Source organism: Taklimakanibacter deserti, from assembly GCA_003574785.1.
Map to the genome: position 1 here is coordinate 57,672 of QORU01000001.1, position 228,203 is coordinate 285,874.

General features: G+C 62.8%; 205 protein-coding genes, 1 tRNA gene, 1 other RNA gene and 1 pseudogene (2 of these 208 cut by a window edge). 103 read left to right on the top strand and 105 right to left on the bottom strand.

The annotated features are described in order from the left end of the window. The 3 genes from DS839_RS00230 to DS839_RS36190 all read left to right on the top strand — a co-directional run. Positions 1-258: the 3' portion of a VOC family protein gene (locus DS839_RS00230; RefSeq protein ID WP_119268277.1), read on the top strand. Its footprint begins 213 nt before the window's first position; the window shows 258 of its 471 coding nt (coding positions 214-471); its start codon lies off the left edge, out of view; the stop codon is at positions 256-258. Between the two features lie 63 nt (positions 259-321). Next, the gene (locus DS839_RS00235) at positions 322-771 is read left to right on the top strand and encodes a hypothetical protein (protein WP_162918188.1); all 450 of its coding nucleotides are present in this window, start codon (positions 322-324) and stop codon (positions 769-771) included. Then, entirely contained in the window at positions 731-907 is a 177-nt protein-coding gene (locus DS839_RS36190) for a hypothetical protein (protein WP_162918189.1), read from the top strand. Before DS839_RS00235 ends, DS839_RS36190 begins: the two co-directional genes overlap by 41 nt. Here the strand turns inward: DS839_RS36190 and DS839_RS00240 are convergent. Then, positions 894-2,714, bottom strand: coding sequence for an aminopeptidase P family protein (locus DS839_RS00240; protein ID WP_119268817.1), 1,821 nt, complete (start codon positions 2,712-2,714; stop codon positions 894-896). The genes DS839_RS36190 and DS839_RS00240 overlap by 14 nt on opposite strands. A 144-nt stretch (positions 2,715-2,858) precedes the next feature. On the opposite strand from DS839_RS00240, the gene DS839_RS00245 reads away from it, so the two are divergent. After that, the gene (locus DS839_RS00245; protein ID WP_119268279.1) at positions 2,859-4,532 is read left to right on the top strand and encodes an adenylate/guanylate cyclase domain-containing protein; all 1,674 of its coding nucleotides are present in this window, start codon (positions 2,859-2,861) and stop codon (positions 4,530-4,532) included. A gap of 257 nt (positions 4,533-4,789) precedes the next feature. Here DS839_RS00245 and DS839_RS00250 read toward each other — a convergent pair whose 3' ends face one another. Together DS839_RS00250 and DS839_RS00255 are read right to left on the bottom strand one after the other, a co-directional pair. Beyond that, positions 4,790-5,812 carry a GNAT family N-acetyltransferase gene (locus DS839_RS00250; RefSeq protein WP_119268280.1) on the bottom strand — a complete coding sequence of 341 codons (1,023 nt, stop codon included), beginning with the start codon at positions 5,810-5,812 and terminating at the stop codon, positions 4,790-4,792. A 7-nt stretch (positions 5,813-5,819) separates the two neighbouring features. Beyond that, a complete protein-coding gene (locus DS839_RS00255; RefSeq protein ID WP_119268281.1) occupies positions 5,820-7,319 on the bottom strand; it encodes a bifunctional metallophosphatase/5'-nucleotidase in 1,500 nt (499 codons plus the stop codon). A 533-nt stretch (positions 7,320-7,852) separates the two neighbouring features. Between DS839_RS00255 and DS839_RS00260 the strand changes: the two genes are divergently transcribed. Further along, on the top strand, positions 7,853-7,993 hold the full coding sequence (locus DS839_RS00260) for a YjiS-like domain-containing protein (RefSeq protein ID WP_368911097.1): 141 nt from the start codon (positions 7,853-7,855) through the stop codon (positions 7,991-7,993). Here the strand turns inward: DS839_RS00260 and DS839_RS00265 are convergent. The 3 genes from DS839_RS00265 to DS839_RS36195 form a co-directional block, all read right to left on the bottom strand. Next, positions 7,990-8,934 carry a 50S ribosomal protein L11 methyltransferase gene (locus tag DS839_RS00265; protein WP_119268282.1) on the bottom strand — a complete coding sequence of 315 codons (945 nt, stop codon included), beginning with the start codon at positions 8,932-8,934 and terminating at the stop codon, positions 7,990-7,992. The genes DS839_RS00260 and DS839_RS00265 overlap by 4 nt on opposite strands. 3 nt (positions 8,935-8,937) lie before the next feature. Next, positions 8,938-10,800, bottom strand: a complete 1,863-nt coding sequence (locus tag DS839_RS00270) for an ABC transporter ATP-binding protein (RefSeq protein ID WP_368910964.1) — start codon at positions 10,798-10,800, stop codon at positions 8,938-8,940. A gap of 397 nt (positions 10,801-11,197) precedes the next feature. After that, positions 11,198-11,575, bottom strand: a complete 378-nt coding sequence (locus tag DS839_RS36195; RefSeq protein WP_162918190.1) for a hypothetical protein — start codon at positions 11,573-11,575, stop codon at positions 11,198-11,200. A gap of 197 nt (positions 11,576-11,772) precedes the next feature. On the opposite strand from DS839_RS36195, the gene DS839_RS00275 reads away from it, so the two are divergent. Then, complete coding sequence (locus DS839_RS00275) at positions 11,773-13,182, top strand: DHA2 family efflux MFS transporter permease subunit (RefSeq protein WP_119268283.1); 1,410 nt, start codon at positions 11,773-11,775, stop codon at positions 13,180-13,182. 266 nt (positions 13,183-13,448) lie between these two features. On the opposite strand, the gene DS839_RS00280 is transcribed toward DS839_RS00275, so the two are convergent. The 4 genes from DS839_RS00280 to DS839_RS00295 form a co-directional block, all read right to left on the bottom strand. Continuing rightward, positions 13,449-15,794 (bottom strand): ATP-dependent helicase, encoded by a 2,346-nt coding sequence (locus tag DS839_RS00280; RefSeq protein ID WP_119268284.1) that lies wholly within the window; start codon positions 15,792-15,794, stop codon positions 13,449-13,451. A 107-nt stretch (positions 15,795-15,901) separates the two neighbouring features. Continuing rightward, positions 15,902-16,084 carry a hypothetical protein gene (locus DS839_RS00285; protein ID WP_119268285.1) on the bottom strand — a complete coding sequence of 61 codons (183 nt, stop codon included), beginning with the start codon at positions 16,082-16,084 and terminating at the stop codon, positions 15,902-15,904. A 270-nt stretch (positions 16,085-16,354) separates the two neighbouring features. Then, complete coding sequence (locus DS839_RS00290; RefSeq protein WP_368910967.1) at positions 16,355-16,540, bottom strand: hypothetical protein; 186 nt, start codon at positions 16,538-16,540, stop codon at positions 16,355-16,357. Between the two features lie 76 nt (positions 16,541-16,616). Continuing rightward, positions 16,617-17,099 carry a thioesterase family protein gene (locus DS839_RS00295; protein ID WP_119268286.1) on the bottom strand — a complete coding sequence of 161 codons (483 nt, stop codon included), beginning with the start codon at positions 17,097-17,099 and terminating at the stop codon, positions 16,617-16,619. Positions 17,100-17,172: 73 nt separating this feature from the next. Between DS839_RS00295 and DS839_RS00300 the strand changes: the two genes are divergently transcribed. Both DS839_RS00300 and DS839_RS00305 read left to right on the top strand, forming a co-directional pair. Beyond that, a complete protein-coding gene (locus DS839_RS00300; protein WP_119268287.1) occupies positions 17,173-18,564 on the top strand; it encodes an FAD-binding oxidoreductase in 1,392 nt (463 codons plus the stop codon). Between the two features lie 45 nt (positions 18,565-18,609). Continuing rightward, a complete protein-coding gene (locus DS839_RS00305) occupies positions 18,610-23,760 on the top strand; it encodes an AsmA family protein (RefSeq protein WP_119268288.1) in 5,151 nt (1,716 codons plus the stop codon). On the opposite strand, the gene DS839_RS00310 is transcribed toward DS839_RS00305, so the two are convergent. Genes DS839_RS00310 through fumC form a run of 3 tightly spaced genes read right to left on the bottom strand, consistent with a single transcriptional unit; the run spans position 23,757 to position 25,533 of the window. Further along, positions 23,757-23,969: a ribbon-helix-helix domain-containing protein gene (locus DS839_RS00310; RefSeq protein ID WP_119268289.1), complete on the bottom strand. Its 213-nt coding sequence runs from the start codon at positions 23,967-23,969 to the stop codon at positions 23,757-23,759. The genes DS839_RS00305 and DS839_RS00310 overlap by 4 nt on opposite strands. After that, positions 23,969-24,145 (bottom strand): DUF4169 family protein, encoded by a 177-nt coding sequence (locus tag DS839_RS00315; RefSeq protein WP_119268290.1) that lies wholly within the window; start codon positions 24,143-24,145, stop codon positions 23,969-23,971. Before DS839_RS00315 ends, DS839_RS00310 begins: the two co-directional genes overlap by 1 nt. Then, positions 24,142-25,533: a class II fumarate hydratase gene (gene fumC / locus DS839_RS00320; RefSeq protein WP_119268291.1), complete on the bottom strand. Its 1,392-nt coding sequence runs from the start codon at positions 25,531-25,533 to the stop codon at positions 24,142-24,144. Before fumC ends, DS839_RS00315 begins: the two co-directional genes overlap by 4 nt. 112 nt (positions 25,534-25,645) lie before the next feature. On the opposite strand from fumC, the gene DS839_RS00325 reads away from it, so the two are divergent. Beyond that, complete coding sequence (locus tag DS839_RS00325) at positions 25,646-25,909, top strand: TfoX/Sxy family protein (RefSeq protein ID WP_119268292.1); 264 nt, start codon at positions 25,646-25,648, stop codon at positions 25,907-25,909. Positions 25,910-25,952: 43 nt separating this feature from the next. On the opposite strand, the gene DS839_RS00330 is transcribed toward DS839_RS00325, so the two are convergent. From DS839_RS00330 to DS839_RS00340, 3 genes are all read right to left on the bottom strand, one after another. Next, entirely contained in the window at positions 25,953-27,110 is a 1,158-nt protein-coding gene (locus tag DS839_RS00330; RefSeq protein ID WP_119268293.1) for a glycerophosphodiester phosphodiesterase, read from the bottom strand. Positions 27,111-27,228: 118 nt separating this feature from the next. Then, positions 27,229-28,425 (bottom strand): MFS transporter, encoded by a 1,197-nt coding sequence (locus tag DS839_RS00335; RefSeq protein ID WP_119268294.1) that lies wholly within the window; start codon positions 28,423-28,425, stop codon positions 27,229-27,231. Between the two features lie 67 nt (positions 28,426-28,492). Further along, complete coding sequence (locus DS839_RS00340; protein ID WP_119268295.1) at positions 28,493-29,422, bottom strand: CehA/McbA family metallohydrolase; 930 nt, start codon at positions 29,420-29,422, stop codon at positions 28,493-28,495. Positions 29,423-29,517: 95 nt separating this feature from the next. On the opposite strand from DS839_RS00340, the gene DS839_RS00345 reads away from it, so the two are divergent. Next, the gene (locus DS839_RS00345) at positions 29,518-30,780 is read left to right on the top strand and encodes a M48 family metalloprotease (RefSeq protein ID WP_162918191.1); all 1,263 of its coding nucleotides are present in this window, start codon (positions 29,518-29,520) and stop codon (positions 30,778-30,780) included. Here DS839_RS00345 and DS839_RS00350 read toward each other — a convergent pair. The 4 genes from DS839_RS00350 to ssrA form a co-directional block, all read right to left on the bottom strand. Beyond that, complete coding sequence (locus DS839_RS00350; RefSeq protein ID WP_119268297.1) at positions 30,777-32,681, bottom strand: potassium transporter Kup; 1,905 nt, start codon at positions 32,679-32,681, stop codon at positions 30,777-30,779. The two genes, DS839_RS00345 and DS839_RS00350, sit on opposite strands and share 4 nt — an antisense overlap. Before the next feature lie 30 nt (positions 32,682-32,711). Beyond that, the gene (mepA, locus tag DS839_RS00355; protein ID WP_119268298.1) at positions 32,712-33,647 is read right to left on the bottom strand and encodes a penicillin-insensitive murein endopeptidase; all 936 of its coding nucleotides are present in this window, start codon (positions 33,645-33,647) and stop codon (positions 32,712-32,714) included. 4 nt (positions 33,648-33,651) lie between these two features. Then, positions 33,652-34,146, bottom strand: coding sequence for an SspB family protein (locus DS839_RS00360; RefSeq protein WP_119268299.1), 495 nt, complete (start codon positions 34,144-34,146; stop codon positions 33,652-33,654). Positions 34,147-34,224: 78 nt separating this feature from the next. Further along, positions 34,225-34,589: a transfer-messenger RNA gene (gene ssrA / locus DS839_RS00365) on the bottom strand. A 112-nt stretch (positions 34,590-34,701) separates the two neighbouring features. Here ssrA and DS839_RS00370 point away from each other — a divergent pair. The 10 genes from DS839_RS00370 (at position 34,702) to DS839_RS00415 (ending at position 42,777) form a co-directional block, all read left to right on the top strand. After that, positions 34,702-35,016, top strand: a complete 315-nt coding sequence (locus DS839_RS00370; RefSeq protein ID WP_119268300.1) for a DUF2853 family protein — start codon at positions 34,702-34,704, stop codon at positions 35,014-35,016. Between the two features lie 78 nt (positions 35,017-35,094). Then, the gene (locus DS839_RS00375; RefSeq protein WP_119268301.1) at positions 35,095-35,889 is read left to right on the top strand and encodes a thymidylate synthase; all 795 of its coding nucleotides are present in this window, start codon (positions 35,095-35,097) and stop codon (positions 35,887-35,889) included. Positions 35,890-35,894: 5 nt separating this feature from the next. Continuing rightward, on the top strand, positions 35,895-36,668 hold the full coding sequence (locus tag DS839_RS00380) for a CPBP family intramembrane glutamic endopeptidase (protein WP_119268302.1): 774 nt from the start codon (positions 35,895-35,897) through the stop codon (positions 36,666-36,668). Next, positions 36,665-37,147, top strand: coding sequence for a GNAT family N-acetyltransferase (locus DS839_RS00385; protein ID WP_162918192.1), 483 nt, complete (start codon positions 36,665-36,667; stop codon positions 37,145-37,147). The genes DS839_RS00380 and DS839_RS00385 overlap by 4 nt, the downstream gene beginning before the upstream one ends. Then, positions 37,144-37,665 carry a dihydrofolate reductase gene (locus DS839_RS00390; protein WP_119268304.1) on the top strand — a complete coding sequence of 174 codons (522 nt, stop codon included), beginning with the start codon at positions 37,144-37,146 and terminating at the stop codon, positions 37,663-37,665. Before DS839_RS00385 ends, DS839_RS00390 begins: the two co-directional genes overlap by 4 nt. Further along, on the top strand, positions 37,666-38,955 hold the full coding sequence (locus tag DS839_RS00395; RefSeq protein WP_119268305.1) for a flavin monoamine oxidase family protein: 1,290 nt from the start codon (positions 37,666-37,668) through the stop codon (positions 38,953-38,955). Between the two features lie 71 nt (positions 38,956-39,026). Beyond that, on the top strand, positions 39,027-40,121 hold the full coding sequence (gene hflK, locus DS839_RS00400) for an FtsH protease activity modulator HflK (protein WP_119268306.1): 1,095 nt from the start codon (positions 39,027-39,029) through the stop codon (positions 40,119-40,121). Next, a complete protein-coding gene (hflC, locus tag DS839_RS00405; RefSeq protein WP_119268307.1) occupies positions 40,118-41,002 on the top strand; it encodes a protease modulator HflC in 885 nt (294 codons plus the stop codon). The genes hflK and hflC overlap by 4 nt, the downstream gene beginning before the upstream one ends. Continuing rightward, positions 40,999-41,199 (top strand): DUF2065 domain-containing protein, encoded by a 201-nt coding sequence (locus DS839_RS00410; RefSeq protein WP_119268308.1) that lies wholly within the window; start codon positions 40,999-41,001, stop codon positions 41,197-41,199. Before hflC ends, DS839_RS00410 begins: the two co-directional genes overlap by 4 nt. A gap of 90 nt (positions 41,200-41,289) precedes the next feature. Next, positions 41,290-42,777 (top strand): DegQ family serine endoprotease, encoded by a 1,488-nt coding sequence (locus DS839_RS00415; RefSeq protein ID WP_368910973.1) that lies wholly within the window; start codon positions 41,290-41,292, stop codon positions 42,775-42,777. A 47-nt stretch (positions 42,778-42,824) separates the two neighbouring features. Here DS839_RS00415 and serB read toward each other — a convergent pair whose 3' ends face one another. After that, positions 42,825-43,700 (bottom strand): phosphoserine phosphatase SerB, encoded by an 876-nt coding sequence (gene serB, locus DS839_RS00420; RefSeq protein ID WP_119268310.1) that lies wholly within the window; start codon positions 43,698-43,700, stop codon positions 42,825-42,827. Positions 43,701-43,727: 27 nt separating this feature from the next. Between serB and miaA the strand changes: the two genes are divergently transcribed. The 11 genes from miaA to DS839_RS00475 all read left to right on the top strand — a co-directional run bounded on the left by miaA (position 43,728) and on the right by DS839_RS00475 (position 55,314). Then, positions 43,728-44,576 (top strand): tRNA (adenosine(37)-N6)-dimethylallyltransferase MiaA, encoded by an 849-nt coding sequence (miaA, locus tag DS839_RS00425; RefSeq protein ID WP_368910975.1) that lies wholly within the window; start codon positions 43,728-43,730, stop codon positions 44,574-44,576. Between the two features lie 189 nt (positions 44,577-44,765). After that, entirely contained in the window at positions 44,766-46,544 is a 1,779-nt protein-coding gene (locus DS839_RS00430) for an acetolactate synthase 3 large subunit (protein ID WP_119268312.1), read from the top strand. Between the two features lie 12 nt (positions 46,545-46,556). Beyond that, positions 46,557-47,114, top strand: coding sequence for an acetolactate synthase small subunit (ilvN, locus tag DS839_RS00435; protein ID WP_119268313.1), 558 nt, complete (start codon positions 46,557-46,559; stop codon positions 47,112-47,114). Positions 47,115-47,179: 65 nt separating this feature from the next. Next, positions 47,180-48,256: a D-alanine--D-alanine ligase family protein gene (locus DS839_RS00440; protein ID WP_119268314.1), complete on the top strand. Its 1,077-nt coding sequence runs from the start codon at positions 47,180-47,182 to the stop codon at positions 48,254-48,256. Between the two features lie 127 nt (positions 48,257-48,383). After that, positions 48,384-49,139, top strand: coding sequence for a pyridoxine 5'-phosphate synthase (locus DS839_RS00445; protein ID WP_119268315.1), 756 nt, complete (start codon positions 48,384-48,386; stop codon positions 49,137-49,139). Positions 49,140-49,165: 26 nt separating this feature from the next. Beyond that, positions 49,166-49,798 carry a LysE family transporter gene (locus DS839_RS00450; protein WP_119268316.1) on the top strand — a complete coding sequence of 211 codons (633 nt, stop codon included), beginning with the start codon at positions 49,166-49,168 and terminating at the stop codon, positions 49,796-49,798. A 114-nt stretch (positions 49,799-49,912) separates the two neighbouring features. Then, entirely contained in the window at positions 49,913-50,104 is a 192-nt protein-coding gene (locus DS839_RS00455; RefSeq protein ID WP_119268317.1) for a DUF1127 domain-containing protein, read from the top strand. Between the two features lie 123 nt (positions 50,105-50,227). Beyond that, complete coding sequence (locus DS839_RS00460) at positions 50,228-51,427, top strand: FAD-dependent oxidoreductase (protein WP_119268821.1); 1,200 nt, start codon at positions 50,228-50,230, stop codon at positions 51,425-51,427. A 167-nt stretch (positions 51,428-51,594) separates the two neighbouring features. Continuing rightward, a complete protein-coding gene (ilvC, locus tag DS839_RS00465) occupies positions 51,595-52,614 on the top strand; it encodes a ketol-acid reductoisomerase (protein ID WP_119268318.1) in 1,020 nt (339 codons plus the stop codon). Between the two features lie 6 nt (positions 52,615-52,620). Further along, positions 52,621-53,088, top strand: coding sequence for a GNAT family N-acetyltransferase (locus DS839_RS00470; protein ID WP_119268319.1), 468 nt, complete (start codon positions 52,621-52,623; stop codon positions 53,086-53,088). Positions 53,089-53,142: 54 nt separating this feature from the next. Then, complete coding sequence (locus DS839_RS00475) at positions 53,143-55,314, top strand: mechanosensitive ion channel family protein (RefSeq protein WP_368910978.1); 2,172 nt, start codon at positions 53,143-53,145, stop codon at positions 55,312-55,314. Positions 55,315-55,327: 13 nt separating this feature from the next. On the opposite strand, the gene DS839_RS00480 is transcribed toward DS839_RS00475, so the two are convergent. After that, positions 55,328-56,182: an NAD(P)H-binding protein gene (locus tag DS839_RS00480; protein ID WP_119268321.1), complete on the bottom strand. Its 855-nt coding sequence runs from the start codon at positions 56,180-56,182 to the stop codon at positions 55,328-55,330. Between the two features lie 129 nt (positions 56,183-56,311). Here DS839_RS00480 and DS839_RS00485 point away from each other — a divergent pair, with 129 nt between their 5' ends. Both DS839_RS00485 and DS839_RS00490 read left to right on the top strand, forming a co-directional pair. Next, on the top strand, positions 56,312-56,740 hold the full coding sequence (locus DS839_RS00485; protein ID WP_119268322.1) for a winged helix-turn-helix transcriptional regulator: 429 nt from the start codon (positions 56,312-56,314) through the stop codon (positions 56,738-56,740). After that, positions 56,727-57,224: a heme-degrading domain-containing protein gene (locus DS839_RS00490; RefSeq protein WP_119268323.1), complete on the top strand. Its 498-nt coding sequence runs from the start codon at positions 56,727-56,729 to the stop codon at positions 57,222-57,224. The genes DS839_RS00485 and DS839_RS00490 overlap by 14 nt, the downstream gene beginning before the upstream one ends. Here DS839_RS00490 and DS839_RS00495 read toward each other — a convergent pair. Together DS839_RS00495 and DS839_RS00500 are read right to left on the bottom strand one after the other, a co-directional pair. Further along, positions 57,188-58,297, bottom strand: coding sequence for an FUSC family protein (locus DS839_RS00495; protein ID WP_162918193.1), 1,110 nt, complete (start codon positions 58,295-58,297; stop codon positions 57,188-57,190). The two genes, DS839_RS00490 and DS839_RS00495, sit on opposite strands and share 37 nt — an antisense overlap. Continuing rightward, positions 58,294-58,884: a DUF4893 domain-containing protein gene (locus tag DS839_RS00500; protein ID WP_119268325.1), complete on the bottom strand. Its 591-nt coding sequence runs from the start codon at positions 58,882-58,884 to the stop codon at positions 58,294-58,296. The genes DS839_RS00495 and DS839_RS00500 overlap by 4 nt, the downstream gene beginning before the upstream one ends. Before the next feature lie 210 nt (positions 58,885-59,094). Between DS839_RS00500 and DS839_RS00505 the strand changes: the two genes are divergently transcribed. Beyond that, positions 59,095-61,098, top strand: coding sequence for a hypothetical protein (locus tag DS839_RS00505; protein WP_162918194.1), 2,004 nt, complete (start codon positions 59,095-59,097; stop codon positions 61,096-61,098). Here the strand turns inward: DS839_RS00505 and DS839_RS00510 are convergent. Continuing rightward, positions 61,095-62,357, bottom strand: a complete 1,263-nt coding sequence (locus tag DS839_RS00510) for a L,D-transpeptidase family protein (protein ID WP_119268327.1) — start codon at positions 62,355-62,357, stop codon at positions 61,095-61,097. The two genes, DS839_RS00505 and DS839_RS00510, sit on opposite strands and share 4 nt — an antisense overlap. 60 nt (positions 62,358-62,417) lie before the next feature. Further along, entirely contained in the window at positions 62,418-64,472 is a 2,055-nt protein-coding gene (locus DS839_RS00515) for an oxidoreductase (RefSeq protein ID WP_119268328.1), read from the bottom strand. A 120-nt stretch (positions 64,473-64,592) separates the two neighbouring features. Between DS839_RS00515 and DS839_RS00520 the strand changes: the two genes are divergently transcribed. Then, positions 64,593-65,306: an NUDIX hydrolase gene (locus DS839_RS00520; RefSeq protein ID WP_119268329.1), complete on the top strand. Its 714-nt coding sequence runs from the start codon at positions 64,593-64,595 to the stop codon at positions 65,304-65,306. Between the two features lie 85 nt (positions 65,307-65,391). Here the strand turns inward: DS839_RS00520 and DS839_RS00525 are convergent, their stop codons facing one another. Continuing rightward, positions 65,392-66,666 (bottom strand): MFS family transporter, encoded by a 1,275-nt coding sequence (locus DS839_RS00525; RefSeq protein ID WP_119268330.1) that lies wholly within the window; start codon positions 66,664-66,666, stop codon positions 65,392-65,394. A 443-nt stretch (positions 66,667-67,109) separates the two neighbouring features. Between DS839_RS00525 and DS839_RS00530 the strand changes: the two genes are divergently transcribed. From DS839_RS00530 to DS839_RS00550, 5 genes are all read left to right on the top strand, one after another. Then, positions 67,110-69,041 carry a sensor histidine kinase gene (locus DS839_RS00530; RefSeq protein ID WP_368910981.1) on the top strand — a complete coding sequence of 644 codons (1,932 nt, stop codon included), beginning with the start codon at positions 67,110-67,112 and terminating at the stop codon, positions 69,039-69,041. After that, the gene (locus DS839_RS00535; protein WP_119268331.1) at positions 69,041-70,417 is read left to right on the top strand and encodes a sigma-54-dependent transcriptional regulator; all 1,377 of its coding nucleotides are present in this window, start codon (positions 69,041-69,043) and stop codon (positions 70,415-70,417) included. The genes DS839_RS00530 and DS839_RS00535 overlap by 1 nt, the downstream gene beginning before the upstream one ends. A 92-nt stretch (positions 70,418-70,509) precedes the next feature. Next, complete coding sequence (locus DS839_RS00540; protein ID WP_119268332.1) at positions 70,510-71,493, top strand: TAXI family TRAP transporter solute-binding subunit; 984 nt, start codon at positions 70,510-70,512, stop codon at positions 71,491-71,493. A 10-nt stretch (positions 71,494-71,503) separates the two neighbouring features. After that, positions 71,504-73,615, top strand: a complete 2,112-nt coding sequence (locus DS839_RS00545; RefSeq protein ID WP_119268333.1) for a TRAP transporter permease — start codon at positions 71,504-71,506, stop codon at positions 73,613-73,615. A gap of 79 nt (positions 73,616-73,694) precedes the next feature. After that, complete coding sequence (locus tag DS839_RS00550; RefSeq protein WP_119268334.1) at positions 73,695-74,615, top strand: PhzF family phenazine biosynthesis protein; 921 nt, start codon at positions 73,695-73,697, stop codon at positions 74,613-74,615. Here DS839_RS00550 and DS839_RS00555 read toward each other — a convergent pair. From DS839_RS00555 to fmdA, 4 genes are all read right to left on the bottom strand, one after another. Next, a complete protein-coding gene (locus tag DS839_RS00555; RefSeq protein WP_119268335.1) occupies positions 74,612-74,854 on the bottom strand; it encodes a hypothetical protein in 243 nt (80 codons plus the stop codon). The genes DS839_RS00550 and DS839_RS00555 overlap by 4 nt on opposite strands. A 156-nt stretch (positions 74,855-75,010) precedes the next feature. Beyond that, the gene (locus DS839_RS00560; RefSeq protein WP_119268336.1) at positions 75,011-75,304 is read right to left on the bottom strand and encodes an FmdB family zinc ribbon protein; all 294 of its coding nucleotides are present in this window, start codon (positions 75,302-75,304) and stop codon (positions 75,011-75,013) included. A gap of 13 nt (positions 75,305-75,317) precedes the next feature. Further along, positions 75,318-75,830 carry an AmiS/UreI family transporter gene (locus tag DS839_RS00565; RefSeq protein ID WP_119268337.1) on the bottom strand — a complete coding sequence of 171 codons (513 nt, stop codon included), beginning with the start codon at positions 75,828-75,830 and terminating at the stop codon, positions 75,318-75,320. Between the two features lie 85 nt (positions 75,831-75,915). Further along, positions 75,916-77,142: a formamidase gene (fmdA, locus tag DS839_RS00570; protein ID WP_119268338.1), complete on the bottom strand. Its 1,227-nt coding sequence runs from the start codon at positions 77,140-77,142 to the stop codon at positions 75,916-75,918. Between the two features lie 162 nt (positions 77,143-77,304). Here fmdA and DS839_RS00575 point away from each other — a divergent pair, with 162 nt between their 5' ends. Beyond that, the gene (locus DS839_RS00575; RefSeq protein ID WP_119268339.1) at positions 77,305-78,072 is read left to right on the top strand and encodes a winged helix-turn-helix domain-containing protein; all 768 of its coding nucleotides are present in this window, start codon (positions 77,305-77,307) and stop codon (positions 78,070-78,072) included. Here DS839_RS00575 and DS839_RS00580 read toward each other — a convergent pair. The 3 genes from DS839_RS00580 to DS839_RS00590 form a co-directional block, all read right to left on the bottom strand. Next, positions 78,006-79,229, bottom strand: coding sequence for a response regulator (locus tag DS839_RS00580; protein ID WP_119268340.1), 1,224 nt, complete (start codon positions 79,227-79,229; stop codon positions 78,006-78,008). The two genes, DS839_RS00575 and DS839_RS00580, sit on opposite strands and share 67 nt — an antisense overlap. 3 nt (positions 79,230-79,232) lie before the next feature. Then, a complete protein-coding gene (locus tag DS839_RS00585) occupies positions 79,233-81,860 on the bottom strand; it encodes an ATP-binding protein (RefSeq protein ID WP_119268341.1) in 2,628 nt (875 codons plus the stop codon). Positions 81,861-82,003: 143 nt separating this feature from the next. Beyond that, positions 82,004-82,240 (bottom strand): PA2433 domain-containing protein, encoded by a 237-nt coding sequence (locus DS839_RS00590; protein WP_119268342.1) that lies wholly within the window; start codon positions 82,238-82,240, stop codon positions 82,004-82,006. A 323-nt stretch (positions 82,241-82,563) separates the two neighbouring features. On the opposite strand from DS839_RS00590, the gene DS839_RS00595 reads away from it, so the two are divergent. Beyond that, a complete protein-coding gene (locus DS839_RS00595) occupies positions 82,564-84,150 on the top strand; it encodes a 2-isopropylmalate synthase (RefSeq protein ID WP_119268343.1) in 1,587 nt (528 codons plus the stop codon). 165 nt (positions 84,151-84,315) lie between these two features. Here DS839_RS00595 and DS839_RS00600 read toward each other — a convergent pair whose 3' ends face one another. From DS839_RS00600 to DS839_RS36835, 3 genes and pseudogenes are all read right to left on the bottom strand, one after another. Then, entirely contained in the window at positions 84,316-86,529 is a 2,214-nt protein-coding gene (locus DS839_RS00600; RefSeq protein ID WP_119268823.1) for an esterase-like activity of phytase family protein, read from the bottom strand. 399 nt (positions 86,530-86,928) lie between these two features. After that, on the bottom strand, positions 86,929-87,249 hold the full coding sequence (locus tag DS839_RS00605; RefSeq protein ID WP_119268344.1) for a DUF1236 domain-containing protein: 321 nt from the start codon (positions 87,247-87,249) through the stop codon (positions 86,929-86,931). A 192-nt stretch (positions 87,250-87,441) separates the two neighbouring features. Further along, positions 87,442-87,555 (bottom strand): annotated as a pseudogene (locus tag DS839_RS36835) (ferritin-like domain-containing protein); the annotation flags it as partial. Positions 87,556-87,645: 90 nt separating this feature from the next. On the opposite strand from DS839_RS36835, the gene DS839_RS00615 reads away from it, so the two are divergent. Continuing rightward, complete coding sequence (locus tag DS839_RS00615) at positions 87,646-88,242, top strand: hypothetical protein (protein ID WP_162918195.1); 597 nt, start codon at positions 87,646-87,648, stop codon at positions 88,240-88,242. Positions 88,243-89,009: 767 nt separating this feature from the next. Here the strand turns inward: DS839_RS00615 and DS839_RS00630 are convergent. Further along, positions 89,010-89,438 carry an NUDIX hydrolase gene (locus DS839_RS00630; RefSeq protein ID WP_162918196.1) on the bottom strand — a complete coding sequence of 143 codons (429 nt, stop codon included), beginning with the start codon at positions 89,436-89,438 and terminating at the stop codon, positions 89,010-89,012. Between the two features lie 353 nt (positions 89,439-89,791). Between DS839_RS00630 and DS839_RS36200 the strand changes: the two genes are divergently transcribed. Both DS839_RS36200 and DS839_RS36205 read left to right on the top strand, forming a co-directional pair. Then, on the top strand, positions 89,792-90,031 hold the full coding sequence (locus DS839_RS36200) for a hypothetical protein (protein ID WP_162918197.1): 240 nt from the start codon (positions 89,792-89,794) through the stop codon (positions 90,029-90,031). A gap of 23 nt (positions 90,032-90,054) precedes the next feature. Beyond that, the gene (locus tag DS839_RS36205; protein ID WP_162918198.1) at positions 90,055-90,273 is read left to right on the top strand and encodes a hypothetical protein; all 219 of its coding nucleotides are present in this window, start codon (positions 90,055-90,057) and stop codon (positions 90,271-90,273) included. Positions 90,274-90,294: 21 nt separating this feature from the next. Here DS839_RS36205 and DS839_RS00635 read toward each other — a convergent pair whose 3' ends face one another. Further along, positions 90,295-90,747, bottom strand: a complete 453-nt coding sequence (locus DS839_RS00635) for an NAD(P)/FAD-dependent oxidoreductase (RefSeq protein WP_119268348.1) — start codon at positions 90,745-90,747, stop codon at positions 90,295-90,297. 350 nt (positions 90,748-91,097) lie between these two features. Between DS839_RS00635 and DS839_RS00640 the strand changes: the two genes are divergently transcribed. The 3 genes from DS839_RS00640 to DS839_RS00650 all read left to right on the top strand — a co-directional run bounded on the left by DS839_RS00640 (position 91,098) and on the right by DS839_RS00650 (position 93,177). Further along, a complete protein-coding gene (locus tag DS839_RS00640; RefSeq protein ID WP_162918199.1) occupies positions 91,098-92,003 on the top strand; it encodes a hypothetical protein in 906 nt (301 codons plus the stop codon). A gap of 111 nt (positions 92,004-92,114) precedes the next feature. Beyond that, complete coding sequence (locus tag DS839_RS00645) at positions 92,115-92,693, top strand: hypothetical protein (RefSeq protein ID WP_119268350.1); 579 nt, start codon at positions 92,115-92,117, stop codon at positions 92,691-92,693. A 253-nt stretch (positions 92,694-92,946) separates the two neighbouring features. Next, positions 92,947-93,177 (top strand): hypothetical protein, encoded by a 231-nt coding sequence (locus DS839_RS00650; protein ID WP_162918200.1) that lies wholly within the window; start codon positions 92,947-92,949, stop codon positions 93,175-93,177. A 314-nt stretch (positions 93,178-93,491) separates the two neighbouring features. Here the strand turns inward: DS839_RS00650 and DS839_RS00660 are convergent, their stop codons facing one another. From DS839_RS00660 to DS839_RS00670, 3 genes are all read right to left on the bottom strand, one after another. Then, positions 93,492-94,829 carry an FAD-binding oxidoreductase gene (locus DS839_RS00660; protein ID WP_119268353.1) on the bottom strand — a complete coding sequence of 446 codons (1,338 nt, stop codon included), beginning with the start codon at positions 94,827-94,829 and terminating at the stop codon, positions 93,492-93,494. 112 nt (positions 94,830-94,941) lie between these two features. Further along, complete coding sequence (locus tag DS839_RS00665; RefSeq protein WP_119268354.1) at positions 94,942-95,133, bottom strand: hypothetical protein; 192 nt, start codon at positions 95,131-95,133, stop codon at positions 94,942-94,944. 174 nt (positions 95,134-95,307) lie between these two features. Next, positions 95,308-95,877 carry a hypothetical protein gene (locus DS839_RS00670; RefSeq protein ID WP_119268355.1) on the bottom strand — a complete coding sequence of 190 codons (570 nt, stop codon included), beginning with the start codon at positions 95,875-95,877 and terminating at the stop codon, positions 95,308-95,310. Between the two features lie 214 nt (positions 95,878-96,091). Between DS839_RS00670 and DS839_RS00675 the strand changes: the two genes are divergently transcribed. Both DS839_RS00675 and DS839_RS00680 read left to right on the top strand, forming a co-directional pair. Further along, entirely contained in the window at positions 96,092-104,032 is a 7,941-nt protein-coding gene (locus tag DS839_RS00675; RefSeq protein WP_119268356.1) for an autotransporter outer membrane beta-barrel domain-containing protein, read from the top strand. A gap of 349 nt (positions 104,033-104,381) precedes the next feature. Beyond that, positions 104,382-106,088, top strand: coding sequence for a uracil-xanthine permease family protein (locus tag DS839_RS00680; protein ID WP_119268357.1), 1,707 nt, complete (start codon positions 104,382-104,384; stop codon positions 106,086-106,088). Positions 106,089-106,119: 31 nt separating this feature from the next. Here DS839_RS00680 and DS839_RS00685 read toward each other — a convergent pair whose 3' ends face one another. After that, on the bottom strand, positions 106,120-106,875 hold the full coding sequence (locus DS839_RS00685) for a class I SAM-dependent methyltransferase (protein ID WP_119268358.1): 756 nt from the start codon (positions 106,873-106,875) through the stop codon (positions 106,120-106,122). 107 nt (positions 106,876-106,982) lie between these two features. Between DS839_RS00685 and DS839_RS00690 the strand changes: the two genes are divergently transcribed. After that, a complete protein-coding gene (locus tag DS839_RS00690; protein WP_119268359.1) occupies positions 106,983-108,155 on the top strand; it encodes a class I SAM-dependent methyltransferase in 1,173 nt (390 codons plus the stop codon). A 231-nt stretch (positions 108,156-108,386) separates the two neighbouring features. Here the strand turns inward: DS839_RS00690 and DS839_RS00695 are convergent, their stop codons facing one another. From DS839_RS00695 to DS839_RS00710, 4 genes are all read right to left on the bottom strand, one after another. After that, a complete protein-coding gene (locus DS839_RS00695; protein WP_162918201.1) occupies positions 108,387-109,244 on the bottom strand; it encodes a hypothetical protein in 858 nt (285 codons plus the stop codon). 63 nt (positions 109,245-109,307) lie between these two features. Then, positions 109,308-110,678: an HNH endonuclease gene (locus DS839_RS00700; RefSeq protein WP_162918202.1), complete on the bottom strand. Its 1,371-nt coding sequence runs from the start codon at positions 110,676-110,678 to the stop codon at positions 109,308-109,310. A 230-nt stretch (positions 110,679-110,908) separates the two neighbouring features. Then, complete coding sequence (locus DS839_RS00705; RefSeq protein WP_119268362.1) at positions 110,909-111,100, bottom strand: hypothetical protein; 192 nt, start codon at positions 111,098-111,100, stop codon at positions 110,909-110,911. Between the two features lie 314 nt (positions 111,101-111,414). Then, positions 111,415-112,062 carry a hypothetical protein gene (locus tag DS839_RS00710; RefSeq protein ID WP_119268363.1) on the bottom strand — a complete coding sequence of 216 codons (648 nt, stop codon included), beginning with the start codon at positions 112,060-112,062 and terminating at the stop codon, positions 111,415-111,417. A gap of 591 nt (positions 112,063-112,653) precedes the next feature. On the opposite strand from DS839_RS00710, the gene DS839_RS00715 reads away from it, so the two are divergent. The 14 genes from DS839_RS00715 (at position 112,654) to DS839_RS00775 (ending at position 123,792) form a co-directional block, all read left to right on the top strand. Continuing rightward, positions 112,654-114,054 (top strand): tyrosine-type recombinase/integrase, encoded by a 1,401-nt coding sequence (locus tag DS839_RS00715; RefSeq protein ID WP_119268364.1) that lies wholly within the window; start codon positions 112,654-112,656, stop codon positions 114,052-114,054. A 224-nt stretch (positions 114,055-114,278) separates the two neighbouring features. Further along, positions 114,279-114,608 carry a helix-turn-helix transcriptional regulator gene (locus tag DS839_RS36210; RefSeq protein WP_162918203.1) on the top strand — a complete coding sequence of 110 codons (330 nt, stop codon included), beginning with the start codon at positions 114,279-114,281 and terminating at the stop codon, positions 114,606-114,608. A 246-nt stretch (positions 114,609-114,854) separates the two neighbouring features. Further along, positions 114,855-115,052 (top strand): hypothetical protein, encoded by a 198-nt coding sequence (locus DS839_RS00720; protein ID WP_119268365.1) that lies wholly within the window; start codon positions 114,855-114,857, stop codon positions 115,050-115,052. Beyond that, a complete protein-coding gene (locus DS839_RS00725; RefSeq protein WP_119268366.1) occupies positions 115,049-116,554 on the top strand; it encodes a DEAD/DEAH box helicase in 1,506 nt (501 codons plus the stop codon). The genes DS839_RS00720 and DS839_RS00725 overlap by 4 nt, the downstream gene beginning before the upstream one ends. Beyond that, complete coding sequence (locus DS839_RS00730) at positions 116,497-117,135, top strand: hypothetical protein (protein ID WP_162918204.1); 639 nt, start codon at positions 116,497-116,499, stop codon at positions 117,133-117,135. The genes DS839_RS00725 and DS839_RS00730 overlap by 58 nt, the downstream gene beginning before the upstream one ends. Before the next feature lie 988 nt (positions 117,136-118,123). After that, positions 118,124-118,633: a hypothetical protein gene (locus DS839_RS00735; RefSeq protein WP_119268368.1), complete on the top strand. Its 510-nt coding sequence runs from the start codon at positions 118,124-118,126 to the stop codon at positions 118,631-118,633. Continuing rightward, on the top strand, positions 118,630-118,842 hold the full coding sequence (locus DS839_RS00740; RefSeq protein WP_119268369.1) for a hypothetical protein: 213 nt from the start codon (positions 118,630-118,632) through the stop codon (positions 118,840-118,842). Before DS839_RS00735 ends, DS839_RS00740 begins: the two co-directional genes overlap by 4 nt. Then, entirely contained in the window at positions 118,839-119,573 is a 735-nt protein-coding gene (locus DS839_RS00745; RefSeq protein ID WP_119268370.1) for a hypothetical protein, read from the top strand. Before DS839_RS00740 ends, DS839_RS00745 begins: the two co-directional genes overlap by 4 nt. 6 nt (positions 119,574-119,579) lie before the next feature. Further along, positions 119,580-119,789: a hypothetical protein gene (locus DS839_RS00750; RefSeq protein WP_119268371.1), complete on the top strand. Its 210-nt coding sequence runs from the start codon at positions 119,580-119,582 to the stop codon at positions 119,787-119,789. 1 nt (position 119,790) lies between these two features. Continuing rightward, a complete protein-coding gene (locus DS839_RS00755) occupies positions 119,791-120,030 on the top strand; it encodes a hypothetical protein (protein ID WP_162918205.1) in 240 nt (79 codons plus the stop codon). A gap of 4 nt (positions 120,031-120,034) precedes the next feature. Continuing rightward, a complete protein-coding gene (locus tag DS839_RS00760) occupies positions 120,035-120,328 on the top strand; it encodes a hypothetical protein (RefSeq protein ID WP_119268373.1) in 294 nt (97 codons plus the stop codon). Positions 120,329-120,348: 20 nt separating this feature from the next. Next, entirely contained in the window at positions 120,349-120,789 is a 441-nt protein-coding gene (locus tag DS839_RS00765) for a hypothetical protein (protein WP_119268374.1), read from the top strand. A gap of 10 nt (positions 120,790-120,799) precedes the next feature. Further along, the gene (locus DS839_RS00770) at positions 120,800-121,318 is read left to right on the top strand and encodes a DUF2059 domain-containing protein (protein ID WP_119268375.1); all 519 of its coding nucleotides are present in this window, start codon (positions 120,800-120,802) and stop codon (positions 121,316-121,318) included. A 26-nt stretch (positions 121,319-121,344) separates the two neighbouring features. Continuing rightward, complete coding sequence (locus DS839_RS00775) at positions 121,345-123,792, top strand: hypothetical protein (protein ID WP_119268376.1); 2,448 nt, start codon at positions 121,345-121,347, stop codon at positions 123,790-123,792. 36 nt (positions 123,793-123,828) lie between these two features. Here the strand turns inward: DS839_RS00775 and DS839_RS00780 are convergent, their stop codons facing one another. Next, entirely contained in the window at positions 123,829-124,110 is a 282-nt protein-coding gene (locus DS839_RS00780) for a hypothetical protein (RefSeq protein WP_119268377.1), read from the bottom strand. A gap of 9 nt (positions 124,111-124,119) precedes the next feature. After that, positions 124,120-124,749 carry a hypothetical protein gene (locus DS839_RS00785; protein ID WP_162918206.1) on the bottom strand — a complete coding sequence of 210 codons (630 nt, stop codon included), beginning with the start codon at positions 124,747-124,749 and terminating at the stop codon, positions 124,120-124,122. A 272-nt stretch (positions 124,750-125,021) separates the two neighbouring features. On the opposite strand from DS839_RS00785, the gene DS839_RS00790 reads away from it, so the two are divergent. Then, positions 125,022-126,167, top strand: a complete 1,146-nt coding sequence (locus tag DS839_RS00790; RefSeq protein ID WP_119268379.1) for a hypothetical protein — start codon at positions 125,022-125,024, stop codon at positions 126,165-126,167. A 19-nt stretch (positions 126,168-126,186) separates the two neighbouring features. Here DS839_RS00790 and DS839_RS00795 read toward each other — a convergent pair whose 3' ends face one another. Next, positions 126,187-126,660 (bottom strand): hypothetical protein, encoded by a 474-nt coding sequence (locus tag DS839_RS00795; RefSeq protein WP_119268380.1) that lies wholly within the window; start codon positions 126,658-126,660, stop codon positions 126,187-126,189. A gap of 276 nt (positions 126,661-126,936) precedes the next feature. Here DS839_RS00795 and DS839_RS00805 point away from each other — a divergent pair, with 276 nt between their 5' ends. Beyond that, positions 126,937-127,146 carry a hypothetical protein gene (locus DS839_RS00805; protein WP_162918207.1) on the top strand — a complete coding sequence of 70 codons (210 nt, stop codon included), beginning with the start codon at positions 126,937-126,939 and terminating at the stop codon, positions 127,144-127,146. Positions 127,147-127,506: 360 nt separating this feature from the next. Here DS839_RS00805 and DS839_RS00815 read toward each other — a convergent pair whose 3' ends face one another. The 5 genes from DS839_RS00815 to DS839_RS00835 all read right to left on the bottom strand — a co-directional run bounded on the left by DS839_RS00815 (position 127,507) and on the right by DS839_RS00835 (position 130,156). Next, on the bottom strand, positions 127,507-127,683 hold the full coding sequence (locus DS839_RS00815) for a hypothetical protein (RefSeq protein ID WP_162918208.1): 177 nt from the start codon (positions 127,681-127,683) through the stop codon (positions 127,507-127,509). Positions 127,684-127,885: 202 nt separating this feature from the next. Further along, positions 127,886-127,961: transfer RNA gene (locus DS839_RS00820), tRNA-Lys, on the bottom strand. A gap of 199 nt (positions 127,962-128,160) precedes the next feature. Then, positions 128,161-128,532 (bottom strand): VOC family protein, encoded by a 372-nt coding sequence (locus tag DS839_RS00825; protein ID WP_119268825.1) that lies wholly within the window; start codon positions 128,530-128,532, stop codon positions 128,161-128,163. Positions 128,533-128,823: 291 nt separating this feature from the next. After that, positions 128,824-129,609 (bottom strand): anti-sigma factor family protein, encoded by a 786-nt coding sequence (locus DS839_RS00830; protein ID WP_119268384.1) that lies wholly within the window; start codon positions 129,607-129,609, stop codon positions 128,824-128,826. Further along, positions 129,599-130,156: a sigma-70 family RNA polymerase sigma factor gene (locus DS839_RS00835; protein ID WP_119268385.1), complete on the bottom strand. Its 558-nt coding sequence runs from the start codon at positions 130,154-130,156 to the stop codon at positions 129,599-129,601. The genes DS839_RS00830 and DS839_RS00835 overlap by 11 nt, the downstream gene beginning before the upstream one ends. A 141-nt stretch (positions 130,157-130,297) precedes the next feature. Between DS839_RS00835 and DS839_RS00840 the strand changes: the two genes are divergently transcribed. The 5 genes from DS839_RS00840 (at position 130,298) to DS839_RS00860 (ending at position 133,415) form a co-directional block, all read left to right on the top strand. Then, positions 130,298-131,266: an MBL fold metallo-hydrolase gene (locus DS839_RS00840; RefSeq protein WP_119268386.1), complete on the top strand. Its 969-nt coding sequence runs from the start codon at positions 130,298-130,300 to the stop codon at positions 131,264-131,266. Positions 131,267-131,350: 84 nt separating this feature from the next. Continuing rightward, a complete protein-coding gene (locus DS839_RS00845; RefSeq protein WP_119268387.1) occupies positions 131,351-131,803 on the top strand; it encodes a tetratricopeptide repeat protein in 453 nt (150 codons plus the stop codon). A 1-nt stretch (position 131,804) separates the two neighbouring features. Continuing rightward, positions 131,805-132,353, top strand: a complete 549-nt coding sequence (locus DS839_RS00850; RefSeq protein WP_368910989.1) for a DoxX family protein — start codon at positions 131,805-131,807, stop codon at positions 132,351-132,353. Positions 132,354-132,392: 39 nt separating this feature from the next. Continuing rightward, on the top strand, positions 132,393-132,878 hold the full coding sequence (locus tag DS839_RS00855) for a murein hydrolase activator EnvC family protein (RefSeq protein WP_119268388.1): 486 nt from the start codon (positions 132,393-132,395) through the stop codon (positions 132,876-132,878). A 24-nt stretch (positions 132,879-132,902) separates the two neighbouring features. Beyond that, on the top strand, positions 132,903-133,415 hold the full coding sequence (locus DS839_RS00860; protein WP_368910991.1) for a cupin domain-containing protein: 513 nt from the start codon (positions 132,903-132,905) through the stop codon (positions 133,413-133,415). Between the two features lie 460 nt (positions 133,416-133,875). Here the strand turns inward: DS839_RS00860 and DS839_RS00865 are convergent, their stop codons facing one another. Next, a complete protein-coding gene (locus tag DS839_RS00865) occupies positions 133,876-134,115 on the bottom strand; it encodes a DUF1127 domain-containing protein (RefSeq protein ID WP_119268390.1) in 240 nt (79 codons plus the stop codon). A 106-nt stretch (positions 134,116-134,221) separates the two neighbouring features. On the opposite strand from DS839_RS00865, the gene gcvA reads away from it, so the two are divergent. Then, on the top strand, positions 134,222-135,160 hold the full coding sequence (gene gcvA, locus DS839_RS00870; protein ID WP_368910993.1) for a transcriptional regulator GcvA: 939 nt from the start codon (positions 134,222-134,224) through the stop codon (positions 135,158-135,160). Here the strand turns inward: gcvA and DS839_RS00875 are convergent. After that, complete coding sequence (locus tag DS839_RS00875; protein WP_368910995.1) at positions 135,111-135,374, bottom strand: DUF1194 domain-containing protein; 264 nt, start codon at positions 135,372-135,374, stop codon at positions 135,111-135,113. The two genes, gcvA and DS839_RS00875, sit on opposite strands and share 50 nt — an antisense overlap. 71 nt (positions 135,375-135,445) lie before the next feature. On the opposite strand from DS839_RS00875, the gene DS839_RS00880 reads away from it, so the two are divergent. After that, entirely contained in the window at positions 135,446-136,387 is a 942-nt protein-coding gene (locus DS839_RS00880) for an ATP-grasp domain-containing protein (protein WP_119268391.1), read from the top strand. A 35-nt stretch (positions 136,388-136,422) separates the two neighbouring features. On the opposite strand, the gene DS839_RS00885 is transcribed toward DS839_RS00880, so the two are convergent. Together DS839_RS00885 and DS839_RS00890 are read right to left on the bottom strand one after the other, a co-directional pair. Then, entirely contained in the window at positions 136,423-137,199 is a 777-nt protein-coding gene (locus tag DS839_RS00885; protein ID WP_119268392.1) for an SDR family oxidoreductase, read from the bottom strand. Positions 137,200-137,316: 117 nt separating this feature from the next. Further along, positions 137,317-137,679, bottom strand: coding sequence for a DUF2852 domain-containing protein (locus DS839_RS00890; RefSeq protein WP_119268393.1), 363 nt, complete (start codon positions 137,677-137,679; stop codon positions 137,317-137,319). 109 nt (positions 137,680-137,788) lie between these two features. Between DS839_RS00890 and DS839_RS00895 the strand changes: the two genes are divergently transcribed. Beyond that, a complete protein-coding gene (locus DS839_RS00895; protein WP_119268394.1) occupies positions 137,789-138,769 on the top strand; it encodes a threonine ammonia-lyase in 981 nt (326 codons plus the stop codon). Here the strand turns inward: DS839_RS00895 and DS839_RS00900 are convergent. After that, a complete protein-coding gene (locus DS839_RS00900) occupies positions 138,756-139,730 on the bottom strand; it encodes a squalene cyclase (RefSeq protein WP_119268395.1) in 975 nt (324 codons plus the stop codon). The genes DS839_RS00895 and DS839_RS00900 overlap by 14 nt on opposite strands. A 114-nt stretch (positions 139,731-139,844) precedes the next feature. Next, positions 139,845-140,609, bottom strand: coding sequence for a hypothetical protein (locus DS839_RS00905; RefSeq protein ID WP_119268396.1), 765 nt, complete (start codon positions 140,607-140,609; stop codon positions 139,845-139,847). Between the two features lie 169 nt (positions 140,610-140,778). On the opposite strand from DS839_RS00905, the gene DS839_RS00910 reads away from it, so the two are divergent. Beyond that, entirely contained in the window at positions 140,779-141,978 is a 1,200-nt protein-coding gene (locus DS839_RS00910) for an MFS transporter (protein ID WP_119268397.1), read from the top strand. Here DS839_RS00910 and dgcA read toward each other — a convergent pair. From dgcA to DS839_RS00930, 4 genes are all read right to left on the bottom strand, one after another. Further along, positions 141,926-142,912 (bottom strand): N-acetyl-D-Glu racemase DgcA, encoded by a 987-nt coding sequence (gene dgcA / locus DS839_RS00915; RefSeq protein WP_119268398.1) that lies wholly within the window; start codon positions 142,910-142,912, stop codon positions 141,926-141,928. The genes DS839_RS00910 and dgcA overlap by 53 nt on opposite strands. Next, the gene (dgcN, locus tag DS839_RS00920; protein ID WP_119268399.1) at positions 142,909-143,919 is read right to left on the bottom strand and encodes an N-acetyltransferase DgcN; all 1,011 of its coding nucleotides are present in this window, start codon (positions 143,917-143,919) and stop codon (positions 142,909-142,911) included. Before dgcN ends, dgcA begins: the two co-directional genes overlap by 4 nt. Positions 143,920-143,932: 13 nt before the next feature. After that, positions 143,933-144,514 (bottom strand): hypothetical protein, encoded by a 582-nt coding sequence (locus DS839_RS00925; protein ID WP_162918209.1) that lies wholly within the window; start codon positions 144,512-144,514, stop codon positions 143,933-143,935. A gap of 116 nt (positions 144,515-144,630) precedes the next feature. After that, positions 144,631-151,149, bottom strand: a complete 6,519-nt coding sequence (locus tag DS839_RS00930; RefSeq protein ID WP_119268401.1) for an apolipoprotein A-IV repeat region-like domain-containing protein — start codon at positions 151,147-151,149, stop codon at positions 144,631-144,633. Positions 151,150-151,487: 338 nt separating this feature from the next. Between DS839_RS00930 and DS839_RS00935 the strand changes: the two genes are divergently transcribed. The 3 genes from DS839_RS00935 to DS839_RS00945 all read left to right on the top strand — a co-directional run bounded on the left by DS839_RS00935 (position 151,488) and on the right by DS839_RS00945 (position 153,508). Further along, positions 151,488-151,874 carry an Hpt domain-containing protein gene (locus DS839_RS00935; protein WP_119268402.1) on the top strand — a complete coding sequence of 129 codons (387 nt, stop codon included), beginning with the start codon at positions 151,488-151,490 and terminating at the stop codon, positions 151,872-151,874. Between the two features lie 266 nt (positions 151,875-152,140). Next, entirely contained in the window at positions 152,141-152,461 is a 321-nt protein-coding gene (locus DS839_RS00940; RefSeq protein WP_119268403.1) for a 2Fe-2S iron-sulfur cluster-binding protein, read from the top strand. A gap of 18 nt (positions 152,462-152,479) precedes the next feature. Then, the gene (locus DS839_RS00945) at positions 152,480-153,508 is read left to right on the top strand and encodes an NAD(P)/FAD-dependent oxidoreductase (RefSeq protein ID WP_119268404.1); all 1,029 of its coding nucleotides are present in this window, start codon (positions 152,480-152,482) and stop codon (positions 153,506-153,508) included. A 2-nt stretch (positions 153,509-153,510) separates the two neighbouring features. Here the strand turns inward: DS839_RS00945 and DS839_RS00950 are convergent, their stop codons facing one another. Further along, a complete protein-coding gene (locus DS839_RS00950; protein WP_119268405.1) occupies positions 153,511-155,310 on the bottom strand; it encodes a cation:proton antiporter domain-containing protein in 1,800 nt (599 codons plus the stop codon). Between the two features lie 74 nt (positions 155,311-155,384). Here DS839_RS00950 and DS839_RS00955 point away from each other — a divergent pair, with 74 nt between their 5' ends. Continuing rightward, a complete protein-coding gene (locus tag DS839_RS00955; protein WP_119268406.1) occupies positions 155,385-156,494 on the top strand; it encodes a DmpA family aminopeptidase in 1,110 nt (369 codons plus the stop codon). A 33-nt stretch (positions 156,495-156,527) separates the two neighbouring features. On the opposite strand, the gene gnd is transcribed toward DS839_RS00955, so the two are convergent. The 17 genes from gnd to DS839_RS01040 form a co-directional block, all read right to left on the bottom strand. Further along, a complete protein-coding gene (gene gnd, locus DS839_RS00960) occupies positions 156,528-157,505 on the bottom strand; it encodes a phosphogluconate dehydrogenase (NAD(+)-dependent, decarboxylating) (RefSeq protein WP_119268407.1) in 978 nt (325 codons plus the stop codon). A 26-nt stretch (positions 157,506-157,531) separates the two neighbouring features. Continuing rightward, a complete protein-coding gene (locus DS839_RS00965; RefSeq protein ID WP_119268408.1) occupies positions 157,532-158,206 on the bottom strand; it encodes an alpha/beta hydrolase in 675 nt (224 codons plus the stop codon). Then, positions 158,203-159,156 carry a ring-cleaving dioxygenase gene (locus DS839_RS00970; protein ID WP_119268409.1) on the bottom strand — a complete coding sequence of 318 codons (954 nt, stop codon included), beginning with the start codon at positions 159,154-159,156 and terminating at the stop codon, positions 158,203-158,205. Before DS839_RS00970 ends, DS839_RS00965 begins: the two co-directional genes overlap by 4 nt. A 25-nt stretch (positions 159,157-159,181) precedes the next feature. Further along, complete coding sequence (locus DS839_RS00975) at positions 159,182-160,051, bottom strand: MBL fold metallo-hydrolase (protein ID WP_119268410.1); 870 nt, start codon at positions 160,049-160,051, stop codon at positions 159,182-159,184. 212 nt (positions 160,052-160,263) lie between these two features. Further along, positions 160,264-161,175 carry a DMT family transporter gene (locus tag DS839_RS00980; protein ID WP_368911002.1) on the bottom strand — a complete coding sequence of 304 codons (912 nt, stop codon included), beginning with the start codon at positions 161,173-161,175 and terminating at the stop codon, positions 160,264-160,266. Between the two features lie 164 nt (positions 161,176-161,339). Continuing rightward, complete coding sequence (locus DS839_RS00985) at positions 161,340-162,683, bottom strand: vWA domain-containing protein (protein ID WP_119268411.1); 1,344 nt, start codon at positions 162,681-162,683, stop codon at positions 161,340-161,342. A gap of 17 nt (positions 162,684-162,700) precedes the next feature. Continuing rightward, positions 162,701-163,030: a hypothetical protein gene (locus tag DS839_RS00990; RefSeq protein WP_119268412.1), complete on the bottom strand. Its 330-nt coding sequence runs from the start codon at positions 163,028-163,030 to the stop codon at positions 162,701-162,703. 179 nt (positions 163,031-163,209) lie between these two features. Further along, positions 163,210-165,270, bottom strand: coding sequence for an oxidoreductase (locus DS839_RS00995; RefSeq protein ID WP_438816477.1), 2,061 nt, complete (start codon positions 165,268-165,270; stop codon positions 163,210-163,212). A 101-nt stretch (positions 165,271-165,371) separates the two neighbouring features. After that, a complete protein-coding gene (locus DS839_RS01000) occupies positions 165,372-166,547 on the bottom strand; it encodes a GNAT family N-acetyltransferase (protein WP_162918210.1) in 1,176 nt (391 codons plus the stop codon). Between the two features lie 212 nt (positions 166,548-166,759). Then, a complete protein-coding gene (locus DS839_RS01005) occupies positions 166,760-167,275 on the bottom strand; it encodes an EF-hand domain-containing protein (protein WP_119268414.1) in 516 nt (171 codons plus the stop codon). Positions 167,276-167,349: 74 nt separating this feature from the next. Next, complete coding sequence (locus DS839_RS01010) at positions 167,350-168,525, bottom strand: vWA domain-containing protein (RefSeq protein WP_119268415.1); 1,176 nt, start codon at positions 168,523-168,525, stop codon at positions 167,350-167,352. Positions 168,526-168,607: 82 nt separating this feature from the next. Then, positions 168,608-169,570: a zinc metalloprotease HtpX gene (locus DS839_RS01015; RefSeq protein ID WP_119268416.1), complete on the bottom strand. Its 963-nt coding sequence runs from the start codon at positions 169,568-169,570 to the stop codon at positions 168,608-168,610. Next, positions 169,551-170,591 (bottom strand): YcjF family protein, encoded by a 1,041-nt coding sequence (locus tag DS839_RS01020; RefSeq protein WP_119268417.1) that lies wholly within the window; start codon positions 170,589-170,591, stop codon positions 169,551-169,553. Before DS839_RS01020 ends, DS839_RS01015 begins: the two co-directional genes overlap by 20 nt. Next, entirely contained in the window at positions 170,588-172,021 is a 1,434-nt protein-coding gene (locus DS839_RS01025; protein ID WP_119268418.1) for a YcjX family GTP-binding protein, read from the bottom strand. The genes DS839_RS01020 and DS839_RS01025 overlap by 4 nt, the downstream gene beginning before the upstream one ends. Positions 172,022-172,086: 65 nt before the next feature. Continuing rightward, positions 172,087-172,632 carry a SixA phosphatase family protein gene (locus DS839_RS01030; protein ID WP_119268419.1) on the bottom strand — a complete coding sequence of 182 codons (546 nt, stop codon included), beginning with the start codon at positions 172,630-172,632 and terminating at the stop codon, positions 172,087-172,089. 54 nt (positions 172,633-172,686) lie between these two features. Next, positions 172,687-173,604 carry a homoserine O-acetyltransferase MetA gene (gene metA, locus DS839_RS01035; protein ID WP_119268420.1) on the bottom strand — a complete coding sequence of 306 codons (918 nt, stop codon included), beginning with the start codon at positions 173,602-173,604 and terminating at the stop codon, positions 172,687-172,689. 6 nt (positions 173,605-173,610) lie between these two features. Further along, the gene (locus tag DS839_RS01040) at positions 173,611-174,468 is read right to left on the bottom strand and encodes a DEAD/DEAH box helicase family protein (RefSeq protein WP_119268421.1); all 858 of its coding nucleotides are present in this window, start codon (positions 174,466-174,468) and stop codon (positions 173,611-173,613) included. Between the two features lie 138 nt (positions 174,469-174,606). On the opposite strand from DS839_RS01040, the gene DS839_RS01045 reads away from it, so the two are divergent. From DS839_RS01045 to DS839_RS01055, 3 genes are all read left to right on the top strand, one after another. Beyond that, on the top strand, positions 174,607-175,920 hold the full coding sequence (locus DS839_RS01045) for an NAD(P)/FAD-dependent oxidoreductase (protein WP_162918211.1): 1,314 nt from the start codon (positions 174,607-174,609) through the stop codon (positions 175,918-175,920). Between the two features lie 2 nt (positions 175,921-175,922). Continuing rightward, a complete protein-coding gene (locus DS839_RS01050) occupies positions 175,923-177,008 on the top strand; it encodes a Rieske 2Fe-2S domain-containing protein (RefSeq protein WP_119268423.1) in 1,086 nt (361 codons plus the stop codon). Positions 177,009-177,081: 73 nt separating this feature from the next. Then, the gene (locus DS839_RS01055) at positions 177,082-177,825 is read left to right on the top strand and encodes a ZIP family metal transporter (protein WP_119268424.1); all 744 of its coding nucleotides are present in this window, start codon (positions 177,082-177,084) and stop codon (positions 177,823-177,825) included. 43 nt (positions 177,826-177,868) lie between these two features. Here DS839_RS01055 and sugE read toward each other — a convergent pair whose 3' ends face one another. Together sugE and DS839_RS01065 are read right to left on the bottom strand one after the other, a co-directional pair. Further along, a complete protein-coding gene (gene sugE / locus DS839_RS01060; protein WP_119268425.1) occupies positions 177,869-178,183 on the bottom strand; it encodes a quaternary ammonium compound efflux SMR transporter SugE in 315 nt (104 codons plus the stop codon). A 98-nt stretch (positions 178,184-178,281) separates the two neighbouring features. Continuing rightward, the gene (locus tag DS839_RS01065) at positions 178,282-178,434 is read right to left on the bottom strand and encodes a DUF1127 domain-containing protein (protein ID WP_119268426.1); all 153 of its coding nucleotides are present in this window, start codon (positions 178,432-178,434) and stop codon (positions 178,282-178,284) included. Between the two features lie 111 nt (positions 178,435-178,545). Between DS839_RS01065 and DS839_RS01070 the strand changes: the two genes are divergently transcribed. After that, on the top strand, positions 178,546-179,427 hold the full coding sequence (locus DS839_RS01070) for a LysR substrate-binding domain-containing protein (RefSeq protein WP_119268427.1): 882 nt from the start codon (positions 178,546-178,548) through the stop codon (positions 179,425-179,427). On the opposite strand, the gene DS839_RS01075 is transcribed toward DS839_RS01070, so the two are convergent. From DS839_RS01075 to DS839_RS01080, 3 genes are read right to left on the bottom strand one after another with little or no spacing between them, the layout of a single operon-like run. Further along, positions 179,424-180,083 carry an ankyrin repeat domain-containing protein gene (locus DS839_RS01075; RefSeq protein ID WP_119268428.1) on the bottom strand — a complete coding sequence of 220 codons (660 nt, stop codon included), beginning with the start codon at positions 180,081-180,083 and terminating at the stop codon, positions 179,424-179,426. The genes DS839_RS01070 and DS839_RS01075 overlap by 4 nt on opposite strands. Beyond that, a complete protein-coding gene (locus DS839_RS36215) occupies positions 180,084-180,338 on the bottom strand; it encodes a hypothetical protein (protein ID WP_162918212.1) in 255 nt (84 codons plus the stop codon). A 3-nt stretch (positions 180,339-180,341) separates the two neighbouring features. Beyond that, a complete protein-coding gene (locus DS839_RS01080) occupies positions 180,342-181,187 on the bottom strand; it encodes an AAA family ATPase (protein ID WP_119268429.1) in 846 nt (281 codons plus the stop codon). 255 nt (positions 181,188-181,442) lie between these two features. Here DS839_RS01080 and dksA point away from each other — a divergent pair, with 255 nt between their 5' ends. The 3 genes from dksA (at position 181,443) to DS839_RS01095 (ending at position 183,130) form a co-directional block, all read left to right on the top strand. Further along, positions 181,443-181,862 carry an RNA polymerase-binding protein DksA gene (dksA, locus tag DS839_RS01085; protein WP_119268430.1) on the top strand — a complete coding sequence of 140 codons (420 nt, stop codon included), beginning with the start codon at positions 181,443-181,445 and terminating at the stop codon, positions 181,860-181,862. 31 nt (positions 181,863-181,893) lie between these two features. Then, positions 181,894-182,529: a TetR/AcrR family transcriptional regulator gene (locus DS839_RS01090; protein WP_119268431.1), complete on the top strand. Its 636-nt coding sequence runs from the start codon at positions 181,894-181,896 to the stop codon at positions 182,527-182,529. A 121-nt stretch (positions 182,530-182,650) separates the two neighbouring features. Continuing rightward, complete coding sequence (locus DS839_RS01095; RefSeq protein ID WP_119268432.1) at positions 182,651-183,130, top strand: DUF2852 domain-containing protein; 480 nt, start codon at positions 182,651-182,653, stop codon at positions 183,128-183,130. Between the two features lie 346 nt (positions 183,131-183,476). Here DS839_RS01095 and DS839_RS01100 read toward each other — a convergent pair whose 3' ends face one another. Continuing rightward, positions 183,477-183,962, bottom strand: coding sequence for a hypothetical protein (locus DS839_RS01100; RefSeq protein WP_119268433.1), 486 nt, complete (start codon positions 183,960-183,962; stop codon positions 183,477-183,479). A 257-nt stretch (positions 183,963-184,219) separates the two neighbouring features. On the opposite strand from DS839_RS01100, the gene DS839_RS01105 reads away from it, so the two are divergent. Both DS839_RS01105 and DS839_RS01110 read left to right on the top strand, forming a co-directional pair. Next, positions 184,220-186,736: a response regulator gene (locus DS839_RS01105; protein ID WP_368911010.1), complete on the top strand. Its 2,517-nt coding sequence runs from the start codon at positions 184,220-184,222 to the stop codon at positions 186,734-186,736. Then, a complete protein-coding gene (locus tag DS839_RS01110) occupies positions 186,736-188,085 on the top strand; it encodes an amidase (protein WP_119268435.1) in 1,350 nt (449 codons plus the stop codon). Before DS839_RS01105 ends, DS839_RS01110 begins: the two co-directional genes overlap by 1 nt. 126 nt (positions 188,086-188,211) lie before the next feature. On the opposite strand, the gene DS839_RS01115 is transcribed toward DS839_RS01110, so the two are convergent. Further along, entirely contained in the window at positions 188,212-189,735 is a 1,524-nt protein-coding gene (locus DS839_RS01115) for an ATP-binding protein (RefSeq protein ID WP_119268436.1), read from the bottom strand. Beyond that, the gene (locus tag DS839_RS01120; RefSeq protein WP_119268437.1) at positions 189,732-190,475 is read right to left on the bottom strand and encodes a response regulator; all 744 of its coding nucleotides are present in this window, start codon (positions 190,473-190,475) and stop codon (positions 189,732-189,734) included. Before DS839_RS01120 ends, DS839_RS01115 begins: the two co-directional genes overlap by 4 nt. Positions 190,476-190,702: 227 nt before the next feature. Here DS839_RS01120 and DS839_RS01125 point away from each other — a divergent pair, with 227 nt between their 5' ends. Then, entirely contained in the window at positions 190,703-191,482 is a 780-nt protein-coding gene (locus DS839_RS01125; RefSeq protein ID WP_162918213.1) for a MipA/OmpV family protein, read from the top strand. Between the two features lie 76 nt (positions 191,483-191,558). Here the strand turns inward: DS839_RS01125 and DS839_RS01130 are convergent, their stop codons facing one another. Both DS839_RS01130 and DS839_RS01135 read right to left on the bottom strand, forming a co-directional pair. Continuing rightward, the gene (locus DS839_RS01130; protein ID WP_119268439.1) at positions 191,559-191,843 is read right to left on the bottom strand and encodes a hypothetical protein; all 285 of its coding nucleotides are present in this window, start codon (positions 191,841-191,843) and stop codon (positions 191,559-191,561) included. Positions 191,844-192,037: 194 nt separating this feature from the next. After that, positions 192,038-193,588 (bottom strand): ABC transporter substrate-binding protein, encoded by a 1,551-nt coding sequence (locus DS839_RS01135; protein ID WP_119268440.1) that lies wholly within the window; start codon positions 193,586-193,588, stop codon positions 192,038-192,040. A gap of 132 nt (positions 193,589-193,720) precedes the next feature. Here DS839_RS01135 and DS839_RS01140 point away from each other — a divergent pair, with 132 nt between their 5' ends. From DS839_RS01140 to DS839_RS01150, 3 genes are all read left to right on the top strand, one after another. Further along, positions 193,721-194,539, top strand: a complete 819-nt coding sequence (locus DS839_RS01140) for a helix-turn-helix domain-containing protein (RefSeq protein ID WP_119268441.1) — start codon at positions 193,721-193,723, stop codon at positions 194,537-194,539. 134 nt (positions 194,540-194,673) lie between these two features. Beyond that, complete coding sequence (locus tag DS839_RS01145; protein WP_119268442.1) at positions 194,674-196,224, top strand: trimethylamine methyltransferase family protein; 1,551 nt, start codon at positions 194,674-194,676, stop codon at positions 196,222-196,224. Between the two features lie 20 nt (positions 196,225-196,244). After that, positions 196,245-197,660, top strand: coding sequence for an amidase (locus DS839_RS01150; protein ID WP_162918214.1), 1,416 nt, complete (start codon positions 196,245-196,247; stop codon positions 197,658-197,660). A 153-nt stretch (positions 197,661-197,813) separates the two neighbouring features. On the opposite strand, the gene DS839_RS01155 is transcribed toward DS839_RS01150, so the two are convergent. The 4 genes from DS839_RS01155 to DS839_RS01170 form a co-directional block, all read right to left on the bottom strand. After that, a complete protein-coding gene (locus DS839_RS01155) occupies positions 197,814-199,466 on the bottom strand; it encodes an FAD-dependent oxidoreductase (protein WP_119268444.1) in 1,653 nt (550 codons plus the stop codon). Positions 199,467-199,551: 85 nt separating this feature from the next. Beyond that, the gene (locus tag DS839_RS01160; protein WP_119268445.1) at positions 199,552-200,781 is read right to left on the bottom strand and encodes an MFS transporter; all 1,230 of its coding nucleotides are present in this window, start codon (positions 200,779-200,781) and stop codon (positions 199,552-199,554) included. Between the two features lie 44 nt (positions 200,782-200,825). Next, a complete protein-coding gene (locus tag DS839_RS01165; RefSeq protein ID WP_438816478.1) occupies positions 200,826-201,251 on the bottom strand; it encodes a putative quinol monooxygenase in 426 nt (141 codons plus the stop codon). A gap of 69 nt (positions 201,252-201,320) precedes the next feature. Continuing rightward, the gene (locus tag DS839_RS01170; protein WP_119268447.1) at positions 201,321-202,187 is read right to left on the bottom strand and encodes a VOC family protein; all 867 of its coding nucleotides are present in this window, start codon (positions 202,185-202,187) and stop codon (positions 201,321-201,323) included. A 446-nt stretch (positions 202,188-202,633) separates the two neighbouring features. On the opposite strand from DS839_RS01170, the gene DS839_RS01175 reads away from it, so the two are divergent. Then, positions 202,634-205,531 (top strand): ATP-binding protein, encoded by a 2,898-nt coding sequence (locus DS839_RS01175; protein WP_119268830.1) that lies wholly within the window; start codon positions 202,634-202,636, stop codon positions 205,529-205,531. Here DS839_RS01175 and DS839_RS01180 read toward each other — a convergent pair. Further along, on the bottom strand, positions 205,500-206,372 hold the full coding sequence (locus DS839_RS01180) for an alpha/beta fold hydrolase (protein WP_119268448.1): 873 nt from the start codon (positions 206,370-206,372) through the stop codon (positions 205,500-205,502). The genes DS839_RS01175 and DS839_RS01180 overlap by 32 nt on opposite strands. Positions 206,373-206,668: 296 nt before the next feature. Then, entirely contained in the window at positions 206,669-207,631 is a 963-nt protein-coding gene (locus tag DS839_RS01185; protein WP_119268449.1) for an alpha/beta fold hydrolase, read from the bottom strand. 418 nt (positions 207,632-208,049) lie between these two features. Between DS839_RS01185 and DS839_RS01190 the strand changes: the two genes are divergently transcribed. The 4 genes from DS839_RS01190 to DS839_RS01205 all read left to right on the top strand — a co-directional run bounded on the left by DS839_RS01190 (position 208,050) and on the right by DS839_RS01205 (position 211,779). Continuing rightward, entirely contained in the window at positions 208,050-208,529 is a 480-nt protein-coding gene (locus DS839_RS01190) for a (2Fe-2S)-binding protein (protein ID WP_119268831.1), read from the top strand. Then, positions 208,530-210,686, top strand: coding sequence for a xanthine dehydrogenase family protein molybdopterin-binding subunit (locus tag DS839_RS01195; protein WP_119268450.1), 2,157 nt, complete (start codon positions 208,530-208,532; stop codon positions 210,684-210,686). It abuts the gene before it with no gap. A gap of 29 nt (positions 210,687-210,715) precedes the next feature. Then, on the top strand, positions 210,716-211,342 hold the full coding sequence (locus DS839_RS01200; RefSeq protein ID WP_368911016.1) for an Isoquinoline 1-oxidoreductase subunit: 627 nt from the start codon (positions 210,716-210,718) through the stop codon (positions 211,340-211,342). A 173-nt stretch (positions 211,343-211,515) separates the two neighbouring features. Beyond that, positions 211,516-211,779, top strand: a complete 264-nt coding sequence (locus tag DS839_RS01205) for a hypothetical protein (protein WP_162918215.1) — start codon at positions 211,516-211,518, stop codon at positions 211,777-211,779. Positions 211,780-212,029: 250 nt separating this feature from the next. On the opposite strand, the gene DS839_RS01210 is transcribed toward DS839_RS01205, so the two are convergent. After that, on the bottom strand, positions 212,030-213,700 hold the full coding sequence (locus DS839_RS01210) for a thiamine pyrophosphate-binding protein (protein WP_119268453.1): 1,671 nt from the start codon (positions 213,698-213,700) through the stop codon (positions 212,030-212,032). Between the two features lie 119 nt (positions 213,701-213,819). After that, positions 213,820-215,349, bottom strand: coding sequence for an L-piperidine-6-carboxylate dehydrogenase (amaB, locus tag DS839_RS01215; RefSeq protein ID WP_119268454.1), 1,530 nt, complete (start codon positions 215,347-215,349; stop codon positions 213,820-213,822). A 700-nt stretch (positions 215,350-216,049) separates the two neighbouring features. Here amaB and recA point away from each other — a divergent pair. The 3 genes from recA (at position 216,050) to DS839_RS01230 (ending at position 221,260) form a co-directional block, all read left to right on the top strand. Continuing rightward, the gene (gene recA, locus DS839_RS01220; protein ID WP_119268455.1) at positions 216,050-217,120 is read left to right on the top strand and encodes a recombinase RecA; all 1,071 of its coding nucleotides are present in this window, start codon (positions 216,050-216,052) and stop codon (positions 217,118-217,120) included. A gap of 253 nt (positions 217,121-217,373) precedes the next feature. Then, positions 217,374-220,034 (top strand): alanine--tRNA ligase, encoded by a 2,661-nt coding sequence (alaS, locus tag DS839_RS01225; RefSeq protein WP_119268456.1) that lies wholly within the window; start codon positions 217,374-217,376, stop codon positions 220,032-220,034. A gap of 62 nt (positions 220,035-220,096) precedes the next feature. Next, positions 220,097-221,260, top strand: a complete 1,164-nt coding sequence (locus DS839_RS01230; protein ID WP_162918216.1) for a cyclic nucleotide-gated ion channel — start codon at positions 220,097-220,099, stop codon at positions 221,258-221,260. Here DS839_RS01230 and DS839_RS01235 read toward each other — a convergent pair. Further along, positions 221,239-221,712: an Lrp/AsnC family transcriptional regulator gene (locus DS839_RS01235; RefSeq protein ID WP_119268832.1), complete on the bottom strand. Its 474-nt coding sequence runs from the start codon at positions 221,710-221,712 to the stop codon at positions 221,239-221,241. The genes DS839_RS01230 and DS839_RS01235 overlap by 22 nt on opposite strands. Before the next feature lie 106 nt (positions 221,713-221,818). Between DS839_RS01235 and DS839_RS01240 the strand changes: the two genes are divergently transcribed. Continuing rightward, complete coding sequence (locus DS839_RS01240) at positions 221,819-222,100, top strand: DUF6356 family protein (RefSeq protein ID WP_438816480.1); 282 nt, start codon at positions 221,819-221,821, stop codon at positions 222,098-222,100. Here DS839_RS01240 and DS839_RS01245 read toward each other — a convergent pair. The 3 genes from DS839_RS01245 to DS839_RS01255 form a co-directional block, all read right to left on the bottom strand. After that, positions 222,045-222,524: a GFA family protein gene (locus DS839_RS01245; protein WP_119268458.1), complete on the bottom strand. Its 480-nt coding sequence runs from the start codon at positions 222,522-222,524 to the stop codon at positions 222,045-222,047. The two genes, DS839_RS01240 and DS839_RS01245, sit on opposite strands and share 56 nt — an antisense overlap. Before the next feature lie 154 nt (positions 222,525-222,678). After that, complete coding sequence (locus DS839_RS01250) at positions 222,679-223,890, bottom strand: NADP-dependent isocitrate dehydrogenase (RefSeq protein WP_119268459.1); 1,212 nt, start codon at positions 223,888-223,890, stop codon at positions 222,679-222,681. 269 nt (positions 223,891-224,159) lie between these two features. Next, the gene (locus tag DS839_RS01255; protein ID WP_119268460.1) at positions 224,160-227,210 is read right to left on the bottom strand and encodes a CHAT domain-containing protein; all 3,051 of its coding nucleotides are present in this window, start codon (positions 227,208-227,210) and stop codon (positions 224,160-224,162) included. 116 nt (positions 227,211-227,326) lie between these two features. Here DS839_RS01255 and DS839_RS01260 point away from each other — a divergent pair, with 116 nt between their 5' ends. After that, a protein-coding gene (locus DS839_RS01260) for an MFS transporter (protein ID WP_119268461.1) crosses the window boundary here: on the top strand, positions 227,327-228,203 show its 5' portion. It continues 371 nt past the right edge of the window; only the first 877 of its 1,248 coding nucleotides appear in the window; it begins with the start codon at positions 227,327-227,329; the stop codon falls past the right edge of the window.

The following is a 228,203-nucleotide window of genomic DNA, read 5'->3' on the forward strand; positions in this document are numbered from 1 at the left end:
GAGGCGATCTCACTGGTCGTCGATTGCAAGTCGCAGGCCGAGGTCGACGAGCTGTGGGACAAGCTCTCGGCCGGCGGGTCCACCTCGCAATGCGGCTGGCTCAAGGACAGATTCGGGCTCTCCTGGCAGATCACGCCCACCGTGCTGATCGAGCTCCTGAACCATCCCGATCCCAAGACGTCGAAGCGGGTGATGGAAGCGATGCTGCAGATGACCAAGATCGACATCGCCAAGCTCAAGGAGGCGGCTGCCGGATAGGGGCTTGACGGGCGCCGGGTGCCCGGCGTCCAATTGGTTCGCGAAAGCAACCAGGGGCCTGCCATGCGTGCGACAATCCTGAGCGGCATGTTCGCCGTGCTGTTGGGCGGAAACGTCGCACTGGCGGCAGGCTGTCCCGATGCCGAGACCGCGAAAGACGGTTTCCGCCTCGTGAGCAGCGGCGCCGTCAGCGAGGTCCGCCGGCAGTCCGATCTGATCGTGCAAGTATCGAGCTACTTCAACGACGGCGAGGCGCAGACAGCACAGTTCTTCCGCGGCTTGATCGAGATCACCCGGGTGAGCAAGAAGAAGCAATCCTTCATGCTGACGCTATCGGACCTGCGCACCCTGTTTCCCTTGAAGAAGGGCCAGCGCAAGAAATTCGTGTCCATCTGGCTCGATTCCCGCGGCGCGCCCTCGCCGCCGGAGACGACCGAGCTCCTGGTCGCCGGCCAGGAGGCTCTCAAGATCGGTGCCTGCGAATACAAGGTCTTCGCGCCTTCTCGCCGCTGACGGCAGCAAGACGCTTCTCGAATCGGTCCTCTATTCACCCGATCTCGCGGTCATCCTGGCCAAGCGATATGATGACGGCACTGCCCAAGAATCGACGGTCGGCTATGAGGAGATCAAGCCGCTCAAGTCGCAATAGGCGCGCAGGCCTGTTTCAGCCAGTCGAGCTCACGACCTTCGAGAAACGCGCCGACCTCGCGCAGGACGCGCGCGTGATAGGCGTTGAGCCAAGCCAGCTCCTCGGGGTCGAGGAGGCGCGGCTCGATCAGCCGGCGGTCGATCGGACAAAGCGTCAGGGTCTCGAAGGACATCATCGGCCGCTCGCCGCCTTGAATGGCCTCGGGCTCGCGCACCAGGATGAGATTCTCGATGCGGATGCCATATTGCCCTTCCTTGTAGTAGCCGGGCTCGTTGGACAGGATCATGCCGGGCTCGAGCGGCGTCCGGTCCGACTTGTTGATGCGGGCCGGGCCTTCATGCACCGAGAGATAGCTGCCGACACCATGGCCGGTGCCGTGATCGAAATCGAGGCCCGCGATCCATTGCGGCTGGCGCGCCAGCACGTCGAGCTGGCTGCCGCAGGTGCCCTTGGGAAAGCGGATGCGCGACAGAGCGATCATGCCCTTGAGCACGCGGGTGAAGCGATCCTTCATCTCACGTGTGGGCTCGCCCAGGATGACGGTGCGGGTGATGTCGGTGGTGCCGTCCTGATATTGAGCGCCCGAATCGATGAGATAGATCTCATTCTTCTTCATCGGCAAAGCCGAGGCCTTCGACACGCGATAATGGGGAATGGCGGCATTGGGGCCGACACCCGAGATCGAATCGAACGACAGGTCTTTCAGCATGCCGCCCGCATTGCGGAACTCGGCGAGCTTCTGGGCCACGGTGACCTCATCCTGGTCGCCCGCGAGCGCCGCCTGGTCGAGCCAGCACAGGAAGCGCGCCATGGCGACGCCGTCGCGCTTCTGCGCGGCGCGCGCCCCTTCCTGCTCGACCGGGTTCTTGCGCGCCTTGGGCAGGCGGGTGGGATCGGGGCCCGGGACGATAGTGGCGCCCGAGGCGGTGAGGATGGCGCGAATCCGCTCCGGCGCCCAGTCGGGATCGATGAGGACGCGCGCCTTGCTGCTGCCGAGGTTGGCGAGCGAGGCTTCGATGTCCTGAGGCGTGCGCAGGCGGACGATACCCTTGAGATGGGCGGCCACGTCCTCCGGCAGCTTGGCCCCATCGACGAAGAGCTCCGCCTCGCCCTTGCGGTGGAGGATGGCATAGCTCAGCACGACGGGCGTGTAGGCGACATCGGCGCCGCGGATATTGAAGGCCCAGGCGACCGAATCGGGCTGGGTCAGCACCACGGCATCGGCGCCCGACTTTTCCAGGCTCGCGGAAACGTCGGCGAGCTTGTCCTTGGCACTCTTGCCGGCGAACTGGGTCGGCTGGACCGCGACCGGCTTCGCCGGCCGGGCCGGCTGGTCGGTCCACACCGCATCGATGGGGTTGCTGTCGACGGGGGTGAGCTGGGCCCCGGCCTTGGCCGCAGCCTTCTCGAACCGGGCGACCTGATCGGCCGTCATCAGCCAGGGGTCGTAGCCCACAACCTCGCCGGGCTTGAGCTCCTTCTCCAGCCATTCCGCCGGCGGCTCCTCGACCAGGTGGCGGGGCGTGAAGATGGATGTGTCGACCTGTTTGCGGACCTGGATCGTATAGCGCCCGTCGACGAAGATGGCACCCCGGTCGCGCATCAGGATGGCGAGGCCCCAGGAACCGGCAAAGCCGGTGAGCCAGCGCAGCCTTTCGGCGTAGGGCGCCACATATTCCCCCTGGAACTCGTCCTGGCGGGGGATGATGAAGCCGTCCAGATTGCGGCGCTTGAGCTCGTCGCGCAAACGCATCACGCGCTCGGGCGAGAGATGACCTTCCGAAGTGTCGTCGAATGACTGAAACATCGCCTGCATCTAACGGAAAGGTTCCCGATCTGTCAAAGCGCCGGCTTCTCACGAGAACTTGTCGTTTCACCCGTTTCCTTAGCGGCACCAATGAGCTAGAGCGAGAGAGAGCAAGGGCGATTCTTTCATCAAGTGGCGGCAGCCATGAAGTCACGACCGCCTGTCGACCAGGACCTCCTGGCCGTCATCGGGCCAGAAGCGATCATCGAGGCCAACCGGCGGTTGGCGATGCTCGATGCGGTCGCCTATGCGGCGACGCGCATGGTCGCGAGCGACTGGCGCAACCACGTCAAGGATTTCCTCAAGCGCCTCGGCCGGGCCACGGAAGTGAGCCGGGTGACGCTGTTCGAGGTGCACGAAGCGGTCAACGGCGAACGCGTGCAATCCTGCCGCTACGACTGGGCCGACGACGGCCTCACTCCGATCAGCGAAGATCCGCGCTATCACAATATGCCGATCAGGGATGAGGGCGACAACGGCGACGACTGGGCGATCCGGCGTGGGCGCGGCGAGATCGTCAAGGCCAAGCTCAGCGAGACGACCGGCTATACGCGCCAGGTCTTCCTCGAGCACGGCACGCTCTCCTTCATCTCGGTGCCCATCATGGTGGGGCGGAAATGGTGGGGCTTCCTCGGCTTCGACGACTGCAAGGAAGAGCGCAACTGGAGCTCGGAAGAGATCCATGTGCTGAAGACCGCCGCGGCGCTCATCGCCGGCGCGGTCGAGAGCGAAGAAGCGCATGAGCGCGTCAGGCTGTCGGAGGAGCGCTATGCGCTGGCGGCGCGCGGCGCCAATGACGGGCTGTTCGATTGGGATGTCGCGAGCGGCAAAACCTTCTTCTCGCCGCGCCTGCATGAGGTCATGGGACGCAAGCCCGAAAGTCTCGGGGCTACGATCGACGGTCTGATCGACCTCTTCGTCAAGACCGACGGTGATTTCCTGCGCGCCACCTTGCGGCACAAATTCGCGCGCCGCGAAGAGACCTTCGACATCGAATGCCGACACGAGCCCCAGCCCGGCCAGACGCAATGGGTCGTGATGCGCGGCCTCATCGTCTATGACGAGGAAGAACCGCGGCGCGTCGTCGGCGGCTTGCGCGACATCACGCGGCAAATGGACGTGCAGAAGCGCTTGAGCGATGCGGAGCGCAAGCGCGCCAATCTGGCGCGCTACTTCTCGCCCAACATGGTGGACGGGCTTATGCAGTCGGGCGGGCGGCTGGACGAGGCGCGCACCCAGCGCGTGACGGTGCTGTTCGCCGATATCTGGGGCTATACGACGATCAGCTCGGGCATGCCGCCGATGCAATTGATGACGCTCCTGCGCGAGCTGCTGCGGATGTTCGAGAAAGCCATCTTCGCCAATGGCGGCACGCTCGACAAATTCTTAGGGGACGGCCTCATGGCGACCTTCGGCACGCCGAAAGCGGGACCGCGCGATGCCGCCAATGCGCTCGCCTGCGCCTGCGCCATGGCGGATGCGATCGCGCGCTGGAACCGCAAGCGGCGCGAGAACGGACTGAAGCCGATGTATCTCGGCATCGGGTTGCATCATGGCGATGTGGTGCTGGGCGACATCGGCAGCGAAAGGCGTATGGAATTCGCGGTCATCGGCGACACCGTCAATGTGGCGAGCCGCATCCAGGAAATGACACGCGCGCTCAATATCGCGGTGCTGGCGAGCGACGGCGTCATGGAGGCGGCGCGCGCCGAGGTTGGCGAGGACGCGGTCAAGGAGTTCACCGACACGGGCGAGCACGAATTGCGCGGCCGCGCCGGCAAGATCCGGCTGTGGAGCCGGGCGGCGGAGAAGGACTGAAGCATTAGCCGGTGGCCCAATATCAGGGATTATCAGGGATTTTTCGCAAAAAATATCCCACCCTAACGATATCAAAGACTTGGAAAACCGAGCAGGGAATTTGCGACAGCCGAGCAGGGATTTAGGAGGTAGCCGGGCATTCAGCCAAGGGGTTATCCTGTCTCATCCGCATTCCAGGCTGACGCATCTTCCCACCTTGATATTTTCCAAGTCCCATGGCTTGGCCCGCGATTGCAAGAGTTAAATTTCCGGCCGGCTCAGAAGCTGCCGAGTTCCAGCCAAGTTGGCCGGAAGCCACGGTGTTCATAGAATCGAATGGCCTGGTGATTGGGTGCGATTGCGCCGGCAAACTGGTCATGCACGCGACGGCTTGCCAAGAGGCGATCGACTTCGTCCATGATCGCCGTGCCGATGCCCTTGCCGCGGGCTTGTTCAGCAATCACCAGAAACTTGATCTCGGCGACCTGGCGATCCGTGACCAAAGTGTCCGCCCAGGATGGATGTTCGTCCATGTCGTGGATCTCGACACCGGCCAGCCCCAAGGGCGCTGCCTCATTGCTGGTTTTGTCCTTTGCCACGAACAGAAGGCCTTCTCGCGCGCTCCTCATGAGGTGCTGCTGACCGATTTGCCAGGATCTCTCATCGTCGACCCAAGGGCCGAGACCTGGTGAGACTGCCTGGTTATGACGATGGAGTGAAAGCCACAAGGCCTTGAGTGAAGCGACGTCACTCTCAGAGACAGCTTCAATCGCAGCCGATGTGTTCGATAGCGCTCGGGCAGATGGTCGCCGCTGATACCGCGTCAGCGTCACCCATGTGGGAATGAACCCAAGCGAACCATAGAGGCTCACCGCCTTCACATTGTCGGGGATGACGCCGATCAATCTAGCTCTGGCGTCCGACGCCGCCACCCGTTCTTTCCAGGCATCGAGCATCACCATGCCTGTACCATTGCCGCGCCAGGCCGGCAGAAGGACGATTGTCACCAACTCCCAAAGGTCGGCTGGACTATCGAATGTCGCCGTCCAGTCGATGGGTCGCTTGATCGAAAGCATGTACCCGATGTCATTCCCGCCCATGGAAGCCACAAGACCAAAGTACTCGCCTGCAAAGATCTTCTGATATTGGCGCTTTCGGTTCGCCCACGACTCGTCATCGGAAACAAACGGGCCGAGGTGAGGCGCCACTGTCCGATGATGGCGGTGAAGCTCCAGCCACATCGGTCCGAGACGATCGATGTCGGCCGGTATCAAGACTGCAAGTTTCGCATCGCTGAGCAAGCGGGTCCTACTTCCTCACGATCCTTCCTTCGACCTCAGGTGAGATCGTCTTGTGCTCCCTCACATAGGCCATCACGTCATTGGCCATCAGCTTGGCGTCGCGCACCGTGAGGAGGGGCCGCGCCTCCCGGAACATGACATAGCCGTCGCCGCCATTGGCCATGAAATCATTGGTGGCGATCGTGTATTTGGCGTTCGTGTCGAGCGGCTGGCCATTGGCCTCGACCGAGACGACGCGCGCGCCCTTGGGCTTCTTAGGGTCGTACTCGACTTTGAGGCCTGAGACCTGTGGAAAGCGGCCGCCGCCATCCTCGATCTCACTGAAGCCGTTCTCGAGCGCCGAAAGGATGGTGGCGCCCGTCACCTGCAGCTTCATCGTGCGGTTGCCGAAAGGCAACTCCGTCAGCACGTCCTTGCGGGTGATGGCATGGCCGGCGGGGTATTCCTTGTTACCGCGCAAGCCGCCGCCATTGGTGATGGCGATATCGGCCTCGACCGCCTCCTTCAGCGCATCGGCGACCAGATTGCCCATGGCCGCCTCGCCGGTGCGCACCGTGGCGCGGCGGCTGTCGAGCGCCGTCGTCGTGGTGCCGATCGCCACGTCGAGCTCCTGGGCCAGCATTTGGGCGAGCTCATCGGTCTTGGCCTTGGTCTCGGGATCGGGCGTCACGTCCTTGGTATCGATGATGCGGAAGCTCGGATGCCATTTGACCACCCGCTTGCCGTCCTTCTCGGAGATGTCGAAGGCGATATCGGCAATGGTGACGAAATCCGCCTGCTCATAGGATTCCATCATGGCGGTGCGCCCGTCATAGTTGATGAGCAGATCCTGGTCATGGCCGGTCATGATCAGGTCGAAGAGGCGGCTGTCATACATCGCGCGATCTTGCGCATGGCCGGAATGGGTGAGGGCGACGACGAAATCGGCGCCGGCCGCGCGCAATTCCTTGGCCTTGGCGAGACCCGCTTCGAGCGCATCGGTGATCTTGAGATTGCCGGGGCTCGAAGCGTGATAGCTCTCATCCGAGGTCAGGCCGACAATGCCGATCTTGATCGGCCCACGCTCGATCATCAGCGTGTCGGCGAAGCCGGCGATGGGCTTGCCGTCGGCCCCGCGCAGATTGGCCGCAATGAGGGGGAACTTCGCTTCCGCCATTCGCTTCAGGAACACTTCGGGGCCAAAATCATATTCGTGGTTGCCCGGGGTGAAGGCATCGGGCGGCACCAGATTGGTCAGCATGATCGTGTGCTCGCCCTTGTCGAGGCCGGAGAGCAACGAGGGCGAGATCATGTCGCCGGCATGGCCATAGACGACATGGCCACCCTTGGCGCGCTCGGCGCGGACCACGGCATTGAGGCGGGCGAAGCCGCCACGCTCGCCCGATCCTTCGAATTTGTCGATGTCATTGGTCTGGATGAAGGTGACGGTGAGCTGTTCGGCCAGGGCGGCCGTCGAAAGGAAACAGATCAGGACGGCAGTGAAAGCGAGCTTGGGGAAGGACGGCATGGCGACTCCGAAGGGCTATTCCAGGCATTGGACTGCATCACCCGGGTTCAGGCAATGGAGCGGATTTTTCTGCCGCAAGGGTAATTGTGCACTGCAAAAGGTCAAGTCGGATGACTTTATGCGCTTCGGGCATGACGAATCCTTCCCAACGCTTTGATTTTCGCTTCACCCGAGTCCATATCGGGCTTAGCACTCGGTTTTCCTTTGTGTTCGGACTGTGGCTGAATTGCGGTAAATATAGTATTTTCAATGATATAGACTTGCCGTGGGTGCCGCGCGAAGCGGATTAACAGAGTATGAATGGTGTTATGAGTTTTACGCATGCCGGTATGACACGGATGCCTCTGGTGTGGAACTGGGAACCTCTCATATAAGGCCCGTGCTTGTGCGGTGCACAAGATCAGTTAACACCTCACCGGGTGCGATTGCCGAGGGGCCGTTGGTCCGGTGTGACGAACAAGGAGCAGACCATGACCACGACCACTCTCAACCGCGAGACCAGCCGCACCGGCGCTCGCTATGTCCCCGACTTCCTGACCCGCGTTTCGAGCCGCGTCGTCAACTACGTGTCGCGCAGCCGCGCCGAGCGTCAGCTGCAGGCCCTCGACGACCGCCTACTGGCCGATATCGGCATGCGCCGGTCGGAAATCCAGCGGATGGTTTGGGGCAACTAAGCAGCCTCCCGACCGCCTCCAGCGGTTATTCCTGAAAAACGCCCGCGCCGGAAAGGCCGCGGGCGTTTTGCTTTGTTGATCTTGAAGAATACCAGTGTCGACCAGTTGCCGATTCTGAGAGGGCTTGCGGGCAGAAGGCCGCGATTGCGATAGGCGGCGCGCACCCCCTGTTCCTGATCGCGCGTCAGGCCGGACAGAATCAGCGTCCCGCCAGGCGCCAGGCTCAAGGCCAGGTCGCCGGCAAGCGCGATGAGCGGCCGGGCCAGGATATTGGCGAAGATCAGATCATAAGGGGCCCGATCGGCGATCCGCCGGTGCTTGAGGCCGGGCGCCAGGACCGCGCCGACAAAGGCCGATGCGCCATTGTTGCGAGCATTGTCGCGCGTGACCGTGACGGCAATGGGGTCGATGTCGCTCGCCAGCACGGGGCGGCACAGAGCCTTGGCGGCGGCCAGTGCCAGGACGCCAGTGCCGCAGCCCAGATCGAGGACCCGCCTGGGCGCTGTGCGCTTCAATAGGGAATCGAAGGCCAGAAGACAGCCCGAGGTCGTGGCGTGATGGCCGGTGCCGAAAGCGGTCCCGGCATCGATCTCGAGCGAGATGCCGCCCGACCGGCGGCGGGCGCGGTCATGCGAGCCATAGAGATAGAAGCGCCCGGCGGCGACCGGGCCTAAGCCTTCGAGCGAGCGCCGCACCCAATCGACATCGGGCAACGCGGTGACCGCAAAGGCCTGCGGGCCGAGCAGGGGCCGCAACTGCTCGCCCGCCCCGCGGGCTTCGGCTTCGCCCGCGAAATAGGCCACGAGATTCCAGATCCGCCCCGACTCGTCGGTCTCGTTGATCGTGACGGCGAGCGGCGGCTCGGGCTGATTCTCGACGAGAAGGGCGAGCTCGTTGGCGCGCGCTTCCGTCAGGCCCTCAACCGTGAGGGTGCATTGCATTGCCTACTCCGCCGCCTCGCGGGCGAGGAAGCCGCCGGACTGGCGGCGCCAGAGATCGGCATAGAGGCCGCCCTTGCGCAGCAGCGCGTCATGCGAGCCTTCCTCGACGATGCGGCCCTTGTCCATGACGACCAGCCGATCCATGGCGGCAATGGTCGACAGACGATGCGCCACGGCGATGACCGTCTTGCCCGCCATCAGATTGTAGAGGCTCTCCTGGATCGCCGCCTCGATCTCGGAATCGAGCGCGCTCGTCGCCTCATCGAGAATGAGGATGGGCGCGTCCTTGAGCAGCACGCGGGCAATGGCGATGCGCTGGCGCTGGCCGCCGGAAAGCTTGACGCCGCGCTCGCCGACATGGGCGTCATAAGCCCGCCGTCCCTTGAGGTCGACGAGATGCGGGATGAACTCATGGGCATGAGCGCGCTCGGCCGCCTTGACGATTTCATCCATCGTCGCGTCGGGCTTGCCATAGGCGATGTTGTCCTTGATCGAACGGTGCAGGAGCGATGTGTCCTGGGTGACCATGCCGATGTCTTCGCGCAGGCTCTCCTGCGTGACCTTGGCGATGTCCTGGCCGTCGATGAGGATGCGGCCCTTTTGCAGATCGTAGAAGCGCAACAGCAGGTTGACGAGCGTCGACTTGCCGGCGCCGGAGCGGCCGACGAGGCCGACCTTCTCGCCAGGCGCGATGGTCAGATTGAGATCGTCGACGACGATACGATCCTTCTCGGCCGTCTTGCCGTAGTTGAAGATGATGTGTTCGAAGCGGATCTCGCCCTTGCCGACGACGAGGGGCTTGGCGTCCGGCGCATCGATGAGGTTGCGGTCGCGCGCAATGGTCTCGATGCCGTCCTGGACGGTGCCGATATCCTCGAAGAGGCCGGCGACCTCCCACAGGATCCAATGCGCCATGCCCTGCATGCGCAGGATCAGGCTGACCGTGAAAGCGAGCACACCCGTGGTCACCGCATCAAGCGTCCACAGCCAGATGGTGAGCGTGCCGGTCGAGAACAGCAGGAGCGCGTTCAGGACGTTGAGCGCCACGGTCATGCGCGTCGTGGTGCGCAGCGAATTGTAGACGGTGTCCAGCATGTGGCGAAAGCCGTCACGGGCATAGAGATCCTCGCGGTCGGCATGGGCGAAGAGCTTGACGGTCTGGATATTCGTATAGCTGTCGACGATGCGGCCGGTGACCATGGAGCGGGCATCGGCCTGCGCCTTCGACATCTCGCCGAGCTTCGGCACGAAATGGCGCATGACCAGCAGATAGCCAAGGAACCATATGACCAGCGGAATGGCGAGCCGCCAGTCGCTGAGCGCGAAGGCGACGACCGCGCCGGTGAAATAGACACCGACATAGACCAGCACTTCGGTGATCTTCATCACCGTGTCGCGCGTGCCCATCGCCGCCTGCATGACCTTGGTCGCGATGCGGCCGGCGAAATCGTTCTGGAAGAAATCGACGCTCTGGCGCAGCACATAGCGATGCGCCAGCCAGCGGATGCGCATGGCGAAATTGCCGATGAGGCCCTGATGGACGACGGCCTCGTACCAGAATTTGAGGACCGGGAGGATGAAGAGCACCAGCACCGCCATGGTGATGAGCCTGGTCTTGTGGTCTTCCCAGAAGGTCCGGCGATCGGCGGTGCCGAGCCAGTCGACAAGGTTGCCGAGGAAAGAGAACAAGGACACTTCAATCAGCGCCACGGCCGAAGCGAGCGCCGAGCAGACCAGGATCATCGGCCAGAACGGTTTCGTGTAATGCCAGACGAAGCCCCACAGCGTGCTGCCGGGCTTTGTCGGTTTCACAGGCGGAAACGTATCGGTCCGGCTTTCCAGCCAGCTGAATACACGCTCGAACACGGTTTGCTCCAAAAAACAACGCTTCGCCTTTAGGGCTCCAGAAGCGTCGAGGCCGGCCCTGCTTCGCACCTTCGGCGCTTCGCAGGGTTAGATTGCAGGATGCCCTCCGAAGCTTTAGCGAAGGAGGGAAAGCTGTCACTCTCCGGAAATCGTGGCGGTCTTATAGCCGAGCGGAATTAAAGAGGGAAGCGGCCCTGCTTCGCGCCTTCCCGCTCCGCGCCTTCCGGCGCTTCGCAGGATTGGCAAGGGGGCCCTCTGCAGCTTTAGCGAAGGAGGGTCGGCTCTTCGCAGGGCTGGGATGCAGGAAACAGGAACCCTCCGAAGCTTTAGCGAAGGAGGGGCAAATAAAAACTCCGCCGCGGGGGCGGCGGAGTTCCTTGAAGTAATAGCCTTTCAGCTAGGGGTTCGTCGTGCCCTGGCCGGTCGTGCCGCCTTGTGGCGCCGGTTGTTCCGGTGCCGGTGCGGGCGTCGCCGGCTGCTCACTCGAGCCTTGCGGCTGGGTGGGCGTCGGTGTCGCGGGCTGCTCTGTGCTGCCCTGCGGCTGGGTTGGAGTCGGTGTCGGGGTAGCCGGCTGTTCCGTCGTGGTGCCGGTTGTCGGTGCCGGCGGTGTTCCGTTCCCGCCCCACATGAAGAAGGCCGCAATCAACGCCAGAACAATAAGACCACCAATGATCCATCCGGTGCTGCTCGAACCGGAGCGGATTCCCGTATTGTACGTGACATCCGGATCGACCTTGGGATCGGTCTTCGGGCGATATTGAGGATTGGTATCCATTCTCGTCTCCCATCAGATGGACGATACATACCAACGTCAGCCCCAAGGCAAAGTTCCCCGACCTCGAAAAGAAAAAATGTCATTTATCTCAATAGTTTAACGTGAAAATTACCGGATGGCGGCAACCGGCCGGGAAGGCATGGCCGGGTTCCGATAAAAGCGTGCCTGGCTTTCGGCCTGCATGGTAGGAGCGGCCCATGGCCTCCTTTCCGCGTGTGATTCCGCTGGTCGTCGCCTCTGCGCTGTTCATGGAGAACACCGATGGAACGGTGATCGCGACGTCGCTGCCGGCCATCGCCGCCGATCTCGGCGAAGACCCCGTCATCCTGAAGCTCGCCTTCACAACCTATCTCCTGGCGCTCACGGTCTTCATCCCGATCAGCGGCTGGTGCGCCGACCGGTTTGGCGCCCGCAACGTGTTCCGGGCCGCCATCGCCGTCTTCACGCTGGGCTCGATCGCCTGCGGCCTGTCGACCTCGCTCGAGGGCCTGATTGCCGCCCGCGCTCTGCAGGGCATGGGCGGCGCCATGATGGTGCCGGTCGGCCGCCTCATCATCCTGAGGACGGTGTCGAAGAGCGAGATGGTCAGCGCGCTCGCCACGCTCACCATCCCGGCGCTGATGGGGCCATTGCTCGGGCCGCCGCTCGGCGGTTTCATCACCACCTATTTCGATTGGCGCTGGATCTTCTGGATCAATGTGCCGGTCGGCCTCCTCGGCCTGGTGCTGGCGACGATCTATATGCCCGATATCCGCGAGGAGGGCGTGCCGCGGCTCGACGTGCCGGGCTTCTTCCTCTCGGCGATCGGGCTTTCGGCGCTGGTCTTCGGCGCGACCGTCTTCGGGCGCGACGACGTGCTGCCGGCCTATGGCGCGCCGACGCTCATCGCCATTGGCATCGTGCTGACGACGCTCTATGTCTGGCACGCGCGCCGGGTATCCAAGCCGATCCTCGACCTCAAGCTTCTGGACATCGACACCTTCCGGTCAGGGACCGTCGGCGGAAGCCTGTTTCGCATCGGCGTCGGCGCCGTGCCCTTCCTGCTGCCCCTGATGCTGCAACTCGGCTTCAAGCTGACGCCGTTCCAGTCGGGGACCCTCACCTGCGCCGCCGCACTCGGCGCGCTGACGATGAAGTTCACCGCGGCCCGGATATTGAAACGCTTCGGTTTCCGCACCGTGCTCATCGTCAACGGGATCGTAAGCGCCGCGACGCTCGCGGTACAAGGGCTGTTCACGCCGGAGACGCCGCACCTCGTCATCCTCGCCATCCTGCTCGCCGGCGGTTTCTTCCGTTCGCTGCAGTTCACATCGCTCAATGCGCTGTCCTATTCGGACGTGCCGCAGCGCGAGATGGGACCGGCGACAAGCCTCTACAGCGTGGCGCAGCAACTGTCGCTCGCGGCCGGCATCGTCTGTGCCGCCTCGGTGCTCGAACTGGCGCAATATCTGCGCGGCGACCTCATGTTGACCGTGAGCGACTTCGCCTATGCGTTCTTCGCGGTCGGACTCATCAGTGCGCTGTCCGTTGTTTTGCATATGAAACTGACGCCGGACGCGGGCGCGGAGGTGTCGGGCCGCGTCGTCGAGGCCAGCAGGAGCCCGTAGCCCGGCGCCGAGGGTGGTGACGGGCTTACCCTCGCCCCGCAAGCAAAGCGCAGCGGGGAGAGGGAAGGGGCCCGCCGCGAAAGCGGCGGGAAGGGTGAGGGGCTTCAGTCAGCGAAGGCTAACCTGATCCCGCGTTTCAGGTTCCTTTGTTTCAACAAATCCGGCTTATTGAATTCAAGCACAATCACGCAGTTGGCCCCTCACCCTCCCAATGCTTCGCATTGGGCCCCTCCCTCTCCCCGCTAAAGCGGGGCGAGGGCAAAGGGCTACGCCAGCTCGACAAAGCTGTCGAGCACGCGCTTCTCGCCGGCTTTGTCGAAGTCGATGGTGAGCTTGTTGCCGTCGACATGGGTGACCCGGCCATAGCCGAATTTCTGGTGGAAGACGCGGGTGCCGCGCTCGATGTTCTTGCCTTCCGTCTCGCGCGCTACGAGCTGGCCTTCGATGATGTGAGGGGCCGAGCGCATCGCCTCGCCTCTGGCATAGGCCCGCTGTGCCCGCTGCCAGCCCGGCGTGTCGTAGGTGTTGGAGAAGGGCGTGGTGCGTTCGGCGAAGCGGCTCTCGCCGTAGGAGCCGATGCCATAGCCGCCATAGGAGTTCGCCATCGGCGCCACCTCGACATGGGCTTCCGGCAATTCGTCGATGAAGCGCGAGGGCAGGCTCGACTGCCACAGATTATGGACGCGGCGGTTCTGCGCGAAGGAGATGAAGGCGCGGCGCTTGGCGCGGGTGATGCCGACATAAGCGAGGCGGCGCTCTTCCTCGAGGCCGGGGGTGCCCTTCTCTTCGAGCGAGCGTTGACTCGGAAACAGGCCTTCCTCCCAGCCGGGGAGGAAGACGGTGCCGAATTCGAGGCCCTTGGCGGAATGCATGGTCATGATGTTGACCTTGTCGTCGGCCGTGCCCGCATCGGTGTCCATGACGAGGGCGATATGCTCGAGGAAACCCGCCATGGTCTCGAACTCGCCCATCGAGCGCACGAGCTCTTTCAGGTTCTCGAGCCGGCCTTGCGCCTCGGGACTCTTGTCGTTCTGCCACATGGTGGTGTAGCCCGACTCATCGAGGATGATCTCCGCGAGATCGACATGCGGCAGACCAGTCAGGGACTGGCGCCAGCGCCCGAAAGATGCGAGCAGGTCACGCAGCGCGCCGCGCGTCTTGGCCGGCAAATCGTCCGTCTGGCTCATGGTCTCGGCGGCGCGGTAGAGCGATACACCGTCCTTGCGGGCGACCTCGTGCAGGCGCTTGACCGAGGTGTCGCCGATGCCGCGCTTCGGCACGTTGATGATGCGCTCGAAAGCGAGATCGTTGTCGGGGGACGCGGTGACCTTGAAATAGGCGAGCGCGTCGCGCACTTCCTGGCGTTCATAGAAGCGCGGGCCGCCGATGACCCGATAGGGGACTCCCAAAGTGATGAAGCGGTCTTCGAAGGCGCGCATCTGGAAGGAGGCGCGCACCAGGATCGCCATGTCGTTGAGCTTCTCGCCCTTGCGCTGCAGGTTCTCGATGTCATCGCCAATGGCGCGCGCTTCCTCATCGCCGTCCCAGTGCGAGCGCAAGGTCAATTGCTCGCCATCTTCGCGCTCGGTCCGGAGCGTCTTGCCGAGGCGGCTTTCGTTCTTGGCGATGAGGCCGGAAGCGGCGCCTAAAATCTGCGGCGTCGAGCGGTAGTTGCGCTCGAGCCGGATGACCTTGGCGCCGGGAAAATCCTTCTCGAAACGCAGGATGTTGTCGACTTCGGCACCGCGCCAGCCATAGATCGACTGGTCGTCGTCGCCGACACAACAGATGTTCTTGTGGCCCTGGGCGAGCAGCCTCAGCCACAGATATTGCGCGACATTGGTGTCCTGATATTCGTCGACCAGCATGTATTTGAAGCGGCGCTGATACTCCTTCAGCACATCGGGATGGTCCTGGAAGATATGCAGGACCTCGAGCAGGAGGTCACCGAAGTCGACTGCGTTCACGACCCTGAGCCGCGCCTGGTATTCGGCATAGAGCTCGGCGCCGCGGCCATTGGCGAAGGAATGGGCTTCGCCGGCGGGCACGCGGGAGGGCAAGTGGCCGCGATTCTTCCAGTTGTCGATCAGCCCTGCGAGCTGGCGCGCCGGCCAGCGCTTCTCGTCGATATCGGAGGCCTCGAGGATCTGCTTGAGGAGGCGGATCTGGTCGTCGGTGTCGAGGATGGAGAAGCCGGATTTGAGGCCGGCGAGCTCGGCATGCCGGCGCAGGATCTTGACCCCGATGGAATGAAAAGTGCCGAGCCAGGTCATACCCTCGACCACGCCACCGATCAGATGGCCGATGCGCTCCTTCATCTCGCGCGCCGCCTTGTTGGTGAAGGTGACGCAGAGGATCTGGCCGGGCCAGGCGCGGCCCGTCGCCAGTATATGGGCGAGCCGCGTGGTCAGAACCCTAGTCTTGCCGGTACCGGCGCCTGCAAGCACCAGAAGGGGGCCGTCGGTCGTCTCGACGGCGGCGCGCTGCTCGGGGTTGAGGCCCTTGAGATAAGGGGCCTCGGCCCCGGCAAGGGCGCGCGCTGCCAGGCCTCCAGGCTTCTGGGGCGCGGGAGCCTCGTCGAAATCGCCGATATCTATGGGACGCGAAGACATAATAAAGGGCACGAATCCTGTTGGTTTCGTACCCTTATATAGCAACTCCCGAGGGATTCACGAGCGCATCGGCTTGTCCGAAAAGTCCGCAACTTTTCGGGCCGATGCTAATGGAGGCAATTGCCTTTCATGTCCTCGAGTGCGGTCTGGACGCTCCGCCAGGTCTCGGCGGTGCGCTCGGCGCCATATTTCGTGCAAATGCGCTCATGCACGGCGGCCTCTTCCGAGGCCTTCGCGCCATGGACCACGACGAGCTGGCGCGCGAATTCGATGATGGTTGCGTTCTGCATGCCGGCCTCCCTGGCTTCTCGGTTGATGATGAGACTATGCCCGGCGAATGAGTCGATAATATTGCAGTCGGAAGGCGAGACGATTTTTTATGTGACGATTTTTAGTGAAATGCAGCGCAGCACTAACATGCTTGTCGTGTCGTATCGCGAGAGGCGAAATAATTTCAGGACATGAAAAAAGCCGCTGTTGCAGCGGCTCACTTCTCCCGGCCCTCCCCGAAAGAGGGGAGGGACTCATTGTGCGGAAAGGCGCCTATGAGCGCCTCTCAATCAGCTGACACTCGGCGACTGTATCGTGGTCAGCGCAGACTGGATGCGGCGCCAATTCGCGGCGGCTTCGCGATCGCCCTTGGCCTCGCAAGCCGTCGCCCGCTGAGCGGCTTCCAACACGGCCCGCTCGCCGCGCACTTCATGAAGTTGTCGCGCATAGTCCAGGATTTCGAGAGCTTGCATCATGGCATCTCCATAAATGGGGCCGTCCCTGGAAGGTCAGACCATCAAGGGGAAATGCGCGCACAATATGGCGAAGAGGCTATTTTCTCGGAATGCCGATCTTGTGACCGACCTGCGGAGGCAACGGCAATGCCGCATGTGCTTCGCGCATCGCGGTGATGTTGGCGAGCACGTCAGGTGGAAAGGGCGTCGACTTGCGGATATTCATGTCGACATGAATGATGATGACTTCGCTGGTGGCGGCGATCCAGTCATCCCTGGCATGGCGCATCTCGACAAAATAGTGGATGCGTTTCTTGTCGTAATCGAGAAACTGCGTCGCGACCTTGACGGAATCGCCGGCATGCAGCTCGCGCAAATAGGTCACATGCGTTTCGAGGGTGAAGAATGAGCAATTGGTCTTTTTCACATAGCTCGCGCCAAGGCCAAGGGCATCGAAGACCTCATCGCCCGCCCGATCGAAGAGCACATTGTAGTAAGCCATGTTGAAATGGCCGTTATAGTCGATCCATTGGTCCTCAATGACATGGGCGGAGCTTACGAAAGGGGCAGGATAAGCCATCGTCAGGATGCGAATTTTGTGGTTTGACCGGGTTGGTTTAGAAGAAATAGCAAATACTTACGACGGATGACAAATGCGAGCTCTCAAGAAGAACAGCGTGACCCAGGTCATAGGAGACATCAAGGCGATCCTCGGCGATCGGCTGTCGACGGCGCCCGCGGTGCGCGAACAGCATGGCAAGGACCAGACCTGGGCGCCGGGCGCCCCGCCCGATGCCGTGGCCTTCGTCAAATCGACCGAGGAGGTGCAGCGCATCGTCGCCCTCTGCGCCCATTATGAAACACCCGTGATCGCCTACGGCACCGGCACCTCGCTCGAGGGCCATTTCACCGCTCCCTATGGCGGCATCTCGGTCGATCTCTCGGGAATGAACCAAGTGCTGGAAGTCAATGCCGAGGATCTTGACGCTAGGGTGGAGGCCGGCGTGACCCGCAAGGCGCTCAACACGCATTTGCGCGACAAGGGCCTGTTCTTCCCGATCGACCCCGGCGCCGATGCGAGCCTCGGCGGCATGGCGGCGACGCGGGCATCCGGCACCAACGCGGTGCGCTACGGCACCATGCGGGAGAACGTCCTCAATCTGACGGCGGTGCTGGCCAATGGCGAAGTGGTCAAGACCGCCAAGCGGGCCAAGAAATCATCGGCCGGCTATGACCTCACCCGCCTCCTGGTCGGCTCGGAAGGGACGCTCGCCATCATCACCGAGGTCGGCTTGCGGCTCTATGGCATCCCCGAATCGATCGCCGCCGGCGTCTGCCCGTTCCCCTCGGTCGATGCCGCCTGCCAGGCGGTGATCCAGACGATCCAGCTCGGCATCCCGGTGGCCCGAATCGAGCTCGTCGATGAGGAGCATGTGAAGGCCTTCAACGCCTATTCCAAGATCGACCTGAAGGTGGCCCCGACCTTGTTCGTCGAATTCCACGGCACCGAGGCCGGCACCGCCGAGCAGACCGGGCTTTTCGGCGCGATCGCCGAGGAACTGGGCGGCGGGCCCTTCAGCTGGGCGACCAAGGAAGAGGACCGGCAGCGCCTCTGGCAGGCTCGCCATGACGCCTTCTGGGCGACGAAATCGCTCATGCCCGGCAAGGAAGCCTTCGCCACCGATGTCTGCGTGCCCATTTCACGCCTCGCCGAATGCGTGAAGGAGACGCAGGCCGATCTCGCGGCCAACAACCTCTACGGGCCGATCGTCGGCCATGTCGGCGACGGCAATTTCCATGTCGTGCTCTATTGCGACCGCGCCGATGCGGAAGAGCTCAAGCGGGTCAAAGGCTTCTATGACCGGCTCATCCGGCGGGCCATCGCCATGGAAGGCACCTCGACCGGCGAGCATGGCATCGGCTCCGGCAAGATGGGGTTTCTCGAAGTGGAACACGGGCCTGAGGGGGTGGCCATGATGCGACAGATCAAACAGGCCCTGGACCCCAAGAATATCCTTAACCCGGGCAAGATAGTCGCCTTATGATCGCCGTGACTGTCTGGCAAGGGTAGCCTGAGCGACAGGTATCGTATGAAGCTTTGGAAATCGCCCGTACTCTATTTCGGGATCGCCCTCGTCTTGGCGGTCGTGGCGGCTTTCATTGCGCCCTATGTCATCGACTGGGGCAGCTACCGCATGGCGATCGAGAGCTATGGCAGCAAGATGACGGGCCGCCAGGTGACGGTCGCCGGCGAGATTTCCGGCCGGTTCTTTCCCTGGCCGAAGCTGTCGATCCGCGACGTGAAAGTGGCCAATCCGCCGGGCTCCTCCGTGCCGGATTTCATCACCGCCGAGGAAGTGGACGTGCGCCTGACGCTCGCCGGCCTTCTCGGCGGCGAGATCCGGGTCGAATCCATCGGCATCGTCCGCCCGGTGGTCGCCTTCGAGCGGCTCGATACCGGGCAGGGCAGCTGGCACCTCAAATCCGCTGCCGGCGCGGACGACATGCGGATCCTCGACCGCGTCAGGCTCGATCAAATCACTGTGAGCGACGGCGTGGTGCATCTGATCGACAACCGCCGCGCCGGACGCGCCACCCTCACCAACGTCAATGCGAACCTCTCGGCGCAGAACATCGCCGGGCCCTGGCGGATGCGCGGCAGCGCCGCCTATCGCGACCGGCCGGTCGAGATCGCGGTCAATACCGGCGGCTGGTCGCCCGAAGCGCCGTTCAAATTCGGCTTCCATATCGGCTCGGGCGACGGCTCCGGCCTCGTCTATCAGTTCGACGGCGCCAATGACGGCAATCACGTGACCGGCACTCTCAGGATCCAGCCGGCCGCGAGTTCCGATGGCCGAAGCGATGCCGAAGGCCAGCTCCGGCCCTTGGTCATGACGGCGCAAGTGACGTCGGATTTCGACACGGTGGCGCTCGACAAGATCGAGATCGCGCCGCGCGACGGCACCGGCGAAGGCGCCAATCTCCTGACCGGCAATGCCGAGGTGAAGCTCGGCGCCAGCGTCGCGCTCAAGGCCGATCTCAAGGCGACCCGCTTCGATCTCGACGCGGTTGCCGGCGCCAAGGCCAAGAGCCTCATCCGCGAAGGCGGCGGACTGGCCTTGCTCGAGAATGTGGTCGAGATCATGCCGGACGATGTCGATATCAACGCCTCGCTCGGCGTCACATCGCTCATCGTCGGCGGCGAGGCGCTCGACAATGCCAAGCTCGCGGTCGAAATGAACGGTGAGGCGATCCGGATCAAGGAGCTTTCCGCCGGCATGCCGGGCCAGGCGCGGGGGCTCTTCACCGGCGTCTTCCTGGTGACCGATTCCGGGCCGCAGCTCGCGGGCGATCTCGCCGGAGAGGCTGGAAGCTTGCGCGATTTCGTGTCCTGGGCGTGGCCCGAGGGCCGCGAGGACATCGCGCGCGTCTGGACCGGGAGCCGCGGCCGCTTCAAGCTGCAGACCCGCTTCGATGCGACGAACGATCAGCTCCGCCTGCAGGAGGCGAACTACCAGATCGATGAATCGCTGGGCAGCGGCGGGCTCACCATCGGCTTCGGCGAAAGACCGTCACTCGATATGAGGCTCGACGCCTCGGCTCTCGATGTCGATCGCTTCATGCCCAATGGCATGGGCGGCGGCGGCTGGCTCGGCACGGCGGAGCTCTTCGCGCAATGGGCGAAGAACAACGACCTGCGCGTCACGCTGCAGTCGGGCAAGACGCTCCTCAACGGCGTCGATGCCCGCGACGTCGTCATTGATATCGCGGCCTTGAGCGGCAGCATCGACCTCAAGACGATCGAGATCGGCAATGTCGGGAACGCCCGGCTCGAGATCTCAGGCCTTCTGTCGCCGACCGAGACCGGAAGCCGGGGCACCGTCTCGACCAGCGTCACGGCGGATGATCCGCGCAGCCTGCTGCAGCTTCTCGGCCTCTATGCCAAAGACAGCGACCCGGTCTGGTCGCAGGCCCTGGGCAAGACCAATCTCACCATCACCGCCGACCTCAAACCCGACGCGGGGGGGCAGGCCGCCAATTTCCGGTTGCTGGGCAAGACGGGCGATCTCGATCTCGAGGCCAACCTGGCTTCGGCTGGACAGAGCGATCTGCTGACGAGCGAGATCAGCGGCGCGCTCACTTTGCGCAGCGCCACGGGTGCGGGTCTTCTCAAGCTCATCGGCATGCGCCCGGCGACGGATGGGGGCGGAGCGGCCAGGCTTGCTTTGACGCTCACCGGATCGCTCGCCAATGGGCTGGTCGCCGACCTACAGACCGACGTGTTCGGCGCCAAGGGACAGTTCCAGGGCAAGTTCCTGCGCGATGATGGCGTCCTCACCGGCACCGGCCGGGCCGGGATCTTCACCGAACGGCCGGCCGATTTGTTCCTCGCGGCGGGCATCGCCGACTATGCCAGGGGCGCTCTGTCGGTCGAATCGGATGTCGAGATCGCCGGGCCCAAGGTCGAGTTTCCCGACGTGCAGGGTTTTGCCGCGGGCGCGCCGCTCAAAGGCACGCTTTCCTTCGAGGGCGGCAACCGGATGAAGGGCGAGTTCTCGACCGGGCCCGTTTCCTTCCAGCGCCTGTTCGGTCTCGCCTTCATGCCCTGGGACGGCCGGCCGGTCGATCTCGAGCTGCCTTTCGCCGCAACATCGCCGCGCGGCCTCACCGGCGAATTGTGGATCAAGCCGGAATATCTGGAGGTCTTCGACGGCCTCAGAGTGAAGGAGACGCAAATCGGCATCAGCGCCAGCGCTGAAGAGATACGTCTTGCCGCTTTCGGCAAGAGCGATTCGGGCAGCGACGTCGCCATCGAGATCGGCGCCAAGCCGCAAGGCGGCGGCAAATCCGTGGACGGCCGTCTCGTCCTGCCGATCGATCTCGAGCACAGCCTCAAGGATGTGAGTGGCGGCACGGTCGCATCGGGCATTGTCAAGCTCTCGGTCAAGGCCTCGGGGAGCGGGCGCACGCCGGGAGCGGTCCTCGCCAGCCTCAAGGGTTCCGGCAGCTATGATGTCTCTGGCCTTTCGCTGAAGCAGATCAATCCCGAGCGCTTCGTCGAGTTGGTCAGGGCCGCGACGACCGGAGAGCAGCTGAAGACCGCCTTCGCGGCGCTCGGCGCCGATGGCTCGATCGGGCTCGGTGCAGCGACCGGCATCCTCAAGATCGAGGACGGGACGGTCACCATGCCGCCTTTCGCGCAAGCATCGCCCGTGGCCGAGAACAGTCTGGCACCCCGGATCGATCTCGCCGATGGCAGGCTCGATGCCGCCTTGCAGGTCAAGCTCAAGACGCTCGACGATCAACCGCAGTTCGGCGTCACCTATAGTGGCCGTCCCAACGCGCTCACGCGGTTCGTCGATATTGCGGCGCTTGAATCGAAGCTTGGTTTCGGCGTGGTCGAACGCACGTTGAAGGAGCTCGAGAAGCTGCAGTCGGAACAGCAGAAGCTGCTCGATGAAGAGGAGAATCAGCGGCGCGCGGATCAAACTCGGCTCGAGGACTATAATGAGCAGCGCCGCGAATTGCTGCTCCGCCAGAGGGAAGTCGATGCGCATCGGCGGGTGCGTGAGGCGGAAGCCGAGGCCGCCGAGGCCGAGCTCGATCAGGCGATAGCGGAAGGACGCGGCCTCAGCCGCCAGGAGATGCAGCGCCGATACAAGGAACGGCAGGTCCATCGCGCCATCAGACGCCAGGAAGAGCGGGCGCGTCTGGTCCGGGAAGAGGCCGAGCGCAAGGCGCAGGCGGAAGCGGCCCGGCAGGCGCAAGAGGAAGCCGAGCGCAAAGCCAAGGAAGAGGCTGAACGCCAGGCTCAGGAAGAAGCGGCGCGGAAAGCGCAAGCAGAGGCCGAGCGCAAGGCGCAGGAAGAAGCCGCGCGGCAGGCGCAAGAGGAAGCCGAGCGCAAAGCCAAGGACGAGGCTGAACGCCAGGCGCGCGAAGAAGCGGCGCGCCAGGCGCAGGCGGAAGCCGAGCGCAAAGCGCAGGAAGAGGCCGAGCGCAAAGCCAAGGAAGAGGCTGAACGCCAGGCACAAGAGGAAGCCCAGCGCAAAGCGCAGGAAGAGGCCGAGCGCCAGGCGCGGGAAGAGGCCGCGCGACTGGCGCAGGAAGAGGCCGAGCGCAAGGCGCAAGAGGAGGCGGCGCGCCAGGCCCAGGAAGAGGCCGACCGCAAGGCGCGGGAAGAGGCCACCCGGCAGGCGCAGGAAGAGGCCGAGCGCTTGGCCAAGGAAGAGGCCGAACGTCTGGCGCAGGAAGAAGCGGCGCGCCAGGCCCAGGAAGAGGCTGACCGCAGGGCGCGGGAAGAAGCGACCCGGCAGGCGCAGGAAGAGGCCGAGCGCAAGGCGAAGGAAGACGCCGAGCGTTGGGCGCAAGAGGAAGCAGCACGCCGGGCCCAGGAAGAGGCGGACCGCAAGGCGCGGGAAGAAGCGACCCGGCAGGCGCAAGAAGAAGCCGAGCGCCTGGCCCAGGAAGAAGCCGAGCGCCTGGCCAAGGAAGAAGCCGAGCGCCTGGCCCAGGAAGAAGCCGAGCGCCTGGCCCAGGAAGAAGCCGAGCGCCTGGCCCAGGAAGAAGCCGAGCGCCTGGCCCAGGAAGAAGCTGAGCGCCTGGCCAAGGAAGAAGCTGAGCGTCTGGCCAAGGAAGAAGCCGAGCGCAAGGCACAGGAAGAGGCAGCTCGCCAAGCGCAGGAAGAGGCGGAGCGCAAGGCCCGCGAAGAAGCAGCCCGCCAGGCACAGGAAGAGGCGGAACGCAAGGCACAGGAAGAGGCGGAACGCAAGGCGCGTGAAGAAGCCGCCGCCCGTCAGGCACAGGAAGAGCTGGATCGCAAGGCGCTGGAAGAGATGGTGCGCAAGGCGCAGGAAGATGCGCAGGCCACCGTCACCAAGCCCGCGGAAAGGCCGTCCGAAAACGCCTTTGCGCCTTTATCGCCGCCAAGGCAGCCGGACGCTGAGATCTTCGGTCCGCCGGCGCCGAGCAAGTCCAAGGACGTCGCGCCGCGACCCGCTGTCGAGCAGACGGGAGCGCTGGAGCCGCCGGCATCGGCGCCGTCAGAGGCGCAGGTCAGCAAGCCGCCGGCACCGGCGCCAAAGCCCAAGCCGAAGCGCCAGCGCGCCAAAGCGCAAGCGAAAGCGGATCCGGGCGCGCCGCTCGTCCTGGTGCCGCCGCAGAAGGTCGCCAAGCCGCCCAAAAAGCGTGAGCCCGATTTCCTCGAGCGCCTGTTCGGCAAGATCAAGTCGCAGATCGATTAGGTCCGCATCAGGCGATTCAATACCCAGACCCTGAGCGCGCTCGACAGATTGCGCTCGCCGCGACCGCGGTCGATCTCGGCGACGAGGGCGGCAAGCGACTTGCGCTCCTCTTGCGCCGCGGTCTTGAGGACGGCCCAGAATTCAGGCTCGAGCGAGAGCGAGGTGCGATGCCCCGAAATCGTCAGCGACCGCTTGAACGCCTTGGGCATCAATTGTCGCGCTTGTGCCCGTCGAGACGGCGAAGCTCGCGCTGCTTTTCCGCCTCGGCCTTTTCACGCTCCGACCTCGTGCGGCCGAAACGCTCGCGGTTCTCCTGCGCCTGCACTTCCTTTTCTTCGCGCGCGCGGCGCTTGCGGTGACGCTTGAGATTTACGATCTCGCTCATTTGGGACCGATCATGTCCTCCGGCCGCACGATCCGATCGAATTCCTCGGCCGTCACATATTTGAGGCGCAGCGCCTCCTCGCGCAAGGTGGTGCCACGCTTATGCGCGGTCTTGGCGATCTCGGCCGCCTTGTCATAGCCGATCTTGGGCGCCAGCGCCGTGACCAGCATCAGCGAGCGCTCGAGGGCGGCCTTGATATTGTCTTCGCGCGCGATGATGCCGGTGACGCAATGATCGGTGAAGCTTATCGCCGCATCGGCGAGAAGCCTTACCGATTGCAGGAAATTATAAGCCATCACCGGATTGAAGACATTGAGCTCGAAATGGCCCTGGCTGCCGGCGAAGGAGATGGTCGATTGATTGCCGAAGACCTGGGTGCACACCATGGTCAAGGCTTCGCATTGGGTCGGGTTGACCTTGCCCGGCATGATCGAGGAGCCGGGCTCGTTCTCGGGCAAGGAGAGCTCGCCGAGCCCCGAGCGCGGACCCGAACCCAGAAGGCGGATGTCGTTGGCGATCTTGAACAGCGAAACGGCCACCGTGTTGATGGCGCCATGGCTCATCACCATCGCATCATGGGCGGCGAGCGCCTCGAACTTGTTGGGTGCCGAGGTGAAGGGCAGGCCGGTGATGGCGGCAATGCGCGCCGCCACTTTCCGGTCAAAGCCCTTGGGCGCGTTGAGGCCGGTGCCGACGGCGGTGCCGCCCTGGGCCAGCTCCATGAGTGAGGGCAGCGTGCTTTCGACGCGCGCGATGCCGTTCTTGACCTGCTGAGCGTAGCCCGAGAATTCCTGGCCGAGGGTGAGGGGTGTGGCGTCCTGCGTATGGGTGCGGCCGATCTTGATGATCTTGGCCCAGAGCTTGGCCTTCTTGGCGAGCGCCTTGTGCAGATGACGCAGCGCGGGCAGGAGATCGTGATGGATCTGCTCGGCGCAGGCGATGTGCATGGCGGTCGGGTAGGTGTCGTTGGACGACTGGCTCATATTGACGTGATCGTTGGGATGGACCGGCGATTTGGAGCCGAGCTTGCCGCCCAGCATCTCGATGGCGCGGTTGGAGATCACCTCATTGGCATTCATGTTGGACTGGGTGCCGGAGCCCGTCTGCCAGACGGTGAGCGGAAAATGCTCGTCGAGCTTGCCCTCCATCACTTCACGCGCCGCGGCGACGATGGCCTTGCCGATCTTGCGGTCGAGCTTGCCCAGCGACATGTTCACTTCCGCCGCGGCGAGCTTGACGACGCCGAGCGCCCGCACGATCGGCTTCGGCTGCTTCTCCCAGCCGATCTTGAAATTGCCCAAGGACCGCTCCGCCTGCGCCCCCCAATAGCGGTCGGCTCTGACCTCAATGGGGCCAAAAGTGTCGGTTTCGGTGCGGGTCTTGGTCATCGGTTCCTGCCTTGAGAATTGCGAGCGCGGTCTAGCATGGCTCACGGCAGGCTGCCAGATGCATCGGGCAGGGCGGCTGGGATGAAGCTCGAGGGTGTGCTACAGTCCAGCCATGCGCGACAGGACGCCACTCAAGGGGTTGAAGAATCTCGGGCCCACCATCATCCAACGGCTGAACGAGATCGGTGTCTATACCAAAGGCGATCTCAAGCGCATCGGCGCCGTCGCCGGCCATCAACGCATCCGCCAGCGCTATCCCGAGAAGACCATTCCCGTCTGCTACTATCTCTATTCGCTCGAAGGCGCGATCCGCGGCGTGCACTGGAACGACCTGCCGAGATCGGTCAAGGAGGACCTGTTGAGCCAAGTCAGATAGGCGCGCGATTTTGGACCGCGCGCCGACTGTTCATCGCAACAGCTCAATAGGACGCCGAGCGCGCTTTCACCGCAGCGTCGGGGAAATCGCTGAACAGGCCGTCGATGCCGAGATCGTAGAAGACCTTGTATTCGGCGGAGGGATCGTTCTTGTAGTCTGACGCAAGGCGATAGGACTCGCTGCGGAAGGTCCAGCTGTGGACGAAGAGACCCGCTTCATGGGCATCCTTCACCACCGCGGTCGGCTCGATCAGCACGCGGTCGCGCTCATCCATCTTGCCGTCGCCATTGAGGTCGTCGGGCTTGCCGTCATTGTTCGCGTCGACCTGCTTCGAGGGCTGGATATAGGGCTTCCAGGGCGCGACGCCGTCGGCATAGGTCTTGATCTCGGCAAGGCCGGCCTTGGTCACGAGGTCCTTGTAGGTGCGCTTGTCGCCGGCGACGACGAAATCATAAGGCTGGGCCGAGGGCACGGCGAGGGTGATGTTGCCGTCCTGGTCGAGGCCGTCGGCATCGACGAGCTGCACCAGGCGCACATTGGTCTTGCCATGCAGATATTTGAGATTGCCGACCTCAAAACTCTGGATGATCACCGGCGAGGTCTTCTCCGTCCAGCCTGCCGCCTTGAGCGCGTCGAGCAGCTTGTCCTCGAGCGGCATGCCGAGCTGTGCGTGATAGGTGGGATGCTTGGTCTCGGGATAGATGCCGATGACGCGTCCGCGCGCCGCCGATTCGGCCTTGGCGAGATCGATCACTTCCTGAAGCGTCGGGATCGCATATTTGCCGTTATGCGACTGGTCGCGATCGGCCATGGCCTGCTTCGCCTTGAGAGTCTTGATCTCGGCCAAGGTGAAATCGCCGGCGAACCAGTCCTCGACCTCGACGCCGTCGAGAGTGCGCTTCACCTTGCGGTCGGCGAATTCCGGATGGTCGGCGACATCGGTGGTGCCGCCGAGCAACGGCTCGTGGCGGACGATCAGGACACCGTCCTTGGTGATCACGAGATCGGGCTCGATGAAATCGACTCCCGCCTCGATCGCCAGTCTGTAGCCCTCGAGCGTGTGCTCGGGGAGATAGCCCGGGGCGCCGCGATGGCCGGTGACCAGAGGCGGCTTGCCGTCCAGGGTCTTCTCGAGAGCCATCGCCGGATCTGAAATGAGCGCGACCGCTGCCGCGCAAACCATGAGAATTGTCCGCGTCATGTTTGGTTTTCCCTGTGAAGAGCGGCAAGCGACTCAACGAGCCGCAGGTCCGCTGTGGGGAAACGATGGTGATGCCGTGTGACGCGAAGATAACGGTGCGGTGAACAGAGGCGCTCAATCAACGCGGATATTTGCGCGCCAGCCAGACCATCGCGGCGAAGGAGGCGAGGGCGAAGAAGATGGCGATGGTGAGGCCGTTGCCAGGGCCGACCTGATCGAGAACGATGGCAAAGAGTGTCGGCGCGACAGCGTTGAGGATCAGTTGCGGCGTGGTGAGGGTGCCGATCACCAGGCCATAGCCCTGACGCCCGAAGAGGCTCAAGGGGACGATGCCCTTGATGATCGATATGAGGCCGTTGGACATGCCGTAGAGCAAAGCGAAGACCAGCGCCGCCCATAGAGCGAAGTGGCCGCCGGCGAAAATAACGAGCGCCAGAGGCAGCAGTCCGACGGCGATGAGCCCCAGGGTCATCGTCTTCACCCAGTGGCCGGCGAGGATGTCGCCGATGCGGCTTGCGACCTGGGACGGGCCGATGAGGGCGGCGAGCGTCACGGAAGCGGCCGCGGTGAAGCCCAGGCCTTCGAAGAGCGGCACCACATGGGCGGAGATCGAGGAAAAGACGATGCCGTTCAAGGCGAGGACGGCGGCAAAGGCGATCATGGCGCGGTTGCGGTCCGCACCCGTGAGGACCGGGGTCGTCACCGGTGGCGGCGCCTCCTGATCGGAGGGGACCTGCCGCTCTTCGCCCTGGCCGAGGACCAGAAGATGCAGCGGCAGGCACAAGAGGAGGTGGAGCAAGGCATAGACCAGGAAGGCGTTGCGCCAGCCGATCTCCTGCGAGAGGAGATGCGAGACCGGCCAGAAGACGGTCGAGGCGAGGCCGCCGAACAAAGTGAGGTAGGAAATCGCGCGGCGCGACTTCTCGCGCGCCACCTCGGCGAGGGCCGGAAAGGCCGCGTCATAAAGGATGAGGCGCATCGCGGGGCCGAGCGCCAGCCAGCCCAGGACATAGATCCAGGGCTCGGTCGCGAGTGACAGGATCAGGCAGCCGAGTGCCGCAAGGCCTGAACCCATCGCCATCATGCGCCGGCCGCCATAGGTGTCGATGGCCCGGCCGGCGGCGCGCGAGATGAAGCCGCTGATCAGCAAGGCGGCCGAGAAGGCGCCGAAGATGAGGAACTTCGACCAGTGGCGGTCGGCGGCGATATCCATGGAAAGGGCGCCCAAGGCGTAATAGGTCGTGCCCCAGCCGATGATCTGGGTGATGCCGAGAGCCGTTATGACGCGCCAGAGAGGCAATATTCTTCTTCGCATCGGCTTATCCGAAAACCGGGATGGCCGGATTTAACCCGGCCACGAGCTTTTCGGGCCGATGCTCTTCCTAAAGTTCGTCTTTCCAGATCGGATTGGTCCAGGCGCGCTTGCCGGCCTGATCGATGACGACCACGCGGAACCACGGGCTCTGCCGGTTAAGGAGCCAGCCTTTCTCCAGCTTGCGCAGATCGAGCGTGGCGGAGGTGATGGACTTGCCGATGCGCATGACGGTGCGAGAATGGCCGCAGACCACGACGATGGTGTTGACGGGCGAGGAGGCGACAGTGAGCTCGGGGCCGTGGATCGACACTTCGTGAATGAGCGGGCCTTGGCTCGAATAATAATGGCCGTTCTTCAAGGCATCGAGCAGCGCATCGGGGTCGTTCGCCTCGGCCTTCACATGCACCCAGCCGCCGAAATGATCATCGTGATGGAAATGCGCATCGTCGGTGGCGAAAGCGGAGAGCCGCTTGCCTTCGTTCAGCAGCTGGTCGAGCAGATAAAAGCCTTCGCCGCGATCGCATTCGACGGCGCAGCCGTGATTGTAGATCTCGACCGCATGGGCGACATCGATGGCGCGCCCGTCCTCGATGGTGAGCTGCGACCAGGCAGGATGCGCGATGCCGATGAAGGCGCCGGCCGCGGCGGCGCGGCGCGCGACCTGCACTCCGCTCTCTTCCGGCGCGCAAGGCTCGAAATCGAGCGGCAGTCCCGCCGCCACGATATGCCAGAGCTCGCCGGCCGAGGTTTCGGGCGCATGCAATTCGGAGCCGATGATGGTGGTGAAGCTGTTGGAGCGAAAATTGCGGGTGTCGGCGACCGGCCAGTCGTAATGGCCGATGAAATGATCCGACAGCATCATGAAGTCGTAGCCCGCATCCTTATAGGCCTCGACGACCTTGCCGGGCGCGAGCGCGCCGTCGGACAAAGTGGAGTGGGTGTGGAGATTGCCGCGCCAGAACCGGCCCGGAAGCGAGAAAGGCGATAAATCGGCCATGGAACCCTCAAATTAAGGGTTTCTCGCTATCTTATTCGCAATTCCCGCTCAATATGCATAATATGATTATAACCATACGTAATTTGCACGGATGCATGAACGGTACTACCGAGGAATGGCGCGATTGCGAGACTTGCGGCAGCAAAATGCCGGTCCATGACCTGGTGCGCACCTGGTGTGATGGTTGTGGGTGGAATCTCAGCGACGCACGATCCTACCGTGACGTCATCGATGAGAAAATCGATGCCTTGGGCAAGGTTCATGGCGCGTGGCTCCTGGACCAGGTCATAACAGCCTCTGAGCGCGACCTCAGGCCTCGCTTGACCGTGCCCAGATTGGCGGCTCTCGTCATTTCGGTCCTGATCCTCATCGCCAACATCATTGTCGGCCTGGCGGGCCTAGCCCTGATCGTGTGGGGATGGCCGCATGTCATGTTCATCATCGGCGGCCTGGTGCTTCTCGCCGTCGCTTGGTTCCTGCGGCCGCAATTCGGCGCGGTGCCCGACGACTGCCTGGAGCGAAGTGAGTTTCCCAATCTTTTCAGCATGGTCGATGGTATTGCCGGACAATTGTCGATGACCCCCATCGAGCATATCAGGGTCGATCACAATTTTAACGCATCGATGGCCGAGGTCGGCCTCGCCAGGACACCCGTACTGACCATCGGATTGCCTTTGTGGGCAATCCTCAACGGTCAGGAGAGAATTGCCTTGATGGCGCACGAGTTGGCGCATCGCGCCAATCGCGACCCCGCCCGCAGCACAGTGATCGGCTGGGGACTGTCGGCGCTCGACCGCTGGCTCTATCTCATGGACCCGATGGATCAGCGGGTGCGAAACCTGGCGGATGTCATGATGCATCTACTGCTGCGCCTCATCGGCGGAGCGATTGCCGGGTTGCGCAAGCTGCTCGCCAGTCTTCTCTTTCTCGACAGCCAGCGCGCCGAATATCTGGCCGATCATCTGGCGGCAAGGATCGCCGGCCCTGTGGCGAAGGTGAAACTTTTGGGAAAGCTTGGTCTCGACCACAACCTGAAAGCCGTCGCCGAGCGGGCCTATTATGCCGGCGATACCGACGGCCGGTCGGTCATCGACGCGTTCCGGGCTTTTGTGGAGACGGTGCCGGAACGCGAGATGGAGCGTGTCCGGCGGGCCGACGAACAGGAGAGTTCGCGGATCGATTCAGCCCATCCGCCGACCGCATCGCGCATCAGGTTCATCAAGAGCCGGCACTATGAATTGCCGCTCGCCATTCTGAGCGACTCGCTGTCGCGTGCGATCGATGAAGAATTGCAGCCGTTCCATGAGCGCCTGTCGATGAGGCTGATGGACGATGTCGTCGAAAGGCCTGATGGCTAGACCGACATCTGCATGCCGAGCTCGACGACGCGTTCCGGCGGGATGCGGAAGAATTCGATGGCGCGCGCCGACTGGTTGGCCAGCAGGATGAACAGCCGCTGCTGCCAGAACGGCATGCGCGCCTTGGGCGATGTGCGGATGGCGCGACGGCCCATGAAATATGAGGCTTGGCGCGGATCGATCGACAGTCCGTAAGGCTCGCACATGCGCAACGCCGCCGGCACGTCGGGCTGCTCCATGTAGCCGAAGCTGGCCTCGACCAGGAAAGCGCCAAGCGGCAGCTTCTTCACCTCCACCCGCTCGTCGCGCGGCACACGCGGCACTTCCGCCGTCTTGACCGAAATGAACACCAGTATGTCGTGCAGCACGCGATTATGCTTGAGGTTGTGCATGAGCGCGCTCGGCGCATAGATGGGATCGGTCTGCAGGAAGACGGCCGCCCCCGCGACCCGGGTGGGCGGGCGGCGCTCGAGCGTCGCGAGCAGGCCTTCAAGCTCGACACTGTCGCGGCGCAGCTTCTCGGCCAGCAGGGAACGGCCGCGCAGCCAGGTGAGCATGGTCACGATGATGACGAAGCCGATCAGCACCGGGACATAGCCGCCGGCGATGAGCTTGGTGCTGTTGGCGGCGAAGAAGGTGAGCTCGACCAGGAGAATGACGAAGAGGACGGGCAGCACGATGGCCGGCGGGAAGTGCCTCGCATGCCAGAACACGATGAGCGCCAAGGCCGTGTCGATGATCATCGAGATGTTGACGGCGATGCCGTAGGCGGAAGCGAGATCGGCGGAAGAGCCGAACAGGAGGACGAGCAGGATGACGCCGGCGAAGACGAGCCAGTTGATCTGGCCGATATAGATCTGGCCCTGCTCGGTGTCGCTGGTATGGGTGATGTTCATGCGCGGCAGGAGGCCCAGCGAGATGGCCTGCTGGGCGATCGAGAAGGCGCCGGTGATCACCGCCTGGCTGGCGATCACCGTCACCAGGGTGGCGAGCACGACCAGCGGGATCAGCCCCCAGGACGGCGCCATCAGGAAGAATGGATTGGTGACCGCCTGCGGATTGGCATGCACGAAGGCGCCCTGGCCCAGATAGTTCAGGATCAGCGCCGGCAGCACGATGAATACCCAGGCCATGCGGATGGGGGTACGGCCGAAATGGCCGAGATCGGCATAGAGCGCCTCGCCGCCCGTCACCGCGAGGAAGACGCCGGCGAAGATGATGAGGCCCATGCCCGGATTGAAAATGACGAATTTCGCGGCATAGATCGGGTTGAGCGCCAGGAAGATGCTGGGATCATCACCGATGTGCAGGAGGCCGAGCACGGCAATGGTGATGAACCAGAGGATCGTGATCGGCGCGAAGAGCGACGCCACGTTGCCCGTGCCGCGGTACTGGAAGGCAAACAAGGTGGCGAGGATCAGGAGGGTGATAGGCACGACGTAGGGATCAAATCCGGGATTGATGACGGTCAGGCCTTCGACCGCGGACAAGACCGAGATGGCGGGCGTGATCATCGCATCGCCGAAGAAGAAGGCGGCGCCGACCACGCCGAGGATGAGAACGAAGCTGCGCTTGCCTCTGAGCGCCTGCTCGGCCAACACCACGAGGGTCAGGATGCCGCCTTCCCCCTTGTTGTCGGCCCGCATCAGGATCAGCACATATTTGACGGTGACGATGAGGATGAGAGCCCAGATCAGCAAGGATACGATGGCGATCACATCCTCATGCACGCTGCCGCCGGCGCCGGCCACATGGGCGAGGGATTCGCGCATCGCATAAAGAGGCGACGTGCCGATATCGCCGAAGACCACGCCGATGCTGGCAAAAGCGAGCTTCAGCTTGCGACGAAAGTCCGCGCGCGACGCCTCAGTGGCGGCAGGCTTGGATGGGTTATCACTCATGCTTCGGCCAAGGCTGGTTTCACCGCCCGGCTACTCCACCGTTACGACGGAGCGGCATTCAGCAGGAAGACCTGTAATGGTCAAGGGCTTGGGTGGCTTGGGCGGCTTGGCATTGGGATCGCGCTTGGGCGGCCGCCAGGGCGCATCGCTATACCAATAGGCGAGCTCTTCGCCGCAGCCCGTTCCATCCTTGGGATTGGGCGCCCACTGATCCTTGCAGCCGCCATTCTGGCATTTGATGCGGATGTGGAAGTGATAATTGTGCCCGTAATAGGGGCGCACCTTGGCGAGCCATGAACGGTCGCCGGTCGCCCAGCGGCACAGCTCCTTCTTGATCGGCGGATGAACGAAGATGCGGGCGACGTCGGAGTAGGATGCAGCGCGCTTGATGAGACGCGCATGCGCCTCGGTCCACACGCTGTAGTCCATCGTCTTGCGGTCCTTGACCACCAGCCTGGCGCTGATGTTCTCGCGCTCGGCGCGCGTCAGCGTGCGGTTGGGCATCGGAGTCAGCCAGACATCCGCGTCGAGGCCGATCTGATGGCTGGCATGGCCGGTCAGCATGGGTCCGCCGCGCGGCTGCGATATGTCCCCGACCAGCAAGCCGTTCCAGCCGTCCTTCTCGCGCGCATCCTCGGCCAGGTCCTCGAGCAGGGCGATGAGTTTGGGATGGCCCCAATTGCGGTTGCGCGACAGGCGCATCACTTGCCAGGCCGGCCCGTTGATCGGCAGCGCCTTGGCGCCGGCAAGGCAGCCTCTGGAATAGGAGCCAAAGGAGCGCGCCGCCATGCTGGCCGGCGTCTTCTGGGCGCCGAACAGCTTCTTGGCGGGGATGTCGTTGATCGCCTGATTGGCGATCGCCGCGAGCGTCGATGAATCGGCGGCCGGGATCGGGTCCGTGTCTTGCGCTAAGGCAGACGGAGGCGAGAGGAGCAGGACCAGGAGAATTGCAGCTAACCTGTGCACAGCTTCACTTCTTTCTGAATGAATCGAGAGAGACGACACGGCCGGTGTCCGCTTCGGCGGCGGCAGGATCAGCGGCGGTTACGGCAGGCTCAAGCACGGCGGGTTTCGCCAAGGCTTCGGGCTCCTTGGCCGGGGCTTCCACTTTCACAGTCTCGAACTGCAGGCCGAACTGGACATGAGGATCGAGGAAGCCCTTGATGGCGTTGAACGGGACGACAAGCTTTTCCGGGATGTTGTCGAAAGAAAGCTCGACCTCGAATTCGTCCTCGCGCACCTGCAGGTTCCAATATTGATGCTGCAGCACGATGGTCATCTCGCGCGGATATTTCTTGTCGAGGCGCTCGGAGAGCCTGACGCCCGGATAGCGGGTGTCGAAGGCGATATAGAAATGATGGTCGCCGGGGAGGCCGGTCTTGACGATCTTGCGCAGCGACGCGCGCACAACACCTCTGAGCGCTTCCTGCGCGAGGAGATCGTAGCGCATCAAATCTTCAGCCATGTCCAGTCCCCGAAGCCAACGATTCACTCGCTATAATACTAGAGCGCCAAGGGTAGAAGTCATTAAAATGAGGGAGGAAGTGCAGGCTTCTGTTGCCAGGTGCCTGCGAACCCCGCCTTAGCCGGCAAAGGCCAAGGACTTTGATTTCGGCTTATCGCGCTGCATTAAGCAGCGAGAGCGGCCGGAGCATAGTTGTCATTGGCAACTATTGAATGGCCCGTTACGTCGGTACCATCTCGGGCAAAAGCTCACCCTTTACGCCCTCGTCGATCCTATTTCGCCCCCAGCACAGGCCGCGGGCCATGACTCCGCAGTCTATGGTGGAGGCGCCGGGTACCGCCCCCGGGTCCGATGGGTTTATTACGATGGCCATTTATCGCCATAGCCGCCCCTTGCGGGGAGGCGACCCCAATATAGGCGGGTGGATGGCGGAAGAAAAGGGCACCCTTTACGCAATGTAATGGCGGCTTTATCCGCAAAATAGCCATGAATCGGAACCCAACTGGCAAAAGTGCCGCATGGGTGCGGTACCGAACCAAGTCACGGGGACATAAAATGAGCACCGATTATGCTGCCGACATCCGCAAATATACCGCCAATGTCGACGACAAGGCAGTCGCATCGATCGTGAAATTCTGCGGCATCGCGCTGCGCGGCGCCGATTCCCAATGGGTATCGGTAACCGACCCCGCCGAGGTCAAGCGGGTCGTCGACGGCTTCTGCGCCAAGAAGCTCGGCCTCGACGCCAAGGCGGCGGAGTCCGCCGTGAAGGCGGTCGGCGAGAAGATGAAGGCCGACAAGACCAAGCACCGGGTCACGGTCTACTACCTGGTGGCCGAGCATACCGGAACCCTGGGCAAGCTCGCCTGATCCAAGTTGTTGACGGCAGTGCTTTCGGCTCTGCCGTCTCCATTGAGGCCGGGGGGCGGAATCGGCTAGATTCGCGCCATGCAGCAATATCTCGACCTCATGCGCCATGTGCGCGACCACGGCGCCCGCAAGGACGACCGCACCGGAACCGGCACGCTCTCGGTTTTCGGCCATCAGATGCGCTTCGACCTGGCGCGCGGCTTCCCGGTCCTCACCACCAAGAAGCTGCACCTGCGCTCGATCATCCATGAGCTCCTGTGGTTCCTGAAGGGTGACACCAATGTCAAATATCTGCGCGACCATGGCGTCACCATCTGGGACGAATGGGCCGACAAGGACGGCAGTCTCGGTCCCGTCTATGGCGCGCAGTGGCGCTCGTGGCCCACGCGCGACGGCAAGACCATCGACCAGATCGCCGATGTCATTGCCCGCATCCGCAAGAACCCGGATTCGCGCCGCCTCATCGTGACGGCATGGAATCCGGCCGATGTCGACAAGATGGCGCTGCCGCCCTGCCACTGCCTGTTCCAATTCTATGTCGCCAACGGCAGATTGTCGTGCCAGCTCTATCAGCGCTCCGCCGACATCTTCATCGGCGTGCCGTTCAACATCGCCTCCTATGCGCTCCTGACCCACATGGTAGCGCATGTCACCGGCCTCAAGGCCGGCGAATTCGTGCATACGCTCGGCGATGCGCATCTCTATCTCAACCATCTCGATCAGGCGAATGAACAGTTGAGCCGGATGCCGCTGCCCTTGCCGCGCCTCATCATCAAGCGCGACGTCAAGGAGATCGACGCCTTCCGCTATGAGGATTTCGAGATCGCGGGCTATCAGTCGCATCCCCATATCGCAGCACCGGTCGCGGTGTAGCGGGCATGGAATTCATCGGGCCGGATTTCCGCGCAGGCCTGCGCGAGACGCTCTACCGGCCGTTCAATCCGGCCGGCCTCGCCGAGGCGATCTGCATATTTCTCGCGCTTTTCATCCTCAATCAGCTGATTCTGCAGCCGGCTTTCGCCGTCGGGATAGCTGCGGCCGAATCAGGCCTGGCCAATCTCAATACTGAATTTCTGCGCGGCGCCATGTTCTCGATCCTACCGGCGGGACTGATCACGGCCTATCTCGCCTGGCTGTTGGCCCGCCGCCACGGCGCGGACCCCAGAGAGGTTCTGGCTCTACGCTTTCCAGCCTTGGGTGCTGCGGGATGGGTGGTGATTCTGGGCGGATTCATCGCGTCTCTCCTTGGCGTCTTTGCCATCATTGCCTGGCTCTTTGATTTCGATCTCACATCATCGGGCGAGGTCGAGAAGGCAGTCATGCGCTTGAGCGGCGATCCGCTCTTCTATCTGATTGCCGCCGGGCTGGTGATCGGCGGACCCCTTGCGGAGGAGATGACATTCCGCGGCCAGATCTTTGCCGCCCTGACGCAAAGCCGACTCGGCGTCACCGGTGCCTCGCTCGTCACTTCCGGCCTATGGGCGGGCGTCCATATCACCGAGCCCTTCCATGTCGTTGCCTTGTTGTTCCTCATGGGCCTCGTCCTCTCCTGGCTCCTTGTGCGTTTCGGCAGCCTGTGGGTGCCGATCGCGTGCCATGCGGCATGGAACGGCTTGCAGGCGGTGGCGCTCTCCGGGATGACCCAGCAATGATCGAGGTCCGTCCGATCAGGCCGGGGGAAGGGGCCGCACTCCTGACGATGGTGCGTGCCTTGGCCGAATCGCACGGCTTTCTCGACAAGCAGACGGCGACGGCGGAGGATCTCGAGCGGGCGCTGTTTGCCGAGCATCCCATCGTCGGCTGCCTTCTCGCCTTCGTCGACGGCAAGCCCGCAGGCTGCGCCTTCTGGCACAGGAGCTTCACCACGGCCCGCGGTCGCGAGGTGATCTATCTGGAAGATCTGTCGGTGCTGCCGGAATTCCGCCGCAAGGGTGTCGCGCGCGCTTTGCTCAAAGATCTGGCGGGCGAAGCCAAGCGGCGCGGCTATCCGAGCATCTATTGGCTCATGAAATCCTGGAATGAAGGTGCGAGAGCCCTTTATGCGGAGACGGGGGCGGAGATCGAGGAGGGCCTTGTGTTCTGCCGGCTCGCCGACGAGGCCTTGACTCTGTGGGCGGAGAAGGCACCGTGAAAAATCCGCGCATCGCTTTCGTGGTCGCGGTCGCGCGCAATGGCGTCATCGGGCGCCACGGCGTGCTGCCCTGGCGCATTTCGTCCGACCTCAAGCGTTTCAAGGCGATCACCATGGGAAAGCCGGTGATCATGGGCCGCAAGACCTGGGAAAGCCTGCCCAGGCGCCCCTTGCCAGGCCGGCTCAATATCGTGGTCACGCGCGACCGCCATTATCGGGCGGAGGGGGCGGTGGTGACGGCGAGCGTTGCCGAGGCCCTGGCGCAAGCACGGCAGACGGACAGCGATGAGATCTGCGTCATCGGCGGTGCCGAGATCTTCCGCCAGATGCTGCCCATGACCGACCGGCTCTATCTGACCGAAGTCGACCTCACACCCGAAGGCGACGTCGTCTTTCCGCCGCTCGATGAGAATGCGTGGCGTGAGACATCGCGCGAAGCCCATGCGCGCGCCCAAGGCGATGATGCGGGCTTTGTTTTGCGCGTGCTTGACCGGGTGGCTTCCGCCCCGCAGAATTGAATGATGGTTCAAAATCTTAGCGATCCCGACGTCCTCATCATCGGTGCGGGGGCGGCCGGCATTGGTGCGGGCCGGGCCCTGGCCAAGGCCAAGATCCCGTTCCTGATCATCGAAGCGAAGGACCGGATCGGTGGGCGCGCCTATACTGACACCACAAGCCTCGGTCATTTATGGGACCAGGGCTGTCATTGGTTTCATTCGGCCGACCAGAACGTCTTGCGCAAGCTCGCCGAGGAGATCGGGCACAAATTTCTGAAGCGGCAGCGCTCAGCGATCATGAAGACCTTCATGAACGGCGCCTGGCAGGCCGACCGGCTCAGGGAAGATTTCGTGTGGGGCATATTGGGCAAAGTGGCTCAGGCCGGCAGAGAGGGCAGGGATGTCGCGGCGGCGACGCTGCTCGAGCGCGATCACCCCTGGTATCCGATGGCGCGCCACTGGCTCAGTCTCATGTTTTCGGCCGAGCCCGAAGACATCTCCACCCGCGATGCCGGCAATTACAATGACACCGGCATCAATCTCGCGGTCGAAGACGGTTATGGCGCGCTCGTCGCCAGACTGGCGGCAGGCCTGCCGATCAGGACGGAGGTCGCGGCGCGCAAGGTTACCGGCCGCGCGGGGGACGTCGTGGTCGAGACGGATCAGGGCACCATCACCGCGAAAGCGGCCATCGTCGCGACGCCGGCGCGGATGCTGGAATTGGGCAGGATAGAGATCGCGGGCCTCCCGCCTGAGATCGTGGACGCCTTCGCCCAAGTGCCGATGGGCTATTACGAGAAGATCGCCATCGCTTTTGACGCAAATGTGTTCGACGGTTTCGAGATGCCCTATGCCGACATTTTCGATCCGGTGGCGCCGACGACGCGTCCGCTCGGTTTCGAGCTGCATCCCTTCGGTCGGCCGCTCGCCATCACCCACATAGCGGGGCATTTCGCCCGCGACATGGAACGCGAGGGCGAGGCCGGCATGATCGATTTCGCGCTCTCGGCCCTCGTCAGGGCCTTCGGTTCCGACTTGAGAAAAAGAGTCAAGAAAGCGGTCACAACCCATTGGTCTTCCGATATTTTCATCAACGGGGCCTATTCCTGCGCCAAGCCCGGCCATGGCGATGCCCGCAAGGCTTTTGCGGTGCCCATCAGGGAGCGGATCTTCCTTGCCGGCGAGCACGCGCATCCCTCCTTCCAGGCGACCGCGCATGGCGCCTTCGAGACGGGCGAGAGGGCCGCGGCGAAGGCGCTCGCCTTGCTGGGCAGCAGGGTCGAAGATGGGAGAGCGGCCGCCTCGGCCTAATCTGCGGATTGGACTTCGGTGCTCCAAATTCCTATATGGACGCCACCAACAATAAATTGAGGTGAGACTCGATGCCATGGAATAAGGATGGGGGCGGCGGCGGCAAGGGCCCGTGGGGACAAGGCCCATGGGGCCAAGGACCCGGAGGCCCATCCGGCGGCAATCGCGGGCCCACGCCCCCCGATCTCGACGAGCTGATCCGCAAAGGCCAGGACAGCCTCAAGAACATCCTTCCCGGCGGCGCCGGCGGGCGCAGCACCTGGGTGATCTTCATCCTCGCGATCCTCGCCCTCATCGCCTTCAACAGCGTCTATCAGGTGCAAGCGGACGAGCGCGGCGTGGTGCTGAGATTGGGCAGCTATGCCCGCACCGTGGCGCCCGGCCTCCATTTCGCGATCTGGCCGGTCGAGACGCTCGAGACGGTCAGGGTCGAAGCGGAAAACCAGACGGCGATCGGCGCCACCGCCAATGAAGGGCTGATGCTGGCGGGCGACCAGAACCTGGTCGACATCCGCTTCACCGTCCTGTGGAAGATCAAGAACCCGGAAGAATATCTGTTCAATGTGAGCGACCAGGAGAAACTGGTCAAAGTCGTCGCCGAAAGCGCCATGCGCGAGATCGTCGGCCGGACGCCCGCCGAGGAAGTCCGCACCACCGGCCGTCTCGCCGCACAGGACCAGGTGATGGGCATCACCCAGACGACGCTCGACAGCTATTCGGCGGGCATACTCATCACCGGCCTCAAGCTCGAAAAGGCCGACCCGCCGGCTGAAGTTCTCGATGCCTTCGAAGAAGTGCAGCGCGCCGAGCAGGACCAGGCCCGCCTCATCAACGAGGCCGATCAATATGCCAATCAGCGCCGCCGCCTGGTGGAAGGCGAAGCGGCAAAGGTCATCGAGGATGCCAAGGGCTACAAGGCCCGCGTCACGCTCGAGGCCCAGGGCGAGGCGCAGCGTTTCCTCAGTGTCTACGAGCAATACAAGAATGCCAAGGACGTGACGCGCCAGCGCATCTTCCTCGAGACCCTCGAAGATATCCTCGAGAAGTCGAACAAGGTCATCATCGAGGGCGGCCAGGGCCAGGGTGTGGTTCCCTATCTGCCGTTGCCCGAGATCGAGAAGCGCCAGACTACGACGACGCCGCCGGCGCAGGGAGCAAATCAATGAACTTCTTCAAATCTTCCGGCGTCATCATCATCGCCATCCTGGCGCTCATCGTCTGGTCGTCGACATTCATCGTCGATGAACGCAAGAAGGCGCTGGTCCTGCGCTTCGGCGAGATCAACCGCATCGTCGAGAAGCCGGGCCTCTATTTCAAGATCCCGATCGCCGACGATGTGGTGCCGATCGAGGACCGCATGATCCTGTGGACCAGCGACAATATGAGCGTCCAGGTGGTCGACGGGCGGCGCTATCTCGTCGATGCCGTCACCATGGCGCGCATCGTCAATGCCCAGCGCTTCCGCGAGACCGTGTCGGCCGATATCTCGCGCGCCTGGGACCGCATCAAGACGCGCCTCGATGCCGCTTTGCGCCAGACCTATGGCAAGCGCACCTTCGAGGCGGCGCTCTCCAAGGATCGCGCCGTGATGATGCGCGAGATCCGCGACAGCGTGCGCGCCGAAGCGCTCAACAACGGCATCGAGATCGTCGATGTGCGCATCGTGCGCACCGACCTCATGGATGAAGTTCTGAAGAATACCTATGAGCGGATGAGCTCGGAGCGCATCGCCGAGGCCAAGGACCTCAGAGGCCGCGGCGAAGCGCGCAAGATCGAGATCATGGCGCAGGCCGACCGCGCCTATACCGAAAAACTTGCCGATGCACGCCGCCAGTCGGAGGTCATCCGCGGCGAGGGCGAAGGCGAGCGCAACAAGACCTTCGCCGATGCGTTCCAGAAGGATCCGGAATTCTTCGCCTTCTACCGGTCGATGCAGGCCTATGCGAAGAGCCTGTCGAGCTCGGGCACGACGCTGGTGCTGAAGCCCGATTCGGACTTCTTCAAATATCTGGGCATGGACAAGGCGCAGCCAGCGCCCCAGCAATGAGCGATTTTGTGACGGCCCTCGGTCTCGTCTTCGTGATCGAGGGCCTTCTTTATGCCTTTGTTCCGGGCCATCTGAAGGCGGTGATGGCGCTGATGCAGACCACCCCGGAAGACAGCCTGCGCATGGGCGGGCTCATCGCGACGGCGGTCGGCGTCGCCTTGGTGTGGCTCGCCCGGGCGGTCCTCGGAGGATCATGAAATCGTGATATTGAACGGGTTGCGGGGGATGGGCGTTAGACCCTACTGGTCTGGTGTCCGGTCGGACATATGATGACGGAGAAGCGGATTATGAATGGAACGGTGAAACGGGTTCTGGCCGCGGCGATCGCAGCCCCGCTGGCCTTCATGGCCTATGACGGCCTTGCCCCAGCCATCCCGGCGCAAGCCCAGCAACTTCAACAGCTTCCGACCGTCGCCGACCTTGCCGAAAAGCTGTCGCCGGCGGTCGTCTCGATCGCCACGACGCAGAAGGTTGCAGGCGGCGTGCAATTGCAGATTCCGGATCTGCCGCCCGACGTGCCGTTCCGTGACATGTTCGAGGATTTCTTCAAGCGCCAGCGCCCGGGCGGCAGGCCCGAGCCCCGCACCGTCAACTCGCAAGGTTCCGGCTTCGTCATCGATGCCTCGGGGATCATCGTCACCAATAACCACGTGATCGAGCAGTCGGAAGACATCACCGTCGTCTTCACCGACGGCACCAGCCTCAAGGCGGAACTCGTCGGGCGCGATCCGAAGACCGATATCGCGGTGCTCCGGGTGAAGCCCGACAAGCCGCTCACCGCCGTCAGTTTCGGCGACAGCGACAAGCTCAGGGTCGGCGACTGGGTGCTCGCCATCGGCAATCCCTTCGGCCTCGGCGGCTCGGTGTCGCTCGGCATCGTCTCGGCGCGCAACCGCGACATCAATGCCGGCCCCTATGACGACTTCATCCAGACCGATGCGGCCATCAACAAGGGCAATTCCGGCGGGCCGCTGTTCAATCTCGCGGGCGAGGTGGTGGGCATCAACACCGCCATCTATTCGCCTTCGGGCGGCTCTGTCGGCATCGGTTTCTCGGTTCCGGCGGCCACCGTCAGGGGCGTTGTCGACCAGCTCGTCAAATATGGCGAGACACGGCGCGGCTGGCTCGGCGTGCGCATCCAGTCGCTGACCGATGATCTGGCCGAAGGCCTCGATCTCGGCGCCAAGGCGCAAGGGGCGCTGGTCGCCGAGGTGACGCCGACCGGACCCGCCGACAAGGCCGGGCTCAAGCCGCGCGATGTCATCGTCGAGTTCGACGGCAAGCCCATTCGCGACATGAAGGATCTGCCGCGCGTCGTCGCCGATACGCCGATCGGCAAGAAAGTGACCGTCAAGGTCATGCGCGAAGGCAAGCCGGTCGAGATCCAGGCCGAGGTCGGCCGCCTCGAGGACGGCGAGAAGCTCGTCGCCGCCACCAGTCCGGAGGCCGGGCCCTCGGCCGACACGGCCGATACGCTCGGCATGAAACTCTCGATCATCACCGATGTCGAGCGCCAGCGCTTCAAGATCGATGAGGGCCTCGAGGGCGCCATCGTCACCGAGGTCGATCCCAATGGGCCGGCGGCCGAGAAGCGCATCGAGCCCGGCGATGTCATCACCGAGGCCGGCCAGAAGACGGTCAAGAATCCGGGCGATGTGACGGCGCGCGTCAAGGACGCGGAAGTGGCGCAGAAGAAGACCGTGCTGCTGTTCGTCGCCAAAGGCGGCAAGCAGAGCGAGATGCGCTTCATCGCGGTGAAGATCAAGAAGGAGTAGTTGTCGGCAAGCTTGCCGACCTCTCCCTTACCAAGGGAGCGCTCTAGCTAACGAAACTCCTCGCGCCGGTAGCCTTGCAGATAGAGGAGGGCGGTGAGATCGCCATGGTTGATGGCGACGGAAACCGCTTCCTGGACCTTCGGCTTGGCGTGGAGCGCGACACCTAGACCCGCATCCTTCAGCATCGGGATGTCATTGGCGCCGTCGCCGACGGCGAGGGTGTCGGCGAGATCGATGCCCAGCTTTCTTGCAAGCTCATGCAGTGCGGAAACCTTGGCGTCCTTGCCGAGGATCGGCTCGCGGACCGTTCCCATGAGCTTGCCTTGATTGATGACGAGCTCATTCGCCCGGTGCTCGTCGAAGCTCAGATGCCTGGCGACATGGCCGGTGAACTGGACGAAGCCGCCGGAGACGAGGGCGGCATAGGCGCCATGGGCCTTCATTGTGGCGATCAGGGTCTTGCCGCCCGATGTGAAAGTGATCCGTTCGCTGAGGACCGTGGCGATGGCCGTTTCCGGCAAGCCCTTCATCAGAGCGAGACGCGCCTTCAGCGCGCCTTCGAAATCGAGCTCGCCCCGCATGGCGCTGGCAGTGATCTCCTTGATGCGCTCGCCGACACCGGCAAGGGCCCCCAGTTCGTCGATGCATTCCTGCCCGATCATGGTCGAGTCCATGTCGGCGATGAGAAGCCGCTTGCGGCGGTTCTCGGCGGGAAGGTGAGCGACATCGATCGGCTGATCCTTGACGAGCCGGCCGATCTCGGCGCGCTCGGCGGGAGAAAGCGAACGCACGGTAAATTGCAGCGCCTCACGCTCATGCAGCCATTGCGGCTTCGCCGCCGCGAGGTCGCCGACCGACCTCGAGATCGCCGGACTGATTGCGCGCGAGCCCGGGGCTGCTATGAGAATGACAACGGAGTCCATCCACCCATGCCTTTGGAAAAGCGAGCGGTGCTTATCGCAGGACCGACCGCCAGCGGCAAGTCGGCGCTGGCCATCGCGCTGGCGCATGAGCGGGGCGGGGTCGTCGTCAATGCCGATGCAATGCAGGTCTATCGCGAGCTCCGGATCCTGACGGCTCGGCCCAGCGAAGAAGACGAGGCCCAGGTGCCGCACCGGCTCTATGGCCATGTCTCGGGCTCGAGCACCTATTCGGTGGCCCGCTGGCTCGCCGATGCGACGACCGAGATCGAGGCGGTGTGGCGCTCGGGCCGGGTGCCGATCATCACCGGCGGAACCGGGCTCTATTTCAAGGCGCTGGAGCAGGGGCTTGCCGACATCCCGCTGATCCCGCCCGACATCACCGAGAAATGGCGGGCCGCCAAGGGCGACCTCCATGCCGAGCTCGCCAAGCGCGACGAAGGAGCGGCGGCCCGGCTCAACCCCAATGACCGGCAGCGCATCATCAGGGCGCTCGAGGTCTTCGAAGGCACCGGCCGGCCCCTCGATTACTGGCAGCGGGCGGCACAGAGCCAGGCCGCGCTGGCCGACACCGAGGTCGAGCGGATATTCCTCAATCCGGACCGCAAGGTCCTCTATAAGAGGGCGGATGAGCGTTTCGCCCGCATGGTCAAGGAGGGCGGGGTCGAGGAGGTCAAGGCGCTGCTGGCGCTGGGGCTCGATACCGGCAAGCCCCTGATGAAGGCCATCGGGGTCCGGGAAATCGCGGCTTTCCTCTCGGGCTGGCGGGGGCTCGATGACGCCATCGAGGCCGGCCAGACGGCGACCCGGCAGTATATCAAGCGGCAGCTGACCTGGTGGCGGAACCAGATGCAGGGCTGGGACGAGAGACGCGCTTGACCTTTTCCCCGTGCCCCACTACAAGGCTCGCCATGAACCAATCTCTCGTTCTTATCGTAGGAATGCGCGTCGCCGGGGCAGCCTAAGCTGCCGCGATACTGGCTGACGCGCAAAGGGCTCCCTCGGGGGCCTTTTTTATTGCCCGCGATGGAACGATGGCTCGAGACGGAAAGAGGAAGGACGAAGACGATGGCTGGCCGAAGCGACGAGCAAATGACGGGCGCCGAGATCATATTGAAGGCACTGGCGGACCAGGGGGTCGAACATATTTTCGGCTATCCCGGCGGCGCCGTGCTCCCGATCTATGACGAGATCTTCCAGCAGGACAAGGTCAAGCACATATTGGTGCGCCATGAGCAGGGCGCCACCCATGCGGCGGAAGGCTATGCCCGCTCGACCGGCAAGCCCGGCGTCGTCCTCGTCACCTCCGGCCCCGGCGCCACCAATGCCGTCACCGGCCTCACCGACGCGCTCATGGATTCGATCCCGCTGGTTTGCATCACCGGCCAGGTGCCGACCCATCTCATCGGCAATGACGCCTTCCAGGAATGCGACACGGTCGGCATCACCCGGCCCTGCACCAAGCACAATTACCTCGTGAAGAACGTGAACGACCTCGCGCGCATCGTGCATGAGGCCTTCTATGTCGCGACCAGCGGCCGTCCGGGCCCGGTCGTCGTCGACGTGCCCAAGGATATCCAATTCGCCAAGGGCACCTATGTCGGCCCGAGCAACATCCAGCACAAGAGCTATCGCCCGCGCGTGAAGCCCGACCAGAACGCGGTGCGTGCCGCGATCGATTTGATCGCCAGCGCAAAGAAGCCGATCTTCTATACCGGCGGCGGCGTCATCAATTCGGGGCCGGCGGCCTCGAAGCTCCTGCGCGAATTCGTCAAGATGACCGGTTTTCCGGTGACCTCGACGCTGATGGGGCTCGGCGCGTTTCCGGCTTCCGACAAGCACTGGATCGGCATGCTCGGCATGCACGGCACCTACGAAGCCAACATGGCGATGCATGATTGCGACGTGATGATCAATATCGGCGCCCGCTTCGACGACCGCATCACCGGCAGGGTCGATGCCTTCTCGCCCAAGTCGCGCAAGATCCATGTCGATATCGATCCGTCCTCGGTCAACAAGAATATCCGCGTCGATCTCCCCGTGATCGGCGACTGCGCCCATGTGCTGGAAGACTTCATCCGGGTGTGGAAGGCGCGGCAGAACCAGATCGACAAGCCGGCGCTGGCGCAGTGGTGGAAGCAGATCGACCAATGGCGCGCCCGCGACAGCCTCAAATACAAGCCGCGCAAGGAAGTCATCATGCCGCAATATGCGATCGAGCGGCTCTATGCCCTCACGCGCGGCAGGGACGTCTATATCACCACCGAGGTCGGCCAGCATCAGATGTGGGCCGCACAGTTCTTCAAGTTCGAGGAGCCGAACCGGTGGATGACCTCGGGCGGCCTCGGCACCATGGGCTATGGCCTCCCCGCCACGATCGGCGTGCAGATGGCGCATCCCAAGAGCCTCGTCATCGACATCGCGGGCGACGCCTCGGTGCTGATGACGATGCAGGAGATCTCGACCGCCGTGCAATACCGGCTGCCGGTCAAGATCTTCATCCTTAACAACCAGTATATGGGCATGGTGCGGCAGTGGCAGCAGCTCCTCCACGGCAACCGCCTGTCGGAGAGCTATTCGGAGGCGCTGCCCGATTTCGTCAAGCTGGCGGAAGCCTATGGCGCGGTCGGCATGCGGGCCGAGAAGCCCAACGAGCTCGACGATGCGATCAAGGCCATGATCGAGGTCAACCGGCCGGTGATCTTCGATTGCCGGGTCGCTAGCCTCGCCAATTGCTTCCCGATGATCCCCTCCGGCAAGGCGCATAATGAGATGCTGCTCGGCGAAGACGTGCCGGATGACGAGATCGAGAAAGCGATCGGCGCCGAAGGCAAGGTCCTGGTGTAAGGAAGAACGACAATGAACATGCAATCGCAACCGGCTTCCGCCTATTTCCTCGACGACCGCAAGCAGGCGATCGAGACGCACACGCTATGCGTCGTGGTCGACAACGAGCCGGGCGTACTCGCCCGTGTCATCGGCCTGTTCTCGGGGCGCGGCTACAATATCGATTCTCTCACGGTCTCCGAGACCGAGCATGAGGCGCATGTGTCGCGCATTACCATCGTGACCTCGGGCACGCGCAACGTGATCGAGCAGATCAGAGCGCAACTCGACCGCATGGTGCCAGTCCATTCGGTGGCCGACCTCACGGTCCAGGGCAATGCCATCGAACGCGAATTGGCGCTCATCAAGGTGGCGGGGAAGGGCGAGAAGCGCATGGAAGCGCTCCGCCTCGCCGATGCCTTCCGCGCCCGCGTCATCGATGCGACGACCGAGAGCTTCGTCTTCGAGCTGACCGGCAAGACCAGCAAGGTCGACCAGTTCATCTCGCTGATGCAGCCATTGGGCCTTGTCGAGGTCTCGCGCACGGGCATCGCCGCCATTTCGCGCGGGCCCGAGGGCATGAAGATCTGAAGCCATTATTTGAGCATGATCTTTTCGGAAATCGTTGGCCGGGAAAAGTAAGCTGGGGGCTTTTCATGGCCATTTCTCCGAACAGATTGCGCATTGCCGTGCTTTTCGGCGGACGCTCCGCCGAGCATGATGTTTCGGTGCTTTCGGCAACCAATGTCATGCATGCGCTGGACCCGGCGAAATACGACGCCGTTCCCGTCTTCATCACCCGCCAAGGACAATGGCTGTTGAGCAGCTTTCAGGATGGCGCGCTGGCGAAACCCTCGAGCGGTACAGAAGTCTGCCTCGTGCCAGGCGGACAAGGACGAATGACGGCGATCCCACTCAATGGCGCGCCCTGCGAGTTGCCGAAGATCGGAATCCTCTTCCCGGTGTTGCATGGCCTCCATGGCGAGGACGGCTCGATACAAGGGCTCGCAGAGGTGGCGTGCGTGCCGCTCGTCGGCTGCGGTATCCTCGGCTCCGCGGTCGCACTCGACAAGGACATTGCCAAACGCCTGCTGAACGAGGCGGGCCTGCCGGCCGCGCGATCCGTCACGATCCACCCCGGCGCCACACCGGCCTTCGGGGAACTGCAGAACGTGCTCGGGCTTCCGCTTTTCATCAAACCGGCCCGACAGGGCTCGTCCGTCGGTGTGAGCAAAGTCTCGACCGAAGGAGAGTATGTGGCGGCACTTGCCGAAGGCTTCAGGCACGACCGCAAGCTGCTGGCGGAAGAATTCATTCGCGGCCGCGAGGTCGAGTGCAGCGTGCTGGAGGATACGGAAGGCGGCCTCTTGGTTTCCCGTCCCGGCGAGATCGTGACGGCGGAGAGCCATGGCTTCTACAGTTACGACGCCAAATATATCGACAAGAATGGAGCGATCCTGAAAGTGCCGGCAGAGCTGTCGGAGGAGATCGAAGACAGCCTCCGTGTGATGGCGGCAAAGGCCTTCCGGGCGCTCGGCTGCGATGGCATGGCGCGCGTTGATTTCTTCCTGACGCCGGACATGCGCTTGCTCATCAACGAACTCAACACCATTCCCGGTTTCACCGATATCAGCATGTATTCCAAGGCGATGGCGGCAAGCGGCGTCAGCTATTCCGAAATTATCGATCGGCTGGTGGCGCACGGGCTGGCACGCGCCGGCCGACCGGCGTAACGTGAAGGCTGGATGGCCGGGTCAAGCCCGGCCATGAAGTGGTCTGCCAAAATTGGCCAAAAGCGGATATTTTTGACTGACCACTCGATGGATAGTCTCGGCGCGTCTCTGAAGCTCGAGGTGTGCCTTGTCTGCCAAATTGTCCGTCAATGTGAATGCCGTCGCCTTCCTGCGCAACCGGCGCGATTTGCCCTGGCCTAGCGTCGAGGGGCTGGGGCGCATCGCGCTGCAGGCCGGCGCCTATGGACTCACCGTCCATCCCAGGCCCGATGAGCGGCATATCCGCAAGAGCGATGTCGGTATCTTGCGCGACATGATCCGCAAGGACTTCCCGGGCCGAGAATACAATATCGAAGGCAATCCCGATGCCCAGTTCGTGAAGCTGGTGCATGAGGCGAAGCCCGACCAGGTGACGCTGGTGCCGGACGACATCAGGCAGGCGACCTCCGATCACGGCTGGGACATCGCCGCGCATAAGAGCTTCCTCATCGACGTCATCGGGCTTTTGCGGTCGAACGGGATGCGTGTGTCGCTCTTCATCGATGCGGAGCCCGATCTGCCCTATCTCGCCAAGGAGGTAGGCGCCGACCGGGTCGAGATCTATACCGGTCCCTATGGCGGGGCCTTCGAGAAACAAGCAATGGAACGCGAGTTCCGCAAAGTGGTCGAGACCGGCAAGGCGGCAGAGAAGGCGGGCGTCGGTCTCAATGCCGGCCATGATCTCACACGCGAAAACCTGCCGCGCCTGGTTGCGGCTTTGCCCAATTTGCGCGAAGTTTCCATCGGCCATGCGATCACGGCGGATGCGCTCGTCTTCGGCATGGCGGAAACGGTGCGGCTGTTTCGCAAGGCCTGTGGCGATTTGCGGAGCGAAGCCGCCTGACAACTTGTCGGTATCGGGGGATATCCATGACAGCAGGCCTCATCACGCTCGTGACGATCGGTTTCGTGCAACTCCTCGCGGTCATCAGCCCGGGGCCGAGCTTCCTCATCACGGCGCAGACGGCGGTGGCGCGATCGCGCCTCGACGGCATCAAGATCGCCTTCGGCCTCGGCGCCGGCACACTCGTATGGTCGAGCGCCGCGCTGCTCGGCCTCAATGCGCTGTTCCGGCTGCATCACTGGCTCTTCGTCGGCATGAAGATCGCCGGCGCCCTGTTCCTGTTGTGGATCGCCATCCAGATCTTCCGGCACGCCAAGGCGCCGGTCGAGATGAGCGAGGGCAATGGCGAAGCGGCGAAGCGCAATCCGTTCCTGCGCGGCTTCCTCACCCAGATCTCCAATCCCAAGGTCGCGGTGTTCTTCGGCTCGATCTTCGTCGCCATGCTGCCGCAGGACGTGCCAGGCTGGATGGTCATAGCGCTCGTCGCCATCGTCACCACCAATGAGGTCCTCTGGTATTCGCTGGTGGCGCTGTGCTTCGGCTCAGGCCCGGTGCGGCGCTTCTATCTCGGCGCCAAGGCCTGGATCGACCGGGTCACCGGCCTGTTCCTCGGCGCCTTGAGCCTGAGAATCCTTTTGCGCGCCGGCGACACCGCCTGATCCTCTGGATTCATAAATAATATCAATTATTTATGAGCGTACCCGCGGCCGGAATGGAGCGGCCGGCGGCGCGTATATGAGAGGCGCGAGGGGCTTCCCCAAAAAGGAAGCACCATGCACAGGGCAAAGACATTCGACAGCATGACGGCCGGTGTCGTTTTCCGGCTGACCAGGCGGGTTCGAACGCATATGGCGCAGGCCAAAGCAGGTCATCATCTCGATGTCCTCAACGATCACCTTTTGCGTGACCTCGGGCTGACGCGGTCCGAGATCGACTACGTCATCAAGGGCAGCCGACGGCCATGACCAAGCCGGCATTGCCCGACCTGCGCGGAATTTATATGGGCTATGGAATAGCAGCGGATGCGCTTCTCCCCGGCATGACGGAAATGGCGCGGTTCTTCTGCCTGGTCCATGGAGAGGCGCGCGGTGAAGCCGCTCGACATAGCGATAGCGGGATTGGGGCCGGCGGGACTAGCGGCGGCGCTGGCGCTCGCGCGAAGCGGCCATAGAGTCCGCCTCTTCGATCAGTTCGATGAACCGCGGCCCGTGGGCTCGGGCCTGATGATGCAGCCCGCCGGCCTTGCCGTGCTGGATTGGCTCGGCCTCGGCGAGGCCTTGCGGCGCCTCGGCGCTCCCATCGATCGATTGTTCGGCCGCGAAGCCCATTCCGGACGCATCGTCCTCGATGTGCGCTATGAGACATTGGGCAATGGCAGATGCGGCCTCGCGGTGCATCGCGCGGCGCTCTTCAATGTGCTCTTCGACAAAGTGAAGGCGTCGGGTGCCGCGGTCGAAACCAAGGTCAAGATCGCAGCGATCGATCGGATGTCCGGGCGGCGACCGGTGCTGGTCGCCGGCGGCGGACGGCGCTTCGGCCCTTTCGATCTCGTCATCGACGCGCTCGGCAGCCGTTCGCCCTTGATGGATGAGGCGGCGGCGCCGGCGGCGCGCCGAAGCCTCGCTTATGGCGCATTATGGACGACGCTGCCGTGGATCGCCGGCGCATTCGACGCGCGTGTGCTCGAGCAGCGCTACGAAAGAGCCTCCGTCATGATCGGCGTGCTGCCGGTCGGCAGGCGTTTCAGCGGCGACAGCGCGCAAACGACATTCTTCTGGAGCCTGAAAGCTGAGAACCACGCGCGCTGGAAAGCGCAAGGCCTCGGTCCCTGGCGCGACCAGGTCACGCGACTGTGGCCCGAGACGGAAACGCTCATCGCGCAGATCGACGATCCCGATCAGATGGTGCTCGCCGCCTACGGCCACCACACGTTGCCTTTGCCTTTCGGCGATCGCGTCGCCTTCATCGGCGACAGCGCCCATTCGACCAGCCCGCAATTGGGGCAAGGGGCCAATATGGCGCTTCTCGATGTCAGGGCGCTTTGCGGGGCACTCGACCAGGCAAGCGATCTCGACCAGGCGCTCGCTTTCTATGCCCGCCAAAGGCGGTTCCACATCCGGCTCTATCAGCTCATGAGCTCAATGTTCACGCCCTTCTACCAATCGGACAGCCATGTCCTGCCGCTGTTCAGGGACTGGCTGGTGGCGCCGGCGAGCCGGGTGCCTTTGGTCGCTCGTGCCCTGGCCCGCATCGTCTCCGGCGATATCGGCCTGGGCCGGGATGTCTGAGTCATTTGAATCGCTTGGCCGGGTCGGCTAAGGGCCTTTCTGAGGGGACCTTGGCGGGATTGACCTATGCGCCGAAGGCGCTTGCCTTTGGGGTGCCGATGTCTATTGTGCGCGCCGGTTTTGCGGGTTTGCCCGTGTTCTCAATTTGTCAGCGAGAGGGATATCTCATGCGCGTTTACTATGACCGGGATGCCGATGTTAATCTGATCAAAGGCAAAAAGGTCGTTATTGTCGGCTATGGCAGCCAGGGCCGGGCGCATGCCCTCAATCTCAAGGATTCGGGCGCCAAGAACCTCGCCGTGGCGCTGCGCCCCGGCTCCGCCACCGCCAAGAAGGCCGAGGCCGACGGCCTCAAGGTGATGACCGTCGCCGAAGCCGCCAAATGGGCGGATCTCATGATGATGGCGACCCCCGACGAGCTCCAGGCCGATATCTGGAAGGACGAGATCGCCCCCAATATCCGCGACGGTGCGGCGATCGCCTTCGCCCATGGCCTCAATGTCCATTTCAACCTGATCGAGCCCAAGAAGACGATCGACGTCCTGATGATCGCGCCGAAGGGCCCCGGTCACACGGTGCGCGGCGAATATCAGAAGGGCGGCGGCGTGCCCTGCCTCATCGCCATCCATCAGGACGCCTCGGGCAATGCCCATGACCTGGCGCTCTCCTATGCCTCGGCCATCGGCGGCGGCCGCTCCGGCGTCATCGAGACGACCTTCAAGGAAGAATGCGAGACCGATCTCTTCGGCGAGCAGGTGGTGCTGTGCGGCGGCCTGGTCGAGCTGATCCGCGGCGGCTTCGAGACGCTGGTCGAGGCGGGCTACGCGCCGGAAATGGCCTATTTCGAATGCCTGCATGAAGTGAAGCTGATCGTCGATCTCATCTATGAGGGCGGCATCGCCAACATGAACTACTCGATCTCCAACACGGCGGAGTTCGGCGAATACCAGACGGGCCCGCGCATCATCACCGACGAGACGAAGCAGGAGATGCGCCGCGTGCTGAAGGACATCCAGACCGGCAAGTTCACCTCCGAATGGATCCGCGAATGCAAGGCCGGCCAGCCGAGCTTCAAGGCCATTCGCCGCGTCAACGATGCTCATCCGATCGAGGAGGTCGGTGAAAAGCTCCGCGCGATGATGCCGTGGATCGCCAAGAACAAGCTCGTCGACAAGGCCCGGAACTGACTGGACATGAGTGCGCCGCTCGTCATCAGGCCGGCGGCGCGCTCCGATGTCGAATTCCTGAGCGAACTCGCCATGCGCTCGAAGGCCTCGCATGGCTATGACGCGGCCTTCATGGCGCAATGCCGCGAAGAGCTCGCCATCCGTCCGCACACCCTGAGCGAGCGGGATGTCTGGCTTGCCGAGGACAATGGCGCGATCGTCGGATTCTTCGCCCTGGAGCCGCCGGCAAAGGGTGTCTGCGAGGTCAATCCGATCTTCGTCGAGCCTCACCTCCAACAGGGCGGTGTGGGCAGCGTACTGTGGCGGAAGCTCGAGGAACGTGCCCGCTTCGTCGGGGCCTCGGCGATCGGCCTCGATTCCGATCCCCATGCGGTCGGTTTCTACGAGAAAATGGGGTGCCAGATGACCGGCTGGTCGCCCTCAGGCTCCGTTCCCGGCCGCATGCTGCCGCGGATGCAGAAGCCGCTCGATTGACCCATTGATTGCAAAAGAACGGTATTGCGGTAGCCTCGATAACCGGGTTGAATCATGCACATGCCCCTTCGCCGCATCGGGTTCATCCTATTTCTAGGCGCCCTTGTCGCCTTCGCCCTGCCGTCATGGGCGCAGACACAGCAGGCTCCACCGCCTGAAAAGGTCGATCAGCTGATCAAGCTGCTGGCCGATCCCACGGTCAAGGACTGGCTTTCCCGGCAGGTGCAGGCCACGACTCCGCCGGCCGTCGTCGCTCCCGCCGATGCCGGAACTCAGGCCAATGCCCAGGGCACGGAACGGTCGATGGTTTCGACGACACTCGAGCGCATCAAGCAGCATCTCGGGCGCCTGGCAATGGCATGGCCCGGACTACCGGCGAAATATCAGCGCGCCAAAGACATATTGATGGTCGAATTCGCCGAGCGCGGTGTCGCCGGCATCGCTCTCCTGATCGTCTTCTTCATCGCCGTCGGTGTCGGTCTTGCCTATCTGGCTCTGCGGCTGACGCGGCCATTGCGGCTGTGGATCATCGCCTTGCCGCGCGACACGCCGCAGGGCCGGCTGAAGAAGGTCGGCGGCCGGTTCCTCCTGGTGCTCATCCTGGTGGGCGCCTTCATGCTCGGCAGCGCCGGCACATTCCTGATGTTCGAGTGGCCGCCTTTGTTGCGCGAAATCGTGCTGGCCTATCTGACCGCCGCCATCGTGGTATGGGCGGTGCGCGGCTTCGCGCGTTTCGTCCTGCTGCCATCCAATCTGCAGGTCGAGCATGCCCGCGAGGTGCGGATCCTGAATGTCGACGATGAGCGCGCCGACCATTGGTACCGCTGGATCGTCATCCTGGTGACGGTATTCACCGTCGTCGCCGCGACATTCAGCCTCCTGCCGACATTTGGCTTCACTGCGGATGACCTGCTGGCGCTGGCGGTTCCCGCGGAGGTCCTGCTGCTGGCGCTCGGACTTGCCGCCGTGTGGCTGAGACCGCCGCCGATGCCGGACGATCATCACGGCCGCATCAGCCATATGGCCGTGTCATGGCTGCTGACCGCTTATTTCATCCTTCTGCTGCTGGTCCGCACCAGCGGCGCCTTTATCCTGTTCTGGTTTGTCGTTGCAGCGGTAGCGCTGCCGGCGGCCATCGTCATGGCGCATCGGGCCGTCCACTATGTCTTGCGGGCACCGGCAGCCGAGAGCGAAGCCAGGCCGGTGCCCGCCGTGACCTTGGCGGTCATCGACCGCGGTATCCGCATGGCCTTGATCGGGCTGGCCGCCATCCTTCTTGCGCGTGCCTGGGGCCTCGACATGCACTCGATGCAAAACAGCGATCCGGCCGTCACGTCGCTTCTGCGGGGGATTCTCAAAGCGATCGTCATCGTCCTGGCCGCGGATTTCGGCTGGAGCATCATCAAGGCGCTGATCGAGCGCAAATTTGGCGTTGGCCAGGCGCCGGCAGGCGAACACATGCTTGATCCGCAGCAGGCGCGGCTCAGGACGCTTCTGCCCATCATCCAGAATATCATGTTCGCCGTCATCCTCATCATGGCGCTTCTCATGATCTTGTCTTCTGTCGGCATCCAGATCGGACCGCTGATCGCCGGCGCCGGCGTCATCGGCGTGGCCGTCGGCTTCGGGGCGCAGACCATCGTCAAGGATGTCATCTCCGGCGTCTTCTACCTGCTCGACGACGCTTTCCGGGTGGGCGAGTACATCACCAGCGGAAAGTACATGGGCACGGTCGAAAGCTTCAGCTTGCGGTCGATCAAATTGCGCCACCATCGCGGTTCGTTGTTCACGGTCCCCTTCGGCGAGCTCGGTGCGGTGCAGAATCAAAGTCGCGACTGGGTATTGGACAAGTTCAATATCACCGTCGGCTACAACACGGATATCGACAAGGCGCGCAAGCTGATCAAGAAGATCGGACTGGAGCTCGCTGCCGATCCCGAATTTGCGCCCTGGGTGATAGAGCCGATCAAAATGCAGGGCGTGCAGGAATTCGGCGATTACGGCATCGTCCTGCGCATGAAAGTCATGACCAAGCCGGGCGGCGCCTTTGCGATGAAGCGCAAGTTTTATCTCCAGGTCAACAAGGCGTTCAAGGAGAACGGCATCGAACTGCCGGTTCCGACCGTGCAAGTGCAGCAGGGAGGAGACGCGGCGGCGGCCATTGCCCAGACCCACCTGGCGGCAAAGAAGAAGGCCGCCGAGGCGGGGGAAGAAGCTGCCTCCTGATTGAGGAACGATCTCAGGCCGTGCGGTCGAGGAAGCTTTCGAGGCTTTCCGGCTCTCGGCCGGTGAGCTTCCTGAAATCGCCGCTCACTGCCGCCATTTCACCGGCGGCATTCGCTTCATGCAGGCCGACCAAAGCCTCGACGAAGAAGCCCGGCAGTTTCGCAGTCTCGAGGATCGAAATCAGGGCCTCGCGCGGCAGCTCGGCCGCGGTGACGGGCTTTGCCCATTTGCGGCTCAGGGTCCGGGCAATGTCGGCCGCGTCATAGGCCTTGGGGCCGGTGATCTCGTACACGGCGTGGCCGGCCGGAGACTTTAGCAATGCGGTGGCGGCGGCGAAGGCGACATCGGCGCGCGGCAGATAAGCGACCTTGCCCTTGCTGCCATAGACGGCATAGGCGCCCGTCTGCTTCGCATGCGCGATCGCATTGGCGATGTTCTCGGCATACTGGTTGTTGCGCAGGAAGGCGTAGTCGAGTCCCGATGCCTTGATATAGGCCTCGGTCTCGGCATGCGCCTTGGCAAAGGTGAACCTGCTTGCCGCACTGGCATTGGTGAAGCTGGTATAGGCGATGGAGCGGGCGCCCGAAGCCTTGGCGGCATCGACCGCCGCCTTGTGCTGAGAGATGCGCTTCTCATTCGGCGTGTCGCCCGAAATGAGAAGCATGTGCCGGTGACCCTTGAGCGCGTCGCGCATGGATTGCGGGTCGTCGAAGTCGAAGACGGCGGTCTTGAAACCTTGACCTTTGAAGCCGGATAGCTTGCCCACATCGCGCGAGCCGAGCGTCGTCTCGCGCTCAGCGCCCTGTTTCACCACTTCGCCCGCCACAAGCTGGCCGAGCCTTCCGGAAGCGCCGGTCACGAAATACATGGAAATCTCCACTTTCTTTCTTTATCTAGGTTGCCAGTCTCTTTTTGAGACCAGGTTCAGATAGGGCGTTCTGGGAGCGAGCAAAAGACGGCACTTTCGGCGCGCCTGGTTATGTGGAGGTAACCACCCATGAGATCGCTCGAAGGGGCGCCCGTGCGCTTTCCGCCTATGCCGCCCGGTGCCGAGGCCGCCGTGCTGGCGAAATGTCCGGTGCGCGACGTGCTCGACCGCATCGGCGACAAATGGAGCGTGCTGATCCTCAAGAACCTGGAGGAGGGGCCGCGCCGCTTCGGGGCGCTCAAGCGCATGATCGGCGACATATCGCAGCGCATGCTGACCCAGACCTTGCGCGACCTGCAACGCGACGGGCTCATCCAGCGCACCGTCTATCCGACCGTGCCGCCATCCGTCGATTATAGGCTGACCAGGCTCGGCCAATCGCTCATGGATCCGCTCGAGCATCTGGTGCAATGGTCGGACCGCAATCATGCGAAGGTGCGCAAGGCGCGCGTGGCCTTCGACCGCAGCACGCCCGGGGGTGCCAATGGCCATCAGTGACGATCTTGACCGATTGGTGCGGCAGGAGCAGCGCCTGCGCTTTGCCATATTCAACGAAGTGACGGCCTGGGAAATCGGCGCGGGGCTTCACGTGCTCGGCGAGGCCCGCAAGCTGCCGATCGTCATCGACATCCGCCTCGCCAACCGGCAGCTCTTTTATGCGGCACTCCCAGGCAGCACGCCCGACAATCCCGAATGGGTCAGGCGCAAGAGCAATGTGGTGTTGCGGTTTCACAAGAGCTCCTACCGGGTCGGGCGCGAGCTTGCCGCCAAGACCGACACGCTCGGAGAGCATCGCGGCGTCTCGCCCATGGACTATGCGCCACATGGCGGCAGCTTTCCCATCCATGTCGAGGGGACAGGCATCATCGGTGCCATTACGGTCTCCGGCCTGCCGCAGCGCGAGGACCACAATCTGGTGGTGGAAGCGCTGGCGGTGTTCCTCGATCAGCCGCTCGACGGGCTGGCGCTCGCAGCTGAGTGAGCTTTTGCCAATTCGCTCGTGCGCGAGGAGAGGTCGCGCATGTCCTCGCCGAGCTGGTCCAGAGCGAAGCGCAGCGTGAAGAGCCGGGCCACTTCCTCGTGTGGCACGCGTTTGCGGTCTTCGGCCATGCCGTCGATCGCCTGCGACAAGGCCTTGGTGCCTGCCTGATAGTTGTCGAGGGCGGGTGCTGGCATGCGCGCCAGGAGGCTAGCGGAAATGCCGCGCAGCACCGCGACCGCATCCTGGCGCAGAATCGCGAGCAGCGGCCCCAGATCGGTGACGAGGGCCTCCGGCAGAGGCTTTGCCGCCGCGCGACTCACCATCACCAGATCGTGGCGCACGCGATAGAGCGTCCTGACCACGGGCTCGGGATCGCGATCGTCGCTGACCTTCATCTTGCGCTCGCGGGCAGCTTCGTCGGCCGCGGTCTCGGCCTGCTTGAGCGCGGCACGGATCTTGGCATGGAGCGGAGGCACGCCCTGGCGGCCGAGATCATTGGTGAGACCGTCCATCAGCCGATCCATCAGGTCGGCATTGAGGCTCGCCACCTTGGCGGCGGCCTCGCGCAACTGGCTGTGGGCGCGGGTGGGCAGGATCACGAAGGTCACGGCCAGCGCCACGATGTTGCCGATGACGATCTCGATGACGCGGTCGGCGGCCGAGATCAGCGGATTGCCGCCAGGGCCATAGATGGGCAGCATGACGATGAGGGCGGTGACCGGCGCCACCCGGAACATCGGATTGATCGCCGCGAGATAGGCGAGCGGCAGGATCGCCGCGGCAATGGCAATGCCCAGGCCCAGATCGGTGACATGCGGGATGGCGACGGCGACGGCAGCACCACAGAGTGCGCCGGCGATCGTTCCCAAGAGCCGATCGAGCGCCGCCTTGAGCGAGCCGCCGACGCTCGTCTGGACGACGAGGACGGCGGTGATCACCGCCCACCAGCCTTGCGGCATCCCCAGCAGCCTCACCACCACGAAGGCCGCGATGACGGCGGTCACCACGCGCAGGGCATGGCGCAACTCAGCGATGTGCTGACGAAAGAAAGTGAGGGGGGTCTGGATCGTCACCTTCTGAGCTCGAGAATATCGAGCTTTGATTCATATTTGGGCGAGGGGAATTCGAGTCGCACGCTGTCCTCGTCTTGACGCACCACATAGGCGACCTGGTCGCGATCCGGATCGCTGCCATATTTCTTTGGCTTCTCATCGCCGTAGTAAAGTACGCCGAGATAGGTCAGCCGCGTGTCGCTGTCGGTATAGAAGGCTCCTGCGGTGCGCTGCGACCCGGTCAGCTTGTCGAGCTTCCAGCCCGAGCCATCGTCGCTGATGCGGCATTTGAACCAACCATAGACGGTGAGCGGCAGGTTGCCGCCGAGCTTCACGGTGCGGCACTGCCAGTCGCCGGTGAAGTCGAAGCCTTCCGAGAAAGCGAGGGTCTTGCCGGCGAGGATGGCGTCGAGAGTTGCAACGTCTTCCTTGCTGCCGCCCTTCTGCGCTTCGGCGATCGCTTCGGCGCGGACCTGGTCGAAGGAAGCCAAGCGAGCCTTGTCCGCCGCGGTCATGATCTTGTCGATCTCGCCATCGGCGGCGGCCGTGGCAGCCCAGCCGATCACGGCCAGGATCAAGCATCCGCTGCGTATAAAGTCCTTCAGCATCACGGGATTCTCCAAAATGGTCCGGGAGATGATGGTAGAGACAGAGAGTTCCAGCAGCAAGCCCACGGCCCAAGTGAGCATTGGAGCGATTCCATTGTCGCGCCCGGTGCTCTATAGTGACGACACGGGATTACGTCACATGGCTTGGTGGAGACGAAAGCGGTTGGCAGAAGACAGGTATCCGCTTTTGAGCGAAGGAAGTCATGTTCCATGACTTCCCGAGTGTCGCTCGTCTGGCTCGCCTTTCTCGCGATACTCCTGTCCGGGTGTGATTCTGCCGAGGATCTGGTGAACCGGAGATTGCCTCCCGTCCCGGTCGAGCAACACCGTGCAACCGCCATTCAAACCGCACAGGCGGCTATTGCCGGCGTCGGCGACGCCAATGCCGGTTTCAACATCCGTATTGAAGATATCGCGGCCGCCGTGAATGCGAGCGGCTTCGCCGAAAGGCTTGGCGTCGGGCGGTTGACGATGCGGGGAGATCGCCAGCTCATTCTCGCGGAAACGGAAGTGGCGAGGAAGTTTTCCAAGGATGATTTTCCCGAGTTCGACGAAAACACGAAGAACCAGATCGACGCCCTGAAGCCCGAAATAAGGGGAAGAATTACCCTGGGGCTGGGTGTGGCCAGCGCACACTCTGATTCGAAAGATGGACGGCTCACGATCGGGCTTCGTTTGCTTCCGCTCTTCCGAAACATGGAAGTGGAGCACGTGGTTCTGGCCGGGGAGCTTGATGTCGATATCCTGGTGATGCTCATGAATCGCCTTGCCGACAAAGTTTCGGGCGAGTTGAGCCGCGTGGAATTTGCGAAAGTGTCCTTTCCGACAATTCCCTTCAAAGGGGCCGATCTTTCGCGCTCGATCGCATTCGGGAATGCCGATGGCGCTGGCGAAAGGATCATCTCGGCAAGGCCGCTCTCGTCGCCGATCCATTTGAGGTCGTTGGCCTGGCTCATCGATGGCTACAATGTCACAACCATTGCCGAACTTGCACCCCTCGGCACGTCGCCCGCCGCCGGCTCCACCGCTTCCGGCAAGGAGGACTACAGTCGCCTGCAAACCGCGTTCGCCGGCAAGTTGGTGGAGGGCCTGGGCGTTGCAGGTCCAGCGTCAGGTACTTGGCTCGCGGTCAGCAAGCGGCTGGTCGCCGAACTCGTCAATGCCGCATTCGAGCAGGGGCAGCCTTGCTTTGGGGCGAAGGGTTTCTTGGCGGAGCGACCTTTCAGCAGCAAGATAGAGGTTCCCGCCGACACGGAAATGGACTGCACGCCGAAAATCGACTGCACGCCGATCAGAAATTGCGGCGCCGCAACCGTTTGCGAGCAAGCCGACGATTGCAAATCGACGCGCGATTGCCAGGTGTGCGCGCTTGGTGCCTGTTTCAACGATCCGGCCTGCGAACGCATCAAGGCCACCACGAAATACAATTGCGAGGTCAGGAAAGCCGGGCGCAAGATCGAATGCGAACGCCTTGGGGCTCCGGCGAAGGCCGCATGTGAGACGGAGAGGGCAGCGGAGATGGCATCGTGCGAGGCACGAAAGTCCGCAAGAAGGCTCACTTGCGAGGCGGGAAAGCAAGGCCTCGAGAGGCTGGCGGGAACCGGAAATGTTGCCGATCTTGCCGGGAGGATTGGCGGGTCGGCGGATATGTCCGTCTGCTTGAAGGAATTTTCGGTGGCGCCTTCGCTGGAGAGATTGGCGGCCTCGGCAATCGTGAGCGGGAAAGGAGCCGTCGATCTCGGGATCAAATACGTTCCTCGGGAGATCGCCCGATATTTCACCTGCCAGTTTGCGTGGACCGAAGACAAGCACCTCAAGGTCGCCATCCCCGAGCAGCCTGCCAAGCTCGATGCAAGCCTGGCGCTTGACGCGTCGACATCAAACGCAACGCTGAACGCCAAGATCGAGACCTCGGCACTCATCGCCCATATGCGCCCCGGTCCCCGTGAACTGCTCCTCGGAAGCTACGACATGCGCGCCGCCTGTGCACCGGTCGATGCGATGATCCATGAGATGACATTGGACGTCACGAAGTCAGTCCCCGAGATCGGCGGAGATTTCAGGCTGCCGGGAGAGAGCCGTATGCTTGCCCTGACATTGGAGCCGGCGACATTTCATATTTCCGGCACGAATGTGGTTGCCAAAGCAGCCTATGCTTCGAACGCGAAGGCTCTCATTCTCACCGCTGACCAGACGAGTGTCCCTGCCAACTAATACTCGCTGCGCGGCTGCGGCTGGCCGGTGACGAAGCCGGTGTCGTCGAGATGATAGATGTCGGGGCGGAAATGGATGCGACCGTCCTCGGTGGCCCAGGCGGTGAGATACATGATCCGCAGATCGGGCCCGTTCCTGACCGGCTTGTCGAGGCGCCGGCCGCTCGTGGCGATGTTCTCGATCATATCGGCATTGAAGCCGTCCTGGCCGGACAGGATCCAATCGACCAGCACATCGACGCGGTCGACCCGGATGCAGCCCGAGCTCAGATAGCGGGCATTCTGGCCGAACAATTCGCGCGTCGGCGTGTCATGCAGATAGACCGAATATTTGTTGGGGAAGTTGATCTTGACGGTCGCCATGGCGTTCTGGTCGCCAGGATCCTGGCGGAACAGGAAGAGGTTGCTCGGCGTCGATGCCCAATCGACATAGCGGGGATCGACCTCGCGGCCCGTCGCCTTCTCGATGACGCGGACGCGCATCTTGCTCAAGGCGTCCGGATCCTTGGCGAGCTTGGGCAGGAGGTCGCGCCTGACGATGGAGTCGGGCGCGGTCCAGTAAGGGTTGAAGTTGATGTCGCTGATCCGGCTCATCAGCACGGGCGAGGGGCGGTCGATCTTGCCGGCGACGATATTGTGCCTTGAGTAGACGGCGCCGAAATTCACCGCCTCGAGCTGGGCCGAGGGGATGTTCACCAGGATGTAGCGGGGACCGAGCTTCGCGGCATAGGTCGCGACGCGCGGGCGGTTGATGTGCAATTGCCGCAAGCGCGCGCCGGCCGGGACATTGAGCTCGGCCAGCGTGCGGTCGTCGAGCTTGCCGGTGGTGGCGAGGCCGTGATTGGACTGGAAGGCCCTGACCGCATTGCGGACCTCGAGCGAGAACTTTTCCGGCACGTCGACATCGAGGCTCTCGGGCGGCAGATAGCCTTCCGCCACCAGCCGCTGGCGCAGGAAGACGACCTGCCGGCTGACATCGCCTTTCTCCAGGCCGTGTTCGCTGACCGTCGGCCAGCCGCCGATGCGGGTGATGTGCTCATACATGGCGACCGCGGCATCCATGGCCTGAGGCGATGCCGGGGTCAGAAGCGCTGCCTGGCTGTCGCTGCCTAAGATCTCGGTCTGGGTGGCGAGCTTGCCATCGGGCGCCTTGCGCGTGAGCGAGCTGATGGAGCCCGTATATTCAGGCGATTGGGCCCAGGCGGAGGTGCCAAAGCCCATGCAGAGCAGGAAAGCGAGAGCGGAAAGCGGCCGTGTCATGATCGAAGATGTCCCTGGATCCCCCTAGAGACTCTGCGATCTTGGTAAACCGATGCTTAATTAACCGTTCGCCAGCGCAATCATTTCTCTGCGGAAGGGTACTTCCAGGACATCACGGGGCTTTGCGTCGAATTCCTCGGCGAAACGTCGCCCGGCATAGACGGCATGGGCAATGGCCGCCGGCGCCCAGGCATCGCCAATGGCCGTCACCGGGGCGCCCTTCTGCTTGAGGTCGAGATAAAGCGCGTCGTCGGCTTTGCGCGAGGTGACGAGGACGACATTCGCCGTTTCATGCCGGCGTTCCTTGCCCGAATAGACGCAGGCGGTGACGAGGCCTTGCGCGTCGACCCTCGAGAGGGCTTCGCTCGTATGGATCGCCACGCCGAGCTCGATGAGGCGCGCCTGGATGAATTTCTGCTCCATGGTGTTGGCGGTATAGGCGGCGGCGACCGAGGCCGGCGTGACATAGATGACCTTCGTCCCCGATTTCACCAGCAATTCGGCGAGGACGCTCGCCATATAATAATGGTCGTCGTCGAAAATGACGGCCTCGGCGCCCTTGGGCTTCGTGCCTGCCATGAGATCGTCGGGGGTCAGCACATTCGCTGCGGCATCGACCGCGACCGGCCCATATTGATGATGGCCGGCGCCGTCGCGGCGCCATTTGGCGCCGGTGGCGCAGACGATGTGATCGGCGCCGAATTCGAGCGCCGTATCGGCAGTGAGGTCGCTTTCGAGATAGAGATCGACATTGGGCATCTTGCCGATCTGCAGCAGGCGCCAGTCGCGTACCCGGCCCCAGGCGGAAAGGCCGGGGAGGCGGCATTCGCGCGCGACGCGGCCGCCGGCCTCGCGCGCCTTATCCGCTATGGTCACCCGGTAGCCGCGCTGGCCCAGCGCCCGGCCGGCCTCGAGCCCCGCGGGGCCTGAGCCGATGATCAGGATCTGGGCATCCCGCTCTTTCTTGCGGATGCGCTCGGGATGCCAGCCCTTGCGCCATTCCTCGCCCATCGACGGATTCTGGGTGCAGCGTATGGGGGTTTTCGTCCAATCGCCGGTCACGCAGATATTGCAGCCGATGCATTCGCGGATGTCGTCGAGGCGGCCTTCCTCGATCTTCTTCGGCAGGTAAGGGTCGGCGATCGAGGGCCTGGCCGCGCCGATCATGTCCATGATGCCCTGGCGGATGACGCGCACCATCGTATCGGGCGAGGTGTAGCGCCCGACGCCGACCACCGGCTTCGTGGTGAGCTTCTTGACGCCCTTGATATAGGGCTCCTGGAAGCCTTCCTCGGCGAAGCGCGAGGTCTGCGAATCTTTGGGCCAGGCCGCGAGCGACAGGTCCCAGAGATCGGGCAGCTCAGCCATCATGGCGATGGCGTCCTCGACCTCCTTGGGCTCGAGCCCCGCCTCACCCATGAATTCGCTCATCGCGATGCGCACCGGCACGCCGCAGGTGTCGCCGACCGCGTCCTTCGTGTCCTCGATGACCTCGCGCAAGAGGCGGGCGCGGTTGGCGAGCGTACCGCCATATTCATCGCTGCGGTCATTGGTGGCGCGCGACAGGAACTGCTGGAAGATGCCAAGCCCGTGGCCGGCATAGACATAGATGAGGTCATAGCCCGCCTCTTTGCCGCGCAAGGCCGCGGCGCGGTGGATCTTGCGCAGGTTCCTGATGTCGTCCTTGTCCATGGCGCGGGCATGGACGGGATCGAAATGATAGGAGGAGGCGGTCATCGCCATGGGCGCCATCGGCGCCTCACGCGAATAGAGGTTCACCGCGGTGAAGCCCGAATGGCAGAGCTCCAGCCCGGCCAGCGATCCATGCTCGTGGATCTTGTCGGCGATGCGGGCGAGGGTCGGGATGTCGCGATCGTCCCAGTTGCGCAATTCGACATAGGGCGCCACGTCGCTACCATGATGGATCTCCACCATCTCGGTGCAGACGACGCCCCAGCCGCCTTCCGCCTTCATGCCGCGCATAGCGGCGAGGGAAGAAACATCGCGATAGCCCATGCCATTGCAATGCGGGACCTGATAGAAGCGGTTGCGGGCGGTAACGGGGCCGATGCGAATGGGCTCGAAGAGAATGTCGTAACGGGAGTCGCGGGTCATGAAAGGTCCTGCCAAAAGGGGACCATTCTGTACCAATGACGAACCAATTCCGCCAGCCCGGCGGAAATCTCGAACACTTTTGGCTACATAACCCTTATCAAACGATTAGACCTTCCCCTCATGAACGACCAACGCCCTGCCGCGCTGACGCCTTACCCGATCTCTTTTCTCGATCTTCACTTGCGGTCGGGCTTGTGGGCCTTTGCCCAAGCCGAAAAGCCGCGGATCGGGGACCATTGGCGCAAGCTCGCCGACCAAAACCCCAAAATCTGGAACGGCGATGTCTTGATCTGCACGAGCGTCGTGCTGAAAGACGGCGGGCTCAAAGGCGATTTCATCAAGACCGATTATGCGAGTTTCGTCGCGTGGCGCGATTGGGGCTGGCCCGATCGGACCGTCTGCAACGTCTTCGGCTCGGCCGCCGTCCTCAGCGCCGACAAGGCCGTGCTCTATGGGCGCATGGCGGGCCACACGCTCAATGCCGGCAAGGTCTATCCGCCCGGCGGATCGCTCGAGATGAAGGACGTCACGTCGGATGGCCGCGTCGATGTGATGGGCTCGATCACCCGCGAGCTCGAGGAGGAGACCGGCCTCAAGGCGGCCGACGCCGCAAGAGGTGAGCTGCTCGCGATCTTCGATGAACACCGCGTGTCGGTCGCCCAGGTGTTCCACTTCGCCGAGCCCGCCGAAGCGCTGGCGGCCAGGGTCAGGCACTATCTGCATTCCGCCCATGAGGACGAATTGAGCGACATCGAGATCATCACTCAGGCCTCGCGCTTCGATTCGACCATGCCCTATGCGATTGCGCTGGCACGATACTTGACCGGGACTTGAATTGCGAAACCCTGCTTTCGGGGGCCAGCCGCATCTCTGGCCCCCGTCCCCGGTCGCGATCCATTGCAAAGTTCGTTGCCCGCGTTCAAACTTTGCCGTCACCCTCGAGATAGCCGTGCTTGCGGGTGTCGGGCATCCACAGGGCGGCAAGCAGGGCGATGCCGACAATCGCGGCGACATACCATGGGAACATATTTCCTATTCCAGCGGATTTGGTCCACAAGGCAACATACTCGGCAGTGCCGCCGAAGAGCGCATTGGCAATCGCGTAGGGCAAACCGACCCCAAGGGCGCGAACCTCAGGCGGAAACAGCTCAGCCTTCACCACACCGCTGATCGATGTGTAGAAAGCCCCGATCACCAGCGCGATCAGCACCAGCGCAAAAGCGGCCAACGAGGTCGTCACCGTGCCCAGCGTGTACAGCAACGGTACCGCTGCGACCACGCCAAGGCCCCCGAAAAACACCAGGTTTTGCCGGCGGCCGATGCGGTCGGACAGCATTCCGAAAACCGGCTGCAGCAGCATGAATATGACCAATGCGCCGGTCATGATCGTGCTGACGATGCTCGGATCCATCTTGGCCGTATTGACGAGATATTTCTGCATGTAGGTCGTGAAGGTATAGAAATAGAGCGAACCGCCCATGGTGAGGCCGATGGTGATCAGCAGGGCCTTCTTGTGGGGCAGCAATCCGCGCAGGGACCCGGCTTCCTTGTGGCGCAGCGCGTTCTTATCGGCGGTCTCCTCGAGGGAGCGGCGCAAATACATTGCGACCACCGCCAGAACCGCGCCGAGGACGAACGGAATGCGCCAGCCCCAGGACTTCAGGGCTTCTTCATCCAGCGTCTGTTGAAGTCCCATCAGCACGAGAAGCGCCGTGAGTTGCCCGCCGATCAGCGTCACGTACTGGAATGAGGAGTAGAAGCCACGCTGCCCTTTGCCGGCAACCTCGCTCATATAGGTTGCCGCGGTTCCATATTCGCCACCCACCGACAGGCCCTGCGCCAGGCGCGCCACAAGCAGGAGAAGCGGAGCTGCGGCGCCGATCGCATCGAAGGTCGGAAGCAGGGCGATCATCAGCGAGCCCGTGCACATCAGGAGCACCGAAGCCACCATCGACACCTTGCGGCCACGGGCATCCGCCAGCCAGCCGAACAGCCAGCCGCCGAGAGGCCGCATGAAGAAGCCTACCGCAAAGATGCCGGCCGTCGCCAGAAGCTGGCTGGTCTGGTCGCCCTTTGGAAAGAAGGCTTGCGCAAAATATATGGAAGTGAAGGCATAGGCATAGAAGTCATACCATTCCACCAGATTGCCCGACGATGCTCCGATGATGGCCTTGATCCGGCGAGCTTTGCTCATCCCGGAATCCGGCGTTCTGTCCAAAACGCCTGCTTCAGCGTGCTCGATTACGCTCATGAGGTTCCTCCCTGATTCGCCGTCGCAATGACGGCGGCGACCAGGAACGCAATTCCCATGCCAGACGAGTCGGATCGGAATTCGCTACGAATCCGTTTGGTTCATGAGTAACACAAGCCGGGCTGGCAGAATTCAGCCCACGAAGTTGGCAAAAAATTGCCGAGGATCAACCGCCCCAGCACATCCCTGATGGCATTGGCACCGTTTTCCTTCCTTTCGGCCATGGCATGAAAGTTGCTATATATCCCTAGGAGGATACGTCTATCGGTAACGGTAGATGGATTTGCCGCAAGAAAGATGCTTGGATTGCCTGCGCCTCATAACGAGCAGATGAGCTGTTCGATCTCAAGATAGAGCCGGCGCGGAATGATGGGAGGAAACGTGGCTTGCTCAACAAAGCATTGGGTTTGCCGGATGAGCTGCGACCAGCTCACGCGGAAAGATCAAGCGAAGCTTCGCTTCGTCATGCGGCCCAAAGTGGCTATTCCAATCTTTTCGGCTGGAAGGCCTTTGCGAATCTGATCATCGCGCTGGCTTTATCGGCCGGCGCAGGCTTGGCGGTGCGCTCATATGCCGAGGAAATCGGCACTCAATCTTTGGCGAGACAGGCGGACGAAAGGCTGAACCTGCTCGCAGCCACCTTTGTCACCCGCCTGGAGCGGTTTCGTTACCTTCCCAATGTCATTGCTCGATCCCGAGAGATCGAAAACCTTCTTGCGGACCAGGCGAATACTGAAAGCGTCAAAACCGGCAACCGTCTGCTGAAATCACTGGGCGATGGTGCGGGCGCGCTGGCCCTCTATGTCATCAATGCAGATGGTCTGACACTCGCGGCCAGCAACCACGATCAGCCGGGCAGTTTTGTCGGGCAGAACTACCGCTTCCGGCCATATTTCCAGGATGCCATCACAATAGGCGAGGGGCGCTACTATGGCGTCGGGGTCACGACAGGCGAGCCCGGATACTTTCTTTCCACCGGCGTTCGCAGCGGGAATGACATGTCAGGCGTAGCGGTCGTCAAGATCGACCTCCTTCCCCTGGAAACACAATGGCGCGAGGCTGGCGAATTGGTGAGTGTCGTCGATTCGACCGGCGTCATCTTTCTGTCGTCCGAGCCGGCCTGGCGCTATCAGGCAACGCGCCCAATCTCGACTGCCGACCGGGATTTGATCCAACACGAAAAAAGATATGGCAACGCTTCCCTGGTTGCGGTTCCCTGGCGTCCCCTGGACGAGAATTCGGCGAGCGGGCGTGGCGTTCATCTTATTGCGATCAACGATAATCGGCGGTCTGAAGCACGGGTGGTGAGGACGATGCCGCTGGGCGAAATCGGCTGGAGTTTGGTCTATCTCGCCAACCCCGCGCCCGCCAGGCTTCAAGCCAATATCGCCGGCCTGGCGGCATTCCTTGCCGCACTTCTCGCATGCGCGGCCCTGCTGATCCTCGCGCAGCGGCGACAAGTCAGAAAGGTCGAGCGCCAGGCGCTTAAGCAATTGGAAGCGCGTGTCGTCGAACGAACGGCAGCCCTTGTCGAGACGAATCGGCAGCTATCGGCGGAAATCGCAGAAAGGAAAACCGCACAAAGGGAGCTCGGAACGACCCGAAGCAGCTTGGACCAGGCAGCGAAGCTCGCGACCATCGGTCAGGCATTCGCCGGTTTTACGCATGAAATCAACCAGCCCTTGGCGGCGTTCCGGACCTACATTTCCTCGACGCGGCTGTTGCTCGACCAGAACAGGACGAGCGAGATTCGCGGGAATATCGATGTCATGGACGGCGTGGTGGAGAGGATATTGAGCCTGACCAACCAGCTGAAAGGGCTTGCCCGACGGGACGCCGACGATTTCGAGGAAATCAACATCTCTCTGCTCGTTGGCCGCATTGCCGATCTTCTCAGATTTCGTTTCGAGCAGTTCAACATAGTGTTCACAAGCGACCTCGCATCCTCCGGCCCGGTGACGGGAAGCAGGTCGCGTCTTGAACAGATGATGCTTAATCTGCTGACCAATGCCATCGACGCTGTCGAGAACGTCCAGTATCCCAGGGTCGAGATCTCTTCGCGCGACTCGCGGGAGGGGTGCGTGATCGCGGTCCACGACAATGGACCCGGGATCGACGACGCTGTTGCAGACGAGCTGTTCAAGCCGTTCTTCACGACCAAGGCTCCGGGGAAGGGGTTGGGGCTGGGATTGTCGATCGTCCATCGCATCGTGACCGACCATCAAGGAACGATCAGTTGCGGACGGTCGCACCTCGGCGGTGCCGTCTTCACGGTGTGGCTGCCGTGCCGCCCGCGCATAGGCGGAGGTTCGGACTAATGTCCACCGAGACACGCATACTGGTTGTCGAGGACGATGCCGTGCTGCGTTCCTCATTGGCGCAGTGGCTGGGATTGAACCATTTCGTGGTGGCACTTGCCGAAGATGCGGAAACGGCCGTCAAGCTCAGTGCCTCCGGCAACCCGGATGTCGTTCTCAGTGACGTTCGGATGCCTGGCAAAAGCGGCATCGAGCTGTTGCGCTCGCTGCGGCAGGATCGGCCGGAGCTTCCCGTCGTCATGTTGAGTGGGCACGCCGATGTGCCGATGGCCGTCGAAGCGATGCGGTACGGCGCCTTCGACTTCCTGACGAAGCCCTATGTCCCGGAACAGCTGGTGAGCGTGCTGAGGAACGCCGCCGAACATGCGCGCATGCGAAGACGCCTCCAGGCGTTTGAGGATGAGGCTAAAGTGTCCGCATCGCTCGAAGGCCGCATTCTCGGCCAGTCTCCCGCCGTTCAGAAGCTGCGTGTGGAGCTGAGCCAGCTTGTCGATCTTCCGATCAACGTGCTTTTGCATGGTGAAACCGGTTCAGGCAAAGAAGTGGCGGCGCGCGCGCTTCATGATTTGAGCAGTCGGTGCAAGGGGCCTCTGGTGGCCATCAACTGTGCGGCTATCCCCGCCGACTTGATAGAGAGTGAGCTGTTCGGTCACGAGGCCGGCGCGTTTACCGGCGCCAGAGCCGTTCGAGTCGGCAAGTTTGAGTGCGCCAACAAGGGCACTTTATTTCTCGACGAAGTCGACAGCATGCCGCTTGCCGTGCAGGCCAAATTGCTGCGCGTCCTGCAGGAGGGGCGTGTGGTTCGTCTTGGCTCCAACAAGGAGCTGGCAATCGACGTTCACGTCGTCTCGGCCACAAAAGTGGATTTGCGGGAGCTGATCGAGGAAGGAACGTTTCGCGAGGACCTCTATTTCAGGCTCATCGGAGCAGAGGTCGTCATCCCACCTTTGCGGGAGCGCGACGACGACAAGCTTCTACTGTTCCGATACTTTGCAAAAGCTATGGCGGGCCGGACGAAACGCGCCATCGCGGAATTGTCACCGAGTGAACTGCTCTTCATCAACTCATACCATTGGCCGGGAAACATCCGCGAAGTGAAGCTGCTGGCGGAGAGATTTGCACTCGAGCTCCCTTGGGTGCAGACGATGGAAAAGAAGGCCGTTGCCAGTCGACCTTCAACCGACTCCGATATGCGATCCCTGGTGGAGCAAACAGCCGGTTTTGAAAAACAGGCGATCGAGGAAGCGCTCGCGCGCGCCGGCGGTTCGGTGACCGAGGCTGCTTTGCTTCTGCAAATACCACGCCGCACGCTGAACGAAAAACTGTTGCGGCTCAAGATCGACCGGACTTCGTACAAACCCAAGGATCGGCCTTGAAGCACTCTTACGCGCCAATCGAAAGTAGGATTGTCCTTGACCGCCGGGGCTTGCGAGAACAGTCTGCAAACACAACAGTGGGAGAAACGCCAATGACACGATTTTCACGCCGTGACCTGCTTGCCGTGATGGGCGGCGCCGCTTTGGTGCCCATGCTCGGCATTCCGCAAGGTCATGCGGCGACGCGCTATATCGTCATCGGCACGGGCGGTACGGGTGGTGTCTTCTATCCCTATGGCGGCGGCCTGGCCCAGCTTCTTTCCAAGAAACTTCCCGACACGCAAGCGACGGCGGAAGTGACGGGGGGCTCCGTCGACAATGTGAAGCTCCTCGCCACCGGTGATGCCGAGATCGGCTTCTCGACCGTCGACTCCGCTTATGACGGCTTCAAGGGCGAAGAGGTCTACAAGGATGCCGGCCCGCAGAAGATCGCGACGCTCGCGGTCCTTTATCCGAGCGTCCTCCATGTGGTCGCGTCGAAAGCGAGCGGCATCAAGACGGTCGCCGATATCAAGGGCAAGCGTGCCTCGGTCGGATCGGCCGGCTCGTCGACGGAATCGATCGCCGACCGTGTGCTGGCCGCTGGCGGGCTCGATCCGATGAAGGACGTCACCCGCGACAATCTGGGTGTCGCCGAATCGGTCGGCGCGCTCAAGGACGGCAAGGTCGATGTGTTCTTCTGGATCGGCGGCGTGCCGACGGCGGCGGTCAAGGATCTCGTCTCGACCAACGCGAACGACGTGACTTTCATCAATACCGGCGATCTCGCCGGCGCCCTGGCCGCGAAATATCCGGGCGTCTACCGGCCGTCGACCCTGAAGAAGGGCGCCTATGACGGCCTCGAGGCGGACCTGCCGGTGCTCGGCGTCGACAATGTCTTGCTCGTTCCCGAAGCCATGGACGGCGGGCTGGTGAAGGAAATACTGGCGGCCATGTTCGACAATCTCGCCGAGGTCGCCCAGATCCATCCCGTCGCCAAGCAATTGAAGCTCGAGACGGCGGCGGCGAAGAGCGCGGTTCCGCATCATCCGGCGGCGGTCGAATTCTACAAGAGCCGCGGCGTGACGGCGGGCTGAGGCCACCGCGGTGACGACGGCGACGCCGCAAAGCGCTGACCTCGATCAGGACAAGCTCGATCAGCTCGCGATCGACAGCGAATCCGGGCGCACGCGCCGCTTGAGCGGCTGGCAAGCCTGGCTCGCCGCCGCCCTCTGCGCCGCGCTGTCGCTCTATGCGCTCTATTGGACGCAGTTCGCGATCAACACCTCGATCTACCGTGCGAGCTTCCTCGGCCTGGTACTAGTCGCGGCTTTCCTCATCTTCCCGTTGTTTCCGAAAGGCGAGGGCAAGCACGTCCGCATCATCGACTGGCTGCTGATCGCGCTCGCCTTCGCGTCGGTCTATTATTTCTGCACCCATCTCGAAGCGACCAAGATGCGCGCCACGGCGCCGCTCACGATCGAGATCTGGTTGGGCGGTGCCCTGATCCTCCTGGTGCTCGAGGCGACGCGGCGCGCCACCGGCTGGGCGCTGCCCGCCATCGCCATCCTCTTTCTCATTTATGGCTATTTCGGGCGCTATATGCCCGAGCCCTTCAACCACCGCGGCTTCTCGATCCCGCGCATCGTCGGACAGAACTACCTGACGCTCGAAGGCCTGTTCTCGACGCCCATGGACGTGGCGGCGACCTTCATCATCGTCTTCTCGCTCTATGGCGCGGTGCTCGATCGCGGCGGTGCCGGCAAGTTCTATATCGACTGGGCCTTCGCGCTGTTCGGCAAGAGACCGGCGCCGGCGGCGCCCGGGCGCGCGGTGGTCGCTTCCGGCTTCCTCCTCGGCACCGTCTCAGGCTCGGGAGTCGCCACGACCGTCACCTTGGCCTCGCTCGCCTGGCCGATGCTCAAGCGCTCGGGCTATAATGCGGCAACGGCGGGCGGGCTCACCGCTGCCGCCGGCATCGGCGCCACGCTGTCGCCGCCGACACTCGGGGCGGCTGCCTTCATCATCGCCGAATATCTCGAGATCAGCTATCTCGATGTCCTGGTCATGGCGACCATCCCGACGGTGCTCTACTATCTGTGCTGCTGGCTGATGGTGGAAGCCGATGCGCGCCGTCTCCATGTCAAGCCGGTCAAGACCAGCGACCAGCCGCTGTGGCGGCTCACCGTCGCGCAAGGCTATCATTTCCTGTCGCTGGCGGCGATCGCGGTGCTCCTCATCTATGGCATGAGCGCCTTTCTCGCCGTCTTCTGGTCGATCGTCATCGCCGTCATCCTCAGCATGATCAGGCCGGAGCAGCGGCTCCTCACGCTGCCCGGGGCCGCCTTGGGAGCCGCGGTCACACTCGCGGCCTTCCTCATCGGTTACCGCTTCTCTGTCGTGGCCTTCTTCGGCCTCATCGCCGGCGGTCTTCTGAGCATCGCCCTCTATTATTGGGAGAAGCGCCAGGGACGGGCGCCCGATGAAGCGACCGAGCGGATGATCGCGGCCCTTGTCGAGGGCGGCAAAGGATGCGTCGGCATCGCCGCCACCTGCGCCACCGCCGGCATCATCGTCTCGATCATCAATCTTTCAGGCCTCGGGCTCAAGCTCTCAGGGCTGATCGTCGATCTGGGCGGCGGCAGCCTGCCCGTCACCATCCTGCTGGCCGCATTCTCCATGTGGATATTGGGCACCGCGATCCCGGTCACCGCCTCCTATATCATCGCCGCGGTGATCCTGGTGCCCGCACTCGTCTCGCTCGGCGTGCCGCAGCCGGCAGCGCACATGTTCATGTTCTATTACGCCGTGCTGGCCGACGTCTCGCCGCCGACGGCGCTGGCACCCTTCGCCGCTTCCGCCATTTGCGGCGGCTCGCCGTTCCGCACCATGATGCAGGCGTGGAAATACACGCTGCCCGCCTTCGTGGTGCCGGTGATGTTCTGCCTGTCGCCCGACGGCATGGGGCTTCTGTTGTCGGGCAGCATCGAGCAGATTGTCCTCATCACGCTGACATCGTCCGCCGCTTTGGCCGGCTTCTGCATCGGCGCCGCCGGCTGGATCGCGGGGCCGGCGAATGCGGTCGAGCGCCTCGTCGCGGTCGCGGGCGGCATTGCGCTGATGGTGCCCGACTATCGCTGGCAGACCGCCGGCGTCCTCTTGATCGCGAGCGTCGTGATCATCCATGTCTGGCGGTTCAGGCGGCTCGAAGCCGCCTGACGGCATTGCATCGATACATTTCGTCAGGGTGCAATACTTCTCTTGCCGAAGCCGCAATCCCCGCCTACCAATCGCCGCCATGGAACTCAAATTCAACACCCTCGATGTCTTCACCAACCGGCGCTTCGGCGGCAATCCGGTCGCCATCGTCCATGATGCCGATGCTCTGACCACGGAGCAAATGCAGACGATCACCCGCGAGTTCAATCTCTCGGAGACTGTCTTCGTGATGAAGCCCAAGGATCCCGGCAACACCGCCCGGGTGCGGATCTTCTTTCCCGGCGGCGAGATGCCTTTCGCCGGCCATCCGACGCTCGGCTGCGCCGTGCTCCTTGCCGAGATGAAGCACAAGCCCGGCTGCTCCTTCGAGACCGAGATCAGGCTCGAGGAAGTCGCTGGCCTCGTGCCGGTCAAGGTCTCGCGCATCGGCGATGCGCCGCATGGCCTGTTCAAGGCGCCGGTCGTGCCGCAGAAGATCGCCGATGGTCCGGCTAAGGCCGATATCGCGGCGGCGCTGGGCATCTCGGCCGACGAGATCGGCTTCGATGCGCATAGGCCGATGCTGATCGAGGGCGGGCCTGCCTTTTTCTTCGTGCCCGTGCCGTCGCGCGCCATCCTCGAAAGGGTGCGACCCTGCGAGCCCGCCTGGAGCGCCTTGATGGCCGCTCTCGGCGAGCATGAGGCCTATATCGATGCGGCTTACGTCTATACGCGGGGCGGCGACGGCAAGGATGTGTCGTTCCGCTCGCGCATGTTCGCGCCGGGCGGCGGCATACCCGAGGACCCGGCCACGGGTTCTGCCACGGCGCTTCTTGCGCGCCAGCTCCTGATCGCCGACAGGCTCAAGGACGGCAAGCATCGCTTCATCCTGGAGCAGGGCTATGAGATGAAGCGCCCGAGCGATCTCGTTCTCGAAGCGGACGTCGCGCAGGGCGACCTGGTTCAGGTCCGGGTCGGCGGTCAGGCCGTGCGCGTCTCGACAGGTACGATTACGGTCTAATCAATATCAAGCATCGCCTTGGCTTCAGCGGAGACGTCGAGGCTTTCCTGGGTGTTGCCGGCGGCGCAGAGCTGGGCCGCCTGCTTCTTCATGTCTTCGAGCTGAGCGCGCTCTTCACTCGAGAGCTCCTGGGAAGCGAGCGCCGCCTCGATCTTCTTGACGTCGTCCTCGCATTGGTTGGCGAAGGCCGGAACAACCGTGGCCGCAAGCAAAGCGATGACAAGGAGGGCAAGCCTCATGGTGAACGATCCCCTAACCGTTGGATGCCTGAGAGTGGCAGAAAAACATGTCGGAACTGTGCATCGCCATAGCCCAAGCAAAAGGCCCGGGCAATAAGCCCGGGCCAGTGAGCAGCGCCGACTGAGGCAGGGGATGAGGGGGAGGAGGTCCTGCCGTCAGTGGCCGATCATCCAGCGCCGCATGGGGGATTTCTTGCCGCCGCCGCAAAGCTTGCAGCCGCAATTGGCGAGATGGGCGCGCTTGACGCGCTTGGGCTCGCTGGTGCTGCGCTGAGACCGGTCAAGCGCCTTGCGCAACGTGCCGTTGATCAGGCTGAGATGCGGCGAAGCCACATCGCGTTGGCTTGGGTTCGCGCAGCTGGGGCACGCGCAGGGCAAATCAGCGTCCGCCATGGGCGACCAGGCATCGAAGGGGCCGCAAGTCGCGCATGAATAATTATAGAGGGGCATGACATTCTCCTGATCACAAACGGCCATCGAAGATCAGCACGGACGGCAGCCAGCCGGTGAGCAGGCCCGCGGCCAGCGTCGCCGCGCCCGTGAGCTTGAGGATCGGCTTCTTCAAGGTCAGCAGCAGGAAATAGAGGAACCACACGATCGCCCAGCCGACCCAGTTCCAGCCCATCCACAGGTCGATGCCGGTCGTGGCCGTGGCAAAACTGTTGATCGCCACCGGAATGACGGTGATGACGACGAACAGGCTGAACCAGCCGAGGCCGCGGCCATCGACAGTCGCCAAGCGGTTATGAGCGACCCAGAAATAGGTCACGGTGAAGAGAAGCGTCAGACCCGCGGCACGGATGGAACCCGGACCGGCGCCCGGGCCGAAGGCCAGATAGAGCGAGACGCAGAAGGTGACGATGCCCGAGGCGACATTGACGACGACGATCTCGCGATCGCCGATATGGCCGAGGAGCCAGAGACCGTTGAGCGTCAGAACGGCCCCGACATAGAGCAAGGACAGGCCGAGCAGCATGGCTTAATCTCCCGAAAGACGTTGACTTGGTGGAAGGCCCGGGGGCGACATGCGCCGCCCGGCCCTTTGCTCTCGCGAGTGACGATCAGCTTGCCTTGGCCACGCTCACAGCCGAGACCTCGCGCTTCGGTCCCGACGCGTTCGGATTGATGTCGAAATCGAAGATCGCCGTCGGGATGGCGAGGGTGGCGCAGACATTGGGGATGTCGACGATGCCGCTGATGCGGCCTTCGACGGGCGCGGTGCCCAGGATCATATAGGCCTGCTCGCCGGAATAGCCGAACTTCTTCAGATACTCGATGGCGTTGAGGCAGGCGCGCCGATAAGCGACATGGGCATCGAGATAATATTGCTCACCCGTATGCTCATCGACCGAGATGCCTTCGAAGATGAGATAATCGTCGAAATGCGGATCGACCGGGCTCGGCTTGAAGATCGGGTTGATGACACCGTATTTCGCCATGCCGCCCTTGATGAGGCCGACACCGATATCGATCCAGCCCGCCATCTCGATGGCTCCGCAGAAGGTGATCTCGCCGTCGCCTTGCGACCAGTGGATGTCGCCCATCGAGAGGCCGCCGCCTTTCACATAGACGGGGAAATAGACGCGCGAGCCGCGCGACAGGTTCTTGATGTCGCAATTGCCGCCATGCTCGCGCGGCGGCACGGTGCGCCAGGCTTCCTTGGCGGCGGCTTGTGCTGCGGAACCCTTCATCTGCCCCATGAGCGCGGTGTCGGCAAAGGGTGGAGCCGCAAGCGGCGGCACCCGGTTCGGATCGGTCGCGATCAGAGCCAGTTCGCGCTTGTTGGCCTCGGCCAGCAATTTGTGATCGGGCAGGCAGCCGATGAGGCCCGGATGAACGAGCCCCGGATAACGCACGCCCGGCACATGGCGCGAGGTCGTGTAGATGCCGTGGAAATCCCAGCAGGATTTACGCGCCTCGGGGAAATGCTCGGTGAGGAAGCCGCCGCCATTCTCCTTGGCGAAGATGCCGTTGAAGCCCCATTCGGAGCCGGGCAGGGCGCCGATGTCGAGGATGTCGACGACCATCAGGTCGCCGGGCTCGGCGCCTTCGACGCCGAAGGGGCCGCTCAGATAATGCACCTTGGTGAGATTGACGTCGCGGACGTCATTGGCGCTGTTGTTGTTGCCGATCTGGCCGCCGGTCCAGTCATAGCATTCGACCCGGAACGTATCGCCCGGCTTGAAGGTCTCGACCATCGGAATGTCGGGATGCCAGCGGTTGTGAGTCTTGATCGCCTGGTCTTCCGGCGCCTTGTTGAGATCGATCTTGAATACGGTCTTCGGCATGGGCTCCTCCTTTTGTGCAATCAGGGTGCATTCTCGTGGTTGGGAGCGGACCCTAGGTCGCGGGCGTAACCGGTTTGAATCCGAAACGGCCGGGTTATGTAATTTTTTGTAACCGGCGGCGGATGCTCGACCGCATGCCCGATTTGCGTCTATGCTTCGCCCATGCAGCCAGGCGCCCTCAAATCCCGCATCCTGGTGGTCGACGATGATCGCAGGGTCTGCGGCTTTCTCGGCAAATTCCTCGGCAGCGAGGGCTATGCCGTCACCGCCGTCCATGATGGGCGCGCCATGCGCCGGGCGTTGGCGAACGAGGCCGTCGATCTCGTCATTCTCGACCTGAGCTTTCCGAGCGGCGAGGACGGCGTCACTTTGGCGCGCGGCTTTCGCAATCAGCACGACCTGCCGCTCATCGTGCTCTCGGGCAAGTCCTCGACCATCGACAAGGTCGTGTGCCTGGAGCTCGGCGCCGACGACTATGTGACGAAGCCCTTCGAGCCGCGCGAATTGCTGGCGCGCATCCGCACCGTGCTGCGCCGGTTCAGCCGCGGCTTCGACGCCGAGACGCAAGGTGGCGGCGATGCGGTGATCCGCTTCGCCGGCTGGCTGTTCGATGCGGCGCGCTACAAGCTGTCGGCGCCCGACGGGCGAGACGTGCGCCTGACCAGCCAGGAATTCCATATCCTCGAGGCGCTGGTGCGCCGGCGCGGGCGCGTCCTGTCGCGCGAGCAGATCCTGGATATCGTCGCCAATCGCGACTGGACGCCCTATGACCGCAGCATCGACGTGCTGGTCGGCAAGATCCGCCGCAAGCTCGACGACAATGCGCGCTCGACCCAGCTCATCAAGACGGTGCGGGGCCTCGGCTACATGTTTGCACCACCTTCCGATGAGGAGGGCGCCGGCCGTCTCGCGGTAAGAGCGGGGAAATAGAGATTGACCCTGGTGCCTTCGCCGGCTGCGCTGGTGAGGCCGAGCCGTCCGCCTGCCTGGCGCACGAAGCCATCGACCATGGTGAGGCCAAGGCCGCTGCCATAGCCCGGCGGCTTGGTAGTAAAGAACGGCTCGAGTGCGCGCCGCTGGATGGCCGCGGGCATCCCCAGGCCTGAATCGATCACCGACAGGAGCACGTAAGGACCGGGCCGCAAGCCCGAAGCGACACGCGAATCCTCCGGCCCGATCACCAGATTTGCGGCCTCGAAGCGCAATCCGCCACCCTCCGGCATGGCGTCGCGCGCATTGAGAGCGAGATTGAGCAGGCTGCTTTCGAGCTGGCTGCGGTCGATCTCGATCGGATCGGTGCCCGGCGCCACCTCGAGATCGATGGTTACCGCATCTCCCAGGGTGCGGCCGAGGACCCGGGCGAAGGCCGGCAGCGCTTCGCCAAGATCGGTTGGCTTCGTCTCGCTGGTGGATTGCCGGCCGAAAGCAAGGAGCCTCTCGGTCATCTCGGAGCCGGCGCGCGCCGCATCGAGGGCGTCATCGACCATTTCGTGCAAGGCCGGCTCATCGCCGAGGCGCTCGCGCATCCAATGCAGATTACCGACGAGGACGGAAAGCACATTGTTGAAATCATGGGCGAGCCCGCTGGTGAGTTGGCCGATGGCCTCCATGCGCTGCAATTGCCGCAAGCGGTCCTCGGCGCGCCGCCTTTCCTCGACGAGGCGGATGCGCTCGAAGCAGCGGTCGAGGGTGGCGAGCAGGTCCTCGGTATAGAACGGCTTTGAGAGATAGTCATAAGCGCCGGCCTTCATGGCCTCGATCGCCGTCTCGATCGAGGCATAGGCGGTGATCATGACGGTAACGAGGTCGGGCGCCGACTGATGCAGGCTGCGAATGAGGTCGACGCCGCTGCCGAGATCGAGCCTCAGATCGATGAGGGCAACGGCGATGCGGCGCTCGCGCAGCACTGCCTCGGCTGCTTCCGCATTGCGGGCTAGCGAGGCCTCATAGCCTTCCATCTGCAACAGGCCGACGAGGCTTTCGGCAAAATCCGCGTCATCATCGACCACCAGGACGCTGCGGCGCAGGACGGCGCCGGTTCCGGGCGCCTTGTCGTCGAGGATGAAGTCGGTCGGTATGTCGCTCATGGCTCACGCGCTCAGCGGCAAATGCAAAGTGACGCGCGTGCCCTGGCCCGGCGCGGTGTCGACCGTCACCTTGCCGCGATGCTCCTCCAGGATGCGCTTTACCAGCGGCATGCCGAGCCCGACGCCAAAGGCCTTGGTGCTGTAGAGCGGCTCGAAAATCTGGGCGGCAACATCGGGTGTCATGCCCGGACCATTGTCGGCGACGGTGATGGCCACATGGTCGGGATTCTGGGCGGTCGACACGACGATACGCCGATCGCTGCGCGCCGCCTCGCCGTCATAGGCCTGAATGGCATTCTGCAGGACATTGTCGAAGGCTTGGCGCAAGCGGGCGCCGTCGGCCGGCACGACGGCCGCCGCCGCGAGCCTCAGCTCGACGTCGATGCCTGCGGGCTTCGGCTGATCGGCGATCTGCTGCTCGAGCCAGCGATCGATCATCACCGGCGCCAGGACCGGCTTCTTGCGGCGCGAGAATTCGAGCAGGTCCTCGATGATATGCACGCAGCGCCAGACATTGCGTCTGATGCGCTGCATCTCGTCCTTGACCGCACCCCCTTGCGCCGGCAGCGCGCGATTGAGGATATCGATCGAGGTGACGAGCGTGCCGAGCGGATTGCGCAATTCATGGCTGACGGTCGCGGTGATCTGGCCGATCACGGCCAGGCGCTCATTGCGGGCGAGCTCCTGCTGGGTCTCGCGCAGGCGCTCGAGCGAGGCGACGAGATCGCGTTCGGCAAGCTCGCGGCTCTCATTCGACAGCACGATCCACCAGGCGCCGATACCGAGCAGGGGTAGGAGCGCCAGGAAGATGCGCAAGAGCAGCGTGTCGTTGTCGAGCGCGGGTAGATCGGCGCCGGGATCGATCAGGCGATAGGTGACGAGGAGGACCGCGCCGGTGACGACGGCGAGCGCCAGGAGCACGCCGCCTACCTTCAGGAGGCGGTGGCCCATATGCGGTGCGATCTTGGCGGTGAAGGAGCGGCCGAGATAGCGCGAGCGCTGGGTCGCGAGCTCGCTCACCGAGAATTTGCAGGCATCGTGGCAGTGAGCATCGAGGCTGCAGCAGAGCGAGCAGATCGGCCGCTCGTAGAAGGCGCAATAGGCCATGTCCGGCCGCTCGTAATCATGGTCGCATATCTCGCAGCGGATGAGCGTGCCGGAGGCGGCGGAGGGGGCTACCGGCTCGCGCGCCAGGTAATAGCGGCCCTTGGTGGCGATGCCGATGGCGACGGCGGCGGCGACCGACAGGACGAAGGAGAGGGGTGCGGCATAGGCCTGCGCCAGCTGCCCGAGTGCGCCGGTGAAGCAGATGATGGCGACGATCGAGGCGAAAGCCATGGCGCCGCAACCGACCGGATTGAAATCATGCAGATGCGCGCGCTTGAACTCGACGAAGGGCGGGCTGATGCGCAAGGGTTTCAGGATCACCAGGTCGGCGAAGATGGCGCCGATCCAGGCGGTGGCGATGATCGAATAGACGGCAAGCACGAGGCCCAGCGTGTCGAAGATGCCGAGCAGCATCAAGAGAAGCGAGATCAGGATGTTGAAGACAAGCCAGACGACGCGGCCCGGATGATAGTGAGTGACGCGGGCGAAGAAGTTCGACCAGGCGAGCGAGCCCGCATAGGCATTGGTCACGTTGATCTTGATCTGCGAGACGACGACGAAGAGGGCGGCCGCGGCGAGCACCAGGCGCGGATCATCGATCATATAGCCATAGGCTTTGATATACATATGGACGGGCTCGAGCGCCGTCGTGTGCGAGAGGCCGGAGGAGACGGCGAGCACCGCGAGCAGGCTGCCGCACAGAATCTTGAAGCCGCCGATGAGGATCCACCCTGGTCCCGCGGCGATGACCGCACTCCACCAGGCGAGGCGGCTGACCTTGTCGCGATCGGGCAGGAAGCGGAGATAGTCGACCTGCTCGCCGATCTGGATGGTGAGCGAGCAAAGCACGCCGATGGCAAGGCCGAAGGAGATGACGTCGAAGCCGCCGGCACCAGCCCCCGTGCCGCTGTAGGACATCCATTGCTGCAGGACCTGCGGCTGGTCGAAGGCGATCCACAGGAAAGGCGCCAGCATCATGATGATCCACAGCGGCTGGGTGATCATCTGCAGGCGGCTGATCATGGTGATGCCCATGAAGGTGATGGGGATGATGACGAGCGACGAGATGACATAGCCGACGACCAGCGGGATATCGGCATAGAGCTTCAGCGCCTGGGCCATGATGACCCCTTCGAGGGCGAAGAAGATGAAGGTGAAGGTGGCGTAGATGAGCGACGTGATGGTCGAGCCGATATAGCCGAAGCCGGCGCCCCGGGTCAGCAGGTCCATGTCGATGTTGTAGCGGCTCGAATAATAGGCGACCGGCAGGTTGGTCAGGAAGACGAAAAGACAGACGACGAGGATCGCCGGGAAGGCGTTGGCGAAGCCGTAAGCGAGGGTGATCGTGCCGCCGATGGCCTCGAGCGCCAGGAAGGAAATGCCGCCGATCGCGGTATTGGCGATGACGAAGGGCGTCCAGCGGCGGAAGGAGCGGGCGGCGTAACGCAGCGAATAGTCTTCGAGCGTCTCATTGGCGATCCAGGACTGATAGGAGCGCAGTGCCGGAAGTTGCGGCGTATCCATGTTTCTCCCCGGACGCTCCGGCCTCTCACGGGCGGTGCGGCAGGGGATGTTAGTGCATTGCGGGAGGAGGGGCCAGAAGGCCCTCGCCAAAGGAAAAGCGCCGGCAGGTGTTCTGCCGGCGCTCTCCGGAAGGGGGGAATCGGTTACTGGCCGATGAGCTTCAGAGCCGCATTCAGGTCGGCTACCGAGGCCGCATGATCGCCTGAATCATGCTCGGCCTTACCCTTGTTGTAGAGTTCCATGGCCTGCGCCTTGGTGGCGTCATCGGCCTTCGTCGTCTTCATGGCCTCGTCGAACTGGTTCATGAGGGTCGGGCACTGATTGGCAAAAGCCGGCGTCGCCAGCGCCAGGAACGAAGCGATAATCAGGGCTTTCTTCATGGGGTCCTCCTTTTCCCGGTCCATCCGGGACTGTACTCCCATTATGGCTACGTCGCCCGACCTGCCTTTATTCCTTTGAAAGGACCGTTGCACCTGGCCCGGGCTTGCGCTATCACCGCTTCCGACATGGCTTATGCATCCGCCCAGACCCTTATTCCGACCGGCCGCCTCGGCGCCGGCCTGGCTGGTCTCGGCCTCCTTCTTAGATGCCCCTGAAAACCGGCAGCCCTCCAGGGGGCGGGTCTTCAGGGGATGCCAGTTTTTCAAACCAGATCTTAAGATAGCAGGCCGGATAATTCCGGCGCCATGACAGGACAAGACCCATGAGTTCCGACCACGTCGTCATCTTCGACACCACCTTGCGCGACGGCGAGCAATCGCCCGGCGCCACCATGACCCATGACGAGAAGCTGGAAGTGGCCGAGCTCCTCGACGAGATGGGGGTCGACATCATCGAAGCCGGCTTCCCGATCGCGTCCGACGGCGATTTCGAGGCGGTGTCGGCCATCGCCAAGCGCACCAAGAAGGCGGTGGTCGCCGGCCTCGCGCGCGCCATCAACAAGGATATCGACCGCTGCGGCGAGGCGGTGAAGCATGCCGAGCGGCCGCGCATCCATACCTTCGTCTCGACGTCTCCCATCCATCTCGCGCATCAGATGAAGAAGAGCCAGGAAGAGGTGCTCGACATCATCTCGGCCACCGTCTCCAGGGCACGCAACCTCGTCGACAATGTCGAATGGTCGGCCATGGATGCGACGCGCACGCCGCTCGACTATCTCTGCCGCTGCGTCGAGGCCGCGATCAAGGCCGGCGCCACGACGGTCAACCTGCCGGATACGGTCGGCTATGCGACGCCGGACGAATATCAGAAGATGTTCGAGGACATCCGCGCCCGCGTGCCCAATGCAAGCAAGGCGGTGTTCTCGGTCCATTGCCACAATGACCTGGGCCTCGCGGTCGCCAATTCGCTGGCCGGTCTCCATGGCGGCGCGCGGCAGATCGAATGCACCATCAACGGCATCGGCGAGCGCGCCGGCAATGCCGCGCTCGAAGAAGTGGTGATGGCGATCAGGACCAGGGGCGATGTGCTGCCCTACCGAACCCAGATCGAGAGCACGATGCTCAACCGGGTGTCGAGGATCGTCGCCGCGGTCACCTCCTTCCCGGTGCAGTACAACAAGGCGATCGTCGGGCGGAATGCCTTCGCGCATGAATCGGGCATCCACCAGGACGGCATGCTCAAGAACCAGCAGACCTACGAGATCATGACCCCGGCCTCGGTCGGCGTCACCAAGACCTCGCTCGTCATGGGCAAGCATTCCGGCCGCCACGCTTTCAAGGAGAAGCTCAAGGAATTGGGCTACGAGCTGGGCGAGAACCAGCTCGAGGACGCCTTCGCGCGCTTCAAGGCGCTCGCCGACCGCAAGAAGCACGTCTATGACGAGGACATCGAAGCCTTGGTCGATGACGAGATCGCCCAGCAGCATGAGCGCATCAAGGTGCTGTCGCTGACGGTGATCGCCGGCACCATGGGCCCGCAGACCGCGACGCTGACGCTCGATATCGATGGCCACCATGTGACCAAGCAGGCGACCGGCAACGGTCCCGTCGATGCGATCTTCAACGCCATCAAGGCGCTGGTGCCGCATGAGGTGAAGCTGGCACTCTACCAGGTGCACGCGGTGACCGAGGGCACCGATGCGCAGGCCGAGGTCTCGGTCAGGCTCGAGGACGAGGCGCAAGGCAAGGCGGTGACCGCCAAGGGCTCCGATCCCGATACGCTGGTCGCCTCGGCCAAGGCCTATGTGTCGGCCCTCAACAAGCTCAAGATCAAGCAGGCCAAAGGTCCAGGCGTCAGGGATCAGGTGTCCGGCGTCGATCTCCAGCGCGATGCGAGGCGGGGGCCTTGAGCTTCAACGGGGACCTTCATCTACCCTCGCCCTGAGGTGCCCGACGAAGCCGGGCCTCGAAGGGCATGTTGCCAGTGGCGTGCCCAATCCTAAGGGACGCTTCGAGGCTCGCTTCGCTCGCACCTCAGCGTGAGGATGTTGAGCGAAGCGAGTAGCGTTGCTGCATCACATCGGCAAATTCAGCTTGCCCAACTCTAAGAACTGCGTCTCGCCGGAATGGTCGTCGACGCCGTCATTGTCGGTGATGACATAGGCATCGCCCGCCGCGTCGAGAGCGAAGCTTTCGACCTTGTCGAGAACGAAGCCTTTGGGGGCGGTGAGATCGGGCAGGAGGTCGCGCAATTCCTTCTTCGCCACGACCGGCAGCGGACCGTCGAGCGGGGCAGGGGTGATGCCCTCAAGCGGCACGAAGACGAGCTTCTTGATCTTGGCGTCGCGGCCGACCTGGTTGTCGCGCTCGATCACGACGAGACCGCCCGGTGCCGCAGTGATCTCGGAGAGACCGACCCAGCCTTTCTCCGTCTTGTCGAGCGGATAATGGACCGCGGCCCAGCTCTTCGTCGCCGGCTTGTAGGCAAGGAGCTTGGTCATACCCTTCGGATCGTCCTTCCATTCGCGCTGGACGGCGAGCCAGATGGTCTCATCGGCGCCCGAGCCTGTGACCGCGACGCCTTCGAAGCCGAAGCGCGTCGCCTGCTCAGCGAGCTTCTCCGGAAGGGCGATCTCCTCGGTGACGACGCCCTTGGCGTCGGTCTTGACCAGCGTGGACTGCGTCTTGTCCTTCTCACGCTCGGGATTGCCTTCGGAGGCGAGCCAGAAGCCCCCATCGGATGCCAGAGCGATGCCTTCGAGATCGAGGAGCTTCGCCGGCTCGCCGCCCTTGGTGACGGTGAGAGCAGAAGTGATCGCGGCAGGCTTCTTCGTCGCATCGATGGTGAGGATGCGCCCTTGCTTGAAGGCGCTGTCGGTCACCGCATAGAGCTTGCCCGCGTCTTTCGCATCGGCGACGGTGCCCGAGAGCGCCGCCCAGGGCAGCGGCAGGCCGTTGGCTTCGTCGGCCGAGACGATGGTCGGATAGTTGAGGTCGCCCTCGCCCCTTTCATAGATCGTGACGACCGAACCGATCAGGTCCTTCTCACGCAGGTCGGTCTCGGAAGCGGTGATGAAGAGCTTACGTGGGGGAATAGCGAGCAGGCCTTCGGGGCCGATGCCGCCGGGAAGCGCCTGCAGGAAGGTCGGCGCCTTGCCGGCACCTTCGTCCTTGTAGATGCCGACGAGGGAAGCGCGTTCCGAGCCGACGAAGATCAGCTTGTCGGCGCCGAACGTCCCGACCTCGGCACCTTCGACCTCGATGCCCTTCTTGTTGCGCTTCTCAGGGTAATGGCCGAGGCGCACGGCCTCATATTCAAAGGACGTGCCGCTGTCATAGTCGACATTGCCGTCCTTCCTGAAGATGGTGAAGCCGCGGCTGCCGCCGTCGAGATCGCCCTCATTGGCAGTGACGAAGCGCTCATCGTCGATCCAGCCGACAGCATCGGGCTCGCGCTTGACGCTGTCCATCTTTCCGGTGAGCGAGATCACGCCGTCCTTCTCGGTGTCGATGTTCTTGAGATCGACGGTGCCGGCGGTGAAATTGTTCGTGACCTTGGCCGTAGCCAGATCGGCGATGACGATGTGGTTGTTCTCCTGCAGGCTCAGCACCACCTCGTTCTTGCCGTTGATTTTGACGAATTCGGGCTCGGGATCCTCGGGCGCGATCGCTGCGAGGCCGGTCACGTCGATCACCTTCTTCGTGGCGCAATCGACCGAACCGTCGGCATTGACCGCGAAGGTCGTGAGCGTGCCGCCGGGGGCTTGAGGAATCTTGCCGTCATTCACTTCCTCGTCGCGCTCGTTCTCGATGGCGATGGCGAGAAACTTGCCGTCGCCGCTCTTGGCGAGCGAATCGGGCTGACCGCCGAGATCGCATTTGGCCGTGACCTTCCTGGTGCCTAGATCGACAATCGCCAGGTGGCCCGAGGGCTCGGCCTTTGATTTCGACGTGACGACGCCGACCAGCGCATGGTTGCCGAGCACGACCGTCGATGTCGGCTCGCCTTCGAGCGCCACTGTGCCCGCGGGCTTCGGCGCCCTGGCATCGGCGATGTCGATGATGCCGATGCGCTCGCCGGGGCTATCCGTATAGATGAGGCGGTTGCCGTCGGGTGTCGCGGTGATGATCTCGGCGACGGTCGATGTCTTCGGGTCGGCCCCTTCCGGCAGGTTGTCGACGACATGGAACGTCGCGATGCGGTTGAAGACTTCCGTCGCATTGGCAGCGAACGCCGTTCCCGCCAGCACGGCGGCGGCGAGTACTGTCCGGAAGATCGGTCTTAGCATGAGGGTCCCCATTGGATAGGCCGTTGAATCGATGGCGAACTAGAGGCGGCCTGGATGACGATCAGATGACAATGGAAGCCGCCGCTCGGACATGGCTCTTCCGATCGGAGCTGGGAACAGGAAAGAACAGGGAATTGCAGGGAAGATCAGGATTGCCTGGGGCGCGGCTCTGGCGATTCTGCTATTTCCCAACTCCCACGCTTCGGCCCACGATGTCAAGAGAGGTCCCGGCATCTCGGTTGTAGGAAGGATCGCCGTTCAAAATCTTCGGACAGACGGGTCAGGCCTGAGCGCCTACGAAGAGGCGCCTTAGCCTATATGAATCCTACGCCCTGAATTTTGCCTCATGAGGCCCCGGAGCTGAATGGCTCCGGAGCCCGTTATGGATGCCGTGAGTCTCTAATCGACGACAGCCACGATCTTGCGGCTGCTGGGCTCGACCACATAAACATGCTCATTGAGATAAACGTATTTGTGCCCCTTCAAGCCGGGCGTAGCGACCACCACGTCGGCGGGAACATCATAGTATTCGACATCCGCCGGAACGACGACGCCGACCTTGAGGTCGCCGTCATGCTTGTACGTCTTGATCTTTTTCGTCTTCACATCCGAATGGAATTGCACGCCGACTTCGGGCGAGATGACGATATCGTCCGCCATGGCGATGGGTACGCTGATGGCAAGGGCGCCTGCCAAAAGGGCTGCTGCTAGGGTCTTCATGCTGGTCTTCCTTTAAAGCCTCCATCATGTCCACGATTGGGTGGGCTGCCCTGCTGGAGGTGTGCGGGCCGTCCTCCCCAACGTAAGAAAAATGGGAGAGGTTCCTATCTGAATGCGAGAACCAGGGGCTTGGAATAGAGCTCCCTGAGTGCACTCGGAATCGCAACGCTCGCCGAGCAGCTGGTCGGCCGATCAGGTGGTTTTTGTCTTCCCATTCGTTCCTTTTGGATAGAATCCGCCGACGTCGGCGCCGCTCTTACCCGTCAGATAGACGATGCGCAGGACCTCCTGCGGCGTGCGGGTAAACAAGGCTGGGAATGGGGGCCGTGAGCGAACACTGCCAATTTGGAACTACGCTGCCGTCAGGTGGGTTTCTCGCCGAACAGGAGAAACTCCATGTCGAGCATTCTCACTACCGCACTCCTGGGCTCGGCCGTAGTCGTCGGATCGGTATTAGGGATCGCCCTTGCCCAGGACTCGACGCCCACAGTGAAGCCTTGCATTGGCGAATTGTGCCCCCCGAAGTCCCCAACGCAAGATCTGCCGGATCAGGGCGCGGACCAAGATAAGATGAAGGGTAGCAATCAAGGGCAGATGCAAGGCCAAGAGCAGTCTTCCGGTCAAGAGATTCCGCGCAAGAAGAAGCGGATCGTCAAGCAGCAGACCGATGGCGATGTCAAAGCCCGCGTCCGGGTCGGCGAAACCAAATGGCGCTTCGATGCCAGCCGGCATCAACGCCGACGCAGCAAGAGCGCTGCCTTCCGCTTCTATTTTGATGGCTACTGGTATCCGCAACCTTATTGGCAGATCTACGCCGCCAGGCCGTATCGCATCAGCTGCGGGGAAGGTCGCGCTATTGTTGCGCGGCGCTTCAACCGCGTGCGGGTGATCGAATGCAGAGGCCGGACCTATACCTATAGTGGCCGCCGCAATGGGGAGACATTCCGGGTCCTGCTCAATTCACGCAGTGGTCGGATTGTGGGTCGCATCTGACTACAGCAAGCGCCGTGGAAGCGCGTTATGGCGACGCTTACTGGATCGGGACAATCTTGCGGCGATTGCGGCAATTTTCGGCGACTTCGGCGCCGGGCAAATTGCCGCCCCAGATGTTCATCTGCTTATCGAAAGCCGGTCGAGCGCGTCGAGCAATCTCTCCATTTCAACGATATGCCTGTCACATTCAAGCTCTCGGTCGTTCAAAGCGGCCTCAAGTCGCTCCGTACTTTCTCCTGATAAACGCGAGGCTCTGATCGCCAGAATTTCGGCTGCCCTCAGACGCTCACATTCATCCGCGGCTCTTCGCGCGCGAGCGACCAGTTCGATGATCTGTTCTCTGTCGATGAGCTGCTCTCTGTCCATGACAGGAAAACGCACCAGTCAATGCGCGAGTTCTAGGTCATTTCGAGGCGATATCGCGGCAAACTGCGGTGTAAATCCATAGCGCGGTCAGCTTTGGAAAAGCGCTGTGGCGACAGGCGTCGAACGTCATTTCAAGTCCGATCCGAAGATTGGCCCAGCCGGCTGAGCCTCTCGATATTGCGGCTGCCGACGTACTTCGCGGGCGGTCTCGTCCGCTCTGCCCTTGACGACTACCGCCGTGTTGGCCATGCCCACCTCTTCGACCAATGCAAACAGGATCGCGGCATTTTCCGGGTCGAGACGCACGCAGCCATGGGAGGCGCGGTAACGCACGCCATTTAGTTGGCTTGGTCCAACTGCTCCGGGTCAGAGTCGTTCCTATTCTATATGTGAGGTTCTCCCTATGCCCGAGGAAGTTGTGCCCCGATAAGCCGCCGAAGGCCTGAGTTTGCGATTAATTTTAGCGCGGACCTGACCGATACCCAGCGCCGTTGGCGCTGTTTCTTCTCGGGCCATTCGGCAAGCTCTGTCCGAACATGCATCTTGAAAACCCGTACCCGAAAAACATCGCCGGTGGATTTATGGTGAATATAGGAACCGATCGGAACAGATGACATGCGGCCACGGACGCCGGCCTCTTCAAAGGCTTCCCTCCTGGCTGATTCCAAAGGCCCCAAGGAGCGGTCGATGTTTCCCTTGGCCAGGGCCCAGCTCTTCGAGTGCCGCGATGTTACGAGGAGCATCTTACCGGGCTTCTTTGTCGAAATGACAAGAACCCCAACCCCGGTCTTCGTTCTGGGCTTTGGCTTTTTTCTCTTTGGCCTTGGCAATTGACACCCCAGGGATGAGCAGGCCCTAGATAAGGGCGATGGTGAATTAAAGTTTCCTCTGATCGATCGACGGACCTTAAAATCCGCGATCGCGCTTTGCCCTGATGCAATCGCGAAGGCAAGGCGACCGCGAAAAGACCCCGCTTCCGGAAGTGAGGACTGCTCACCGGCAAGTAAGAGGAAGCTGCACCGCGCCCGCGCCTACCACATGGAACGGAGAAGCCCCGGCGGTTGAATTCCGGGGCTTTCCGGAGATGAGCACACACCGGGGGTGTTGGAGTCTGCTCGCCCCTGGGGACAGCTGTGCACTGCAAGGCGCTTCCTCTGTCCTTGAGCTATTGTTAAGTGAACTGATGAGAGTCGGCCATCCTGAAGCAGGTTCAGGTTTGACTGAACAAGCATTCAAGCGTGCCGACACTGGTGGAACATTGGGCTCGATGGGCGGTTCCTTTGTCATGCAGGAGCGCCCGATCCAGAAGTCCCCCGCCCAAGCACGACAGGCCGTCAAGATTGGCGCCATGCGGTATGTTCTCGGCTTCGGCGTCGCCGGCGCGGCGATCGGGCTGTTGTCAGCTTGGCTTCTTCTCAGTTAGCCGCCATCTCAATGAAGGCTCACATGAGCGGATCATTCGATTCCAATGAATTGGCAGTGCTTCAGCGGATTGTCGATCTCGCGGCCGCTGACCTGGGCGTCAATGATGAGAAGGCGAAATATCTGATCGCCGCGCGAGTTCTCGCTGTCGCCCAATTTGGCAACTGGGATTTCGAGCTATTCATGGCGCATGCGAAGGGGACATTTCGCGCATCGCGTGGTGGAGGTGCGTCCGGTTTATGAGCGGACGATTGGCTCTCTCGCTCAATCGCGATCGACGCTGAAGCACTCGAGAAGCGGATTCTTGCAGTCTGAAATGGCCTCGGCGATCAGGCGCGCAGCCATCGCGCTGAAGGTAATGCCGTTGCCGCCATAGCCGAAGGCGGCGAACACATGGGGATGGCCCGGCAATGCGCCGATGAGCGGCAGCCCGTCATCGGCCACGCCGAAAAAGCCGGACCAGGCGAATTCCGCTTCGGCATCGAAGCCCGGATAAGGCCGGGCGAATTTACGCATGATGGTTTGAGCCTTCGCGCCGATCTTCCGATCGCGTGTGTTGCGGACCGCCTCCGCGCGCGCATGATAGATTTGAATGGATTTTTCCGGACCGAGCTTGGTCGCGAGATCGCGCAAGGGAGTATCGAGCTCCCATTGCAGCAGAGACGTGCTGGCGGTTTGCGGCTGGTGACGGTCGATCACCACGATGTCCGACGTCATCCGCGACAGGCGCTCCGCCAGGAATGATCCGGCGATGTCGCCGAATCCGTGTACGGATGTTCTCGCTCAATCTGTTGGGTGTCCCGTCACGCCCGTTCCACGCATCCCACGCTGAACGGCCGCCCCTGAGATCGAGTCCGTATCCTGTTTCCATGCTTGCCTCGAAACAGCCGAACGAAGAACGCGTCGGGTTGGTTCCGCCGGCCGCTTTAGGAACTTTTGGTCAGCCGTGGTCGTTGCCGCACAGTGTCAATGAGGCTTGTCATGAACCAGATCATTTATCTCGTCGGGTTGGTTGTGGTCGTTTTGGCCGTCCTGTCCCTGCTTGGCTTGCGTTAACGGAGGTCAAGATGGCTGCTGTAGAGAAGGGGCCTGAGGTGGCCGTCGTTTCCACCACCATCAACAACGACGCGGCCGCCTATGTCGATTGGCCGGCCGTCGTCGCGGGCGCGGTGATCGCCGCAGCGATTTCCTTCATGCTGTTCACTTTCGGCACGGCCGTCGGCCTGTCGGTCACCTCGCCCTATCCTGCGCAAAGCGTCTCGGGACCGACTTTCGCCATTCTCGCGGCCGTATGGATCCTGTGGGTCACGGTGTCCAGCTTTTTGATCGGCGGCTATTTCACCGGCCTTCTGATGCGCCGGCGCGTTCTTGCCGAGCATGAGCGCGAGATGCGCGACGGCATGCACGGCGCCTTGGCTTGGGCGCTGGGCGTGCTGCTTGGCGCGCTGATTGCCGGCTGGACGGTCGGCGGAGCGGCCAGGACAGGCGTCGAAACCGCTGCCCAGGCCGTTGCAGCCTCGGCGGACAAGGCACCATCCGCCTATTTCGCCGATGTGATGTTGCGCTCCGACAATCCCTCCGCCGTGGCTCCCGCCGAAACCGAACAACGCCGCGCCGAAGTGAATCGCATCTTCCTGCGCAATCCCTCGGGCGATATCCCGGCTGCGGACCGCGCTTATCTCGGCCAGCTTGTGATGCGTCAGACCGGCCTGCCGGAAGCGGAAGCTTCAGCCAGGGCCGAGAAGGTCGTGACCGAATATCGCGACGCCGTGGCCTCGGCACAGCAGGCCGCCGAGAAGGCGCGCAAATTTGCGCTGCTTCTAGCCTTCGCCGTGGCGGCGACGCTGGTCATAAGCGCTGCCGCGGCCTGGTGGGCCGCCGTCCAGGGTGGCGAGCATCGCGACCAGTCCTTCGATTTCAGGCCCCACATCGGCTGGAGCCGCGGGCGTTTTCGCGACCGTCCGTCGAGCTGACACCGCTATCTCGCGCCCTGTGCCGGAAGCAGCCGGAACTCCAGTCGAGGAGCGGGGTTGATCCCTGGATCGCAAGGCCGAGACGTGCTCGGCCTCTATGGAGATATTCTCATGGCTGCCAAACCCAAACAAAGACCTGAAGCTCTCGCCCGGTTCGCTGAAACGGCGCGAGCTGATCGGCGCACCGACAAGCCGGGGCTCGTCGCCGATCAGGCGACGTCACCGATCCCCACAAGCTCAGAAGCCAAGGACGAGGCCGCCACCAAGGTCTTGCAGGAAGGCGCCACGGGCGCGGATCATGATGCGGAAGCTGCCGTCGACAAACTGCCCGATCGTATTCTCGAAAGCCGGCAGTCCGCTCCGCCTCAGGAAGAGAATGAGGAATCCGACTATTCCATGAGCGAGGACGCTGCCTATGATGCGACGAGCGATCCGCGAACCGGCCGGCCGCCTTCGCTGATCGAGGCGGAGGCGCTGAACAAGGAGCGGGAGTTGCGGCAGTTGCGCAATGCCCAGCTCACCGAGGGCGAAGACGATATGGAGTCGGATGAGATCGATATCGACGTCACGCTCGAGGAGGATGGTGAGATGGCCGATAGCGGCGTGATCAATGCGCAAGATCCGGGTCGGATGAGGTCTCCCGACGGTGATGACGCCGGCAGCGTAGAAGACGATTCCGACAAGGCTTGAAAGCACTCATATGGAAGAGCCCCGGATCCGCGAAGATCCGAGGCCTCCGGGATGAGGACACTCAGGGGGCAATTTAGAGTTCGCCCGTCCCTGGGGACAGCCTTTAAGGCCTGTCCTTGGACAATTGCATAAGTGAGCGAATGAGTCCTGTCATCCTGAAGCAGGTTCAGGTTTGGTTCGGCCGTCGATGCTCATAGGTTAATGTCCGGCCGACGCGGTTCTGCTAACCGACCGACTCATGGAGCGGGCCCGATTGCTTGAGCATCTTGCGGCGGCCAGACGGCATGCGGACGAAGGCCAGATCCGTATCCTCAAACAGAAGCAGCTCATAGCTACGCTTGGCGCTTCGGGCGAAGACACGGCCGCCGCCGAGGCGGGATTGCACATCCTCGAGGAAACCCAGCATAACCATTTGGACCTTATCGAGCGGTTGCAGGACGCGCTGGATAAAATACCGGTGACCCAGGGCGACGCCCAGTCCTGAGTGACGGAACACTGATCCCGGCCAAGCGTTTCTTGTAATGACCCGTAGAAATCGTGCCCATGCCGTCGAAAGGACAGCGCGCCACATTCGCTCTGCCCAAGAGCTGGTCGATCGCCAAAAGAATCTGATCGCCAAGTTCGAAAGAGAAGGGCTGGACGTCACGTCCGAAAGATACTTGCTGGATAGTCTTCAGAACGTGCTGACGCGAGACGAGGCGCGTATGGGACGATTAGTTTACGAGGACGGCCTCGAGCGCCATGACAAGAGGAAACGTTCTCGTCAATGAGGAGTCGAAGGGGCCGTGCGTCGGCATGTCATTCCTGCGGCGCGATATTCTGATTGAGCCGAAAGAGATTCGTGGGGTCGAAGCGAGTTTTGAGCTTCACCAGCCGCCGGTACTTCTCTGCCCCATAAGCCTGTTGGGCGATACCCGGGTCCGCCTGCTCGTTGACATAGTTTCGGCTGGATGAGCTTTCCGCCAGGCGCCGGGCGGTGGCCCGTCCCCATGCCAGGCACCTTGCATCATCGACCGGATCATCCCACACGGGCATGGCAATCCAGTAAAATGCAGCCGAACGACCCGAATAGGCGGTGTCATCCTCGCCGATGTCGCAAGCCGCGCCACCCAATTGCAGGACGTAGATTTCGGAGTCGGCTGTCGGCGCCTCGGCGCCCCCCGAGCACATGCTGCCAATCGCCGGCTCCGTGAGAACCTCGAGGAAGCCACCCTTTGCATAGTAGCGGCGGCCCCACGCGACGAGCTCGTCATTGCGCGATTGCAGTTGCAGGAAGGTCGTTCCTCCTATCGTGCCACAAGCGCCCGGAGCGAGCCTGCCGAAGGCGGCAATGGCAGCTTCGGCGCCAGCGAGATCGCCGGACCAGAATGCCGTGACCGTCAGCTTGTTGCGGGTGGCTGCAAAGCTGGAGGTCAAATGACGGGGCGCCGCACCGGCAAGGGCGCCATAGGCGTCAAGCGCTGCGCGCATATGCTGCATGGGATATTCCCAGCGGCCGACCAGGACATTCCCAAGGGCATGCATACGGAAAAAGAATTTTGTGACCACACCGAAATTTCCCCCGCCGCCGCGCAATCCCCAAAACAGGTCCGGCTCGTTTTCAGGACTCGCGGTCAGCATCGTGCCGTCGGCCAAGCAGATTTCGGCGGCAATCAAGCTGTCGATGGTGAGGCCAAAACGGCGGCTGAGCCAACCCATGCCACCGCCCAGTGTCAGTCCGGCGATTCCCGTATGGGACACGACGCCTGCCGGCGTGACAAGCCCATAGGGACTCGCTGCCTTGTCGAGGTCACCGAGCAGGGCGCCGCCGCCCACCTCCGCGGTTCTGTCAATCGGATTAATCCTGATATGATTCATCAGGGAGAGGTCGAGCACCATGCCTTCGTCGCAGGTCGAGAAGCCGGGAAGACTATGGCCGCCGCAGCGCACGGCGAGGGCCAGCCCCCGGTCCGCCGCCAAGCGAATGCATGCGCGCACGTCGTCACTGCTGCGGGCGCGCAGGATCAGAGCAGGCCTTCGGTCAAATAATCCATTCCAGACCTTTCGATACTGGTCATAGTCTTTGTCGCCGGGCCGGATCAGATGACCATCGAAGAAAGGCGCGTCCAGGAAATGCGCTGATTGTTGCGTCGACACGGCTCAGCCTCCACATCAGGCAATTGTCGCGCCCCCTGCATCCCGCACCAAGGATGGCTCAGTCCAATCTCCTGACCAAACGACGGAAAGTCAAGCTTGTCCATAAGCCCCGTCAGCTCGATGCGGCGAGGTCCTGTCCGATGGCGATCGTTCCCAGCACCCGTTCCGCCTGCTTGCGCGCGGCCTCGAGGTCGCCGCCGAGAAGGGGACCGAAGCTCAGCACCGTCAACGCGGCAATCAACATTTCCGCAAGCTTTTCGCGCGCGGCTGCATCCGTGATCGGCGAGGCGGCAAGGTTCGGCAAGGCGCATGAGCTCTGTCGCTTCCACGCCACCGGTGCCAGGCACGATCAAGGTCTTGAGCCGCTCCAACGCGGCTTTCGCTTCTTCCGGAACGCTTGCCATCTTGTCACCCCCGCCGCCAGATCCGAGCCGAGCAATTGCTACTTTAACACGGCACGCAAAGCGGCCTACCCACCTCAGGGCCGCACATAGAGCTCGGCTTCGACGCCGATGCGCAGGATAAGAAACTGCTCGCCGTGTTTCGAAACCCCCTTGAAGCAGGTCACATCCTGGAAGCACACATCGTCATCGACCTTGAGCGGCGTTACGCCGTAACGCGCAAACAAGGCTTCAGCGAAGCGGCGCACGAAAATAGTCTCATCGCAGAAATACTTCTCCTTGAGCGCCAGCCGCAACATTCGCCCCTGACGATCGAAATCGGCACGGCCGATGAACCGGCAATCCTTGTAGAGGCTGATGGCGGCGACGGCATCGTCGCCGACAAACAGCGACCGGTCCACTTCATAGCCGAGAGATTGCCCGATCCGCTGGACGTCTTCCGGCCGGCTCGCGAGGCCGATGCCGCGGAAGGTGCTGTATCCGCGCGACGGCGCCGATTGATCCGGTCGATCGTCATCAAAGGAACAGTGAGGCCCACCGGATGACTTTTCCGGCCGGGTCTCGTCCGAGGCACAGCGGGATCCACCGAATGCGTCACCGCATAAGGACGCCCAAAAGATCAAGACGGCAGAGACGACCACGCGCATCGGCGGCCACCATCGCGCCCCGCGGAGTCAGGCTACGCCGTTATGCTGCTGTCGGCAAATGAGCACCAAGTCGAACACGTTGTCGTTCAATCGGCGAGTTTTATTCACCTTGCGTAAGCGCTTGTTTCTCTGTCAATATTGTTCGGGGGACGGGGGAATGCGTGCCAAGAGCTTATATGTAGGTTCACTCAGCGCCCTTTTGGGCTCTACCGCCTTGGCTCTCCCGAGCTGGGCCGATTGCAGCAGCCAGGACGGCATCACCGTCACATGCACTGACGAAACAGGACCGCAAACCTTTCAGACCATCTACCAGAACATGGTGGTCACCGATCCGCCCTCCGAAACCAATGGTCCATTCTCGCTGCAATGGTTTGGAGCAAATGCGACCGGAAACGGACAGCCCGGCGACGATACGCCGGATCTCTCCATGTCGTACGACGGCAGCGGTTCCACGATGGACGAGATCGACGACCCGCTGAATACCGGCGTTCTTGTCGGCATCGAGGTCATCTCACAGGCCGGAGCCGGGTCCAACGGGGACCATGACACCAAGAGCTCAGGCGACGCTCAGTCCGATGATGGCGGCCTGGGCGGATCAGCCGGCGGGGCCAGCCTTATCTATTCGGGCGGAACGGTCGACGTTTTCGTCGACCAACCTCAGGATTCAGTCACTCTGCTCAGCGCGGCCTCCGTGGCCGGCAATGCGGGCCAAAGCAATGAAGCCCATTCCGAAACAGGAGGCACGGCGAGAGGTGGACTCGGCGGCGGGGGCGGGGCTGCCAATGCCGCCAGCATCGTGATCTCGTCAGGCTCTCTCACCCTGGAGTCGTTTGTGAGTGGTCCGCAGTATTTCATTGCAACGGCGACTTCCGCGGGTGGCAATGGTGGTAATGGCGGACAAGCGGTCGCTGGTTTCGGCGATTCGCATGGCGGCGACGCCGACATAGGCGGCGTCGGAGGGGACGCCAGTATCACTCTTGGAACAGCGACACTGGCGCTCACCGGAGCCGTTGGAGCCGCGGTCGTTGCGACCTCGACGGGCGGTGCCGGTGGTAACGGCGGCGATGCCCATAGCGAGGACGCCGGGGCTGCCTTCGGCGGCAATGGCGGCAACGGCGCAGTCTCGGGTAACGCTTCAGCTGCACTCGGATCGAGCACCATCACGGCAAATTTCGGCGTGTCGGCCGTCACCGTGCTCAGCCAGGGCGGGCAGGGCGGCGAAGGCGGTGAGGGACACGCGGACGCCGGCGACAGCGAAGGTGGCGATGGTGGCGACGGCGGCGCGGCCGGCGGCGCATCGGTGGTCCATGGGACAGCCGACATCACGGTGGATGTGGGCATGCACGGGATCCTCGTGCAGAGCCTCGGCGGGAATGGCGGCACGGGCGGTCTCGGCGAGATCGACGTTGCCGGCAAGACAGCGACCGGCGGCGATGGCGGAACGGGCGGCAATGGCGGCAATATCTCGGTCACGACGGGCAGCGGCGTGGCCACCATCTCCATGCAGTCGTCAACGAGCACCCAGCACGCCATACGGCTCGAGAGCATCGCCGGCACGGGCGGCGACGGCGGCAATGCGACTTCCCACCTGATCGGGAGCTCTGAGGGCGGCAATGGCGGCCAGGGGGGCACGGGGGGCGAGATCAATGCCGACATCGCCGCCCATATCTCGACCGCGGGTCCCACCAGCCAGGGCATCATCGCGCGCAGCTATGGTGGCGCCGGCGGCGATGGCGGCTCGGCGGATTCGCTGGCGGGTCACGGGAGCGGCGGGGCGGGCGCAGGCTCAGGGCCCGGTGGCGACGTCACCGTAAGTTTCGCGGGCGACATCACCACCGCTGGCAGCGAATCGAACGGCATCCTCGCCCAGAGCGTCGGCGGCTTCGCCGGCGACGGCGGCGGGGCCGCCGGTTTTACGGCATATGGCGCCGGCAGTGAGAGTGCGGGTGATGCGGGTCAGGTTAGCGTGTCTCTGGGCGCGGGCACGCAGATCACCACCTCGGGCGATTTTGCCTATGCGCTGCAGGCGCATTCGGTCGGCGGCGGCGGCGGGCGCGGCGGTAGCGGCGACGGCATTGTCGGTCTGGGCGGCAGCGGCTCGGCCGGCGGTTCAGGGGAGGCGGTGGGCGTCACGGTCGCGAGCGGCTCGCTCCTCCAGACTGCCGGCAACAATGCGGTCGGCGTCCATGCGGCGAGCATCGGTGGCGGCGGCGGCGATGGCGGCGCTGCGGGCGGGGTCGTCGCTCTGGGCGGCAGTTCCGGAACCGGTGGTGATGGCGGCGATGTCACGGTCACCCACAACGGGACGACCGGCACGCAAGGCGACGGAGCGCATGGCATCGTCGCGATGTCGGTCGGCGGCGGCGGCGGGTCCGCCCATTCGACGGTGGGATTGGCTTCCATCGGCGGTTCCGGAGGTGATGGCGGCGAGGGCGGGATGGTCGCAGTCAACAATGCGGGGATCGTGACCACCAAAGGGGACGACGCCGACGCTGTCTTCGCGCAGTCCGTCGGCGGTGGCGGCGGCAAGGGGTCGAGCGCCTACGCCTTTTCCGAAGGTCTTTCGTTCACCATCGGGGGCGGCGGCGGAACCGGCAATGATGCCGGCGACGTCACCTATACCGATACGGGTCAAATAGGCCGGACGATATCGACGGAAGGGGACCGTTCCCGCGGTGTCTTCCTGCAGAGCGTCGGCGGTGGCGGCGGCGATGGCGGCAACGCGATCTCGGTCAACGGCGTGGATCCAGCCACCATAGGCTTTTCGCTTGGCGGCGACGGCGGGTCGGCGGGCGATGGTGGTGTGGTGAAGTATCTGCAAGGTGTGGCCGCAATCAGCACCCAAGGCGATCATGCCTCAGCGATCCAGGCGCAATCGATCGGCGGCGGCGGCGGCAATGGCGGCAACGCGATCACGGCCGGCGCCGCAGCGGCGATCTCGTTCGGCGTCTCGATCGGCGGCGATGGGCAGAGTGGCGGCAAGGGCGGCGCCGTGACCGTCTCCGGCACCGGCGCGCTCAAGACGGCAGGGGTGGGCTCGGCGGGCATCCATGCGCAGTCGATCGGCGGCGGCGGCGGCAATGGCGGGACGTCCGTGTCCGGCAACGGTTTCGCCTTCGCGTCGATCGATCTGGCACTTGGCGGCGCGGGTGGCGATGGCGGCGCCGCGGACAAGGTCACCGTGGTATGGTCCGACACCATCGGGACGGGAGGCGACAATTCGGCCGGCATACTCGCGCAGTCGATCGGCGGTGGCGGCGGCTCGGCGGGAACCACCATCGCCGCGGCGGTGCAGTCGCAAGCCTCGGTCCAGGTCTCGGTCGGCGGCAGCGGCGGGTCCGGCGGCACGTCCGACGCCGTGAGCGTGACGCAGACCGGCGCCGTGACCACAGAGGGCGACATATCGGCCGGCGTTCTCGCGCAGTCGATCGGCGGCGGCGGCGGGCACTCCGGCACCACGCTGGCCGGCACCTGGTCTTCCTGGGCCAATCTTTCGACATCGGTGGGCGGCAGCGGTGGCAGTGGCGGGAATGCCGGCACGGCCACGGCCAATGTCGGGAGCATCACCACGAAGGGGGATTCATCGTCCGCCGTCTCGGCCATGAGCATCGGCGGCGGCGGCGGATCGGCGCATGTCACCGGCGCCTTCGATGGAACCTCCAATGCATCGATGAACGTCGCCGTGGGCGGAAGCGGCGGCGCCGGAGGTAACGGCAGCGGTGTCACGGTATCGCTTGACGGTGCGCTGAACACGACCGGCCACAATGCGGCGGCCATCAAGGCGATGAGCGTAGGCGGTGGCGGCGGCGACAGCGGCATGACGGTGACCGGCTCGCTCTCCGGTAGTATTCCGGTCGGCGTCAGCGTCGGCGGTGACGGCGGCAGCAGCGGCTCGGGCGGCGACGTATCCGTGTCCACCACCGCCGGCAGCACCATCCGCACCATGGGCGACCTGTCGGAAGGGCTCATTGCCGCCAGCATCGCGCGCTCGGGCGGCAGCGCCGGCCATGTCGTTTCGGCGGATGGCTTCTCGGGTGGTGACGCCAATGTCGATGTCGGCGGCCATGGCGGCGGGGGCGGTGACGCAGGAACGGTGAAGGTCGACAACCTCGCCTCGATCATCACGGAAGGTGACTTCTCAAGCGCGATCGAGGCCCGATCCATGGGTGGCGGCGGCGGCAGCGCCAAGAGCTCGATCAACGCCTCGGCATTGTCGATGGGCAATGCCGCTGTGACCGTCGGCGGCAAGGGCGGCGCCGGCGGAAATGGCGGCGACGTCACCGTCGGCAGCAGCGCGATACTGGGCACCGGCGGCGTCTTCGCTTACGGCATCCTCGCCCAATCCGCCGGTGGCGCCGGCGGCAATGGCGGCTTCGCGGTCGAGGCGAGCGCAACCGGTGGAGAGATATCCGGGCAACTGGGCGTCTCGGTCGGCGGATCGGGCGGCGACGGCGGCACGGCCGGCACGGTCGGCGTGACGGCTGCGGGATCGATCTCGACCGGCGACTATGGCGCCATCGGCATCCTCGCGCAGTCGATCGGCGGCGCCGGTGGCGCCGGCGGCAGTGTCTATTCCGGCAACCTGTCGGCCTCTTCGGAAGGCTCGGCCACGATAGACTTCAACATCGGGGGTGAGGGCGGCGGCGGCGCCCGCGGCGGAACGACCGACGTCACCAATGCCGCAAGCATAGCGACCGACGGCTTTTATGCCGATGGCATCCTCGCCCAGTCGATCGGCGGCAATGGCGGCAAGGGCGGGTCGGTCTATTCCATATTGACGACCTATCAGCCGGGCGGCGCTCTCAACTTCAACATGGATATCGGCGGCAGCGGCGGCACCGGCGCCCATGCCGACATCGTCAATGTCATCAATTCCGGATCCATCACCACGGCCAAGGGCGGATCCGACGGCATCGCGGCGATGAGCGTCGGCGGCGGCGGCGGCAAGGGAGGTGCCGCGGCCAACATCAATGCGAGCCCGATCCCGGGCGGCACCGGCGGCGAGTTCACCGGAAATGTCAATATCGGCATCGGCGGATCGGGCGGCGCCGGCGGCGATGGCGCCGCAGTCACGGTGAAGAACACCGGCAATATCCTCAGCATGGACGATCACTCGCGCGGCATCTATGCCGTCAGTGTGGGCGGTGGCGGCGGCGACGGCGGTGCTGCGTCGTCGGCTTCATACAGCTTCAACGGTGTCTGCTCGGCGCTGACGGGGGGTGCCGGCTATGGCTGCAAGCCCTCGCAGGATGCGCCGGAGGAAGAGACGACCACGGTCCAGCTGTCCTTGACGGTCGAGATCGGCGGAACTGGCGCGGCCGGCGGCGACGGCGCCGCCGTGAGCGTCACCAACGATGCCGCGATTGCGACGGCCGGACATCTCAGCCACGGGATCGTGGCCCACTCCATCGGCGGCGGTGGCGGCGACGGCGGCTATGGCGGGCTCGGGATCAAGGCGTGGACGGACAATGCGACGGCCGACTGGGCCGCGAAGCTGCCCGGCACATTCACCTTCATCCCGAATTTCACCAATATCAGCGCGGGCGTGGGCGGCAGCGGCGGCTCCGCCGGCAATGGCGGCGATGTCAGCGTCGATGGAAGTGGCAGTATTGCCACGCAAGGCGCCCATGCGTTTGGCGTGCACGCCCAATCGATCGGCGGCGGTGGCGGCAATGGCGGCGCCGGCTCCACCGGCCTGTGGTCGGAGGTGACCGTCGGTGGACGCGGGAGCGGCGGCGGCGCCGGCGGCAAGGTGACGGTCGATCTCACCGGCGGCATCGCAACCTCGGGCAAAGGCGGCGTCGGAATCTTCGCGCAATCCGTCGGCGGCGGTGGCGGCACAGCAGGCGATGTCGAGCTGGGCTGGACCGCAAAATGGGCCGATCTCAATATCGGCGCCGGGGTCGGCGTGCAGCAAAATCCCGGCGGCGGCGGCAATGGCGGCGACGTCACGGTCACTTCCGGAGCGATCACCACCACGGGCGAGCATGCGCATGGCATCATCGCCCAGTCGGTCGGCGGATCGGGCGGCATCGCCAGCATCTCAGGCGACCTCGCGGTTGCGGGTCTCGGAATGTATGCCGGCGGCAATGGCGATGCCGGAAACGGCGGCAACATCATCGTCACCAACAAGGGCGCGATCTCGGTCTTGGGCGCAGGCGCTCATGGCATCATCGCGCAAAGCACGGTGGGGCGTACCGGACAAGGCGACCTCGCCGGAGACGTCACGATCAATGTCGATGCCAATGTCAGGGCGTCCGGCGCCGGGGGGCGCGGAATCCTGGCGCAGAGCCAGGGCGACCCGAATGGCGCGATCACCATCAACGTGGCGGCCGGCACGACGGTCTCCACCGCCGACGACAGCGCCGAGACGATTGGCCTCTTCGACGGCACGGGCAACAGCATCGTCAATTTCGGCACGATCCGTCACGAGGGAAGCGAGGCGACGGACTACGTCATCCGCACCAACGGCTCAGGCCTCGCCGTCACCAATAATGGCGTGATCGAAGGCTCGGTGCTGACCGAGTTCCGCAATGGCGACACGGGCAATGCGATCGCCTTCACCAATGCGAGCGGCGCCACTTTCGGCATGGGCGCATCGGTGGATTTGGGGCTCCTGGGATTTCTCAGCAATACCGGAACGATGTCGGCGGGGACGGTCGGCACGATTGGCCAGACGATCTTCAATGGCACTCTGTCCCAGACCGCCGACGGCACTTTCGCCGTCGATTTCGTCTTCGGCGCCGCCCATGACCTGGTCACGGTCGCGAGCGGATCGCCATTGCCGAGCCTCGCCGGAAGCGTGCTGCCCAAGTCGCAAGGCATAGTACCTGCCGGCGGAACGAGCGGACGTTTCACGTTCTTCCAGTCGGATGTGGGCATTTCGTCAAACACGCTGACGGTGGCCAGCACGGCAACGGTGGATTACGGCCTTGTGCAACACAATCCTGCAACCGGCGGGCAGGCGATCGATCTCACCTATTCGATCGATTACACACCGTGGAGCGGGAATTCCTCGGGCAAGGTGCCGCCGTCCCTGATGAACCAGATCACCCAGAACCACACGAGGTTCGGTGAGCATATCGACGAGCTGGTCGCCTTCCGGCAGTCGGCGCCCGGCGACGGCAATGCATTCATCGACGATCTGGTGCACAGCATCCTCGGCATCGAGGCCGTCGAAGACCTGCTCGACGTCTATTCGAGCTTTGCGCCGCCGGAGCTTTTCGCCGCCGGCGAGACCACGCTTTATTCCGCGCTGCGCTTTGCCGACAGCCTGATGAGCTGCCCGGAGAACGGGGCAGGCGGCATGGTCTTCACGCGCGAGGGCTCATGTTCCTGGCTCCAGGCCATCGGCGCCAGCAACGATCGCGATGCCGACGGCTATACGCTGGGCTATGACGCGGATGTGGCCGGCGTCTATGGCGGGGCCCAGGCGCAGATCGGCGAGGGCTGGTTCGCCGGATTTGCGCTGGGCAGCGAGTGGACCGATCTCGAGGCGCATCGGCTCTCCGGCACCGGCGCAAGCTTCCACGCCGGCGTCTCGCTGAAATACGAATATGAGGCCACCACGCTGGCGGGCGCGCTGTCGGGCGGGTTCGGCAGCTTCGACATGCAGCGCGACATCCTGGCGCCGGAGGGCGTCATCCATGCCGAGGGTGATCCCGACATCACCTGGCTCTCCGCCCATGCCCGCATCGCGCATGTCTTCGCGGTGACGGACGACATTTATATCAAGCCCTGGTTCGATGCCGGCATCATCCATCTGAGGCAGGACGCCTATACCGAAAGCGATGCCGGTCCATACGGGCTCCATGTCGGCAAGATGGACAATACGTTCTATACGCTCAATCCGGCCGCCGATTTCGGAACCAAATTCGACATCGGGGGCATGTCGGCCGAGGTCTCGCTCACCGCCGGCATGCTCACCATACTGGGTGACACGGACTGGTCGGCCAGCCTGCAACTCAGCGGTGTGGATTCGGGTGGTCCGTCTTACAAGGTCGTCGATGACGGCGGCGGCAATTTCGCGCAACTCGGAGCGACGATAAAGATGCAGCTCAGCGAGGGCACATTGCTCGAGGCGGGCGGCGGCGCGCTCTTCAACAGCGACCAGCAGCAGTATACAGGAACGGCCAAGCTGATGATCAGCTTTTAGGGCATGATGGAGTTTGCGAGGCGCTTGGAAGCGGGATCCTCTCCATCATTCCCCTTCTCCCGCTTGCGGGAGAAGGTGCCCGATAGGGCGGATGAGGGTGTTGGTTAAGCTTGCTACAGCTTCCCAGGAATGAGCCAGGAACAAGGGTCATTGCACTTATTGGGCCCCACGAAGGACGCCGGATATGCGGAAAGAACACCCTCATCCGGCCTTCGGCCACCTTCTCCCGCAAGCGGGAGAAGGTGAACGATGGTGAGGCCTTACGAGGGTTTTGAGCGGGACGGTCCTTTACGATTGTCTCTAAAATCATCATGCTTGAGCATTACGGAAATTTGGGTTGAGGGGACAAATGCCAAAACCGCCGGCTAACATCACGATCGGCGTCGATGACGTTCCGCCGCCGATCCAGCTTGTGCTGCTGGCTCTGCAATATGCCTTCCTGCTGTGCGTCTATCTCGTCCTGGTCGTGATTGTCGTACGGGCGGCGGGGGTGGACCCGGAGACCGCGCGCAGCGTCGTCAGCATGGCGATGATCGCTTCCGCCATCGGTACGGCGCTGCAGGCGCTCCATCGCGGACCGATAGGTTCGGGCTATCTGGCGCCGCCGGTCTTTTCGGCGATCTATCTCGGGCCCTCGATCCTCGCGGCGAAAGCCGGAGGCCTGCCGGCGGTCGCCTGCATGACCGTTTGCGCCGGCCTTTTCGAGATCGTCATCGGGCTCTTCCTGCACAGGCTGCGGATCATCATGCAGCCGACGATCAGCGGCCTTACGATCTGCATCATCGCGCTGGAGCTCGGCATCGTCGGGCTGCAGCAGGCGCTCGACGTCAAGGGCCAGGGCAGCGCGCTCTTTCCGATGCATGTGGTCGTCTCTTCATTGACGCTCGCCATCTGTATCGGTTTCGCGGTCTGGGGCAGGGGCGTATGGCGCCTGATCTGCTCCCTCCTCGGTTTGATCGTCGGCGTGACGGCGGCTTTCGCGCTCGGCCTGTTCGACGCGACCGCTCTTCAGCGCATTGCCGACGCCCCGTGGGTCGCGCTTCCCAACCCCTCCTACATGTCCATCCGCTGGGATCTCAGCCTGATGCCGGCCTTCCTGGCCGCCGGCCTCGCCGCAGCGATAAGAACGGTCGGTGTTGTGACCACGTGCCAGCGCGCCAATGACGCGTCTTGGACGCATCCCAATTTCGGCAATATCCGAAAAGGAGTCTATGCAGACGGGATCGGCTGCGCGCTCGGCGGACTTGTCGGCGCGCCCGGCATGAACATAGGGCCGAGCCTCGTCGGCGTATCGATCGCGACGGGCGTCACGTCGCGCATGATCGCCTATGCCAGTGCCGTGGCTCTCGTGATCCTGGCCTTCATGCCCAAGGTGGCGGACGTCTTTCTGCAGCTGCCGCTGTCCGTCGCGGGCGCGCTGCTCATCTTCACCGCCTCGATCATGCTGGTGAGCGGCCTCGGGCTCATGATGTCGCGGGCTCTCGACATGCGGCTCACCTTCGTCGTCGGGCTCGGCATTCTCTTCCCGCTGGTCCAGATGGTGTCGACGAGCTATTTCAATGCCCTGCCGGGATGGCTCGGATTCATCACCAATAGCGGCCTGGCGCTGGGGCTGACCGCGGCGATCGGCTTGCTCCTCATCTTCCGCATCGCTTCCGGCCGGCAGCAGACGATCTTCTGGAAGCAGTCCGAGGACACGCTCAACGAGCTGGCATCGGTGCTCGAAAAGAACGCCAAGACCTGGGGGCTGTCGAAAGACGTGACCGCGCGGGCGCTCGCCAACACCCGCCAGGCCATACAGGTGCTGAAGGAAGGTCAGCTGATGCGGGAGCCGGTGGCGATCAAGGTGGCCGAACGCGACGAGTCGCTGGTCATCGAGCTGAGCTACAAGGGATTGCCCCTGTTCGTGCCGGATATTGCCGCGAAGCCCGAAGTCAACGAGGAAAGCGCCATGTCGGCCGGACTACAGGGCATTGCGATCGGTGTCTTTCCGGACCGGTCTTCGATTTCGGTCAGAGGTGCCGAGACGACGATCCGGCTGAGCTTCGATATGTAGCGGGGTTTGACCAAGAGTCTGGATGGCCGCCTCAAGGGCGGCCATGGACTTCGTAGCGAAACATCCGATAGAGGCCTGAAGGATCTTCGAAGATCTGCGTCGCGGTCGAAAAACCGGCTTCTCTGCCGAGGCTCAGCCAGGTGTCCGCGGTCTCGGGCCGGTCGCACGACTTGATGTGCTGCCAGATCTGGTCGAGCTCGGCCGGCGACAGGCTGGTCCACCAGACCGAAATGGCGCGCCAGGTGCGATCGAGAAACTGGTCGTGGTCCTCACCGTCCTCCAGAAACGGCTCGTAGATGAGGAAGACGCCGCGGCCGCCGGCGGCGTCGCGGATGCCGCGGAACATGCGAAGCTTGTCGTCCGTCGCCAGATGGTGCAGGGACAGCCCGCACCAGACCGCATCGGCATGCTCGCTTCTCCCGGCGATGGCCGCAACGAAGTCGCGGTGGTCCAGATCGACGTCATAAGGCTGATCGGCCAGATTGCGCGCGGCAAGCTCGAGGGCGGGCTTGGCCAGATCGATACCCTGATAGTGACGCACCCGGGTGCCGGCGAGCGCCGTCTTGGCCAGGCTGGCGTCGCCACAGGCGATATCCAGGAAAGCGAAGGGCTCCGCGAAGTGCTCGGCGAGCACGCTCTTCAGGATCCGGCCGACCGCGCGATGGCTCAGGTGATCGTTGTCGACAAGCTTCTGATAGATCGTCCATTGCGCCTGGAAGACGCGGATGGCCTCGGCATCGACGACAGCGTTCTGGGCGCCGAATTGATGAATGTGGACATTGACCATGTCTGGGGGCTCACCGATTGTGGGTCATGCTTATTAGCCGTCTTTCTTGCCTCTCGCCATCGGGCTGAGGTAAAGCGGGGACGGGGGCTTCGACAGGGGGAGGTGGCATGGGCACCGGCTTCAGTGGGGCGCCCGCTCCTATGGAGGGCGAGGGCGCCTATAATCGCAATTCCCGCGTTCAGCAGGCCGGCGCCTCTCCGGCCATCCCGCTGTGGGAGAAGACTGCCGCGCAAGTGGTTCTGCCGCCCGAGCCCGAAGCGATCGTCATCGCCGATTATGGTTCCTCCGAGGGGCACAGCTCGTTTGGACCGATGCGCGCGGCGATCAGCGCGATCAGGGAGCGCATCGGGCCTCACCGGCCGATCTCGGTCGTGCACAACGATCTTCCCGGCAGCGATTTCGCCGCTCTGTTCGAGGCGCTCGCCGGGGATGCCGACAGCTATCTCAGGCAGGACAAGGCGGTGTTCGCGTCGGCGGTCGGCCGCAGTTTCTACGATCAGGTCTTGCCGCCGTCGAGCGTCACGCTGGGCTGGTCGACCTGGGCGGTGCAGTGGCTCAGCCATGCGCCGGCCCCCATTCCCGACCAGGTCATGGTCGCCTTCAGCGAAGATCGCGCGGTGCGCAAGCTCTATCACCAGCAATCGGCCGAGGACTGGCGGACATTCCTGACCCATCGCGCGAAGGAGCTGCGTCCCGGCGGCCGGCTGGTCGTGCTGATGCCGGCGGTCGCCCCGGATGGCGATAACGGCTACCGCCCGATCCTCGTCACGATGTATGCAGCACTTCAGCAGCTCCAGCGCCAAGGCTTCATCAGCGACGCCGAGCTGCACGCCATGGCCATCCCCATCGTCGGGCGCAGCCTGGCGGAGCTCGAGCAACCGTTCAGCGGCGGCCGCTTTGCCGGCCTGTCGCTCGATCATGTCGGGGTGTTCTCAGGTCCCGACCCGATCTGGGACGATTTCGAACGCGACCGCGATGCCAAGGCCTACGGCGCCCGTTGGGCGGCATTCGCCCGCGCATCGGTCCTGCCGACGCTCGCCGGTGCGCTCGAGGGGGTAGCCGCCCGAAAGACCGAGTTCATCACGCGCGTCGAAAACGACATGGTGGCGAGGCTCGCCGCGGCCCCGGAGAAGTTTCCGATCCCCTTGGGGCTGGTGGCCATGAGCAAGGATGTTAGACCGAATAAGGATAAACAAGCGGGGCCTTCCCTCTCAGGGTGCTTTGCCTACTTGGGCTCCGGCAATGTGGACTCCGCTTATGCGCTTTCTTGGCTTGGCTAGAAGATAGAGATCAACTTGTCCGCGCTCGCACAGTGCGCGTACATGTTGCGGCTTAGCCGCGCATGAATGTTGAGCCCAAAAGTATAGGGAGCGCCGCGTTCGGTGATGTCTTTGTTCTTGTAGTCGAGTATCTCCTCGACACACCTCCCTGAGTGCGGCCCCATGGAGTATGGAAAAGCGCGTTTCTGAGTTTTTGAGCAGAGAGTCGTTCATTGGTAGCCTAAGAGATTCTCAGCAAATTCCAAACCTTTTCAGTATTGCCTTGCCGCCGGGGGTTTTAGGCCCGAGGCTTGCTCCTCTCGCTTGTCCTCGGTTGTAAGCAATTATCTTTGTACCTGAAGCCAATCCCCAGGCGCGGACGGCTCTGGTGGCGACTACGGTCTTTGAACCGTTTGCAGCGGCGGCCTCGAGATTGTTCTTCACGAACTCTCTCGCCATGTTAGCTGAAGGCAATTTTGCAACAAGGTTTCGCGCGTTAAAGTCTTGCGAATGATAGGGCAAAAGCTCAACATGAGCCAACCGGCGGGATAGGCTGCGTAAAGCATCGAGGTAAGAGATGCCTTTCCTTTGTGCGATCACTTGCAAGACGCCCCTAAGTTTCTTCTCCCAGTACTGGTAGCCGCTGTGCCAACAAATTGAAGGATCTAGCCACATGAAAGGAAAATCGCCCCCCTCCAAGGTCTGATGCAGGTTTGCTACAAGCCGCTCGCGAAACTCTGGCACGACCGTTTCGCCGTAATAGTCCGTCAAATTAAAACCGGGGTTAAGTGTCAGCAGGACAATGTCGGCTGTAGCTAGCCTTCCACTATAGGGTATGGGGTAGAGCCCTAGATGCAGCCTATTGTCTTTAAAATTACCAAACCGCGAACTCGCGACGAAACCCGCAAGATCTCTGGTTTGGTCATCAACATAGACCCCCCCTTTGCCATAGAGCATGGCCGCATCGTCTGGGTGCAAATGGGGGAAAGACTGCAATTCGCAGCGTTTCCAATAGTCGATCAACGTACCCGGCATTTCTAAGTCAAGCGGCATGAATGACGCAAAATCAATACCTGCGGTTCTCTTGAAATATGCGAACCCGCAGCCCATGAAACAGCGGAGGAATCCCTTCCCCATTCCGTTGCGGTGGACGGGGCCTTGCTCATTAAAAGGCTATGCTTGCCAGATCTGAAATTTGTCATCGTTAGACGTTCGCCGTAACACAACAATCTCATAATTCCGAAATGTTCCTGTCCTTGGGCCGCCGCCACAATCAATTATCAGGTCTTCGATGCCGTCTCCATCGGCGTCAACTCTCATGATCTCCGCGATATAAATAAACAGGTCCTGTTGCTCTAACTCGATCGTAATCGAGTTGGAACTTGATCTAATCACTTTGGCTCCATGTTGTTCGATAAGATCCTGCACACTCTTGTCTCCATAGATTGCCGCAACATCCTCTTCTTCAGGAGGCGTTAGGTCGCCAATCAGGAAAAGTTCAGCGGGGATGAGGTGCAGGTCATTCACGCCGACTCTAGGTGTTCTTATGAAACTCTTCTCCGGGACCTTAGAAGTTGATACAATTTTCAGGACTTCTAAAGGACGCTCGAAGAGCCACATGGCATTTTTCATGTCCGCATTTGAGTATGCATAATAGCCTGCTTCCGTTGCGTCCAAATATTGGCACAGAGTACAGACGTCGCGAGTCTCGTCATTGTCATTGGTGAGACGAAGTGGCGTTTGTTCGTCATCAATGTAAATTCTGCGGTCAAGATATTCTTCGTAATGTTCGTGCGATACCTCGCCTATCGGATCGTCGCCTAGAAGTTGAATGAAACCAACGAGTGGAAAGGTCTTTTTGTTCGCCTCGACAAACTCAATAAGCTCTTGATCCGTCATTTCACCCGTGTCAATCGCGCCCACAATTGCAAGCTTTAGCTTTCCGACTTTGTTGTCGCGTTTGAATTTCTCGACTAGGTCTTTAACTTTAGCTGCCTTATCTTTTGCTACGGTCAGGACCAAGTGCGCTCTGATTATAGTCAACGCACGTTTATCACCATTGCATCGTGCACAAGCAGGAACTAGATTCTCGTAGCTCGTTAGATCGAAATTTTGATCGAGCCCATGTTCATTTAGCGATTTCAGTTTCAATTCGTTGTCGTTCAGCAGCGACTCCGCTAAGATGTGGTCAATTTCGATGCCATCATAGGGGAGCGGAGTGCTGCAATATGCGCAACATTGATTGTGAGCTTCCCAGAATGCTCGACGCTCAAACCCATTAAACTTTTGCTTTGCCATCGCCGTCGTTGATATTCGTCCCTGCGCTGCCACATTAACTGACAGATGCCCGGAAAAGGCCAGCACCAAGTCTCGGAAATACACCATTATCTGCCGGTCTTTTACACCAAACGCTGGGCAGGGGTCGATGGCCGTCTTTGCACATTCGCCAAACCGTACAAGGATATCGTCAAGGCCCGGAGGCTGCATCCTTCCGCAACTGGCTTCGCGCGCGGCCTTTACAGGTTTGCTTTTGGGATTGGTCACCGGGTTCTCACCTTTCAAAAAACATCGGAGACAACCCAAGAGGGTTATAGGGGCCTTTTGCCGGACTTGTCTATTGCTGTTCGATGAGCCTGATCAACAGGGCGACTTGGCGCCACAGATTGGAAAGAACGGAAAAGACGGCTCAGCACCGTTCCGCACCGTTTCGCGACCCGTGGCGACGGATAACAACCGATTGTGGGGTAGTGCTCTCTCACCGAAAAGTGAACGCGCTATCGACCAAACGCCCTTACTCTCACCGTCACGCCGTTGACCGTGATCGTCTTGTTCACCGACCGCCAGGCCTTCTCGGCTAGCTCCTGCACGTTCAGGACGTTCTGGCCTTCTGGATAGATAACGGTGACTTCGACCGCGCGGTCATGGGGCCGGTCCTTGATCATGATGGTGCCTTTGAAGGTGGGCATGAATGCCGCTCAACCAAGCGCCGAGCGCGGCCCCTGCCACCAGGAGCGATGATCGTGCCAAACTGTTGCAAAATAACTTTCCAGCGCCATTAAATCGGAAAGTTGGAAGGACGAAATTTGGTCTAAGTGCTTGATTTCCTTGGTGGGCGCAGTAGGACTCGAACCTACGACCCGCTGATTAAGAGTTCCTCTAATTCCCTTAAAAATCAATAGCTTAGACTAGGGCCAAGGTGGCGCTGACCGCCACCTGCTGCCTATGTCCGCCAGCGTCCGCCAGTGTCCAGCAGCGTCGCCACCTATTCTGGGGGAGTTGATCATGGTGTTGGTGAAATGGCGAAATCGCGATCTTGCTTTCTTATCTTGCAATCAACCGGTTGGTTTGGAACCATCGGTACCTCGCACACTCTCTGCATGATGAGATAGCGTGTCATTCCTTCGTTTTCAAAGCCATACCGAAATGCAAAATATAGAAATACGGTCAGGGGCGACTTGTTGGCATATGGTGAAAGATCGACCGCGGACGGCGGCGAGATTGTGAAGGTTTGTCTGGCAAGGAGCGTCGTGGGTTTGGAATCTGAAACAGATTTTTTAATCTGATCTTCAATAGCGTATGTAAATTCCTCAACCTCATAGATCAGATTTCGGTCGGTTTGATTTTGAATATCGATACCGGGGTCTTGGACAAAGAAGGGTGAAGATACCTTCGCGACTATTGCTCCCCTCGCGGAGCTCGGAGCCTGGGCAATTTCGCTCATGGCATAGTACGTGATCGCCATTCCGATCAACAGACCAGATGCGCCTGCCGTCAGATGCCGAAGAGCATTCCCATTTTCACCAAACTTAGCCGCTTGATCCCATAGAACGAGGGCGATGCCTCCCAAGGCAGAGGCACCAAGAAAATACCCGCCCGGAATGTTGTCCGCCATCTTCGACAACCCAAACAGGGCGCCGTTCCAGATCATCCAAATGATGGCCTCTCGTCCGTGTCGGCGCAGCAACAATTGGACTGCGCTTGGCGGCTTTGAATTTAATGCGGGTTTTCTATCCCTCGGGCGGCTCATCCGGCTACGGCGACCCTCTGATAAGTGATCGGATGCTGGTGGTTATACTAATGGGAAGGAACGCGACACAATGCGATCAGCAGAAAGCCCAAACACAACATGTTGGGGCGTGTAGGTGGCGACTGGGTGGCAACTAGGTGGCGATTTTCACGCTCTGTTCAAGGTTACCTAAGTCATTGATTTGAGCCTATGTCCTTGATGTGACGACCAAAATCACTAGGAATTTTGGTGGGCGCAGTAGGACTCGAACCTACGACCCGCTGATTAAGAGTAACAGGACGGCGCCTTTAATTTCCTACCGCTACCAACTGAATTTCATTGAAGAGAGCAATAAAGGACCATGTTTTAGGCGTTTCTCGAATATCAACACCTTCCGTTGCATAACGGTGCAAAACAGCGTAAATAGTCCCCCAGATGCGTCCCCCAAAAAAATGACCCAGAGCATCTGACATTTGGAAAGAGGGCCTGGGGGACGGAGGAGAGCTCAAGGCCATGAAAATGAAGCTGACCGATGCCGGGCTCAAAAACTACAAGCCCAGGACCGAGCGCGACGAGATATTCGACACCGAGAAGGGCGGCTTCGGCGTCAGGGTGACACCGACCTCCAAGGCTTTTTTCTTCATCCGCCGTGTTCGGGGGCAGAAGGTCCGTTTCGATCTTGGGCGTTTCCTCCCAAAGGAGGAGCTTGCCAGGGCACGCAAGAATCCCGGCACCGACGCCAGCCGGTATGTTTCTCTCGCCGAGGCCCGGAAGAAGGCGCAAGAAATCCAGATCAAGATCGATAACGGTGTCGATCCGCGAGACGAGATCCATGCCCATAAGCAGGCGACAGCGGAGGCGGCGGAAAACACGTTCGCGGCGGTCGCCAAGCTGTTTCTCGAACAATACCCGAAGGCAAAAGAGAGCCCCCTGAGCGAGGCAACCATCCGGGGCTATCGCTGGGCCTTGAATGTCCGGGCACCCGAGCCGATGACGCAAAAGTCGAACGGGTCAGCGCCGAAAAAGTCGAGATCGAAAAAGCTCGGTGAATCGCCAACCGCGAAATGGGCCGCGCGGCCGGTGAGGGAGATCACCCCGCAGGATGCCGGCAAAATCCTCGACAAGTTCGAGGCCAATGGCCATTTGGCCTCGGCGCGACTTTTCAAGGCTTACGTCGGTAAATTCTTCGGATGGTGCGCGGACCCGCGTCGGAAGCTTGTCCCCATGAACCCGGTCGCCGGCATCGTACTCGATGCCAAGCCTCGCAAGCGTGATCGCGTCTTACCCATCGCGGAGATCAAGGCGATTCTCAAGGCGGCAGACGGCCTCGTGAAGGTGACGGAGACGAAGAACGGCAAGAAGATCACCGGCGAGGCGCAGCGGGCGCTCATCTGGACCTTGGCCCTTCTGGGCCAAAGGCGTGAGGAAACGTCCCTGATGAAGTGGACCGATCTCATGCTGGAAGGCGACAAGCCGCTTTGGAAAATCCCGGCAGCGAACACGAAGAACGGCCGGCCGCATGAGGTCGAGCTGTCGCCTGAGGCCAAAGAGATCATCTTAAAACTGCCGCGACTCGGCGATTTCGTGTTCACGACCGACGGCGAGACGGCGATCTCGGGCTTCTCCAAGATCAAGACCGCGCTCGATAAAGGTCTATCCGATCCCGGCGTCACGCTGGAGCCGTGGCGTTTGCATGATTTCAGGCGCTCCTTCTCGACCGGTTGCGGCGAGCTGGGCTTTGCGCCGCATGTCGTCGAAGCCGCACTGAACCACATCTCCGGTTCGAAGGCCGGTGTCGCCGGCGTCTACAATCACAGCAAATATGCCGATGATTGCCGGCGGATGTTCGCGGCCTGGGCGAAAGCGGTCACGGTGACCGAGGCGGGAAGCAACGTTGTGCCTCTTCGAGCTTAGACTGCCCCCTTCCGCGAGGCACGCTCGCCAAAAAAACCAATAAAAACACGGCACTGCACTGATTCGAGTGGCGGGCTTTTCGCGCCGACGCTGAACGATCGCTAAAAGCCAATAGAACCGACATCTTTTTATTCCGTAACCGGACTAATTACCTTTCGACCTGTGCATTGTGGGACGGTGACGAGCCGCGCAATCGTGAGTGACAAACTCTCACGAGGGCAGTCATGACGGAACGTTGCATTCCCGCGTCGGACGCGTCTATCCCCGATTTAATCCAGGCCGGCCAGCTCCGCGCCATTTTTGGCGATGTATCGGACATGTGGCTTTGGCGCCGTCTCAAAGACGGGACCTTGCCGCCGCCCATCGTCATCAGCGGTCGGCGCTTTTGGCGCAGGGATGAAATCAAAAATCTCATTGATCGCCGGTTCGCACAACTACCGACTGTTTCTGCTCAGCGTCCGTGCCCCGCTGAAAAAATCCAACGACTGAGCGAGGAGGGGCACGGACTTGCTTCCGAAAGCACAACCGGCCGCGACAAGGGCGCGACCGGCTGAGGCATATCATCGTTTCGGGCGAAACGTTCCTCGGCATTTACCCACCCTCCAACATTTTTGCAAGAGCCCGGCCACCGCGCCGAAGCGGGCGCGCCTGCCGATGGCGCTGCGTTGCGGCGCAGCTCGCCACTTCGAGGTGCGGCCGTGAACGCGCCTATCCGCCTTCCCGGCCAGCAGTGTAGGACGTTGACGCGCAGGTTTCCGTGTTCCGTCTGCCCGCTGAATGACGGCTTTATCAAGCGCTGCATGGCTGGCCCGACCAGGAAGCCTTTCCCCGAGCGGCGGATATATCGCACGCCGAAAGCGACCGTCGATGCCTTCTGGTACGTGGTGCGCACCTACAACGATGAATACGTCAACCGATGGCTTGATGAGCATCCGAGCGACAAGGCTTTTTTGCTCGATCTCTATCGGCAGCGCCAGAAGCAGAGGCGCGCGCCATGACGATCGCCCTTCGCGATTATCAGGCCGACGCCATCGCCCGAATCGAGCGCGATCCAAACCGCCGTGTGCTGCTCGTTTGCCCGACCGGCGGCGGCAAGACGGTGATCGCCACGGCTATCATGAAGGAATTCTCGGATCAGTGGAAAAAGGCGCTTTTCGTGGTCCATCGGCGAGAGATCGTTCAGCAGACAAGCCGCAAGCTCCAGGATCTGCGGATATCGCATGGCATCATCATGGCCGGCGTCAGAGATCGCCCGCTCGACAGGGTGCAGGTTGCCGCGATTCAGACCTTGCACGCCAGGGCGATCCGTTCCGATCGAATGGCGCTGCCGGAAGCCGACCTGGTCATTATCGATGAAGCTCACCACGCCAGCGCCGCGACCTATAAGGCGGTGATCGAGGCATACCCAAATGCGCGCATCGTCGGCCTTACGGCAACGCCTTGTCGCGGCGACGGGCGAGGTCTCGGCGGCATCTTCGAATCCATGCTCGAGGTCGAACAGGTGCAGGGCCTCATCGACAAAGGGCACCTGGTAAGAACGAAAGTCTTCGCCCCAAAGGCGCCGCCCGACCTCAAGGGCGTCAAGGTGCGCATGGGCGACTACGTTGAAGGCCAGCTCGCCGAGCGCATGAACACCGACAAGCTTGTCGGCGACATCGTAACCCACTGGCATCGTCATGGAGAGAAGCGAAAGACAGTCGTCTTCGCCGTCAATGTCGCCCACAGCATTCATATCAGAAACGAGTTCATCAAGTCGGGTGTCCGGTGCGGGCACATCGACGGCTCAACGCCCAAGCCCGAGCGTGATCAGACCCTGGAACGGCTTCGCCGCGGCGACATCGACGTGGTGACGAACTGCGCGGTGCTCACGGAAGGCTGGGACATGCCAGATGTCGGATGCTGCGTTCTCGCCAGGCCAACACGGCAGATGGGCCTCTATCGCCAGATGATCGGCCGCGCCCTCAGGAGCGCACCCGGCAAGACCGATGCGATCGTGCTCGACCACGCTGGCGCCACGCATCGGCTGGGCTTCGCGGAGGATCCGGTAGAATGGACGCTCGACCGCGGCAAGGGCGCGCGAAACACAGCACAGGAGAGGCGCGAAGCCAACCTGGGGCCGCGCGCCGTCATGGAGTGCGCCCAATGCGGCGTCATGCGTGAGGGCGGCAAGGCGTGCTGGAACTGCGGCTTCCTGCCACAGAGAAAGCCCGCCGATTACAGAGTCGCCGACGGCGATCTCGGCCTCATCGACAGGCAGCGCCGGGTCCAGCCGATTGTATTGCAGCAGGCTGCAAAGGATCAGTTCCTGGGCGAGCTGCTATGGTATGCGACGGAGCGCGGCTACAAACGCGGCTGGGCCGCCCACAAGTTCAAGGAACGCTTTGGCCACTGGCCGCCCTACGGCAATCCGCCGCCCGCTAAGCCGAGCCCGGAAACCCTGTCGTGGATCAGAAGCCGCAACATCGCCTGGGCGAAGGCGAAGGGCGGGACGGCGGCTTAATGACGACGAGCCGCGAAAGATGGGAAGCCGTGCGGCGCATCCAGCTTGGACACGCGCGCAAGCTCTTGCATCATCGCTATGGTCCGAGGCTTCCGGATGACGACGCTGGAAGGGAGGATCTGCGCATCCTGCTTAACCTGAAGGCCCGGTGCTACTACCCCCAGCGCCGAATGCAGGCCCTTCTCAGGGAGATCGAGCTAACTGCACCCTGGATGACCGGCGCCGAGGCCGAGAAGCTCGCCGCCGAAATCGCGGCCGATCCGCTCACCTTCAAAAGCGACGCCCTCGGCCGCGAGCTCAACCTGGATTGGCGCACCCGTGAGCGGCTGCGCGTCTGGCAGATCGGCGCCGTCGATATGGACGCCGAAGCCCGCAAGGAACGCCGGAAGCTTCGTCACCGCGAGCGCATGCAGCGCACCCGCAAGGCAAAGGGCGCAAAGCCCCGTGCCGAATATGAGGGCAAATCTCTGTCGGCGACCAGGCCATGGGAGGCGGAAGGTATTTCTCGCGCCAAGTGGTACCGTCAGCGTCGTCGAGATCCCATGAGACAAGTCCGTGCGCAGGCCAATGGTCACGCATGAGACAAGTCCGTGCGCACAGTATCTCTACAAGCGGGCCACACACTTGTCTCATGGCACGGAAGAGGGGGGCTCTGGAAGAAGGCGCACGGCCAGGAGCCACTGAGCGACGCAGGTTCTCAGCTCAAAAAAATTTTGTCCGAGCGAGACGGAATTTCCCCCGAGCTTTCAGCCTGAAAAGTTGCGGGCGAGGTAGGAAAGCAAAGCGCGCGCCCCGTTTTCCCGGCCGGGCCGGTTCTCCCGTGCGGCCGGAATGGGGGCGGGGAGGGTCGGACTCTGCCGTTCTGACGCCCCATCGTCCCCCTGAGCCGTCCCCCAAAGACCATATGATCAAGGAAAACCCTTGAGTTACTGATACTTCGCTATATCAGCCCGCTGATCACGGATAAGATGCTCTCATTCACGCGACCACCTGTTATGAAACGTGATGGTATTCACGTGTGTCAAACGGTCCACGATCCGCCTCAAACGGGCGGCGGGCTCGACGGCCTCGCGCTGACTCAGCCGCAAGCGCCAGCGCCCGTTCAGCCGCCGCAGGCTGTTTGACAGCCGACACCGCAACCGCCCGTCACGGCTCATCCTGGGCGATCTCTGCCACGACCGGAAGATTTCGGGCCACCTCGCCTGCTTAAGACACCTGCTTTCGACACAACCAGGCGCGGGAGATCGTTTCGGCCAATCTACACACGAGCGGGAGCACCTTGCTTATTCCGGATCAGTCCTGTGCATTGCAGGTCGATTACGGACAGAGCAAGTTGGCGACCGTCGTCGCCTTGTGTCGTCGGTAATTCGAGGAGTGAATTCGGGCCATGCCCCAGGTGTCCGTCACGAAATCCGGTAATGCGACTGTGCCGCTGCACTATCGCGTGCCGGCAAGCACTCGGGAAATCATCCGCGAGTTGGCCGAGGCGGAAGGTCTGACGGCGAGCAGCTGGGTTCGACGAGCCACGATGAGGGCGGTGCAGCGTGCCCTTCATGAGAGGGAATCGTCATGGTCGTGAAGAAGCGCCGCCGCCGAGATCTCCAGGTTCGGCCGCCTGCGCCTGGCGCCGTGCGAGGCTTGTCGCCCAAAGTCGCGGAGGCCATCAGACTCATGGCCGAGCAGGGCATGACCAGGCCGGAAGCGGCAGCGGCCGTCGGCATGAAGGACGACAGCTTGTACCGAGCGTTTCGCGCTCCGATCGTCCGCCGGCACTTTCACCAATTGATCGACCAGGTGCGCGAAGCCGCCCGTCCCAAGGCCGTCCAGGAACTCGCCAGGCTCAGCACTGAAGCCGCGAGCGAAAAAATCAGGATGGAAAGTTCAAAATACATCGACGGCGCCCACGAGAGCCGGCAGCCGCATGGTGTCACCGTCAATCTCGGCGTCGGCGTGCAGGTGCAGCCTGGCTATATCGTCGATGTCTCGCAACACCGTGAGAAGGCGCGCGAGATCCTGCGCCAAGCCGGCAGCAAGTGTTCCGCGCTGGATGTCGACTACGAAGAAAGGGACCGAACATGACGCGCCTTGAGACTGAGGAAGAAAATTGGAAGCTGCATCATCCGCGCTCAACGGAAAAGCGCCTGGCCTGGCGGCGCTATGTGAAAGACGGAAAGGCAGTCGTGGAGGGCTTTCGGTTCGGGAGTCCGCAGGACGCTCAAGAAGCCATCCGCCTCGGCAAGGGCGAGTGGAGCTTCAATCCGCCTGAAAAAGGGGAAACCCAAATATGAGCCGCCCCCATCGCGTCATCACCGACGATCGCCCGGCCGACCAGAAAGAGATCGCGCAGGAGGCCGGGACCGCCACTGCAACGTCCGGCGAGATCGAGCCCGAGCCTGAGACCAGGTGCGCGACGCCGGCCAAGGCGGAAGAGCGCCTCAAGGCCGCGTCGGCCGAGCTTGCACGCGTCGAGACCGCCTATGATAACCTGGCCGCCCAGCGGGACCGCCTGGAAGCCGAGCTCCTCGAGCTCGCGGCGGAGCACAAGGCCTTGGCCGCCGATGCTGTCGCCGGAAAAATTGCAGCTCGGGAACGCGTCAGCGAGTTGGTCAAGCGCCGGCTGATGATTGAGCATGAGGCCTTGCCATCACTCGCCATCGCCCTTGAAGCGGTCCTTGAGCCCATCGGGCCGGCCCGCCGTGCCCACAGCCTGGCTCAAGCCGAAGTGCACCGGCATGACATGATTGCCGCCGGTCAGGCCGTGGTGAGCGAAGATCGCAAAGTCGACTTGGCGATGGAAAAACTTAGCGCCGCGCTCGCCGCGCGCGATGCCTCGATTGAAAAATTTTCTGCGATGGCCGCAACGCCGCTCGACCACGAAGTCGCTCACCGGCTCACCACCAGCGAGGCGATCGACTGCGCCACGGCATTTCATGGCTTGCCAGCGTCCGAGCACATTCACGAGCGCGACATGAAGCCGCTCGCCGCGATCGACGCGATGATTTTGCAACTTGAGGACTGATTCCACATGGCACGTGAAGCGGAGATAGCGAAAGCCGGCGGCGAGGTTGAAGCCGATCGAAGGATCACAAACGTTGAACTTTGCCTCCAAAGGCGAATCGGCAAGGCGATGGCTGAGGACGTTATGGCCGAAATTTCGTCGGCCCGCGCCCTGACGGCCCTGGAAGCGCTCGTGAGGCAAACACACAAACACTACGTTAAAAATGGAGGGGCATGACATGCAGCCCGACACGCGTCGCGCAAATCTTGAGGTTCGGATTGCCCGGCTGATCACTCCCGGCTATGCCCGCGACCTCATGGCCGACATTGAGTCCACAGCCGGGCTCGCCGCAATCGAAGCCTTACTCGATCCCACAGCTCAGCAGGTGCGCCAATATAGCCCGCCGGCGGCGACCGGGAGCGACTGGGATCGGTTGAGCCCGCTCGCAAAGCTCCACCGCGCTCATGGCGGAAAGTGACGCCGTGGACGCTATCACGCCATGGGACGATGCAGACATCGAGCGCCGCCGCCGCGAGAACCTCAAGGCGGTGATCGTCGGTATGATCGGCGTGGATCTAACCACGATTCTCATGGGCGACATGAAGCTGCCTGGGCAGTTCGAGGCTCTCGAAACTCTCGTACGATTCAAGGCGTGGTCGGCGCAGCCGGGCCCACCGAAATCATCCAATTGGGCATCCTTGTCCGCCATGGACAAGCTCGACCAGGCGCATCGGCGCCAGGCGATGCACGATGCCAAGCTCAGAGGGAAAGCATAGCTGATGGAGGTAACGTCCCGATGGAACCGGTAACGATGGCAGCCGCGGCGACGGCCGCGATCGGCGTGGCCTCGGCGGGTGTCGAGACGGCGGGGGCTCTTGCCGGCGACGCCAAGGATAAGGCGGCCGCTGAGGCGCGTGCCCGCATGGCGAAGATCAATTCCGACGAAAGCGAGACGATCGCGCTTGCGGATTTTAAGCGCCAGTTGAGCAACATCAAGGCGATCCGCGCCAGCGCGGGCGGCCTGATCGACACACCGACGATGAACGCGATCATCGACGCTGAGCGCGCCACGTCGGACGAAAACCGGCGCCGCGTGCGCACCGGTTACAAGATGGAGGAGCTGCAGGCAAAATCGGATGCGAAGATGATCAGCGACATGGCCTTTTTCCGCATTGCCGGCGGCGCGCTCAAGGGTGCCAAGTCGATCGTCGGCTCGGGCGTATTGGACCAAAAATAAGGGGAGCCGCATGGTAGATCTTCCCCGCACGCGGGTTTCTGAACTCGACAAAAGGCTGGCGACATACGAACCGGCCACCGTGAAGGCCGCGCAGCATTATGCCGAGATCGTCAACATGAGGTCGATCCTTCGACAGTCAATCCCGGCGATGCGTGATGCGATCATTAGGATTATCAGAGAGAAAAATCCGGAACGGGACGATGCCACCCTAGTGGAGTTCGTCGAGGTGTCGCTCAAAGCCGGGATCGCCAATGCCGCCGAGCTCTACGAGAAGTTCACGATCGTCACGATGCTCGATATCTTTACGGCCGAGGAGATCATCGCTGTCGACAAATTCTATTCCTCGGACGTCGGCCGCAGCATGCTGAAGAAGATGCCGCAGGTAACGGCGCGGATGATACCTCAGATGTTTGAGGTCATGCAGAGGCAGATCGTTCCCCTGGTGCTCGAGGAAGCGCAGAAGGCACTGAAGGCGAACTCCAGCCCCGGCCGCGCGGTCACCGACGGAGCACAGCCACAATACCATTGAGCTGGCTAAAAAAGAGGAGTCAGGCTGTGAGCCTCATACGGAATTGCCTCAACAAGCTGGTGCGCTCGGGCCAGATTACCCGCAACGCTGCCAATTCCGCGGTGGCCCTCTATGAGGGAATGCAGGGCCGCATGGTCACGACGATGCCGCCCGCCTCGGCCGATGCCGCCGCCGCCTTGGAGGCGGCCAAGGTGATGGCGGAAGCGGCCAAGCGGAAAAAGCTCACCGTCGCCAAGAACGCGATCGCCTTTGCCGACGTCGAAGCTTACGTTCTGAACCATCCGCATTCCCGCATTGCCGGCGTGATGGGCGTGCTCACCCGCGACATCAGGGACGCCGGCCGGCTCAACGTCGAAAGCCATCGCGTCGCCGTCGAGGATTGGCTGCTCGCCAAAGCCAACACCCTCATCGAGAATTACCGCTCCAAGCTCGGCGGCCTGCGGCATGACTTCGTGGGGCCGCGCAATGTCATCAAGGAGCTGCGCGGCGTCGATACCGGCGATCAGGCGGCCAAGGAAGCCGCTGCAGCGTGGCGCGGCACAGTCGAGGCCGGCGTCAAGCGCGCCGAACAGGCGGGAATCTTCTTCCGCTCGATCGCCGAAAAGGACCAATGGCTCAATCCGCAGTTTTGGGAATCGGCGCGCGTGCGCTCCTTCGGGCTGCAGGAATTTGAGAAAGACATTTTCGAGGCGTGGCGTTCGGGCGGGCTCGAGATCGTGAACAAGGAGACCGGCGAGCTGGCAACGGATCTTGAAGTGCCTGAGATCGTGCGAATGGCGCATCAGCACATCGTCGTCAACGACAACACGGCCGCGCACGGTTCGGCCTTCAACTCTGTCATGCGCACCTTCCGATTCAAAAACGCCGACACCTGGCTCAAGCTCATGGATAAGTACGGCGTCGGCGAAGGCGGCATCTATGGAATGCTGATCAGCCACGTCCGCGGCATGGCGAACGAAATCTCCCTCGCCGAAGTGCTCGGGCCGTCCTACCAGACCAATTTCAAGCGGCTGCTCGATCTGGCGAGATATGACGACAAGGGCGGCGGCAGGCCGGACGGCCGTTTCAGCCCGTCGAAGTACAATCCCGTGCGCCTGGTCGAATCCGTCGCGGCAGCCGAACGCACCTTCAAGTGGCTGACGGGCGAGATCAATAGCGTGCAGGGTGAAACGATGGCCGGCGTCTTTGGCGCGGTGCGCAACATCGCGACGGCGGCGAATCTCGGATCCGCCGTCATCACGGCTGTTCCAGGCGACTCGGTGACGGCCGTCCTGGCTTCCGGTCATAGCGGCATATCGGCCGTTGGCGTGATGCAGCGCGCGATTGAAGGGATCGCGGGTGAAGGCCCTGAGATGCGGGCGCTCGCGGCCAGGCTCAACGTCACAGCGCACGCGGTCATCGACGGGATGCACTCCTCGCGTCGCTTCGGCGATCAGCTTGAAGTGGGCGAACGCTTTGGGCAAATCGCCTCTTTCGTGATCCGCGCGCAGGGCCTCAATTTCTGGACGACGAATCTCAAGCGGGCGTTCTCGATGGAGTTCATGGCGCACCTGGCCGAAAATTCCGGCAAGGGCTTCGATGATCTTGAGCCTGCCTTCCGGGGCTTCCTTGAGCGCTACGCATTCACGGCCGACGAATGGGATCTGGTCAGAGCGACGCCGGCATTGGAAGTCGAAGGCGCGCGGTTCTTCGATGCGGAAGGCATGGCGGATCCGGCTCTACGCAATCGGCTCATGTCGGCCATCATCGACGAGCGGCAATTCGCGGTGCTCGAATCGGGCGCCAGGGTGCGCCAGCTCACGACGGGCGGGTTGCATCGCGGCACGTTCATGGGCGAGATGGCGCGCTCGGCCGGCATGTACAAGTCGTTTGCGATCTCCATCCTGCTGACCCATGTGATGCGCCACATGACGGCGCCGGGCTCCTTCCTCAAGCGCGGCACAAATCTGTCGTTCAAGTTCCTGCTGCCGATGACGATTGCCGGCGGCGTGTCGCTGCAGGCCAAGCAGATTCTCAGCGGCAAGGATCCGCGTGACATGAGTGATCCGGGCTTCTGGCTCGATGCTTTCGTCACTGGTGGCGCCGCCGGCATCTACGGGGACTTGCTCAAGACAGCCATAGGCGGCGGGCCGCAAGAGCAACTCAGCACGCTTCTCGCTGGTCCTCCTGGACAGATTGTCGGCGCGACCGGCGATCTCACCTTTGACCAGGCGCGCAAATTCCTGACGGGCGAGGGCACCGACTTCGGCAAGACGATGGCCAGGCACATGCGCCGCTGGCTGCCGGGCTCTAACCTCTGGTACGCGCGCCTGGCGCTCGACCGCTTCGTGTTCGATGAGATCCAGGAATGGATAGATCCCAATTACAAGGCATCGTTCCGCCGGCAAGAGGAGCGGCTGCGCCGCAACACCGGACAAAAATTTTGGTGGCGCCCGGGCCACAAAGCACCAAGCCGCGCGCCTGATCTTCTATGAATGGATGACCCCGGCAAGGGAAGCTTCCGCCAGCCCTTAGAGCAGGCCTTTAGGAACGATCTTGAGGTAGCTGACTATCATCGTCGTTTCGTCGCTCAACACGCCTTTCGCGGTGTCAGCGATGGCATCCAGAACGCTTTCCCTAAAGCCCGTGGAATTCGGATCCGTATCGAAATCCACCTCGACGACCAGCGTCTTGACCCTCAAGGGCGATCCGTCATCATCGTAATCAAGTGACCACTCGAACCAAGTGCGCGACACCCCATCGATTCTCTGGAGATGCTGTCGGACAATCGCAATGTCGGGTCGCTTCTTCATTCAGGGCACCTACGGTTTCGGCGGCGGCTTCGCGGCTACGTGAAAAACAAGGTCAGCGTCCTTTTGTTGGCCGTCTATCGCAATGCCAAGGCGGTGAAAGGGATCAGCTATCCTGTGGACTTCGTCCGCGCGACCGTAGACGCGCAGTCCAGGTATGGGGTCGTCGCTGAACACGATCGCAGTCTTTTTTTCGTAGGAGATCCCAGCTTGCTGAAACACTTCACCAATGTCGGCGGCGAACCGAGTTGCCTCTGGGTCGGCGTTGTTAACCTGCAATGTCACGGGAAAAGTGATTCCAGTTAATTCATCAACCAGCTTTTTCATCTGATCGGCGGTGAGTCGTCGCCAAGCGAGGAGCTGTCTCAACCGCTCCTGTTCGAGCTTTGCAGCTTCAGCCTCCTTTTGCAGCTCAGCGGTCCGTTCGTTTGCTCGCGCGGTCTCCCTTTCCAACGTCGCGGTGCGCCATTCGGAATGCCGGCCCAGGACGCCACCAGACCAAAACTGGATAAAGGTGAACGCTACCGTTGCGATTGCGGTGATCGCTGCGATGATGCCAAAAGCGATCAAACCCCACCACGACCACGAGCTCCAGCGTGTCGCAGCGTCGAGCAGTTCGGGTGTTACGGGTGCCGGATCCACGTCACGTTCCTTTGCCGATACCATGAGCTATCGACCTCTCTCTGGCGGCCAGACTCTTCGCCCCTCCCGCCTAAGCTCCTGAATTGGTTCCATTAAGTGGAACCTCCTCCTGTGCTTGCTGAATTCGGCGATCTTTAGGGCAGTTTCGAGCAAATATCACTCAGTAACGAATTGCCACGTGTTATCAACAGCTTGTGGATAGGCCGCCTTAATTCGCTCACGATACAAAACTAGAACATGGTAGATTACCCTGAGGAAAGGTGATTCGTGCCATGTCAATTTCCTTAACTGCCCAAGACCAGGAGCTTCTTGCTCGTCGCTTCAGTATTGCCGATCCAAAATCCCTTTCGGATCTGGCTGACGAGGTGCCCGCCGATTTCGCGAAAGCAAAGCTTGAATTCGAATATGACATCCGCCCAGGCGGGCCAATCACCGACTGGTCCAAATTTGTGGTGTGTGCCCACTGCGGCACGCGTCATGGCAGAGGGTTCGTGATGAAGGCGCCAAGTGGCGCCAGATTTTTGACCGGTAAGGACTGCGGAGCGAAGATCTACCGACTCGACTTCCACGACATCGAGCAGGAGTTCGAGCACGGGAAGGCCCGACAATATGACCTTCATCGCGTGATCACATGTCTCCCACTTCTAAAGCCGGTTGGCGCTGCTCTCCAAGCCCTAGCCCAAGATATTCGCTTTCAAGAGCTGGAGGAGGTGCAGCGGCGATTCAGGTTCTGGATGACTGAGCTCTATCAGCATCTCAGGGCGGCCGCCGATCGCCCAGATCACCAGTTAGTTGTGTTCGAAGTGATCCCGGATGAACAGGGCATGCGTGAACGGGCGGCGCGCAACAAGGAGATCAGGGAAGAAAGAGCAAAGATGACAGTGACGGAGCGAAAACGCCGCTGGCAAGCAGGGCAACTTCGCAAGATAGAGGACGAGTCGAAACCTATGACCAAGCGGCAGGAGAAGACGATCATGATCCTGCGTGGCCACAATTTTTTGAAGAAATCCGTCGAAGACATTGCCAAGCTTCTCGAAGGGCGCGGCCGACTTGCCGGCTTGATGTACGGATCACTCGCCGGGCACTCGTCGCACCAACTGGACAATGCGAAGCTGGCGGAGGCCTGTCGGAAGATTCAGGAATTCGTCGAAGGGATCGACAAAATTGAACAGGATTTGCGCGATGTTCTGGTGTTCTTTGATTCCGCGCATCTTAAGGGGATAGCCGACTACGCCAGCAACACTCACGGCTGCAAAGGCAGCTATAGCGCCATGGAAGGCGGCCTGATCTTCAACCCTCGCGGTGGAGATGATCCCGCGGTTGTTGGCATACCCAAGAAGTTCGAACTTCCGAGCTTCGACTGTGTCGAGCCCCTCAGGCGCGCGCTCAGCATATCCCTTATATCGAAGGCCGCTTGACCTGTTGCGTTCTGGGGACTCAGCGCTTTTCCCGGACCATCGAAAATGCGAGGTAGGGAGCCATCAACTGCACCAACCTTGCATCGAATTCGGTGAACTTAGTGAGAAGCGATTGATTTTGGTCGGCAGCCTTCTGCCTGGCTGCTCCGCCTCGGCCGCCCTCGATCTGGCGATGTGTCGCGAGCAATGCGGCTGCGGTGTCATTGATCTCCTTCAGGCATGAAACCACCTCGGGGCCAAAGAGGAACTGCGCTCGATCGCGGGCGCGCAAGAAGGGGCTGAAGTGCTCGTTTTCTGGATACCCTTGCCGCATAACGTTGCCGATGAAGGTCACAGCCTCGACATAAACGTCGAAGCGTCGGTCAAAAAGGTTGAGGCGAAGCGCGTTGCTGGCAGTTCGCCACTGTCGGTACGCGATGAGCGCGCCAACGATCGCCAAGGCGGGGATGGAGAAGGCCTGGACGTATTGCACCCAGAGCGGAAGCGCGTTCATCGATTTCCTCGCTTCAGCCCCAGTTCCACCAGCCGGCGGATCGCTTCCGACCGGCTAGGGATGTCTGACTGAGCACGCCGCCACTCATCGATCTCGCCAAGCGGGCCTGCCTGCAACCTAACCAGGACCGGCGTCCCGGTCTCAGGAGCGCGCTTCCGTGGTGATTTCGTGATTTCATGAGTTGCTTTTGCCATGATGTCGTGATATCACGAAATCAACTTGCGGTGCAAGTCGATCTTTCCCGGTGAAAATCCGAGACAAATGGGGAATAGCAACATGACGTTCCTAGAACTGGAGACCGAATTAGGCGATGCTTACAACGCCCATTATGAGTCGAGCCTAAGGCTGCGGCGCAGCGTGAATGCAGTGCTTGCGAAGCCCGCCACCTCGCTCGATGACGTTTTGCTTAGGCGCCAGCTTCTCATGCGCATCTACGAGGCCGGCCTGATTTCCGAGAGAGAGAATCTGCTTGAATGTACCATCTAGGTGCAGCGTCGAGTCTGACGATGAAAGGCGGGCCTGATGTGGCCCGCTTATTTTTTCCGAGCCAGGCCGTCTGCGGCTCAGCTCCAATTCTCAACTTCAGGGCCGCCGCCCTCATCTACCTCACCGTTTGTGTCAATCCGGTGCCGGCGAAGGAGCCACGCCTCCACAGCCGGCCAGAACCGCTTGTTGGTGATCGCGTCACGCGGCGGGAAGCCTGGCTGAACCCGCAGCATGCTGAGCTTCTCGGTGCCGATGTTGAGCCTCTCCGCAAGCTCGGCATCGTTCAGATAGCAGCACCATTCCCGAGATCTTCGGACGGCGCGACAGCTCTGCCCGGTGTCGGAGGCTTTCACATTCGAGTCACTGCTCACGGCCGCTGCTCACAGGCACCACCGCTATCGCGACGCCGAGCGCCTCCAGAAGCGGCGGAAGCGTCAGCAGCCCCAGTGCGCGACCGCGAGAGCCGTGCCAAGCCTCGACCTTCGAGGTGTAGCCGGCAACGAGACCGGCTCGCTTATCGAGTTCGGCCTGGCTCATACCCAGCTCTTGGCGCCGCGCAGCCAACGCCTCGATCAGATCGCTGTAATTGCGGATCCTACAATCTCGCATAGCTTTTCGCGTGATGACCCGGTGATGCCGCTGGGCAATAGCATCGCAGCCCCCGCTTGGCTAGTCCCCCAAAGCGTCCCCCAGGTCTCGAAGCGGTTCAGTCTGTTGTGATCTAACTCTTTGATTTCCTTGGTGGGCGCAGTAGGACTCGAACCTACGACCCGCTGATTAAGAGTCAGCTGCTCTACCACCTGAGCTATGCGCCCGTCCCGTGAAGGAATCTGGCGAGCGGCCCCTGGCCGTCTCGCGGGCGGTTCTCTAGCAAAGCGATCCCTGTGAGTCCAGCTATATCAAAGGGATCGGTGGATAAGACAAAAAGCCGCCAGTCGGCCGCCCGCGTGCTCTTATTCAGGGGATCCCGGCTTGCGCCGGGATGACGGGTGGGGAGGGGCTGAGAGCTAGGTGCTAGGCCACTTCGTCGATCATGGCTTCGATATTGTAGCCATCAGGATCGAGGATGAAGCAGGCATAGTAATTGGGGGTGTATTCGGGGCGGGGGCCTGGTGGGCCATTGTCGCGACCGCCCGCGGCCAAGGCAGCGCGGTGGAATTCATCGACATCGGCCTTGCTTTTGACCCTGAGGGCGACATGGACGCGGGTCAGAGGCGGTTTCGTCTCCGCCTGCATGATCTCGAACAGCCCGTCATCGATGTCGAAGGCCCAGAACGTGCCTTCATCGCCGAAGGCGATGCGATAGCCCAGGCCCGCAAAGGCCTTCTCGTAGAAGAGCTTGCTCCTGGCGAGGTCGCTCACCTGAAGCGTGACATGGTCGATCATGTAGGGTCCCGAAACGAAGCTTCCCGGACCCATCATAGGCGCCAAGGCGCCCAAGGCTCAATTGCCGGGGTTCCTGCATCTGGCTGGAGCAGGGCGATGCTTTCAAGGGCATTTGCCTTGGTCGACGAAGAGCCCCCCGCCCTTCGGGCACCCGGCCCAGCCTCCGCTTGCGCTCCGGCGCTCGGCGCTCAAAAAGGTCCACTGGACCTTTTTGCCGGCTTCGCCGTCGCGCCTCGCCCCATTGCTTCGCAACGGGAGAGGGGGAAACTCGAGACAGGTCGCCAATCGCGGCTACAGAAGCTCAGGCAGCTTGCCGAGCTCGCTCTCGTCGAGATCGGATACGGCCCAGAAGGTCATGTTCGCGGCCGTCCAGGAGACGATATTGTAGCCATCGATGCGCAGATGCGACGTCATGGCGGCATCGCTTCTGGCCGGCCAGATGAACAGGCTGATCTTGTGCAGGCGCCGCATATAGACGAGGGCGGCGACCCTCCTGCCGTCGACATAATCGAGACGGCCGCCTACGAGCTTGAAGCCGTCGCCGGCGAGATCCTTGACCAAAGGCGTGTAATCGAGCCGTCCAGCAAACCAGGGCTTGACCGTATGGGTGTCGAGAGAGGCGACCTGGACGGCATTGTCCTGGAGGAGTGCCCGCATATGGGCGGCGAGAACGTCATGCGCCAGCGCCTGCTGGTCCTGGGCCCGCTCCGCCCACCACAAGGCCGCAGCGGCCGACAGGACCGCGACCATGAGCATGGCCAGAGCCGGCCGGTACCAGGAGCGCCAATATTGTCCGAGCCGGTTGCCGACCATCGCCATCAAGGCAGGCCTGGCGCGGGGCAGCGGCGCTTCCGCCGCCTCGACGGCGAGGCTCGCCTTGAGGCGATGCGTGAGATGCGCGGGCGCCGCTTCGCGCAAGGGCCCGACCTGGCGGCCGAGCTTCGCAAGCTCGCTTTGATAGCGCGCGCAATCGGCGCATTCGGCGATATGCGCGACGAGCTCGTCGCGCTCACGGGCCGCAAGCTCGCCATCGAGCAAGGGGCCGATGCGCAAGTACCGCTCTTCGTTACAGCGCATTCTTGTTCTCCTTGGCCATCAATTGCGCCAGCCGCTCGCGCAACTGGTCGCGCGCCCGGGCGAGGCGCGACATCACGGTCCCGATCGGAACCCCGGTCACTTGCGCGATCTCCTGGTAGCGCAGCTCTTCGAATTCGCGCAGCACGATCACCTCGCGAAAGGCCTCCGGCAGCTCCGCCAGAGCGCGCCTGACGAGCGCCTGCTCGGCGCGGCCGACAAGTGCGTCCTCGGGCGAGGGCGCATCGCTTGCCACCTCGAACGCAGCTTCATCGCGCTCGCGCCCCGGCGCTGCCGCCTCGAAGGAGATGACATTGCTGCGGCGCTGGCGCAAAGCCAGCCAGCGATAGGCGACATTGCGCACAATGGTGAGGAGCCAGGGCTTGATGTCGGCCCCGGCGCGCGTGTCGGCGGCACGGAAGGCGCGCAGATAAGCGTCCTGGACCACATCCTCGGCATCGGCCTGGTTGCGCAAGAGCCAGAAGGCAAGATTATAGGCGGCATCCATCAGCGGAAGCGCCTCGCGTTCGAATTCCGGCAGTGAGACCATCGACGGCCCGGGCTAGTTCCTCGTCCCTATAAGATTCCGCAGACCGTGGGTTTATTCCCGCGCCGGCGAGAAATAATCCGGGAATAACGCCAGCAGACCCTGAGTCTCCTTGGACATACGATCCCACGCCAAGGAGGCCCCATGCTCGATCTGTCACGCCGTCACTTCTTCCTGTCCGCCGCGGTCGCTACCGCCGCCTTCGGGCTCAATGCCAAGCTCCTCATCCCGTCCGCCTTTGCCGGGACGGGCATCGATCCGGAGAAGGGCTTCTACAAATACAAGGTGGGCGAGATCGAGGTGACCGCCCTCTATGACGGGATCTGGCGCAAGCCGCATGATCCCGCGTTCATCAAGAACGCCTCGGTCGCCGAGACCAAGGAGGCGTTGGCGCAAGCCGGCCTGCCGACGGACTACATGCCCATCCCGCTCACCATCGTCGTCGTCACTGTGGGCGACAGGCACATCATGGTCGATTCAGGCTCGGGCGCGCAATGGCAGCCGACGGCGGGACGGCTGCATGAGAACATGGCGAAAGCCCGGATCGATCCCGACAGAATCGAAACCATTCTCATCTCGCATTTTCATCCCGACCATATTTTCGGCCTGATGCACAAGGGCAGCAACGCGCCGTTCTTTCCCAAGGCCGAGCTCATCGTGAGCGCCACCGAATATAAATGGTGGACGGAGCCCGGCCGCGTCGACAAATTGCCGGAAGCCCGCAAGGCGCTGGGCAAGCGGATCAACGCGGTCTTCCCCAAATGGAAGAATTTCACGCTGGTCGAGGGCGAGAAGGAGGTGGCGCCGGGTGTAACGCTGGTGAGCACGCCCGGCCACACGCCCGGTCATTCCGCCTTCCTCGTGAGCTCGGGCGACCAGCAGCTCATGATCTCGAACGATGTCGCCTATGTGCCGGCGCTGCTCGCGCCCCATCCCGATTGGCAAGGCGCCTATGACCAGGACGGCCCGCTCGCCGTCCAGACCCGCAAGAGCCTCATCGACCGCATCATCGCCGACAAGCTCATGGTGTGCGGGGCGCATTTCCCGTTCCCGGGCGCCGGCAGCTTCGCCAAGGACGGCGCGGCCTATGCCTTCACGCCGGTCAGCTCTTAACCGCTAACGCGTTTTGTTTAACGCATCGGCTTATCCGAAAACCGCACACACTTTTCGGGCCGATGCTCTGGAAAGGACCTTCTCATGAAATCTCTGCGTTCCCTGATCGCCGGCACCTTCATCATCGCCGCAACCTTGCCGGCGCTCGCCGTCGACACCATGTCGAGCGCCGATGCGCCCGATCTCACCGCGGTGCGCGCCAGCATCGCGGCGAAAGACTTCAAGACCGCCATTGCCGATCTCAATGGGCTGATCCAGCAGGGCGTCCAGCATCCCGATATCTACAATCTCCTCGGCTACAGCCTGCGCAAGAGCGGCGATAAGAAGACGGCGCTCAGCTACTACCTCAAGGCGCTTGAATTCGACCCCGATCACAAGGGCGCGCTCGAATATCTGGGCGAGCTCTATATGGAAATGGGCGACATGGCGAAGGCCGAGGCGAACAGGGCGCGCCTCAAGCTGCTGTGCCCCCAAGGCTGCGAAGAGCTCGAGGACCTGAGCCACGCCATCGCGCAGGCTTCGGCGAAGACGAACTGACATGCTGGGCACGGCCGAGATCCTGGCGGTGGCTGTCGTCGGTCTCGGCCTCGCCGCGGCCTTCTGGGTGGAAACGCGCTTGATCCTGCGACCGCGATTCGTCACCGCGCAAAAGCCGGAAACAAGCGCGGGGCAGGAGGCATGGATGCACGAGTTGAAACCCTGGGGCGATCTCATGGGCCGCCTGCTGCTGGCGCAATTGTTCATCATCGAAGGATTGAGCAAGCTCGGCGACTATGCGGCGGCCCAGGCCTATGTGAGCCATTACGGCCTCCCGGCGCTGCTTCTGCCGCCCGCCATCGCCACCGAGATCGGGGGCGGGCTCCTGATCGCGCTGGGCTGGCGGACGCGCCTCGTCGCCTTGGCGCTTGCCGGATTTTGCCTGGCCACGGCGGTGGTCTTTCACACGGATTTCGGCAATCGCGGCCAGCTCATCCATCTCGAGAAGGATTTGGCCCTTGCCGGCGCCTTTCTGCTTCTGTGGGTGCGGGGCGCCGGCCTTTTTTCCCTAGATGGCCGCGGGAAGAGGAAACCACGAAGCATTCGTTAATTCGACTGCCGGCTGCCCCTCTGGTAGTCTCGGCTAGGAATGGTTACCGCGCATATCTTCGTCATTCCCGCTTTGGCGGCTGCCGTCTCCACCTTCACGGCGGCGACCGAGAGCACGCGCCCGCCGGACTTCGCCTGGCCCGTCGAGGGCAAGGTCATCGATGACGACGACGGTAAACGGAGCCCGGCCAGCACCCAAGGTGTCGACATCCTGGTGCCCGTGGGAACCGAGGTCAGGGCGAGCCTCGCCGGGACGGTGATCTATGCCGGCAATGGCGTCCAATCCTACGGCAATCTGATCCTCATCCGCCATGAGGGCGGCTGGGTGACCGTCTATGGCCACAATAGCGAGCTCTTCGTCAATCGCGGCGAGAAGGTCCAGGCAGGCGACGTCATCGCCAAGAGCGGCATGTCGGGCTTCGTGGCGCGCCCGGAACTGCATTTCGAGATCCGAAAAAAGCAATCGCCATGGAACCCGGCGGAGTTCCTGCCGCTTCTCAAACTACAGGAACCCGAAGGCCCCTGACCGGTGCGGCAGCTCATGAAGGTCGTGACCCATAGATTCACCGATGACGGCGACATCCCCAATCATCCGCATTGGCCAATGATCGTCTATCAAGAGGTGTTGAGCGAAACGGAAGCCGATGCGGCAGCGGCCTTCGAGGCGATCTTCGCCCGCCATGGCTGGGGCGATGGCTGGCGCAATGGCATCTTCGCCTTCCCGCACTACCATTCCAATGCCCATGAGGTCTTAGGCATTGCTCAGGGTGAAGCGATCGTGCGCTTCGGAGGAAATACCGGGCGAGAGTTCAAGGTCAGGAAGGGCGATGCGGTGCTGTTGCCCGCGGGAACCGGGCATCAGCGCCTGCTCGCCAGTGCCGATCTCCTGGTCATCGGCGCTTATCCGCCAGGTCCCGGCCGCGACCTCATGCGCTCAGGCGAGCCCGACAAGGCGCTCATCCGGGAGCGGGTACGGAAAGTTCCCAAGCCCGTCACCGATCCCCTCGCCGGAAAGGACGGGCCTTTGATCTCATTGTGGGAGTTGCAGGCTTCCAACGCCTGAAAAGGCCGGTTCCAAAGGGTTTTTGCATATCGGGGCGGCCCGCTTTCGCGGCAGCCCTTGGAAATAGGATTCACATTGATGCCAGGATGAAATGGGATTTGAGACCACGTCAAGAATAGGGGGCATTTGTTCTTCGCTCGTTTTCGCAAGGGCCCATTTCCGTTCAAGAAACAGGAACCTTCGTTCCTCATTTAATCCTGACGTGGTTTTTGGTACTGTCCTTGGGCATTGGCTGAATGGGATTCTTCGCAAGGCCAAACGTCATGCGGGGATCAAGGACGAGAAGTCATCCAACTCATGGACTGACGTTCGAGCGGTATTCCGTGTCCGTTCCGTCCGTGTTGCTGCCCTTAGGTCATATAATCAGATAATCAGGCAATTGTGACGAACGAGGACACTCGGCCCCCTACTTAGGACAGCAGCGCGTGACCAGGGCTGCGTCGCCGCCGCCATGACCGGTTTAAACCCGGCCATCCATGCGGCCATGAAGTTTTCGGGCGATCTCGCGCTCGGCGATCTCCTCGATCTGCCGCCGCTCGACGCCGATGTCGCGCAGCTGGCGGTCGGAAAGCTGCTCCAGCTCGTTGACGGCCTTGAAGCGCAGAAGCGGCTCGCCGAGCCGGGCAAGAGCGCGCTTGAAGAGACTGACGGCGACAGGCTCGCGGGCCTGGCGGAGGGGGAAACCGGTGGAGTTCGACATGGTGGTGACCTTTCAGGAATACTTGAAGCTAATGTGATGATGGATAGATAGGGCATTGTATTTCCTTGAACAAACGACTAGTTTTCATCCCATCTGTTAGAGATTTTTGAAGATCGGCACCGCCATGCGCTTCCTCCCCGGAACCGGTTCGCTCAAAGTCTTCGAGGCCGCGGGCCGCCAGCTCAACTTCACCCGCGCGGCGCAGGAGCTCAATGTGACGCCCGCCGCCGTCAGCCATCAGATCAAGGAGTTCGAGGACCAGCTCGGTCTGAGACTCATCGAGCGCACCAGCCGCTCGATGCGGCTCACCGAAGCGGGGCACATCCTCCATGCCGCCGTCGGCGAGGCGCTGGGCGGCCTCAACCGCGCGCTCGTGCGCATGGACAAGAGCCGCGACACGGCACGGCTCAGGGTCTCAGCCTCGACATCGGTCGCGGCCAAATGGCTGGTGCCGCGGCTCGACGATTATATGAAGCTCAACCCGAGCGTCGAAGTTCAGCTCGATGTCTCGGACCGGGTGCGCGATTTCGAGCGCGATGACATCGACGTCGCGATCCGCTTCGGCAACGGCAATTATCCGGGAGCCCGCGCCGACCGCCTGTTCGACAACACGATCTTTCCTGTCTGCAGCCCGGCGCTGCTCGCCTCGAAGAAGCCGCTGAAACATCCGCGTGACCTGTTGCAGCACCGCCTGATCCATGTCGAATGGAGCGGGCAAGGGATCACCTGGCCCAATTGGCGCATGTGGATGCTGGCCGCGGGGGTGAGCGACTATGTCGAGGCGGGCGGCCTCTATCTCGACAATTCCGGCCTCGCGCTGCAGGCGGCCGTCGACGGCCAGGGCGTGGCGCTCGGCGATTCATCGCTCGTTTCCGACGATCTCGCCGCCGGGCGGCTGGTGCAGCCCTTCGCGCTCACCATCAAGGGGCCGCCGCAATTCGCCTATTACATCATCTCGCCCGCCGAGACGCAGGACGACGCCCTGATCAAGTCGTTCAGGGAGTGGATCCTCGCCGAGGCGGCGCGGACGCCCTTGGTGAAATGACGACGGCGATCTTCTGAGCCGCGCCGCTGGTAATGGCCGCGAGGACGGAAGGATCGGTGATGGCGCCAGCATAGCCGTTCCGCTGGAAGGCGATCTCGCTGTCGTCGATCGAGCCCGACGCATCGGCAAGGAGGACGAGCTCGAGATCGACATTCTGCGCCCTGGCCGGGATGGTGCAAAGCAGGGCAAGAATGACGATGGTGACGAAGCGCATAGCGGCTACTATGGGCAGGCGAGTCGAGGGCGTCCAATTACAGCGCGTTGAAGGGGCTGAAGCGGAGTCCGATGCATGCATTTACGCTGATCATCATCTGCCGGGACGAGCATGATGAAGCTGATTTCCAGGCGATTGCACAGAAAGTGGCCGAGCAGGCGCCGGATATAAGACCGGTCGTGCTCAGGGCCGGGTCGGGCAAGCTGCCATCCGGCGATCTGTGGTCGAGGCCGGTGCTGATCGTCGCGTTCAGAAGTACATTCAAGCTCGTGCCGCAACGCGGCACGGTCCTGCGCGTCAGGCCCGTCTACAAGACCGAACAATACGAGCTGTTCCTCAAGGCCGGCCTCAACACGCCGAAGACCGGCGTGTTCAAGTTCGGTATGAAGCCCGATCCGGCGGAGTGGAGCAACTATGTCATCCTGAAGCCCCTCAGGATCAATTCCCACGGCCTCGGCGTCCATCTGGTGCGCACCAGGCGTGTCCCCGCTCTTGCCCCCGATCTGTTCAAGGCCGGCCATCCGATCCACAGGGATGTCTATTTGATCCAGCAATTCATCGACACCGGCGACTATCCAACTCATTTCCGGGTGGAGACGCTGCTCGGCGAGGCGCTGTGCTGCCGCACGATTTTCTCCTCGCGCAAGCGGCCCTCGCTTTTCGCCAGCGACAGGATGCTTCTCAACGGCGCGATGGCGAGCAATGCCGCCATCACGAGCGCGAACAAGACGGCGCCAGCAAGGGATGACGAGGTGATCGCCTTTGCCCGTCAGATGGACCGTGCCATCGCCGATTGCCCGGTCAAGGGCTGCGATGTGCTGAGAGAAGTCGGAACCGGCAAGCTTTACGCGCTCGAATGCAATACGCGCGGCAAGAGTTGGGCGTTCAGCTCACCCGATGGCGACAATGCCCGCCAGGCCTTCGGCAGCAAGCAGGCCATGATCGACCATCTGGGTGCCTGGGACGCGGCGGCCAGGGGGTTCATCGAACGCACGCGCGCCGATGCCCGCTAGAGCGACGGGCGTTCTCATAGAATCGCCCCGATGCGTTAGACCGCGTTGAACAGGCCGCCGTCGACGAGAATGCTCTGGCCGGTGATATAGCCGGCCTGGACCGAGCACAGGAAAGCGCAGATCTCGCCGATCTCGCTCGCTTCGCCGAAACGCTTCATCGGCACCGTCGCCTTGCGCTCGGCCGCCATCTCGGCTTCGCTCTTGCCTTGCATCGTCGCCATGCGGCCGGTCGAATTGCGTAAGCGGTCGGTATCGAACATGCCGGGCAACAGATGGTTCACGGTGATGTTGTGCCGGGCGAGATCGCGGGCAGGGCCCGCCATGAAGGCGGTCAGTCCGGCTCGCGCGCCGGAGGAAAGATCGAGACCCAGTATCGGCATCTTCACCGACATCGAGGTGATGTTGACGATGCGGCCGAAGCTCCGGCGCTGCATGGCGGGAACGACGCGCTGGATGAGCTCGATCGGCGTCACCATGTTCTGGACCACCCCATTGAGCAGCGCATCGCGGTCGAGCTCACGGAAATCCTTGAGCGGCGGACCGCCATTGTTGTTGACCAGGATGTCGGGCTCGGGCGCCGCGGCGAGGAGGGCGTCCTGGCCCGCACGCGTGCCGACATCGGCGGCAACCGCGGTGACCTTGGCGCCCGTCGCCTTCACGATCTCATCGCGCGCGGCGGCGAGCACGGCTTCGTCACGGCCATTGATGACGACGCTGACGCCTTCGCGCGCCAATGACAAAGCGCAGGCCTTGCCGAGCCCCCGGCTCGATGCGCAGACAATGGCGGTGCGGCCCTTCAATCCCAGATCCATCTCATGCTCCAACAAAAAACCCGGCTTGTGGCCGGGTTCTCGCATGATGCGCTTGAAGGTTCAATCAGGATTGCTGTTCGATGCATTGTTTGCGCATCGGATTATCCGAAAACCGCTTCACACTTTTCGGTCCGATGCGCTACGCTCTCCCATGAAGCGCTCGAATTCCTCGCGATCACGGGCGTCGCGCAGGCGGTTGAGATAGTCGGCAAATTCGGCCTGCTCGGCCTCGAGCCGGCGCAAGGTCTCGGCTTTGTAGGCGTCGAAGGCGGCATTGCCAGACCCTTTGGGGGCGCTTCTCGCACCGAAGGTCTCGCGCAGGCGGCGCGCGCCGTCATCGGCCAGCGTATCGATGGGGCCGGCCCACAGGACGTAAGCCAGGGCGGCAAGGCCCAGAGGCCACCAGACGATGAAGCCCGCGACGACAGCGAGAATGCTGAGCGGCGTCCAGCGGCCGTGGCGGGTTTGCGATGATGTCATGGAACACCTCCGATCCAATTGTATGGGTACATAATTTGGGAGGACGCGGCGTGCATTCAAGGGTGAAATGGTGGCGCCCATCAGCGGAATCCGCTAAGGAGCAGCCGCCATGACCCAAATTCCCTCCATCGATGAGGTCCTTCAGGCGCGCGAGCGCCTCAAGGGCCATGCCGTCGTGACGCCGTTGATCGAATCGCCCACCCTCAACGCGCTCAGCCAAGGCCGGGTGCTGATCAAAGCGGAGTGCCTGCAGCGCACCGGCTCGTTCAAATTCCGCGGCGCCTGGAACTGCATATCGCGCCTCGACCCCGACAAGGCGAAGGGCGGTGTCGTCGCCTATTCGTCGGGCAATCACGCGCAAGGTGTGGCCGCCGCGGCGCAGATGATGAAGCTGCCGGCGCTCATCGTGATGCCTGAGGACACGCCCGAGATCAAGAAAGCCAATACCCGCGCCTATGGCGCGGTGATCGTGACCTATGACCGCAACCGGGAAGATCGCGAGGAGATCGCCAACGGAATAGCGCGCGAGCGTGGCGCCGTCATCGTGCCGCCCTTCGAGCATGCCGAGATCATCGCCGGCCAAGGCACCTCGGGGCTCGAGGCGATCGAGCAGGCGGCGGAGCGCGATGCCCGCCTCGATGCGGTGCTGATCCCGGCGGGGGGCGGCGGGCTCACCGCCGGCAATACACTCGCCTTTTCGGCGAAGTCGCCCGCGACCGAGGTCCACACGGTCGAGCCTGAAGGTTTCGACGATCACGCCCGCTCGCTCGAGAGCGGCAAGCGCGAGCGCAATGCTAAGGCCTCGGGCTCGATCTGCGATGCGCTTCTGTCGCCGGCGCCGGGCGAGCTCACCTTCGCCATCAATCAGCCGCGGCTCGCCCAGGGCCTCGTGGTGAGCGAAGCGGAAGTGAAACGCGCCATGGTCTTCGCTTTCGAGCACCTCAAGCTCGTGATCGAGCCGGGCGGCGCCGTCGGCCTTGCGGCGGTCCTCGCCGGCAAGATCCCGACGCGAGGCCGCAGCATCGCCGTCATCGCCTCGGGCGGCAATGTCGATCCGGCGTTCTTCGCGGAAGTCCTCAAGGGCCGCTAGCTCCCCACCAGCGGAGCACGCGGAGCGCCTTGAGAGTCACCCAGCGCGAAGGCTTGCCCGGCCCGTCATCGACCTCGAACCATTCCCGTCCCGGCAGGCTCCAGTCGAGGAGCCAGGTGCCGTCTTCCCGGCGTTTCGAACGGACATGGTCGATGGCCTCGCTCAGTCGCGGATCGGGAGCGGCGCCGTCGAGGAGCGCCGAGGCGCGGAAATAATCGAGCGCCCGCAAGACGTCGTAACGCCAGCGGTTCGGGTGCAGGAACTGGAGAAACCGCTCGTCTGCGGGCTCGCCCGTCCCGAGACGGCGGAAGAGTCGGCGCTCGAGCAGATAGGCCTCGCCCGACCGGCGCGCTTCGCGCGAGCGGGGCGTGCCCTGGGCCGCCTTCTCGTATTCGAGCAAGCCTTCCAGCACGTTGATCGTGCTGGCGAATGACGAGCGCTGGGAACCGTTGATCCGCTCGCAGTTCCAGCCGCCATCGGCAAGACGCTCGCCCGCCAGCCGGTCGACAATGGACGAGACGTCGATGTCGAAATAGGCGCCGTCGGCGACGGTGCGGCCGTTGATGCATTCCTCGATCTCGCCCTCCCAGAAGGGTTGCCCGCCCTCATCCCAATGCGAATGGACGCCGATCAGCTCGACGGTTCGCCGGGCGCGGTTGGAGGACGGATCGAGGCCGAATTCGCGCAGCTGCGTCAGGGAAAAGCTCGTGGCCGTCCAGGGCTGACCGCGCTCGCGCCATTCGCGCGGGTCGAAACCGGCCGGGATAAAGGCGCCGCCCGCCCATTGACCGTCCGCATCCTGATGCGAAAGGAGGCGCGCGCCCCAGCCCTCGGTTTCCACCTTGGCCCGCTCCGCCTGCCACCGTGCCGGCGAAGCGTCGAGCAGGTCGCGCATCACCTGCCACCTTATCGATGGGTCGCTGTCGAGAAGCCAGTCGATCACCGCGGCAGAGTGGGCCATGCGCGTCTCTCCGAGTTCGGATTGAGGCCTGATCTATAGCTGCTTGCGGTGAGGCGTGCCAGTTGTTCCGCCAGCCGTCACCATTGCACAAGTGCAACGCAGGCAGGGCAGCGATCAACCCGACAGCGGGATATCCAGGGGATCGTCCTTGCCGCGGCGGATCACCACGATGCGCGGTTTTTCCGGCGCGGCAGCCTGTTCCGCTTCCGCCGGGGCAGGCTCGACAGCCGCTTCCAGCGTCTTCAGCGCCGGCGCGAACAGATCCTCGTCGCGCGAGAAATAGGGCATCTGGCTCTGCGCCACGACTTCGTCCTCGGCTTTCTCGGAGAAACCCGTCAGAGCCTCGTCGATATGGCTCAACAGACCCATCGCCTTGGCGATGCGCTCGCTCAGGACTTCCTGCGACCAGGAAAGGGTCTCGAGCGAGCGGGCATTCGCCTCGACGGCCTCGACATGCTCGTCATCGGCGGGTGCGGCCTTGAGGCCGCCGGCAATCACGCGCAGGCTCATCGACCGCTTGGCGATCTCGCTCGTCGTCGACTTGGCGTCGGCGGTGATGCGGTCATAGAGACCGGAATCGGCCGTGAGGTAGCCGCCGTCGGCCAGGCGGTCATTGTGGGTGGAAGCGATCTCGCAGCGGGTCTGTTTGATGGTCGACGCCAGGGCTTCGATGTCGGGCGGCGGCCTGGTGGTTGCCGCAACGTTTTCAAGCTTTTTCAGGGCATCGAGCAGCATCATCGTGTCGGCGGCACGATTGCGGCGGGCATATTCCGCCAGGAACCAGCGTCCGCGCGCCGATTCCATGACGGCACTTTCGAGCGCCTCATATTGCTCGCGTGGAAAGGTGACCGCGCCAGGATCCTGACCGGGCGAATTCATTCCAATAACTCCCACTGACGCACTCACTCACAGAACTGCAATCTACATTTGGCGCGTGCTCGGACGGAAAACCGGTATCCACTTTTCCTGATCACGCGCTGGGTGATTATTCTGGAAACTGGTTAGCGTTTGGTTTAGAGCCTCGTGCTGATTTCCCCTTGTTTCTCCCATGCAGCCCCAGGCTCTCAATTTCCGCCTCTGCTTCTTCATGGCCTTCCTGTTCCTGGGGCTGGGCGTGCAACTGCCGTTCCTGCCGCTGTGGCTGGCCGATCGCGGGCTTTCCACGGGGGAAATCGCCGCCGTGCTTTCGGGCCAGATCCTCATCCGGGCGTTTGGCGCGCCGCTCGGCACCTTCCTCGCCGACAGGCATAACCGCCCGGTTCCGCTCGTCCGGCTGCTGCCGCTGCTCTGTGCCGCGAGCTATCTCGTCTTGAGCTTCATGCAGGGTTTCGAGGCGATCTTCCTGGTCGCGGTGCTGGCGGCCGTGTTCCTTTCGCCGGTCGGGCCGATTGCGGAAAATTTCGCCATGGTGGAGAGCGCCAAGGCCGGGCTCGATTATGGGCGACAACGCCTGTGGGCTTCGGTCAGCTTCATCGTCGGCACGCTGCTCTCGGGCTTCGCGCTCGAGGTCATGGCAACGAGCACCGCCGTCCTCCTCATCGCGGTGAGCTATGCGGCGCTGGGGCTCGCGGGCTTCGTGCTGCCGGATGTGAAGCCGCAGAAAACCGCCGGACAGAAGATCGTGCATGCCCGTCCGGGCGACGTGCTGCGGCTCTTCGGCTCGCGAGTCTTCGTAATCTTCCTCATCGCCGTCAGCATCGCCCAGGCGAGCCACGCCATGCTCTATGGCTTCGGCTCGCTGCATTGGGAGCAGCTCGGCATCTCCAAGGGCATGATCGGCATACTCTGGGGCATCGGTGTCTGCGCAGAAGTCGTTTTCTTCTTCTTTTCCGGCAGGCTCATTCCCCGCTTCGCGCCGATCCTGCTCATCCTCATCGGCTGCCTCCTGGGCGTCTTGCGCTGGACGGCCACCGCCTTCGATCCGGCGCTATGGCTGCTCGCGCCGTTGCAGACGCTGCATGCCGCGACCTTCGCGCTCACCCATTTCGGGACATTGCATTTCCTCATGCAGAACGTGCCGGTCGCCTTGCGCAACTCGGCCCAGGGACTTTACACGGCCTGCTCGGCCGGCCTCTTCCTGATGCTGGCCACAGTGGCGGCAGGCCCGCTCTTCGATGCTTTCGCAGGCCGCGCCTATCTCGCCATGGCGGCGATGTCGCTCATCGCCTCAGGCCTGGCTTTCGCGGTGATGCGGCTCAGCCCCAGAGCGCCCGTGGCGGGGGATGCATCAGGCTCCCCGCAAAACTGATCCCGGGCACGCGGTCCTGCTTCAGAAGCAAAGGACCGTCGAGATCGACGAAGCTCGCATATTGGGCAAGGAGCATGGCGGGCGCCATGGCAAGCGACGTCGCCAGCATGCAGCCGACCATGATCTCAAGGCCGCTGCTGCGTGCGGCTTCCGCCAGAGCGACGGCGCCGGTCAGGCCGCCAGTCTTATCGAGCTTGATGTTGATCGCATCATATTTGCCGATGAGCGCCGCAAGGCCTTCGACATCATGGGCCGATTCATCGGCGCAGATCACGACCTTCCGGTCGATCGACTGGAGCGCCTCGTCCTCTGCGGCGGGCAGAGGCTGCTCGACGAGCTCGATCCCGGCCTTGGCGCAGGCATCGAGCATGCGCGGCAGGACCGCGCCGCTCCAGCCCTCATTGGCATCGACGATGAGGCGCGCCTTGGGAGCCGCCGCGCGAATGGCCGCGACACGCTCCTCATCGCCTTCGCGTCCGAGCTTGAGCTTGAGCAGAGGGCGGTCCGCTGCCGCCGCGGCGGCTTTCGCCATCGCGTCCGGCGTGTCGAGGCTCAACGTATAGGCGGTGATGACGGGTTTAGGCTCGGCGAGGCCCGCGAGCTGCCAGACGGGCCGGTGGGCGCGCTTTGCCTCCAGGTCCCACAAGGCGCAGTCGAGAGCGTTGCGCGCCGCCTTGGGCGCGACATGGCGGGCGATCTCCGTGCGCGCCAGGCCGCCTTCGATCGCGCCGCGGGCGGCCTCCAAGGCCTCGATGACCTGCGGCACCGTCTCGTCATAGCGGGGATAAGGCACGCATTCGCCGCGGCCGGTGACGCCATCCTCGGTGAGCGTCACGACCACGACATTGGCCTCGGTCTTGGAGCCTCGCGAGATGGTGAAGGAGCCGGCGATCGGCCAGCTCTCATGCGCGACGGTGAGCTGGCGCCTGCTCACGCGTGATAGCGCTTCTGCAAGAGGTCGATGATAGGGCCACAGCCCGTGCGGATCGGATCGACGCAGGGCAGGTTGTGTTCCTTGCCGGTGCGCTCGATGACCGCCAGCGCCTCCTTCTCGAGCAGATTCTCGGTATTGATCGCGATACCGACGCATTCGATCTTGGGATTGGTGAGACGGCCTTCGACGATGGTGCGCTCGATCACGTCCTTGATCGAGGGCAAGGGATGCTCGACGCCCCGCATCTTGCTGCGCGTCGGCTCATGGCAGACGACGAAAGCGTCGGGCTGGGCGCCGTGCAGGAGGCCCAGGGTGACGCCGGCGAAGGAGGGATGGAACAGCGAGCCCTGGCCTTCGATGACGTCCCAGTGGTCGGGGTCGTTGGCCGGGCTCAGCCATTCGGCGGCGCCGGCGATGAAATCGGCGATGACGGCATCGATGGCGACACCGCGGCCGGAGATCAGGACGCCGGTCTGGCCGGTGGCGCGGAAATCGGACTTCATGCCGCGGGCGCGCATTTCCTTGTCGAGGGCGAGCGTCGTGTATTTCTTGCCGACCGAGCAGTCGGTGCCGACAGCGAGCAGGCGCAAGCCCGGCCGCTTGGTGCCCTTGCCGGTGGCGAAGGTCATGTCCGTATAGCGCACATCATGGAGCTTGCGGCCGTTGCGGTCGGCGGCGGCGGCAATCTCCGGTATCGAGCGCAAGCGCTTGTGGAGGCCGGTCGCGACATCGAGACCGTGGTCGAGCGCCTCGACGATCCGGCTCACCCAATGGTCGGGGAGCACGCCGCCGGCATTGACGACGCCGACGACCATGGTCTTCGCCCCCTTGGTCTTGGCTTCGGCAATGGTCAGATCGGCGATGCCGCAATCGGCCTTGCAGCCTTCGAGGCGCAACTGGCCGACGCACCAGTCGGGGCGCCAATCGACGACGCCTTGCGCGGTTTTGGCCGCAAGCTGGTCTTTCACATCTCCCAGGAACAGGAGATAGGGCTTGGCAATATCCATGAATGCTTACCTGTTATTGCGGGCTGATCCGCCCAGAGGCTTGTGCCAGCAGCAGGTAGAGCTTTCCGGATTCCGATGCAAGGGAGGCATCGACCAATTGGTCGCCCTGCGGCGTTTCCGCAAAGGTGTCGAGCAGCCTCTCGAAGAGCCGCATATAGGCGTCGACCCGGCCGCGCACCACGCGCTCCGCCTTGTAGCGGCGCTCGACGATGCGGGGCAGGCGGCTTCCCCGGTGCTCCAGGAGATGGTGGGTGTAGACGTCACCTTCCCCGGCCGTGAACCGCTTCTCGAGATCGCGCGGCAATTCGGAATCGATCGCCTCGACGATATCGCGGGCGGCGCCGTTGAGCTTCCGCAGCAGCGTCTCGGCCTCGCGCGTCAAGGCATGCGAGAGCTTAGGTCTGGCCTTGGCGTCGCCATTGGCGGGCTTGGCCAGCGCCTCGCTCGGACGGCGCGGCGGCGCCTGGGATACAGGGACATCCTCGACACGGGGGCGGAGCGTTGGTGCCTTGGGCGCCGGCACGTCCTCGACACGGCGCGGTGGTACCTTCGGTGCGGGTGCGTCCTCGACACGGCGCGGCGGCGCCTTGGGCACAGGGACATCCTCGACACGGCCGCGCAATTGTGCCTTCGGCTCGTCTTCGCTCCTTACTGCTTGTCTTTTCTCGGCGCCGGAGGTCCTGGAGGGCGGAGCGTCGGACCCGGCGCCTTCTATTTTCCCGCGCCGGACCCTCTCCCCGCGGGCATGTAAATACCCGGCCCCGAGAGATCGAGGGTGCTCGACTGTCGTTTCACCACATCGGCCAAGGCATTGAGCGCCGAGATCTGGTCGGCCACCACCTGACGCATGGCATCAGCATTGGCGCGCGTCTCATCGGGAAGATCGAAGATGGCGCGCTTCAGCTCGTTGCGGGCGAATTCGATGTCTTTGACGACCTGCTGGGCGGTGACGCGCATGTCCTGCGCCGTCTGCTGGAAGCCCGTCGCCGTCTCGGCCATCATCTGGTTCATCGAGCCGATGGCGCGCTCATGCTGCTCGCGCATGACGCGGGCGGCGTTGGAGATCTGCGAGTCGGAAGAGGCCTCGAGCTTGCGGATCTCCTTCTCCAGATTGGAGGCGACCTGGGCGGTGTTCTCGGAGATGAACTTGCCGACCTCGGCGGAGCGCCGCTCGGCCGAGCTCAGCGACTCCTCGATCAGCGACATGTAGCTGCGCATCATCTCATCGACGTCATGGGCGCGCTTGCCCAGGGTATCGACGAGGCCGCCCAGCGTGTCCTCGCGGCTGGTCAGCATGCGCTCCATGTCGGTATTGAACTTGTCGAGCGATTGCTGGACGACACCCGAGACGTCCTCGAGACGCTCGGTGATGCGGCTGCCGGCGGTCTCGAGCTTGCCGGTGAGCTGCATGCTGATGCCTTCGAGCCGTTCGTCGATGTTTTCGGCCGTGCTCGTGAGCTGGTTGGCGAGGAAGGAATTGGCCGTCTCCAGATGCTTGGAGAACTTGCCGCCGGCTTCCTCGAGCTTCTTGGTCGAGACCGTGGCGGAGCGCTCGAGGTCGCGGGCAGCCCGGTCGATGTGATCGACGAGGAGCCCCGACTGCTGCTCGAACTGGCCGGAGATCTGCAAGGTCGTCTGGCCGAGGCCTTCGGAGAAGGCATCGGACGCCTTGCTGAGATTGGTGATGATGTTGGTGCTGGCACTGTCGAGCGTCTGGGCGAAGGAGAGGCTCGCCCCTTCCATGCGGCCCGATACATCGGTGGTGATCTTGTCGAGAAGATCGGTCGCGACGTCGAAACGCTCGCCCAGGTCGCGCACCGTGTTGTCGATGCGCGTGAACATGGAGTTGCCGGCGCGATCGAGGCGGTCGGCGACCTCGGCGGCGGTGAGCTCGAGCCGATCGGTCATGGTCGTGCGGGTCGAATCGAGCTGCTCGAAGATGCGCGTCGAGGTCGATTCGAGCTGCGTCGTCATCTGGGTCGAGGTTTCGCTCAACTGGTTGCCCAAGAGGCCCGAGGCGCTGTCGAGCTGCGAGAACAGCTGCGTCGAGGTGCTTTCGAGCTGGGTGGTCAGGCGATCGGAGGTCTCGATGAGCTGCGAGCCCAGGTCCTCGGAGGTGCGGTTCAACTGCGAGAAGAGCTGTGCCGCGGTGCTCTCGAGCTGCGAGGTCAGGCGGCCCGAGGTCTCGTCGAGCTGCGAGGTGAGGAGCGTCGAGGTGTCGTGCAGGTCCTTGGCGAGATCGCCCGCGACCCTGCCGACGCTCGAGGTGACGAGCGTCGCCGTGCCGCTGATCTGATCGGTGATACGGTTCGTCGTTTCCTCGAGCTGGGTGGTGAGCTGGCCCGAGGTGTTCTCGAGACGGCCGAAGAGCTGCTGGGTGGTCTCCTCGAGCTGGTCGGTGAGAGAGCTTGAAGACCGTTCCAGCCGGCCGAACAGCTGAAGCGTGGTCTCCTCGAGCCTGCCCGTCATCTGCGAAGAGGCGTTCTCCAGGAGATTGAAGACGTCGTCGCGGGCCCGGTTGACGTTCTGGATGAAGTCGCCCGAGGTGCCGATGAGCTTCTCGGTGACGATGCCGCCCACGCCTTCGATGTTCTGGGAGACGGCGAGGCCCGATTCCTGCATCTGCTGGGTGACGATCTCGGAGGTCTCGCGGATATGGGCGGTGATCGCCTGGCTGGTCGAGCCGACGAGCTCGGTGACCGCGGAGCCGGTCGTCTGCAGCTCCGAAGTGATACCGGAGGCGGTGTCGCGCAAGCGCGCATAGACTCCATTGGTCGTCTCGTCGATCTTGCCGGTGATGGCGGTCGCGGTGGCGCCCATATGGCCGAAGAGCCGCTCGGCCGCTTCCTCGATGCGGTTCTCCATCTGCTGCGATGAGTCGCCGATGACGTTCGCCAGGCGGTTGGCGGACTCGTCGAGCTTCGAGGTGACGAGGGAGGTCTGATCGCCGAGCACGTTGAAGAAGCGGGTCGTGGTGTCCTCGACCTTGCCGGTGATCTCGCTGCCCGCGACATTGAGCTGGTCGAGGATGCCCGACGCCACCTGGTCCATGCTGGCGACGAGCTGCGAGCTCGTGACATTGAGCTGGCCGACGACGCGGCCCGAGGTCTCGTCGACCCGGCTAATCAGCTTGTCGCTGGCATTGGCGATGGTCGAGGCGGCGAGGTCGGTCGAGGCGCTGAGGCGCTCGACCAGCGCGTGGCTGTTCTCCTCGATGCCGACATGGATGTGCTGCGCCGTCTCGTCGAGCTTGGCGAACAGGCGGCTGGTCGAATCGTCCATGCGTCCGGCGATGTGAAGGCCGGCCTCGTCGACATAGGAGGTGAGCCCGGTGCGCACCCGCTCGAAGTGCTCGACATAGTTCTTGATCGTGGAGTCGAGGCTCTCGGTCATGCTGATGCGGCCCGCTTCCATCGTGCGCGAGGCCTCGTCGAGCTTGCTGAGGAGGGCGCCGGTGGAATCGTCAATGCGTCCGACGATCTCGCCGCCCGCCTGATCGACATAGGTGGAAAGATCGATCCTGGCGCGGTCGACCTGGTCGACATAGTTCTTGATGATGCTTTCGAGCCCGTCGGTCATGCCGGCGCGGCTGGTCTCGACCAGCCGGATCAATTCGGCGCTCGAGCTGCTGATGGCGTTGGCCGCCGCCGCTGTCGACGTCGTCAGGCGGTCGACCAGGACGTTGCTGTTCTCCTCGATGCCGACATGGATGGCGTGCGCCGTCTCGTCGAGCTTGTTGAACAAGCGGCCAGTCGAGTCGTCGACGCGCCCGGCGATCTCGCCGCCGGCCTGGTCGACATAGGTGGCAAGATCGATCCTGGCGCGGTCGACCTGGTCGACATAATTCTTGATGATGCTTTCGAGCCCGTCGGTCATGCCCGAACGGCTGGTCTCGACCAGTCTGATCAATTCGCCGCTCGAGGCGCCGATGGCATTGGCGGCGGCGGCGGTCGAAGTGCTCAGCCGCTCGACCAGGACATTGCTGTTCTCCTCGATGCCGATATGGATGGCGCGGGCCGCTTCGTCGAGCTTGCTGAACAGCCGGTTGGTCGAGTCGTCGACGCGCCCGGCGATCTCGGTGCCGGCCTGGTCGACATAGACGGCGAGGCCATTGCGGGCGCGGTCGACCTGCTCGACATAGTTCTTGATGATGTCTTCGAGCCCGTCGGTCATGCCGGTGCGGCTGGTCTCGACCAGATTGACGAGCTTGGCGCTCGACTGGCTGATGGCGTTGGCGGCAGCGGCGGTGGAAGCGGTGAGCCGCTCGACCATCACATTGCTGTTCTCTTCGATGCCGACATGGATGGTGCGGGCCGCCTCATCGAGCTTGTTGAACAGGCGTCCGGTCGAGTCATCGACGCGGCCGGCGATCTCGTTGCCGGCCTGCTCGACATAGGCCGCCAGGCTGTTGCGGGCATTGTCGACCTGCTCGACATAGTTCTTGATGATGCCTTCGAGCCCGTCGGTCATGCCTGCGTGGCTGGTGTCGACCAGCTTCACGAGCTGGGCGCTCGACTGGCTGATGGCATTGGCGGCGGCCGAGGTGGAGGCGTTCAGCCGCTCGACCATCACATTGCTGTTCTCTTCGATGCCGATATGGATGGCGCGGGCGGCTTCATCGAGCTTGGTGAACAGGCGTCCGGTCGAATCATCGACGCGGCCGGCGATCTCGTTGCCGGCAAGCTCGACATAGGCGGCGAGACCGTTGCGGGCATTGTCGACCTGCTCGACGTAGTTCTTGATGATGCCTTCGAGGCCGTCGGTCATGCCGGCGCGGCTGGTCTCGACCAGCTTCACGAGCTGGGCGCTCGACTGGCTGATGGCGTTGGCGGCGGCCGAGGTGGAGGCGTTCAGCCGCTCGACCATCACATTGCTGTTCTCCTCGATGCCGACATGGATGGTGCGGGCGGCTTCGTCGAGCTTGTTGAACAGGCGCCCGGTCGAGTCATCGACGCGGCTGGCGATCTCGTTGCCGGCCAGCTCGACATAAGCCGCCAAGCTGTTGCGGGCATTGTCGACCTGGTCGACATAGTTCTTTATGATGCCCTCGAGGCCGTCGGTCATGCCGGAACGGCTGGTCTCGACCAGCTTCACGAGCTGGGCGCTGGACTGGCTGATGGTGGCCGCTGCCGAGGCGGTCGAGGCGGTGAGCCGCTCGACCATCACATTGCTGTTCTCCTCGATGCCGACATGGATGGTGCGGGCGGCTTCGTCGAGCTTGGTGAACAGGCGTCCGGTCGAGTCATCGACGCGGCTGGCGATCTCGTTACCGGCCTGCTCGACATAGGCCGAGAGACTATTGCGGGCATTGTCGACCTGGTCGACATAGTTCTTGATGATGCCTTCGAGCCCGTCGGTCATGCCGGAACGGCTGGTCTCGACCAGCTTCACGAGCTGGGCGCTCGACTGGCTGATGGTCGCCGCCGCCGAGGCGGTCGAGGCGGTGAGCCGCTCGACCATCACATTGCTGTTCTCCTCGATGCCGACATGGATGGTGCGGGCGGCTTCGTCGAGCTTGGTGAACAAGCGCCCGGTCGAGTCATCGACGCGGCTGGCGATCTCGTTGCCGGCCTGCTCGACATAGGCCGAGAGGCTGTTGCGGGCATTGTCGACTTGGTCGACATAGTTCTTGATGATGCCTTCGAGCCCGTCGGTCATGCCGGTGCGGCTGGTCTCTACCAGGTTGATGAGCCTGGCGCTCGATGCGCTGATGGCGGAGGCGGCGGAATCGGTCGAGGAGGTGAGGCGCTCGACGAGCGTGTTGCCGTTCTCCTCGATGCCGACATGGATGCTGCGCGCCGCTTCGTCGAGCTTGGTGAAGAGGCGGTTGGTCGATTCATCCACCCGGCCGGAAATCTGCGTGCCGGCCTGCTCGACGAAGGTCGTCAGCTCGTTGCGCGCCCGGTCGACCTGGTCGACATAGTTCTTGACGACACCCTCCAGCCCGTCGGTCATGCCGGAACGACTGGTCTCGATCTGCTGGGAGACGACGATGCCGGACTTCTCGATCTGCTCGGCGACTTCCTGCGACGTCGCCTTCAGATGATAGACGATGTTGCCGCTGGCCGACTGCAGCAGCTCGGTGAGCTGCGTGCTGGTGGTACGGATCTGGTCACTCGACTGGGCGGTCGCCTGGTCGATGGTCTGGGCGATCTGGCCGTTGATGGCGCCGAGCTCATCGATGCTCGAGCGCAACAGCTGCACGACATTCGATTCCATGCCCTGGATGCGCATGCCGAAATTGCTCGATTCGGCATTGAGCGATCCCGTCGCATTGGCGAGGATGCCGATCTGCTCGGAGAGATGCTCGGAGAATTTGCGCAGCTCGGTGACGAAGATCGAGGATGAGCGCTCCATATGAGCGGCTTGGCCTGAGATCTCGGAGCCCGCGACGGAAGCGCGCGAGGACACTTCATCGATGGTGCGGGCGAGCTCGACGGTCGTCGTCTTCAGACCATGCTCCAGATGCTGGATCGTCGACTGGGCGCTGGCGATGATCGAATCCAGATTCTGGGTGTTGGATTCAAGGCGCGCCAGGACCGGATTGGTCTCGCTGCCGATCACCACGCCCGCCTGCTGCAAGGCGGCGCGCTGGTTCTCGAGGCCGGCGATCAAGGTGCGGATGCGCTCTTCATTACCGCCGAAGGCGCGCTCGATGGCGGAGATTTCCTTGTGCACCATGCCTTCCAGCTCGGAGGCGCGCTGCACCGCATGCTCGACGCCGCCGACCAGGATGTCGACTTCGGAGCGCACCGCCTGGGCAATGGAGGCCAGCCCGTCGGCGGCGATGTCCTGCGGCCTGACGAGGCGCATCGCGGTCTGCACCAGGACTTCAGAAACCTGGCGTAACTGTGCGGCCTTCCAGACAAACCAAGCGGCCGTCCAGATCAGCGCCAGAGGCAGCACCAGGGTCGCGAGCGCGATCATGGTCTGCGGCATGGCCTGAGGCGTGAAGGGGTTTGGCTTGTCGAGAACCGCCGGACTGAAGCTCCAGAACCACAGGAAGACCCAGAGCAGCGACAGCAGGAAAGCGAAATAATAGGGGGCGAAGGAGGGCCTGCGGCGCAGGCTCGCGGTCATGGCCGCCGAGACGGGCTCGTTCTCATTGGCGGGGCGTCCCCGCAAGGGCGTCTCGCGCGTCGTTCCCACGTCGGCATCACGCCGGTTGGAGTCGCCACGACCTTGCTGGCGCCGCTGCGGACGCCGAGGCTCATTCGGATTGTTCACCATGTCTGTACCCGCACAACTACCCTGTTCACCGACGGCTTTTTTATCCGCCCGACCCCAGTCCCACCCGGTTGGCCGTCCCCAAACTACGCTTCGTGATCCCAACCGCGTGCATGGGCGTCGGACGTCACCAAGCTTGGCGGCCTAGTGGTCCGTTTAGAAGCTTGCATGATAACCCATTGGGAGTCCCGCTTAAACTCATCTTAACCTTGTCAGTCCGGCTAAATAAAGTTTTGGTTAAAATTATGGTTCGCTTTGAATCAAAATCGAAAATCCTATGTTAAGCGGACTTCTTTACGTAAACAGGCTGAGCGACAGGGCCATTCGAAGCAACAAGGGGCATGAAATTGTCCGGGCGGCAGGCGACAGGTGCACAAGGGGGCCAGGGCGGCGAGGCCGATCCGGCCATCTTCGACCGGCAGCATTTGCATCAGTATACGAATGGAGAGCCAGCCCTCGAGCGCGAGCTCGTCACTTTGTTTCTTGGGCACTTCGCGCCGGTGCGGACGCAGTTGGAGACGGCGGCTTCCGCCCATGACTGGAAATTCGCCGCCCACAGCCTCAAGGGGTCGGCCCGCTCGATCGGGGCGCCGCAGATCGCAAGCCTCGCGGAACAGCTCGAAACCATGGGTTTCGTCGCGCCCGAGGCCAGCAAGAAAAGGGCCCTCGACGCCCTCGACGTGGCCATGGCGGCCTTCGCCGATGAGGCAAAAAGGACTGTCGAATAAAGGTGTTGGCGCATTTTCTTGATAGCAAGGTTGAGCGAGACCCGGCCTTCCCTCGGGCCTAGCGCCCCGTGCATGGCTGCGGCGATAGGCCCATTCCTTGTGTTCGCGGCTGCGATATCTTAAAGAGGCCGCGGCATTCGAGCCTTCCGGCCGGATTGCCGCAATCCAACCGGAAGGCCCGACACCTATCTCCTAAGCGCGCTCTTGTCACCAAAGTCGAACAACTTGGGCGGGGAGCATCCTAATACCCGACCAAAAGGCCCGGAATGGCGAAGATCACCTTCATTCAGCATAATGGCACCGAACAGACCGTCGAAGGGCAGACGGGAATGACGGTCATGGAGACCGCGGTCAAGAACATGGTCCCGGGGATCGATGCCGATTGCGGGGGCGCCTGCGCCTGCGCCACCTGCCATGTCTATGTCGAGCCGGACTGGCTCGAGAAGACGGGTGCGCGCAACCCCATGGAAGAGGACATGCTCGACTTCGCCTTCGATGTGCGCGAGGAGAGCCGGCTGTCCTGTCAGATCAAAGTCTCGGATGCGCTCGACGGGCTCAGGGTCCGCGTGCCCGAAAAACAGTTCTAGCACTATTTGGAGTTGGATATGAGCGAAGAGGTGATTTCCACCGATGCCGTGATCGTGGGTGCCGGTCCCTGCGGTCTGTTCGCGGTCTTCGAGCTGGGACTTCTCGACATCAAATGCCATGTGGTCGACATCCTCGACCGCCCCGGCGGACAATGCGCCGAACTCTATCCGGAAAAGCCGATCTATGACATTCCCGCACTGCCGATCGTCACCGGTGCCGAGCTCACGCATCGCCTCCTCGACCAGGCGAAGCCCTTCAAGCCCGAATACCACTTCAACCAGATGGTCACCGAGCTCAAGAAGCTCGCAGACGGCCGTTTCGAGCTCAAGACCGATGGCGGTCTCGTCTTCCACGCCAAAGTGGTGGTGATCGCGGCAGGCGGCGGCTCGTTCCAGCCGAAGAAACCGCCGATCCCGGGCATCGAGGCCTACGAGAACACGTCGGTCTTCTATTCGGTCAAGAAGATGGAGGCGCTGCGCGGGCGCGACATCCTCATCGTCGGCGGCGGCGATTCAGCCCTCGACTGGACGCTCAACCTGCAGCCTCTGGCGAAGCGCCTGACGCTCCTGCATCGGCGCGACGATTTCCGCGCCGCACCCGACAGCGTGAAGAAGATGCGCGAATTGGTGGCGGCCGAAAAGATGCAGTTCAAGCTCGGCCAGGTGACCGGGCTCACCGGTGCTAATGGCGTCCTCGCCTCGGCCCAGGTCAAGGGGGCCGAAGGCACATTCGACATCACCGCCAATGCGATGCTGCCCTTCTTCGGCCTCACCATGAAGCTGGGGCCGGTCGCCGAATGGGGCCTCAACCTGCATGAGAACCTGATCCCCGTCGACACCGCCAAGTTCGAGACCTCGACGCCCGGCATCTTCGCCATCGGCGACATCAACTCCTATCCGGGCAAGCTCAAGCTCATTTTGTCGGGCTTCCATGAAGCGGCCCTCATGGCGCAAGAGGCCTTCCACCACATCCATCCGGGCGAGCGGCTCTTGTTCCAGTACACGACCTCGAGCTCGAGCCTGCAGAAGAAGCTGGGTGTCGCGTAAGGCTATTCACCGGCGCGGCTGATGTTGCGGGTCTTGCGGCGGCGCAGCAGCGCCAGCTCCTCCTTGCGGTTGGGGCGGCCCAGCATCTTGCGGAAGACATCGCGCTGCTCATGGACGGAAGCGATGGCGAGCCCCATGGCCAGCCCTGCGCCGACCAGGACGGATTCGCCCAGCTGCAAAGACGCCTCGATCGTCTCGGGGACCGCTTCGGTGACGCCGAGCTCATAGAGCTTGACGGCATGGCGATCATCGCGGGCGCGCGCGATGATCTTGAGATCGGCGCGCTCGGCCCGCGCCGCGAGGATGACGTCCTCGACCTTCTTCGGCTGGTCCATGGTGACGGCGATGACCTGGACATGCTCGATATTGCAGGCGCGCAGGAACTCCGCGCGCGAGGCATCGCCATAATAGATGGGCTTGCCCGCCTTGCGCTCATGGGCGACCACCTGGGGATCGGTGTCGACGGCGATATAGGAGATGTCGTGCTCCTCGAGCATCTTGCCAATGAGGCGGCCGACCCGGCCGAAGCCCGCAATGACGACGCGCGCCTCGCTGTCGCCGGGCGGCAATTCCATCGGCATCTCGGCCGCGGCGCTCAGGATCTTCCGCGACAGCGGCCGGCCCACATAATCGAGCAAGGGTATGGAGGCCATGCTGAGCGACACGATGACCAGGAGCGCATCGCTCATGATCGCGGTGACGACCCCGGCCGAGACCGCCGCCGCCATGGCGACAAAGGCGAATTCACCGCCCGGCCCGAGCAGGAGCGCCGTCTCGAAGCGGGCCTGGCGCTCGATCGGGAAGAACTGGGCGATGAGCCAGAACAGGAGGGCCTTGATGGCGATGAGGGCTGCGGCTGCAGGGATGAAGATCTCGGGGTAGGAGGCGATCTGGCTCAGATCTATGCCCATGCCGACGAGCAGGAAGAAGGCGCCGAGCAAGAGGCCCTTGAACGGCTCGAGGATGGCCTCGACCTCGCGCCGGAACTCGGTTTCGGCCAGGAGCAGACCGGCGAGAAAGGCGCCGAGCGCCATGGACATGCCGGCAAGGCTCGCGGCATAACCGGCCCCCACGGCGATCAAGAGCGTCGTGGCCATGAACAGGTCGCCGCTCCTCGTCTGGGCCACCAGGCGCAGCAATGGGCGCAGCAGGAACCGGCCGATCACCACGATGAGCGCGATAGCGATGAGCGCCTGGGCGATGGCGGTGAGAATGCCGGCAAAGGAAAGGCCGGCCTCATTGGCGCCGAGCACATTGACGAGCAGCAGGATCGGGATGACCGCCAGGTCCTGGAACAGCAGCACCGCAAAGCTGGCGCGTCCGGTCTGGGTGCCGAGGCGCTTGGCGTCGGAGAGGAGCTGCACCACGATCGCGGTCGAGGAAAGAGACAAGGCCGATCCCACGATCAGCGCCTCGGCCGGCGCCAGGCCCAGCCACAGGCCGATCGAGGTGAGGACGATGGTGGTGACGAGCATCTGCAGGCCGCCCAGGCCGAAGACCAGGCGGCGCATAGTGATCAGGCGCTCGAAGGATAATTCGATGCCGATCAGGAACAGCAGGAAGACGACGCCGAGCTCGGCGAGCCGCGACAATTCCTCCGATTCCGTGAAGACGAAATTGGCGAGCCAGGGCCAGGTCTCGGCGAGCTTTCCCAGCATATTGGGGCCGATGAGGGCGCCGACGATGAGGAAGCCCAGGATCGAGCTCAGGCCCAGCTTGCGGAAGATGGGAATGACGACGCCCGCCGTGCCGAGGAAGATCAGGGCTTCCTTATAGGCGCTCGGATCGACGGGGGACGACATGTTCTTGCCTGTTGCTCACCGGCTTGAGTGTGTGCGAAGCCTCGCTGCTTGCAAAGCAGAATCGAGGGAGACCCATGAATTCTCACCACGCCACACCCGCCGGCAAGACGCGCGCCCGGGCGCTTGGGCTGCCCTTTTCCGGAGATCCCGGTGAGAACAATGCCATCACCGATGTCGCCGGCGTCGAGGTCGGGACGACGACGCTGATCTCGGGCGAAGGCAAGCTCATCGTCGGGCAGGGGCCGGTGCGCACCGGCGTCACCGCGCTTTTGCCGCGCGGACGAAAGAAGGCCCAGATACCCTGCGCCGCCGGATCCTATTCGCTCAACGGCAATGGCGAGATGACCGGCACGATCTGGATCGAGGAGTCGGGCGAATTGCAGACCCCGATCACCATCACCAACACCCATTCCTGCGGCGTCGCGCGCGATGCCACGATCGAATGGCTGGTGCGCCATGGCGGCGGCAATGTGCAGGACTGGGGACTGCCGGTCGCGGCCGAGACCTTCGATGGCGACCTCAACGATATCAACGGCTTCCATGTGAAGGCTGAGCATGTGATTCAAGCCCTGGAAGGCGCGCGCGGCGGCCCGGTCGAAGAGGGCAGCGTCGGCGGCGGCACCGGCATGGTGTGCTACGACTTCAAGGGCGGCAACGGCACGGCATCGCGGGTCGTCAAGATCGGCGGACGCCGCTACACGCTGGGCGCTCTCGTCCAGTCGAATTTCGGGCAACGGCCCGAATGCACGATCCTCGGCGTGCCGGTCGGCCTTCATCTCAAGGGCGATGAGCTGCGGGGTAGCCCTGCGGGCTCCATCATCGTCATCATCGCGACCGATGCGCCGCTCGAAGCGCATCAGCTGAAGCGCATCGCCCGGCGCGTGCCCTTGGGTCTGGCACGGACCGGCGGCATCGGCCACAACAGTTCGGGCGACATCTTCCTTGCCTTCTCGACCGCCAATGAAGAAGCCTTCGCTGCAAAGCGCGGCGAATTGCGCCGCATGGAGGCGATCGGCACCCAGGACATCGATCCGCTCTTCGTCGCGACGATTGAGGCGACGGAGGAAGCGATCATCGACAGCATGATCGCCAACCAGACGATGGTCGGGCGCGACGGCAATCGCTGCGTGGCGCTGCCGCATGACCGGCTGATCGACGTGATGAAGAAGTATGGAAGGATGTGATCCCCTCTCCCCTTTGGGGGCCAGGGTAATGGTTTACTTCTTCGGCTCGACATGGCCGCCGAATTCGAAGCGCATGGCGGAGAGCAGTTTTTCCGCGAATGTGTGATCGCGGCGCGAGCGGAAGCGGGTGTAGAGCGCCGTCGAGAGCACATCCGCCGGCACGGCTTCCTCGATCGCCGCCTCGACCGTCCAGCGGCCTTCGCCTGAATCGGAGACCGAGCCGGTGAAGCTCTTGAGATCGCCGTCGCGGGTGAGCGCAATGGCGCAGAGATCGAGCAGCCAGGACGAAACCACGCTGCCGCGCCGCCACACCTCGGCGATATCCGCCATGTCGAGCGTGAAGCGCTCATCCTCGGGCAGGTCGCTGCTCGACTTGTTGCGCAGGATATCGAAGCCCTCGGCATAGGCCTGCATGAGCCCATATTCGATGCCGTTGTGGATCATCTTGACGAAATGACCCGAGCCTGCGGGGCCGCAGTGAATATAGCCATGCTCGGCACGGGGATCGCGTCGGTCGCGGCCAGGCGTGCGCTCGATCTTGCCGATGCCGGGGGCGAGGCAGGCAAAGATTGGATCGAGATGGGTGACGATCGCCTGGTCGCCGCCGATCATCAGGCAATAGCCGCGCTCGAGACCCCAGACGCCGCCGGACGTGCCGACATCGACATAGTGGATGCCTTTGGGCCGCAAGGCCTTGGCGCGGCGGATGTCGTCCTTGTAGAAGCTGTTGCCGCCGTCGATGAGGATGTCGCCTTCGCGCATCAGGCCTGCGACCTCGGTCAGGACCGTCTCGGTAATCTTGCCGGCCGGCAGCATCAGCCAGACGGCACGAGGCGACGAGAGCTTCTGCAGCATGTCGGCCGCGTCCTTGGCCGGCGTGGCGCCTGCCTTCTCGACGTCCTTCACCGCATCCTGATTGCGGTCGAGCACAACGCATTTGTGTCCTTCCCGCATGAGGCGGCGGGCGATGTTGGCGCCCATGCGTCCGAGACCGATAATACCGATATCCATGTTCTGCTCCCTCTCGATTTCAGATGTCATGCTACGACATTGGATGACGACAAGATGTCAAGGGCATGGGCGATCTGATCATCGGTGATGATGTGATCGCTGCCCGGATAGAAACGCATGGTCACGATGGCGCCGTGGGCCTTCAGATGCTCGGCGGTTTCGATCACACGCTCGGCCGGAATGAAAGGATCCTTCTCGCTGCAGCCGATGAAGACGGGCGTGCCTTCGAACCGCCCGCGTTCCTCCCGGTGCATCGGATCGGGGCCGATGAGGCCGCCGGTGAAGCCGAGGACGCCGGCATAGCGGCGCGGATGGCGCGCGGCATATTCGAGAACGAGGCAGGCGCCTTGCGAGAAGCCGGCGAGCACGATGTCCTCGCCGACATCGAAGCCGAGCTCGTTCACGGCGCGCAAGATGGCGCCGAGCCGGTCGAGCGACTGGATGAGAAAGGGCTCGTTGGCGGCAATGGGGCCCATGAATAGCCCGGGATACCAGCTTCTGGTTTCGGCACTGGGGGCGAGAAAACACACGCCCGGTGAGGCCAGCCGGTCGGCCAGCGGCAGGATGACCTCGGCCGAGGCGTGGCGCCCATGAATGAGGAGCACCACCTTGGATGCCTTGGCCAAGGGCGTGCCGGCAACGAGGAGATCATGCGTTGCGATGAGGCGGCGCGCCTTGGTTGCGGAAATGCGGGATTTCATTGCAGAGGCTTCAATCCGGCTTCGATGCTGGCGCGGCGGCCTTCGAGGAAGGGCGGCAATGACAGGCGCTGGCCCAGGCTCTCCAAAGGCTCGTCGACGGCAAAGCCTGGCCCGTCGGTCGCGATCTCGAACAATATGCCATTGGGCTCGCGGAAATAGAGCGAGCGGAAATAATAGCGCTCGACCTCGCCGCTCGAGGGAAGCTTGAAGCTGGCCAGCCTCTCGGTCCAGTGATGGAGCATCTCGACGCTCGGCGTGCGGAAGGCGACGTGATGGACGCCGCCGGCACCTTGGCCAGCGATCGGGAGATGCGGCTCGACCGCCACATGAAGCTCGGCGGCCGGGCCGCCATCGCCCATGGCGAAGACATGAAGCGACGTCTTGCCATTGGGCAAGGGGTGCGTACGTGCTTCCTTCATATTGAGGACTTGCGTGAGCACGGCGGCGGTCGGCTTCACATCCGGCACCGAGAGCGTGATCGGGCCGAGGCCGCGGATCTGGTGGGCCGTGGGAACCGGACTTCCGTCCCAGGGATGGCTCTGGCCGGCGCCCTTGTCGTCGACAAGCCGCAGGCGCTGGCCTTCCGGATCCTCGAAATCGAGCGATACGTAGCCGGCCAGTTCGGCGATCTCGCCCGTCTTCGCCTTGGCGGCGATGAGACGGTCGCGCCACCAGGCGAGACTTGCTTCGCTTCCGACCCGGAGCGCCGTGCGCGAGATCGCGTGCATGCCGCGCCTCTCGCGCCCGACCGGCCAATCGAAAAAGGTGACGTCGCTGCCGGGGCTCGCTTTGCCGTCGGCATAGAACAGGTGATAGGCGCTGGTATCGTCCTGATTGACGGTCTTCTTGACGAGCCTCAGCCCCAGCACCCCGGTGTAGAAAGCGAGATTGCCCGGGGCGTCGGCGGTGATGGCGGTCAGATGATGGATGCCGCGCAGCAGTTCAGCCATGCCGATCTCCTTTTTGTTCTTTGTACTAAATGCGATTGAGCGGCACTTTCAGATAGACATTGCCGTCCCGGTCCGGCTCGGGGAAATGGCCGGCATTCATGTTCACCTGGATCGAGGGAATGATCAGTTTCGGCGCGCCGAGCTTCTTGTCGCGCGCGGTGCGCATGGCCACGAAGTCGTCCTCGCCGACGCCGTCCTTGACATGGACATTGCCGGCGCGCTCGGCGGCGACGGTCGTCTCCCAGGCGAAGAAATCTCGTCCCGGCGCCTTGTAGTCGTGACACAGGAACAATCGCGTCTCCGGCGGCAGCGACAGAACCTTCTGGATCGACCTGTAGAGCTGCCGGGCATCGCCGCCGGGAAAATCGGCGCGCGCGGTGCCATAGTCCGGCATGAACAGCGTGTCGCCGATGAAAGCGGCATCGCCGATGACATAAGTCAGGCAGGCCGGCGTGTGGCCGGGCGTGTGCATGACATGGGCCTCGATCGAGCCCAGGCTGAAACGGTCGCCATCCTTGAACAGGCGGTCGAACTGGCTGCCGTCGCGCTGAAATTCCGTCCCGGCGTTGAAGATCTTGCCGAACGTATTCTGCACGACGGTGATCTTGTCGCCGATGCCGAGCTTGCCGCCGAGCTTTTCCTGGATATAGGGAGCGGCGGAAAGATGGTCGGCATGGACATGGGTCTCGAGGATCCAGTCGAGCGTCAGGCCGTGACGGCGGACATGATCGATCAGCTTGTCGGCCGATTGCAAGGAGGTGCGCCCGGCCGAGGGGTCATAGTCGAGCACAGAATCGACGATGGCACAGATTTTCGTGGCGGGATCGCTCACCACATAGCTCACCGTATTGGTGGCTTCGTCGAAGAAGCCCTGGACATCGGGATGACTGGCCATGATCTCCTCCTGCCTCCCTTTATATATTGCGCATCGGATTATCCGAAAACCGGTATCCACTTTTCGGCCCGATGCGTCGAGGCGATGATAGACCGTATTTTTGTCAAAGCATAATGCGCCAAGACGGCACGTCTTGGCGATAACATTATGCTTCGATTTAGTCGACGATCACGCTCATGACTTTTGACGGTACCGTCAAAAGTCATCGTGATCTAGATGCGACGGGGTTTCAAAAAAGTAAGAAGCCGTCCGTCGATGAGCGCCAGACCGACGGCGATGGTCGCCATGCCGACGATATGATGAAGGCCGAGCGCCTCGCCAAGCACGGCAATGCCCAAGAGGATGGCGCTCACTGGTACGAGGAAAGTGACCAGTACGATGTTGGTGGCGCCGGCGCGCTTCAGAATCGTGAAATAGAGAATGTAGGCGAGCGAGGTGCACAGGACGGCAAGACCGATGATGGCGAGCCAGACGTCGAGGGACGGCGATGCAAGGCGCCAGGGCATATCGATGGCGAGCATGACCGGAAAGAGGATGAGGGAGGAGCCCGCAGTCTGGCCGGCGGCGGTGATCAGGGGCGGGATGGTGGAGAAGCGGCGGCCGAAGACGCTGGCGAAGGCGTAGGACACAGCTGCCGCGACAATGGCGAGCTGCGAGAGGGGCGAGCCTCCCTGCGCTCCCAGGATATCCGTGCCCATCATGGCGGCGACGCCGGAGAGACCGATCACGGCGCCGAGCAGCCGGTTCCAGGACAGCTTCTCGTCCGCCGTCAGCATGTTGGCGGCCAGCACGGTAAAGAACGGCGTGGTGGCGTTCAGGATCGCGGCGAGGCCGGAAGCGACCTCGCGCTGGCCCCAGACGATCAGGCTGAAGGGGATGGCGTTGTTGATGAGGCCCATGATGAGGAAATTGCGCCATAGGCCAGGCTGGCGAAGCGGCAAGAGGCCCATGGCCCAGGCGGCGAGCCAAAGGCCGATGCTGCCGAGGCCCACCCGCAGGAAGACGATGGTGAAGGTCGGGAGCTCCTTGACGGCGATGGCGTAAAAGAAGAACGAACCGCCCCAGACGATGCTGAGGAGGATGAGCATGGCCCATTCTGCCGGTCCCATCGTGCGGTTGATCATGCGGCGCGCCCCTTGCATGTGAGGAACCGGAAAGCGGTATCACATGCCCCGTTACGTTCATGGTCCCGGGTTTATTTCAACCTGGGGTGGGCGCTCCTTAGCCGAAATCGTGGAGTTTGCCACCCGATTCCGGATGGCTGGGGAGGGCGAAGGTCGCTGCAGGGTTATTTCGAGATATACATGTTGCGGGCGATACTGTCGCGGATGATGCCGAAAGCGGTTGCCAATTCTTCATTGGTATCGGCGTTGAAATAATATTTGGGCTGCGGCTCGCCCGCCGCCACCTTCTTTTCCAGATTGTCGGAAGCGCAGTCGTGCAGGCGCGTTTCTGTGTCCGCATTGTCTTCGTCGTTGAGATCGAAGGAGACGGTGACCACGCGAATGCCGGCGTCTTTGATCGCCGTGCACAGGCTCTCCAGATTGGCTTCGGCCTGCGCCACCGACAAGATGTTGTTCGGGCCGTTGCCGGGGCTCGTCTGCTTGCCGTCGGTCAGGAGCACGATCGCTTTCAGGGTCTCCTCGGCATTCTGAGGCGCTTCATAGGGAGCATTGGGCGTCAGGACATGCCAGGCCGTCTCCATGCCTAAGGCAATATGGGTGTTGCCATAAGGAACCATCTCGCTGATCTGGGTCGCCGTGGCGGAGTGGTCGGTCGACAGCGGCCGCACCTTCAGTTTGTTGTCCTGGAAATAGCTGCAGCTCGTGGTGAAGAATTTGGTGCTGTTGTTCTTCGTGCTGGTGTCCGGCGTGTCGGTCTTGAGATTGTTGGGATAGTTGCGATCGTCGATGCAATAGGTCGATTGCGACGTGCCGGTCTTGCCGTAATAGAAGTTGTTGGGCATGGTGACGCGCACCGCATGCGAGAAGGGCACCAGGCCGAATTCGACATCGGGATTGGTGTAGTTCTGCGACAGGTTCTTGACGAGCTTCACGGCTTCGTCGCGCATCGTCTTGTATTTGCGCTCGCCGCCGACATATTCGGTCATCGAGCTCGAATAGTCCATGACGAGGATGATCTGGCCCTTGTGATAGTCGGAGAAGACGGGGAGCGTGACAGTGGAGGAAACGGTGCTGGCCGCGCCATCGCTGCCCAGAGGCATCTGCGTGAAGCCCGCGATCCGCGTCAGTGTCGTGGGAATATTGCCTGAGGCCGTCATGGTCAGCGTATTGTCGTCCTTGTTGACCTTGACGTCGGTGACGATGTTCGCCTTCGCCAGGACGTCGTTCTGGGCCACATTCTGGTCGAAGCTGGCATCGGCTATGGCCACATAGCCGTCACTGCCGGTTCCGTAAGCGGCGGCAGCGTTCAAGGCGGCGGCGTCGACGGCCGCCTGCACCTCGACCCTGGCCGAGGACAACCTGCTCGAGTCGATGGCGACCCCGGCGATCATGACCAGGGGAATCGCGCACAGGGCGGTCAGCGGCGCCACATTCGCCTTGTCGTCGGACCTCAATCCGGCAAGGCCGGACTGCGCTTTTAGCCATGTGCGAAAATTTGAGCTGAGCATGGGTCAAGGTCCGTGGGTCAGAGGGTTGCCAGGATGGACAGTGCGGTTTCGCTATAATCGGCGCAGAAAGCCGGCGTATCGGTGCCGATCTCGGACGCTATCTGATCGAAGATGGCGTTGATCGTGTCGGCGGAGGCATCCGTGTCGGTGACGCGGTTCTCGATGATTTCCTGAAGTCTGGCCAATTGCGTCTCATCGACCGAAAGTTCGCATTTGCGCACGGCGATGAGCACCTTGTAGTAGGTGTTCAACGTTTCCGCCTGGGCCGGCACGGGGGCTCCGACGAAAGCGACAGTTGCTGCCAGCTGGATAGCGGCGAGGATGCTGCCCAATATTTTCGGTGACATCGCGAGTATTGCCCCTTCTCGAAAAGCTAATATCGAGTGAACGGCAACCTAGGATCGGCGTCTAAGCCATGGCTTAAGAGATTGGTTAGAATTGTGCTTATCCAGACCCCATCCACATTACGATCGGTTTATCCTTAATCGTTTCTTCACTGCAGCAACAAGGATGTCATGAAACCTGATCAAAAGACGCTGCACAGCCGCAACGCGTCATAGATCGCGGCATGGATATTACGCGAGGACACGGCGTCGCCGATGCGGAAGAGCTGGAACCTGCCGGAAGGATTGGCCTGCTTGCCCTGCGGCCGGCCGGCGATCAAGGCCTCATAATCGACCTCGCCACGATTGCGCGACTCCTCCTTAAGGTCAAAATAGATGTCGGCCAGCGGTGACGTGCCGTTCTCGACGACGACCTGATCGACGAGCCGCGTGGCATAGTCGGCCTCGGTATAGGGACTCCATAACACGGCCTCGATCTTGTTGCCCTGCCGCTTGAGAGAGCGCAGCCGCGTCATGGTCGTGACCCGGACATGCCGGTCGGTAAAGATCTTCATGTAGGGTACGAGGTTCAACCCGCCCATCTCGGGGGCGAAGAAGCGCTCGGGACTGATGACCTCGAGGGCCGAGCCAGCCTCGGCGATGAACTCGGCGGCGGCCATGCCGGGATGGGCGCCATTGTCGTCGAACAGCAGCACGTCCTCGGCGGGCTTCACCTCGCCCGACAGGATATCCCAGCTCGAGACGGCGAGATCGGCGCCATCCTCGATGCTGCTCATCTGCGGCAGGCCGCCCGTCGCCACGATCACGATATCGGCATCGAGCGCGCGGATGTCGGCGGCTTCGGCGATACTGTTGAACTTCAGAGAGACGCCCAGCCGCTGGCATTGCTCCGTCCGCCAATCGACGATGCCGATCAGCTCGCGCCGCCGCTTCACCTGGGCGGCTACACGGATCTGTCCGCCCGGATCGTTCGCGGCCTCGAACAGGATCACCTCATGGCCGCGCTCGGCCGAGACCCGTGCCGCCTCGAGCCCGGCCGGGCCGCCGCCGACGACGGCGATCTTCCGGCGCGGACCCGTCGTGCGTGTGATCACTTGCGGAAGTGCGCCTTCGCGGCCCGTCGCCGGATTATGGATGCACAGCGCCTCATAGCCTTCATAGATGCGGTCGAGGCAGTAGGTGGCACCGACACAGGGGCGGATATCGGCCTCGCGGCCTTCCGTGATCTTCTTCACGATATGAGGGTCGGCGATATGAGCGCGGGTCATGCCGACCATGTCGAGCTTGCCCTCGGCCACGGCGTGACGGGCCGTCGCCACGTCATTGATGCGCGCCGCATGGAAGACGGGGAACCTGGTCAGGGCGCGCACTTCGCCGGCGAAATCGAGATGCGGCGAGGCCTGCATGCCGAGAACCGGGATCACCTTGGCCAAAGGCGCGTCATGCTCGATATGGCCGCGGATGATGTTGAGGAAATCGATCTGGCCTGAATCCTTCAGGCGGCGGCAGATCGCAAGCCCGTCGGCGCGCGACAGACCCTTGTCCCAATCCTCGTCCGCCACCAGGCGGCAGCCGACGATGAAATCGGGGCCGACGGCGCGCCTGACCGCTTCGAGCACGCGGAAGGTGAAGCGCAGGCGGTTGTCGATCGAGCCGTTATAGGCGTCCTCGCGCCGGTTGGTCGCCGGCGACCAGAAGGCATCCATGAGATGGCCGTAGCATTCGAACTCGAAGCCATCGAGGCCGGCCTCCTTCATGCGGCTTGCCGCGCAAGCATAGTCGGCGACGATGCGCTCGATATCCCAATCCTCCATTTCCTTGGGGAAGGCGCGGTGCGCGGGCTCGCGTATCGGCGAGGCGGAGAGAATGGGCAGCCAATCGGCCTTGTTCCAATTGGTGCGCCGGCCGAGATGGGTGAGCTGGATCATGACCGCGGCGCCATGCTCATGGCATTCATCGGTGAGCTTGCGCAGCCAGGGCACGATCTCGTCCTTATAGGCGAGCAGATTGCCGAAAGCGGGCGGCGAATCGCGCGAGACCACGGCCGATCCCGCCGTCATGGTCAAAGCGATGCCGCCCTTGGCTTTCTCCACGTGATAGAGCCGGTAGCGATCCTTCGGCATGCCGTCTTCATGGTAGTTCGGCTCATGCGCCGTCGACATGATCCGGTTCTTGAGGGTCAGATGCTTGATCGTATAGGGCTGGAGGAGAGGGTCGCTGGCGCGGATCAGGGTGGCTGGCATCACAGTCTTCTGCTTGGCTAAATCGCCAGCAAGTCTGTCACGCCGCGAGCGACGCTGCCAGTCTGTTACGCGGCATGCGGCGTTAGAGCGCCGCCGCCGGATCAGGTCGAGAAAAACCGGGTGAACCGGGTGCGGATCGCGGTCGGCGCCGTGTAATAGAAGCGCCGCACGATCGGGCGGAGCAGGGACAGATAGCCATAGCCATAAAGGCTGCCGCCCAGGGACAAGGGGGCGTGAAAATTATGGACCGTCATCCGGGCATTGCTCCAGGACTGCTTGTGGGGGTCGCCGGGGATCATCAGGTCGAATATGCGCATGCCGTCCTTGATGGCTTGACGCTGCGACATGTCCATATGCAGCCGGGCGGGTGACGCATCGGTCAAGGAAGTGTCATGCGCGGTGATGAAGCCGAAATGGGTCTTGCCGAAGCGCAGGCCGATCTCCCAGGAGATGGGGCGGCTGCCGGCCGTGAGGCATGAGGTGACCAGCGAGACGCTGCCGCCGCCGTTGCGCGACAGCTCGCGCAGGAAGGGTCCGAGATAGGGGCACTGCAAGGGCTTGCTGTAGAGCCCGCGCTCGGCGAGCCAATTGCGCTTTTGGTCGACCGCCTGTTCCATGGCGCGGTCCATCAGGCTGCCCGGCGGCAGCATCGCGAAATCCACCTTGCCCATGCTTTCGAGCGATTTCCTGATCTTGCCGCGCCGCTTGCGCTGCTCGCGGCTGTAGCGCTTGTCGTATTCGGCCTCGGTCGGATAGGGGGTCAGATCCAGACAGGGAGCCTCGTCGGCCTCGCCGGCACGGGTGAACTGCTCCTTGAGGAAGGGATAGATCGCCGAATCCTGGCGAACGTGACGCAGGCGCAGGCAGTCGATGCCCTTGAGCCGGCGCAGGAATTCCATGGCGCGGCGGCACCAGGGCCGGGCGTCGGCGCCGGCCTTCACCACGACATCGCCATACTGGGCGAGGGGGTCGGTGAGCCAGCGCAGGATCGTGAGCGGGCCCTTCTTCACCTTCATGAGCGGCCAGACGAAGACCAGGGCGCCATCCTCATAGCCGGTGACGACGCAGGGCTCGATCCCGAGCTCGGGCTTGGCGTAGATCCGCGCCCAGGTCAGGCACCAGTCGGCGCTCTGAAAAACGCCATGGGCATGGGCGGAAGCGGCGTGGAGTTCGCGCCAGTCGGGGCTAAGCTGTTCAAGGGCCGCCAGATTTGTCGCCAGCGAAATATGCCCGGCGCAGGGGATAGTCAGACTTCCGGCCGGGACGGCAAGAGCCATGTCCCGCCTCAAGACTGCCAGTGAGTTTTCTCGCTGTGGTTGCATTCCCGTCTCGACCAGTGTGCCGCCAAGGCACAATGCCCAAGATCACTGCAACTTGATTGCCAGCTTTGGCTTGCAGTTAACAAAAGTCTAAAAATCTGGCGCGTGGCACGGAAAAAACAGCCCGCAGAGATAAAAAGACCTGCTCCGCGGGCTGTCCACCCACAACGCTATTGCCGGTTTGTGCCGCCGTCGTCGTCGTTGTCGTCGTCACGGTCGTGGTCGCGATGCCAGCGGTGCATGCCTTCGCCGCGCCGGTCTTCCCGGCTCAGGACACCGTCGCCGTTACGGTCCCTATTTGCGACAATACGCGACATGGGCTCCGCATATTCATCAAGGGTGAGAACGGCGTCGCCATTGGGATCGAGCCGCTGGAACTCGCGGATCATTTGCTGGCGATGCGCCTCCAGCCACAGCGCCTCGAATTCCTTGAGGCTCAGGCTGCCATTCTTGTCGGCATCGAAGCGCGCATGCCATTCAGTGCGGTTGGCATCGACTTCCGGCTGGCTCACTTTGCCGTCCTTGTTGGTGTCGTAACGCTGCATGAGGTGACGCGGGCCGCCGCCAGGGTGGCCGCCCCAACCGCACCGGCCCCCACGGTCGGCCATGGCATGGCTGGTCAGCGTGCCGAGGCCCAAAGCGGACAAGGTGAGGATGGCGAGCGTGAGCTTGGTTTTGTTTTGCATCCGGATCTCCGTGATTGTCGTCAATCGGAAGACGGTCCGCGGGCGTCATTCCGTCGCTCGTCACCGGGTCGTGATCAGCGTGTCAGCTCGCGCATGGCCTGATCGAGGCCCTGAAGCGTCAACGGATACATACGTTCGGCCATGAGCCGGCGGACGAGATCGGTCGAGGCCGTATAGGACCAATATTTCTCGGGCGTCGGATTGAGCCAGACGAGCTTGGGATAGACATGACTGACGCGCCCGAGCCAGGTCATGCCGGATTCTTCATTGAAGTGTTCGACCGAGCCGCCGGGATGGGTGATCTCATAAGGGCTCATGGACGCATCGCCGACAAAGATCACCTTGTAGTCGGACGGATAGGTATGCAGCAGCTTCCATGTATCGAGCGGCTCGTCATGGCGGCGGCGGTTGCTCCGCCACACCCTCTCGTAGAGGCAATTGTGGAAATAGAAATATTCCATGTGCTTGAACTCGGCGCGGGCGGCCGAGAACAATTCCTCGCAAGCGCGGACGAACGGTTCCATCGAGCCGCCGACATCGAAGAACAACAGGACCTTCACCGTGTTGCGGCGTTCAGGGACCAGGCGCAGGTCGAGATAGCCCTTGTTGGCGGTCGACTTGATCGTGCCGTCAAGGTCGAGCTCCTCGGGCGCACCCTCGCGGGCAAATATGCGCAAGCGCCGGAGAGCCAGCTTGATGTTGCGGGTGCCGAGCTCGACCTCATCGTCGAGGTCCCTGTAGTCGCGCCGATCCCACACCTTGATGGCGCAGTTGTTGCGGTTCTTGTCCTGGCCGATGCGCACGCCTTCGGGATTGTAGCCATGGGCGCCATAGGGCGAGGTGCCGGCAGTGCCGATCCATTTGTTGCCACCCTGATGCCGGCCCTTCTGCTCGGCGAGGCGCTTCTTGAGCTCCTCCATGATCTTCTCCCAGCCGCCCAGCGACTGGATGAGACGCTTCTCCTCCTCGGTCAGGAATTTCTCGGTGAGCTTGCGCAGCCACTCTTCCGGGATCTCGGCGAGAAGGATCTCGGCATTGCCTTCAAGGCCCTTGAAGACATGGCCGAAGACGCGATCGAACTTGTCGAGATTGCGCTCGTCCTTCACCAGCGACGTGCGCGATAGGTAATAGAAGTCCTCGACCCGGAAGCGGGCAAGGCTCGCATCCATCGCTTCCATCAAGGTCAGGTATTCCTTGAGGGTGACGGGAAGTCCCGAGGCCTTGAGCTCATGGAAGAAAGTGAGGAACATGGCCGACTTTGTCTTACGCTGGATGGCCGGGTCAAGCCCGGCGATTTCATAGATTCTGGATGGCCGCCTCAAGGGCGGCCACTCAGTACCAGATCCCCATGCGCTGCCAGTGGATGCGCGGGTTGCGGATCGGCGGCACGATGGAAGGTCCAGGTTCGGGCCTTGTGCTGCTGCTGACCACGATCTGCGGCTCGGCTTCGCCGGCCAGTGCGAGGAGCCGCGCAACGCGGTCCTTGGTCGCGGGATGGGTGCGCAAGAGCGAGGGGCTCGGCACGCGCCCCGCCGGAAACAATCCCTCCCAGACATGGCCTTGCCGGCGCTCGAGCGTCTCGAGAGCTGAAGCGAGGCCCGCGGGATCGCCCGTCAAGGCGGCGCCGTCGAGATCGGCATCATATTCGCGGGTGCGCGACAGGCCGAGCTGCAAGAGGCCGCCAAGGGTCGGCGCGAAGATCAGGAGCAGGATGCCGAGCCAGGGAATCGCGATGCCGGCGCCGAACAGAGCTGGTATGCCGATGAGGCCCAGCATCGCCATGGAGCTGGTCACGCGCGTCAGCACATCGGCGAGCGCCATCACCTTCAGATCGCCGGACCGGATATGCGCGGTCTCATGGGCGAGGATGCCGGTGAGCTGGCGCATGGTCATCGCACGCAGCAAGCCGTCGGTCACCGCGATCGCCGAATCCTCGGGCTTGCCGACGGCGAAGGCGTTGAGGATCTTGCTTGGCACATAATAGAGCTGCGGGATGGAAGAGAGCTCGGCGCGCTTGGCGAGCTCGCGCATGACGCGATGGACCTCCGGCAATTCATCGGGCGCGAGCGGGCGCGCCTTGTAGAGGCCGAGCACCATCTTCGGCGAGACGCGGCCCATGGTCCACAGGCCGAAAGCGCCCAGGATGGCGGCCCAGACGAGGCCGGTCCAGCCGAGCACGGTCCAGGCGATGATGGCGAGAAGCAGTCCCGATCCGCCGATCAGGATCGCCGTGTGCAGTGCATTGCGCACATCGTGGCTGCGCCGGACGGCCAGATCAAGACGGGGAGGCGGCATTCTGATCGCCCTCGTTCGAAAAATTCAGCAGCTCGCGCGTCAGGCTGGCGAGCGTCTCCTTGGCTTCCGCCTCTTGCGGTATCGGACGGCAGACATCGCGCGCGGCAAGCCCGATGCGCGCGGTCAGGATACCATTGACGGCGCCTTCGCCAAACCGCGCCGAAAGCCTCCCGATCAGACCCTTGCCGACGACATGCTGGATCACGCTGTCGGAGAGCGCGAGGCCGCCGGTGACGGCGAGATGGCCGATCACCATGCGCGAAAGACGGAATGTCGCCAGGACCGACGGCCTGCCGCCATAGAGGGTCGCGATCTCGCGCAGCATGCGCAGGTTCTGGGCGGCGACGAAGAGAATGTCGAGCGCCGCCGCCGGCGTCACCGCCGTCAGCATCGTCACGCGGCGGCTGCGGCGTGCGATGATGCGGTGCGCCTCGCCATCGAAGCCCGAGACGAGATCGCGGTCGGCGAGCCTGATGCGGTCCTTGGCATCCATGACGTCATTCTCATGCTCGGACAGGGTCTTCAGTCCCCAGGCCGCATCAGGACGCCGGCGATAAATGTCCTCGAGCGCGGCGAGAACACGCTTGGCCGCCGCGGCATCATCGTGATTGAGCGCACGCGCGGCATCGGCCTGCACATGCTCGATGCGGTTGAGCCGCATGAGGCCCCAGATCTCGCGCAGGATGATGGCAAGGGCGGCGAGCCCTGCGAGGCCGGCGAGAGCGAGGCCGATCCAGCCCAGATATTGCGAGCGCTGGAAGAGCTCCTCGATCAGGCTGGTGATGGAGAGGCCGGCCCACATCACAAAGAGGCCGAAGAGTGTCGAGACGAGAAGCGATCCCCAGCGCAGCACACGCGAGGAGGGCAAGGGTGCCGGCGGCACGACGACGACCTCTTGCCCCTGAGGCTCCTCCTCGAACTTGATCTTGCTGGCGGGGATGGCGCGGGGCGCGCGCCGCACCTTGTCGGGCTTGGGTGCCGGATCGATATGGAAAGCCTGCGGCCTGCGGTGATCGTTCATGAAAAGCGATCTCCCAACAGAAATTCGAGGGCGCGATCGAGCCTTATATGGGGGAAGCTCCGTCCCGCTGTCAAAGGCGGACGGAACTTCACGAAATGAAGGGCGCCCTCCAGGCCGCCGCGCAAGGCCTCCTCGGGATTGGCCGGAAGGTCGCCCGGAAAGATCGCCGCTTCGGTCTCGCCATTGAAGGTCTCGCCGCCGATCGTTTCGCCTTTCTCGGGGATGCCGGCGATGCAGGCGAGATCCTCGCCCTTCTGGCGGATCGTCGCCTCGCGCGTGGCGCGAATGGCGGCAAGGGCGGCGATGTCGATCTCGGCCCCTGAGAATTCGGCGCGGGCGGCGGCATCCTTGACGATGAGCTCCAATATGGCCTCCAGCCGGTCATGGCTCGAATGGTGGATGAGATCGGCCTTGGCGGCCGCGAACAGGATGCGATCGATACGGTGGCCGAAGAATGTCGAGGCCCAGCTATTAGCGCCCTGGCGGAAGGAGGCGAGCACGTCGGTCAACGCCTTTTGCAGGTCGCGCACCGCGTCCGGTCCGGCATTGAGGGCACTCAAGGCATCGACCAGGACGATCTGGCGATCGAGACGCGCGAAATGCCCGAAGAAAAATGGCCTTACGATTTTCGCGACATAAGAGTCATAGCGCCGCGCCATCAGCGCGCCGAGCGAGCCGCGCGGAAAATCGGCATCCGGCGCCACATCGAGGGCTGCGAAAGTGAGAAGCGGGGAGCCGGCGAGATCGCCGGGCATGAGGAAGCGGCCGGGCGGCAGAGCGGAGAGCGAGACGTCGCCGCCGCGGCAGCGCGCGAGATAGGCGGTGAAGAGCTCCGCCGCCTTGACCGCATCATGCTCGTTCGCGGAGCCTAAGGGATCGAGGGAAGAAAGCAGACCATGCCAGTCGCGCGCCAGCGCATCGCGCGGCTTGCGCCGGCTCGACGCCACCGTCTCGGCCGACCATTGCGCATAGGAGAGATTCAAGAGCGGCAGATCGAGCAGCCATTCCCCCGGATAATCGACGATATCGACATGCAGCCGGTCGCGGCCGAAGCTCCGCGCGATCAGGCCTTGCGGCGTATAATCGAGCGTCAGGCGGAGCTGGCTGATGCGGCGCGTGCTCTCGGGCCAGGTGCGCTCCTTGGCGGTCAGACGAGCGACATGGTCCTCATAGGCAAAGCGCGGAAGATCGTCGTCGGGCTGCGGCTCGAGATAGGCGCGCGTGATGCGGCCTTGCGCCTGCGCGTCGAACAAAGGCAGCCGCGTCTGGTTGAGCAGCGCGTGCACGAGGGCGGTGATGAAGACCGTCTTGCCGGCGCGGGCGAGGCCGGTGACGCCCAGGCGCAAGGTCGGCGTCGAAAGGCCCGACGCAAAGTCCTTGAGACCGCCCGCCGCGATGCGGGCGCCGTCGATGAAAGAGGTGCGTTTCAATTCGTCAATGCGTCATGGACCAATCCAGGCCCATAGTTGGGGCGGGCCACGCCTTGACGCAAGAGCTAAGTTCCCGGTTTTCGGTCCGATTCCTTGGCCAGGTCGCGCGGGCGGATGAAGGCCGAAAGCATGCCCTTGCCGTCCTCGATATCGCCCCAGTCGCCGGCGTCGAAGGCGATCACGGCCAACGCGCCGGTCGGATATTTCTCGGTGAGGCGCTTGCGCAGCTTCGCATCGCCCTTGCCGATGAGGCGCTGGGCCAGGCGCTCGATCGAGGGATTGTGTCCGACGACCATGACCGACTTCGCGCCGTCGGCCTTGTCGCGCAGCGTGTCGAGGATGCGTCCGCCATTGCCGAAATCATAGAGCGCCTCCTCAATCAGGAGTCGCGGTGCCGTTCCGAGCTCGGCGGAGGCGAGCTTCCAGGTCTCGCGCGCGCGGCGCGCCGGCGAGCACAGCACCAGATCCGGCACCAGCTTCTGCGCGCGCATGAAACGGCCGACGAGCGGTGCCGCTTTGGCGCCGCGGGGATTGAGCGGACGGTCGTGGTCATCGAGGCCGGGATCGGTCCAGCTCGATTTGGCGTGCCTGAACAGGAAGAGCCGAAGCATGGCGGCACGAACTATAGTCCGTTTGTGACAGGGTGGCGACAGCGTCGTCGAGGTCTACTTCCCGATATCGGCGAGCGCGAAGGGCGTCGTCTGATAGACCTCGTTGATCCAGTTGCCGAACAGGAGATGGGCGTGGCTGCGCCAGCGGTTCTCCGGCGTGCGATGGGGATCGTTGTCCGGATAGTAGTCCTTAGGCAGCTCGATCGGCTTGTTGGCCTTGACATCGCGCCAATATTCCTCGCCGAGGGAGGCCGTGTCATATTCGACATGGTTGAACATATAGAGCGAGCGATGCGCCTTGTCCTCGATCAGGCAGAGGCCGGCCTCATCCGATTCCATCAATATGTCGAGCCCATGATCGGTGGGGATGTCGGCGCGGCGCACTTCCGTCCAGCGTGAGACGGGGATCGAGAAGTCATCCGAGAAGCCGCGCAGATAGGGCGAGGCGGGCTTGAGGTTCTTGTGGCGATAGACGCCGAAGAGCTTCTTGGGCAGCGTGTGCTTGGGAACGCCGTGGAAGTGATTGAGGCCGGCTTGCGCGCCCCAGCAGATATGGAAGCTCGAATGGACGTTGCTCTGCGTCCAGTCGAAGATGCGCTCGAGCTCGTCCCAATAGGTGACGTCGGAGAATTCGAGCAGCTCGATCGGCGCTCCCGTTATGATGAAGCCGTCGAATTTCTGCGCCTCGACGTCCTCCCAGTCGCGGTAGAAGGCGATGATGTGGTCATTGGGGGTGTTCTTGGGCACGTGATTGGTCATCTTGACGAGCGTCAGCTCGACCTGAAGCGGCGTGGCCCCCAAGAGGCGCGCGAACTGCGTCTCCGTCCTGATCTTGGTCGGCATGAGATTGAGCAGGCCGATATGCAGGGGACGGATGTCCTGGCGGGCGGCGGTTTCCTCGCTCATCACCATGACGCCTTCCTGTTCGAGCGTCGCTGTGGCCGGCAGATCGTTGGGAATCTTGATGGGCATGGTCACTCAACCGTCGATCGCGCGCGACACGAGATCGAGAAAGTCCTTTTCTGTCTTCACCTTGGGCACGTCTTCCATCTTCACTGAATAGCCGAAGTTACGGGCGATCGCCTGGTAGAGCGGGATGCGGTGATGCACAAGCTGCTCAAAGCCCCAGGCGGCGAAGCCGTCGGGATCGACCTCGCAATCCTCGTTGATGGCGTTGATCTTCTTGTACTCCGCCCATTTCTCGTCGAGGAAGCGCGGCTGATAATACATCGGTTTGGGCATCTTGCGGAAGCGTTCGACCAGCATGCGGGCATGCGCCGGAGTTCCCTCGATGTAGAGAAGCAGCGTGTTGTCGGCGAGGCATTGCAGCACCGGATCGCTGAAATCCTCAGGATCGACGACCTCGCACAGGCTGCCGCCGGAATCGCAGATGAAATGGCTGTAGCCATAGATGTCGCGCGAGCGCTCGATGAAGGCCGGCACGTCCTTGAGGGCGCTGATCTCGCCTTCGCGATGCTGCGCCTGGCGCCGCTTGTATTCGGCGAAATCGATGCCGCCTTTCTCGGGGTTGCCGGGCTTGCCGAGATAGGTCGACAGGGGTTCCAGGTTCTGGAAGGTGATGTTGGAGGAGATATAGATCGAATCCGAGCGCAGGAGGTCGCGCAGGAACCGGACCTTCATCGCCTCGCGCTTGAAATTGTCGACGATATGCTCGCCCATGTAGCGCGTGCCGATGCGGTAATCGACCGAATAGTGGAACCAGGCGCGGCCCTGCAGCAGGTCGGCCAGGGTGGTCTTGCCGACCCCGGACATGCCGAAGACGGTCACGGCCTTGTTCGGCCAGTCCCGGAACTCCTTGCTGGTCTTGAAACGCATCGGTTGTCCTCAAAGTCGCCCGCGGTTCAATAGCTTATGCGGGCCCTCAAGAGCAACCGGCCCGCCATGCCGGGTAAACAGGGCAGATTCCACACTTTTCCGGATCATGCTCTAGAATGCTGGAAGGGTAGAGATTCGGTGAACCAGCCCATGGGCAGCGAGACTTCTCAGACCTGGTATGAGGCGACGGCGCCAGCGCCGTCGCGCGAAGACTTGGGCCCGCCCAGGGGCGTGGCGGCCTGCGATGTCTGCGTCATCGGTGGGGGGCTTGCCGGCATCACCACGGCACGGGAGCTGCAGAAGCGCGGCCGGATCGTCGTGCTGCTCGAAGCGAAGCAGCTCGCCTGGGGCGCGTCCGGACGCAATGCCGGTTTCGTCGGCAATGGCTTTGCCGCCGGGATCGAGGAGATCATAGAGCGTGTGGGCCTCAGGAACGCGCAGGCCCTTTACCGGCTCTCGGCGCATGGCACCGAATATGTCCGCCGCGAGGTCCAGCGCCTCGACGCCTCGATCAAGATGGGTGACGGCATCATCATCGCCCAGAGGGTGGACGATCCCGCGGGGGCGCGCCGCTATGCGGCGATGATGCTGCGCGACTTCAATGAGGGGCTCGACGTGCTCTCGACCGAGCAGACGCGCGAAATCCTGGTGACCGATCGCTATTATCAGAGCATCAGGAACCCGCGCAGCCTGCTCATCCATCCCTTGCGCTATGCCCGCGCCCTCGCCGACGACGCCCAGCATTGCGGGGTGAAGATCCATGAGAACACCCCGGCGCTCAGCGTGCGCAAAGAGGGCACCAGCCTCGTCGTGCGGACCGCTTATGGCGAGATCCACGCCCGGCATGTCGTCCACTGCGTCTCTTCGCTCGACCGCCGCATCCATCCGCCGACCGGCCGCGCCGTCCTGCCGGTCGCGACTTATGTCGCCGTCACCGAGCCCCTGGAGCAGGACGCGATCAGGGTGCGTTCAGGCATAGGCGATATGCGCCGGGCCGGCGATTACTACCGCCTGATCCCGGACAACCGGGTCCTGTGGGGCGGGCGGATCACCACGCGGGTGAGCACGCCTTCGCGTCTGGCACGGATGCTCAAGCAGGATATGCTGTCGGTCTATCCGCAGCTCGGCGCCCCCAAGATCGACTATGCCTGGGCGGGCCTCATGGCCTATGCGTTGCACAAGATGCCGCTCATCGGGCGGGCGCCCGACGGACAGTGGTTCGCGACGGCTTTCGGCGGCCATGGTCTCAACACGACGGCCATGGCGGGCCTCCTGCTGGCGGGCGCCATCGCCGATGGCGACGACGAATACCGCCGCTTCGCCGCTTTCGCGCCGCGATGGGCCGGTGGTCCCTTCGGTCGCATCGGCGTGCAGGCGAATTACTGGCTGATGCAGGCGCGCGACCGGCGCGACGAAAAGGCGGCGCGGCAAGTAAGGCTCGCAGCGGAGTGAGCATGCCCCACAGCGAAGACTGGATCGACATCGGTGCGGCAGATGAACTCGGGGCGCAAGCCTTGCAGCCCATCGAGGTGCAATCGGTCAAGATCGCTCTCTCCTGCGCGGCCCGTACCTTTGGCGCGGTCCACAATGCCTGCAATCACGTCGGCGGTCCGCTCGGCGAAGGCGCGCTCGATGGCGACTACATCGTCTGTCCCTGGCACCAGTGGAAATTCCACCGGGTGACGGGGCTTGGCGAGCCCGGTTTCGAAGAGGACCGAGTGCCATCCTTTCCGGTCAAGGTCGAGAATGGCCGCGTGCTGCTGCAACTCAGGCCGACCAAGCGGCAGAAGGCGCCGCATGAGCCGCATCCTCTGGCGCGGCCGGTACTTCGCGCCGAGGGGCCTGTTCGTGTCGCCGGCATCTCGACGACGGCGATGGACAAGAGGGCGCCGCGCTATTCGGGCTCCGATGACCTTCTGGGCTCGTCGCTCAAGGCGGCAGAGGCCTTGGGCTGCGAAACCCGGCTCATCAAGCTCAATGACCTCAAATTCAGAGCATGCGAGGGCTATTACTCGAAGGCGGCGCAGGCCTGCACCTGGCCGTGCTCGATCACCCAGATGCGACCCAAGGACGAACTGACCCCCGTCTATGAGGCGCTGGTGCATTGGGCCGACGCGGTGATCATCGCAACACCCATCCGCTGGGGGCAGGCGAGCTCGCTCTATTTCCGCATGGCCGAACGGCTCAATTGCATCCAGAACCAAGTCACCACGCATAACCGGGTGCTGATCCGCAACAAGGTCGCGTCCTTCATCATCGTCGGCGGCCAGGACAATGTGCAAGGTGTCGTCGGCCAGATACTGGGCTTCTTCGCCGAGCTCGGCTTCCACTTTCCGCAGTTTCCGTTCATTGCGCATTCGCGCGGCTGGGCGGCCGAGGACATGGAGCGCAATGTCGCCGAGGTGCGCTCATCGGCTGAATTGCATCGCGGTGCCGCGGATCTCGCAGGCCGCACGGTCGCGCTGGCGCAGCGGCTTCTCGACACCGAGCCGGCCGAGAAGATCCGCCGCGGCGGACGCAAGGCGCACGCGCTCGACTAGCTGGAAGCCCCATTTGACGAATCGTCATGGGAATGCTCGCTTCAGGTCTATCGAATAACGGGATGGATCTCTCGTGGACATTGCTCTTGCCGGCTTTTGGGGCTTGGTAAGCGGTTCCGCGCTTCTGATCGGAGCCGCTGTCGGCTTTCTTGCCAATATTCAACAGCGGATCATCGCCGCAATCATGGCTTTCGGCAGCGGTGTTTTGATTTCCGCCCTTTCTTTCGAGCTCATGGACAAGGCCTATCAACGGGGCGGCATCGATTCAACCGCATCGGGCTTCATTGCCGGTGCAGTCGTCTACACAGCCGCCAACGTGTATCTCTCCGGCCATGGCGCCAGGCACCGCAAGCGATCCGGCGAGAAACACTCCTCCGTCGAGAACAATGGAGCCGCAATTGCAGTTGGTGCACTTTTGGACGGCATTCCGGAATCGATCGTCATCGGCGTGAGCATGATCGGCGGAGGTGTCGTGAGCTGGGTCGCCGTGGTGGCGATCTTCCTGTCCAACATACCAGAGGGCCTGTCGAGCGCATTGGGGATGAAAAGGGCCGGTCGGTCCGCATTATATGTTTTCGGGCTCTGGGGCGGCATCGCCGTGATCTCGGGAATTGCTTCTCTCACCGGCTATGTGGTCTTCCGCGATGTCTCCGCCGACGCGATCGCCGCGACTGAAGCCATTGCCGCGGGCGCCATTCTGGCGATGATCGCGGATACGATGATACCCGAGGCCTTCGAGACAACCCATAACTACTCAGGACTTATAACAGTCCTCGGATTTATCGCTGCGTTTGGGTTATCCAAACTAGCGGGGTAATCCAGTCCGGCGCCCGACATCAACGGAAACAGGCTTCCGAAAATCACCCCGCAAACTTCAACCCGAAAATGCCGCCGATGATGACGGCGATGCAGACGAGCCGCGCCACATGTGCCGGATCGCCCATGAGCCACATGCCGAGCAAAGCGGTGCCGACCGCGCCGATGCCGGTCCACATCGCATAGGCCGTGCCGACCGGCAGGGTCTTGAGCGCCAGGCCCAGCAAGACCAGGCTGATGATCATGCTGAGGGCGGTGAGAAGTGACGGCACCGGCTTCGTGAAGCCATCCGTGTATTTCAGGCCGATGGCCCAGCCGATCTCGAAAAGACCGGCGACAACAAGAAAAAGCCACGCCATGACGAACCTCTGCTTTCTGCAGGGTCGTCCCGTGCACCGATCAAGGGAAAAGCGAGGTCGTCCTCGCGCCGCTCATATAGGAAGACGAGGACGGCCGATCAAGCGCGCCAGAACGGTTTCCTGATCTCGGTCAACGCCTGCTCGAGGGTGAGGCCGATATCCTTGACGAGATGGTTGCCGAGTTCCAATTGCCGGACCAGATCGCGGCGATAACGGTGGCGGGCGATCCATGCTGCGAGTGTGTTATGCATCTTGCCCTCCTCTTGCGGCGCTGATCCAGGCCTCCAGATACGGCCTCTTTATATCGAATTCAAAGCAAGCTATCTGGGGGTAAGGATCAGGAAAACTAAGGCTTAACGGCAATGCGCCTGCCATCTCTCAATGCCTTGCGGGCCTTTGAAGCAGCGGCCCGTCACCAGAGCTTCGCGCGCGCCGCGGCCGAGCTCCATGTCAGCGAGGGCGCCATCAGCCGGCATGTCAAGCTGCTCGAGGAGGAGCTTGGCCTGCCGCTCTTCATCCGCCGCGCGCGCCAGGTTGAGCTGACCGAGCATGGCCGCAAATTCCTGCCCGTGCTCAGCAAGGCCTTCAAGGCGATCGCCGCGGGTTTCGCCGATGTGGCGGCTGAAGCGCCGAAGCTCAGGCTCATCAGCCAGCCAAGCTTTTCCATCCGCTGGCTCATACCGCGGCTCGATCTGTTCCGGCAGAATCACCCGGCCATCCAGGTCAATGTCACGACCGGCATCTATGGATGGCCGGAAGCCATTGGCGGCGGCTACGACCTCGCTTTCGGCTGCGGCCCCCAGTGCCCCGAAGGCTGGGAAGCGATGCTGGTCGTCCCCGCCAGCATGACGCCGGTCTGCTCGCCGCGCCTCATCGAGGGCCGCAGCATCAGGGCGCCGGCCGATCTCGGCCGTTTCAACCTTCTCCACACCACGCCGGATCGCCACGACTGGCGAGTCTGGCTCGAGGAATTCGCGGCCGGCGATGTCGACCCGATGAGTGGGGAGACCTTTCCGCTTCTCGATACGGCGATCCAGGCAGCGGTGATGGGGCAGGGCATCGCCATGGGCGACCTGACGCTGCTTACCGATGAGCTCAAGACCGGCAAGCTCGTCTGTCCGCTGCCCGAACTGGTGCTTCGTCGTGATGCCGACAATTACTACGTCTATGGACCGTCGGCGAAATGGAGCAAGCCACGCGTGTTGGCCTTCCGGCAATGGCTTGAAGGCCTCACGCGGGACTAAGGTTTGGCGCCTGCCGCTTTCAGGATGCGCGCCATCTCGGCATAGCCGCGCTGCTCGGCATGGGCGAGCGGTGTCACGCCGTCGCGGTCGGCGAGGTTCACATTGGCGCCGGCATCGACGAGCAGCTCGAGGATCTCGGTATGCGTCGGACCGCCATCGGAGAGAATGATGGTCTCGAGCAGTGCGGTCCAGCCCAGCCGGTTGACATGATCGATATTGATCCTGGTCTTGAGCAATTCGCGCACGATGTCGGGGTGACCATGATGCGAGGCCGGAATGAGACCCGTGCCGCCATAGCGGTTGACGCTGTTGAGATCGGCGCCCGCCTTGAGCGTCAGGCGCAGGATCTCGAGCCGGCCTTCGGCGGCGGCATAGAGATAGGGCGAATCCTGGATATTGTCCTTGGCGTTCACATCGGCCCCCGCGGCTATCAAGATGCGCGCCGCATCGACGGCATTGGCTTGCGTGGCGACGAGAAGGGCGGTGCGCTCGGAAGAGTCGCGCGCATCGACGCGTGCGCCCGACTTGAGCAAAGTCTCGATGCGCGCCGTGTCGTTGGCGCCGGCGGCCTTGTGGAGATCGGTTTCGGAAGCCATGGGTGATTTGACCATTGCGAGCGTCAGAGCAAGGACTGTGAGCAAAGAGATGAAGCGCATTCAATTTCCGCCACCGCTGCCGCCATCGCCTCCGCCACCACCAGCGTCTCCGCTGCCGCCGCCAACTCCGCCGTTGTCGCCAGCACTATCGTATCCGCGATGATTTGTGAAATCGGTCCGGACGGCAGCAGAGTCCATGTAGGGATACGATCCCGCCGCTGCGTCGGTCTTTGTCCTGGATCGACGATCTAGCCAAAAGGAACCCCAGAGCGCGGCGGCGGCAATCAACACCAAAAGAATGATGCCGGGATCCATGGTTTATCTCCCTTCGCGCCTGGCCATGAAAGCGAGCTTCTCGAACAGCGACACATCCTGCTCGTTCTTGAGGAGCGCGCCATGGAGCGGCGGGATCAGCTTGCGCGGATCGCGCTCGCGCAAGGTCTCAGGGCTCACATCTTCATTCAACAAGAGCTTGATCCAGTCGAGAAGCTCCGACGTCGAGGGTTTCTTCTTGAGGCCCGGCACGTCGCGGATGTCGTAGAAGATGTTGAGCGCCTCATGGACGAGCTTGCCCTTGAGGCCGGGGAAGTGGACGTCGACGATCGCCTGCATCGTCTCGCGCTCGGGGAATTTGATATAGTGGAAAAAGCAGCGCCTGAGGAAAGCGTCCGGCAATTCCTTCTCGTTGTTGGAAGTGATGATAACGATCGGACGCTGCTTCGCCTGGATGGTCTCGCCCGTCTCATAGACGAAGAATTCCATGCGATCGAGCTCCTGCAGGAGATCGTTGGGGAATTCGATGTCGGCCTTGTCGATCTCGTCGATCAGAAGGACAGGGCGATGGTCATGGGTGAACGCATCCCATAGCTTGCCGCGCTTGATGTAGTTGCGGATGTCATGGACGCGGGCGTCGCCCAGTTGCGAATCGCGCAGGCGGCTCACCGCATCATATTCGTAGAGACCCTGCTGCGCCTTGGTCGTCGACTTGATGTGCCATTCGATGAGGGGTGTTGCGAGGGCGGAAGCCACTTCGCGCGCCAGCACCGTCTTGCCGGTGCCGGGCTCGCCCTTGACGAGAAGCGGCCGCTCGAGGACGACCGCGGCATTCACCGCCATGGTGAGATCGTCGGTTGCGACGTAATCCTTGGTGCCTTCAAACCGCATGTCAGGCCTTTCCGCTTGCTTCAGACCGTCATAGCGCCCATGCCCCGCGACCGCAAAGGCATGGTCTTTGCAGTATTGTCACAGAGTTCAGGCAAATGGCCTGAACTGAGAAAAATCCTTGCGAATCATGGTGATGCGGTAAAGAGAACATGTCCGTGATGGAACTCTCTTTGGCTATTGTCGAAGCAGGGCGGGATCGCTATAAGCCCGCCGCACCGAAGGGTTGATGCAGGCGTGTACCGGGTGAGGCCTTAGATGGCGGTCGAAGTCGAAATCGAAGACTACAAACCAAGAGAAGACGAGCCGTTCATGAATGAGCGGCAGCGGGAATATTTCCGCAACAAGCTGCTCAACTGGAAAGATGACATCCTGAAGGAGAGCCGCGAGACGCTGGCGCACCTCCAGGACGACAACAACATCCTTCCCGACCTCGCCGATCGCGCCTCGACCGAAACCGACCGGTCCTTGGAACTCAGAACCCGCGACCGCCAGCGCAAGCTCATTTCCAAGATCGATGCCGCGCTCAAGCGCATCGACGACGGCACCTATGGCTATTGCGAGGAGACGGGCGAGCCCATCAGCCTGCGCCGGCTCGACGCCCGGCCGATCGCGACGCTCTCCATCGAGGCCCAGGAGCGGCATGAGCGGCGCGAGCGGGTCTATCGTGATGATTGATTGCGGGCCCGGTTGCGCGTAGCTTCCGTTCATGCGCTGTAGGCCGCCGCACGCCCAATTTGTCCGACACGGCTACCATCACGGAAACCTCAGAGAGGCACTGATCGCCGCCGCCCGTCGGCTCATTGCCGAACATGGGCCGCAGGGCTTTACCCTCAATGAGGCCTCGCGCACCGCCGGTGTCAGCCCGAGCGCTCCCTATCGTCATTTCCGCGATCGCAATGCGCTGATCGAGGCGACGGCGGAAGAGGGCTTCAACCTGTTCCGCGATCGGCTCCTCGCCGCGACGGCGGGCGTCGCGTCGCCCTATGAAGCGCTGCACCGCATGGGGGCGGCCTATTACGCTTTCGCGCTCGACGAGCCGGGCTTCTACCAGGCGATGTTCTCCTCAGGCCTCCCGGCGGTCGGCACGTCGGTGACGCAGGCCGGCGACCGCGCCTTTGCCGTGCTCGAGGACGCGGTGCGGGGGCTCGGCGCCAAGGAGCACCAGGTGCGCGAGCTCTCGATCAAGATTTGGGCCTTCACCCACGGCATGACGGGCCTCATCGCCGCTGGCTCGGTATCGGCCATGGAGGCCGGCCGGCTCGCCGGCGACGCCGTCGATGCCATGCTGAGGGACAGTGGCATCTCCGTCCCGACCAAGGTCGCAGCTACGTCAGAATCCTGAGCGGCCGTGCAAAGTGTGGTCGGGCCAACGGCCGTGAAACATATCTTTACACACCCGTTCCCTTGCAAAGGGCTCCTGGCCACCTATGTGAACATGGCTAACATCTCACGAGGGAGGTCCCATGTCGCCATCCACATCCGGAACTTTTGAGCCTGGTTACGAAACCTCAGATCACCGTCAGAGCCATCGCCGCGGCTGCGGCTGGGCCAGGAAATCCTGGTCCTTCTGGGAAATCGCCCTGATCGTCGCGGCCTTTATCGTCTTCTGGCCGCTCGGCCTTGCGGCCCTTATCTGGAAGCTCGCCAAGGGCGAGCTGTGGGCCGGATCATCCCAGAGCGTCGCCCCCTGGAGCCGGTTCAAGGGCCAGGATCTCAAGCGCTGGGCTTTCCGTGATGAGCTGACGCCCACCAGCGGGAACAGCGCCTTCGACGCCTATAAGAAAAGCGAGCTCGACCGGCTCGAGCAGGAGCGCCGCAAGCTGGCCGAGGAGCAGCGCGCCTTCGGCGAGTTCCTCGATCGGCTCAAGAAGGCGAAGGATCAGGATGAGTTCGACCGCTTCATGAGCGAAAGGCGGCAACCGCCCGCGCCCGCGACCGAGTGATCTGCAACGATCAAAAGACAAAGGCCCGGAGCGATCCGGGCCTTTGTCTTTTTCTAGACGCAGGCTTCGTCACTTGGAGAGGTCGGTCCAGATTGCCGTGTAGAGCTTCTGAATGTCGGGCGGGCAAGTGTGCATGAAGGTGCAGCCGCTTGCGAAGGCGCAGGCCTTCACAGTCCACTTCATGCCGCTTCCTCCGTTGTCAGCACTTGTTTGGATCGTGCTTTTTGCTTGGCAATGAAGGAAGACACCTCATGTCCCGCGGACACAAGGGATGGCGTTTCTGGACGGCCTTTCGGATTTCCGGCCTTCTTACCCTGTCGGGTGTCAGGTCCGGGCGGGAGAGGCTCTAGACGCGGTCGTCGTAGTCGCGGTCCTGCGGACCGAGCTTGGGCTCCACCGTGCGCAGAACCGGGCGCTTCTCGCCGAAGACTGGCGGGCGGGGCGCGGCGCGCAAGGGGATCGGCGCATGCTCCTCGCGCTCGCTGCGGGGGACGCTGCGGCGCGGCTCGCGCGGTTCCACGGGCTCATTGTGCATCGGCCGGCCGACGAACGTGTCGTCATAGTCACGCTCGAAGCCGATCGGAATGCCGGTCTCGATCACCAGATCCTGCGCTCCGCCGATCAGGACGAGATGCTCGTAATCGTCGCGGCGCACCAGGACCAGGCGGCGATCCTTGTCGATCTCGTGATATTCGCTGATGCCGAGCCTCGCTCCTTTGCCGCCCCGGACACGGCCGCCGAGGCTGCGCAGGACCAGGAAAAGCAGCACCAGCACGGCAAGGACGATCAAGGCCCCGACGATGTAGCTCCAATAGGCCGTCAGAACTTCCATTTACGCCTCCTGACGAACGCCTCGCGCCAAACTTGTTGGACGACGCGAAGCGCCCCAAACACTTATGCGAACCTTTGCCCTAGGGACGATGATCCACGCCCCGGGGCCAGGCTCTGATACGCCATAAAAGTCACTCTACCATGAATAATGGGGGGGTGGGCCAGTGAATATTGTGCCGGCTTGGGATGGTCAGGGTTAAGACCCTTGATCAATCGCCTATACTGGGTCGATTCGTGGGTGGGGAAGTTGCGATCACGATGAGTGACGCCGGTATCAAGCAAGCGGAGGTCAGGGCTCGCCCCATGGGGAACGCCCGCAAAGGCTGGCCGCTCCTGTCGCTGTTTCTGGCGGTGCTGCTGGCCCTGGTGACGGCCGCGGTCGCCTGGCTCCTGCGCGGAACCGTGCCGGCCTGGCTCCTGGTGGCAGGGGCGGTTCTTTCGTTCCTGGGCCTCGTCGTCCTTTTCGGCCTCCTGGCCGGCATCGTCCATATCGGTCCGGGGGACCGCGACGAGGCCTTCTTCCAGGGGCTCCTCGACGCGATCGGCGATGCCTGCGTCGTCACCGATGCCAAGGGCCGTGCCCTCTACGGCAACTCCGCCTATCTCAAGCTCCTCTCCGCCGCAGGTCTGGCGCGGCTCGTCGGGATCGAGAACATCTATGCCGGATATCCCGAGCTCGCCCAGAATATCTACCGGCTGTCGCAATCGGTGCGCGAAAGGCGCGCCGGCGTCGAGGAGATCCGCCTCAATGCCGGTTCCTCCGCCGCCGGCGCCAAGACCCATGAGCCGGTGTGGATCAGGATCGGCGTCTCGCCGATCGAGATCAATGGGGGCTCCGGTCTTTCACTGTGGCGCCATCAGGACATCAGCGCCGACCGGGCCAAGCAGGAAGGCGCCTTCGCGCATCTGCAATATATCATCAACTATCTCGACCAGGCGCCCGCCGGCTTCTTCTCCGCCGATGCCGAGGGCCGCATCGCCTATATCAACGCCACGCTGGCGGAGTGGCTGGGGCTCGACCTCGAAGCGACGACAGGCGGGGCGCTGACGCTCAAGGACGTGGTCACGGAAGCGGGGGAGAAGCTTCTCACCCGTATCGCGCCTTCGGGCGAGACGACGCTGACCGAGGCCTTCGACATTGACCTGAAAGCGCAGGACGGGCGCACGGTGCCGGTGCACATCATCCATCGCGCCGGGCATGACGGCCAAGGCCGGCTGCAACCCTCGCGCAGCCTGGTCCTGCCGCAACCCGGCGCGGGCGGCGAGACCGCCGACACCGACACCAGGCTGCACCGTTTCTTCAACACCGCACCCATGGGCATTGCCGAGCTCGATGGCGAGGGCATCATCCGCAACGCCAATCTCGCCTTCCTCGCGCTGTCGCCGCAGGCGCGGCGCGGGGTTCCGCTCGAGAACCTGGTGCCGTCCGAGCAACGCGGCCAGATACGCGAGGCGCTGGCGGCAGTCGGCGGCATGGGCTCGAGATCCACCCATGTGGACGCCTCGGGGATCGGCGACCCGCCGCGCCAGGTCCAGTTCATCATTTCCGGCCACGCCGAGAGAGAAGCGAGCTTCCTCGTCTTCGCGACCGATAAGACGGAGAACAAGTCGCTCGAAGTGCAAGTGGCTCAAGGTCAGAAGATGCAGGCGATCGGGCAACTCGCCGGCGGTGTCGCGCATGACTTCAACAATGTGCTCACCGCCATCATCGGCTTCTCCGACTTGTTGCTGGCCAAGCACCGGCCGACCGATCCCGCCTTCGCCGACATCATGAACATCAAGCAGAACGCCAACCGCGCCGCCAATCTGGTGCGTCAGCTTCTGGCCTTCTCGCGCCGCCAAACCTTGCGTCCGGAGGTGCTGTCGCTCACCGATGTGATCTCCGATCTCGGCAACCTGCTGGGGCGGCTCCTGGGCGAGAAGGTCGATCTCAAGGTCGTGCATGGCCGCGACCTCGGCATGGTCAAGGTCGACGTCAACCAGTTCGAGCAGGTCGTCATCAATCTCGCCGTCAATGCGCGCGACGCCATGCCCAATGGCGGCACCCTGACGGTGCGGACCTCCAATGCGAGCGTCAGTGAACGGCAGTCGAGCGACCTCCAGTCGATGCCGCCCGGCGATTACGTCCTGTGCGAGGTGCAGGATACGGGCACCGGCATCCCCAAGGATATCCTCGACAAGATCTGGGAGCCGTTCTTCTCCACCAAGGATGTCGGCAAGGGCACGGGCTTAGGCCTTTCGACCGTCTATGGCATCATCAAGCAGACCGGCGGCTTCATCTTCTGCGACAGCGTCGTCGGCCGGGGCACGGTATTCCGCATCTATCTGCCGCGCCATACGCAGGAGGCCGCGGCACCGGAGGAGACCAAGGGTGAGCGCGTGGAAGCCAAGCGCGCCGATCACACCGGCAAGGGCACGGTGCTTCTGGTCGAGGACGAGGATGCGGTGCGCGCCTTCGCCTCGCGGGCGCTGGCGTCGCGCGGCTATACCGTGCTCGAGGCGGCTTCGGGCGATGCCGCGCTTGCCATCTTCGCCGAGAAGGGCGATGAGATCAGCCTCGTCATCTCCGATGTGGTGATGCCGGAAATGGACGGCCCGACGCTGCTCAAGGAATTGCGCAAGCGCGGGGTTGCGACCAAGATCATCTTCATCTCGGGCTATGCCGAGGACGCGTTCGAGAAAAATCTCGAAGGCGAGCACGATTTTGCTTTCCTGCCCAAACCCTTCTCGCTTAAGCAGCTTGCCGAAGCGGTCAAGAATGTGATGGGAAGCTGATGTTCAAGCCTTTGCGCGCTCTGGCGCACGACCTCGATAAGGGGGCCGTCACCGCGGTGGCCCTGGTTGAAACGGCGCTGACGCGCATTGAGGATCCGCAGGGCGAGGGGGCACGGGCCTTCATCGTCCTCGATGGCGCCGCTGCCCTCGATCAGGCGGCATTCTATGACCGGCGGCGCAAGGCGGGCCTTGCGGTCCCCGCCTATGCCGGCATCCCGATCGGCGTGAAGGACCTGTTCGATCTCAAGGGGCAGGTGACGCGGGCGGGATCCGCCATCCTCGCGACGGCCGCGCCGGCCGAGGCCGACGCCCCGGCGATCGAGCGCCTCAAGGCCCAGGGCTTCATCGCGGTCGGGCGCAACAACATGACCGAATTCGCCTATTCGGGTGTGGGCCTCAATCCGCATTACGGCACGCCGCGCTCGCCCTATGACCGGCAGACCGGGCGCATCCCCGGCGGCTCCTCCTCGGGCGCCGGCGTCGCCGTCGCCGACGGCATGGTGCCGCTCGCCATCGGCAGCGACACCGGCGGCTCCTGCCGGATACCGGCCGCCTATAACGGCGTCGTCGGCTACAAGCCCTCCACCGGGCGCGTCTCGACCAAGGGCGCCTATCCGCTGTCCACGACGCTCGACAGCATCGGGCCGCTCGCCCGGACGGTCGAGTGCTGTGCGCTGGCCGATGCGGTCATGGCGGGAGACTGGGACGGCACTATTGCGGAACCGCGCCACGATTTGCGCTTCGCCATGCCGCGCGACTATTTCTCAGGGCTGATCGACGAGGCAGTCGCTTCCGCCTTCGAGCGTGCCGTCGCGCATCTGGGCCGAGCCGGCATCTTGATCGAAGAGGTGGCCTTCCCGGAGCTCACCCAGTTGCCGGGGATCAATGCCAAGGGCGGCATATCGGCGGTCGAGGCTTTCCTCCATCACCGCGCCCAGATCGCCGAGAAGGGCGAGGGCTATGACCAGCGGGTGCGCCGGCGCATCGAGCTCGGATCGCTCATCTCGGCGCCCGATTATGTCGATCTCCTCGCCACCCGGCAGAGACTGATCGGGCAGTTCAACCGGGCGATGATCGGCTTCGACGCGCTGGTGATGCCGACCACGTGCAATGCAGCGCCCGCCATTTCCGCGCTGGCGCGGGATGAGGATTACCTCAAGCTCAATTTCATGTCGCTGCGCAACACCTTCACCGGCAATTTCCTCGATTGCTGCGGCATCTCGCTGCCGATGCACCGGGATGGCGAGCCGCCGACCGGCCTCATGCTGATGGCGCCGCATGGCCAGGACCAGCCGTTGTTCACCACCGCCAAGGTGGTGGAAGAGATGCTGGCATCGTTGCGCGGCTGAGGAGCGGACAAATGGCCGGGCATTCACATCTGATCGAATGCGACGAAGACGGCCAAAGGCTTCTGATCCACCGCGTCCATGAAGACGGACGCCGCGAGCTCCATGCCGAGTTCTCCTTCGCGGAGATCAAGACGAAAGGTTATGCGTCTTTCGTTTCCGAGCTGGGAGAGGCGGTCGTTGTGGATGCGCCGGTCTTGCGCTGGCTTTTGGATGAGGCTTAGCGGCCCGACTTGCCCTGATCTCGCGGGGGCGGGGCAACTCGACACGCACCAGGAAGCTTTTTTCGTCATGCATGAGCTGGATGTCGCCGCCATGGCTCACCACGACATCACGGGCGATGGTGAGGCCGAGGCCGGTGCCGCCGGTCTCGCGGTTGCGTGATTCCTCGAGCCGCTGGAAGGGCGCGAAAGCCCGCTCGGTCTGATCGGCCGGGATACCGGGACCGCCATCGCGGATGTCGATGACGAGGGAAGCGACATTGTCGGTGAGCGTTACGCACACCTCGCCGCCATATTTGCAGCCATTGTCGATCAGATTGGAGATGGCGCGGCGCACCGCCACCGGCCGGCAGGTGAGCTCGGCATGGTCGGGCCCCTGGTAGGAAACCTTGCGGCCGGCATCGACGAAATTGTCGCATTGGCTGATGATGAGACTCGCCAGGTCGACCGCGCTATAGGACTCGCGGTGGATATCATCGCTCATGAAGGCGAGCGAGGTCGAGACCATCGTCTCCATGTCGGAGATGTCGGACAGGATCTGGGTGCGCTGCGCCTCGTTCGGCACGGTCTCGGCATAAAGGCGCAGCCGGGTCAGCGGCGTGCGCAGGTCGTGCGAGATGGCGGCCAGCATCTGCATGCGCTCGTCGACGAATTTCTTGAGCCGCGCCTGCATCTCGTTGAAGGTGTCGGCGATCGAAGCGAGCTCGGGCAGCTTCATGCCGGTGATCGGCGTGGTTTCGCGCTCACGGCCGAGCTTCTCCGCGGCTTGCGCGAGATTGGTCAAAGGCTTCACGATGCTGCGTGCCATCCAGATCGAGAAGATCGCCACGATGAAGAGAGTGAGGATCAGGCTGATGAGATTGCGGAAATAGTGCAGCGTGGTGATGTCGGCTTCCGTCGGGCTGATCACCAGCCAGGATCGGTCCTTGAGCCTGATGGCCATGTGGAGATCGCCGACGACCATGCTATCACGCGACATCAGCAGCTCGGTGTTCATGAAGGTCGGAATCTCTGAAATCACCACGACATTTGTCTTGACCTCGGGCTCCTTGAAATGCTCGGTCATGACCAGGATATCTTCGGGCGGATGGTTGAGCGACTTGATGAGAGCAGCCCTGGCTTCACGCGCAAGTCTTGGCAGGTCGTCCTGGGGGTAAGCTGGCGCTTCTGCAGTGATGTCAAAATTCAGCCAGTGCGTGAATTCCGATTTGGCAAGCGCGGCCTGACGATCCGCCGCCGGTGTTTCATTGGCGATCTTCTCTGCTTCCTGCGCCGCCTTGGCCAACCATTCGTTGTTGACGACCAAGAAGCCTGATGGCGGAAGGATGTGTTGAAGCGTTTCGTCCAAGAGCTTGGCTGCGATGGCGGTTGCGACGATGAGGATGGCGATCCGCGGCGCCAGGCGCAGCTTCGACCAGAGGGGGATTCTCATGGCGACACAACCGGAGCTGCCGCGGTGACCGTGGCGGTGAAGAAATAGCCGCCATTGCGCACCGTCTTGATGAGGGCGGGGGCGTTCGGGTCGGTCTCGATCTTGCGGCGCAGCCGGCTGACCTGGACATCGATGCTGCGGTCGAAAGCGAGGCTGACCCGCCCGCGGGCGAGATCGAGGAGCTGGTCGCGATTGAGGACACGCTGCGGGTGCTCGACGAAGGCGACCAGCAGTTCGAACTCACCCGTGGTCAGGTCGGTGAGGATACCCTGCGGCGAGACCAGCGAGCGCCGGCTGGTGTCGAGCGTCCAGCCGGCGAACTGGTAGGTGACGCTCGCCAGCCTTTCCGCCGCCGCCGGATTGGCGGTGGCGCGCCGCAGTATGGCGCGGATGCGGGCGAGAAGCTCGCGCGGATTGAAGGGCTTGGTCACATAATCATCGGCGCCGAGCTCGAGGCCGACGATCCGGTCGGTCTCGCTGTTGCGGGCGGTGAGCAGAATGAGCGGGATGGTGTTGGTGCTGCGCAACCTGCGGCACAAGGTGAAGCCGTCGTCGCCCGGCATCATGACATCGAGGACGATCACATCGAAACGGCCGGTCTCCAGTGTCTTGAACATCTGCTCGCCGTCGCCGGCCTGGGTCACCCGCATGCTGTGCTCGGCGAGGAAGCGCGCCAGCATGGCGCGAATCTGCCGGTCATCGTCGACAATCAGTATGTGAGGCTTGGTCTGCTTGATCATGGCGCGCATCCTGAAGCAGGAGCGCAACGCGACGCCCGTGGTGATACAATCTGCAACATATCGAAACCCGCTCGAAACTTCCTTGCCAGGATCGGCGCATACACGAGACGCATCCCATCACTTAAAGGACAGCGTCCATGCGTTCCCGTCTCCCGGCCCGGAAAACCCTGGCTCAAGCTCTTACCGCAAATTGGCTCATAATCATGGCAAGTGTCGCCGGAACAGCCATGGGGTCGGCCTCCGCCCATGCTGCGGATGAAGATTACACAACGTCAACTCAGGACGCAAAGGGCAGCAAGTGGAGCGTGCTGGTGGGCGGTGGCGGCGCCTATGCGCCCGACTACGAAGGCTCGGACGACTATGAATTCCAGCCTTTTCCCTTCGTCTCGATCGTCTATGACGATTTTATTTTCATCGAGGGCACATCGCTGGGGATCAACCTCCTCGATTTCGAAGGGCCGCTGGGCGATGACAATATCAAGACCGGGCCGATCGCGCGCTATGGCTTCGGCCGCGACGAAGATGACAACAACGCGCTCGACGGACTTGGCGATGTCGATGATTCGATCGAGGTCGGCGGCTTCCTCAAATACCAGGTCGGCATCTGGGCGGCGGGCCTGACCGTCGTCCAGGATGTCGGCGGCGGGCATGATGGCTTGCTGGCCGAGGCATCGACCGGCATCAGCGTGCCCATCACCGAGGAGCTCAGATCCAGCATCGAAGCATCGACGTCCTGGGCGGACAGCAACTATATGGACACTTATTTCGGCATCTCCTCGGCGCAGTCGGCGAAGAGCGGACTTGACCAGTTCGACGCCGATGCGGGCTTCAAGGACGTCGCCGTGACGCTCGGCCTCGACTACATGCTCACCGAGAGCATCGACCTTTCCGGGCGCGCGCAGTACAAGCGGCTCGTCGGGGATGCGGCCGCAAGCCCGATCGTCGAGGATGAAGGATCGGCGGACCAGTTCTTCGGCGGCCTGTTCCTGACCTATCGTTTCAGATAGTCGGCGGATGCCTGGGCGGATGCTTTACGTGGGGGCATGCGCGCCCTCGCTTTCAATACCCTTTCATACTCTTTTCTTACCCGTTCAATAACCTTTGCTCGACCTCGGGCGAGCTCTTGCGCGCAAGGGCATGGACATGTTCACCGAAGGCGGCAGGAAGCCGAGCTTCGACGTCACGGAGCGAGGAGATGGCCGTGAGCACAGTGCGTTGAGCCAACGCCCGACCTTCCGGCAGGCGCTGCGGAAATTTTTCGGCAATCATCAGGATGATTTCGACGATGAGGGCGAAGAACTCGGCGATCTTCTCCGCCCATGGCGCGATGCGGTCGAGCGCCGCGCTTTGGCAAGGCGTGCTGGTCATCTGACGGTTCCATTTTTGAGAAAGCAAAGCCCGGCAGCGGCTGTGGCCGGATCAAGCCCGGCCATGAACTCGGCAACACGGGCGCGATTGTGATATTTTCCAAATCACCCTTTGGCCCACGATGTCAAGAGGCACTCGTGCGAAGCAAGCGTTGGAGTCACAAAAAAGTCCGCCGATCTCGCTTGAGGTTGGCTCTAGGTGTTGAGCCACCAACGACGCCACATGTAAGTACCGTCATGGTCGAGATTGGAATTGAGCTCGCCATGCCCGACTTTCTTTGAGCGCGCTCCCACATAGTTGTTGAACATCAGGACGATCTGGCCGCCTTCGTCATGCAGCAATTGTTGCATCTCGGCATACATCGCCGCCCGCTTCGCCTCATCAGTTTCGGATCTCGCGGCGACGAGGAGCTCGTTGAACCGGGGATCTTTCCAGAACGTGTCGTTCCATGGCGCCTCTGCCGCATAGGCCTGTGTCGCATGCTGATCGATCGTCGGGCGGCCTCCCCAGAAGGACAGCATGAACGGCTTTTTCATCCATACCGTGTCCCAGTAGCTGTCGGCGGACTCGGTGACGATGTTGATCTCGATGCCGCATCTGGCGGCCGTTTCCTTGATCAGCGCGGCGGCGTCGACCGCCCCATCGAAGGCCGCGTTGGATGTCGACAGATCCACCTTGAGACTGTCGAGCCCCGCCTTCCTCAGATAGGATCTGGCCATCGCCGGGTCGTAACGGTGAACGGGTTCGGGATTGGCCGCGAATTTGAGTGTCGGCGCGAAAGGATTGTCGTTCCCCACCGTGCCGTAACCATAGAGGATCTTTTTGAGCAGCTCCTCGCGGTCGATCGCATATTTGAGCGCCAGCCGCACATTGATGTCATCGAAGGGCGGGACGGTCGTGTTCATCGTGGCCACGAGATGCGAGAAACCCGTGACGTTGTCGATCTCGACATCGCTGCTCTGCTGCAGCCTGTCGATAGTGCGCAGGTCGCAACGGTCGATATAGTCGACTTCGCCGGTGATGAGTGCGGTGGTGCGCGCCGCTGCGTCGGCGACGACGCGCAGTTGCACCGCATCGAAATAGGGCTTGGCCGCATTGAAGTAGTTGGGGTTGCGCTTGGCCTCGAGGATCACGCCGGGCTCGAACCGGGTGATGATGAATGGACCCGTGCCGCCCGTCGATGCGTCGATCCTGCCGTCGGTCGCGGGAAAGATCGCGAGACGGTAGGAACTCGTTTCATAAAGAAAGTCCGGGCTGCCGGTCTTGAGCGTGAAGATGACGGTCTCCGCGCCGTCGGCCTTGATGTCGCTGACAATGGCGAGGCCGGGTTTCGAGCCTGACTTGGAATTCTCGCCGCGATGATAGTTGATCGACGCGACGACGTCGTCGGCGGTGACGGTCCTGCCGTTGTGGAAAGTGACGCCTCGACGCAGCTTGAACACCCATTTGCGGGCCCCGTCCTCCGCCGCAAAGCTTTCGGCGAGGCCCGGGATGATGCCGTTGCGCGCATCGACCTCGGTCAGCGCGTTGCCGATGATGCTTCCCAGTTCGGACGTGAAGTAGTTGGTGCCCCAAGTTGCCGGATCGAGCGTGTCGGTCGTGGCGCCCTGGCCGAGGGCGGCGCGGAAAAGCCCGCCTCTCTGAGGCTCGGCGCGAGCGGAGGCGGGTTTGAGCGCTTGACCGGCGCCTGGCACGACGCTGAGAATGATGGCATTGCGAATGAACACGCGACGATTGACGGTCATGCCACGAATCTCTCTCCCTGCTGGGCAGGTCTGAGGCTAATGGAACGGCAAGAGTCCCGGCAATCGTCAGAGCCCTTGCAGACCGTATCCGATCTGGCCCATAACTGGAACAAACTCACATAAGGATGCCTGATGTCGCGCCGTGTCAGCGATTTCGCCACCAATTTGCGTCTCCTGTGCAGCTACGGGCGTTCGGTATCGGCGATCTGCCGTGATGCGCAGATCAATCGCCATCAACTGCAGCGCTACCTGAACGGGGCGAGCGAACCGTCGCTCCAGTCGCTCCGCCGGCTTTGCGATTTCTTCGGCCTCGAAGAGCACGAGATCCTGTTGCCGCGGGACCAGTTCCAGGCGCTCATCCGCATCCGGCCGCCGAAGCTGCAGCGCTCCCGCGATCGTCTGTCGGACTACATGGCGGGCTTCATCGAAGGCCAGGATCCAAACATCGCGGCGCACTATGAAGGTTATTATCACGTTTATTTTCAGCCGAATCGGCAGGTGCCCGAAATTCACCGCGCCCTGACGCGCCTGTCGATCGAGGATCGCTGTCTCCTGACCAAGACGATCGAGCGCTATCCCTCGGGCTTGGCCGGTTTGCCGAAGACCGTGAAATATACAGGCATCGCCTATCTCAACGGCAGTATGCTGAACATTTTGGAGCGCCGGCAGCAGGCGATTTCATCGGCCTTCTTCACGGTCCTCTATGGCGCCGATCAGGAACAGTTCAGCTTCCTGTCGGGGCTCACCATGGGCGTCACGCCCGATTCGAGCCGCTCGCTTTATTGCCTGCGGTGCTGCTGGCACTATCTCGGCCGCGACATCGACCTGCGCAAGCGCATCGACGAATGCGGCCAGTTCCAGCGCAACAGCAAGTCGATCAGCAAATATGTGCGCTTCTGCACGCAGAATGACCTGGCCGGCGGCGACGAAGCCTTTTCGCCGCATTTCTGAAACACGCGGCGTTTTTTTGTGCTGTTTTATTCTATATCCAGTCAGGTCGCTTTATGCGCCTAGCTTCCCAGCCGCCAGTGCCGGACCTAGCATGGCGGGCGCAAGAGCAAGGGGAGACTTGGGTGGCAGCCGGCATGGTTCAGGCGGTCCGGCGCGGCCGGGAGCAGCGACGCGCGGCGCGGGCAGCGCCATTGGCGCCCGACGAGCGGCCGATATGGCCGGGCATGGCAGGCGGACGTTACAAGCCTCTTGGCGACGGGGACATAGTGCGGATCCATCGTGCGGCGCTCGATGTGCTCGCCGAGATCGGCCTCTCCGACGCACCGCCGTCCGGCGTCGAAGTCCTGACGCGGGCCGGCGCGCAACTGCGCGGCGACGGCCGGATCACCTTTCCCCCCGCCTTGGTTGAAGACACGATTGCGCGCGCCGGCCGGCATTTCGTGCTCCATGGTCAGCATCCTCGTCATGATCTCGAACCTTGGGGGACCAAGGTGCATTTCGGAACCGCGGGCGCGGCGGTTCACATGGTCAGCGCCGAGGGCGGGCACTATCGCGATTCGACGGTCAAGGACCTCTACGACATCGCGCGCACCGTCGATGCCCTGGAGCATGTTCATTTCTTTCAGCGTTCCGTAGTCTGCCGCGATATAGCCGACCCTTTCGAAATGGACTTCAACACCTGCTATGCCTCGGTCGCGGGCACAGCAAAGCATGTCGGCACGAGCTGGGGGGAGCCCGCTTACATGAGCGCCAGTCTCGAGATGCTGCATCTCATTGCGGGCGGCGAGGACAAGTGGCGCGCCCGTCCCTTCGTCAGCCAGTCGAACTGTTTCGTCGTCCCGCCGCTCAAATTCGCTCCCGAGTCCTGCCGTTGTCTGGAAATGGCTGTGCGCGCCGGCATGCCGGTGTTTCTCGTTTCGGCGGGCCAGGCGGGTGCGACGTCGCCGGCCGCTCTCGCCGGCGCGCTGGTCCAGGAGATTGCCGAATGCCTGGCAGGGCTGGTCTATGTGAATGCGGTGCAGCAGGGAGCGCCGGCGATATTCGGGCCGTTCTGCTTCATCTCCGATCTGCGCACCGGGGCGATGTCGGGCGGCAGCGGCGAGCAGGCGCTGCTCTCGGCCGCCGCGGCTCAGGTCGCTCAGTTTTACGATCTCACCTGCGGCACGCCGTCGGGTATGACCGACTCAAAATTGCCGGACGCGCAATCGGGCTATGAAAAGGCCTGCAATCACGCCCTTGTCGGCAATGCCGGTGCGAATCTCATCTATGAGGCGGGCGGCATGATGGCGTCACTTCTCGGCTTCAGCCTCGAGCAGCTGGTGATCGACAATGACATCATCGGCGCCACCCAGCGCACCATTCGCGGCATCGAGGTGAATGATGAAGCGATCTCGCTCGACGTCATCCGTGAGACTTGCCTTGGCGGCCCCGGCCATTTCCTGGGGCATCGACAGACGTTGCGGCTGATGCAGAGAGAATATGTCTATCCGGCCGTCGCCGACCGCTCAAGTCCCAAGGAATGGAGCGAAAACGGAAGCAGGAATATCGTGCAGAGGGCACAGCGCAAGGTGCACGACACGCTCGCGTCGCACTATCCGTCGCATATCCCGGCCGGGATCGATGAAGCGATCCGCGCCCGCTTTCCCGTTCGCCTTCCGGCAGCGGCGATGAGGGCGCCAGCATGAGGATTGACGAATACGCCGCGATGGACGGCGTCGCACTTGCCGAGGCGATTGCCCGCCGGGAGCTTGCGATCGCCGAGGTCACCGAGGCCGCGCTCACCGCGATTGCGAGGGTCAATCCGGTCCTGAACGCGGTGATCGAGCAATATGATGACGCATTCGACGAAACGAAGCTTGGCCACGGCCCGTTCCGCGGCGTGCCCTATCTCGTCAAGGATGTGGGCTTTCATTTCAAGGGACGGAAGATCGAATATGGCAGCAGACTGTGCGAGGGCCTCAGGTCGGACAGCGACGATTTCTTCGCGAAACTTGTCTGCAGGAGCGGCGTCAATCTGATCGGCCGCTCCAATACACCGGAATTCTCGATGGCCTTATGCGCCGACAACCTGCTGTATGGCGCCACCAGCAATCCCTGGAGGCGAGGCTTCTCGACCAGCGGGTCGTCGGGCGGTGCCGCAGCGGCCGTGGCGGCAGGCCTCGTTCCGATCGCACATGCCTCCGACATGGGCGGCTCCACGCGCGGGCCTGCGGCCTGGTGCGGTACGGTCGGTCTGCAGCCGTCGCGCGGCCGCGTGTCGACGGGGCCTGATGAGGATGAGCACGGCAACGGCATGGCGCAGGCGTTCGCCGTCACGCGCTCAATGCGCGACACGGCGCGCATGCTGGATTGCCTGGCGGTGCCGCAGCCGGGTGACCCTTTCGTGATTGCGCGGCCTGCGGAACCATTCACGCATTATCTCAATTCCCGCCGCCGCCTGCGCATCGGCTGGTCGACGGCCCCGTTGATGGCGGCACCGGTGGATCCGGAAGTGGCGAAGGCGGTAAAGGCCGCAGCGCAAGCTCTGTCCGATGCGGGGCATCATGTCGAGGAAGCTGTGCCGCAAATCGACCTTCCGGCGATCGACGAGGCCTGTCTCAATATCTGGTATTTCGGTTTCGATGCCTGGCTCGATAAGCTGGGTCGCCTTGCGGGACGAAAGGTCGGCCCACAGACCGTGGGAAAGGCAACGCTCAAGTTTTATGAGTTTGCCAAGCGCCAGGTGCCCGATGACCACCATCGCGCGCTGAGGGCGCTGAACGGCTTCCGCCGGGCCTTTGGTGCATTTTTTACAGACTACGACGCGTGGCTATCGCCGACCTGTGCCCAGGTCGCGCAGGAGAACGGCCGGTACGGCATGGACATCGACGTGCCGCCGGAAGGATTTCTGATCCATGAACAGCGGCCGTGCCAGTTCATGATCATCTATAATGTCGTGGGCCAGCCGGCCATCTCCCTGCCGCTGGCGATCCATTCGAACGGCCTGCCGATCGGCGTCCAGGTCGGCGCGCGCCACGCCGAAGAAAACGTTTTGATCGAGCTGGGCAGCCTTCTTGAAGAAGCAATGCCGTGGGCCCAACGCCGCCCGCCGCTCCATGTGACGCATGTCTCAGCTGCCTGACGTCTCGAAGGTCGTCGGTATCCTACCTGCCTGAGCATGCCTCAGGCCCTGGAACTCGGCTTTGGTCGTCTGGCACTTTCAACCAGAAGACTGGCAATCTGGTAGCCAGTGTATCAGCAAAGCGTGAAGAACAAGCCTATTACTGAGCCTCCTTCACAATATGGCTGGTTCAACGCGCCTGCGCGCCAGGAAGTCGTGAATGGCGGCGACGACCTGGGCGCCTTCGCCAACCGCTGAGGCGACACGTTTGACCGAGCCGGCGCGGACGTCGCCGATTGCAAACGCTCCCGGAAGATTGGTCTCGAGAGGATGGCAACCTTCGCCAATTCCTGTCCGGATGAAACCCTTCTGATCGAGTGCGACACCGCAGCCCGCCAGCCACTCCGTATGGGGGTCGGCACCTACGAAGAGGAAAAGATGGCGGATGGGGCGCTTTGTCTCCTCTCCAGTCTCCCTGTTACGCCAACTCACGCCGGTCAGAGTTTCATCGCCCTCGAGCTTCGTCACTTCGCTGCGGAGCACAACCTCGATATTCGGCTGCGCTTTGATGCGCTCGATCAGATAGCTCGACATCGAGGCTATCAGGCTGGGGCCGCGAACGATCAACGAGACCTTGCCCACCTGGCCGGCAAGGTACACGGCGGCCTGGCCGGCCGAGTTGCCTGCGCCCACCAGGGCAACTTCCTGCCCTTCGCAAAGGCGCGCTTCGATGGGGGAAGCCCAATAGTGCACCGATGAGTCCTCGAACCGGCAGATATTGGCGAGGTTCAGTCTGCGGTAGCGCGCTCCGCTCGCAATGACGACCGAGGAAGCGCGGACCCTCTCGCCGTCGCCGACGTCGAGACTGAAGCTTGAGTCTGTGTCTTGCTCCAGTCGATGCACCTCATCGGGAATGGCCATCTCGACGCCGAACTTTTGCGCCTGAGTGTGAGCGCGGGCCATCAGCGCGAGCCCTGAGATGCCAGTCGGGAACCCCAGATAGTTCTCGATGCGTGCCGACGCGCCGGCCTGACCACCGAAGGCGCGGCAATCAAGCACGATCGTCGACAGGCCTTCCGATGCTGCGTAGACCGCGGCTGCGAGCCCGGCTGGACCTGACCCGACAATGGCGACATCGTAAATCTTTGTTTCGTCTACACGCCGCAAGAGGCCGAGGCAGCGGGCCAACTCGTTCTCGCCGGGATTGCGCAGGATTTTCCCGTCCGGGCAAAGCACGATCGGCAGATGATGGACGTCAATATTGAAGCGACTGATCAATCCCGCAGCGTCAGGGTCACGTTCGGGGTCAAGCACACGATGAGGCTGGACATTTCGGCGGAGGAACACCTGCAGGCGAACGACATCGGCCGCTTCCGATCGTCCGATGATGATCGGTCCTCCGGCCGATATTTCCAAGAGATTGGTCCGCCGCAGGATCAAGGCGCGCATGATGCGCTCGCCCAGCGCCGCCTCCTGCACGAACACGTCGCGCAGGCGGTCGGGTGAAAGGATGAATGCCTCAGTTTCCTCGACCACATCCGTATTGACCAGCGACGGCCGGTTCGACAACTGGGCCAGTTCGCCGGTGAACTGACCGGCTCCATAGGTGACGATGATCTGGCGGTGATCGAGCGTCGTTATCTGGCTGACTTCCACCTTGCCTGAGAGAAGCACGACGATGCCGGGCGAGAGGCTGCCCATCCGCGCAATCGGCGTCCCAGCGGGAAAGGTCGCACTTTTGCCGAAACGCGCCAGCCGCTCGATGTCGCGAGGCTCCAGAACAGGAAACATCTGGTCGTGTCGGGCATGACGGGCGAGATGGCTCATGCTCTCTTATCCCATGAAATCCAAGTCCGGCTCAACAACTCCAGTCGCCTGTGATCACGCCGACCGGATCTCCCCGGTTGCCTTCTCACGCGGGAGCGAGTTGAGGTGTCCGGGGCGAGGTCAAAGCGAAGACCAGAAGGCCCAGGAGCGTCAATCCAAAGCCTGCCCAAACCGCGGAGAGCAGCCCGTAGCCGGAGGCAATGGTGAAGCCGCCTGCCCAGGCGCCGATGGCGTTGGCGACATTGAGGGCGGCAAGGTTCATCGCCCCCATGAGAGTAGGTGCCTCGGGAGCCAAATGAGTCAGGCGTACCTGGATCGTCGGGATCGCCACCATCATCGTCATGCCGACTCCGAACAGTGCCGGCAAGAGAAGCCACACATTTCCGCCGCCGGTCGCCAGCAGTGCCAGCACGATCAGGGCACTGCCGAAGCCTGCGAACAATCCTTTCGCGGGATGGACGTCAGCAAGTTTGCCGCCGATCAGATTGCCCGCAGTCATGCCGAGACCGAACAGCGCGAGCGCGATCGGAATCCATGACGGGTCGAGCATCGCCACGTCGGTGACGAACGGTCCGATGAACGTATAGACGGCGAAGATGCTGGCCACGCCAAGTGCGGCGACGACCATCATGGTCCAGACCGGCGGCTTGCGCAGCGAGCTGAGCTCCTGGACGACGGGCCCGCCGTGCAGCGCTTCCGTACGCGGCACCCATATCCACAAGGCCAGAAGGGCAAATGCTCCAAGTCCGGCAACAGCCATATAGGTATTCCGCCATCCCAGGGTCTGACCGAGGAACGTGGCCAGCGGCGATCCGATGATCGTTGCGACCGTCAGCCCGGTCATGACCAGCGCGAAGGCCTTCCCTCCCTGACCCGGCCCAACGACATAGGAAGCCACGACGGCACCGGCGCCGAAATAGGCGCCCTGCGGCATGCCGCTGACGAAACGCGCCAGGCCGAACATGCCGAGGCTTGTGGCGAAGGCGGACAATATGTTTCCAAGAATGAACAGGCCCATCAGAAACAAAAGAAGTGTTCGCCGGTTGAGCCGCGCCGCTCCCAGCGTCACGAGCGGTGCGCCGATCACCACGCCAAAGGCATAGGCCATGATCGCGTTCGTCGCCGTGGGAATGTCGATCCCGAGGCTTTCCGAAAAGAGCTGGATGATGCCCATGCTCGCAAATTCGGAGGTGCCGATGCAGAAGCTGCCAAGCGCCAGGGCGAACAGCGTGAGACCGCGCCGCCGCCGCTGCGCTTCGTCTGTGCAATGCACCTTCACGGCGGCGCATTGGGCTTGATAGGCTTTGTCCAGCATCCGTCAGTCCCTTGCGGCTTGCGGCCGGCAAATATCCCCGGCCGTCATTTTCCAGCCTTGCCGAGGGTCTCCATTCTCATGACGGTGACGCCGCCTTGCGCGAGTTCGGGGAGCTTGGCGAACCAGTCCTTCACATAGGGCATGGCATTGTGCGCCTCGAAATCTGCCTGATTGGCGAAGATTTCATAGAAAATGAAATGGCCCGGACTCTCACGGTCCTCCTGGAGGAAATAGACGAGGTTCTTTGGATCGCTGCGCACCAGCGCGACCAGCGGCAATGTTGCTTCGCGAAGCTCCTTTTCCTTGCCTGGCTTGGCGCGGACCTCGGCGACGATCGAATAGGCGCCATGGGGAACCGCGTCATAGCGGATGCCGATGGCCTCCTCGGCAAGCGCTGGTACGGCGCTTGTCAGCAAGACGGCGGCGGATAGGGCATTCAACGCGACGCGCATGGGCAATGGGGATCGCATCTCTCGTCTCCTTCGAGCGTGTTGTGGAAGAAGGTGGCCGGTGTCCGGTTCTTCCGCCAGCCACTTCCTTCATCCCGCTTGCGCAGCCACCATCTGCTGGCGTGCCGTAAAGGCGTCCGCGAATCGCTTCTTCACGGGGCCGAGGGCCTTCACGAATTCGAGCTGCTCGCCCTCCGGTCCTTTGCAGTAGATCAGCTCCCAGCCCTCCGAGAGCCCTTGGGTGATCCGGTTGGTGTTCGCTTCCATCGGCGCTGCCCGGCGCTCTTGCTCGGTCGTGACGGTGATCACGCGGTTAGCCCTGACCTGGGTCATGCCGCGGCGCTCCGATTCCGCCTCCAGGTCCCGGATGAACTTGTTGAAGTCGACGTCGTCGCGAACATAGAAGCAGATATGCATCGAGCGCGGATAGGCCGGGCTCATGTGATCGCGCGGCTCCGCGAAACTGTTGCCGCTTCCCGCAGGTTGACTGGCGTCCCGATATTGCAAAAGCTCGATCACGACATTGTCGAACTGGACGAACCTCACGTCGAGCCGCTGAGTGCCGCCCCCCAGATCGGGAACGCCCATCGTGCGCGGATTGACCTGGCGCTCGCGCGCTTCGATCTCCTGATCGGTCAAGAGTGTATTGTGAATGCGCTCACCCTGGAAATCGCCATCCCGGAAGACCTCGGTGCCGCCCAGCACTTCCGTGTAGAATTCGAAGGCGCGGTCCATGTTCTGGACGGTCAGCCCGAAATGCTGCACGCCCTGCAGCCGCGCCCCCAATGGTCCACTGTTCCGCTGTTCCGCAGTCATGCCGCTGGCGCTTTGTGCGGCTGCCGACTGGGTCAGCGTGGCCGCGGCTGCGGTCATTCCCGCCAGCACTGCAACACCCGCGCCGCGCAGGATATCGCGCCGTCCGGCGTCTGCCAGGTCGTTATGGGCTTGTTCGCTCATTTTGCCACTCCTGATCGATCACCCGGGCGAAGCCTGAGAGAGCTCAGGTCGCCGATGAAGATGAATGATGCTTTACCGGCGGAGAAATCCTACCGCGTTTGGCCGGCGGTGGCTGGTTAAATGAGGTAAAATCGCTGCTCTCGCCGGCCCATCTCGCGCGTACCATGTCTTGACCTGCTCGTTCGTGGCGTCCGCGATAGCGCGAGCGCGACTGTCTTTTTCAAGGTAGCCGATGTGTTCCGAGCAGAATGGCAAGGGGCTTTATGACTGGCCCCCTGACGGCCCGACTAAGTCCTCAATCCATTCGGTCAAATCCAATCGACTCGCGCCCAAAAAATAGGCAAAGGCTCTGGCCGGACGGATCACCTCAGGCTGGCCATGGATGATCTAACATGTGCTATGAGTTTCCGTCCGCCGCCAGAAGGGGTGCCGGGGAAGGAGGGCTTGTGACGCGCGAACTTGCCGATCGTGCTCCGCGGTCCTACGCCTTTGGGCCCTTCGTGCTGATGCCTGAGCGCCAACTGCTGACAAAGAATGATGCGCCGGTTCGAATAGGCAACCGTGCGCTGGACATCCTGACGGCCCTGGTCGAGCGTCCGGGCGAGCCGGTGAGCAAACGTGAATTGATGGCGCGCGTCTGGCCGAACGTCATAGTCGAAGAGAGCAACCTCAAGGTCAACATGGCGGCATTGAGGCGGGCACTCGGCGATGGCGCTGGGGCCGCGCAATACATAGCGACGGTAACGGGGCGGGGCTATAGGTTTATTGCGCCAGTCCAGGTCAGTGGATTGTCTGGCGTCGCGCCGCCCTCCTGGGCGGCAATAACACGCAGCCATAATTTGCCGATCGCGACAACGCGGATCTTCGGGAGGGCGGATGTGATCGAAGCCATAGAGCGCGATCTGGACGAGTACCGGCTCGTATCCATTGTTGGCGCTGGCGGCATCGGAAAGACCACGGTCGCGCTCGCCGTTGCCGAACATGCGATCGAGCTGTTCAGGGATGGTGTCTGGCTGGTCGACCTTGCGCTTTTGAAGGATCCGGCTCTGGCGCCGAACGCCATAGCGACGGCGGTCGGGCTGGCGGCGCATTCCGCGAACATGCTGGCCGCGCTGTGCGAATTTCTGCGCGACCGTGAGATGCTGCTGGTGCTCGACAGCTGTGAACATATCATTGACGCCGCTGCGTCCTGCGCGGATCGTATCCTGGCAAATACCCGGGATGTGAAAATTCTTGCCACCAGCCGCGAGCCGCTCCTGGTGAAAGGTGAGCGCCTCCGCAGGCTACCGGGCCTGGACACGCCACCTTCCTCATCCCGACCGAATGCCGAGGAAGCCCTCACATTCCCTGCCATTCAGCTCTTCGCAGAGCGCGCGACGGAACGGCTTGAAGCTTTCAAGCTGATGGATGCCGATGCGCCGACGGTCGCCGAGATCTGCCGGCGACTTGATGGTCTCGCGCTCGCGATCGAACTCGCCGCGACACGCGTTGATGTATTCGGTGTCGGCGGCGTGCTGAAGCAGCTCGACGATCGATTCCGCCTCCTTGCCGGACGCCGGGCAGGCCCGGAGCGGCACCGCACCCTGACGGCGGCGCTCGACTGGAGCTACAGTCTGCTTTCGGCGGACGAGGCCGCTCTGTTGCGAGCCGTCTCCGTGTGTGCGGGTGCCTTCGATCTCGATGGCGCTTCGGCCGTTTCGGGCGTGGATACCCCGGCCGCGGCGGAAGCGCTGGCGCAGCTTGCCGCGAAGTCTCTGCTGGCGACGGATCTGGACGGCGATGGCTTTGCCTACCGCCTCTTGGAAACTACTCGTACCTATTGCCTCGAACGCCTGCGGGTCAGCGCCGAGGATCAGGCGGTCCGCAGACGCCACGCGGAGCATGTGCACACGGTGCTCGAGCGGGCCGCACGCGAGTGGGCGCAGCGCCCGGCCGGCGAATGGGGTGCCGCCTATGGGCGCGTCCTCGATGATCTGCGCGGTGCGCTGGCCTGGGCCGGACGGGATCCGGCCTATCGGCCGCTGCTCATCCGGCTGACTGTCGCGGGAAGCCTACTGTGGAACCATTTCTCGCTCACCGAAGAATGTCGCGTTCACGTTTCGCGGGCGGTCGAGGAGCTTGACGCCGCAGGACTTGCCGGGACGGCGGTCGAGATGAAGCTTCAGGTTTCGCTCGCCGGCGCCACTATTTTCGTGCGGGGCCTCATGCCGGAGGTGCTAGTGGCGCTACGGCGCGCATTGGGCATCGCCATTCAGATTGGCGACACCGACTATCGCCTTCGCTGCCTTCGGATGATCGGTGTATATGAGCTCTTCACCGGCGATCACGATGCTGGGATCCGCACGCTCGAGACTTTCGCCTCAGTCGCTGCCGCGGAAGACCCATCTGCCCTGCCGGAGGGCGAAACGCACCTCGGTATAGCTGAACTCTTCGTCGGGCGACTTGAGAAGGCCCGCCGACGTCTTGAACGCCTCTACGAGCATGATCTGCAAGACTTCAACAACTCGCGTTTTGTACGCTTCCTGTACGCCAGGAACGTCGATGTCGGCAATGTGCTGTCGAACGTACAGTGGTTGACGGGTTCACCCGATACCGCTGTGCGCACGGTGGAGGCGACGGTCGAGCAGGCGCTCAAGACCAAACACGAATTGTCGCTGAGCAACGCCCTCGCGGTTGCCGCCTGCCCGGTTTTCTTCTTGAGCGGACGTTACGAGGAATGTGGGCGTTACGTCGATATGCTCGGCGACCTGGTGGCGCGGCACGGCATCGTAACGTGGCGTCCGGTGGCCCTCTTTTATCGCGCGGCGCTGGCAGGCGCGCAACGTGACGTCCCGGCGAAAGTGGTCGATGACCTCAAGCGATCCGTTGAGGAATTCCGCGCCATAAATCACCTGGCGCGGATGCCTTACTACTTGAGTGCCGTGGCGGACGCCCTGGCCAAACGCGGGAGTCTTGGCGACGCTGAAACGACGATCCAAGCCGCGCTCGATATCGCCCGTGCACAGAATGAGGGCTGGTGCCTTCCGGAGGTTCTGCGCATCCAGGCCTCCATTCTCGCCGCTCAGGGTCGGTCGGATGAGGCAGAGTCGCTGCTCGTCGAGTCAATGGCGTTTGCCCAGGAAACCGGTGCATTTTCCTGGCGGTTGCGATCGGCCAACGATCTCGCAGAGCTATGGCGCGTCAGGTCGCGAGAGGACGATGCACACAAGATGCTACTTTCTGTTTATAAGGAATTTTCGGAAGGGTTCGCGACGCGCGACCTCATGGTCGCCGCCGATCTCCTCGCCTCACTGGCACGTCCTGGAGGTGATGCTAGACAGCTTTGCGGGACAGGAAGTCCCTGATGAGCGCCGCGATCTCCGCCCCGTCGGTCTCCAAGGCGAAATGCCCCGTGTCAAAGAGGTGGATCTCCGCGTCAGGGACATCTCTCCGGAAGGCGTAGGCGCCGGCGGGGTCGAAGAAAGGATCGCCGCTTCCCCAAACGGCGAGAACGGGCGGCTTTGTCGTGCGCAGATACTCTTGCCAGCGCGAATAGAGCGCGACGTTGGATTTATAGTCGCCGAAGAGGTCGAGCTGCAGTTCCAGATCGCGCTCGATAATGGTCTGATCGTGCGCGATCGCATCCGGGCTCACGAGTTCGAGTTTGTCTTTCGGTACGCCGTGTGTGTACTGGGAGCGTGTGGCTTCGGCTGTCAGGAAAGGGCGAAGCGCGTCGCGGTTTGCCGCAGTAGGATGATCCCAATAAGCCCGCATGGGTCTTAGAGTGTCTTCCCGCAAGCCTTCTTCGTAGGCGTTCCCGTTCTGCGTAATGATGGCGGAGATTCGGTGCGGATACGCGGCCGCCAGCCGGAAGCCGATGGGCGCGCCATAGTCGAACACCATCATGGCGAAGCGCTCGAGGCCGAGCGCATGGATGAACGATTGGACAGCCTTGTAGATATTGCCGAACGTATGGGCGTAGGCTCCACGCGGAGGCGCCTTCGTATAGCCGAACCCGGGAAAGTCAGGCGCGAGAATCCTGTACTTGTCGGCCAGCTGTGGAATGAGGTTGCGATACATGTGGCTGGATGTCGGGAAGCCGTGAAGCAGGAGCACGATTGGTGCCGCTACGTCTCCTGCTTCACGGTAGAACATTTCCACCTCGCCGAGATCGACAGTCTTGTATCGCACTGCATGCACGCTCATAACTTGTTCCTTACGGCTGGTGTCCTGCCGTCGTACGCTTTGACATGAAGCCGCTGAAACTCATGAGGAAGATGCCCCCACCATGCGCCGATGAGACGGCTATGGTGTTTCGTCCAGCGTCTGGTAGTCCGCGTAGCCTTCGGCCCCACCACCCGTAGTATGTCGCCTTGTTGGCGAAAAAAGAGCCAGTTCAGCGTTAGTCCGCATGGTTCACCGCACCGCCGGTACATTGGCATGTGTACTTCTGGATCATGGCAGGTCTCGTTCCAGTCGATTTCACTTGGGGCTAGAGGCCGTCAGCTTCTCAGGAAATCCAACAGGTCCGCATTCAACCGTTCGCGATGCGTGAAGGTCAGTCCGTGTGGGGCTCCATTGTAGATCTTGAGCTCCGCGGTTGGCAGCAGACGTGCTACGGCGCGCGCCGAGCCATCGATCGGCACGATCTGGTCGTCGTCGCCATGGATCACCAGCGTCGGCCGGTCGAACTTTCGCACGTCGTCGCGGAAATCCTCCGAGAGTGCCGCAATGCAGTCGTAAGTATTTTTCAACCCGGCCATCATGCCCTGCTGCCACCAGAGATCGATCTGGCCCTGTGAGACCGTCGCACCCGCCCGGTTGAACCCGTAGAACGGGCCGCTGGCGATGCCGAGGAAGAATTGTGCGCGATCCACGACCTGCCCGGCGCGCAGCCCGTCCAACACCTCAATAGGCACGCCATCCGGATTTGTGTCAGTCTTCAGCCGGAACGGCGTCACGGCCGAGATCAAGCCGAGCTTCGCGACATTGCCCGTGCCGTGCCTGCCGACGAAACGCGCCACTTCGCCCCCGCCGGCCGAAAAGCCGAATACGGAGACATGACGCAATCCCAGGTGATCAATAAGCTGGGCAAGGTCATCGGCATAGTGGTCCATGTCATTGCCATCCCACGGCTGGCTCGAACGACCGTGACCGCGCCGGTCATGGACGATTACGCGATAGCCGTTGCTCGCGAGATGAAAGGCTTGAGCATCCCAGCTGTCAGCGCTGAGGGGCCAGCCATGGCAAAGCACGACTGCCGGGCCGTTCCTCGGCCCCCAATCCTTGAAGTAGATCATAACGTCATCACGGGTTTTGAACGTCGTCATGATGGGGGGCTCCATTGTTGTTGCGCTGAAGGACGCCGCTGGGAATGCGCCTGCGAGGATGGCCACGGACGAGCCGATGAGGACATCCCGACGCGATGCTCTCGGTTGGAAGTGTGGATGGATATATCCGCCCATCGTGCAACCCCTGGAGAATTGGCATGCGCATGACCTTCACGCCGCCACCGGCGAGCTCGGTCTGGCGAACCAGTCTTTCACATAAGCCATGGTGTTATGCGCGTTTTAGCCGGCCATGGCTGGTTAAATGTGGTAAAATTCCGCAGCCATCTCCTCACCGCGCCGATTGCCCGAAGCTGACACCGGCGACTGCCATCGATGTGCGGTCTTGATGTCTGCATCCGCGCTGCTGCGAAAATTTTACCTCATTTAACCGGCTCATTCGCAGTGACCGTGATAGCTTCGCCTTCATCGTGATGTTGTCGCTGACAAACGATGGCGCCACGGTCAGAAGAGACAGCGGATGTGGATGGCCTGCATGTGAAGGATCATGCGCAGGGATGCGATCTCATTCCGCCGACAAACAGGGAGCCTGAAGATGGCTTTACTGCTCCATGTGAACGGCCGGAGCCACTCAGTCGATGTGGATCCCGATACGCCCTTGCTATGGGTGTTGCGTGACGTCCTGGGCCTTACCGGCACCAAGTTTGGCTGCGGTGTCGCGCAATGCGGTGCCTGCACGGTTCATCTCGACGGGCATGCGGTTCGCTCCTGCGTCACGACTGTTGAGAGCGCGGGCTCTTCCGCAATCACGACAATTGAAGCCGTCGGCCAGACGCCGAATGGAAGCCGTATCCAGAAAGCCTGGCACGAGAAGGAAGTGGTTCAGTGCGGTTACTGCCAGCCGGGACAGATCATGTCGGCTACGGCGCTGCTGAACGAGAATCCAGCACCGAACGATAACGACATCGACGCGGTCATGTCCGGCAACATCTGTCGCTGCGGCACTTATCCACGCATCCGGGCCGCCATCAAGCAGGCCGCAACCGGCACTCCCGGCAACGGGAATGGAGGGTAAATGGGCATACTGACAAAGGCGGACGATGTGAGGGTTTCACGCCGCACTTTCGTCCTGTCAGCTCTGCTTGCCGGTGGAAGCCTGGTAATCGGTCCCCGGCTGGTCTTGGCACAGGCGGGTAGCGATGCGATCGCGCTCAATCCCTTTATCCGCATAACTGCGGCCGGCAAAGTCGAACTGGTCATGGCATCAGTCGAGATGGGCCAGGGCGCCTATATGGGCCTTTCGACCTTGTTGGCCGAGGAGTTGGAAGTGACGCTCGACCAGATCGTCGCTGTTCCGGCGCCGGCAGATCCTGCGCTCTATGCCCACCCGGCGCTCGGCGATCAGATCACGGGCGGGTCCGTCTCCATTCGCGGCTTTTGGGAGCCGATGCGCCGCGCCGGCGCGACGGCGCGGATCATGCTGATCGCCGCTGCCGCCAAGGAATGGGGAGTTGCGGCGACGGATTGCCGTGCCGAAGCGGGCGAGGTGATCCATGCGACGAGCGGCCGTCGACTTTCATATGGCGTGCTGGTCGAGAAGGCTGCCGCCATGCCGGTCCCGCAAGAGGTGGCGCTGAAACCGGTGCGCGAGTTCAAGCTGATCGGCAAACCGGGTCGACGCATCGACACGCCGGCAAAGGTCAACGGCACCGCAAAATTCGGGCTGGATGCCCGCCCCTCAGGCGTGAAATTTGCCGCGATCAGGATATGTCCTACCTTTGGCGGCACGCTTTCGTCCGTGTATGACGGCGAAGCTTTGAAGGTCAAAGGCGTCCGTCAGGTCGTCAAGCTCAGTGACGCCGTCGCCGTCGTTGCGGATCATACTGGCGCTGCCCGGAAAGGGCTCGCGGCGCTGCAGGTCTCCTGGAATCTTGGCCCTAGTGCTTCTCTCAGCACGGAAGAGCTCGAACGCCTTGCCGATGCCGCCATGGCCGGCGATGCGCTGGTCGCCGTGAACGAGGGCGACGTCGCGGCGGCCGAGGCCACGCATGAGCGCGGCCTTGAAGCCGTCTATCGCCTGCCCATTCTCCCGCACACCGCGATGGAGCCGATGAATTGCACGGTGCATGTGCGCCCCGATTCCTGTGATATCTGGGTGGGCACGCAAGTCGCAGGCCGGGCGCGCAATGCGGTCGCCGAACTGCTGGGTTTGCCCGTCGACAAGGTGGTCGTCCATAACCATCTCCTTGGCGGCGGTTTCGGCCGCCGGCTCGACCATGATGGGGTGCTCATGGCGGCACGGATGGCCCAGCATATTGCGGGACCGGTGCAGGTCGTGTGGAGCCGTGAGGAGGACATACGGCACGATTCGTATCGTTATCTCAATCTCAGCCGGATCAATGTTCGGCTCGGCGCGGACGGACTGCCGGTGTCGTGGCGCCACCGAGTCGTAGGACCGGCGATCATGGCGCGCTTCCTGCCGATCTTCTTCAAGGATGGAATCGACCTGGATATCGTCGAAACGGCCGAGAGTCCCTACGGCATTGCCAACAGACGTGTGGAATTCGTACGCCATGAAGCGCCGGACGGCATGCTCACCGGCAACTGGCGCGGCGTGGGGCCGACGCGAAACGCACCCGCCGTTGAAGGCGGGATCGATGAAGCCGCCCATCTCGCTGGCATCGATCCGGTTGACTATCGCCGGCGGCTGCTTGGCGGCAATCCTCGCCTAAAAGCCGCGCTTGACCTCGCTGCCGACAAAGCAGGATGGGGGAGCGATCTGGGGCCGGACCGTGGCCGTGGCATTGCGCTATTGTCGGCATTTGGAAGTTTTGCAGCGCTCGTCGCACAGGTGCATGTCGACCAGCGCGGCTCGCTCAAGGTCGAGCGGATTGTGGCTGCGGTCGACTGCGGCGTCGTGGTCAATCCCGAGATATTGCGCCAGCAGGTCGAGAGCGGCGTGGTCTATGGGCTGAGCGCGACGCTTTACGGGCGCCTGACCGTGAAGCAGGGCGCCATCGTCGAAAGCAATTTCGATGACCAGCCGGTGCTGCGCATGAATGAGTGCCCGCCGATCGAGGTTCATCTCATCGAGAACGAGGAAGCTCCGGGTGGCGTCGGCGAATTGGCGACACCCGGCGTCGCGCCGGCGCTCCTGAATGCGATCTTTGCCGCCACCGGCGAGCGCCTGCGCAGGCTGCCTATCGGCACGACAGGCCTGAGCAGGAGCTGAGGATGCAACTAACCCGGGAATTTTCACGCTTGAGCCTCATCTTGGCGGTAGCGGCGTTCGCCATCGTCACGACGCTCGCCATCCGCAACGTGGTTGCCGACAGCCCGACATCCACGGCGGACGCGTTGAAAAGCCCTGCCGATTTCGACGCCATCGCGGATACCGCCGCGCGCTCGAGCGCGCTTTTTACCGAGGCGGCCAAAGTCATCACCGATCCGCGTTGCATGAATTGTCATCCGGCCACCCGCAGTCCGACGCAGGGCGACGACATGCATGCACATATGCCGCCGATGATGGCTGGCGAGAGCGGAAAGGGGGGCGCCGGCCTCAATTGTCATGCCTGCCATCGCTTCGGCAACACGGCACTGGCGGGAAGCCGGGTCGGCTCGGTGCCCGGTGCCGAGCACTGGCTGCTTGCGCCGGCGAGCATGGCCTGGCAGGGACTGACATTGGGCGAGATCTGCCGTCAACTGAAAGATCCCACGCGCAATGGCGGTCGCTCGCTCGCCGACATCCACAAGCATGTCAGCACCGATCACCTGGTCGGCTGGGCTTGGCATCCCGGTGAGGGACGCCGCCCCGCTCCCGGGACCCAGGATATTTTCGGCGCGCTGATCAAGGCTTGGATCACGACCGGTGCCGAATGTCCTGCATAATCGTGGCCTGCGCTATTTTGGAGTGGCCAGTTTGTGGTTCGGGCCGATGGTCCCGAGAAATCAATAAACTCCAAAGCTGCCATGTGTGCGGCGTGTGAAGCGGCGGCTTCTCACGAGACCGCGCCTCAAAATTCTCGCGTGCCGCTTTCTCCGCTCGGTCGACGGCCCCGTTGATGGCGGCACCGGTGGACCCGGAAATGGCGAGGGCGGTAGAGGCGGCGGCGCAAGCTCTGTGCGATGCGGGGCATCATGTCGAGGAAGCGGTGCCGCAAATCGACCTTCCGGCGATCGACGAAGCCTGCCTCAATATCTGGTATTACGGTTTCGATGCTTGGCTTGATGAGCTGGGCCGCCTTGCGGGACAAAAGGTCGGTCCACAGACCGTGGAAAGGCAACGCTCAAGTTTTACGAGTTTGCCAAGCGCCAGCGCCCGATGACTACCATCGCGCGCTGAGGGCGTATTCGCTCCTCCGCATCCGCGCCGGCATGTGCTGCTCATGGCGGTGCGGACGGCAAGCCGTCACGGACTTACCTAGCGATAGTTGGGGCCGAGAGATGCGAAGCATCATCGCATCGAGCTTACGTTGTCGATGAATCAGTGTTTCTGTTGTGAACCGGGATGGCGCAACGCGGCTCCTGTCAGTCCTCACATTCACAACAGCGCAGCGCCACAAAAGTTCCAAGATTTTATTTGCCGTTCTTCATCGCCTCATTGCGGATCTGCGACAAGGTCCGCACCGGCGTGATCGCCTCGGGATCGATCAGGCAATGTATGATGGCGGGCTTGCCCGATTCCACCGCGCGCTCGAAGGCAGGCGCGAATTCTTCCGTCGTCTCGACCCGCTCGCCATGGCCGCCAAAGACCTTCGCATAGGCGGAGAAATCCGGATTCTTGAGCAGCGTCGCCGAGATGCGATTGGGATAATCGCGCTCCTGATGCATGCGGATCGTGCCGTACATCGAATTGTCGACGACGATGACGATGAGCGGAATGCCGTACTGGACGGCGGTCGCGAATTCCTGGCCGTTCATCAAAAAGCACCCGTCGCCGGCAAAGGCGACGACGGGACGGTCGGGAAACTGGCGCTTCGCCAGGACTGCCGCCGGCACGCCGTAACCCATCGAGCCCGAGGTCGGCGCCAGCTGCGTGCCGAGCTGGCGGAAGCGGTAATAGCGGTGGATCCAGATGGAGTAATTGCCGGCGCCATTGGCGATGATCGCATCGGCGGGCAGGCGGTCGGAGAGCCAGCGCATGACCTCGCCGTACTGGAATTTGCCCGGCAGTTTGGCGGGTTTGTCGGTCCAGTCGAGGAAGTCCTGGCGCGCCACGCGCGTCGCCTCGGCCCAGGGCGCATCATTGGGCTGGCTGAGCTCGGCCAGGCTCAAGCAGAAGGCATCGGGCGATGCCTGGATCGCCAAGGCCGGCTGATAGACCTTGCCCAGTTCCTCAGGTCCCGGATGGATATGGACGAGGGTCTGGCGCGGCGTCGGCACATTGATGAGCGAATAGGACGAGGACGGCATCTCCGACATGCGGGCGCCCAGGAGCACCAGGAGATCGGCTTCCTTCACGCGCGCCGCGAGCTTGGGATTGGGGCCGATCCCGACATCGCCGACATAGTTGGGATGATCGGCCGGGAAGAGGTGGGCGCGGCGGAAGGAGGTGGTGACGGGGAGCGCGAATTTCTCGGAAAAGGCGATGAAGGATTTCTGCGCCTCCTCGCTCCAGCGCGAGCCGCCGAGGATGAAGAGCGGCCTCTTCGCCTGGCGCAGCAGCTCGCCGAAATGCTCCATGGCCTGCGGTCCGGGCCAGGCTTCGACGGGCGTGACCTTGGGGGCGTCGGCGACGTCGGCCGTCTCGGTCAGCATGTCTTCCGGCAAGGCGATGACGACCGGGCCGGGCCGGCCCTGGCAAGCGACGCGGAAGGCGCGCGCCACGAGTTCCGGCAACCGCTGAGCGCTGTCGACCTCGACCACCCATTTCGCGATCGAGCCGAAGAAGGCCTTGTAGTCGACTTCCTGGAAGGCCTCGCGCTCGCGCATGCCGCGCTCGACCTGGCCGATGAACAGGATCATCGGGGTCGAATCCTGGGCGGCGATGTGGACGCCGTGGCTGGCATTGGTGGCGCCGGGGCCACGGGTCACGAAGCAGATGCCGGGCTTGCCGGTGAGCTTGCCATAGGCTTCCGCCATCATGGCGGCACCGCCTTCATTGCGGCAAACGAGGATGTCGATCCTGGCATCGTGCAGCGCGTCGAGCACCGCGAGATAGCTTTCGCCCGGAACGCAGGCCAGGCGCTCGACGCCCTGGACCAGCAACTGGTCGACCAGGATCTGGCCGCCGGTTCTTTTTGTCATGTCATTCCCTCTTTTATGTATTGCGCATGATCAAATCGTAAAACCGGCGAGATGGCCGGGTACATGGCCGGGTTAAACCCGGCCATCCAGCCCGGCCATGAACTTTTCCGGATCATGCGCTAGATATCGAATTTGACGCCCTGCGCCAGCGGCAGTGCGCGGCCGTAATTGATGGCGCTGGTGACGCGCCGCATATAGGCCTTCCAGGCATCGGAGCCGGATTCGCGGCCGCCGCCGGTCTCCTTCTCGCCGCCAAAGGCGCCGCCGATCTCGGCGCCGGACGAGCCCATATTCACATTGGCAAGGCCGCAATCGGAGCCCGAGGCCGAGAGAAAGCGCTCCGATTCGCGCAAGTCGGTGGTGAAGATCGCCGAGGACAGGCCCTGCGGCACGGCATTGTGGAGCGCCAGCGCCTCGTCGAAGTCCTTGTAGCTCAGCACATAGAGAATGGGCGCGAAGGTCTCGGCCAGCACCGGGCCGGTCTGGGCCGGCATCTCGACCAGCGCGGGCGCGACGTAATAGGCCTCATCGCCCAGCGCCGTGACGCGCTTGCCGCCATGCACCTTGCCGCCGGCTTGCGTCGCGGCGGCGAGCGCCTTCTGCATCGCCTCATAGGCTCGCTTGTCGATGAGCGGGCCGACCAGCGTGGCGGACGACATGGGGTTGCCGATGGCCACCGTCTCATAGACTTGTCTGAGGCGCGGCACGAAACTCTCATAGACGCTCTCATGCACGATGAGGCGGCGCAGCGACGTGCAGCGCTGGCCGGCGGTGCCGATCGCCGAGAAAGCGGTGGCGCGCAAAGCCAGATCGAGATCGGCGGACGGGCAGAGGATCGCGGCATTGTTGCCGCCGAGCTCGAGAATGGCGCGCCCGAAGCGGCGGGCGAGGCGCTCGCCGACGATGCGGCCCATGCCGGTCGAGCCCGTCGCCGAGACGAGCGGCACGCGCGGATCATCGACGAGGATCTCGCCGACATCGCGGCCGCCGATGAGAAGGGTGACGAGGTCTTTGGGCACACCCTCGAGCTTGGCGGCGGCGCGGCGGAACAGCGCCTCGGTCGCGATCGCGGTGAGCGGCGTCTTCTCCGAGGGTTTCCAGATCACCGGATTGCCGCAGACGAGGGCCAAGGCGGCATTCCACGACCAGACCGCGACGGGGAAGTTGAAGGCGGTGATGACGCCGGTCGGGCCCAAGGGATGCCATTGCTCCATCAGGCGATGGTCGGCGCGCTCGCTCACCATGGTGAGGCCATAGAGCTGGCGCGACAGGCCGACGGCGAAATCGCAGATGTCGATCATCTCCTGCACTTCGCCCAGGCCTTCGGTCAGGATTTTGCCGGTCTCGATGGTGACGAGGCGACCGAGGCCTTCCTTCTCGGCGCGCAATTCATTGCCGAGCAAGCGGATGAGCTCGCCCCGCACCGGGGCAGGGACGAGGCGCCAGGTGCTAAAAGCTTGCACCGACCGGCCGATCGCTGCCTTGGCCTCGGCGGCATCGGTGAGCCTGACCCGGGCAATGACCTCGCCCGAAATCGGCGAACGGACATCATGATTGCCGTCGGTCAGGCGTTCCGGGGGGAGGCCGAGCCTGGCGAAGAATTGGGCGACATCGCGGGCGAGGCTCGGGCTTTTCTCAGGCTTGTTCATTCAAGTCTCCAGATGATCCGGGACGTCTTCTAGAACCGGACGCCCAGAAGGGGAAACCGGTTTTTCGGAAAGAAGGTATTCGCAAATGGAAATCGTCCGCGCGAAGAAAGAGGCGGCCTGATATTGCCGTCGAGCCGGCCGCTAATGGCTCATTCTCCCAAGGCTTGCCTGTTTGATTTTGTCCATCCGCCTGCGGCTCTCACGATTGATCTGATAAATCCATTATTTTCAATTTCATTTCATTTAGTTAGGTCTTGTCAGAATTTGTTTGAGCGGCGGTCGGCAGCGCAAGACTTGGCGCCCCGCCTGCCTATTCCAACTTTTCTGTTAGTTGTTCTCTTTATGTTTCTTTGGCCGGAATGCCGTGATTTGGGCCGTTCGCGAGATGTTTTTTATCAGGGGGAGTCGTAGCGGAAGAGGGCGCATCCCCTAGACCGAGGAATGCCTTGCGGGTGGAGAAGACGGCTTGACCTCGGGTTTACTTCTTGTTGTGGCCTCGTTCAGGGCTATCGCAGCGGATCTTGCGTCGATTCTTTGTTTGTTCGCTTCAGGTTCTCATGTCCTTTAATATAAACAATAAAAAACAATAGTTTAAATAAAGGCTTGCCATGAGAACAAAAAAAGTACATTATGACGACATCGCCGTTGTTCGAGACTCATTTGCACCGGCGGAACCCTTGTGAAATAAGGAGCAGCGGCGATGGCGACGGGGCAAACGAATCTTAGAGTTGTCGAGAACACGAATATGGACAAGAGCAAGGCTCTGGATGCAGCGCTGAGCCAGATCGAGCGCGCCTTCGGCAAGGGCTCGATCATGAAGCTCGGCACGACCCAGTCGCTCGACATCGCTGCGATTTCGACAGGCTCGCTCGGGCTCGATATCGCGCTCGGCATCGGCGGCCTGCCCAAGGGCCGGGTCATCGAGATCTACGGGCCGGAATCCTCAGGCAAGACCACGCTCGCTTTGCAGACGGTCGCCGAAGCCCAGAAGAGGGGCGGCATCTGCGCCTTCGTCGATGCCGAACATGCGCTCGATCCGGTCTATGCGCGCAAGCTCGGCGTCAATGTCGACGACCTCCTGATCTCGCAGCCCGACACCGGCGAGCAGGCGCTCGAAATCGCCGATACGCTGGTGCGCTCCGGCGCCATCGAAATCCTGGTCATCGATTCCGTAGCGGCGCTGACGCCGCGCGCCGAGCTCGAAGGCGAGATGGGCGACAGCCTTCCCGGCCTCCAGGCGCGGCTGATGAGCCAGGCTCTGCGCAAGCTCACCGCCTCGATCTCCAAGTCGAACTGCATGGTGATCTTCATCAACCAGATCCGCATGAAGATCGGCGTCATGTTCGGCTCGCCCGAAACGACCACCGGCGGCAATGCCCTCAAATTCTACGCTTCCGTCCGCCTCGACATAAGGCGCATCGGCCAGATCAAGGAGCGCGAGGAGGTGGTCGGCAACCAGACCCGCGTCAAGGTGGTCAAGAACAAGGTGGCGCCACCCTTCAAGCAGGTCGAGTTCGACATCATGTATGGCGAAGGCATCTCCAAGACGGGCGAGCTCATCGATCTCGGCGTCACCGCCGGCATCGTCGAGAAATCCGGCTCCTGGTATTCCTACAATGGCGAGCGCATCGGGCAGGGGCGTGAGAACGCGAAAACCTTCCTCAAGCAGAATGCCGATGTGGCGGAAGCCATCGAGCAGGCGATCAGAGCCAATGCCGGGCTGATCGCCGCCAAGATCACCAATTCTTCCCCCGACGAGGCGGCCGAATAGCTCCTTTCCATTCCGGCCTTCCCTCACCCATCCCCAGGCCGGCTAAAGGTGTGAAGCCTCACACCGTCGGGCGTCCTCCTTGCCCCGGGAGGACGCCCTTTCGGCGTTGCATAGAGGGCTTCGCACGCCGCCTGATCCGGTGGCCCTTTTTATCCTTTCCGGAACCCCGCTCCCGGGTGGACATGGGCGTCCTCAATCCTTAAAACAGCGCACCCTGTTTTCAACCGAACGTTTTCAACTGGACTTGACCCCCATGACCGGCCTTGCGCAGATCCGCTCCACTTTCCTCGACTTCTTCCGGAAGCAGGGGCATGAGGTCGTGGCCTCTTCGCCGCTCGTGCCGCGCAACGATCCGACACTCATGTTCGCCAATTCGGGCATGGTGCAGTTCAAGAACGTGTTCACCGGCGCCGAGAAGCGGCCCTACCGGCGCGCCACCACGGCGCAGAAATGCGTGCGCGCCGGCGGCAAGCACAATGACCTCGACAATGTCGGCTATACCGCGCGGCATCACACCTTCTTCGAGATGCTCGGCAATTTCTCCTTCGGCGACTATTTCAAGCCCGACGCGATCGATTGGGCATGGACGCTGGTCACCAAGGAATTTGCGCTGCCCAAGGAGAGACTCACCGTCACCGTCTTCTCGGAGGACGATGATGCCTTTGCGCTGTGGAAGAAGATCGCAGGGCTCCCGGAAAGCCGCATCATCCGCATCCCGACCTCGGACAATTTCTGGGCCATGGGCGATACCGGGCCTTGCGGCCCATGCTCGGAAATCTTCTTCGATCATGGCGACAAGATCCCGGGCGGTCCTCCGGGATCGCCGGACGCCGACGGCGACCGCTTCATCGAGATCTGGAACCTCGTCTTCATGCAGTTCGAGCAGGTGACCAAGGATGAGCGCATCACTCTGCCGCGGCCTTCGATCGATACCGGCATGGGGCTCGAACGCATCTCGGCGGTGCTGCAGGGCACGCATGACAATTACGAGACCGACCTGTTCCGCTCGCTGATCGCGACGATCGTGGAAGAGACCAATGTGCCGGCGACGGGCAAGCACAAGGCCTCGAACCGCGTCATCGCCGATCACTTGCGGGCATCGTCCTTCCTCATCGCCGACGGCGTGCTGCCGTCCAATGAGGGCCGCGGCTATGTGCTGCGCCGGATCATGCGCCGCGCCATGCGCCATGCCGAGCTGCTCGGCGTCAAGGAGCCCTTGCTGTGGAAGCTGGTGCCGGCGCTGGTGCGCGAGATGGGCGGCGCTTACCCTGAGCTCACCCGTGCCGAGGCCTTGATCGAGGAGACCCTCAAGCTCGAAGAGACGCGCTTCCGCAAGACGCTGGAGCGCGGCTTGAGCATCCTCGACACTGAATCGGCAACCCTCGGCAAAGGCCAGGTCTTCTCCGGCGAAACGGCGTTCAAGCTCTATGACACCTATGGCTTCCCGCTCGACCTCACCCAGGACGCGCTGAAGCCGCGCGGCATCAGCGTCGATACCGAAGCTTTCGGCAAGGCGATGGCGAAGCAGCGCGAGGATGCGCGCCAGGCCTGGAAGGGCTCGGGCGAGGCCAAGACCGACACGATCTGGTTCGACATCCGCGAGCGCGTCGGCGGAACGGAGTTCCTGGGCTACGACACCGAGAAGGCCGAGGGCGTCATCAGGACGATCGTCGCCGACGGCAAGGAAGTCGGCGAGCTGAAGGCCGGGGCCAAGGGCACGCTGGTGCTCAACCAGACGCCATTCTATGGCGAATCGGGCGGCCAGACCGGCGATCACGGGGTGATCCGCACGGCCGACGGCACGCTGTTCCGCGTCACCGACACGCAGAAGCGGGTCGGCGATCTCATCGTCCACCAGGGCGTGCTCGAGAAGGGCGCGCTCAAGGCGGGCGATGCGGTCGAGCTCGATGTCGACCATGTCCGGCGCTCGGGCAACCGCCAGCATCATTCGGCGACCCATCTCCTGCATGAGGCGCTGCGCGAGACGCTGGGCCATCATGTGGCGCAGAAGGGATCGCTGGTCGATCCGGAGCGCCTGCGTTTCGACTTCTCGCATAACAAGGCGATGACGTCTGAAGAGATCGCCGCGGTCGAGGCGATGGCGAATGCCGTCGTCCTGCAGAATGACGAGGTCAATACCCGCCTGATGAGCGTCGATGAGGCGATCGCGGAGGGCGCCATGGCGCTGTTCGGCGAGAAATATGGCGATGAGGTCAGGGTCGTGTCGATGGGCCTGAGGCCGGAAGGCAACAACCGGCGGATCTATTCGCTCGAGCTGTGCGGCGGCACCCATGTGCGGCGCACCGGCGATGTCGGGCTCATCAAGATCATCTCCGAAAGCGCCTCCGCTGCAGGGGTCAGGCGCATCGAGGCGCTCGCCGGCGAGGCGGCGCGGCGTCATCTCGAGACGCAGGACAGGCGCCTGCTGGCGGCGGCCTCGGTGCTGCGCGTGACGCCGTCGGACGTCGTCGAGCGCATCGAGACATTGCTCGACGAGCGCAAGAAGCTCGAGCGCGAGCTCGCCGATGCCAAGCGGCAGCTGGCGCTCGGCGGCGGCTCGTCCAAGGGCGATGAAGGAATTTCGGAAGCGGGCGGCATCAAGCTGATGACCCGGGTGATCAAGGGCATCAATGCCAAGGACATGAAGAGCCTGGTCGACGACGGCAAGGCGAAGCTGGGCTCGGGCGTCGTGGCGCTGATCGGCCTCAATGAAGAGGGCCGCGCCGGGCTCATTGTCGGCGTGACGCCCGATCTCACGCAGCGCTTCAATGCCGTCGACCTGGTGCGCATCGGCTCGGAAGTCTTAGGCGGCAAGGGCGGCGGCGGCCGTCCCGACATGGCGCAGGCCGGCGGCCCCGACGCGTCCAAGGCCGAAGCGGCGCTCAAGGCTATCAAGGACGCCGTCGCCGCCTGATCCGATTTCGTTGTATGATGCGCGGCCGTTCGATTCCACAAATAGCGGCCGAAAGGAAGCGCATGGCCCCGGTCTCGGCGCGCCGCAGGGTCTATGAGATCATCGAGCCCGGCATCAGGCGCGACAGCCCCGCGCTCTGGTTCGAGCGTGCGTCGATCCTGATCATCCTGGCAAGCGTCGCCGGTGCCGTCGGCTCGACCGTTCCCGGCCTCGATCCCCGGATCCTGGCCAACCTGCGCAATGCGGAGCTTGTCTTTGGCCTGTTCTTTCTCTGCGAATATGCCGCCCGCCTGTGGACGGCGCCGGAGCACCCGGTCTTTGGCGGCGAGAAGGGGCGTGGGCTCATCGCCTATCTGGCCTCGCCTTTGATGCTGCTCGATCTGGTCGGCGTCCTGCCGCTCCTGCTGCTCATCGCCCGGCCGCAGGCTTCAGGTCCGATCCTCATCTTCCAGGTGCTGCGCTTTTTCCGCCTGGCGCGCTATTCGCCGGCGCTCGCCACCGTCGGGCGGGTTCTCTCGAATGAATGGCGCCCGCTCATGGCGGCGGGCCTTATCGGTCTCGGCCTCCTCCTCGTCGCGGCGACCGGCATGTATCTCATCGAGCACGACGTCCAGCCCGACCGTCTGGGAAGCATTCCCGCCGCCATGTATTGGGCGGTCGTGACCGTGGTGACCGTCGGCTATGGCGATGTCGTGCCCGTGACGCCGCTCGGCAAGCTTTTCACCGGCTTCGTCATGCTGTGCGGGCTGATTTTCTTCGCGCTTCCGGTCGCGATCATCGCCACCGGTTTCCTGGCCGAGATCCGGCGGCGGGACTTCATCGTGAATTACGGCATGGTGGCGCGGGTTCCGGCGTTTACAGGGCTTGACGGAGCCGCACTTGCCGAGCTTGTCAGCCTCCTCAGGGCGCGAAAATTTCCGCCCGACACGATCATCATCCGCAAAGGCGATGAAGGCGACAGCATGTATTTCATCGCGTCCGGCGAGGTAGAGGTCGTGCTGCCGCGCCGGTCGATCAGGCTTACGGAAGGCGATTTCTTCGGCGAGGTGGCGGTGCTCGGCCGCGTCCGGCGAACGGCGACGGTGATCGCGCGACGAACCGCGGAGCTCCTCGTGCTCGATGCCGCCGACGTCGTCAAGTTCATGGAACAGAATCCGCGTGTCGAGGCTGTCTTGCGCGAAGCCATGACGGCCCGGCAAATGACTCAGGAAGAAGAGCCCGCCTGATCGATCGGCAATGCCGTCGTCTCCTTGATCTTCTCCATCACGAAGCTTGCCGACACGTCGGTCAGCGCGATGCGGGCGATGAGGCGCTTATAGAGATCGTCATAGCCCGCTATGTCGCTGACCACCGCCTGGAGAAGGTAGTCGGTCTCGCCCGTGGTGCGGTAGACGCCGATGATCTCGGGGAATTCGCGGACCGCGCGGGAGAATTTCTCCAGCCACTTCTCCTCATGCTGGGCCGTGCGGATGGCGATGAAGGCGGTGAGGCCGAGGCCGAGCTTCGCCGCATCGAGCAAGGCGACGCGCCCCTTGATGACGCCCGCCTCTTCGAGCGCCTTGATCCGGCGCCAGCAGGCATTGCGCGACAGGCTGATGCGCTCGGCCAGCTGATCGACGGTCAGCGTCGCGTCGCGCTGCAGCTCGGCCAGGATGGCGCGGTCGGTTTTATCCAGCATATTGGGATAATATCCCAATATTTGCCTTCGGAGCAATCATATTTGGGACGAAATCACGCGAATCTCGTGAGAATATCTGTGTCTGTTCCAGTTTGGAGGAAGCCCCATGATGCAGCGCCTTTTCTTCGCCCATCCGCACAAGGTCGGCGAGGGCTATTTCGAGCATATGCTCTTCGCGCTCACCTTCAGCGGACGGCTGTTCAAGGCCGCGGGCGCCGCCTTCCTGCACGCCTTCGTTCCCGCGCTCTGCGAGACCACGGCCTCGCAGGCGATCATCGACATGCATGCGGAGATCGCGGCGCGGCGCAAGGCGATGGCGCAAAGCGGCGCCGTCAGCGCTTCGGCGGCCACTCGGCCGTATCATGGTCAGGGTGCTGCAAGCTCCTGAGCTTCGCCATATCATCGGGGCTGCGGTAGTCCTCGGTCTTCTGGCGCGGCAGGCCGGAGAGCGACTTGAACCATGTGAGCTCGGCCTCGACGCCCGCCTGCTCGATGGGTGCGGCCTTTTCCGGATCATCGAGCGTCCCGATGGCGATCTCATAAGTAGGATCGCCATCTTCCTTCATATGGAGCGGGGTGCCGCATTGGGTGCAGAAGCCCCTGGCGACGATGGCCGATGAGCGGAATTCCGCCGGCCGGCCGCGCGTCCAGGTGAGCTGCGCCACAGGAACGGAGACGAGGGCCGCGCCCCAGCTCCCGAAGGCCTTCTGGCACATGCGGCAATGGCAGATGCCGGGCCGGCCCAAGGGACCGTCAATGCGATAGCGTACCGCACCGCATTGACAGCCGCCTGTGAAGACCGGTCCAGCCATATTCGTCTCCTTTGATCGGAGCCCACCCTTATCCGAAGGGCCTGCCAATTTCCGTCAGCAGACCCACGCTGGAAGTGTTGTCGGGCGCATAGCCTTATCCGAAAAGTCTGGATGGCCGCCTCAAGGGCGGCCATGGACTTTTCGGGGCTATGCGTCAGGCCATCGCCTTCTGCAGCGCCTTGTCGACGGCGTCGATGAAGCCCTCGGTCGACAGCCAGGCCTGGTCGGGACCGACCAGCACCGCAAGGTCCTTCGTCATCTTGCCGCTCTCGATCGTCGCCACCGTCACCTCTTCGAGCGTGCGGGCGAATTTCTTCAGCGCCTCGTTGTTGTCGAGCTTGGCGCGATGCGCGAGGCCGCGGCTCCAGGCGAAGATCGAGGCTGTCGAATTGGTCGAGGTCTGCTTGCCTTCCTGATGCAGCCGGTAATGGCGCGTGACCGTGCCGTGGGCCGCTTCCGCCTCGACCGTCTTGCCGTCGGGCGTCATCAGCACCGAGGTCATGAGGCCGAGCGAACCGAAGCCCTGGGCCACGGTGTCGGACTGCACGTCGCCGTCATAGTTCTTGCACGCCCAGACATAGCCGCCGGTCCATTTGAGCGCCGAGGCCACCATGTCGTCGATCAGCCGGTGCTCATAGAAGATATTGCGCTTCTCGAACTCCGCCTTGAACTCCTTGTCGTAGATCTCCTGGAAGATGTCCTTGAAGCGTCCGTCATAGACCTTGAGGATGGTGTTCTTGGTCGACAGATAGACCGGGTAGTTGCGGTTGAGGCCGTAATTCAGGGACGCGCGGGCGAATTCCTTGATCGACTCATCGAGGTTGTACATCGCCATGGCGATGCCCGATCCCGGTGCGGAGAAGACCTCATGCTCGATGGTCTTGCCGTCCTCGCCGACGAACTTGATCGAGAGCTTGCCCTTGCCGGGGAATTTGAAGTCGGTGGCGCGGTACTGGTCGCCATAGGCGTGGCGGCCGACGATGATCGGCTTGGTCCAGCCCGGCACCAGGCGCGGCACGTTCGAGCAGATGATCGGCTCGCGGAAGATGACGCCGCCCAAGATGTTGCGGATCGTGCCGTTGGGCGACTTCCACATCTGGTGGAGATTGAACTCTTTCACCCGCGCCTCGTCCGGCGTGATGGTGGCGCATTTGACGCCGACGCCGTGCTTCTTGATGGCATTGGCGGCATCGATGGTGACCTGGTCCTTGGTCTTGTCGCGGTTCTCGATGGAAAGATCGTAATATTCGAGCGGGATGTCGAGATAGGGATGGACGAGCTTGGTCTTGATCAGCTCCCAGATGATGCGCGTCATCTCATCGCCATCCAGCTCGACCACCGGATTTGCGACCTTTATTTTTGCCATGGAACCAGCCTCTTCATGCTTGGATGTTCGGAAGGAGCCGTGCCTATAGCAAGCAGGTGGAGGATGAGCAAATCCCGAAGTAGGAAGCACGGCCCATCGTTTCCCCCTCTCCCGTCCGTAGGATGGGAGAGGGTGCCCGAAGGGCGGGTGAGGGCTCTTTGTCTCAGCAAGGAATGCTCGTTGAGATCAGCACGTGCTGCGCAAAAGAGCCCTCATCCGGCCTATCGGCCACCTTCTCCCACGCTTTGCGCGGGAGAAGGGAAAATGTCTCAGAGCCAGTTGCCCATGAGGATGAAGGCCGACCAGAAATAGGGATGCTGGAAGCCGGGTTCGGCCAAGGGCGCATCGGCGGCTGAGATGTCGACGACCTCATTGGCCGAGCGCGAGGCGGTGACCATCCCGGCAGGCGCCATCTCGCCCTTCAGCATGGCGATCTGGGCGCGGCGCAAGGCTGTGGCCTTGTCGAGGCCTTCCGCCAAAAAGCCTTTGTAAAAGCCCGACATCAGCAGCGATGTCGATGAGTCGGCGATCGGCCACAAGGTCGCCATGACCGAAGAAGCGCCGCGCTTCTGGACGACGGACGCGAAGCTCTCGATCTCCGCTCCCGTCTGATCGACGCCGCCCGCCGTCTCGCAGGCCGACAAAGCGAGAAGGTCGAGATCGGTCAATCTGAATTTCTCGTCCTTGCGGAATTCATCGAGCGACAGGCTGCGGCCGTCGCCCAGGAGCAACACTGACTTGCCGGCATCGCCCGGCACCAGGCGGAAGTGGCTTGCGACATGGAGATAGAGCGGATGCGCCTTCAGCGCATCGCCGAGCGACAGGTTGCTGAAATCCTCATCCATGCGCGGGAAACCGCCGAGATGGCCCTTGGCGTCCTTGCCGTCGAAAATGGCCTCGAGCTCCTCGGCAACGCCGGGCAGGGGCGCGAAGCCCACATGCTCCTTGGTGACGCCGAAGCCCGCCGCCTTGCTGCGCTCGCGCGGCGTGGCTTCGTAGCGCGTATTGGCGGCCGTCGTCGAAAGGGCGATGGCATAGTCCTCGATCAGATAACGCTCGCCGGTATGGAGTGCGGCCAAGGGCACATAGCGCAGGACGCCGCTCAGATTGAACATGAGGACATCGGCATGTGACGACTTGAGCTCGGCCTCGACCGGCTTCACCAATATGTCGTAGAGCCGCTTGAGATGAAGCTTCGCGTCGGGATCGCGGCGGGATGTGGCGCTCCAGGCCCTGAACACGAGAAGCGCCATCTCCTTGCGCCCGACCGGCACCGATTTGTGGATGCCGGTGCGTTCCGTCGTCAGGAAGATGTGAAGTGCGGTGTCGAGGCTCGCGATCTGCAATTCGACCGCGCGTCCTTTCATGGTCTTGAGACGCTCCTGAGTGGCGTCGACCAGATCGAGATCGAGCTTCCCGACCTCGCGCTCGATCTGGCGATCGGCATTCGCCACCTCGTCCAGAAGGGCCTCGATATCGGTCTGCTGCTTGCGGAACTGCTGGGAGAGTGTCGTTTCCAAAGCCTGAACGAGGCGTTCTTCGTCCTTGCTGAGGCCGATATCGGCGGCCTTCTTCTTCAGCTTCTCGATCTCACGGGCCGCCGTGATCGGCGCGTCGACCAGATCCATGATCTGGCCCGAGAGATCGGACTCGGTCGGCGTCAGGGCGGCGCGGCCATCGACATCGGCGGCTTCCGCGTCGTCGCGGCGGACGAAATCGAACAATTCCTGCTGCTTGATCAGGTCGAGGACCTGCTGGGCTTCCTGCAGGCGCCCGGCGGTGATCAGCATATTGGCCAGATATTCGTAGAGCTCGCGATAGCGCGCCGCGAGCGCCTTGGTGAGCTCCTCGGGAAGATTGCGGTTCTGGGCGCGAATCTCCTGGTTGATATTGACCGCCATCTTGGCGAAGGCGATGGCGGCATTGAGATTGCCCTGCTGATTGAGAACCTGCGACAGCGACCAGTAGCTTTGCCGCAAGTCCTCGGGCGCAGCCTGCTTGTGCAGGCTGCGGATGCGCAAGGCGCGCAGGCCATAGGTCAGGGCCTCGCTGTTGAGGCCGATGCGCGCGGCGGAGCTCGCGAGGTCGGAATAGACATCGGCGATGCGCCGATGATTCGGACCAAAAATGCTCTCATAGATTTTGGCCGCCTTGAACAGAGGTGGCCGGGCCTCGGTGAATTTCCGGTTCTCGCGATAGATGCCGCCGAGGCGGTGATAGGCGGAAGCCACGCGGTCATGCGTCGCGCCATAGGCGGCAACATAATGCTCGATCGAAAGATTCTGGACGCGCGTGGCTTCATCGAGACAGCCGGCGCGGACGAAGGCGACGCTGACATCATCGAGGACTTCCGGGATGCGCCGCTGGGCGCGCGAGTCGGGGCCTGTGTAAATGCGCAAGGCCGCCCCCAGATCCTTGAGAGCCGCTTCCGACTTTCCCATGCCGCGATTGATGGTCCCGGCGAAATGAAGCGCCAAGGCCGTGGTGCGATGCCCATCGCCCAGCCGGTCGCGGCTGAGCGTCACCGCCTCATTGGCCAGCGCCAGAGCCGTTTCGCGATTGCCCAGGCGCGCATGCAGGCTCGCCGTGTCGATGAGAAGCTCGGCGAGGCGGCTCGTCTCGGCGGGAAGGTTGGCTTCATAGATCTCGCGCGCCGTCCGGAAGGCCGAAAGAGCGGCCTCGAACTGCGTCATGTTGAGATCGATCTTGCCGATATTGTGGAAAGCAAGCGCGACCTTGGGATGCTTTTCGCCGAGAACGGCTTCATAGGCCGTCCGGGCTGAGTCATACATGGCGCGCCCGCTCAGGCGATCGCCTTTGTTGGTGTAGGTCTGAGCGAGCTCCATCTGGAGATCGCCGAACTCGGCGCGCCGGTTCAACCCTGAGTCCTGATAGATGCGGGCCGCGGCCGCCAGCGCATCGACCGCCTGCTCATATTGCGCCGCATCGCGATAATCGCGCGCCAGCAGGCGATAGGCTGCCGCTGCCCGGTTGCTCTTTTCGCCGTATTTACGGATGGCATCGGCAAGCCGCTTGCGCGTTTCCGCGATCTTGGATTCCTTCTGGGCGGCGCGCTCGGCCGGATCGAGCGAAGACGTGACCGGGCGCTGCGGAACCTGCGGCATGGATTTCTGCCGCCCGCCGGCAGCGATCTCATAGATGCTCAACGCATCCGGACAAGCGAGCTTCACCGCGGCGCTGTCGGGCAGCGGCACAACCGCTTCCGGCGGCGGCGCGGCGGCATCCTGGGCCTCGGCAACCATAGAGGCGCCGCCCAGCGCCATAAGCACCATGGCGGCCTTGATCAGAAGGCGCATCATCAATGCGATCCGGCCATTTGGACCCGCAAGCCTATTGAACCTCCACGATTGACGCAAGGTCCTGTTGCGCCAGCGCTTTTGACAGGGACGAGGGCAGGGCGCATATCGTCGGCGCGATGACCGCCGCCGATTCCTCCCCGCCAGACCGGACCCCGCAGAATTATGCCTTTCGTCACCGCGGATTCCTGTATTACTGGCTGTCACGCCTTCTGGTGGCCTTCGCGACGCAGATCATTTCCGTTGCTGTCGGCTGGCAGGTCTATGACCTGACCCGCGACCCCTTCGATCTCGGCATCGTCGGACTGGTGCAGTTCCTTCCTCTGCTGCTCCTGGTGCTGATCACCGGCGCCGTGGCCGACCGCTATAACCGGCGCGCCATCATGGCGATATGTCTCGTTCTCGAAGCCGCGATCTGCGCCGGACTGCTGGTCATCACCGTGAGCGGCGCCACGAAAGTCTGGCCGATCTTCGCCTTGCTCGCGGTGTTCGGCGTGGCGCGCGCCTTCATGGGACCGGCATCGCAATCGCTCCTGCCCAATCTGGTGCCACCGGCTGCCCTGAGCAACGCGATCGCCTTGAATTCCTCCTCATGGCAGATCGCGACGATTACCGGACCGGTGGCGGGAGGCCTGCTCTACGGACTTTCGGCCACTGCGGCCTATGGAACGGCTCTCGTCCTCATGGCCATCGGCGCGGTTCTTGTCGGCTTGATCCCGAAGCCGGTGCAACGCATCTCGGGCCAGGCAAAAAGCCTTGCGACCCTGTTCGCGGGCTTCCGCTATGTGTGGTCGGAGAAAGTCGTGCTCGGCGCCATCTCGCTTGATCTCTTCGCCGTCCTGCTCGGCGGCGCCATGGCGCTCTTGCCGGTCTATGCGCGCGACGTGCTGCATGCGGGACCCTGGGGCCTCGGCCTGCTGCGCGCCGCTCCCGGCATCGGCGCACTCTTCGTCGCCGGGTGGCTGGCGCGAAATACCATTCGCGATCATGCGGGCA

Excerpts from the sequence above, each read along its gene's own strand:
- DS839_RS00235 (WP_162918188.1), top strand. The coding sequence starts at position 322 with ATGCGTGCGACAATCCTGAGCGGCATGTTCGCCGTGCTGTTGGGCGGA.
- DS839_RS00240 (WP_119268817.1), bottom strand. The coding sequence starts at position 2,714 with ATGTTTCAGTCATTCGACGACACTTCGGAAGGTCATCTCTCGCCCGAG.
- DS839_RS00245 (WP_119268279.1), top strand. The coding sequence starts at position 2,859 with ATGAAGTCACGACCGCCTGTCGACCAGGACCTCCTGGCCGTCATCGGG.
- DS839_RS00255 (WP_119268281.1), bottom strand. The coding sequence starts at position 7,319 with ATGCCGTCCTTCCCCAAGCTCGCTTTCACTGCCGTCCTGATCTGTTTC.
- DS839_RS00265 (WP_119268282.1), bottom strand. The coding sequence starts at position 8,934 with ATGCAATGCACCCTCACGGTTGAGGGCCTGACGGAAGCGCGCGCCAAC.
- DS839_RS36195 (WP_162918190.1), bottom strand. The coding sequence starts at position 11,575 with ATGGATACCAATCCTCAATATCGCCCGAAGACCGATCCCAAGGTCGAT.
- DS839_RS00275 (WP_119268283.1), top strand. The coding sequence starts at position 11,773 with ATGGCCTCCTTTCCGCGTGTGATTCCGCTGGTCGTCGCCTCTGCGCTG.
- DS839_RS00280 (WP_119268284.1), bottom strand. The coding sequence starts at position 15,794 with ATGTCTTCGCGTCCCATAGATATCGGCGATTTCGACGAGGCTCCCGCG.
- DS839_RS00285 (WP_119268285.1), bottom strand. The coding sequence starts at position 16,084 with ATGCAGAACGCAACCATCATCGAATTCGCGCGCCAGCTCGTCGTGGTC.
- DS839_RS00290 (WP_368910967.1), bottom strand. The coding sequence starts at position 16,540 with ATGATGCAAGCTCTCGAAATCCTGGACTATGCGCGACAACTTCATGAA.
- DS839_RS00295 (WP_119268286.1), bottom strand. The coding sequence starts at position 17,099 with ATGGCTTATCCTGCCCCTTTCGTAAGCTCCGCCCATGTCATTGAGGAC.
- DS839_RS00300 (WP_119268287.1), top strand. The coding sequence starts at position 17,173 with ATGCGAGCTCTCAAGAAGAACAGCGTGACCCAGGTCATAGGAGACATC.
- DS839_RS00305 (WP_119268288.1), top strand. The coding sequence starts at position 18,610 with ATGAAGCTTTGGAAATCGCCCGTACTCTATTTCGGGATCGCCCTCGTC.
- DS839_RS00310 (WP_119268289.1), bottom strand. The coding sequence starts at position 23,969 with ATGCCCAAGGCGTTCAAGCGGTCGCTGACGATTTCGGGGCATCGCACC.
- DS839_RS00315 (WP_119268290.1), bottom strand. The coding sequence starts at position 24,145 with ATGAGCGAGATCGTAAATCTCAAGCGTCACCGCAAGCGCCGCGCGCGC.
- fumC (WP_119268291.1), bottom strand. The coding sequence starts at position 25,533 with ATGACCAAGACCCGCACCGAAACCGACACTTTTGGCCCCATTGAGGTC.
- DS839_RS00325 (WP_119268292.1), top strand. The coding sequence starts at position 25,646 with ATGCGCGACAGGACGCCACTCAAGGGGTTGAAGAATCTCGGGCCCACC.
- DS839_RS00330 (WP_119268293.1), bottom strand. The coding sequence starts at position 27,110 with ATGACGCGGACAATTCTCATGGTTTGCGCGGCAGCGGTCGCGCTCATT.
- DS839_RS00335 (WP_119268294.1), bottom strand. The coding sequence starts at position 28,425 with ATGCGAAGAAGAATATTGCCTCTCTGGCGCGTCATAACGGCTCTCGGC.
- DS839_RS00340 (WP_119268295.1), bottom strand. The coding sequence starts at position 29,422 with ATGGCCGATTTATCGCCTTTCTCGCTTCCGGGCCGGTTCTGGCGCGGC.
- DS839_RS00345 (WP_162918191.1), top strand. The coding sequence starts at position 29,518 with ATGAACGGTACTACCGAGGAATGGCGCGATTGCGAGACTTGCGGCAGC.
- DS839_RS00350 (WP_119268297.1), bottom strand. The coding sequence starts at position 32,681 with ATGAGTGATAACCCATCCAAGCCTGCCGCCACTGAGGCGTCGCGCGCG.
- DS839_RS00360 (WP_119268299.1), bottom strand. The coding sequence starts at position 34,146 with ATGGCTGAAGATTTGATGCGCTACGATCTCCTCGCGCAGGAAGCGCTC.
- DS839_RS00370 (WP_119268300.1), top strand. The coding sequence starts at position 34,702 with ATGAGCACCGATTATGCTGCCGACATCCGCAAATATACCGCCAATGTC.
- DS839_RS00375 (WP_119268301.1), top strand. The coding sequence starts at position 35,095 with ATGCAGCAATATCTCGACCTCATGCGCCATGTGCGCGACCACGGCGCC.
- DS839_RS00380 (WP_119268302.1), top strand. The coding sequence starts at position 35,895 with ATGGAATTCATCGGGCCGGATTTCCGCGCAGGCCTGCGCGAGACGCTC.
- DS839_RS00385 (WP_162918192.1), top strand. The coding sequence starts at position 36,665 with ATGATCGAGGTCCGTCCGATCAGGCCGGGGGAAGGGGCCGCACTCCTG.
- DS839_RS00395 (WP_119268305.1), top strand. The coding sequence starts at position 37,666 with ATGATGGTTCAAAATCTTAGCGATCCCGACGTCCTCATCATCGGTGCG.
- hflK (WP_119268306.1), top strand. The coding sequence starts at position 39,027 with ATGCCATGGAATAAGGATGGGGGCGGCGGCGGCAAGGGCCCGTGGGGA.
- hflC (WP_119268307.1), top strand. The coding sequence starts at position 40,118 with ATGAACTTCTTCAAATCTTCCGGCGTCATCATCATCGCCATCCTGGCG.
- DS839_RS00410 (WP_119268308.1), top strand. The coding sequence starts at position 40,999 with ATGAGCGATTTTGTGACGGCCCTCGGTCTCGTCTTCGTGATCGAGGGC.
- DS839_RS00415 (WP_368910973.1), top strand. The coding sequence starts at position 41,290 with ATGAATGGAACGGTGAAACGGGTTCTGGCCGCGGCGATCGCAGCCCCG.
- serB (WP_119268310.1), bottom strand. The coding sequence starts at position 43,700 with ATGGACTCCGTTGTCATTCTCATAGCAGCCCCGGGCTCGCGCGCAATC.
- DS839_RS00430 (WP_119268312.1), top strand. The coding sequence starts at position 44,766 with ATGGCTGGCCGAAGCGACGAGCAAATGACGGGCGCCGAGATCATATTG.
- ilvN (WP_119268313.1), top strand. The coding sequence starts at position 46,557 with ATGAACATGCAATCGCAACCGGCTTCCGCCTATTTCCTCGACGACCGC.
- DS839_RS00440 (WP_119268314.1), top strand. The coding sequence starts at position 47,180 with ATGGCCATTTCTCCGAACAGATTGCGCATTGCCGTGCTTTTCGGCGGA.
- DS839_RS00450 (WP_119268316.1), top strand. The coding sequence starts at position 49,166 with ATGACAGCAGGCCTCATCACGCTCGTGACGATCGGTTTCGTGCAACTC.
- DS839_RS00455 (WP_119268317.1), top strand. The coding sequence starts at position 49,913 with ATGCACAGGGCAAAGACATTCGACAGCATGACGGCCGGTGTCGTTTTC.
- ilvC (WP_119268318.1), top strand. The coding sequence starts at position 51,595 with ATGCGCGTTTACTATGACCGGGATGCCGATGTTAATCTGATCAAAGGC.
- DS839_RS00470 (WP_119268319.1), top strand. The coding sequence starts at position 52,621 with ATGAGTGCGCCGCTCGTCATCAGGCCGGCGGCGCGCTCCGATGTCGAA.
- DS839_RS00475 (WP_368910978.1), top strand. The coding sequence starts at position 53,143 with ATGCACATGCCCCTTCGCCGCATCGGGTTCATCCTATTTCTAGGCGCC.
- DS839_RS00480 (WP_119268321.1), bottom strand. The coding sequence starts at position 56,182 with ATGTATTTCGTGACCGGCGCTTCCGGAAGGCTCGGCCAGCTTGTGGCG.
- DS839_RS00485 (WP_119268322.1), top strand. The coding sequence starts at position 56,312 with ATGAGATCGCTCGAAGGGGCGCCCGTGCGCTTTCCGCCTATGCCGCCC.
- DS839_RS00490 (WP_119268323.1), top strand. The coding sequence starts at position 56,727 with ATGGCCATCAGTGACGATCTTGACCGATTGGTGCGGCAGGAGCAGCGC.
- DS839_RS00500 (WP_119268325.1), bottom strand. The coding sequence starts at position 58,884 with ATGCTGAAGGACTTTATACGCAGCGGATGCTTGATCCTGGCCGTGATC.
- DS839_RS00505 (WP_162918194.1), top strand. The coding sequence starts at position 59,095 with ATGACTTCCCGAGTGTCGCTCGTCTGGCTCGCCTTTCTCGCGATACTC.
- DS839_RS00510 (WP_119268327.1), bottom strand. The coding sequence starts at position 62,357 with ATGACACGGCCGCTTTCCGCTCTCGCTTTCCTGCTCTGCATGGGCTTT.
- DS839_RS00515 (WP_119268328.1), bottom strand. The coding sequence starts at position 64,472 with ATGACCCGCGACTCCCGTTACGACATTCTCTTCGAGCCCATTCGCATC.
- DS839_RS00520 (WP_119268329.1), top strand. The coding sequence starts at position 64,593 with ATGAACGACCAACGCCCTGCCGCGCTGACGCCTTACCCGATCTCTTTT.
- DS839_RS00525 (WP_119268330.1), bottom strand. The coding sequence starts at position 66,666 with ATGAGCAAAGCTCGCCGGATCAAGGCCATCATCGGAGCATCGTCGGGC.
- DS839_RS00535 (WP_119268331.1), top strand. The coding sequence starts at position 69,041 with ATGTCCACCGAGACACGCATACTGGTTGTCGAGGACGATGCCGTGCTG.
- DS839_RS00540 (WP_119268332.1), top strand. The coding sequence starts at position 70,510 with ATGACACGATTTTCACGCCGTGACCTGCTTGCCGTGATGGGCGGCGCC.
- DS839_RS00550 (WP_119268334.1), top strand. The coding sequence starts at position 73,695 with ATGGAACTCAAATTCAACACCCTCGATGTCTTCACCAACCGGCGCTTC.
- DS839_RS00555 (WP_119268335.1), bottom strand. The coding sequence starts at position 74,854 with ATGAGGCTTGCCCTCCTTGTCATCGCTTTGCTTGCGGCCACGGTTGTT.
- DS839_RS00560 (WP_119268336.1), bottom strand. The coding sequence starts at position 75,304 with ATGCCCCTCTATAATTATTCATGCGCGACTTGCGGCCCCTTCGATGCC.
- DS839_RS00565 (WP_119268337.1), bottom strand. The coding sequence starts at position 75,830 with ATGCTGCTCGGCCTGTCCTTGCTCTATGTCGGGGCCGTTCTGACGCTC.
- fmdA (WP_119268338.1), bottom strand. The coding sequence starts at position 77,142 with ATGCCGAAGACCGTATTCAAGATCGATCTCAACAAGGCGCCGGAAGAC.
- DS839_RS00575 (WP_119268339.1), top strand. The coding sequence starts at position 77,305 with ATGCAGCCAGGCGCCCTCAAATCCCGCATCCTGGTGGTCGACGATGAT.
- DS839_RS00580 (WP_119268340.1), bottom strand. The coding sequence starts at position 79,229 with ATGAGCGACATACCGACCGACTTCATCCTCGACGACAAGGCGCCCGGA.
- DS839_RS00585 (WP_119268341.1), bottom strand. The coding sequence starts at position 81,860 with ATGGATACGCCGCAACTTCCGGCACTGCGCTCCTATCAGTCCTGGATC.
- DS839_RS00590 (WP_119268342.1), bottom strand. The coding sequence starts at position 82,240 with ATGAAGAAAGCCCTGATTATCGCTTCGTTCCTGGCGCTGGCGACGCCG.
- DS839_RS00595 (WP_119268343.1), top strand. The coding sequence starts at position 82,564 with ATGAGTTCCGACCACGTCGTCATCTTCGACACCACCTTGCGCGACGGC.
- DS839_RS00600 (WP_119268823.1), bottom strand. The coding sequence starts at position 86,529 with ATGCTAAGACCGATCTTCCGGACAGTACTCGCCGCCGCCGTGCTGGCG.
- DS839_RS00605 (WP_119268344.1), bottom strand. The coding sequence starts at position 87,249 with ATGAAGACCCTAGCAGCAGCCCTTTTGGCAGGCGCCCTTGCCATCAGC.
- DS839_RS00615 (WP_162918195.1), top strand. The coding sequence starts at position 87,646 with ATGTCGAGCATTCTCACTACCGCACTCCTGGGCTCGGCCGTAGTCGTC.
- DS839_RS36200 (WP_162918197.1), top strand. The coding sequence starts at position 89,792 with ATGAGAGTCGGCCATCCTGAAGCAGGTTCAGGTTTGACTGAACAAGCA.
- DS839_RS36205 (WP_162918198.1), top strand. The coding sequence starts at position 90,055 with ATGAGCGGATCATTCGATTCCAATGAATTGGCAGTGCTTCAGCGGATT.
- DS839_RS00635 (WP_119268348.1), bottom strand. The coding sequence starts at position 90,747 with ATGACGTCGGACATCGTGGTGATCGACCGTCACCAGCCGCAAACCGCC.
- DS839_RS00640 (WP_162918199.1), top strand. The coding sequence starts at position 91,098 with ATGGCTGCTGTAGAGAAGGGGCCTGAGGTGGCCGTCGTTTCCACCACC.
- DS839_RS00645 (WP_119268350.1), top strand. The coding sequence starts at position 92,115 with ATGGCTGCCAAACCCAAACAAAGACCTGAAGCTCTCGCCCGGTTCGCT.
- DS839_RS00670 (WP_119268355.1), bottom strand. The coding sequence starts at position 95,877 with ATGCGCGTGGTCGTCTCTGCCGTCTTGATCTTTTGGGCGTCCTTATGC.
- DS839_RS00680 (WP_119268357.1), top strand. The coding sequence starts at position 104,382 with ATGCCAAAACCGCCGGCTAACATCACGATCGGCGTCGATGACGTTCCG.
- DS839_RS00685 (WP_119268358.1), bottom strand. The coding sequence starts at position 106,875 with ATGGTCAATGTCCACATTCATCAATTCGGCGCCCAGAACGCTGTCGTC.
- DS839_RS00690 (WP_119268359.1), top strand. The coding sequence starts at position 106,983 with ATGGGCACCGGCTTCAGTGGGGCGCCCGCTCCTATGGAGGGCGAGGGC.
- DS839_RS00695 (WP_162918201.1), bottom strand. The coding sequence starts at position 109,244 with ATGGGCTGCGGGTTCGCATATTTCAAGAGAACCGCAGGTATTGATTTT.
- DS839_RS00705 (WP_119268362.1), bottom strand. The coding sequence starts at position 111,100 with ATGCCCACCTTCAAAGGCACCATCATGATCAAGGACCGGCCCCATGAC.
- DS839_RS00710 (WP_119268363.1), bottom strand. The coding sequence starts at position 112,062 with ATGATCTGGAACGGCGCCCTGTTTGGGTTGTCGAAGATGGCGGACAAC.
- DS839_RS00715 (WP_119268364.1), top strand. The coding sequence starts at position 112,654 with ATGAAAATGAAGCTGACCGATGCCGGGCTCAAAAACTACAAGCCCAGG.
- DS839_RS36210 (WP_162918203.1), top strand. The coding sequence starts at position 114,279 with ATGACGGAACGTTGCATTCCCGCGTCGGACGCGTCTATCCCCGATTTA.
- DS839_RS00720 (WP_119268365.1), top strand. The coding sequence starts at position 114,855 with ATGGCTGGCCCGACCAGGAAGCCTTTCCCCGAGCGGCGGATATATCGC.
- DS839_RS00725 (WP_119268366.1), top strand. The coding sequence starts at position 115,049 with ATGACGATCGCCCTTCGCGATTATCAGGCCGACGCCATCGCCCGAATC.
- DS839_RS00735 (WP_119268368.1), top strand. The coding sequence starts at position 118,124 with ATGGTCGTGAAGAAGCGCCGCCGCCGAGATCTCCAGGTTCGGCCGCCT.
- DS839_RS00740 (WP_119268369.1), top strand. The coding sequence starts at position 118,630 with ATGACGCGCCTTGAGACTGAGGAAGAAAATTGGAAGCTGCATCATCCG.
- DS839_RS00745 (WP_119268370.1), top strand. The coding sequence starts at position 118,839 with ATGAGCCGCCCCCATCGCGTCATCACCGACGATCGCCCGGCCGACCAG.
- DS839_RS00750 (WP_119268371.1), top strand. The coding sequence starts at position 119,580 with ATGGCACGTGAAGCGGAGATAGCGAAAGCCGGCGGCGAGGTTGAAGCC.
- DS839_RS00755 (WP_162918205.1), top strand. The coding sequence starts at position 119,791 with ATGCAGCCCGACACGCGTCGCGCAAATCTTGAGGTTCGGATTGCCCGG.
- DS839_RS00765 (WP_119268374.1), top strand. The coding sequence starts at position 120,349 with ATGGAACCGGTAACGATGGCAGCCGCGGCGACGGCCGCGATCGGCGTG.
- DS839_RS00770 (WP_119268375.1), top strand. The coding sequence starts at position 120,800 with ATGGTAGATCTTCCCCGCACGCGGGTTTCTGAACTCGACAAAAGGCTG.
- DS839_RS00780 (WP_119268377.1), bottom strand. The coding sequence starts at position 124,110 with ATGAAGAAGCGACCCGACATTGCGATTGTCCGACAGCATCTCCAGAGA.
- DS839_RS00790 (WP_119268379.1), top strand. The coding sequence starts at position 125,022 with ATGTCAATTTCCTTAACTGCCCAAGACCAGGAGCTTCTTGCTCGTCGC.
- DS839_RS00795 (WP_119268380.1), bottom strand. The coding sequence starts at position 126,660 with ATGAACGCGCTTCCGCTCTGGGTGCAATACGTCCAGGCCTTCTCCATC.
- DS839_RS00805 (WP_162918207.1), top strand. The coding sequence starts at position 126,937 with ATGACGTTCCTAGAACTGGAGACCGAATTAGGCGATGCTTACAACGCC.
- DS839_RS00815 (WP_162918208.1), bottom strand. The coding sequence starts at position 127,683 with ATGAGCCAGGCCGAACTCGATAAGCGAGCCGGTCTCGTTGCCGGCTAC.
- DS839_RS00825 (WP_119268825.1), bottom strand. The coding sequence starts at position 128,532 with ATGATCGACCATGTCACGCTTCAGGTGAGCGACCTCGCCAGGAGCAAG.
- DS839_RS00830 (WP_119268384.1), bottom strand. The coding sequence starts at position 129,609 with ATGCGCTGTAACGAAGAGCGGTACTTGCGCATCGGCCCCTTGCTCGAT.
- DS839_RS00835 (WP_119268385.1), bottom strand. The coding sequence starts at position 130,156 with ATGGTCTCACTGCCGGAATTCGAACGCGAGGCGCTTCCGCTGATGGAT.
- DS839_RS00840 (WP_119268386.1), top strand. The coding sequence starts at position 130,298 with ATGCTCGATCTGTCACGCCGTCACTTCTTCCTGTCCGCCGCGGTCGCT.
- DS839_RS00845 (WP_119268387.1), top strand. The coding sequence starts at position 131,351 with ATGAAATCTCTGCGTTCCCTGATCGCCGGCACCTTCATCATCGCCGCA.
- DS839_RS00850 (WP_368910989.1), top strand. The coding sequence starts at position 131,805 with ATGCTGGGCACGGCCGAGATCCTGGCGGTGGCTGTCGTCGGTCTCGGC.
- DS839_RS00855 (WP_119268388.1), top strand. The coding sequence starts at position 132,393 with ATGGTTACCGCGCATATCTTCGTCATTCCCGCTTTGGCGGCTGCCGTC.
- DS839_RS00865 (WP_119268390.1), bottom strand. The coding sequence starts at position 134,115 with ATGTCGAACTCCACCGGTTTCCCCCTCCGCCAGGCCCGCGAGCCTGTC.
- DS839_RS00875 (WP_368910995.1), bottom strand. The coding sequence starts at position 135,374 with ATGCGCTTCGTCACCATCGTCATTCTTGCCCTGCTTTGCACCATCCCG.
- DS839_RS00880 (WP_119268391.1), top strand. The coding sequence starts at position 135,446 with ATGCATGCATTTACGCTGATCATCATCTGCCGGGACGAGCATGATGAA.
- DS839_RS00885 (WP_119268392.1), bottom strand. The coding sequence starts at position 137,199 with ATGGATCTGGGATTGAAGGGCCGCACCGCCATTGTCTGCGCATCGAGC.
- DS839_RS00890 (WP_119268393.1), bottom strand. The coding sequence starts at position 137,679 with ATGACATCATCGCAAACCCGCCACGGCCGCTGGACGCCGCTCAGCATT.
- DS839_RS00895 (WP_119268394.1), top strand. The coding sequence starts at position 137,789 with ATGACCCAAATTCCCTCCATCGATGAGGTCCTTCAGGCGCGCGAGCGC.
- DS839_RS00900 (WP_119268395.1), bottom strand. The coding sequence starts at position 139,730 with ATGGCCCACTCTGCCGCGGTGATCGACTGGCTTCTCGACAGCGACCCA.
- DS839_RS00905 (WP_119268396.1), bottom strand. The coding sequence starts at position 140,609 with ATGAATTCGCCCGGTCAGGATCCTGGCGCGGTCACCTTTCCACGCGAG.
- DS839_RS00910 (WP_119268397.1), top strand. The coding sequence starts at position 140,779 with ATGCAGCCCCAGGCTCTCAATTTCCGCCTCTGCTTCTTCATGGCCTTC.
- dgcN (WP_119268399.1), bottom strand. The coding sequence starts at position 143,919 with ATGGATATTGCCAAGCCCTATCTCCTGTTCCTGGGAGATGTGAAAGAC.
- DS839_RS00930 (WP_119268401.1), bottom strand. The coding sequence starts at position 151,149 with ATGGTGAACAATCCGAATGAGCCTCGGCGTCCGCAGCGGCGCCAGCAA.
- DS839_RS00935 (WP_119268402.1), top strand. The coding sequence starts at position 151,488 with ATGAAATTGTCCGGGCGGCAGGCGACAGGTGCACAAGGGGGCCAGGGC.
- DS839_RS00940 (WP_119268403.1), top strand. The coding sequence starts at position 152,141 with ATGGCGAAGATCACCTTCATTCAGCATAATGGCACCGAACAGACCGTC.
- DS839_RS00945 (WP_119268404.1), top strand. The coding sequence starts at position 152,480 with ATGAGCGAAGAGGTGATTTCCACCGATGCCGTGATCGTGGGTGCCGGT.
- DS839_RS00950 (WP_119268405.1), bottom strand. The coding sequence starts at position 155,310 with ATGTCGTCCCCCGTCGATCCGAGCGCCTATAAGGAAGCCCTGATCTTC.
- DS839_RS00955 (WP_119268406.1), top strand. The coding sequence starts at position 155,385 with ATGAATTCTCACCACGCCACACCCGCCGGCAAGACGCGCGCCCGGGCG.
- gnd (WP_119268407.1), bottom strand. The coding sequence starts at position 157,505 with ATGGATATCGGTATTATCGGTCTCGGACGCATGGGCGCCAACATCGCC.
- DS839_RS00965 (WP_119268408.1), bottom strand. The coding sequence starts at position 158,206 with ATGAAATCCCGCATTTCCGCAACCAAGGCGCGCCGCCTCATCGCAACG.
- DS839_RS00970 (WP_119268409.1), bottom strand. The coding sequence starts at position 159,156 with ATGGCTGAACTGCTGCGCGGCATCCATCATCTGACCGCCATCACCGCC.
- DS839_RS00975 (WP_119268410.1), bottom strand. The coding sequence starts at position 160,051 with ATGGCCAGTCATCCCGATGTCCAGGGCTTCTTCGACGAAGCCACCAAT.
- DS839_RS00980 (WP_368911002.1), bottom strand. The coding sequence starts at position 161,175 with ATGATCAACCGCACGATGGGACCGGCAGAATGGGCCATGCTCATCCTC.
- DS839_RS00985 (WP_119268411.1), bottom strand. The coding sequence starts at position 162,683 with ATGCTCAGCTCAAATTTTCGCACATGGCTAAAAGCGCAGTCCGGCCTT.
- DS839_RS00990 (WP_119268412.1), bottom strand. The coding sequence starts at position 163,030 with ATGTCACCGAAAATATTGGGCAGCATCCTCGCCGCTATCCAGCTGGCA.
- DS839_RS00995 (WP_438816477.1), bottom strand. The coding sequence starts at position 165,270 with ATGCCAGCCACCCTGATCCGCGCCAGCGACCCTCTCCTCCAGCCCTAT.
- DS839_RS01000 (WP_162918210.1), bottom strand. The coding sequence starts at position 166,547 with ATGGCTCTTGCCGTCCCGGCCGGAAGTCTGACTATCCCCTGCGCCGGG.
- DS839_RS01005 (WP_119268414.1), bottom strand. The coding sequence starts at position 167,275 with ATGCAAAACAAAACCAAGCTCACGCTCGCCATCCTCACCTTGTCCGCT.
- DS839_RS01010 (WP_119268415.1), bottom strand. The coding sequence starts at position 168,525 with ATGTTCCTCACTTTCTTCCATGAGCTCAAGGCCTCGGGACTTCCCGTC.
- DS839_RS01015 (WP_119268416.1), bottom strand. The coding sequence starts at position 169,570 with ATGCCGCCTCCCCGTCTTGATCTGGCCGTCCGGCGCAGCCACGATGTG.
- DS839_RS01020 (WP_119268417.1), bottom strand. The coding sequence starts at position 170,591 with ATGAACGATCACCGCAGGCCGCAGGCTTTCCATATCGATCCGGCACCC.
- DS839_RS01030 (WP_119268419.1), bottom strand. The coding sequence starts at position 172,632 with ATGCTTCGGCTCTTCCTGTTCAGGCACGCCAAATCGAGCTGGACCGAT.
- metA (WP_119268420.1), bottom strand. The coding sequence starts at position 173,604 with ATGCCCATCAAGATTCCCAACGATCTGCCGGCCACAGCGACGCTCGAA.
- DS839_RS01040 (WP_119268421.1), bottom strand. The coding sequence starts at position 174,468 with ATGCGTTTCAAGACCAGCAAGGAGTTCCGGGACTGGCCGAACAAGGCC.
- DS839_RS01050 (WP_119268423.1), top strand. The coding sequence starts at position 175,923 with ATGCCCCACAGCGAAGACTGGATCGACATCGGTGCGGCAGATGAACTC.
- sugE (WP_119268425.1), bottom strand. The coding sequence starts at position 178,183 with ATGGCGTGGCTTTTTCTTGTTGTCGCCGGTCTTTTCGAGATCGGCTGG.
- DS839_RS01065 (WP_119268426.1), bottom strand. The coding sequence starts at position 178,434 with ATGCATAACACACTCGCAGCATGGATCGCCCGCCACCGTTATCGCCGC.
- DS839_RS01070 (WP_119268427.1), top strand. The coding sequence starts at position 178,546 with ATGCGCCTGCCATCTCTCAATGCCTTGCGGGCCTTTGAAGCAGCGGCC.
- DS839_RS01075 (WP_119268428.1), bottom strand. The coding sequence starts at position 180,083 with ATGCGCTTCATCTCTTTGCTCACAGTCCTTGCTCTGACGCTCGCAATG.
- DS839_RS36215 (WP_162918212.1), bottom strand. The coding sequence starts at position 180,338 with ATGGATCCCGGCATCATTCTTTTGGTGTTGATTGCCGCCGCCGCGCTC.
- DS839_RS01080 (WP_119268429.1), bottom strand. The coding sequence starts at position 181,187 with ATGCGGTTTGAAGGCACCAAGGATTACGTCGCAACCGACGATCTCACC.
- dksA (WP_119268430.1), top strand. The coding sequence starts at position 181,443 with ATGGCGGTCGAAGTCGAAATCGAAGACTACAAACCAAGAGAAGACGAG.
- DS839_RS01090 (WP_119268431.1), top strand. The coding sequence starts at position 181,894 with ATGCGCTGTAGGCCGCCGCACGCCCAATTTGTCCGACACGGCTACCAT.
- DS839_RS01095 (WP_119268432.1), top strand. The coding sequence starts at position 182,651 with ATGTCGCCATCCACATCCGGAACTTTTGAGCCTGGTTACGAAACCTCA.
- DS839_RS01100 (WP_119268433.1), bottom strand. The coding sequence starts at position 183,962 with ATGGAAGTTCTGACGGCCTATTGGAGCTACATCGTCGGGGCCTTGATC.
- DS839_RS01105 (WP_368911010.1), top strand. The coding sequence starts at position 184,220 with ATGAGTGACGCCGGTATCAAGCAAGCGGAGGTCAGGGCTCGCCCCATG.
- DS839_RS01110 (WP_119268435.1), top strand. The coding sequence starts at position 186,736 with ATGTTCAAGCCTTTGCGCGCTCTGGCGCACGACCTCGATAAGGGGGCC.
- DS839_RS01115 (WP_119268436.1), bottom strand. The coding sequence starts at position 189,735 with ATGAGAATCCCCCTCTGGTCGAAGCTGCGCCTGGCGCCGCGGATCGCC.
- DS839_RS01120 (WP_119268437.1), bottom strand. The coding sequence starts at position 190,475 with ATGATCAAGCAGACCAAGCCTCACATACTGATTGTCGACGATGACCGG.
- DS839_RS01125 (WP_162918213.1), top strand. The coding sequence starts at position 190,703 with ATGGGGTCGGCCTCCGCCCATGCTGCGGATGAAGATTACACAACGTCA.
- DS839_RS01130 (WP_119268439.1), bottom strand. The coding sequence starts at position 191,843 with ATGACCAGCACGCCTTGCCAAAGCGCGGCGCTCGACCGCATCGCGCCA.
- DS839_RS01135 (WP_119268440.1), bottom strand. The coding sequence starts at position 193,588 with ATGACCGTCAATCGTCGCGTGTTCATTCGCAATGCCATCATTCTCAGC.
- DS839_RS01140 (WP_119268441.1), top strand. The coding sequence starts at position 193,721 with ATGTCGCGCCGTGTCAGCGATTTCGCCACCAATTTGCGTCTCCTGTGC.
- DS839_RS01145 (WP_119268442.1), top strand. The coding sequence starts at position 194,674 with ATGGTTCAGGCGGTCCGGCGCGGCCGGGAGCAGCGACGCGCGGCGCGG.
- DS839_RS01150 (WP_162918214.1), top strand. The coding sequence starts at position 196,245 with ATGGACGGCGTCGCACTTGCCGAGGCGATTGCCCGCCGGGAGCTTGCG.
- DS839_RS01155 (WP_119268444.1), bottom strand. The coding sequence starts at position 199,466 with ATGAGCCATCTCGCCCGTCATGCCCGACACGACCAGATGTTTCCTGTT.
- DS839_RS01160 (WP_119268445.1), bottom strand. The coding sequence starts at position 200,781 with ATGCTGGACAAAGCCTATCAAGCCCAATGCGCCGCCGTGAAGGTGCAT.
- DS839_RS01165 (WP_438816478.1), bottom strand. The coding sequence starts at position 201,251 with ATGCGATCCCCATTGCCCATGCGCGTCGCGTTGAATGCCCTATCCGCC.
- DS839_RS01170 (WP_119268447.1), bottom strand. The coding sequence starts at position 202,187 with ATGAGCGAACAAGCCCATAACGACCTGGCAGACGCCGGACGGCGCGAT.
- DS839_RS01180 (WP_119268448.1), bottom strand. The coding sequence starts at position 206,372 with ATGAGCGTGCATGCAGTGCGATACAAGACTGTCGATCTCGGCGAGGTG.
- DS839_RS01185 (WP_119268449.1), bottom strand. The coding sequence starts at position 207,631 with ATGGGCGGATATATCCATCCACACTTCCAACCGAGAGCATCGCGTCGG.
- DS839_RS01190 (WP_119268831.1), top strand. The coding sequence starts at position 208,050 with ATGGCTTTACTGCTCCATGTGAACGGCCGGAGCCACTCAGTCGATGTG.
- DS839_RS01195 (WP_119268450.1), top strand. The coding sequence starts at position 208,530 with ATGGGCATACTGACAAAGGCGGACGATGTGAGGGTTTCACGCCGCACT.
- DS839_RS01205 (WP_162918215.1), top strand. The coding sequence starts at position 211,516 with ATGGCGGCACCGGTGGACCCGGAAATGGCGAGGGCGGTAGAGGCGGCG.
- DS839_RS01210 (WP_119268453.1), bottom strand. The coding sequence starts at position 213,700 with ATGACAAAAAGAACCGGCGGCCAGATCCTGGTCGACCAGTTGCTGGTC.
- amaB (WP_119268454.1), bottom strand. The coding sequence starts at position 215,349 with ATGAACAAGCCTGAGAAAAGCCCGAGCCTCGCCCGCGATGTCGCCCAA.
- recA (WP_119268455.1), top strand. The coding sequence starts at position 216,050 with ATGGCGACGGGGCAAACGAATCTTAGAGTTGTCGAGAACACGAATATG.
- alaS (WP_119268456.1), top strand. The coding sequence starts at position 217,374 with ATGACCGGCCTTGCGCAGATCCGCTCCACTTTCCTCGACTTCTTCCGG.
- DS839_RS01230 (WP_162918216.1), top strand. The coding sequence starts at position 220,097 with ATGGCCCCGGTCTCGGCGCGCCGCAGGGTCTATGAGATCATCGAGCCC.
- DS839_RS01235 (WP_119268832.1), bottom strand. The coding sequence starts at position 221,712 with ATGCTGGATAAAACCGACCGCGCCATCCTGGCCGAGCTGCAGCGCGAC.
- DS839_RS01240 (WP_438816480.1), top strand. The coding sequence starts at position 221,819 with ATGATGCAGCGCCTTTTCTTCGCCCATCCGCACAAGGTCGGCGAGGGC.
- DS839_RS01245 (WP_119268458.1), bottom strand. The coding sequence starts at position 222,524 with ATGGCTGGACCGGTCTTCACAGGCGGCTGTCAATGCGGTGCGGTACGC.
- DS839_RS01250 (WP_119268459.1), bottom strand. The coding sequence starts at position 223,890 with ATGGCAAAAATAAAGGTCGCAAATCCGGTGGTCGAGCTGGATGGCGAT.
- DS839_RS01255 (WP_119268460.1), bottom strand. The coding sequence starts at position 227,210 with ATGATGCGCCTTCTGATCAAGGCCGCCATGGTGCTTATGGCGCTGGGC.